Origin of the sequence: Streptomyces sp. NBC_01197, assembly GCF_036010505.1 — a bacterium.
Lineage (GTDB): Bacteria > Actinomycetota > Actinomycetes > Streptomycetales > Streptomycetaceae > Streptomyces.
The window spans coordinates 804065-1034750 of the sequence record NZ_CP108569.1 but is presented as its reverse complement, the minus strand read 5'-3'; the positions used below and the strand labels follow the sequence as shown (position 1 = coordinate 1034750).

Annotated in this window: 193 protein-coding genes, 1 tRNA gene and 2 pseudogenes (2 of these 196 cut by a window edge); 114 read left to right on the top strand and 82 right to left on the bottom strand. The window is 70.9% G+C overall.

The features are described 5' to 3' along the window. From OG452_RS04605 to OG452_RS04590, 4 genes are all read left to right on the top strand, one after another. Positions 1-439 carry the 3' portion of a FadR/GntR family transcriptional regulator gene (locus OG452_RS04605; RefSeq protein ID WP_327294324.1) on the top strand. The gene continues 293 nt to the left of window position 1, outside the view, so the window shows 439 of its 732 coding nt (coding positions 294-732); the start codon falls outside the window, past its left edge; it ends in the stop codon at positions 437-439. Between the two features lie 128 nt (positions 440-567). Further along, positions 568-2046 carry an ethanolamine permease gene (gene eat / locus OG452_RS04600; protein WP_327294323.1) on the top strand — a complete coding sequence of 493 codons (1479 nt, stop codon included), beginning with the start codon at positions 568-570 and terminating at the stop codon, positions 2044-2046. 71 nt (positions 2047-2117) lie between these two features. Beyond that, positions 2118-2816 carry a gamma-glutamyl-gamma-aminobutyrate hydrolase family protein gene (locus OG452_RS04595; protein WP_327294322.1) on the top strand — a complete coding sequence of 233 codons (699 nt, stop codon included), beginning with the start codon at positions 2118-2120 and terminating at the stop codon, positions 2814-2816. 108 nt (positions 2817-2924) lie between these two features. Then, complete coding sequence (locus OG452_RS04590; RefSeq protein WP_327294321.1) at positions 2925-3524, top strand: HEAT repeat domain-containing protein; 600 nt, start codon at positions 2925-2927, stop codon at positions 3522-3524. 86 nt (positions 3525-3610) lie between these two features. Here OG452_RS04590 and OG452_RS04585 read toward each other — a convergent pair whose 3' ends face one another. After that, the gene (locus OG452_RS04585) at positions 3611-4666 is read right to left on the bottom strand and encodes an Rv2578c family radical SAM protein (protein WP_327294320.1); all 1056 of its coding nucleotides are present in this window, start codon (positions 4664-4666) and stop codon (positions 3611-3613) included. A 146-nt stretch (positions 4667-4812) separates the two neighbouring features. Between OG452_RS04585 and OG452_RS04580 the strand changes: the two genes are divergently transcribed. From OG452_RS04580 to OG452_RS04565, 4 genes are all read left to right on the top strand, one after another. Then, positions 4813-5268 (top strand): SRPBCC family protein, encoded by a 456-nt coding sequence (locus tag OG452_RS04580; RefSeq protein WP_327294319.1) that lies wholly within the window; start codon positions 4813-4815, stop codon positions 5266-5268. A 187-nt stretch (positions 5269-5455) separates the two neighbouring features. Next, positions 5456-7861, top strand: a complete 2406-nt coding sequence (locus OG452_RS04575) for an MFS transporter (RefSeq protein WP_327294318.1) — start codon at positions 5456-5458, stop codon at positions 7859-7861. A 220-nt stretch (positions 7862-8081) separates the two neighbouring features. After that, a complete protein-coding gene (locus OG452_RS04570; RefSeq protein WP_327294317.1) occupies positions 8082-10523 on the top strand; it encodes a SpoIIE family protein phosphatase in 2442 nt (813 codons plus the stop codon). Positions 10524-10635: 112 nt separating this feature from the next. Further along, on the top strand, positions 10636-11358 hold the full coding sequence (locus OG452_RS04565; RefSeq protein WP_327294316.1) for a class I SAM-dependent methyltransferase: 723 nt from the start codon (positions 10636-10638) through the stop codon (positions 11356-11358). A 57-nt stretch (positions 11359-11415) separates the two neighbouring features. On the opposite strand, the gene OG452_RS04560 is transcribed toward OG452_RS04565, so the two are convergent. Continuing rightward, positions 11416-12408: an MASE1 domain-containing protein gene (locus OG452_RS04560; RefSeq protein WP_327294315.1), complete on the bottom strand. Its 993-nt coding sequence runs from the start codon at positions 12406-12408 to the stop codon at positions 11416-11418. Between the two features lie 470 nt (positions 12409-12878). Between OG452_RS04560 and OG452_RS04555 the strand changes: the two genes are divergently transcribed. Beyond that, a complete protein-coding gene (locus OG452_RS04555; protein ID WP_327294314.1) occupies positions 12879-13742 on the top strand; it encodes an SGNH/GDSL hydrolase family protein in 864 nt (287 codons plus the stop codon). An 89-nt stretch (positions 13743-13831) separates the two neighbouring features. Here OG452_RS04555 and nhaC read toward each other — a convergent pair whose 3' ends face one another. From nhaC to OG452_RS04540, 3 genes are all read right to left on the bottom strand, one after another. Beyond that, positions 13832-15313, bottom strand: a complete 1482-nt coding sequence (nhaC, locus tag OG452_RS04550; RefSeq protein ID WP_327294313.1) for a Na+/H+ antiporter NhaC — start codon at positions 15311-15313, stop codon at positions 13832-13834. 117 nt (positions 15314-15430) lie between these two features. Then, positions 15431-16645, bottom strand: a complete 1215-nt coding sequence (locus tag OG452_RS04545) for an IS110 family transposase (protein WP_327294085.1) — start codon at positions 16643-16645, stop codon at positions 15431-15433. A 491-nt stretch (positions 16646-17136) separates the two neighbouring features. After that, on the bottom strand, positions 17137-17787 hold the full coding sequence (locus OG452_RS04540) for a GntR family transcriptional regulator (RefSeq protein WP_327294312.1): 651 nt from the start codon (positions 17785-17787) through the stop codon (positions 17137-17139). Positions 17788-17979: 192 nt separating this feature from the next. Here OG452_RS04540 and OG452_RS04535 point away from each other — a divergent pair, with 192 nt between their 5' ends. The 6 genes from OG452_RS04535 (at position 17980) to OG452_RS04510 (ending at position 25075) form a co-directional block, all read left to right on the top strand. Next, positions 17980-18927: an asparaginase gene (locus OG452_RS04535; protein WP_327294311.1), complete on the top strand. Its 948-nt coding sequence runs from the start codon at positions 17980-17982 to the stop codon at positions 18925-18927. Between the two features lie 269 nt (positions 18928-19196). Next, the gene (locus tag OG452_RS04530) at positions 19197-20030 is read left to right on the top strand and encodes a M55 family metallopeptidase (protein WP_327294310.1); all 834 of its coding nucleotides are present in this window, start codon (positions 19197-19199) and stop codon (positions 20028-20030) included. Further along, on the top strand, positions 20023-21369 hold the full coding sequence (locus OG452_RS04525) for a M20/M25/M40 family metallo-hydrolase (RefSeq protein ID WP_327294309.1): 1347 nt from the start codon (positions 20023-20025) through the stop codon (positions 21367-21369). The genes OG452_RS04530 and OG452_RS04525 overlap by 8 nt, the downstream gene beginning before the upstream one ends. A gap of 13 nt (positions 21370-21382) precedes the next feature. Further along, positions 21383-23374, top strand: a complete 1992-nt coding sequence (locus tag OG452_RS04520; RefSeq protein WP_327294308.1) for a S9 family peptidase — start codon at positions 21383-21385, stop codon at positions 23372-23374. Further along, complete coding sequence (locus OG452_RS04515; RefSeq protein ID WP_327294307.1) at positions 23371-24438, top strand: S66 peptidase family protein; 1068 nt, start codon at positions 23371-23373, stop codon at positions 24436-24438. The genes OG452_RS04520 and OG452_RS04515 overlap by 4 nt, the downstream gene beginning before the upstream one ends. Positions 24439-24502: 64 nt before the next feature. After that, positions 24503-25075, top strand: coding sequence for a GNAT family N-acetyltransferase (locus OG452_RS04510; protein ID WP_327294306.1), 573 nt, complete (start codon positions 24503-24505; stop codon positions 25073-25075). 93 nt (positions 25076-25168) lie between these two features. Here the strand turns inward: OG452_RS04510 and OG452_RS04505 are convergent, their stop codons facing one another. Beyond that, positions 25169-25504, bottom strand: a complete 336-nt coding sequence (locus OG452_RS04505) for a DUF6204 family protein (protein ID WP_327294305.1) — start codon at positions 25502-25504, stop codon at positions 25169-25171. Between the two features lie 314 nt (positions 25505-25818). On the opposite strand from OG452_RS04505, the gene OG452_RS04500 reads away from it, so the two are divergent. After that, positions 25819-27759, top strand: a complete 1941-nt coding sequence (locus OG452_RS04500) for a DUF5107 domain-containing protein (protein ID WP_327294304.1) — start codon at positions 25819-25821, stop codon at positions 27757-27759. 37 nt (positions 27760-27796) lie between these two features. Here the strand turns inward: OG452_RS04500 and OG452_RS04495 are convergent, their stop codons facing one another. Together OG452_RS04495 and OG452_RS04490 are read right to left on the bottom strand one after the other, a co-directional pair. Beyond that, the gene (locus tag OG452_RS04495; protein ID WP_327294303.1) at positions 27797-28183 is read right to left on the bottom strand and encodes a VOC family protein; all 387 of its coding nucleotides are present in this window, start codon (positions 28181-28183) and stop codon (positions 27797-27799) included. 150 nt (positions 28184-28333) lie between these two features. Then, positions 28334-29143 (bottom strand): methyltransferase domain-containing protein, encoded by an 810-nt coding sequence (locus OG452_RS04490; RefSeq protein ID WP_327294302.1) that lies wholly within the window; start codon positions 29141-29143, stop codon positions 28334-28336. Between the two features lie 312 nt (positions 29144-29455). Here OG452_RS04490 and OG452_RS04485 point away from each other — a divergent pair, with 312 nt between their 5' ends. Both OG452_RS04485 and OG452_RS04480 read left to right on the top strand, forming a co-directional pair. Continuing rightward, entirely contained in the window at positions 29456-31324 is a 1869-nt protein-coding gene (locus OG452_RS04485; RefSeq protein ID WP_327294301.1) for a transketolase, read from the top strand. Positions 31325-31542: 218 nt separating this feature from the next. Next, positions 31543-32502, top strand: a complete 960-nt coding sequence (locus tag OG452_RS04480) for a cation diffusion facilitator family transporter (protein ID WP_327294300.1) — start codon at positions 31543-31545, stop codon at positions 32500-32502. Here the strand turns inward: OG452_RS04480 and OG452_RS04475 are convergent. Continuing rightward, positions 32474-33979 (bottom strand): bifunctional phosphatase PAP2/diacylglycerol kinase family protein, encoded by a 1506-nt coding sequence (locus tag OG452_RS04475; RefSeq protein ID WP_327294299.1) that lies wholly within the window; start codon positions 33977-33979, stop codon positions 32474-32476. The two genes, OG452_RS04480 and OG452_RS04475, sit on opposite strands and share 29 nt — an antisense overlap. Positions 33980-34275: 296 nt before the next feature. On the opposite strand from OG452_RS04475, the gene OG452_RS04470 reads away from it, so the two are divergent. Further along, entirely contained in the window at positions 34276-35493 is a 1218-nt protein-coding gene (locus OG452_RS04470) for an aminotransferase class I/II-fold pyridoxal phosphate-dependent enzyme (protein WP_327294298.1), read from the top strand. A 31-nt stretch (positions 35494-35524) separates the two neighbouring features. After that, a complete protein-coding gene (locus OG452_RS04465) occupies positions 35525-36664 on the top strand; it encodes an MBL fold metallo-hydrolase (RefSeq protein ID WP_327294297.1) in 1140 nt (379 codons plus the stop codon). 30 nt (positions 36665-36694) lie between these two features. On the opposite strand, the gene OG452_RS04460 is transcribed toward OG452_RS04465, so the two are convergent. The 6 genes from OG452_RS04460 to OG452_RS04435 all read right to left on the bottom strand — a co-directional run bounded on the left by OG452_RS04460 (position 36695) and on the right by OG452_RS04435 (position 42377). Further along, complete coding sequence (locus OG452_RS04460; protein ID WP_327294296.1) at positions 36695-37363, bottom strand: response regulator transcription factor; 669 nt, start codon at positions 37361-37363, stop codon at positions 36695-36697. Next, the gene (locus OG452_RS04455) at positions 37360-38682 is read right to left on the bottom strand and encodes a sensor histidine kinase (RefSeq protein ID WP_327294295.1); all 1323 of its coding nucleotides are present in this window, start codon (positions 38680-38682) and stop codon (positions 37360-37362) included. The genes OG452_RS04460 and OG452_RS04455 overlap by 4 nt, the downstream gene beginning before the upstream one ends. Then, positions 38669-39835, bottom strand: coding sequence for an acyltransferase family protein (locus OG452_RS04450; RefSeq protein WP_327294294.1), 1167 nt, complete (start codon positions 39833-39835; stop codon positions 38669-38671). The genes OG452_RS04455 and OG452_RS04450 overlap by 14 nt, the downstream gene beginning before the upstream one ends. Continuing rightward, complete coding sequence (locus OG452_RS04445; protein ID WP_327294293.1) at positions 39828-40796, bottom strand: alpha/beta hydrolase; 969 nt, start codon at positions 40794-40796, stop codon at positions 39828-39830. Before OG452_RS04445 ends, OG452_RS04450 begins: the two co-directional genes overlap by 8 nt. A 181-nt stretch (positions 40797-40977) precedes the next feature. Continuing rightward, the gene (locus tag OG452_RS04440) at positions 40978-41595 is read right to left on the bottom strand and encodes a DedA family protein (RefSeq protein WP_405564254.1); all 618 of its coding nucleotides are present in this window, start codon (positions 41593-41595) and stop codon (positions 40978-40980) included. A gap of 11 nt (positions 41596-41606) precedes the next feature. Then, positions 41607-42377 (bottom strand): MBL fold metallo-hydrolase, encoded by a 771-nt coding sequence (locus tag OG452_RS04435; protein ID WP_327294292.1) that lies wholly within the window; start codon positions 42375-42377, stop codon positions 41607-41609. Positions 42378-42830: 453 nt separating this feature from the next. Between OG452_RS04435 and OG452_RS04430 the strand changes: the two genes are divergently transcribed. Continuing rightward, positions 42831-44912 carry a phage holin family protein gene (locus tag OG452_RS04430; protein WP_327294291.1) on the top strand — a complete coding sequence of 694 codons (2082 nt, stop codon included), beginning with the start codon at positions 42831-42833 and terminating at the stop codon, positions 44910-44912. A 102-nt stretch (positions 44913-45014) separates the two neighbouring features. On the opposite strand, the gene OG452_RS04425 is transcribed toward OG452_RS04430, so the two are convergent. Next, the gene (locus tag OG452_RS04425) at positions 45015-47072 is read right to left on the bottom strand and encodes a phosphocholine-specific phospholipase C (RefSeq protein ID WP_327294290.1); all 2058 of its coding nucleotides are present in this window, start codon (positions 47070-47072) and stop codon (positions 45015-45017) included. Positions 47073-47218: 146 nt separating this feature from the next. Continuing rightward, positions 47219-47698: a MarR family winged helix-turn-helix transcriptional regulator gene (locus OG452_RS04420; RefSeq protein WP_405564258.1), complete on the bottom strand. Its 480-nt coding sequence runs from the start codon at positions 47696-47698 to the stop codon at positions 47219-47221. Positions 47699-47837: 139 nt separating this feature from the next. On the opposite strand from OG452_RS04420, the gene OG452_RS04415 reads away from it, so the two are divergent. The 3 genes from OG452_RS04415 to OG452_RS04405 all read left to right on the top strand — a co-directional run bounded on the left by OG452_RS04415 (position 47838) and on the right by OG452_RS04405 (position 50010). Then, entirely contained in the window at positions 47838-49241 is a 1404-nt protein-coding gene (locus OG452_RS04415; RefSeq protein WP_327294289.1) for an NADP-dependent succinic semialdehyde dehydrogenase, read from the top strand. Positions 49242-49302: 61 nt separating this feature from the next. Further along, positions 49303-49674 carry a hypothetical protein gene (locus tag OG452_RS04410; protein ID WP_327294288.1) on the top strand — a complete coding sequence of 124 codons (372 nt, stop codon included), beginning with the start codon at positions 49303-49305 and terminating at the stop codon, positions 49672-49674. A 111-nt stretch (positions 49675-49785) separates the two neighbouring features. Next, positions 49786-50010, top strand: coding sequence for a hypothetical protein (locus OG452_RS04405; RefSeq protein ID WP_327294287.1), 225 nt, complete (start codon positions 49786-49788; stop codon positions 50008-50010). A 37-nt stretch (positions 50011-50047) separates the two neighbouring features. Here the strand turns inward: OG452_RS04405 and OG452_RS04400 are convergent, their stop codons facing one another. After that, a complete protein-coding gene (locus tag OG452_RS04400) occupies positions 50048-50854 on the bottom strand; it encodes a helix-turn-helix domain-containing protein (protein ID WP_327294286.1) in 807 nt (268 codons plus the stop codon). A 49-nt stretch (positions 50855-50903) separates the two neighbouring features. Between OG452_RS04400 and OG452_RS04395 the strand changes: the two genes are divergently transcribed. After that, positions 50904-51209, top strand: a complete 306-nt coding sequence (locus OG452_RS04395) for a 4a-hydroxytetrahydrobiopterin dehydratase (protein ID WP_327294285.1) — start codon at positions 50904-50906, stop codon at positions 51207-51209. Between the two features lie 121 nt (positions 51210-51330). After that, positions 51331-52194, top strand: a complete 864-nt coding sequence (locus OG452_RS04390; RefSeq protein WP_327294284.1) for a class I SAM-dependent methyltransferase — start codon at positions 51331-51333, stop codon at positions 52192-52194. Positions 52195-52283: 89 nt separating this feature from the next. Here OG452_RS04390 and OG452_RS04385 read toward each other — a convergent pair whose 3' ends face one another. The 3 genes from OG452_RS04385 to OG452_RS04375 form a co-directional block, all read right to left on the bottom strand. Beyond that, positions 52284-53120, bottom strand: a complete 837-nt coding sequence (locus OG452_RS04385; RefSeq protein ID WP_327294283.1) for an aldo/keto reductase — start codon at positions 53118-53120, stop codon at positions 52284-52286. 154 nt (positions 53121-53274) lie between these two features. Then, positions 53275-55095: an AMP-dependent synthetase/ligase gene (locus OG452_RS04380; protein ID WP_327294282.1), complete on the bottom strand. Its 1821-nt coding sequence runs from the start codon at positions 55093-55095 to the stop codon at positions 53275-53277. 525 nt (positions 55096-55620) lie between these two features. Further along, positions 55621-56487, bottom strand: coding sequence for a LysR substrate-binding domain-containing protein (locus OG452_RS04375; RefSeq protein ID WP_327294281.1), 867 nt, complete (start codon positions 56485-56487; stop codon positions 55621-55623). A gap of 118 nt (positions 56488-56605) precedes the next feature. Between OG452_RS04375 and OG452_RS04370 the strand changes: the two genes are divergently transcribed. Continuing rightward, entirely contained in the window at positions 56606-57628 is a 1023-nt protein-coding gene (locus OG452_RS04370; protein WP_327294280.1) for a bile acid:sodium symporter family protein, read from the top strand. Here the strand turns inward: OG452_RS04370 and OG452_RS04365 are convergent. Beyond that, positions 57618-58544, bottom strand: coding sequence for a quinone oxidoreductase family protein (locus OG452_RS04365; RefSeq protein ID WP_327294279.1), 927 nt, complete (start codon positions 58542-58544; stop codon positions 57618-57620). The two genes, OG452_RS04370 and OG452_RS04365, sit on opposite strands and share 11 nt — an antisense overlap. A 92-nt stretch (positions 58545-58636) precedes the next feature. Here OG452_RS04365 and OG452_RS04360 point away from each other — a divergent pair, with 92 nt between their 5' ends. After that, the gene (locus OG452_RS04360) at positions 58637-59104 is read left to right on the top strand and encodes a MarR family winged helix-turn-helix transcriptional regulator (RefSeq protein WP_327294278.1); all 468 of its coding nucleotides are present in this window, start codon (positions 58637-58639) and stop codon (positions 59102-59104) included. A 39-nt stretch (positions 59105-59143) separates the two neighbouring features. On the opposite strand, the gene OG452_RS04355 is transcribed toward OG452_RS04360, so the two are convergent. The 6 genes from OG452_RS04355 to OG452_RS04330 form a co-directional block, all read right to left on the bottom strand. Next, the gene (locus tag OG452_RS04355) at positions 59144-59791 is read right to left on the bottom strand and encodes a hypothetical protein (protein WP_327294277.1); all 648 of its coding nucleotides are present in this window, start codon (positions 59789-59791) and stop codon (positions 59144-59146) included. 147 nt (positions 59792-59938) lie between these two features. Next, on the bottom strand, positions 59939-60778 hold the full coding sequence (gene fdhD, locus OG452_RS04350) for a formate dehydrogenase accessory sulfurtransferase FdhD (RefSeq protein ID WP_327294276.1): 840 nt from the start codon (positions 60776-60778) through the stop codon (positions 59939-59941). 84 nt (positions 60779-60862) lie between these two features. Continuing rightward, positions 60863-61720, bottom strand: a complete 858-nt coding sequence (locus OG452_RS04345; RefSeq protein ID WP_327294275.1) for a 2Fe-2S iron-sulfur cluster-binding protein — start codon at positions 61718-61720, stop codon at positions 60863-60865. Continuing rightward, positions 61717-63651, bottom strand: a complete 1935-nt coding sequence (locus OG452_RS04340; RefSeq protein WP_327294274.1) for an NAD(P)H-dependent oxidoreductase subunit E — start codon at positions 63649-63651, stop codon at positions 61717-61719. Before OG452_RS04340 ends, OG452_RS04345 begins: the two co-directional genes overlap by 4 nt. Positions 63652-63655: 4 nt before the next feature. Continuing rightward, complete coding sequence (locus OG452_RS04335) at positions 63656-65599, bottom strand: molybdopterin oxidoreductase family protein (RefSeq protein ID WP_442809951.1); 1944 nt, start codon at positions 65597-65599, stop codon at positions 63656-63658. Positions 65600-65707: 108 nt separating this feature from the next. After that, positions 65708-66721 (bottom strand): 2-dehydropantoate 2-reductase, encoded by a 1014-nt coding sequence (locus tag OG452_RS04330; protein ID WP_327294272.1) that lies wholly within the window; start codon positions 66719-66721, stop codon positions 65708-65710. A gap of 277 nt (positions 66722-66998) precedes the next feature. Between OG452_RS04330 and OG452_RS04325 the strand changes: the two genes are divergently transcribed. Continuing rightward, the gene (locus tag OG452_RS04325; RefSeq protein WP_327294271.1) at positions 66999-67937 is read left to right on the top strand and encodes a beta-ketoacyl-ACP synthase III; all 939 of its coding nucleotides are present in this window, start codon (positions 66999-67001) and stop codon (positions 67935-67937) included. 182 nt (positions 67938-68119) lie between these two features. Further along, complete coding sequence (locus OG452_RS04320) at positions 68120-68797, top strand: GntR family transcriptional regulator (RefSeq protein WP_327294270.1); 678 nt, start codon at positions 68120-68122, stop codon at positions 68795-68797. A gap of 100 nt (positions 68798-68897) precedes the next feature. Here OG452_RS04320 and OG452_RS04315 read toward each other — a convergent pair whose 3' ends face one another. The 4 genes from OG452_RS04315 to OG452_RS04300 form a co-directional block, all read right to left on the bottom strand. Beyond that, the gene (locus OG452_RS04315; RefSeq protein WP_327294269.1) at positions 68898-70295 is read right to left on the bottom strand and encodes an OFA family MFS transporter; all 1398 of its coding nucleotides are present in this window, start codon (positions 70293-70295) and stop codon (positions 68898-68900) included. Positions 70296-70365: 70 nt separating this feature from the next. Then, complete coding sequence (locus OG452_RS04310; RefSeq protein ID WP_327294268.1) at positions 70366-72510, bottom strand: acetate--CoA ligase family protein; 2145 nt, start codon at positions 72508-72510, stop codon at positions 70366-70368. Beyond that, positions 72510-73739 carry a formyl-CoA transferase gene (frc, locus tag OG452_RS04305; protein WP_327294267.1) on the bottom strand — a complete coding sequence of 410 codons (1230 nt, stop codon included), beginning with the start codon at positions 73737-73739 and terminating at the stop codon, positions 72510-72512. Before frc ends, OG452_RS04310 begins: the two co-directional genes overlap by 1 nt. Positions 73740-73751: 12 nt before the next feature. Beyond that, positions 73752-75434: a thiamine pyrophosphate-binding protein gene (locus OG452_RS04300; protein WP_327294266.1), complete on the bottom strand. Its 1683-nt coding sequence runs from the start codon at positions 75432-75434 to the stop codon at positions 73752-73754. A gap of 176 nt (positions 75435-75610) precedes the next feature. Between OG452_RS04300 and sucC the strand changes: the two genes are divergently transcribed. The 4 genes from sucC to OG452_RS04280 all read left to right on the top strand — a co-directional run bounded on the left by sucC (position 75611) and on the right by OG452_RS04280 (position 79647). After that, positions 75611-76825, top strand: a complete 1215-nt coding sequence (gene sucC, locus OG452_RS04295; RefSeq protein WP_327294265.1) for an ADP-forming succinate--CoA ligase subunit beta — start codon at positions 75611-75613, stop codon at positions 76823-76825. 1 nt (position 76826) lies between these two features. Next, the gene (gene sucD, locus OG452_RS04290; protein WP_327294264.1) at positions 76827-77735 is read left to right on the top strand and encodes a succinate--CoA ligase subunit alpha; all 909 of its coding nucleotides are present in this window, start codon (positions 76827-76829) and stop codon (positions 77733-77735) included. A gap of 81 nt (positions 77736-77816) precedes the next feature. Then, on the top strand, positions 77817-79358 hold the full coding sequence (locus tag OG452_RS04285) for an aldehyde dehydrogenase family protein (protein WP_327294263.1): 1542 nt from the start codon (positions 77817-77819) through the stop codon (positions 79356-79358). Positions 79359-79562: 204 nt separating this feature from the next. Then, positions 79563-79647: transfer RNA gene (locus tag OG452_RS04280), tRNA-Leu, on the top strand. A gap of 184 nt (positions 79648-79831) precedes the next feature. Here OG452_RS04280 and OG452_RS04275 read toward each other — a convergent pair. The 5 genes and pseudogenes from OG452_RS04275 to OG452_RS04255 form a co-directional block, all read right to left on the bottom strand. Beyond that, positions 79832-80260: pseudogene (locus OG452_RS04275) on the bottom strand (SPW repeat protein); the annotation flags it as partial. A gap of 165 nt (positions 80261-80425) precedes the next feature. Beyond that, on the bottom strand, positions 80426-81079 hold the full coding sequence (locus tag OG452_RS04270; RefSeq protein WP_327294262.1) for a class F sortase: 654 nt from the start codon (positions 81077-81079) through the stop codon (positions 80426-80428). Positions 81080-81206: 127 nt separating this feature from the next. Beyond that, positions 81207-81692 (bottom strand): hypothetical protein, encoded by a 486-nt coding sequence (locus tag OG452_RS04265; RefSeq protein WP_327294261.1) that lies wholly within the window; start codon positions 81690-81692, stop codon positions 81207-81209. Between the two features lie 121 nt (positions 81693-81813). Beyond that, the gene (locus tag OG452_RS04260) at positions 81814-83898 is read right to left on the bottom strand and encodes a sensor histidine kinase (RefSeq protein WP_442809949.1); all 2085 of its coding nucleotides are present in this window, start codon (positions 83896-83898) and stop codon (positions 81814-81816) included. Then, on the bottom strand, positions 83885-84610 hold the full coding sequence (locus tag OG452_RS04255; protein ID WP_327294260.1) for a response regulator transcription factor: 726 nt from the start codon (positions 84608-84610) through the stop codon (positions 83885-83887). The genes OG452_RS04260 and OG452_RS04255 overlap by 14 nt, the downstream gene beginning before the upstream one ends. Before the next feature lie 71 nt (positions 84611-84681). On the opposite strand from OG452_RS04255, the gene OG452_RS04250 reads away from it, so the two are divergent. Then, complete coding sequence (locus OG452_RS04250; protein ID WP_327294259.1) at positions 84682-85188, top strand: HD domain-containing protein; 507 nt, start codon at positions 84682-84684, stop codon at positions 85186-85188. Between the two features lie 135 nt (positions 85189-85323). After that, entirely contained in the window at positions 85324-87366 is a 2043-nt protein-coding gene (locus OG452_RS04245) for a hypothetical protein (protein ID WP_327294258.1), read from the top strand. Positions 87367-87539: 173 nt separating this feature from the next. Here OG452_RS04245 and OG452_RS04240 read toward each other — a convergent pair whose 3' ends face one another. Further along, entirely contained in the window at positions 87540-87680 is a 141-nt protein-coding gene (locus tag OG452_RS04240; RefSeq protein WP_327294257.1) for a hypothetical protein, read from the bottom strand. 33 nt (positions 87681-87713) lie between these two features. Here OG452_RS04240 and OG452_RS04235 point away from each other — a divergent pair, with 33 nt between their 5' ends. Then, complete coding sequence (locus OG452_RS04235; protein ID WP_327294256.1) at positions 87714-87842, top strand: hypothetical protein; 129 nt, start codon at positions 87714-87716, stop codon at positions 87840-87842. 173 nt (positions 87843-88015) lie between these two features. Here the strand turns inward: OG452_RS04235 and OG452_RS04230 are convergent, their stop codons facing one another. Further along, positions 88016-89443, bottom strand: coding sequence for an alkaline phosphatase family protein (locus tag OG452_RS04230; RefSeq protein WP_327294255.1), 1428 nt, complete (start codon positions 89441-89443; stop codon positions 88016-88018). 243 nt (positions 89444-89686) lie between these two features. On the opposite strand from OG452_RS04230, the gene OG452_RS04225 reads away from it, so the two are divergent. Together OG452_RS04225 and OG452_RS04220 are read left to right on the top strand one after the other, a co-directional pair. Next, positions 89687-89938, top strand: a complete 252-nt coding sequence (locus tag OG452_RS04225; protein WP_405564305.1) for a hypothetical protein — start codon at positions 89687-89689, stop codon at positions 89936-89938. 226 nt (positions 89939-90164) lie between these two features. Continuing rightward, positions 90165-90788, top strand: a complete 624-nt coding sequence (locus OG452_RS04220; protein ID WP_327294254.1) for a histidine phosphatase family protein — start codon at positions 90165-90167, stop codon at positions 90786-90788. Here OG452_RS04220 and OG452_RS04215 read toward each other — a convergent pair. Continuing rightward, positions 90778-91551, bottom strand: a complete 774-nt coding sequence (locus OG452_RS04215) for a DUF2127 domain-containing protein (RefSeq protein ID WP_327294253.1) — start codon at positions 91549-91551, stop codon at positions 90778-90780. The genes OG452_RS04220 and OG452_RS04215 overlap by 11 nt on opposite strands. A 359-nt stretch (positions 91552-91910) precedes the next feature. Here OG452_RS04215 and OG452_RS04210 point away from each other — a divergent pair, with 359 nt between their 5' ends. The 6 genes from OG452_RS04210 (at position 91911) to OG452_RS04185 (ending at position 99412) form a co-directional block, all read left to right on the top strand. After that, a complete protein-coding gene (locus OG452_RS04210) occupies positions 91911-94544 on the top strand; it encodes an ATP-binding protein (RefSeq protein ID WP_327294252.1) in 2634 nt (877 codons plus the stop codon). A gap of 259 nt (positions 94545-94803) precedes the next feature. Beyond that, a complete protein-coding gene (locus tag OG452_RS04205) occupies positions 94804-96384 on the top strand; it encodes an ATP-binding protein (protein WP_327294251.1) in 1581 nt (526 codons plus the stop codon). Beyond that, a complete protein-coding gene (locus tag OG452_RS04200) occupies positions 96381-96788 on the top strand; it encodes a roadblock/LC7 domain-containing protein (RefSeq protein WP_327294250.1) in 408 nt (135 codons plus the stop codon). The genes OG452_RS04205 and OG452_RS04200 overlap by 4 nt, the downstream gene beginning before the upstream one ends. Then, on the top strand, positions 96785-97162 hold the full coding sequence (locus tag OG452_RS04195) for a DUF742 domain-containing protein (protein WP_327294249.1): 378 nt from the start codon (positions 96785-96787) through the stop codon (positions 97160-97162). The genes OG452_RS04200 and OG452_RS04195 overlap by 4 nt, the downstream gene beginning before the upstream one ends. Then, complete coding sequence (locus OG452_RS04190) at positions 97143-97769, top strand: GTP-binding protein (protein WP_327294248.1); 627 nt, start codon at positions 97143-97145, stop codon at positions 97767-97769. Before OG452_RS04195 ends, OG452_RS04190 begins: the two co-directional genes overlap by 20 nt. Positions 97770-97909: 140 nt before the next feature. After that, entirely contained in the window at positions 97910-99412 is a 1503-nt protein-coding gene (locus tag OG452_RS04185) for a cytochrome P450 (protein ID WP_327294247.1), read from the top strand. On the opposite strand, the gene OG452_RS04180 is transcribed toward OG452_RS04185, so the two are convergent. Further along, positions 99406-100491 carry a terpene synthase family protein gene (locus OG452_RS04180; RefSeq protein ID WP_327294246.1) on the bottom strand — a complete coding sequence of 362 codons (1086 nt, stop codon included), beginning with the start codon at positions 100489-100491 and terminating at the stop codon, positions 99406-99408. The two genes, OG452_RS04185 and OG452_RS04180, sit on opposite strands and share 7 nt — an antisense overlap. 283 nt (positions 100492-100774) lie before the next feature. On the opposite strand from OG452_RS04180, the pseudogene OG452_RS04175 reads away from it, so the two are divergent. Continuing rightward, positions 100775-102949, top strand: a pseudogene (locus OG452_RS04175) (alpha-galactosidase); the annotation flags it as partial. Here the strand turns inward: OG452_RS04175 and OG452_RS04170 are convergent. Further along, entirely contained in the window at positions 102876-104006 is a 1131-nt protein-coding gene (locus OG452_RS04170; protein WP_327294245.1) for a DMT family transporter, read from the bottom strand. The pseudogene OG452_RS04175 and the gene OG452_RS04170 overlap by 74 nt on opposite strands. Positions 104007-104270: 264 nt before the next feature. On the opposite strand from OG452_RS04170, the gene OG452_RS04165 reads away from it, so the two are divergent. Further along, entirely contained in the window at positions 104271-104921 is a 651-nt protein-coding gene (locus OG452_RS04165) for a TetR/AcrR family transcriptional regulator (protein ID WP_327294244.1), read from the top strand. A gap of 190 nt (positions 104922-105111) precedes the next feature. Here OG452_RS04165 and OG452_RS04160 read toward each other — a convergent pair whose 3' ends face one another. Then, positions 105112-105405 (bottom strand): YciI family protein, encoded by a 294-nt coding sequence (locus tag OG452_RS04160; RefSeq protein ID WP_327294243.1) that lies wholly within the window; start codon positions 105403-105405, stop codon positions 105112-105114. A gap of 188 nt (positions 105406-105593) precedes the next feature. Between OG452_RS04160 and OG452_RS04155 the strand changes: the two genes are divergently transcribed. Then, positions 105594-106103, top strand: coding sequence for a YchJ family protein (locus OG452_RS04155; RefSeq protein ID WP_327294242.1), 510 nt, complete (start codon positions 105594-105596; stop codon positions 106101-106103). A gap of 6 nt (positions 106104-106109) precedes the next feature. Here OG452_RS04155 and OG452_RS04150 read toward each other — a convergent pair whose 3' ends face one another. Continuing rightward, on the bottom strand, positions 106110-106505 hold the full coding sequence (locus OG452_RS04150; protein ID WP_327294241.1) for a ribonuclease domain-containing protein: 396 nt from the start codon (positions 106503-106505) through the stop codon (positions 106110-106112). Between the two features lie 344 nt (positions 106506-106849). On the opposite strand from OG452_RS04150, the gene tdh reads away from it, so the two are divergent. From tdh to OG452_RS04135, 3 genes are read left to right on the top strand one after another with little or no spacing between them, the layout of a single operon-like run. After that, positions 106850-107878, top strand: coding sequence for an L-threonine 3-dehydrogenase (gene tdh / locus OG452_RS04145; RefSeq protein WP_327294240.1), 1029 nt, complete (start codon positions 106850-106852; stop codon positions 107876-107878). Between the two features lie 39 nt (positions 107879-107917). Next, on the top strand, positions 107918-109105 hold the full coding sequence (locus OG452_RS04140) for a glycine C-acetyltransferase (protein WP_327294239.1): 1188 nt from the start codon (positions 107918-107920) through the stop codon (positions 109103-109105). Beyond that, positions 109102-110016, top strand: a complete 915-nt coding sequence (locus OG452_RS04135; RefSeq protein WP_327294238.1) for a LysR family transcriptional regulator — start codon at positions 109102-109104, stop codon at positions 110014-110016. The genes OG452_RS04140 and OG452_RS04135 overlap by 4 nt, the downstream gene beginning before the upstream one ends. A 39-nt stretch (positions 110017-110055) precedes the next feature. On the opposite strand, the gene OG452_RS04130 is transcribed toward OG452_RS04135, so the two are convergent. The 6 genes from OG452_RS04130 to OG452_RS04105 form a co-directional block, all read right to left on the bottom strand. Further along, positions 110056-112911, bottom strand: a complete 2856-nt coding sequence (locus OG452_RS04130) for a glycoside hydrolase family 2 TIM barrel-domain containing protein (protein WP_327294237.1) — start codon at positions 112909-112911, stop codon at positions 110056-110058. Between the two features lie 56 nt (positions 112912-112967). After that, a complete protein-coding gene (locus OG452_RS04125; RefSeq protein WP_442810147.1) occupies positions 112968-114242 on the bottom strand; it encodes an FAD-binding protein in 1275 nt (424 codons plus the stop codon). Between the two features lie 85 nt (positions 114243-114327). Then, on the bottom strand, positions 114328-115269 hold the full coding sequence (locus tag OG452_RS04120) for a M56 family metallopeptidase (RefSeq protein WP_327294235.1): 942 nt from the start codon (positions 115267-115269) through the stop codon (positions 114328-114330). Continuing rightward, positions 115266-115637, bottom strand: a complete 372-nt coding sequence (locus OG452_RS04115; RefSeq protein WP_327294234.1) for a BlaI/MecI/CopY family transcriptional regulator — start codon at positions 115635-115637, stop codon at positions 115266-115268. Before OG452_RS04115 ends, OG452_RS04120 begins: the two co-directional genes overlap by 4 nt. A gap of 215 nt (positions 115638-115852) precedes the next feature. Continuing rightward, positions 115853-116314 (bottom strand): SCP2 sterol-binding domain-containing protein, encoded by a 462-nt coding sequence (locus OG452_RS04110; RefSeq protein WP_327294233.1) that lies wholly within the window; start codon positions 116312-116314, stop codon positions 115853-115855. A 145-nt stretch (positions 116315-116459) separates the two neighbouring features. Next, positions 116460-117662: a helix-turn-helix domain-containing protein gene (locus OG452_RS04105; protein ID WP_327294232.1), complete on the bottom strand. Its 1203-nt coding sequence runs from the start codon at positions 117660-117662 to the stop codon at positions 116460-116462. 612 nt (positions 117663-118274) lie between these two features. Between OG452_RS04105 and OG452_RS04100 the strand changes: the two genes are divergently transcribed. Continuing rightward, the gene (locus OG452_RS04100; RefSeq protein WP_327294231.1) at positions 118275-118877 is read left to right on the top strand and encodes a hypothetical protein; all 603 of its coding nucleotides are present in this window, start codon (positions 118275-118277) and stop codon (positions 118875-118877) included. A 114-nt stretch (positions 118878-118991) separates the two neighbouring features. Then, the gene (locus OG452_RS04095; protein ID WP_327294230.1) at positions 118992-120497 is read left to right on the top strand and encodes a DUF6801 domain-containing protein; all 1506 of its coding nucleotides are present in this window, start codon (positions 118992-118994) and stop codon (positions 120495-120497) included. Positions 120498-120643: 146 nt separating this feature from the next. Here OG452_RS04095 and OG452_RS04090 read toward each other — a convergent pair whose 3' ends face one another. Then, on the bottom strand, positions 120644-121588 hold the full coding sequence (locus tag OG452_RS04090; protein ID WP_327294229.1) for a hypothetical protein: 945 nt from the start codon (positions 121586-121588) through the stop codon (positions 120644-120646). A gap of 635 nt (positions 121589-122223) precedes the next feature. On the opposite strand from OG452_RS04090, the gene OG452_RS04085 reads away from it, so the two are divergent. From OG452_RS04085 to OG452_RS04015, 15 genes are all read left to right on the top strand, one after another. Then, positions 122224-123213: an ABC transporter ATP-binding protein gene (locus OG452_RS04085; RefSeq protein ID WP_327294228.1), complete on the top strand. Its 990-nt coding sequence runs from the start codon at positions 122224-122226 to the stop codon at positions 123211-123213. Further along, positions 123210-124067, top strand: coding sequence for an MlaE family ABC transporter permease (locus OG452_RS04080; RefSeq protein ID WP_327294227.1), 858 nt, complete (start codon positions 123210-123212; stop codon positions 124065-124067). Before OG452_RS04085 ends, OG452_RS04080 begins: the two co-directional genes overlap by 4 nt. A 3-nt stretch (positions 124068-124070) precedes the next feature. Then, positions 124071-124874 carry an MlaE family ABC transporter permease gene (locus tag OG452_RS04075; RefSeq protein ID WP_327294226.1) on the top strand — a complete coding sequence of 268 codons (804 nt, stop codon included), beginning with the start codon at positions 124071-124073 and terminating at the stop codon, positions 124872-124874. Further along, on the top strand, positions 124871-126112 hold the full coding sequence (locus tag OG452_RS04070; protein WP_327294225.1) for an MCE family protein: 1242 nt from the start codon (positions 124871-124873) through the stop codon (positions 126110-126112). Before OG452_RS04075 ends, OG452_RS04070 begins: the two co-directional genes overlap by 4 nt. Further along, entirely contained in the window at positions 126109-127140 is a 1032-nt protein-coding gene (locus OG452_RS04065) for an MCE family protein (RefSeq protein ID WP_327294224.1), read from the top strand. Before OG452_RS04070 ends, OG452_RS04065 begins: the two co-directional genes overlap by 4 nt. Continuing rightward, positions 127137-128186 carry an MCE family protein gene (locus OG452_RS04060; protein WP_327294223.1) on the top strand — a complete coding sequence of 350 codons (1050 nt, stop codon included), beginning with the start codon at positions 127137-127139 and terminating at the stop codon, positions 128184-128186. The genes OG452_RS04065 and OG452_RS04060 overlap by 4 nt, the downstream gene beginning before the upstream one ends. Continuing rightward, the gene (locus OG452_RS04055) at positions 128183-129367 is read left to right on the top strand and encodes an MCE family protein (protein WP_327294222.1); all 1185 of its coding nucleotides are present in this window, start codon (positions 128183-128185) and stop codon (positions 129365-129367) included. The genes OG452_RS04060 and OG452_RS04055 overlap by 4 nt, the downstream gene beginning before the upstream one ends. Then, positions 129364-130548 carry an MCE family protein gene (locus OG452_RS04050; protein WP_327294221.1) on the top strand — a complete coding sequence of 395 codons (1185 nt, stop codon included), beginning with the start codon at positions 129364-129366 and terminating at the stop codon, positions 130546-130548. The genes OG452_RS04055 and OG452_RS04050 overlap by 4 nt, the downstream gene beginning before the upstream one ends. Then, a complete protein-coding gene (locus OG452_RS04045) occupies positions 130548-131810 on the top strand; it encodes an MlaD family protein (protein ID WP_327294220.1) in 1263 nt (420 codons plus the stop codon). The genes OG452_RS04050 and OG452_RS04045 overlap by 1 nt, the downstream gene beginning before the upstream one ends. Then, entirely contained in the window at positions 131807-132319 is a 513-nt protein-coding gene (locus OG452_RS04040; RefSeq protein WP_327294219.1) for a hypothetical protein, read from the top strand. The genes OG452_RS04045 and OG452_RS04040 overlap by 4 nt, the downstream gene beginning before the upstream one ends. After that, positions 132316-132939 (top strand): hypothetical protein, encoded by a 624-nt coding sequence (locus tag OG452_RS04035; protein ID WP_327294218.1) that lies wholly within the window; start codon positions 132316-132318, stop codon positions 132937-132939. The genes OG452_RS04040 and OG452_RS04035 overlap by 4 nt, the downstream gene beginning before the upstream one ends. Before the next feature lie 13 nt (positions 132940-132952). Continuing rightward, a complete protein-coding gene (locus OG452_RS04030; RefSeq protein WP_327294217.1) occupies positions 132953-133495 on the top strand; it encodes a hypothetical protein in 543 nt (180 codons plus the stop codon). A gap of 24 nt (positions 133496-133519) precedes the next feature. Next, positions 133520-134251, top strand: a complete 732-nt coding sequence (locus tag OG452_RS04025; RefSeq protein ID WP_327294216.1) for a hypothetical protein — start codon at positions 133520-133522, stop codon at positions 134249-134251. A gap of 110 nt (positions 134252-134361) precedes the next feature. Next, on the top strand, positions 134362-135603 hold the full coding sequence (locus OG452_RS04020; protein ID WP_327294215.1) for a lytic transglycosylase domain-containing protein: 1242 nt from the start codon (positions 134362-134364) through the stop codon (positions 135601-135603). 112 nt (positions 135604-135715) lie between these two features. Beyond that, the gene (locus tag OG452_RS04015; protein ID WP_327294214.1) at positions 135716-137155 is read left to right on the top strand and encodes a gamma-aminobutyraldehyde dehydrogenase; all 1440 of its coding nucleotides are present in this window, start codon (positions 135716-135718) and stop codon (positions 137153-137155) included. Positions 137156-137233: 78 nt separating this feature from the next. On the opposite strand, the gene OG452_RS04010 is transcribed toward OG452_RS04015, so the two are convergent. Next, entirely contained in the window at positions 137234-139546 is a 2313-nt protein-coding gene (locus OG452_RS04010) for a DEAD/DEAH box helicase (protein WP_327299503.1), read from the bottom strand. Positions 139547-139786: 240 nt separating this feature from the next. Here OG452_RS04010 and OG452_RS04005 point away from each other — a divergent pair, with 240 nt between their 5' ends. Both OG452_RS04005 and OG452_RS04000 read left to right on the top strand, forming a co-directional pair. After that, a complete protein-coding gene (locus OG452_RS04005) occupies positions 139787-140566 on the top strand; it encodes a VOC family protein (RefSeq protein ID WP_327294213.1) in 780 nt (259 codons plus the stop codon). 71 nt (positions 140567-140637) lie between these two features. Next, the gene (locus OG452_RS04000) at positions 140638-140883 is read left to right on the top strand and encodes a WhiB family transcriptional regulator (RefSeq protein WP_327294212.1); all 246 of its coding nucleotides are present in this window, start codon (positions 140638-140640) and stop codon (positions 140881-140883) included. A 93-nt stretch (positions 140884-140976) separates the two neighbouring features. Here the strand turns inward: OG452_RS04000 and OG452_RS03995 are convergent, their stop codons facing one another. The 4 genes from OG452_RS03995 to OG452_RS03980 all read right to left on the bottom strand — a co-directional run bounded on the left by OG452_RS03995 (position 140977) and on the right by OG452_RS03980 (position 145302). Then, positions 140977-141954, bottom strand: coding sequence for an acyl-ACP desaturase (locus OG452_RS03995; RefSeq protein WP_327294211.1), 978 nt, complete (start codon positions 141952-141954; stop codon positions 140977-140979). 193 nt (positions 141955-142147) lie between these two features. Then, positions 142148-143746, bottom strand: coding sequence for an ABC-F family ATP-binding cassette domain-containing protein (locus OG452_RS03990; RefSeq protein WP_327294210.1), 1599 nt, complete (start codon positions 143744-143746; stop codon positions 142148-142150). 270 nt (positions 143747-144016) lie between these two features. Then, on the bottom strand, positions 144017-144868 hold the full coding sequence (locus OG452_RS03985) for a class I SAM-dependent methyltransferase (protein WP_327294209.1): 852 nt from the start codon (positions 144866-144868) through the stop codon (positions 144017-144019). 74 nt (positions 144869-144942) lie between these two features. Next, positions 144943-145302, bottom strand: a complete 360-nt coding sequence (locus OG452_RS03980; RefSeq protein ID WP_405565684.1) for an SsgA family sporulation/cell division regulator — start codon at positions 145300-145302, stop codon at positions 144943-144945. Positions 145303-145602: 300 nt separating this feature from the next. Between OG452_RS03980 and OG452_RS03975 the strand changes: the two genes are divergently transcribed. Further along, positions 145603-148332, top strand: coding sequence for a beta-N-acetylglucosaminidase domain-containing protein (locus tag OG452_RS03975; protein ID WP_327294207.1), 2730 nt, complete (start codon positions 145603-145605; stop codon positions 148330-148332). Positions 148333-148517: 185 nt separating this feature from the next. On the opposite strand, the gene OG452_RS03970 is transcribed toward OG452_RS03975, so the two are convergent. Further along, on the bottom strand, positions 148518-149756 hold the full coding sequence (locus tag OG452_RS03970; RefSeq protein WP_327294206.1) for an ROK family transcriptional regulator: 1239 nt from the start codon (positions 149754-149756) through the stop codon (positions 148518-148520). A gap of 131 nt (positions 149757-149887) precedes the next feature. Here OG452_RS03970 and OG452_RS03965 point away from each other — a divergent pair, with 131 nt between their 5' ends. The 3 genes from OG452_RS03965 to OG452_RS03955 all read left to right on the top strand — a co-directional run bounded on the left by OG452_RS03965 (position 149888) and on the right by OG452_RS03955 (position 154641). Beyond that, a complete protein-coding gene (locus OG452_RS03965; protein WP_327294205.1) occupies positions 149888-151036 on the top strand; it encodes a CaiB/BaiF CoA transferase family protein in 1149 nt (382 codons plus the stop codon). A 172-nt stretch (positions 151037-151208) separates the two neighbouring features. Continuing rightward, entirely contained in the window at positions 151209-152423 is a 1215-nt protein-coding gene (locus OG452_RS03960; protein WP_327294204.1) for an acetyl-CoA C-acetyltransferase, read from the top strand. Between the two features lie 46 nt (positions 152424-152469). Further along, positions 152470-154641 carry a 3-hydroxyacyl-CoA dehydrogenase NAD-binding domain-containing protein gene (locus OG452_RS03955; RefSeq protein ID WP_327294203.1) on the top strand — a complete coding sequence of 724 codons (2172 nt, stop codon included), beginning with the start codon at positions 152470-152472 and terminating at the stop codon, positions 154639-154641. 30 nt (positions 154642-154671) lie between these two features. On the opposite strand, the gene OG452_RS03950 is transcribed toward OG452_RS03955, so the two are convergent. Then, positions 154672-155433, bottom strand: a complete 762-nt coding sequence (locus OG452_RS03950; RefSeq protein WP_327294202.1) for a MerR family transcriptional regulator — start codon at positions 155431-155433, stop codon at positions 154672-154674. Between the two features lie 500 nt (positions 155434-155933). On the opposite strand from OG452_RS03950, the gene OG452_RS03945 reads away from it, so the two are divergent. Then, entirely contained in the window at positions 155934-156851 is a 918-nt protein-coding gene (locus OG452_RS03945) for an oxygenase MpaB family protein (RefSeq protein WP_327294201.1), read from the top strand. Here the strand turns inward: OG452_RS03945 and OG452_RS03940 are convergent. Both OG452_RS03940 and OG452_RS03935 read right to left on the bottom strand, forming a co-directional pair. Next, positions 156814-157848, bottom strand: coding sequence for a LacI family DNA-binding transcriptional regulator (locus tag OG452_RS03940; RefSeq protein WP_327294200.1), 1035 nt, complete (start codon positions 157846-157848; stop codon positions 156814-156816). The genes OG452_RS03945 and OG452_RS03940 overlap by 38 nt on opposite strands. Positions 157849-158034: 186 nt before the next feature. Further along, the gene (locus OG452_RS03935; protein WP_327294199.1) at positions 158035-159525 is read right to left on the bottom strand and encodes a M1 family metallopeptidase; all 1491 of its coding nucleotides are present in this window, start codon (positions 159523-159525) and stop codon (positions 158035-158037) included. A 253-nt stretch (positions 159526-159778) separates the two neighbouring features. Here OG452_RS03935 and OG452_RS03930 point away from each other — a divergent pair, with 253 nt between their 5' ends. Continuing rightward, the gene (locus OG452_RS03930; RefSeq protein ID WP_327294198.1) at positions 159779-161416 is read left to right on the top strand and encodes an ABC-F family ATP-binding cassette domain-containing protein; all 1638 of its coding nucleotides are present in this window, start codon (positions 159779-159781) and stop codon (positions 161414-161416) included. 151 nt (positions 161417-161567) lie between these two features. On the opposite strand, the gene OG452_RS03925 is transcribed toward OG452_RS03930, so the two are convergent. The 3 genes from OG452_RS03925 to OG452_RS03915 all read right to left on the bottom strand — a co-directional run bounded on the left by OG452_RS03925 (position 161568) and on the right by OG452_RS03915 (position 165873). Further along, positions 161568-163976: a Tex family protein gene (locus OG452_RS03925; RefSeq protein WP_327294197.1), complete on the bottom strand. Its 2409-nt coding sequence runs from the start codon at positions 163974-163976 to the stop codon at positions 161568-161570. Positions 163977-164151: 175 nt separating this feature from the next. Next, complete coding sequence (locus OG452_RS03920; protein WP_327294196.1) at positions 164152-165006, bottom strand: SCO6745 family protein; 855 nt, start codon at positions 165004-165006, stop codon at positions 164152-164154. Between the two features lie 102 nt (positions 165007-165108). Next, a complete protein-coding gene (locus tag OG452_RS03915) occupies positions 165109-165873 on the bottom strand; it encodes an enoyl-CoA hydratase/isomerase family protein (RefSeq protein ID WP_327294195.1) in 765 nt (254 codons plus the stop codon). Positions 165874-166131: 258 nt separating this feature from the next. Between OG452_RS03915 and OG452_RS03910 the strand changes: the two genes are divergently transcribed. After that, positions 166132-166635: an ATP-binding protein gene (locus tag OG452_RS03910; protein WP_327299502.1), complete on the top strand. Its 504-nt coding sequence runs from the start codon at positions 166132-166134 to the stop codon at positions 166633-166635. On the opposite strand, the gene idi is transcribed toward OG452_RS03910, so the two are convergent. From idi to galE, 3 genes are all read right to left on the bottom strand, one after another. Beyond that, a complete protein-coding gene (gene idi, locus OG452_RS03905) occupies positions 166601-167176 on the bottom strand; it encodes an isopentenyl-diphosphate Delta-isomerase (protein ID WP_327294194.1) in 576 nt (191 codons plus the stop codon). The genes OG452_RS03910 and idi overlap by 35 nt on opposite strands. A 282-nt stretch (positions 167177-167458) precedes the next feature. After that, a complete protein-coding gene (locus OG452_RS03900; RefSeq protein ID WP_327294193.1) occupies positions 167459-168400 on the bottom strand; it encodes a cation diffusion facilitator family transporter in 942 nt (313 codons plus the stop codon). 142 nt (positions 168401-168542) lie between these two features. Continuing rightward, positions 168543-169526 carry a UDP-glucose 4-epimerase GalE gene (gene galE, locus OG452_RS03895; RefSeq protein ID WP_327294192.1) on the bottom strand — a complete coding sequence of 328 codons (984 nt, stop codon included), beginning with the start codon at positions 169524-169526 and terminating at the stop codon, positions 168543-168545. A 263-nt stretch (positions 169527-169789) separates the two neighbouring features. Here galE and OG452_RS03890 point away from each other — a divergent pair, with 263 nt between their 5' ends. The 18 genes from OG452_RS03890 to OG452_RS03805 all read left to right on the top strand — a co-directional run bounded on the left by OG452_RS03890 (position 169790) and on the right by OG452_RS03805 (position 190185). Next, positions 169790-171565 carry a DUF5941 domain-containing protein gene (locus OG452_RS03890; RefSeq protein WP_327299501.1) on the top strand — a complete coding sequence of 592 codons (1776 nt, stop codon included), beginning with the start codon at positions 169790-169792 and terminating at the stop codon, positions 171563-171565. Then, positions 171562-172314, top strand: coding sequence for a phosphocholine cytidylyltransferase family protein (locus tag OG452_RS03885; RefSeq protein ID WP_327294191.1), 753 nt, complete (start codon positions 171562-171564; stop codon positions 172312-172314). Before OG452_RS03890 ends, OG452_RS03885 begins: the two co-directional genes overlap by 4 nt. Next, entirely contained in the window at positions 172302-173363 is a 1062-nt protein-coding gene (locus OG452_RS03880; protein ID WP_327294190.1) for an iron-containing alcohol dehydrogenase family protein, read from the top strand. Before OG452_RS03885 ends, OG452_RS03880 begins: the two co-directional genes overlap by 13 nt. Continuing rightward, the gene (locus OG452_RS03875; RefSeq protein ID WP_327294189.1) at positions 173341-174120 is read left to right on the top strand and encodes a CDP-alcohol phosphatidyltransferase family protein; all 780 of its coding nucleotides are present in this window, start codon (positions 173341-173343) and stop codon (positions 174118-174120) included. The genes OG452_RS03880 and OG452_RS03875 overlap by 23 nt, the downstream gene beginning before the upstream one ends. A gap of 50 nt (positions 174121-174170) precedes the next feature. Then, positions 174171-175016: a glycosyltransferase family 2 protein gene (locus OG452_RS03870; protein ID WP_327299500.1), complete on the top strand. Its 846-nt coding sequence runs from the start codon at positions 174171-174173 to the stop codon at positions 175014-175016. Between the two features lie 101 nt (positions 175017-175117). Next, entirely contained in the window at positions 175118-176047 is a 930-nt protein-coding gene (locus OG452_RS03865) for an ABC transporter permease (RefSeq protein ID WP_327294188.1), read from the top strand. Further along, positions 176040-176825, top strand: coding sequence for an ABC transporter ATP-binding protein (locus OG452_RS03860; RefSeq protein ID WP_327294187.1), 786 nt, complete (start codon positions 176040-176042; stop codon positions 176823-176825). Before OG452_RS03865 ends, OG452_RS03860 begins: the two co-directional genes overlap by 8 nt. A gap of 484 nt (positions 176826-177309) precedes the next feature. Continuing rightward, positions 177310-178239 carry a squalene synthase HpnC gene (hpnC, locus tag OG452_RS03855; RefSeq protein WP_327294186.1) on the top strand — a complete coding sequence of 310 codons (930 nt, stop codon included), beginning with the start codon at positions 177310-177312 and terminating at the stop codon, positions 178237-178239. Beyond that, complete coding sequence (hpnD, locus tag OG452_RS03850; protein ID WP_405564381.1) at positions 178236-179186, top strand: presqualene diphosphate synthase HpnD; 951 nt, start codon at positions 178236-178238, stop codon at positions 179184-179186. The genes hpnC and hpnD overlap by 4 nt, the downstream gene beginning before the upstream one ends. A gap of 127 nt (positions 179187-179313) precedes the next feature. Beyond that, positions 179314-180702 (top strand): hydroxysqualene dehydroxylase HpnE, encoded by a 1389-nt coding sequence (gene hpnE, locus OG452_RS03845; protein ID WP_327294184.1) that lies wholly within the window; start codon positions 179314-179316, stop codon positions 180700-180702. Further along, positions 180699-181781: a polyprenyl synthetase family protein gene (locus OG452_RS03840; protein WP_327294183.1), complete on the top strand. Its 1083-nt coding sequence runs from the start codon at positions 180699-180701 to the stop codon at positions 181779-181781. Before hpnE ends, OG452_RS03840 begins: the two co-directional genes overlap by 4 nt. A gap of 101 nt (positions 181782-181882) precedes the next feature. After that, the gene (gene shc, locus OG452_RS03835; RefSeq protein ID WP_327294182.1) at positions 181883-183910 is read left to right on the top strand and encodes a squalene--hopene cyclase; all 2028 of its coding nucleotides are present in this window, start codon (positions 181883-181885) and stop codon (positions 183908-183910) included. Further along, positions 183910-184554 (top strand): phosphorylase family protein, encoded by a 645-nt coding sequence (locus tag OG452_RS03830; protein ID WP_327294181.1) that lies wholly within the window; start codon positions 183910-183912, stop codon positions 184552-184554. The genes shc and OG452_RS03830 overlap by 1 nt, the downstream gene beginning before the upstream one ends. 5 nt (positions 184555-184559) lie before the next feature. Then, on the top strand, positions 184560-185582 hold the full coding sequence (hpnH, locus tag OG452_RS03825) for an adenosyl-hopene transferase HpnH (protein WP_327294180.1): 1023 nt from the start codon (positions 184560-184562) through the stop codon (positions 185580-185582). A gap of 355 nt (positions 185583-185937) precedes the next feature. Continuing rightward, positions 185938-187818 carry a 1-deoxy-D-xylulose-5-phosphate synthase gene (gene dxs / locus OG452_RS03820; RefSeq protein WP_327294179.1) on the top strand — a complete coding sequence of 627 codons (1881 nt, stop codon included), beginning with the start codon at positions 185938-185940 and terminating at the stop codon, positions 187816-187818. Further along, the gene (locus OG452_RS03815) at positions 187815-189212 is read left to right on the top strand and encodes an aspartate aminotransferase family protein (protein WP_327294178.1); all 1398 of its coding nucleotides are present in this window, start codon (positions 187815-187817) and stop codon (positions 189210-189212) included. The genes dxs and OG452_RS03815 overlap by 4 nt, the downstream gene beginning before the upstream one ends. Before the next feature lie 92 nt (positions 189213-189304). Continuing rightward, complete coding sequence (locus OG452_RS03810) at positions 189305-189871, top strand: helix-turn-helix domain-containing protein (protein ID WP_327294177.1); 567 nt, start codon at positions 189305-189307, stop codon at positions 189869-189871. Positions 189872-190041: 170 nt separating this feature from the next. Beyond that, complete coding sequence (locus tag OG452_RS03805) at positions 190042-190185, top strand: DUF6126 family protein (protein ID WP_327294176.1); 144 nt, start codon at positions 190042-190044, stop codon at positions 190183-190185. Between the two features lies 1 nt (position 190186). Here OG452_RS03805 and OG452_RS03800 read toward each other — a convergent pair whose 3' ends face one another. Next, positions 190187-190999 carry a tyrosine-protein phosphatase gene (locus tag OG452_RS03800; protein ID WP_327294175.1) on the bottom strand — a complete coding sequence of 271 codons (813 nt, stop codon included), beginning with the start codon at positions 190997-190999 and terminating at the stop codon, positions 190187-190189. Between the two features lie 270 nt (positions 191000-191269). Here OG452_RS03800 and OG452_RS03795 point away from each other — a divergent pair, with 270 nt between their 5' ends. Together OG452_RS03795 and OG452_RS03790 are read left to right on the top strand one after the other, a co-directional pair. After that, the gene (locus OG452_RS03795) at positions 191270-192061 is read left to right on the top strand and encodes an SGNH/GDSL hydrolase family protein (protein WP_327294174.1); all 792 of its coding nucleotides are present in this window, start codon (positions 191270-191272) and stop codon (positions 192059-192061) included. 141 nt (positions 192062-192202) lie between these two features. After that, positions 192203-193399 (top strand): MBL fold metallo-hydrolase, encoded by a 1197-nt coding sequence (locus OG452_RS03790; RefSeq protein ID WP_327294173.1) that lies wholly within the window; start codon positions 192203-192205, stop codon positions 193397-193399. A 50-nt stretch (positions 193400-193449) separates the two neighbouring features. On the opposite strand, the gene OG452_RS03785 is transcribed toward OG452_RS03790, so the two are convergent. The 5 genes from OG452_RS03785 to OG452_RS03765 form a co-directional block, all read right to left on the bottom strand. Next, positions 193450-193968: a DUF1203 domain-containing protein gene (locus OG452_RS03785; protein ID WP_327294172.1), complete on the bottom strand. Its 519-nt coding sequence runs from the start codon at positions 193966-193968 to the stop codon at positions 193450-193452. Between the two features lie 481 nt (positions 193969-194449). Further along, positions 194450-196696 carry a 2-dehydropantoate 2-reductase gene (locus tag OG452_RS03780; RefSeq protein WP_327294171.1) on the bottom strand — a complete coding sequence of 749 codons (2247 nt, stop codon included), beginning with the start codon at positions 196694-196696 and terminating at the stop codon, positions 194450-194452. After that, a complete protein-coding gene (locus tag OG452_RS03775) occupies positions 196693-197532 on the bottom strand; it encodes an SDR family NAD(P)-dependent oxidoreductase (RefSeq protein ID WP_327294170.1) in 840 nt (279 codons plus the stop codon). Before OG452_RS03775 ends, OG452_RS03780 begins: the two co-directional genes overlap by 4 nt. Beyond that, positions 197532-198836, bottom strand: coding sequence for an MFS transporter (locus tag OG452_RS03770; RefSeq protein WP_327294169.1), 1305 nt, complete (start codon positions 198834-198836; stop codon positions 197532-197534). The genes OG452_RS03775 and OG452_RS03770 overlap by 1 nt, the downstream gene beginning before the upstream one ends. Before the next feature lie 344 nt (positions 198837-199180). Next, on the bottom strand, positions 199181-200083 hold the full coding sequence (locus OG452_RS03765) for a polysaccharide deacetylase family protein (RefSeq protein ID WP_327294168.1): 903 nt from the start codon (positions 200081-200083) through the stop codon (positions 199181-199183). A gap of 169 nt (positions 200084-200252) precedes the next feature. Between OG452_RS03765 and OG452_RS03760 the strand changes: the two genes are divergently transcribed. Further along, a complete protein-coding gene (locus OG452_RS03760; RefSeq protein WP_327294167.1) occupies positions 200253-201320 on the top strand; it encodes an Lrp/AsnC family transcriptional regulator in 1068 nt (355 codons plus the stop codon). A 223-nt stretch (positions 201321-201543) separates the two neighbouring features. On the opposite strand, the gene OG452_RS03755 is transcribed toward OG452_RS03760, so the two are convergent. The 4 genes from OG452_RS03755 to OG452_RS03740 form a co-directional block, all read right to left on the bottom strand. Further along, the gene (locus OG452_RS03755; RefSeq protein ID WP_327294166.1) at positions 201544-201894 is read right to left on the bottom strand and encodes a winged helix-turn-helix domain-containing protein; all 351 of its coding nucleotides are present in this window, start codon (positions 201892-201894) and stop codon (positions 201544-201546) included. After that, a complete protein-coding gene (locus tag OG452_RS03750; RefSeq protein WP_327299499.1) occupies positions 201891-202406 on the bottom strand; it encodes a hypothetical protein in 516 nt (171 codons plus the stop codon). The genes OG452_RS03755 and OG452_RS03750 overlap by 4 nt, the downstream gene beginning before the upstream one ends. Before the next feature lie 56 nt (positions 202407-202462). Next, complete coding sequence (locus OG452_RS03745) at positions 202463-202648, bottom strand: hypothetical protein (RefSeq protein ID WP_327299498.1); 186 nt, start codon at positions 202646-202648, stop codon at positions 202463-202465. A gap of 83 nt (positions 202649-202731) precedes the next feature. Then, entirely contained in the window at positions 202732-203022 is a 291-nt protein-coding gene (locus tag OG452_RS03740) for a hypothetical protein (protein ID WP_327294165.1), read from the bottom strand. 292 nt (positions 203023-203314) lie between these two features. On the opposite strand from OG452_RS03740, the gene OG452_RS03735 reads away from it, so the two are divergent. The 5 genes from OG452_RS03735 (at position 203315) to OG452_RS03715 (ending at position 207830) form a co-directional block, all read left to right on the top strand. Continuing rightward, on the top strand, positions 203315-204157 hold the full coding sequence (locus tag OG452_RS03735; RefSeq protein WP_327294164.1) for a helix-turn-helix domain-containing protein: 843 nt from the start codon (positions 203315-203317) through the stop codon (positions 204155-204157). Then, positions 204139-204348, top strand: coding sequence for a DUF397 domain-containing protein (locus OG452_RS03730; RefSeq protein WP_327294163.1), 210 nt, complete (start codon positions 204139-204141; stop codon positions 204346-204348). Before OG452_RS03735 ends, OG452_RS03730 begins: the two co-directional genes overlap by 19 nt. 258 nt (positions 204349-204606) lie before the next feature. After that, positions 204607-205203 (top strand): hypothetical protein, encoded by a 597-nt coding sequence (locus tag OG452_RS03725; protein WP_327294162.1) that lies wholly within the window; start codon positions 204607-204609, stop codon positions 205201-205203. Between the two features lie 125 nt (positions 205204-205328). Continuing rightward, complete coding sequence (locus OG452_RS03720) at positions 205329-206393, top strand: hypothetical protein (RefSeq protein WP_327294161.1); 1065 nt, start codon at positions 205329-205331, stop codon at positions 206391-206393. 183 nt (positions 206394-206576) lie between these two features. Next, positions 206577-207830, top strand: coding sequence for a PP2C family protein-serine/threonine phosphatase (locus OG452_RS03715; protein ID WP_405565694.1), 1254 nt, complete (start codon positions 206577-206579; stop codon positions 207828-207830). 169 nt (positions 207831-207999) lie between these two features. On the opposite strand, the gene OG452_RS03710 is transcribed toward OG452_RS03715, so the two are convergent. Beyond that, positions 208000-209274: a cytochrome P450 gene (locus OG452_RS03710; RefSeq protein WP_327294159.1), complete on the bottom strand. Its 1275-nt coding sequence runs from the start codon at positions 209272-209274 to the stop codon at positions 208000-208002. A 362-nt stretch (positions 209275-209636) separates the two neighbouring features. Here OG452_RS03710 and OG452_RS03705 point away from each other — a divergent pair, with 362 nt between their 5' ends. Genes OG452_RS03705 through OG452_RS03685 form a run of 5 tightly spaced genes read left to right on the top strand, consistent with a single transcriptional unit; the run spans position 209637 to position 213569 of the window. Next, positions 209637-211574 carry a sensor histidine kinase gene (locus OG452_RS03705; RefSeq protein ID WP_327294158.1) on the top strand — a complete coding sequence of 646 codons (1938 nt, stop codon included), beginning with the start codon at positions 209637-209639 and terminating at the stop codon, positions 211572-211574. Then, a complete protein-coding gene (locus OG452_RS03700; protein WP_327294157.1) occupies positions 211564-211998 on the top strand; it encodes a roadblock/LC7 domain-containing protein in 435 nt (144 codons plus the stop codon). Before OG452_RS03705 ends, OG452_RS03700 begins: the two co-directional genes overlap by 11 nt. A gap of 2 nt (positions 211999-212000) precedes the next feature. Continuing rightward, on the top strand, positions 212001-212372 hold the full coding sequence (locus tag OG452_RS03695) for a DUF742 domain-containing protein (protein WP_327294156.1): 372 nt from the start codon (positions 212001-212003) through the stop codon (positions 212370-212372). Next, positions 212350-213003, top strand: a complete 654-nt coding sequence (locus tag OG452_RS03690; protein WP_327294155.1) for a GTP-binding protein — start codon at positions 212350-212352, stop codon at positions 213001-213003. Before OG452_RS03695 ends, OG452_RS03690 begins: the two co-directional genes overlap by 23 nt. Then, positions 213000-213569, top strand: a complete 570-nt coding sequence (locus tag OG452_RS03685; RefSeq protein WP_327294154.1) for a GAF domain-containing protein — start codon at positions 213000-213002, stop codon at positions 213567-213569. Before OG452_RS03690 ends, OG452_RS03685 begins: the two co-directional genes overlap by 4 nt. Positions 213570-213602: 33 nt before the next feature. Here the strand turns inward: OG452_RS03685 and OG452_RS03680 are convergent, their stop codons facing one another. The 5 genes from OG452_RS03680 to OG452_RS03660 form a co-directional block, all read right to left on the bottom strand. Then, on the bottom strand, positions 213603-215471 hold the full coding sequence (locus OG452_RS03680; RefSeq protein WP_327294153.1) for a DUF2264 domain-containing protein: 1869 nt from the start codon (positions 215469-215471) through the stop codon (positions 213603-213605). A 74-nt stretch (positions 215472-215545) separates the two neighbouring features. Then, positions 215546-217996 (bottom strand): polysaccharide lyase 8 family protein, encoded by a 2451-nt coding sequence (locus tag OG452_RS03675; RefSeq protein ID WP_327294152.1) that lies wholly within the window; start codon positions 217994-217996, stop codon positions 215546-215548. A 37-nt stretch (positions 217997-218033) separates the two neighbouring features. Next, a complete protein-coding gene (locus OG452_RS03670) occupies positions 218034-219449 on the bottom strand; it encodes a M60 family metallopeptidase (RefSeq protein ID WP_327294151.1) in 1416 nt (471 codons plus the stop codon). Between the two features lie 143 nt (positions 219450-219592). Then, positions 219593-220687: a LacI family DNA-binding transcriptional regulator gene (locus OG452_RS03665; RefSeq protein WP_327299497.1), complete on the bottom strand. Its 1095-nt coding sequence runs from the start codon at positions 220685-220687 to the stop codon at positions 219593-219595. A 62-nt stretch (positions 220688-220749) separates the two neighbouring features. Beyond that, positions 220750-221736, bottom strand: a complete 987-nt coding sequence (locus OG452_RS03660; RefSeq protein WP_327299496.1) for a hydroxyacid dehydrogenase — start codon at positions 221734-221736, stop codon at positions 220750-220752. A gap of 340 nt (positions 221737-222076) precedes the next feature. On the opposite strand from OG452_RS03660, the gene OG452_RS03655 reads away from it, so the two are divergent. From OG452_RS03655 to OG452_RS03630, 6 genes are all read left to right on the top strand, one after another. Next, positions 222077-223087, top strand: coding sequence for an ABC transporter permease (locus OG452_RS03655; protein WP_327294150.1), 1011 nt, complete (start codon positions 222077-222079; stop codon positions 223085-223087). Between the two features lie 85 nt (positions 223088-223172). Continuing rightward, positions 223173-224033, top strand: a complete 861-nt coding sequence (locus OG452_RS03650; protein WP_327299495.1) for a carbohydrate ABC transporter permease — start codon at positions 223173-223175, stop codon at positions 224031-224033. A 70-nt stretch (positions 224034-224103) separates the two neighbouring features. Then, positions 224104-225777, top strand: coding sequence for an extracellular solute-binding protein (locus OG452_RS03645; RefSeq protein ID WP_327294149.1), 1674 nt, complete (start codon positions 224104-224106; stop codon positions 225775-225777). Continuing rightward, the gene (locus OG452_RS03640) at positions 225774-227234 is read left to right on the top strand and encodes a M1 family metallopeptidase (protein ID WP_327294148.1); all 1461 of its coding nucleotides are present in this window, start codon (positions 225774-225776) and stop codon (positions 227232-227234) included. The genes OG452_RS03645 and OG452_RS03640 overlap by 4 nt, the downstream gene beginning before the upstream one ends. Beyond that, positions 227231-229453 carry a galactose-binding domain-containing protein gene (locus tag OG452_RS03635; RefSeq protein ID WP_442809946.1) on the top strand — a complete coding sequence of 741 codons (2223 nt, stop codon included), beginning with the start codon at positions 227231-227233 and terminating at the stop codon, positions 229451-229453. The genes OG452_RS03640 and OG452_RS03635 overlap by 4 nt, the downstream gene beginning before the upstream one ends. A 92-nt stretch (positions 229454-229545) precedes the next feature. After that, positions 229546-230686: the 5' portion of a Gfo/Idh/MocA family protein gene (locus OG452_RS03630; protein WP_327294147.1), read on the top strand. 47 nt of this gene lie beyond the right edge of the window; the window shows 1141 of its 1188 coding nt (coding positions 1-1141); its start codon is at positions 229546-229548; its stop codon lies off the right edge, out of view.

The window sequence follows — 230686 nt, the reverse complement described above, 5'->3', positions numbered from 1 at the left end:
TCGCCGGATCGGCAACATCGATGTCGAGGACACGCTGCGGTTCCGGGAGGTGCTGGAGGTCGGCGCGGCCGGGCTGTGTGCGACGCACGGGCTGACCGGCGCGGAGAGCGACCGGTTGCGCTCCGCGCTGGCGGCGACCCATGACGCGCCGCTGACGGACTACCGCAGGCGCGACACGATGCTGCATCTGACGCTCGCGGAGCTGTCCGGTTCGGCGTCGCTGGCGGCCCAGTACGCGGCGGTGCGGTCGGGTGTGAACGATCTGCTGGACTGCATTCCGCTCCTGGTGCGGAATCTTGAGCATTCGCAGACCCAGCACAGTGCGCTGGTCGAGGCGGTACTGGAAGGCGACGCGGACGGCGCGCGCGAGGTGATGCGCGAGCACTGCTGCGGGACCGCCGCCCTCCTGCGGGGATTCCTGACGGCCCCGGCGCCCTGACGGCCCGTTGGGCGAAGATCTTGCGCGTGCAGTCTTGCGCACAGGTCTTGCGCCGGAGCGGTACGGGCGGCAAAGGTATGCCGCTGAACCTTTACTCCGGATCCCCATCGGCGAGGCAGGAGCGGCTCATGGCCGACAGCGAGGAAACCGCACGGACCGCACCACCGACCGTTTCCTCACCGGGCGCCAGCGCATCGCCCGAGGACGCCTATCTGGAGCGGCGGGCGCTGCGCCGCGGCAGCGCCGGGCCCCTGCTGCTGACCGGTCTGGGCGTCGCCTACGTCGTTTCGGGAGACTTCTCGGGGTGGAACAACGGTCTGGCGCACGGCGGCTTCGGCGGCCTGGCCATCGCCGCCGTCCTGATGGGCCTGATGTACACCTGCCTGGTCTTCGCGCTGGCGGAGCTGTCCTCGATCCTGCCGACCGCGGGCGGCGGCTACGGCTTCGCCCGGCGCGCGCTGGGCACCTGGGGCGGCTTTCTGACCGGGACCGCGATCCTGATCGAATACGTGCTGGCGCCCGCCGCGATCGCCATCTTCCTCGGTGACTATGTCGAAGCACTCGGCCTGTTCGGCCTGCACTCCGGCTGGCCGGTCTATCTCGCCTGCTTCGTGATCTTCATCGGCATCCATCTGTGGGGCGTCGGCGAGGCACTGCGATTCAGCCTGGTCGTCACCGCGATAGCCGTCGCCGCGATCGTCGTGTTCGCACTGGCCGCGCTCACCGACTTCCATGTGGACACGCTCAACGACATCCCGGTGCACGGCGGCGCCCTCGGGGCCAACTCCTGGCTGCCGTTCGGTGTTCTGGGCATCTGGGCGGCCTTCCCGTTCGGCATGTGGTTCTTCCTCGGTGTCGAGGGCGTACCGCTGGCCGCCGAGGAGACGCGGGACCCGGCCCGCGTCCTGCCGAAGGCGATGGCCGCCGCGATGGGCATCCTGCTGCTGCTCGCCCTGGTCACCTTCACCGCGGCGACCGGTGCCCGCGGCTCCGCCGCGATCCAGTCGGTGGGCGATCCCCTGGTCCACGCGCTGCAGCCGCACGATGAGCCGACCGTGGTCAGCCGGATCGTCAACTACGCCGGTCTCGCGGGCCTGGTCGCCTCGTTCTTCTCCCTCATCTTCGCCGGCTCGCGGCAGCTCTTCGCGCTCTCCCGGGCCGGGTACCTGCCCCGATTCCTCTCCCTCACCAGCCGCCGCAAGGCGCCCTACCTCGGCCTGCTGATCCCCGGCGCGCTCGGCTTCGCGCTCGCCGCGGCCACCGGCGACGGCGCCCGGATGCTGAACGTCGCGGTCTTCGGCGCCACCATCTCGTACGCGCTGATGTCGCTCTCGCACATCGTGCTGCGCCGCCGCGAACCCGGCCTGCACCGCCCGTACCGCACCCCCGGCGGGATGCTGACCTCGTCCGTCGCCTTCGTGCTGGCCTGCTCGGCGCTGGTCGCGACGTTCCTGGTCGACAAGGAGGCGGCCTTCATCGCGCTGGGCGTCTACGGCGTGGCGCTGGCCTACTTCGCCTGCTACTCCCGCCACCACTTGGTGGCCGCGGCGCCAGAGGAGGAGTTCGCGGCGCTGGCGGCGGCCGAGGCCGAACTCGAACGCGACTGACCCGCCCTCGGCCCGGACCCCGCACTCCGGGCCGACCCGAACACCCGCCACTTGTACGCACGGAGGAGCCGATGACCCAGCCGCTGATCGGCATCAGCACGTATCTGGAAGAGGCCCGGTGGGGGGTGTGGTCGCTGCGCGCGGCGGTGCTGCCCGCCGGCTACCACCGGCTGGTGCAGCGCGCGGGCGGGCTCGCGGCGCTGCTGCCGCCGGACGGCCCGTCGGCCGCCGCGTCCGCCGTGGCCCGCCTGGACGGGCTGGTGATCGCCGGCGGGGCGGACGTCGAGCCCGCCCGCTACGGCGCGGCCGCGCACCCCAGGACCGGGCCGCCGGCCCTGGACCGGGACGCCTGGGAACTGGCCCTGATCGAGGCCGCGCTGGAGCGCGGCGTACCGCTGCTCGGTATCTGCCGGGGGCTGCAGCTGCTGAACGTGGCGCTGGGCGGCACCCTCGTCCAGCACCTCGAAGGACACGCGGGCGCGCCCGGCGTCTTCGGCCGGCATGTCATCAAGCCCGTCCCCGGGACGCTCCTGGGCGGAACGCTGCCCGAGCCGGTGTCCGTGCCGACCTACCACCATCAGGCGGTGGACCGGCTCGGCCGCGGGCTGCTCGGTTCGGCGTACGCGGAGGACGGCACCGTCGAGGCGCTGGAACTGCCCGGCGCACGTGCTTTCACACTGGCCGTGCAGTGGCATCCGGAGGCCGGGGACGACACACGGGTGGTGGCCGCGCTGGTGGCGGCTGCCCGCGACCGGTCAGCCGGGCGGTGAGGAGCGGCCAGGTGGACCGGCGTTCATTGGCCGTCGGCCGCCCTGCCCGTTTCAGCCGCGGAAGCCGTCCGCCCCACATGATCGTGGCCGCGGCACTACGCTTCCGGCATGGACGAGGTTTCCGGCACGGACGACTCCGGCACGGACGAGGAACTGCGGTCGTTCATGGACCGGTTGCGCGGTGAGGCCGGGGGATCCGCGGCGTACGAACGGCTGGCCGCCAGCGCGGACCCGGAGGAGCTGGCCGGGGTCCTGACCGAGACGGGGCAGCCGCTGTGGGCCCGGGAGCTGGCGGCGTTGCGGCTGGGCTGCGCCGGGGACCGCCGGGCCTTCGAGGCCCTGGTGCTGCTGCTCAACCACCGCGACCCGGAGCGCTGCGTCCTGGCGGCGTACGCGCTCGCACGCCTCGGCGACCCGCGCACCGCACGCGCCGCGGCGGCCCTCGCGACCAACCCGCTGCGCACGGCCTACGCGCTCCAGCCGGTGCGGCTGCTCACGGAGCTGCGGGCCCCCGAGTCCGCTCCGGCGCTGATCCGCACGCTGGCGCCGCTGCTGGCACCCGACGGCCCCCATCCGAGGGTCGCGCTCGGCTGCGTCGAGGGGCTGGGGCTGCTCGGCGACCCGCGCGCGCTTCCGGTGCTCGAAGCGGCCCTGGCCCGCCCGGCGCTGCACGCCGCGGCGTCCCGGGCGCTGGGGCTGCTCGGATAGGTGTCCCGGTCCGGTAAGTCCGCTCCGGTCCGGGCAAGGCTGTTCCCGCTCGGGCAAGGCCTGTAGCCGTGCCCGGCAAGGCCCGTTCAGATCAGCGTCAGCTGGGTGGGTACCGCCGGTGAGGTCTCGGGCGGTGCCGGGATCCGGCGCGGCACACCGCGTTGGGCGGGGCCGATGCCGTACTCGGCGGCCAGCTCGTGCACCTGGCGGGTGATCCGGCGCTGGTACCACTTGGGGGCGTACGCCCCCTCCGCGTACAACCGCTCGTAGCGCCTGACCAGTTGCGGATGGCGCTCACCGAGCCAGGACATGAACCACTCGCGCGCCCCGGGCCGCAGATGCAGGACGAGCGGGGTCACCGAGGTCGCCCCGGAGGCCGCGACGGCGCGGACCGTGGCACGCAGCTGGTCAGGGTGATCGCCGAGGAACGGGATCACCGGAGCCATCAGCACCCCGCAGCCGATCCCGGCGTCGGTCAGAGTGCGTACGGCACCGAGCCGGCGCAGCGGTGAGGGGGTACCCGGTTCCACCGTGCGCCACAGCTCCTCGTCCACGAAGCCGACCGAGACGGAGACGCCGACGTCGGTGACCCGTGCGGCCTGCTGGAGCAGCTCCAGATCGCGCAGGATCAGGGTGCCCTTGGTCAGGATGCTGAACGGGTTCGCGTAGTCGCGCAGGGCCGAGATGATGCCCGGCATCAGTCCGTACCGCCCCTCCGCCCGCTGGTAGCAGTCGACATTGGTGCCCATCGCGATGTGCGCGCCCTGCCACTGCCGGGAGGCGAGCTTGCCGCGCAGCAGCTCCGGCGCGTTGGTCTTCACGACGATCTGTGAGTCGAAGCCGAGACCGGTGTCGAGGTCCAGATAGCTGTGAGTCTTGCGGGCGAAGCAGTACACACAGGCGTGACTGCAGCCCCGGTAGGGGTTGACCGTCCATTCGAACGGCATCCGGGAGGCGCCGGGCACCCGGTTCACGATCGAGCGGGCCCGTACTTCGTGGAAGGTGATCCCGCGGAATTCCGGGGTGTCGAAGGTACGGGTCGTCACGGAGTCCGCTCCGAACAGCGCGGCGTTCCCGCCGGTCCCGCCGTCCCCCGCTGTGGTGTCGTTCCCGGCGTTCCGGGTCAGCTGGTCCCAGCGCATGGCGCCTCCTCGATAGCACGTACTCCTGAATAGAACACCTGTTCCCACGCTTCGTGCAACCCGGATTTCCGTGCCCGCACCCGAGGTGGTTGGCTCAGCACGCGGTTCATCACACCGACTGAAGAACGACAGCTGGAGGAACTGGTATGGCGCAGGTAGAGGCCACCACGGAGCGGATCATCAACGCGGACGCCGAGGCGGTGTTCGACGCACTCGCCGACTACAGCGGTACCCGCGAGAAGCTCCTGCCCGGGCACTTCAGCGAGTACGAGGTCCGGGAGGGCGGCGACGGCGACGGCACGCTCGTCCACTGGAAGCTCCAGGCCACCAGCAAGCGCATCCGGGACTGCCTGCTCGACGTGACCGAGCCGACCGACGGCCGGCTCGTCGAGACGGACCGCAACTCCTCCATGGTGACCACCTGGACGGTCACTCCCGCCGGCGAGGGCAAGTCGAAGGCCGTCGTCTCCACCGTGTGGAACGGCGCCGGCGGCATCGGCGGATTCTTCGAGAAGACCTTCGCCCCCAAGGGGCTCGGCCGCATCTACGACGAGATGCTCGCGAAGCTCGACGCCGAAGTGGGCAAGCAGTCAGCCGCATAACCCCTTCGGGCGGAAATGAAGCTCACCGGTTCGAGTGGTTTTCCGTACCGCCCCGTTGTGCGCCGTAGGGGCTCTCACCGGCCCTGAAGCCCCCGGCGTGCGCCTCGCGCGCCAATCGTCGCGCTTGCACCCCCTTGTCGCCGAATGCGAGAAAAGGGCGGCGCAGGCGCGACGAGGGGAGCGGTACGTGGGTGGCATCACTCTGGTGAAGGACGGTCCGGACGGGCAGACCGATGTCCTGACGGAAGCGGCGGCCGTCCCGCCCCCGCCACCCCCCGCGCCGGGGCAGCAGCCCGAACTCAGCCCCGGCCGGGTGCGGATGGTCTTCTTCGGGCTGATGCTCACGCTGCTGCTCGCGGCCCTCGACCAGATGATCGTGGCGACAGCGCTGCCGAAGATCGTCGGTGAACTGCACGGCCTGGACAAGATGTCCTGGGCCGTCACGGCGTATCTCCTCGCCTCCACGATCGGCCTGCCGGTCTACGGAAAGCTCGGCGACCTCTTCGGCCGCAAGAGCATCTTCATGTTCGCGATCGTCGTCTTCGTGATCGGCTCCGCCCTGGCCGGATGGTCCCGGACGATGAACGAACTGATCGCCTTCCGGGCCGTCCAGGGCATCGGGGGCGGCGGCCTCATGATCGGCGTGCAGGCGATCATCGGCGACATCGTGCCGCCGCGCCAACGCGGCCGTTTCATGGGGCTGATCGGTGCGGTCTTCGGGCTCGCGTCCGTCGCAGGACCGCTCATCGGCGGCTTCTTCACCGACCACGCGTCCTGGCGCTGGTGCTTCTACATCAACGTGCCGTTCGGCCTGGTCACCCTGGCCGTCATCGCGGTCGTGCTGAAGCTGCCCAAGCCAACTGCCAGGCCCCGCCTGGACATTCTCGGCGCGCTGCTCCTGGCCGTGGCTTCGACCTGTCTGGTGCTGCTGACGACGTGGGGCGGCAACGAGTACGCCTGGGGCTCGCACACCATCGTCGGGCTGGCCGCCGGATGCGCCGTGGCGACCCTCCTCTTCCTGGCCGTCGAGCACCGCGCGCCCGAACCGGTCATCCCGCTGCGGCTGTTCCGCGACTCGATCTTCAACGTGACGGCGCTCGTCGGGGCCGTCGTCGGCGTCGCGCTCTTCGGCGCCGCCAGCTATCTGCCGACCTTTCTCCAGATGGTCGACGGCGCCAGTGCCACCGAGTCCGGCCTCTTCATGCTGCCGATGATGGGCGGCGTCGTCATCGCCTCCATCGTTTCCGGGCAACTGACCAGCCGCACCGGGCGGTACAAGATCTACCCGGTGCTCGGCAGCGCGATCTCGGCCGTCGGGATGTGGCTGCTCTCGCGTCTGGAGACCGACACCCCCCAGCTCACGTACAGCATCTGGATGGCCGTACTCGGCATCGGCATCGGGCTGATCATGTCGATCCTGGTGCTGGCCGTGCAGAACTCCGTGCCACCCCGCGACCTCGGCACCGCCACCAGTGCCAACAACTACTTCCGGCAGATCGGCGGCAGCGTCGGCGCGGCCGTCTTCGGCGCGCTCTTCGCCGGCCGCCTCACCGACGCCCTCAAGGTCCGCATCCCGTCCGGCGCGCACCTCCCCGACCCCGAGTCGATCACCCCGCAGCTGGTCCGCTCGCTGCCGCCCGCCGTGCGGGACGGCTACATCCGGGCGTACGCCGACGCCATGCCCCGGATCTTCCTCTACCTGGTGCCGGTGCTCGTGCTCGGCCTGTTCATCGCCTTCTTCCTCAAGGAGAAACCGCTGGTGTCCCACAACGCCCCCACAGCCGCACCGGATGCCGCGGTGCCCGCGGCCCGCACCCCGGAAGCCCCGTACGTCCCGGGTGTCCCCGTCTGCGGGACCGTCCAGCACTACGACGGATCAACGGTGCCCCGCGCGGCCCTCACCCTCATCGACATCACCGGACGCCAGATCGGGCGCGGTGCCAGCGGCGAGGACGGCCGGTACGCGCTGAGCGTGCCCGGATCCGGCTCGTACGTCCTCATCGCGGCGGCGGGCGGCCACCAGCCGCAGGCCGTCAGCGTCACGGTCGGCGAGCGCCCCGTCGATCTCGACGTGGTGCTCGGCGGCGCCGGACGGCTGGCCGGGACCGTGGTCACCGCGGACGGCACGCCGGTGCGCGACGCGGCCGTGACGCTCACCGACGTACGCGGCGAGGTGGTCGCTTCCACCCGCAGCGGGCGGGAAGGCGGCTACGTCATCAACGAGTTGGTGGCCGGTGAGTACACGCTCGCCGGCAGCGCCCCCGCGTTCCGCCCGGCCGCGATGCCGGTGAGCGTGCAGGCAGCGCGCGAGACCCGGCAGGACGTCGAACTCGCCGGCGGCGCCGTGCTGCGCGGCACCGTGCGGGCCGGCGGCGGCCGGCCGGTCGAGGACGCGCGGGTGACGCTGCTCGACGCGGCGGGAAACGTGGTGGACACCCTCACCACGGGCCCCGACGGCGCCTTCCGGTTCGTGGATCTGTCGTCCGGCGAGTACACGGTGATCGCGGCCGGTTACCCGCCGGTGGCGACGGTGCTCCAGGTCGCGGGCGGCGGGCGCACCGAGCGCGATCTCCAGCTCGGGCACGAGGACTGACCCAGGAGGACCGGTCCCCGGGGGCCGGCCTGTGAGAACGGGCCTGTGAGAACGGGCCTGTGAGGGCCGGCCCCTGGCGGGGTGCGCCGGGTCCGTGCGTGCGCCGGGCGCACCACCCGTCGGGGCCGATTCCGCCGATGGCCCCCGGGCGGCGGACGCGGGGCCGTACGGTGGACCCACGTACCGCAGAGCCTTGCGGCCGGGAAGGAGCCTTCCAGCCATGGACGTTGGTGTACCGCCGCAGAGGCCGGAGCCGCCGCGCGACGCCGCGGCGGGCCGTGTGCCGCTCGCCGTGGTGGTCGTCGATACCGAAGGGCTGGTCTCGCACTGGTCGACGGGCGCCCGCCGGCTCTTCGGCGTGCCGCGCGAGGAGGCGGTCGGCTGCGCCGCTGTCGAACTCCTGCCGGTCTCCGGGGCGTTGCGCCAGGAGGGAGAGCGCGGCCCGGACGGGACGTACGCCGACCTCGGTCCCGAACTCGACAGCTCGATCAGCGGGATCATCGCCTACCCGTCAGCCGGCCGGGCCCGGCTCGACGAGCCGCTGCGCGGTCGTATCGATGTGCTCTGGTGGGCGTACCCGCTGGTCGGTCCGGGCCCGGAGCGGCTGCTCGTCCTCGCGGCCGACGCCGCGCAGCCGGCGGACGGAGACGAGGACGACACCCCCGGGACCGTAGCCCCCGGATTCGCCCTCCACACCGACTTCCCCGGCTACCGGGAGCTGGCTGGACGGCTCCCCGAGATCCTGCCGAACATGAGTGTCCAGGAGGCGACCGGGATCGTTGCCCAGGTCCTCGAACTGGGCTATCCCGTACTGGAGTTCAGCCGCCACGACCAGGTCCCCGTCACCCCGGACTGGGGTGTGCCGCGGCATACCCCGCGCGGCCTTTCCGGCCATGAGCCCCGGGGCACCGGCGACGGCACCCGTCCGGCCCGTACGGCGCCCCGCCCCGAACTCGACCTGGAGTACGCCGCCGTCCGCGAGCGGCTGGAGTTCCTCAACGAGGCCAGCGGACGGATCGGCACCTCCCTCGATCTGGAACGCACCATCCGCGAGGTGACCAGCGCCGCAGTCCCCCGCTTCACCGACTTCGCGGGCACCCATCTGCGCGCCGCGGTGCTCGCGGGCGAAGGCTTCCCCGACGGCCCGCCCGACGTCACCACCGTCTGGCACCGGGTGTGGGTCGAGCACAACGACGAACCGGGCCGCTGGGACGACACCGTGCCGGTGGGCGAGGCCATCGCGTTCCCCGAGCACACGCCGTTCTTCCAGTGCATGGTCACCGGCGAGCCCGTGCTGATCCGGCACGTGGACGAGGAGCTGAGCAACCGGATCTCCGGTGAGTTCGAGAAGCGCGATCTGCGGCCTCTGATCACCCACAGGTCGCTGCTGATCGTGCCGTTGAAGGCCCGCGACGTGGTGCTCGGGTTCATGGTGCTGATGCGCCGGCCGGGCCGTGAGCCCTTCGACGACATGGACCGCACCACCGGCGCCGAACTCGCCGCCCGTGCCGGACTCGTCCTCGACAACGCCCGTATGTACACCTACCAGGAGAACGTCGCCGAGACGCTCCAGGACAGCATGCTGCCCACGGTCGAACCGCGGATGGCCGGCTGTGACATCGCCACCCGCTATCTGCCGGGGGCCCGGCTCGGAAGGGTGGGTGGCGACTGGTTCGACTCGGTGAAGCTGCCCGGCTCCCGGACCGCGCTCGTCGTCGGTGACGTCATGGGGCACGGGCTCAACTCGGCCGCGATGATGGGCCAGTTGCGCACCGCCGTCCTGACCATGGCCACCATGGAGATGCCACCAGCCCAGCTGCTGCGCAACCTCGACGACCTGGCGCAGCGGCTCGGCGAGCAGTATCTGGCGACCTGTCTGTACGCCGTCTACGACCCGATCCGTTCCGAACTCCAGATCGCCAACGCCGGACACATCCCGCCGGTCCTGGTCCGCGCCGCCGACGGCCGGGCCGAACTGCTCGATCTGCCGACGGGCGCGCCCATCGGCGTCGGTGGTGTCGCCTTCGAGACCGCGACCGTACGGGTGAGCCCCGGCGACCGGCTGGTCCTCTGCACCGACGGTCTGGTCGAGGTGCGCGGCCAGGACATCGGGGCCGGCCTCGCCGCGCTCTGCGCTTCCGCCGCGCACCCCGCCGCCTCCATGGACGACGCCTGCGACACGATCATCCGCGCGCTGAATCCGAGCGGCGGCCGCAAGGACGACGTGGCCCTGCTGATGGCGAGGGTGAACGGGATCCCCGCCGACGACGTCGCGGAGTGGCGGCTCGCCCTCGATCCCCGCGAAGTGGCGCGGGCCCGGCGGCTGGTCCGCGGGCAACTGCTCGCCTGGGGACTGCCGGACGCGGTGGAGCCTGCCGAGCTGATGGTCAGTGAACTCGTCACCAACGCCGTCAGGCACGGCCGAACCCATGAGGTGGGGCTGCGGCTGGTCAGGACGGCCGCCCTGCTCTGCGAGGTCAGCGACGACGAACCGGCGCCGGCCGCGCTGCTCAGCGCGTCAGGGGACGACGAGTCCGGCCGGGGGCTGCTGGTGGTGAGCGCTCTCGCCCGTGAGTGGGGCACCAGTGCCACCGCGCACGGCAAGACCGTCTGGTTCGAACAGGCGCTGACCCGGGTGGCGCGCACCGCGGACACCAGGTGAGAACTGCGACCGCAGGCGACTGAGTCCGTCCGTGCTCTTGCCCGCACGTGCCCCGGAACGGTAGTCGTTCTCCAGCAAGAGCACCGAGGGCGCAATGGACTTGGGAGTACGTATGGACGTGTCGCCGCAGTACCGGGAGTCGTGGGAAGGGTTCTGGTCGGCCACATCGGACACGCCTGGCGAGGCGATCTGGGACTCGGACCCGTCGCTCACCTCCGTACCGCACAGCGAGCTGCTGCTGCCGTACGCCGATCCCGCACTGCCGATCGTGGATCTCGGCTGCGGGAACGGCACCCAGACCCGCTATCTGTCCACCGTCTTCGCCCGCGCGCTGGGCGTGGATCTCTCGCACGCCGCGATCGGGCACGCGCGCCGGGCCGACACCGCGGGTGTGGCCGAGTTCGCGCAGCTCGACCTGGTCGACACGGACTCGGTCCGGGCGCTGAGCCGGCGGATCGGGGACACCAACGTCTATATGCGCGCGGTCATCCACCAGAGCGAACCCGACGCGCGCCCGGCCGTCGCCGCGGCCGTCGCGGCGCTGCTCGGCGAGCGGGGGCGGGCATTCGTAGTGGAGCTGACACCCGAGTCGAAGGAGGTGCTCCAGAAGGCGACGGAAGGTCCCGGCGGGCCGCCGGTGAAGCTGCGCAGGGTCATCGAACACGGTCTCAAGCCGGCCGACGCCTCCGAGGAGGAGGTGCCCGAGCTGCTCGTCGGCGCGGGGCTGACGGTACTGGCGAGCGGTGACACGGCGCTGGCCCAGACCGAGCACATGGCCGACGGGACCCGGATCGACCTGCCGGCGCGCTGGTTCGTGCTCGCTGCGGCTTCCTGAGGCCATTCGACCCCGCTGACCCACCCCGGGCCCGGTCGTCCCACCTGCCCCGGGGGGTCAGCCGGGCTCGTCGCCGGTGGGCGGCAAGATGTCCACCTGCCCGGGGGCGAGCTGCTCGACCAGGTCGGCCAGTTCAAGACAGGCCAGCTCGATCTTGCTGCGGATGTTCTTCTGCTCGGTGACGATCGCGGCCAGCAGCAGGGCGGTCAGCGCCACCGAGCCGTTGAACACGGCGACATTGGCCGTCGCCTCGGCGAGGCTCCGATGGCGGAAGGGGCCGCTGTACTCGGTCGCAGCCAGCACGGCGAACACCGAGACCAGACAGGCACAGGGCGCGCTGCCCGGCAGCTGGAACCGGAGCGCTGCCCAGATGAGCAGCGGAAAGACGAGGAAGAGGAGGGGGAGCGTGTTCCGCGTGGCCAGCAAGGTGACCACGACCGCGGCGATGGCCAGCGCGCTCGCCTCCAGCCATCTGTCGGTGGCGCGGGGGAGCCTGGCCTTGCGCAGCACGAGCAGCACCGGGGTGACCACGAGCACTCCCATCGCGTCACCGATCCACCACGCCGCCCAGACCGGCCAGAAGTCCCGGAGAGGGAGTCGGCCGGTCGCCGCCAGCGTCCCGCAGCCGATGGTGGCGCTGACCAGCATCGCTGCCATGGCGCCCAGGAACACCAGGGTCACGCCGTCCCGCAGCCGGTCGAGCTCCGGGCGGAAGCCCACCCTGCGCAGCAGCAGGAACGCGCAGACGGGAGCCAGGGTGTTGCCTGCCGAGATGGTGACACCGGGCTCGGTGATGGTGTTGCCGACCGTGGCGATGGAGAGCAGGGCACCGACGGCGATACCGGGCCAGACGCGCAGCCCCATGTAGAGAAGGGCGCTCAGCGCGACACCGGTGGGCAGCCAGAGCGGTGTGACCACGGCGCCGTCGACGAGTACCTCCCTGAGGAGGCCGAGGCGCGCCGATCCGTAGTAGGCAGCCGCCACCAGCACCATTTGCGCGACGAGCACCGTCGGGCGCCGGGTGTCCGGCGCGAACAGAGCAGTCGCCATCAGTGCGCCCCGGGGGAGAAGAGTCGATTTGATCCGGTATTCCCCGTGGAGGGCCGGGGATGTGCGAAATCCCGGAAGTTAGCCGATCCAGACCAACCGGGGCTTCCACCGGCGTAGACCTCTGGTCGTCCTTGCGGGATGCGACCGGCGCGTCGGAGTGGCCCGGGAGTTCGCACTCCGGCGCCTGCCGCGCGGCCTGTCCTGCACGGTGGCTGCGTGTCTCGGCTATGTCGTCCTTGAGCCGTGGAGCGAAAGAAACCCCTGTCAACACAGTTGACCCCTGAGCACCGTTGGGCCACATTACCTATCGGTAGTACCCAGCGGTAATCCCGTATTCGGTACTCCATGGCCAAAGGCGTGCGCGCGCCGGCGGTGCTGTCGCCTGCTTTTTGATCAAGCCGATTTTTCTCGTGAAGGTCGGCCGCGTCCGTTGCGGCTGCGCCTCCGCCCCTCGTGAGAAGAGAGAGCACATGCCCAAGCTTCGCCATGTCATGGTCGCGTCAGCTCTGGCGGGTGCGCTGACCGCCGGTTTCACCGGCGCCACCGCACACGCCACGTCGCCTCTGGACTACGTCGCCCTCGGCGACAGCTACAGCGCCGGCTCGGGCATTCTGCCTATCGACACCAGCAACCTGCTGTGCCTGCGCTCCACCGCGAACTACCCCCACGACATCGCCGCCACGACGGGCGCCCATCTCAAGGATGTGACCTGCGGCGGCGCTCAGACCAAGGACTTCACTGAATCCCAGTACCCCGGAGTGGCGCCCCAGACGGACGCGCTGAACGCCGGCACCGACCTGGTGACGTTCACGATGGGCGGCAACGACAACAACACGTTCATCAACGCCCTGACGGCCTGCGGCACCGCGGGTGTCCTCAGCGGCGGCAAGGGCAGCCCCTGCAAGGACAAGAACGGCACCTCATTCGAGGATCAGATCGACGCGAACACCTATCCCGCGCTCGTGAAGTCACTGCGGAACATCCGTGCCAAGTCGCCCAACGCCCGGGTGGCCGCGCTGGGTTACCCGTGGATCACGCCAGCGACCGCCGACCCGTCCTGCTTCGCGAAGCTCCCGATCGCCTCCGGCGACGTGCCCTATCTGCGCGGCATCCAGGCCCACCTGAACGCCGCGATCAAGCGTGCGGCCCAGGAGACGGGTGCCGTCTACGTGGACTTCTCCCAGACGTCCGAGGGGCACGACGCGTGCAAGGCCGTCGGCACCCGGTGGATCGAGCCGCTCCTGTTCGGGCGGAACCTCGTACCCGTCCACCCCAACGCCCTCGGGGAGCAGCACATGGCCGACCAGACGATGAGCGCCCTCGAGCTCGGCTGACGCGAGCGCCGTTGGACCGGCAGCCGTGAGGGCGCCGGCCGGAACGCCTTCCGGCCGGCGCCTGCGGTCCCCGGCCGCCGGGCCGGCCCTCAGACGGCGGCCGGCACCGGTCCATCGGCGGCCTTGCGCACCGGTTCCTGACGGGCGATGCCGAGGCCGGTGTAGCCGCAGATCAGTGCGATGATCACGCCGAAGTAGTTGAGGAACGCGTAGGGCGCGTACGCCATGGTCGCGACGCCCAGAGTCGTGGACATATAGGTGGCTGCCTCGGTCCACGGCACCAGTGGCACGAAGACCGTTCCGGAGTCCTCCAGGGTGCGCGACAGGTTCTTCGGCCCGAGGCCGCGCTCGGGGTAGATCTCGCGGAACGCCTGGCCCGGCACGATGATCGTCAGGTACGAGACCCCCATCGTGAGCGCGGCGCCCACCGAGGTCAGCGAGGTGGCGAGGATGATTCCGCCCGTCCTGCGGACCTTGGCGAGCAGCCGGTGCATCAGGACGTCCAGGCAGCCGGTCTCGGTCAGGATGCCCGCGAAGGCGAAGCCGGCGAGTCCGATGAGCATGGTCGACGCCATCGACGCCATGCCACCGCGATTGAGGAGTGTGCCCGCCGCCGCGGACAGGTGCTGGGGGTCGACGCCGCCGTGGCCGCTCAGCATCGACGTCGTGAAGCCGGTGGAGACGGAGGCGCCTATCTGCTGGAGGGAGAAGCCCTGGAAGACAGCGCCCAGGATTCCCGCGACCGCTGAGGAGACGAGGATCGTCGGCAGGGGCGGCTTCTTCATGATCGCGCCCACCAGCACCGCCGCGGGCGGCAGCAGAAGCAGCGGGTTGAAGTGGAACCCCTGCTCCAGCACGGTTCGCAGCGCCACCGTGCGCTGGGCGGCATGACCGTCGGCGTGCTGGGTGCGGCCAAGGAAGAGGTACAGGACGCAGGAGAGCACCGCTGCCGGGCCGGTCGTCCAGAGGAGGTGCCGGATGTGCTCGAAGAGGGTCGAACCGGCCACGGCGGGAGCCAGGTTGGTGGTGTCCGACATCGGGGACATCTTGTCGCCGAAGTAGGCGCCCGAGATGATGGCGCCCGCCGTCATGGGCAGGGACACACCGAGTCCGCCGGCCACGCCGATCAGCGCGACGCCGACGGTGCCGACGGAGCCCCAGGAGGTGCCGGTCACGGTCGATACGACCATCGTGATCAGGAACGCCAGCACCACGATCCACGAGGGATGGATGGCCTTCAGGCCCCAGTCGACGATCATGGGGATCGTCCCGCTCAGCGTCCAGGTGCCGATGAGCATGCCGATGGAGATCAGGATCAGCAGCGCCGGCATCGCGGCGTCGATCTTCGACCGTATGCCGGCGAGCATCTCGTCCCAGGTGACGCCGAGCCACCGGGCGATGACGCCGGTGACGGCGCAGGCCGCGACGAGGAGGACCACGGGGTCGAGGTCGAACCGGAGAGTGCCCACGATCATGAGGGTCAGCATCAGCACCACGGGCAGTGCGGCGACGAGCAGTCCGGGGGTGCGGCGCTCGCGCGAGGGCGCCGCCGCGTCAGAGGGTTCGGTCATTTTGGGTACTCCAGTGGCCCGGCGGGGCCGGACGGTTCGGCGGGGTGACGGGGGAGGGGGGTGCCTCTATGTCGTTCGTCAATTCCGCGCTGCCGGTTTCGGGGGTGTTGGTCTGGTTTATGCGGCGAGGGCAACGGTGGGTGTTCGGGGTTCGTAGAAGGTTCCGTCGCGGAGCATGGCGAACAGGACGCTGATGCGTTGGCGGGCGAGGCGGAGGAGGGCTTGGGTGTGGGTCTTTCCGCGGGCGCGTTGCTTGTCGTAGTAGGTCCGGGAGGCGGGATCGGCGTTCATGCAGGCGAAGGCGGACAGGAACATGGCCCGTTTGAGCTGGCGGTTTCCGCCTCGTGGGGCGTGTTCGCCGTGGATGGAGGTTCCCGACGACTTTGTTGTCGGGGCGAGGCCCGCGTAGGAGGCGAGGTGGGCGGCGGTGGGGAAGTTGGTGCCGTCGCCGACGGTGGTCAGCAGGACTGCGGCGGTCCTGACGCCGACGCCGGGCATCGAGGTCAGGACCGGGGAAAGAGGGTGGGCCTCCAGCAGGGTGTTGATCTGGGCTTCCAGGGCCCGGCGCTGTGCGTGGACGGCGGCGAGCGAGCGGGCCAGGGACGGGACCACGATGTCGAGGGTGCCGGTGCCGGGAACGGTCACGGTCTGCTCGTCCAGGGCGTCGAAGACGTCGTCGATCAGCCGGGCGGCCATGCGCGGGGCCTTGGGCCGGATGAGTTCGACGAGGCGGCGTCGGCCGGCTTTGCGCAGGGCGGCCGGGGAGCCGTGGCGTTCCAGGAGCCAGGTGACGGCCTGGTGGTCCAGGCGGGGGCCCAGGACACGCTCCAGCGACGGGTGGAACTGGGTGAGCAGGCCGCGTATCCGGTTGCTGGTGCGGGTGGCCTCGGCGGCGAGGTCCTGGTCGAAGCCGGTCAGGACGGTGAGCTCGGCGGTGATCTCGTCGGCGAGTTCGAGCGAGCGCAGGGTGTGGGGCAGGGTGCGGGCGGCATCCGCGATCACTGCCGCGTCCCTGGCGTCGGTCTTCGCCTCGCCGGGATACAGGTCAGCGATCCGGCGCATCGCGAGTCCTGGCAGGTAGGCGACTTTGCAACCGGTGTCCCGGGCGACGGCCAGGGGCAGGGCGCCGATGGAGGCGGGCTGGTCCACGATCACCAGCACCATGCCGAACTTCGTGGCCAGCTTCTCGAAGACGGCCCGCAGCTTCGGCTCGCTGTTGGGCAGCTGCTTGTCGAAGACCTTCTTCCCGGCCGGGGTCAGCCCGTGTCCGTGATGGGCACTCTTGCCGACGTCCAGGCCCAGGAAGACGCCCACCTCAGTGGTGTCGAGCATCGTTGTTCTCCCTCTCCTCAAGGGGGTGTTCACGGTGCCGGCCTCGGCATGGGTGTCGTACGCGCGCATCCACGTTATGCAGACCTGCCGCCCGCGAACTGTCCGGCATTGCGCCGGACCGGGCGGTGGCCGGACCTCTCATCAGCGTCTCCGACAACACCTCCCGGGCCCGGTGACACCACCCCCCAGGTCATGCCTTCGACAGGGGGCAACAGTCATGCCGGACCCGGAGGCCAGCGGTCCCATTGCAGGACCGCGAAAAACATAACGGAGGGCGACCGGCTGCCGGGGAACGCCGGCCGGAGGCCAAAGGGACACGGCGAACCGCGCCGGAGCGCGGAAGTACCCCGTCCGATGGTGACGGGGCCGTTCCCGTCTCGGGTGTCATCCGACGGCCGGGCCGTCAGCTGTCAGCCGAGGGCCGTTTCCGTCAGGTGTCAGCCGACGCTCGGGCTCGTCAGGTGTCAGCCGGCGGTCGAGTCCGTCGGCTGTCAGCCCGCAGCCGGGGCGCTTGCCATGTGGGACCGCACCCGGCCGAGATGGAGATCCATGAGCGCCGCGGCGCGCCCGCCGTCACCTTCCGCGACGGCGGCGGTGATCTCCTCGTGGTCGTCCAGGGAATCGGCCGTGTGGGCCGCCGGGACGTCCAGCGGACTGCGCAGCAGGATGATCTGCTGCTGCGCCCGCCACAGCTGCTCGGCGATGCGGGGACTTCGCGCGGTGTCCGTCAGGGTCCGGTGGAAGTCCAGGTCCAGCCGGTGCACGAAGCGCCGGCCGCTCTGGATGGTCTTCCGCGCCCGCGCGCAGGCCGAGCGCAGCGCGGCGACGTCCTGCTCGTCGCGGCGCTCCGCTGCGAGCCGGGCGGTCGTCGTCTCGAGCGCCGTACGGAGCTCGAACAGGGCCCGGACGTCGTCGGGTCCGGCCGCGAAGACCGTGGCCCCGCGGTTGGGATTGTGTACGAGTAGCCCCTCGCTGGCGAGTTGCCGCACGGCCTCGCGCAAGGGCCCCCGGCTGGTGCCGAGTTCCCGTGCGAGAACCACCTCATTGATCCGGGTCCCGGGTCGCAGGTGGCCGCCGAGCAGGCGTTCGCGCAGCACCTCGGCGATCTGGACGGCGAGGCCGCGTTGCAGAGTTTCACTCACAGGGAACGCCTCCTCCGGCCAAGGTGTTGACAGTTGCCAGTTGACAGGCATGTTTCCGCAGGTGTCAAGAGTGGTTGGCGAAATTCACCTTCACGCTCGACAGCTTCGACGCCAAGTGATAACTGTCAACAGTTGACTCAAGTGCTCGACAACTGACTCGATCTGACTCGAACTGGAGAGGTGGACGTACTGATGCACACCGTGGTGGCCGAGGTCTGGCGTGGGGATTTCCTGGAGTCCGTGCACCACGGGACGGTCCTCGCGACCGGCTCGGACGGTTCGGAGATCCTGCGGATCGGGGACGTCGACGCCCCGATGTACCCGCGCTCCTCCAACAAGCCGCTCCAGGCGCTCGGTATGCTCCGCGCCGGGCTCGGCCTTGACGGTGAACTCCTGGCCCTGGGCTGCGCCAGCCACTCCGGGGAGCGCATCCACCTGGACGGCGTGCGGGCGATACTCGGTTCGGCCGGGCTCGGTACGGACGCGCTGCGCTGCACGGCAGCCCTGCCCATCGGTGAGGGCGCGCTGCGCGCGTACCTGGCGGGCGGGGGGCAGCCATCGCCGCTGACGATGAACTGCTCGGGCAAGCACGCCGCGATGCTGGCGACCTGCGTCGTGAACGGCTGGGACACCGCCACGTACCTCGACCCGGAGCACCCGCTCCAGGTGGTGCTGCGCGAGACACTGGAGGAGCTGTCGGGCGAACGGGTCGCCGCCACCGGGATCGACGGCTGTGGCGCGCCCCTGTTCGCCATCAGCCTGCGGGGTCTCGCCCGGGCGTTCGGCCGTCTGGCCGCGGCGCCGGAGGGCAGCCTCGAACACCGCGTGGCCCGCGCGATGAACACCCACCCGCGATATGTCGGCGGCACCGGCCGCGACGTGACGCGGATCATGGGCGCCCTGCCGGGGTCCGTCGTCAAGGACGGTGCCGAGGGCGTGTACGCGCTCGGCCTGCCCGACGGGTCCGCCGTGTCGCTCAAGATCGCCGACGGCTCCCAGCGGTCCCGGCCCGTGGTGATGGTCGCCGCGCTGCGCCACCTCGGCGTGGACGTGGACGGCGACGAGACGCTCAAGGCGCTCGCCACCGCGCCGGTACTCGGCCATGGTGAGCCGGTCGGCGCGGTCCGCCCCACGTTCTGACGGGGCGGGGGCGGGGGGCAGCCGGGCTGTGAGGTGATCGGGCACCGTGTGGGCCGGGGGTCACGCGGTGCCCGGGATGATCGGGGTCTGTGGCCGGTCGGCAGGGCCGGCCGGCCGTGTCGGTGGCGAGGTCCGCCAGTAGTACGACGGGTCGCATCCGCGGAAAGGGCTGGTCGTAGGCCATAAGGAGTGCGTTCACTGGTCTGGACCACCGATAGTTATCCACAGCTGTGGCCGAGGTGGCTCGGCAGCGCGTACGGTTTCGAGGCATGAAGATCCTCATCAGCGCCGACATGGAGGGCGCGACCGGTGTGACCTGGCCCGGCGACGTACTGCCCGGCAGTGCGCAGTGGGAACGCTGCCGGTCCCTGTTCACATCCGATGTGAACGCCGCCGCCCTCGGCTTCTTCGACGGGGGCGCCGATGAGGTGCTCATCAACGAAGCCCACTGGTCCATGCGCAATCTGCTCATCGAGCAGCTCGACGAGCGGGTCCAGATGCTCACGGGCCGTCATAAGTCGCTGTCCATGGTGGAGGGCGTCCAGCACGGCGACGTCGACGGGATCGCCTTCGTCGGCTACCACACCGGCGCCGGCATGGAGGGCGTACTCGCGCACACCTACCTGGCCAACTCGATCACCGGGGTCTGGCTCAACGGGGTACGGGCGAGCGAGGGTTTTCTCAACGCGCATGTCGTCGCGGAGTACGGAGTCCCCGTGGTGCTCGTCACCGGCGACGACCTGGCCTGCGCCGACGCGCTGGGCTACGCGCCCCGGGCCCGTACGGTGGCCGTGAAGGACCATGTCTCGCGGTACGCGGCGGTCTGCCGCACCCCGGCCCGTACGGCCTCCGACATCCGGTCGGCCGCAGCGGAGGCCACCGCGCTCGCCGTGCGCCACGAACCCGCGACCGGTACGTCCTTCACGGTGGAGCTGGAGTTCGACGCGGAGCATCTGGTGGGCGCCGCGAGCGTCGTTCCGGGGGTCCGGCGGACGGCTGAGCGGCGTGTCGCGTACACCAGCGCGACGATGTATGAGGGCATTCGGACCTTCAAGGCGGTTACGACGCTCGTCTCGTCCGCGGTGGAGGAACAGTATGGCTGACGTGAACCCGATGGCAGCGGGCCGGCTGGACGCCCGGGCGCTCGACGAGGTGGTGGACTTCACCTCGGAACTGATCCGGATCGACACGACCAACCGGGGCGGTGGCGACTGCCGGGAGCGGCCCGCCGCGGAGTACGTCGCCGAGCGGCTGGCCGGTGCCGGGATCGAGCCGACGCTGCTTGAGCGCACCGCGGGGCGAACCAATGTGGTCGCGAGGATCCCGGGCACCGACCCCTCGGCGGACGCGCTGCTGGTCCACGGGCACCTCGACGTGGTGCCCGCCGAGCCGGCCGACTGGTCCGTGCACCCGTTCTCCGGTGAGATCCGCGACGGCGTGGTCTGGGGCCGCGGTGCCATCGACATGAAGAACATGGACGCGATGGTCCTCGCGGTGGTGCGGGCCTGGGCGCGCGAGGGCGTCCGCCCCCGGCGCGACATCGTCATCGCCTACACGGCCGACGAGGAGGCGAGCGCCGTCGACGGCTCCGGCTTCCTCGCCGACCAGCACCCCGGGCTCTTCTACGGCTGCACCGAGGGGATCAGCGAATCCGGTGCCTTCACCTTCCACGCAGGCCCTGACCTGCCCATCTACCCCATCGCGGCAGGTGAGCGCGGCACCGCCTGGCTGAAACTCACGGCGCACGGCAAGGCCGGCCACGGCTCCAAGGTCAACCGCGACAACGCGGTCAGCAGGCTCGCCGCCGCCGTCGCCCGGATCGGCGAACACCAGTGGCCGGTGCGGCTCACCCCGACCGTGCGGGCCGCGCTCACCGAGATCGCCGCGCTGCACGGCATCGAAACCGACACCGCCGCCCCGGACTTCGATGTGGACGCGCTGCTCGCGAAGCTGGGCCCGGCGGCCGCGCTGGTCGAGCCGACCGTCCGAAACAGCGCCAACCCGACGATCCTGGACGCCGGTTACAAGGTCAACGTGATCCCCGGGCACGCGACGGCATACGTCGACGGGCGGATGCTGCCCGGCGGCGAGGACGAGTTCCGCACGACGCTCGACCGGCTCACCGGGCCGCACGTCGACTGGGAGTTCGACCACGGCGAGGTCGCGCTCGAAGCGCCGGTGGACTCGCCGACGTACGCGAAACTGCGTGCGGCCGTCGAGAAGTTCGCACCGGAGGGGCATGTGGTTCCCTACTGCATGTCGGGGGGCACGGACGCCAAGCAGTTCTCCCGGCTGGGGATCACCGGGTACGGCTTCTCGCCGCTGCGGCTGCCCGCCGGCTTCGACTACCAGGCCCTGTTCCACGGCGTCGACGAGCGGGTGCCGGTGGACGCGCTGCACTTCGGTGTCCGGGTGCTCGATCACTACCTGCGTACTGCATAGGGGAGTTGGCAGCATGGCATCCACCGCGGCCTACGGAACGTGGCCTTCGCCGATCGACGCCGCTCTCGCGGCGTCGCAGGACGGCCGTCCCGAGTTCGTCGGCACGGTCGGCGAGGAAGTGTGGTGGACCGCGCCGCGCCCCGCCGAGGGCGGCCGGCGCGCGCTGGTGCGGCGGCGGGCGGACGGCCGCGAGGAGACGGCCCTGCCCGCTCCGTGGAACGTCCGCAGCCGGGTCATCGAGTACGGGGGGCAGCCCTGGGCCGGGGCGGTGCGGCCGGCGGGCGGACCGCTCATGGTCTTCGTCAACTTCGCCGACCAGCGGCTCCACGCGTATGAGCCGGACGCGCGGGGCGGCGCGGCGCAGCCGAGGCCGCTCACCCCGGTCTCCGCCGTGGGCGGCGGACTGCGCTGGGTGGACCCGGTGATCCATCTGGACCGCGGTGAAGTCTGGTGCGTACTGGAGGAGTTCACCGGCGAATCGCCCACTGATGTGCGCCGGGTCCTCGCGGCCGTGCCGCTGGACGGCTCCGCTGCCGCGGACCGCGCTGCCGTACGCGAACTCTCCGACGGCGGGCACCGCTTCGTCACCGGCGCACGGCTCTCGCCGGACGGGCGGCGCGCCGCGTGGCTTGGCTGGGACCATCCGCGGATGCCGTGGGACGGCACCGACGTCATGGTCGCCGATGTCACGGACGACGGCCTCTTCGAGGGCGCCCGGCACTTCGCAGGGGGGCCCGGTGAGTCCGTCGCGCAGGTCGGCTGGGCGGCCGACGGGCGGCTGCTGTTCGCATCCGACCGCACCGGCTGGTGGAACCTCTACCGGGCGGACCAGGACGGCGCGGCCGTCGGGCTCTGCCCCCGCGAAGAGGAGTTCGGCGGACCGCTCTGGAAGATCGGCCAGAAGTGGTTCGAGCCGCTGGACAGCGGGCTGATCGCCGTCGTCCACGGAGCGGGTGCCACCGCGCTCGGTGTACTCGACCCGGAGACCGGCGAACTCGTCGACGCGCCGGGCCGATGGAGCGAGTGGGCCCCCGCCCTGTCCGCGTACGGCAGCCAGGTGGTGGGCCTCGCGGCGAGCCCGCGCTCCACGTTCGAGATCGTTGAGCTCGACACCAGGACCGGCCACACCAGGGTCATCGGCTCCCCGCACCGGGACGCGGTGGGCCCCGCCTACTACCCCGATCCGCGGACCCGTACGTTCACCGGGCCGGGCGGCCGGGAGATCCACGCCCACATCCACCCGCCGCACAGCCCGGACCGGACCGCGCCCGAGGGCGAACTGCCGCCCTTCGTGATCTGGGCGCACGGCGGTCCCACCAGCCGTACGCCGCTCGTACTCGACCTGGAGATCGCCTACTTCACCTCGCGTGGGATCGGAGTTGCCGAGGTGAACTACGGCGGTTCGACCGGCTACGGCCGGGAGTACCGCAACCGGCTGCGCGCGCAGTGGGGCGTCGTGGACGTGGAGGACTGCGCGGCCGTCGCCGGGGCACTCGCGGACGACGGCACCGCCGACCGGGCCCGGCTCGCGATCCGCGGCGGCAGCGCGGGCGGCTGGACCTCGGCCGCCTCGCTGGCGTCGTCCGGCGTCTACGCCTGCGGCACCATCATGTACCCCATCCTCGATCTGACCGACTGGGCGTCCGACGACGGCACCCACGATTTCGAGTCCCAGTACCTGGAGACCCTCATCGGGCCGCTCGCCGAGGTCCCCGAGCGCTACCGTGACCGCTCGCCCGCCCAGCACGCGGACCGGGTGTCAGCGCCGTTCCTGCTACTCCAGGGGCTGGACGACGTGATCTGCCCGCCGGTGCAGTGCGAGCGGTTCCTGGAGCGCATGGCGGGCCGGGGCGTGCCGCACGCCTACCTCACGTTCGAGGGCGAGGGGCACGGTTTCCGCAGGGCCGACACCATGGTCCGCGCGCTGGAGGCGGAACTCTCCCTGTACGCACAGACCTTCGGCATCGACCGGCTTGACGTACCCGCCCTGGAGCTGAAGCAATGAGCCTCACGCCGCCGCCCCGCACACCTTCATCTGTCACGCCGCCGTCCGTCTCACCACCGTCCCTCACGCAGCCGTCTCTCACCACGCCGTCCGCGACGACGACCGGTCTCGCGCCGCCCGGCGTCGCGGCGCCCGCCCTCGTGCCGCTGACCCGGCCCGCCCGGCTGCGGCCGGGGGCCAGGGTCGCCGTCGTATCGCCCAGCGGGCCCGTCCCCGAGGACCGGCTCACGGCGGGGCTCGACATCCTCCGCGGCTGGGACCTGGACCCGGTCGTGATGCCCCATGTGCTCGACAGGCACCCGCGGTTCGGATACCTCGCGGGCGCCGACGAGGCCCGCGCCCGCGACCTCCAGACGGCCTGGTGCGACCCGGAGGTCTCCGCGGTCCTCTGCGCACGCGGCGGATACGGCGCGCAGCGCATGACGGGTCTGCTGGACTGGGCGGCGATGCGCGCGGCCGGGCCCAAGGTGTTCGTCGGCTACAGCGATGTGACCGCGCTGCACGAGGCATTCGCGGTACGGATGGGGCTCTCCACCCTGCACGGCCCGATGACCGCGGCGCTCAGCTTCATCGAGAACGCGCAGACCCAGGATTCCCTGCGCGCCACGCTGTTCGAGCCCGACACGGTCCGCACGCTCGGCCTCGGCACCGCCCGCACCCTGGTCCCCGGCCGTGCGGCCGGTGTCACCTTCGGGGGCTGCGTCTCGCTGCTCGCCGCCGAGCTCGGCACGCCGCACGCCCGCCCCACCGGGCGCGGCGGGCTGCTGCTCATCGAGGACATCGGCGAGGAGGGCTACCGCGTGGACCGGATCCTCACCCAGCTGCTCCGCTCGGGCCTGCTGGACGGCGTCACGGGCATCGCACTCGGCTCCTGGGAGGACTGCACCCCGGGCGAAGAGGTGCGGGCGGTGCTGCTGGACCGGCTCGGCGGTCTCGGTGTCCCGGTGGCCGGGGAGTTCGGCTTCGGGCACTGCTCCACGGCGCAGACGATGCCGCTCGGCGTGCCCGCGGTCCTGGACGCCGGCGCGGGCACCCTCACCCTGGACGTCCCGGCACTGGTCTGAACCGCCGGGCGCGCGAACCCGGGCCCCAGGTACCGCGCGCCCCCGGGCGGTTTAATCTTGCCCGATGTCAGACACGACCGCATATCTCGCCTCGGGCCCCCGGGTGGGCGTACGCCCCTTCTCGTACGAGGACGCCGGGGAGTTCACCGCGCTGGTACGGGAGAGCAGGGAACTGCACCACCCCTGGCTCGCCCCGCCCGCCGACCCCGAAAGCTATCTCGTCTACGCCCGGCGGCTGATCGAGGACCCGACCAAGGCGGGCTTCCTGGTCTGCGAACGCGAGGGCGAACACGAGGGCGACGTGGGGGCGGCCGGAGGCATCGCGGGGTTCATCAACATCAACAACATCGTCGAGGGCGCGTTCCGGAGCGGGGCGCTCGGATACGGCGCGTTCGCGCACGCCGCCGGCCGGGGCCTGATGGGGGAGGGGCTGCGGCTTGTGATGGCGTACGCCTTCGGCTCGCTCGGCCTGCACCGCCTCGAGGTCAACATCCAGCCCGCCAACGAGGCGTCACTGGCGCTGATCCGCCGCGCCGGCTTCCGGCTCGAGGGGTACTCGCCGGACTTCCTCTTCATCGACGGGGCCTGGCGGGACCACGAACGCTGGGCGTTCACCGCCGAGATGGCGGTCCGCTGACGGCGGCGCAGCCGCACAGATCTCCGGGCCCGCCGCCCGGACGGGGCCCATCGGCCGGACCGCGTCGGACCGCGTCGGACCGGACCCCGCCGGTCAGCGGCCCTTGCGGTTGATCTTCATGGTGTCCATGTCCGTCACGGTCGAGCGCAGCGGACCGAAGCTGTGCCCCAGCTCCTTCAGCGCGGTTTCGGCCCGGTCCTCGGCGATGGCGCCCGCCATCTCCTCGCCGTCCGCCGCGTCGGACAGGACGACATAGCGGAACGAGAAGTGCTTCAGCGCCCTGTCGTAGGTGAGTGAGCCCTGCTCGGTGAAGTGCATCTGCGTCAGCCCGTGGTCGTCCACGTCGGCGAGCAGCCGGGTCCGCGAGTCGTCGGCCGGCCCGTCCCAGGTGCCCCGCACGATGACCCGGTAGGTGTGCTGCTCGGCCATCTCGTCCGCCCTCGTCTCGTTCGTACAGCGTTCCCGGCGAAGGGTACGGGGCGGTCCGAGTCCGGCGCCGACCAATTTTTTCGAGCGGCCACCAATTTCTTCGAGTGGCCTTCCGGTTTCTTCCGGCAGCCGGCAGCCGGCAGCCACCGGCCCGCCGCGCGGATCGGCCACCCTTTCGGATAAATCGGCCTGCGGGGACCCCTGGTCAGACCAGGCCGGCCGGTGTTCCATGGTCATCAGGGGAGGGGCCGGGCGGACGGCTGCCCCCATGAGCGAGTGAGGTTGCCTTGGCCACGACCGTGCGACGTGCCGTAATGACGCTGCCCGCTGCCCCGTTGGGGCCGGAGAACCCGCTTCCCGCGCTGCGCCCGCTCGACGAGATGCACACTGTGGACGTCGGGGCCCGGGCCGGACTCCCGCACGACATGGCGCGCCAGGTCGGGTACGAGCCGCTGACCAGCGTGCTGCCGGTACGCGTTCTCGACGGGTACGGCAGGGAGCGCACGCCCACCGGCATCGACACGATCGTGATCGAGAACGACCGGCTGCGGGCCACGGTGCTGCCCGGCCTCGGCGGTCGGATCCAATCCCTGTTCCACAAGCCGTCCGGCCGGGAACTGCTCTACCGCAACCCCGTGCTCCAGCCCGCCGACTTCGCGCTGAACGGCGCCTGGTTCTCCGGCGGTATCGAGTGGAACATCGGCGCGACCGGACACACCACCCTCAGCTGCGCCCCGCTGCACGCCGCTCTGGTGACCGCGCCGGACGGCGGTGAGATGCTGCGGCTCTGGGAGTGGGAGCGGCTGCGCGACCTGCCCTTCCAGGTGGACCTCTGGCTGCCGGAGGAATCCGACTTCCTCTACGTCGGCGTCCGGATCCGCAACCCGCACGAGCAGCCGGTGCCGACCTACTGGTGGTCCAACATCGCCGTGCCCGAGGGCCCGGGGACCCGTGTCCTGGCCCCCGCCGACGAGGCCTGGCACTTCGGCTACGAGCGCAGTCTGCGCCGCGTCCCGGTCCCCGGATGGAACGGCGCCGACCGCACGTACCCCCTCCGCAGCGAGTACCCGGCCGACTACTTCTACGAAGTCCCGCCCGATGCCAGGAAGTGGATCGCCTCGCTGGACGAGGAAGGACGGGGGCTTGTCCAGACCTCGACCGACCAGCTGCGCGGCCGCAAGCTCTTCCTCTGGGGTTCGGGCACCGGCGGCCGCCGCTGGCAGCAGTGGCTGACCGAACCGGGCACCGGCGGTTACGCGGAGATCCAGGCGGGTCTCGCCCGTACCCAGCTGGAGCACGTACGGCTGGAAGCGGGCGCCGAGTTCAGCTGGCTGGAGGCGTACGGGCCGCTCGAAGCGGACGCGTCGGCCGTTCACGGCGACGACTGGGCCGCCGCGCGCGGCGAGGCGGCAGCCCGGCTGGAAGCCGCGCTGCCCAGGGCCGCGGTCGAGGCCGCCCACAAGGCGTGGCGCGGCTGCGTGGACCGCGAGCCGTACGAGATGCTCGCCACCGGCTCCGGCTGGGGCGCGCTCGAAGTGCTGCGCGGCGGCTACAAGCTGCCCGGCACGCCGTTCGACGAGTCGGCGCTCGGCGACGATCAGCAGCCCTGGCTCGAACTGTGCCGCTCGGGTGCTTTCCCGGCGCCGCGCAAGGTCGCACCGCCCGGCCCCTCGCTGGTCTCCAGGCACTGGCGGGACATGCTGGAGACGGCACTGGCGGAGCCGCTGACGGAGTACCACCTGGGGATCGCCCAGTGGCACGGCGGGGACCGGGCCCAGGCGGTACGCAGCTGGGAGCGCGGTCTTGAACTGACCCCGTCCCGCTGGCCGTTGCTGCGGTGCCTCGCGGTCGCCGACCGGTGCGGAGGTCACGACGGGAGGGCGGCCGACCGCTGCGCCGAGGCCTTCGACGACCTCTGCGAGGAGCGCCGCGACGGCCGGGACTGGACGGCGGTGACGGCCGCCCTGGGGCGCGAGGCGATCGAGGTACTGCTCGCGGTGGGACGCACCGCGGACGCACGGCGTGTCTGGGACCGGCTGGGCCAGGAGACCCGTGCCCGTGGCCGGTTCCGGCTGATCGAGGCCCAGTTGCTGCTCGCCGAAGGGGACGCGGGGGCGGCGCGTGCGGTATTCGACGCGGGCTTCGAGGTGGCGGACCTCCGGGAGGGCGCGGAGGTCCTCAATGAGGTCTGGTCGGCCCTGACGGACGATCCGCTGCCGGAGGAGTACGAGTACCGGATGCGGCCGCGGAGCTGACGGCCCCGGGGGCGCCGGGGCCGGGCGGCCGTACGGCTCAGGCGGTGGGACCGGCCCCGGTCCGGTTCGCCGTCCCGGTCCCGTTCCTGTCGACGTATTCGAACACCGACCCGTCGGGGTGGACCGCGATCAGATTGCGGCCCACCGGGGTCGGTACCGGCCCCGCGATGACCTGCGCGCCGACCTCGGTGAGCGTGGTGAGGGCCTCGTCGACATCACGTACCGCGATGGTCGCCGTCACCTTGCGCAGAATCTCCAGCTCCGACTCGGGACCGCTCATCAGAAGGAAGAAGCCGACCGCGGCGACGGACACCCCGCCGCGCTCGAAGCGCAGCGCCTTGGCGCCGGTCAGGCGTTCGTAGAAGAACACCGAAGCTTCGAGGTCGTCGACGCAGACACGCAGCGTGGTTCCCAGGATCTCCATGCGGAGAAGCCTAGTTGACGCCCGAACCGGGGCTACGGGAGCGGTCCCGAGACCTGATCGGCGGGCCTGCCCGGCCGGTGCGCAGACCCGGCGGGCCCCCCGGCCGCGGCTGGTGCCGCAGAATCGGCGGCCCGCCCTCCCCGGGTTGCCTCAGACCCGGCAGAGGATCTCGCCGTGCGGTACCAGGAACCACCCGTCGTCCTGCGCTCCCCACTCGCGCCAGGCGCCCGCGACCGCCGCCAGCTGCTCAGGCGTCGCGTGACCGCCCTCGACCGCCTGCTGCGCGAATACCGATTCGGTCGTACGGTCCGCCCACAGCCCGCTCCACCAGGCGCGTTCCTCCTCGGTGGCGAAGACCCAGTTGGTGGCCGTCGCCCTGATGTCCGTGAAGCCCGCCTGCCGCGCCCAGGAGAACAGCCGCCGCCCGGCGTCCGGTTCGGCGCCGTTGCCGCGCGCGACCCGGTGGTACAGGTCCAGCCAGTCGTCCATCACCGGGGACTCCGGGTACCAGGTGAACGCCCCGTAGTCGCTCTCGCGCACCGCGACGATGCCGCCGGGTCGGGTGACCCGCCCCATCTCGCGCAGCGCCTGCACCGGGTCGCCCACGTGCTGCAGCACCTGATGCGCGTGGACCACGCAGAAGGTGTCGTCCGGGTAGTCCAGCGCGTGCACGTCAGCGACCGCGAAGTCGGTGTTGGCCAGGCCCCGTTCGGCGGCCAGCGCACGCGCCTTCTCCAGGACGCCGGGCGCCCGGTCCACTCCGGTGACGCTGCCTTGCGGGACGAGGGCCGCCAGGTCGGCGGTGATGGTGCCGGGGCCGCAGCCGATGTCCAGGATCCGCATATGGGGCTTGAGCTCGCCCACCAGATACGCCGCTGAGTTGGCGGCGGTCCGCCAGGTGTGCGAGCGCAGCACCGACTCGTGGTGGCCGTGCGTGTATACGGCTGTCTCTTCCGGCATGGCGGATCTCCCTGTTCGACGTCGAACTCATCCGAAGTGGTGGCACCACCGTAGATCCTCCCGCCGGATACTGAGATACATATCTCGCATTCTGGTATGTGAAGGTGGTACGCCGATCGCTCCGCGGTGGCGGGCCCGGGCACGGTTTCTGCCGCCAAGCCGGGGAAACGTGTGCGCGTCGCGGCGCACCGGGTACGCGGTGCAGTGCGACCGGGACAGGCTGAGCAACCGGGCACGCCCACTCCAGGAGCGGCCCGCGCCACACCGCACCGCCGGCCCCGCTGAAGGTCCGGTCGCGGGAAGGGAACAGCAATGACCACATATCAGAACGCGGAACTCTTCGAACTGGCCCAGCAGCTCCGCGTGGACGCGGTGCGCGCCGCGGACGCGGCAGGCTCCGGGCATCCCACCTCATCGATGTCCGCGGCGGATCTCGCCGCCGTACTCCTCGCCAGGCATCTGCGTTACGACTTCGACCGGCCCGACCATCCCGGCAACGACCGCTTCGTCCTCTCCAAGGGGCACGCCACACCGCTTCTGTACGCGATGTACCTCGCGGCGGGCGCCATTGACGACGAGGAGCTGCTCACCTTCCGTAAGAAGGGCAGCCGCCTCGAAGGCCACCCGACGCCGCGCATCCCCTGGGTGGACGTGGCCACCGGATCGCTGGGACAGGGGCTGCCGGTCGGCGTGGGCATGGCGCTCGCGGGGAAGTACCTGGCCCAGGTGGACTACCGGGTCTGGGTGCTGAGCGGCGACAGCGAGATGGCCGAGGGGTCCGTCTGGGAGGCGGCCGAGCACGCAGGATTCGAGAAGCTCGGCAATCTGACCCTGATCGTCGACGTCAACCGGCTCGGACAGCGCGGGCCCACCCGGCACGGCCGGGACCTGGCGGCGTACGGGCGCAGGCTGCGGGCCTTCGGCTGGCACACGGTCGAGGTCGACGGGCACGACATCGACGCCGTCGACGCCGCGTACGAGGAGGTGCTCGCCGTCACGGACCGGCCCACCGCGCTCATCGCGGGCACCCGCAAGGGGCGCGGGGTGGCCGCCGTCGAGGACCGCGAAGGCGCGCACGGCAAACCGCTGCCCGACGCCGCCGAGGCGATCGAGGAGCTGGGCGGCCGGCGGTCCGTCCGGGTCGGTGTCCACAAGCCCACCGACGTACAGCCACAGCGGATCACCGGCAGCGGGGAGCTCGTGCTGCCGCGCTACGAGAAGGGCGACGAGGTCGCGACGCGCAACGCGTTCGGCGAGGCGGTCACCGCGCTCGGCACGGCGCGCGGCGAAGTCGTCGTACTGGACGGGGAGGTCGGCGACTCGACCCGCGCCGAGTTCTTCTCGAAGAAGCACCCTGAGCGGTACTTCGAGTGCTACATCGCGGAACAGCAGCTGGCGGCGGGCGCGGTCGGTATGCAGACGTGCGGCTATGTTCCGTTCGCGTGCAGCTTCGCCTCGTTCCTCACCCGGGCGCACGACTTCTTCCGGATGGCGGCGGTCGGCGCCGCCGACATCAACGTCGTCGGCTCGCACGTCGGCACGGCGATCGGCCAGGACGGCCCGTCCCAGATGGGGCTCGAGGACCTGGCGATGTTCCGGTCGGTCCACGGCAGCACGGTTCTGTATCCGAGCGACGCCAACCAGACCGCCCGGCTCGTGGCGGAGATGGCGGACGCGCGCGGCATCCGCTATCTGCGCACGAACCGTGGGGAGACCCCGGTCATCTACGGGCCTGACGAGGAGTTCCCGATCGGCGGCAGCAAGGTGCTGCGCTCCGGCGCGAATGACGAACTGACGCTGATCGGGGCCGGCCAGACCCTCCACGAGTGCCTGGAGGCGGCCGACATCCTGGCGCAGGAGGGCATCGCCGTACGGGTGATCGACCTCTACTCGGTCAAGCCCGTGGACGCGGGGACCCTGCGGACAGCGGCCGACCAGACGGGCTGTCTGGTCACGGTGGAGGACCACCACCCCGAGGGCGGTCTGGGGGACGCGGTCGCCGAGGCGTTCGCGGACGGCAGGCCGGTGCCCCGGCTGGTCCGGCTCGCGGTCGGCAACATGCCGGGGTCGGCCAGCCCGCAGGAGCAACTGGCCGCGGCCGGTATCGACGCGCAGAGCATCGCGGCGGGCGCCCGGCTGCTGGTGGAGAAGGCGGTGATCCGCCCGGGTTCGGCTGCCTGAGCGGGGCTGCCTCGCGGGCTGGGCTGCCCGAGCGGGCTGCCGCCTTGCGGGCTCCGCCGTAGTGGCCTACCGGGTGGCCGGACCCCGGCCACCCGGATTCCCCGCCGCCGGAGGGGGTACCCGACGGCTGAGGCGAAGCCGCCCGGTCAGACCGGACCCCGGGGCGGCGCAGCCGCACCGCGGGGGCCTCATGGAGACGTACGACGTGCAGGAGCAGCATGAGTGAGCCGCCGGACAGCCCGGACAGCGGGACGGACAACAGGTCCGACAGGAAGACCAGGGTGACGGTACTGGTGGCGCTCGCCGCCAACCTCGTCATCGCTGTGGCCAAAGCGGTCGGCGGCGTCTTCGCGGGCTCCCCGGCGCTGCTCTCCGAGGCGGCGCACTCGGTCGCCGACAGCTTCAACGAGGTGTTCCTGCTCTTCGCACTCCGGCGGAGCAAGCGCCCCGCAGATCCGCAGCACCCCTTCGGCTACGGCAAGGAACGCTTCTTCTGGGCGCTGCTCGCCGCCGTCGGCATCTTCGTCATGGGCGGCTGCTTCTCCGTGCTGCAGGGCATCGAGGCGCTGCGCGGCGGCGGGCAGGAGTCCACCACCGGATACGTCGTGGGACTCGCCGTGCTGGGCGTCGCGCTGATCGCCGAGGGCAGTTCACTGGCGCGCGCCGTCCTCCAGGTGCGTGGCCAGCCCGGCGGCGGCATCGGCAAGGATCCCGCGCTGCGGACCGTCATCGCCGAGGACGGCACGGCCGTGGTCGGTGTCCTGCTCGCCATGGCGGGGATGGGCCTGCACATAGTGACCGGGCAGGTTGCCTGGGAGGCTTCGGCCTCGCTCGCCATCGGGGTGCTGCTCGGGTATGTCGCCTACCGGCTCGGCAAGAACGCGCGTGATCAGCTGATCGGGGAGGCCGCCGCCCCCGAACTGCGCGACAGCATCGAGGAGATGCTCGCCGCACAGCCCGAGATCGACCAGGTGTCCTCGCTGCTGACCATGCGGCTGGGGATGGATTCGACCCTGGTGGCCGCCCGCATCGACCTGGTGCCAGGCCTGGAGAGCGAGCACGTGGAACTCATCTCGATGCGGATCAGGGGCTCCATCGAGAAGACCTGGCCGGAGGCCGACCAGGTCTATCTCGATGTGACGGACGCCGCTACAGCGGCAGCGGACGATACACCGTGAGGGCCTCGTCGTCCTTGTCGATCCACAGCGCGGCCGGAGCCTCCGTGATCTCCCCGTCGAACGCGAGCGGCGTGCCGGGCGCCAGCCCGGCGACCCGGACCCGGCGCAGCCGCTGCGCCGCGTGCACGGGGGAGCGGGACAGCGGCCCGGCGAGGGCCGCCGCCAGCAGCCGCAGCCCCGGCAGCCGGCCGCCGTGCACCACCCGGACATCCAGCAGGCCGTCCGCCAGATCGAAACGCCGGCCGGGGGTCGGCCCCATCTGCTGGTACATGCCGTTGCCCGCGAACAGCATCCACAGGGCCCGCTGTTCGCCCTGGAACTCGGCCCGGAGCGGCCGCTGCGAGGCGAGCACCCGTGCCGCCGCCAGCACCCCGGCGGGCCACCCGCCGATCTTCGGGGACCAGCGCTCCCTGATCCGCACCAGCTCCGGATAGGAGCCGAGGCTGAAGGTGTTGAGGAAGTGCCCCGGCCCGCCCCCCGGCCCGTCGGGCCCCGGTGTGAAGCGGCCCAGGTCGACCTTTACCGCGTCGCCGGAGGCCAGCGCCCTGCAGGTGTCGTGGACCTCCTCGATCCCGACGTCGTACGCGAAGTGGTTCAGTGTGCCGCCGGGGAAGACGGCCAGCGGCACACCGTGCCGGGCCGCCACCACGGCCGCCCTGTTGACCGTGCCGTCCCCGCCGCAGACGCCCAGGGCCCGGCAGTTACGGGCGGCCTTCTCCAGCGTGGCCACCAGCTCGCCCGGATCGCACTCCACCACTTCGGCGAGCGGCAGCGCGTCCCTGACCAGGGCCGACTTGGCCGCGGCCGAACCCGACGCCCTGTTGACCACCACGACGAGATCCTCGCCGCCGGGCAGGACCGGTGCCTCGGTGTGCGGGCGGCCGGGGGCGGGCAGCTGGTCACGGGTCGGTACGAGCCCCCGTACCGCGAAGGCGGCACCCACCCCGAGCGCCGCCCCGATCACCACGTCGCTCGGATAGTGCACCCCGGTGTAGACGCGGGACGCGGCCACGCTGACGGCGAGCGGCGCGACGACCGCGCCCCAGCCCCTCGACTCCAGCGCGACGCCCGTGGCGAAGGCGGCGGCCGAAGCCGCGTGCCCGGAGGGGAAGGACGTGGTGGCCGGCTGCCGCTTGAGCTGCCTCATCACCGGTACGGCGTCCAGTATCGGTCTCGATCTGCGGACCGACCCCTTGGCCACCGTGTTGGCGACGGCCGACGCCACGGCCAGCGAGGCCACCCCCCGCAGCGCGGCCCGCCGCGCCCGGGTGGAGCGGCCCACCGCGGCGATCCCGGCGGCGGCGCCGAACCACAGCAGCCCATGGTTGGCGCTGCGGCTCAGCCGGGGCAGCACCGGCCCCGCGGCCGGCCAGTGCCGGGCGGCCGCGGAGCGGAACAGGGCCTGGTCCCGGGCGCCGAGCCAGCCCGTGAGCCGTTCGAAGCGGACCGGGCCGCTGTGGGGGACGCCGGATGCCATGGAGACCAACCCTCTCAGTGATCGCTGCGCGCCCCGGCCGGCTGCTGCCCGTGCGGCGGACGGCCCTGTGCGGGGGCTCTGCTGACCGATCGTCGTACCCCGTCCGGCCCGGTAGATGCCTATGCCGGCCCCGGCGCGTCGTCGCACGTCGTGGGCGCCACCGGCGGGCCTGAGCGCCGGAAGCCCGGACCGGGGGGCGCGGCCGCCGTCCGGAGAGGCCCGTCCCCACGGTCGCCCGGTCGGGCAAATCTACGTATAAAGGTCTCCTGAGGGTCGGCGAGAGCGGAGGTGCGGCCATGCAGCGGACGGTTCCGGAGAGCCGCGGGCCTGTCCGCTACGGGCCGCCCACCCCCGGACCCGGACTGCCGGTGCTTCCCGAACTGGCCGCCGCGCTCACCGGCGCCGCCTTCCGTACCGACCCAGAGCCGCCCGGCGGCGGGCCCGCGCTGCGGGCGGCGGCCGCCGGATACTGGACCCGCCGCGGACTCGGCTGCGTCCCGGGTGACACGGTCGCCGTCGGCGGCGCCCAGTCACTGCTCCTCGCGCTCCTCGCCGCGGACGGCGGCGACCTGATGCTGCCCCGCCCGTGCCCCGCCTGGTGGATACCGCAGGCACGTCTCGTCGGGCGGTCCGCGTACCCGGTGCCCACCCCGGCGGAGTGCGGCGGGGTGCCCGATCCGTACGCGCTCCTGGAGACCGTACGCAGAGTGCGCGCCGAAGGCGGCAACCCCCGGCTGCTGCTGCTCTCCGTCGCCGACGACCCCACCGCGACCGCCGCCCCGCCCGAGCTGCTGCACGAGGCCTGCGAGGCCGCACTCTCCGAGGGGCTGCACATCATCAGCGACGAGACCTGGCGCGACACCAGGCACCGTCCCGACGAGACCGTGCTGCTCAGCCCGGCCGAGATGTGCCCTGACGAGGTGACCGTCCTGTCCGACCTGGCGGGTTCGCTGACCCCGACGGCCTGGCCGGTGGCCGTCGCCCGGTTCCCCTCCACCGCGGACGGGGCCGCCCGGCGCGCCAGAACGCTGGACGTGCTCACCGCGATCGGGGCGCCGGTGTCCGCACCGGTCGCCGCTGCGGCGGCCTGCGCGCTGGGTGAACCGGCGGCCGTACGGGAACGGTCTGCGCGGGCGAACCGTCTGCATGCCCGGGTGGCCGCCGCGGCGCACCACGCGGTGCTCGCAGCGGGCGCGCTCGCCAGGCCCCCGCAGGCCGGGCGCCACCTGTACGCGGATCTGGACCCGCTGCGCTCCGGCCTCGCGGCCCTCGGAGTCACCGACGCGATGGAACTGGAGGACTACCTCGGGCAGCGGATCGGCGCACCGGCACCCGGAGGCCACCGCTTCGGTGACGATCCGGCCGCCCTGCGGGTGAGGTTCGCGACGGGTCCGCTCGTCGGATCAACCCCCCAGGAGCGTCTGGAGTCTCTCAACTCGGCGGAGCCACTCGAACTGCCCCATGTGGCCCGCGCGTTGAGGACCTTTGCGACGGCCCTGGAGCAACTGCGATGAACGACTCACCGCCACCGGACGGAGCCCTTCGATGACGGAACAGACCGAGAGCTCCCTCACCGAGCCGCAGCCACCACAGCCACAGCCGCAGGCCCGGACCGGGCCCCGGCCCCGGGCCGGGCAGCAAGTCCCTGCCGCGGGGAAGACCCAGATCCGGCCGCACACCCGGACCAGGCCCCGCACCCGCGCCCCCGGCATCCTGCGACCGCCCGGCGAGATCAGGCTCTGGCCCAAGTCCTTCGCCGACCGGCTCACCGCCCCGCTGCCCGGCGTCAGTGCGATGGCCAGGCTGGCCCGCGAACGTGCCGTGCGGCCACGCTCCGACGGGCTGCGCGACATCCCGCTGCTGCCGTATGCCCCCGCCCCGCTTCCTGAGACCGACGCCACCACCATCGCCGTCACCTGGGTGGGACACGCCAGCTGGGTGGTGCGCATCGGCGGTCTCACCGTCCTCACCGACCCGGTCTGGTCGCGCAGGATCCTCGGCACGCCCGCCCGGGTCACCCCGGTCGGGGTCCGCTGGGCCGATCTGCCGAAGATCGACGCCGTGGTCATCAGCCACAACCACTACGACCACCTGGACGCCCCCACGGTCAAGCGGCTGCCGCGCGACACCCCGCTCTTCGTCCCGGCCGGGCTCGCCCGCTGGTTCCGGCGCCGCCGGTTCACCCACGTGATTGAGCTCGACTGGTGGGAGTCGGCCGAGACCGGCGGTGTCCGCTTCGACTTCGTGCCCGCCCACCACTGGTCCAAGCGCACCCTCACCGACACCTGCCGCTCACTCTGGGGCGGCTGGGTCCTCACCGACCAGCGGGGGCAGCGGGTGTACTTCGCGGGTGACACCGGATACGGCCACTGGTTCGGGGAGATCGGCCACCGCCACCCGGGCATCGATCTGGCGCTGCTGCCGATCGGGGCTTACGAACCGCGCTGGATGCTCGGGCCGGTGCACACCGACCCGGAGGAGGCGGTCGCGGCCTGCGAGGATCTGGGCGCGCGCCGGATGGCGCCGATGCACTGGGGGGCGTTCCTGCTCTCCGCCGAGCCGGTCCTCGAACCGCTCACCCGGGTCAGGGCGGCCTGGGAACTGGCGGGCCGCCCGCGCGACGAGCTCTGGGACCTGCCGGTCGGCGGGTCCAGGGTGCTCCAGGAGGTGCCCGCCGCCGAGTGACCGGCCACGGGCGCCCGGCCGTGCGGCCCTTCAGTATCCGGCCGGGCGCACCAGGCCCGTCTCGTACGCGAAGACCGCGGCCTGGGTCCGGTCGCGCAGGCCCAGCTTGACCAGGATCCGGCTCACATGGGTCTTCACGGTCTGCTCCGCCACCACCAGCTGCCCGGCGATCTCCGCGTTGGACAGCCCCTGGGCGATGAGGGAGAGGACCTCGGTCTCGCGCTCGGTCAGATCGCCGGCCCGGCCCTTCGGCGCGCTGCGGGTGGAGCTGGTCACCCGGGAGAACTCGGCGATGAGGCGTTTGGTGATGTTCGGGGCGAGCAGCGCGTCACCGGCGGCCACCACCCGTACGGCACGGGCGAGTTCGTCCGCCGACGCGTCCTTCAGGAGGAAGCCCGCAGCGCCCGCGCGGAGCGCCTCGTACACGTACTCGTCCAGATCGAAGGTCGTCAGCACCAGGACCCGCACGGCCCCGCCGCCGGGGCCGGTGATCCGGCGGGTGGCCTCGATGCCGCCGAGTCCGGGCATCCGGATGTCCATCAGGACGACGTCCGGGGCGAGTTCGGCGACCCGGGCGATGGCGTCGAGGCCGTCGACGGCCTGGCCGACGACCTCGATGTCCGGCTCCGCGTTGAGCAGCACCGTGAAACCCTGGCGGACCATCATCTGGTCGTCGGCAATCAGCACCCGGATGGTCATGAGGGCCCCTCCAGGGGAAGTATCGCCGCCACCTCGTAACCGCCACCGGGGGTCGGCCCGTCGGCGAAGTCGCCGCCCAGCATGGCGGCGCGCTCGCGCATACCCAGCAGCCCGTGGCCGACGCCGGGTGCGGTCGCGGGTGCGGGCTTTCCGGCCGGTGCGGTGTTGGTGACCCGTACGCCGACGGCGGACGACCGGTACGCGATCTCCACCTGTACCTCCGCTCCGGGCGCGTGGCGCAGCACATTGCTGAGCGCTTCCTGAACGATACGGAACGCCGTGAGACCGACACCCGGCGGCAGGGCGTACGGGAGCCCGGTGGTCTCCGCGGTGACGGTGAGTCCGGCGTTGCGCACCCGGCCGAGGAGCGCGTCCAGCTGGTCCAGGGTGGGCTGCGGCGCGTGCCGCAGGCTGTCGTCCGACGCGTCGTCGGAGCGCAGCACCCCCAGGACGCGGCGCAGTTCGGTGAGCGCGGTCACGGCGTTCTCGCGGATGCCCGCCAGGTTCTCCCGCAGCTCGTCCGACGGGTTCTCGACCAGATGGGGGGCGACCTGCGCCTGGATGGAGATGACCGACATGTGGTGCGCCACGACGTCGTGCAGCTCGCGGGCGATCCGGTTCCGCTCCTCCAGGAGGGTGCGCAGGGTCCGCTCCTCGGCCGTGAGTTCGGCCTGGGCGTCGGTCTCCCTGCGGGCCTTCCGCAGGCCGCGCAGCGAGGAGGCGACCACCACGACGGCGAGCAGGACGGGGACCGCGCGGTCGAGGTCGAAGTCGTGCGGCCGCGAGGTGAGGACGGTGCAGGCCGCTCCGGCGAGCAGCGTGACCACCAGCGCCCCGCCCGCCCGCCGGGGCCGTACCCGCAACGCCAGCAGGAACAGCGTCCCGCCGGTAAGGAACATCCCGGGAACGGTCCATGGGTAGGGCACATTGGCGCCGAGCCCCGGCTCGGTGAGGCCGACGGTGGCGATCAGCAGGCCGGTCGACGCCCACCAGGCGGCCACGGGGCGGAACATCCCGGCGGCGAGCGCCACCCCCTGGGCGAGGCCCAGCAGCACGGTGAACCCGGGTATGTCACCGCCGTTGCCCGGCGCAAGACTGTTGGCCTGCATCAGGGCGAGCAGCACCGCGCACAGGACCAGGGGAACCGCCAGCGCCGGCCGCCAGGACGCACGGCCGGACCGCTCCCTGACTGGGTCGGCCGGGTCCGTCAGATCGTGCAGCAGGGCGCGCGGAGCGCGGCGCAGGGCTGCCCCCGCCCGTTCCCGGCTCCACCGGGGCGGCTCCTGCTGTGTCATCCGGTCCGCCTCAGGCATGGTCATGATGTGTCTCCCCCCGTGGGGCGGGCGCCCCGGTCCTTACGACCCTGCTGTGCCCGCGCCGCCCCTGCTCGTACGTGTGGAACGCGGCCCAGCACACCAGCAGCGCCACGGCGAACACCGGCAGCCAGGCCGGCCGGGCGAGCACCCAGCCCCAGCCGTCCGGGACGGTGTGCAGGCCCGGCAGTGCCCGGCCGGTGAGCATACCGACGGCGGTGACCGCCATCATCGCGGTCTGGTGCCAGAGGAAGACCGTCATCGCGGAGAGATTGACCAGCGCCACCGAGGCCCAGGCGGCCGGTCGCGCCAGCGCCCGGCGCAACGGGCCGAGCAGCAGCAGAGCGGCTCCGCACTGGGCGAGACCGAAGGTGACGGCGGCGAGGGTGGGCGGGTCGAGGTTCGATATCCGGGAGCCCGGCACCCCGACCATGGACGCCGGGTATCCCGCCCACAGGACGAGCCCCGCGGTTACCGCGGCGCCGCCCAGCAGCAGCGTCCAGGCAGTACGGCGGTCCTTGAGCGCGCCGCGCGCCCAGGCCGTGCCCACGCAGTACGGAACGAGCCAGCCCGCCGCCACATTGACCCAGCCGAGCCAGGACGGCCCGCCGAGGCCGAAGCGGATCAGGTCGACATGCAGCACGACGGCGATCGGCCACAGCGGGTGCAAGCGGGTGACCAGCGGTGTCGCCGCGGTGAGCCCCGCGAAGACCAGCAGGAACCAGAGCGGCGACAGCACCAGTTCGATCAGCGTGCGCACGGTCTCCGGGCCGGTGCCCGACACGAGCATCACAGCAGCCGCCACGGTCCACACCACCAGTACGGCGGCGACCGGCCGGCCCAGCCGCACCAGCCGGGCCCCGAGCCACTGCTGGTAGGTGACGCCCTGGCCCCGGGCCGTCGCGTAACTCACCGCGCCCACCTGACCACCCACCAGGAAGAAGACCGCCAGGGTCTGGAACAGCCAGGAGACCGGGGTGAGTTCGGGCATGTACCGAAGCGGGCTCGCGCCGTGCACCGTGCCGCTGTCGGTGACCAGGGCCGTCACCAGCCAGTGGCCGAGCACCACACCGAGGATGGCGAGGGCGCGCAGCGCGTCGACGGCCCGGTCACGGCCGGGCGGGGTCGCGGACTCGATCCGCCGGACCAGATCACGCATGGCGGACCACCCCGGAAGGGGTCTGCCCCGAGACGATCCGGGCGAGATTCGCGAGCGACAGCGAACCGGGTTTCAGATAGTCGCTGTGGCCGCCGCCGCCCGCGTCGAACACCCGGGCGCCGAAGCCCGCCGCGACCGGGTCGGCGCCGAGCCCGACGGTGACGAACGGCAGCGGGATCCGTATGTGGGGGACGTCGGCGATCCAGTCGCCGCCGCCCCGGGCCGCCCAGACGGTGGCCCGGGTGTGCATGGCGGCGGCGCTGCCGCGCCCGGCGCCCGGGCTGCCGTACAGCACGATGCCGGCCACGTCGAGACCGGAGGCGGCCCGTCCGCAGACCACCGAACCGTAGGAGTGGCAGAGCAGCGAGATCCGGGCGGCCGGCGTGGCCCCGCCCAACTCCCGTACGAAGCGGCGCAGTACGGGCGCCGCTTCGTCCGCGCGGTCGGTGGTCAGGACGGTGGGGCTCACTGTGGCGGGTGTCGCGTACCCGAGCCAGGCCACCACGGCCGCCCCGCCGCCCAACTGCCGTTGCAGCGCCTCCGCACCGGCCAGCAGCCGTCCGTACTGGTCGAGTCCGGTGTCGGAACCCGGGACCAGTACGGCGATCCGCCGGGCCCGCGACAGGTCGCCGAAGACCTCGGCGGTGCGCCCGCCGTCGCGCCCGTCGAAGGCGAGGAAGTGGCGCCCCGGCCCTGCCATGACACGCAGCGACCCGGCGCGCTCGGTGTCGCCGTCGGCCAGGGCGGTACGCGCCGCAGCCCTGATGTCGGCGCGGGTCCCGGCGTACCGCACGGCGAGGGCCGCCGGGGCCACGGACCGCAGCGGGGCCAGGGCGGTGGGCGCGGGTGCGGTGACGGCCGCCGGGCGGGCCGCGCCCGACACCGGCACGGCCACCGAAGCGGTGACGAGTGCGGTGAGCAGGGCGCGGCGCAGTCGGATGCTGTGCGGGCGGGACGCCATGGATGGTCCTTCCGTACCGGATGGCTTCGTACTTCCGGTACCGAAGTTATGGATCAGCCTGCCTGGCCGGCGTCCCGCTGCGGAGCGAACCTCCCGCGTCACTCCCAAGTACTACGGGTAGGGGTGGGGCAGTGCGAACGGGGCCCGGCAGGAGGGGAGTTGGCGGGCCCTGGGGGAGAGATCAGCGGGGCGCGGGCGAACCGGTGCCCGTCCTGAGCCTGCGCCACGCGGCGGGCGCCCCGCTCACCAGCAGGGTGAGTACGACCGCCACGACCACGCCCTTCCAGGGCTCGTCGAAGAGCGAGCCGCCGAGTATGCCGATGAGCTGGTAGGCGGCGGCCCAGGCGAGACAGGCCGGGATGTCGCCGCGGGCGAACCTGCGCAGCGGCATCTCGCCGAGCAGACAGGCCAGCATCACCGGGATCCGCCCGGCCGGGACCAGCCGGGAGAGCACGAGCACCGACTTGCTGTGCTGGTCGAGCTGGCCCTGCGCCTTCGCCAGACGCGCCTGCGGGACCCGGTTGCGCAGCGCCTCCAGCCAGCGCGAGCCGTTCTTGGAGTGCACACCGCGCCGGCCGAGCCAGTACAGCGCGATGTCCCCGATGAAGGCGGCGGACGACGCCACCGCGAACACGAAGAGGAGCGCCGGCGGATCGGTCTGGTGGAAGGCGACCACGGCCGCGGAACTCACCAGCGCGCCTGTGGGCACCACCGGCACCAGGGACCCCAGGGCCACCAGCAGGAACAGGGACGGATAACCGACGGCCTGCTGAGTGGACTCCGGTGGGATCTGGCTCACCAGTGCGGGTATCACCCGGCCACCTCCGGCCGCACCAGTTCACCGTGGCTGAGCCGGTACACGGAGACCTCGGGCGCCAGCAGCGCCGCCTGCCGTACGAACTCGTCGCCCGGCGTGTGGAATTCATGCGGGCGCACACCGTCCATCCCGACCGGCCAGTACGTGCCGTAGTGCACCGGCACGGCGGAGCGCGGCCGCAGGACTGCCAGCGCCTCGGCGGCCCGCCGGGCGTCCAGATGTTCCTGTCCGAGGAAGGGACCCCAGCCGCCCACCGGAAGCAGCGCCACGTCGATGTCGCCCACGGACTCGGCCATCGCGTCGAACAGGCCGGTGTCCCCGGCGAAGTAGGTCCGCGCCTCACCGCTGACGACGAAGCCGAGCGCGGGCGCGCGCTGCGGGCCGAAGGGCATCCGGCGGCCGTCGTGGCGCGCGGGCACCGCGCGGACGACCAGATCGGCGACCCGCACCTCGTCGCCCGCCCGGACCTCGGTGATGTCCAGGCCGAGCCGCCGCAGCCCCGGCACGGCGCGGACCGCGCCGCGCGGCACGATCAGCGTGGTGCCCGGCGTGAGGCGGGCCAGCGACGGCAGATGCAGATGGTCGGCGTGCAGATGCGAGATGAGCACGGCCCGGGCGGCGGCGGCTCTGGGCGGCGGCACCGCGCCGCGGCGGCGGCGGAGATGGGCCAGCCGGTGCGTGAACAGCGGGTCGGTCAGCACCCGGACCCCGGAGTCCTCGACCGTACACGTGGCATGTCCCCACCAGGTCACATCGACCGGCACCTGCCGCCTCCTCACCTCTGGTCACGTCGGTACGCGTCGGTTCGTATCGGATCGCGTCCGGTTCCACGCGACTCTATGCGCCCCGCTCCCGGGACAACGTGTCACGTCTGTCCCGGCCCACGGTGGGTAGCGATCAGGCGAAACGGGAGGAGGCTCCGTGACCCTGTACTCGGTGCAGTGTCCGCGCTGCGGAGGTGTCCTCGCCGTCACGCAGGACGGCTGGAAGATCTGCCACTCCTGCGGCTACTCGTCACCGCCCTGACTTCACAGGCCTGACGTTTCGGCCCTGGTTTGGCCGCCGTCGTCCCCGCTGTGACGCACGTCACGGTGGTGGCTCCGGCCCCCGCTCCTGCCGCCCGGCGGCCGTGACCGTCGCCGGGCCACCGTCAGATCCTGTGAAAAGCTGACCGACGGGCCCACCCGGGGCCCCGCAGGACGTGAGGTGGGAGAGGCGTGGCCGCAGGGCGATGGCGCAGGGCGGGCAGCGCTCTGTTCCGGGTGATCGTGGTGTGGGCCGTGTCCACACTGACCATGCTGGCGCTCGCCGGGATCCTGCCGGACTTCCGGCTGGAGTCCGCCAACGGCGACAGCGCCACCACGGTGGCCATCACCGCCGGGTGGGGCGCCGCGGCCTTCGGCCTGCTCAGCGCGCTGGTGTGGCCCATGGTGGTGCGCGCGCTGCTGCTGGTCCCGGCCCTCGTCCTCGGCCTGCTGGTCTTCTTCCTCAACGGCTCGCTCCTCCTTGTCGCCCTGGACCTGATCCCGAACGGCAGGGGAGCGTCCAACCCCGAGACCGCCGTCGTGGTCGCCGCCGTGATGTCCGCCGTCGCCTCCGCCACCTCCACCGCTCTCGCGGTGCGCGACGACGAGGCGTACCGCCGCAGGCTCTCGCGGCTCGCCTCCCGCAGACGGCGCAGACGGGGCGAGGACACCGGGCGGGGCGGACCGCACGGCACGGTCTTCCTCCAGCTCGACGGGGTCGGCCACGCGGCGCTGCTGCGCGCCGTCCACGACGGACTGATGCCCACCGTCGCCGGATGGATCGGCTCCACCCACCGGCTCCACGCCTGGCGCACCGACTGGTCCAGCCAGACCGGCGCCAGCCAGCTGGGCATCCTGCACGGCTCCAACCACGACATCCCCGCCTTCCGCTGGTACGAGAAGGAGACCGGCGATGTGATGGTCTGCAACCGGCCGGCCAGCGCTGCGGAGCTCCAGCGCCGGGCGGTCGCGCGCACCGGCGACGGCGGGCTGCTCAGCCTGGACGGCGCCAGCCGCGGCAATCTCTTCAGCGGCGGCGCCGACGAACTGGCCCTGGTCCTCTCGGTCGCCGCACGGCGGGACCGCGACCACCGGTCCCGGGCCGGATACTTCGCGTACTTCTCCGACCCGGCCAACGCCGTCCGTACCGCACTCTCGTTCTTCGCCGAGGTCGGCCGCGAGATCGGTGAGTCGACGCGGGCCCGCGCCCGGAAGGAGGAGCCGCGGATCAAGCGCGGTGGCCTCTACCCGTTCATCAGGGCCTTCGCGACCGTGGTGGAGCGGGACGTGGTGGTGTCCGCGGTGATAGGTGACATGTTCGCCGGGCGGACCGCGGTCTACGCCGACCTGGTGGCGTACGACGAGGTGGCGCACCACAGCGGGCCGCACAGCAGGGATGCGGCGAAGGTGCTCGCGCGGCTCGACCGTTCGCTGGCGCTGATCGCGAAGGCGGAGGACCACGCACCGCGCCCATACCGCATCGTGCTCCTCTCCGACCACGGGCAGAGCCCGGGGCAGACCTTCGAGGGCGCGTACGGGCTGACGCTCAAGGACCTGGTGCGGGCGGGCTGCGGGCTGCCGGTCCCGCGCCGGGCGCAGCGTACGAGGAGCGGCTCGGAGGCGCGGGCCGCGGTCCGCGTGGTGCTGCGCCGGCCGGTGCCGGCCGGCGACGAGACCCCGCCGGACCCCGGCTCGGAGCCGGTCGTGCTGGCCTCCGGGAACCTCGGGCTGATCTCCTTCCCCGGCGCGCCCGGCCGTATGACGCGCGAGCAGCTGGACCGCCGCCACCCGGCGCTGCTGCCCACCCTGGCCAACCACCCGGGCATCGGTTTCCTGCTCCTGGCGAGCGAGGACCACGGCTCGGTGGTGCTCGGGCGGGGCGGCGCCGAAGTGCCCGTCGCCCTGCTGGCCGACGGCGAGGGGCCGCTCGCGGGCTTCGGGCCGGGTGCGGCCGACGCCGTACGCAGGACCGACGGGTTCCCGCATGTCGCCGATGTCATGGTCAATTCGATGTACGACCCGCAGACCGGTGCCGTGCACGCCTTCGAGGGGCAGATCGGCTCGCACGGCGGCCTCGGCGGCGAGCAGTCGGCGCCCTTCCTGCTGGCGCCACTCGATCTCTCGGCGCCGGTGGACGAGGGACAGCAGCTGGTCGGCGCCGAGCAGGTGCACGGCGTCCTGCGGCGCTGGCTGACCGAGTGCCAGGGTCCCCAGGTCCCCCTCGGGGCAGCGGTCCATGTGCCGGAGGGCGCCGGGCCCGACGCCACGGCCTGAGCCCGCCCGGCTCCGGACGCAGGCGGTGCCGGCAGCATCCGCTCCGGTGCCGGGCCCCGGCTCGCGGGACCGGCACCGGCAGCGGTTCAGCCGTTCAGAGTTTCAGCCGGTGATGATCGCCGGGTCGCTCACACCGGGCCTGCCGTTCTCGACATGTCCGGCCAGCCGGCGCAGATACGCGCCGTCCTGGTCCGAGACCACCGTCAGGTCGTACCACTGCCGGGTGGCGCGCAGGTCCACCGCGTACACCACGGTCTTCCCCGTGCGGACCGTGAAGGTCTCGCTCTTCCCGCCGTACGCGTTGGTGACCGTGAGGTGGCAGTCGGCGCTGCCCGCGTTGGTCATCGTCAGCTCGACCGAGCCGTCGGTGGCCTGGTGACGGGCGGTCACCTCGGGGCCTGCGGTGGTACCGGGCCCCTTGAAGGTGCGCAGGAAGCCGTTCGGACCGAACACGGACAGATCGTAGGAGCCCTTGGAGTACGACGTGTTCCAGGTGTCCGAGAGCTGCTTGCCCGCCTCGGCGGTGTACGTCCACGGACCGTCGCCGCGGTTGGCCGATGTCACCGTGAAGCAGGCTCCGGCGTCCGCGCCCCCGCTGAACGTGAGCGTGAACTTCCCGTCGGCCGGCGCCGCCTTCCCGTCCACCAGCGGCGCGTAGCGCAGCGGACGGGACGGCCGCGACCCAGCCTCCTGCTTGGGCAGCGCCGGGTCCGCGGGCGCCTTGGGTACGTAACTGTCGTGCCGCTTCTTGTCCGGCGGCTGGAAACCGTCGGTGTCCGGCAGCGTGGCGGGCTTCGTGTCCTGCAGACCGAAGTCGAAGGCCGACGTCAGGTCACCGCAGATGGCACGCCGCCAGGGCGAGATGTTCGGCTCGGCCACCCCGAAGCGGCGCTCCATGAAGCGGATGACCGAGGTGTGGTCGAAGACCTCGGAGCACACGTAACCACCGGTGCTCCAAGGGGAGACGACGGTCATCGGGACGCGCTGGCCGAGGCCGTAGGGCCCCGCGCCGTAACTCGCGTCGCCGGGGAAGTAGTCGAGTGAGGTGTCCACCGTGGATGCGCCCCGGTCGGCGGAGGCGGGCGGGAACGGCGGGAGGGCGTGGTCGAAGTAGCCGTCGTTCTCGTCGTAGGTGACGAAGAGCGCCGTCTTGCTCCACACCTCCGGGTTCGAGGTCAGCGCGTCCAGCACCTGCGAGACGTACCAGGCCCCGTAGTTGGCAGGCCAGTTGGGGTGCTCGGAGAAGGCTTCGGGGGCGGCGATCCAGGAGACCTGGGGGAGCTTGTCCGCCTTCACGTCGGCCCTGAGTATGTCGAAGAAGCCGTCGCCGTTCTTGGCGTTGGTCCCGGTGCGCGCCTTGTCGTACAGCGGGTCACCAGGCTTCGCGTTGCGGTACTTGTTGAAGTACAGGAGCGAGTTGTCGCCGTAGTTGCCGCGGTACGCGTCGTCGATCCAGCCCCAGGAGCCGGCCGCGTCCAGTCCGTCGCCGGTGTCCTGGTAGATCTTCCAGGAGACCCCGGACTCCTCCAGGCGCTCGGGGTAGGTCGTCCAGTCGTATCCGGCCTCGGCGTTGCCGAGTACCGGACCGCCGCCCTTGCCGTCGTTGCCGACGTGACCTGACCACAGGTAGTAGCGGTTGGGGTCGGTGGCGCCCATGAACGACGAGTGGTAGGCGTCGCACACCGTGAACGCGTCGGCCAGCGCGTAGTGGAACGGGATGTCCTTGCGGGTCAGATGGGCCATCGTGCCCGCGGACTTGGCTGGAATCCACTGGTCGTACTTGCCCTGGTTCCAGGCCTTGTGGCCGCCCGCCCAGTCGTGGTCGAGGCCGGCGATGAACTTCATGCCGAGGTCCTCGGCGTCCGGGTGGTAGGGCAGGACGTCCTTGGTGCCGTCCGACTGGTACCAGACCGGCTTGCCGCCCACGGGCGTCACCGGACGGGGGTCACCGAAGCCGCGTACCCCCTTCATGGACCCGAAGTAATGGTCGAACGAACGATTCTCCTGCATGAGGACGACGATGTGCTCGACGTCCTTGATCGTTCCCGAGAGCCGCTTCGCGGGGATGGCGGCGGCGCGGTCGATGCTGTTCGACAGGGCCGAGAAGCCGGCGGTCGCGCCCGCGATCTGGAGGAAGCGGCGCCGATTGAACTGAGGCATGTGTGGGGGAACCTCTCGCGGTGTGAGGGGACTATCCAGCCGAGTCTTCCCAGATGAGGGGGTGAAAGGGAAGGGGGAATGACGCGCGAGTGACGGAACACGGCACACGAGGCGAACAACCAGGCCGATTTCAGACACCGGCGCCTTCACACCGTCGGCGCCTCCGCCGGCTTCGGCTCGATGAAGACCATCGGTACCTCATTGCTCCGCACCAGCCGCCCCAGCACCGCCGCCAGCCGGTCGCGCTCCGCAGGGCCTATTCCGTCGGCCAGGGCCTCCATCCGCGCGCTCGCGCCGGCGTAGAAGTCGCCGGACACCCTGGCGCCCTCGGGGGACAGCGCGACCCGTACCGCACGCCTGTCCAGCGGATCCGGCTCCCGGCACACGAGCCCGCGCCGCTCGGCCCGGTCGACGAGACCGGTCAGGCTGGACTTCTCCAGGCCCAGCATGGTGCTCAACTCCCCCATGCCGCGCGGCTGAGCCATCAGCACGCAGATCAACTGGGCCTGCTGTACTGGCAGTCCGTACTCCCGGCTGGCTTCCGTGTACACGGCCTGCACCAGGAACGACGTCCGCACCAGCGCGGCCGCCATCCCCATCGGCTCCTCACCCTTGATCATCGCCATCGGGTCAGCATAGGGTGGACGGTTCGCATGGCGAACCATTCCGGACGGGCGCGCCCCGCCCCGCCCGTCCGCCGCCCGCGTTGCGGTGGCGCACCGGGCGCGCGAAGGTCGGAAGGGCGAGTACGAGGAGGACCCACCCATGCCCATCGCCACGGTGAACCCCACCACCGGTGAAACGCTCCAGACCTTCGAGGCGCTGGGCGCCGAGGAGATCGAACGCCGCATCGCGGCCGCCCACGACACCTTCCGTGAGTACCGCACCACGGAGTTCGCCGAGCGGGCCCGGCTGCTGAACCGTGCCGCCGATCTGCTGGAGAGCGAGCAGAAGGACATCGCGCGCACGATGACCACCGAGATGGGCAAGCCGGTCGCCGCAGCCCGCGCCGAGGCCGCCAAGTGCGCCAAGGCGATGCGCTGGTACGCCAGGCACGCGGCCGAGCTGCTGGCCGACGAGCATCCGTCCCGGGCCGACGCCGAGGACTCCGGCGCCGCCCGCGCGTACATCCGCTACCGCCCGCTGGGCGTCGTGCTGGCCGTCATGCCGTGGAACTTCCCCCTCTGGCAGGTCGTACGGTTCGCCGCGCCCACCCTGATGGCGGGCAACACGGGCCTGCTCAAGCACGCTTCGAACGTGCCGCAGACCGCTCTCTACCTGGGGGAACTCTTCGAGCGGGCCGGATTCCCGAAGGGCTGCTTCCAGACCCTGCTGATCGGCTCCGGCGCGGTCGAGGCGATCCTGCGCGACCCCCGGGTGGCTGCGGCGACCCTCACCGGCAGCGAACCGGCCGGCCGCTCGGTCGCGGCCGTCGCGGGCGACGAGGTCAAGAAGACCGTACTGGAGCTGGGCGGCAGTGATCCGTACATCGTGATGCCGTCGGCCGACATCGGGCGGGCCGCGCGGACCGCGGTGACAGCCCGGGTGCAGAACAACGGGCAGTCCTGCATCGCCGCCAAGCGCTTCATCGTCCATACGGATGTCTACGACACGTTCATGGAGGAGTTCACCACCCGGATGGCCGCACTGACGGTCGGCGACCCGCTGGACGAGTCGACCGATGTCGGACCGCTCGCCACCGAGCAGGGCCGCAGCGATCTGGAGGAGCTGGTGGACGACGCCGTACGCAAGGGAGCGACCGCGCTGTGCGGCGGCGGTCGGCCGGAGGGGGCCGACCGCGGCTGGTTCTACTCGCCCACCGTCCTGATGGGCATCACCAGCGATATGCGGATCCACCACGAGGAGGCGTTCGGCCCGGTGGCCACCCTCTACCGGGTGGCGAGCGCCGAGGAAGCGGTACGGGTGGCCAACGACACACCGTTCGGCTTGAGTTCCAACGTCTGGACCCGGGAAGAGGACGAAGTGGAACTGTTCGTACGGGATCTCGAAGCAGGGGGTGTCTTCTTCAACGGCATGACCGCCTCCCACCCGGCCCTGCCCTTCGGCGGTGCCAAGCGCTCGGGGTACGGGCGTGAGCTCTCCGGCCACGGCATCCGCGAGTTCTGCAACATCACCACCGTCTGGCACGGCGCCGACCCCGGCGAGTGACCCGGAGCCGGTCCCCGGGCAGTTCACGTACCCCGCCGATCCAGCAAGGAAAGTGAGCACGATGGCCGACACGGATAATCAGGACACGCTCGTCACGGTGGCGCTCACCGGCCACTCGGAGGAGGACGCGGCAACCGTCTTCGGCGCGCTGCGCTCGGCCTTCCCCTGTGACCGGGCCGCCGGGGACGCCCCGCAGCCGGAGGTGCCCGGCCGGGTGACCGTTTGGGCGGCGTCCTACGAGGTGCTGGACGCCGATCCGGGGAAGCTCGGCGCAGCCAGCCTGACGGCACCGGTCATGGCGACCGTGCAGGGCGGCTACCACGCGGTCGACCTGGTGCGGACCGCGCTGAGCACCGTGTTCGCCGTGGAGGAGCAGGGCGAGGCCCTCGGCGACCAGGAGAAGGAGCTGAACCTCCAGCTGGCGAACAGGTAGTCCGCCGGACCGCACCGGTCATCCGGTGCGGTCCGGCTTGAACTGTTCCAGACCGGCGTGACCGGTTCGAGCACCTCGGGAGGTGGCAGAATTAAAGGGGAGGAGGCGCAAATGGAATACGTTATGCAGGCCCATCTCCAGGAGGGTTCGTCCCCCAGGGACGAGCACCCCAGGGTGCAGTGGTGGCACATCGCGCACATCAGTGAGACGACCGCCCTGTGCGGGCGGGAGCTGGACCCGGCCGCACCCAAACAGTCGACGGACGTCTGGGGGACCCCCGAGAGCCAGCCTTTCTGCCACAGCTGCGGCGCCCTGTATCTGCGGCAGGTGCCCTAGCGGTCAGACCCCGGCGGTCAGGCCCTGGCCCGGGCGCTCAGGCCGCCAGTGACCGCAGATAGGCGACCGTCGCGGGATCGGCTGGGAGGAATGTCTCGATCGCCAGCTCGGCCACCGTCACGTCCATCGGTGTGTTGAAGGTGGAGATGGACGAAAGAAAAGAAAGCACCCGCCCGTCGTGTTCGATCTCCAGCGGCAGCGCGAAACGCGGAGCGGACCCCGCGACCCGCTCCGACCGCCCCTCCGCCGGAGCGGGAAGCGGATAGGCGGCGACCTCCTCGTACAGCTCACGCAGCGAATCCGAACGGGCGGGCGCCATCTGGCGTTCCATCTGGTGCAGCAGATGCCCCCGCCACTCCCGGAGATTGCGGATGCGGGGCGCGAGCCCGGAAGGGTGCAGCGTGAGCCGCATCGCGTTCAGCGGGGGCGCGAGCAGCCGTTCGGGCACCCCCTCCAGCAGCATCGCGATACCGCGGTTGGCGGCGACGACGTCGTACCGTCCGTCGACCACCAGCGCCGGGTACGGCTCGTATCCCCGCAGAAGCTGGTTGATCCCCTCGTGCAGCGCCCCCATCGAAGGGTCGTCGAGCATCGTCTCCGTGTACCCCGGCGCGTAACCGGCCGAGAGCAGCAGGGCGTTGCGCTCCCGGACGGGCACGTCCAGGTGTTCGGCGAGACGCAGCACCATCTCCTTGCTGGGGCGGGCGCGGCCCGTCTCGATGAAGCTGATGTGGCGGGCCGACGAGTCGGCCCGCAGGGCCAGCTCCAGCTGACTGACCCGGCGCTGCCTGCGCCAGTCGCGCAGCAGTGGCCCCACTCCGGTGTCGGGAGCGACAGTTGTCATACCCAGACCGTAACGTCGTGCCGACAGCTTCCCGGAAGGAGTCCCGCACATGCCCGCAGAACCGCTGACGCGGAAAGAGACCGAGGACCGGCTGCGCGAGTTGCCCGGCTGGTCCCTGGACGGTGAACGGATCACGCGTTCCTACCGGCTTTCCGGACACTTCGCCGCCACCGCGATGGTCGTGCACATCGCGCAGATCCAGGAGGAGCTGGGCCACCACTCCGATCTGACCCTCGGGTACAGCACCGTGGCGCTGAGCGTGCACACGCATGACGCGGGCGGCGCGGTCACGGCCAAGGACTTCGAACTGGCCCGGCGGGTCGAGGAGGCCGCTCCGGGGCACGGCGCCGGCTGAGGGCGGCCCTCCCGCTGAGGACGTCTCCGCAGCCGCCCGCGTTCCGTCGGGCAGCGTGACGCGTTTGCCGCAACGGCAACGAAGCTCCCGCATCCGGGGCGGGACGGGGCACCCTGGCCGCATGAGTCATCACCACGACACCACCGAAATCGACTGGGACGTCATGGCTCCGCACCTGGAGCGGAGCGCCGAGTTGCACCGGCCCGCCCACCAGCGGGCGGCGGCCTGGATCGCCGAACAGCTTCCCGTGGCCGGCGTCCGCCGGATCCTCGACATCGGCAGCGGCCCAGGAGTCGTCACCTGCCTGCTCGCGGAGGCCTTTCCGTACGCGGAAGTGGTCGCAGTCGACGGCTCACCCGCCCTGCTCGACCGCGCCCGGCACCGGGCCGGGCGCACCGGCCTGGGTGACCGCGTTCACACCCACTGCGCCGAACTACCCGGAGGGATGGGCGAGTTGGGCGAAGCCGATCTGGTCTGGGCGGGCAGCTCCCTGCACCACATCGGCGACCAGCGCGCCGCACTTGAGGGCTTGGCCGGGCTGCTGCGCCCCGGTGGACTCATCGCACTGATCGAGGGCGGTCTCACCGCACGCCATCTGCCGCGCGACACCGGCATCGGCACGCCGGATCTGGAGGCGCGGCTCGACGCGGTCTCGGCCGAGTGGTTCAACGAGATGCGGGCGAAGCTGCCCGGTGCCGAGCGCGAGGTCGAGGACTGGCGCGCGCTGCTGACCGCGGTGGGGCTCGCGCCGAGCGGCACCCGGTCGTTCCTGCTCGACATTCCCGCACCGCTGCCCCACGCCGTACGCGAGCAGCTCGTCGCCCACTTCACCCGGCAGCGGGAGGTCTTCGCGGACCGGCTCACGGCGGATGACGCGGCCGCCATCGATCTGCTGCTGACCCCGGAGGACCCGCGCGGGCTGCTGCTGCGCGACGACACATTTCTGCTGACGGCCCGCACGGTGTACACCGCGCGCCGGGGCTGACGCACCGGCCGCGCACACGGCGGCGCCGCCCGGAACGGAACCGGGCGGCGCCGCCGTCGTACTGAATGCCGGGGACCAGGCTCCCGGGATCAGACGCCGAGGGCCATGGTGGCCGGGTCGGCGCCCAGCCGCTTGCCCTCGTCGAGTGCCGCGATGGCCGCCAGGTCGTCGGCGTCCAGCTCGAAGCCGAAGACGTCGATGTTCTCCTTGATCCGCGACGGCGTCACGGACTTGGGGATGACCACGTTGCCGGTCTGCAGATGCCAGCGCAGCACCACCTGGGCGGCGCTGCGGCCGTGCTTCTGCGCGATCGCGACGACGGTCGGGACCTCCAGCAGCCCCTTGCCCTGGCCGAGCGGGGACCAGGCCTCCGTGTGGATGCCGTGCTCCGTGTGGAAGGCGCGCGACTCGGCCTGCTGCAGGTGGGGGTGGAGCTCGATCTGGTTGAGGGCGGGGACCACCGAGGTCTCGCCCAGCAGCCGCTCCAGGTGCTCAGGGAGGAAGTTGGAGACACCGATGGCCTTCGCGCGGCCGTCGGCGTGGATCTTCTCGAAGGCCTTGTACGTGTCCACGTAGGCGTCCTTGGAGGGGACCGGCCAGTGGATCAGGTACAGGTCCACGTAGTCGAGGCCGAGCTTGGACAGCGAGGTGTCGAAGGCGCGCAGGGTCGAGTCGTACCCCTGCTCGGAATTCCACAGTTTCGTGGTGACGAAGAGTTCGTCACGGGCGATTCCCGATGCGGCGAGCGCCTTCCCTGTGCCCTCCTCGTTGCCGTAGATCGCAGCGGTGTCGATGCTGCGGTAGCCGGCCTCCAGCGCGGTGCCGACGGCCTTCGTGGCCTCGTCGTCGGCGACCTGCCAGACCCCGAAGCCGAGCTGCGGCATCCGGGAGCCGTTGTTGAGGGTGATGAAGGGGACCTTGCTCACGAGCGGTTGACTCCTCTTGGTGCGCGATGGCGAGTACGCCATCGGGTTGGTACCTCAACGGTCAACGATCACACGGCGCGGCCCATTCCCGCCCCCCCCCTGGCCGGGCGGCGGACAGCGAGGGGCTACTGGACCCGCTGTCCGCCACCCGGCCTCAGCGGTAGAGCGCCTCGACCTCTTCGCTGTACGCCGTCTCGATCGCCTTGCGCTTGAGTTTCAGCGACGGCGTGAGCAGGCCGTGCTCCTCGGAGAACTGATGGGCGAGGATCCGGAACGTCCTGATTGACTCGGCCTGCGAGACCAGGGTGTTCGCCGCCACCACGGAGCGTCTGACCTCGGTCTCCAACTCCGGATCACGTACCAGGGCGGCCGGGGTCATCGGCGGTTTGCCGTGCAGGGAGAGCCAGTGGGCGACCGCCTCCTGGTCGAGCGTGACGAGCGCGGCGATGTACGGCCGGTCGTTGCCCACGACCAGGCACTGCGCGATCAGAGGATGGCCCCGTACCCGCTCCTCGAGTCCGGCAGGCGACACGCTCTTGCCGCCGGAGGTCACCAGGATCTCCTTCTTGCGGCCGGTGATCGTGAGATAACCGTCGTCGTCCAGCGAGCCCAGGTCGCCGGTGGAGAGCCAGCCGTCGTGGAGTACGCCGTCGGTTGCCTTGGGGGAGTTGAGGTACCCGGCGAACACGTTCCGGCCGCGCACCCACACCTCGCCGTCGTCGGCGATGTACACGGTGGAGCCCGGGATCGGCTGGCCGACCGTGCCGTAGCGGGTGCGCTCCGGCGGGTTGGCGGTGGCCGCCGCCGACGACTCGGTGAGCCCGTACCCCTCGTAGATCGAGACACCGGCGCCCTCGTAGAACAGTCCGAGCCGCCGGTCCATCCCCGAGCCGCCGGACATCGCGTGCCGCACCCGGCCGCCCATCGCCGCGCGCACCTTCGCGTAGACGACCTTCTCGAAGAACTGGTGCTGCATCCGCAGGCTCGCCGAGGGGCCGGGGCCAAGCCCGAACGCCTTGTGCTCCATGGCCTCCGCGTAGCGCACCGCCACCTCGACGGCCTTGTCGAAGGGGCCCGCCTTCCCCTCGGTCTCGGCCTTGCGGCGCGCGGCGTTGAACACCTTCTCGAAGATGTAGGGCACGGCGAGGATGAACGTCGGCCGGAAGGCGGCGAGATCGGGCAGCAGCGCGCGGGCCGCCAGTTCGGGCTGGTGGCCCAGCTTGACCCGGCCGCGTATGGCGGCGACCTCGACCATCCTGCCGAAGACATGGGCCAGCGGCAGGAAGAGCAGGGTGGACGAGGTCTCGCCGCGCTTGGAGCGGAACACCGGCTCCCAGCGGGCGACCATGGTGTCCGCCTCGAACATCAGATTGGCGTGGGTGATCACGCAGCCCTTGGGGCGGCCCGTGGTGCCCGAGGTGTAGATGACGGTGGCGACGGACTCCGGGGTCACGGCCCGCCGGTGGCGGTGCACCACCTCGTCGTCGAGGCCGACGCCCGCTGCGAGGAGTTCGTCCAGTGCGCCCGCGTCCAGCTGCCAGAGCCTGCGCAGAGCGGGCAGCCGGTCGATCACCGAGCCGATGGTCATGGCGTGGTCCTCGTGCTCGACCATGCACGCGCTGACCTCGGAGTCGTACAGCATCCAGAAGACCTGCTCGGCGGACGAGGTCGGGTAGATGGGCACCGGCTGGGCGCCGACGGCCCAGAGGGCGAAGTCGAAGAGCGTCCACTCGTAGCGGGTCCGGCACATGATCGCGACACGGTCGCCGAACCGCACTCCGTCGGCGAGCAGCCCCTTGGCGAGCGCGAGCACCTGGTCGCGGAACTCGCCGGACGACATGTCGTACCAGCGCCCGTTCTCCTTCCGGCCGAGGGCAGACCGGTGAGGATCGTCGTCGGCGTGCTCGAACACGACGTCCGCCAGTCCGCCGACCTGGGGCGCCGTCACTATGGGTGGGACAGTGAACTCGCGCAAAATGACCTGCTCCTATGTGACGCTCCGCACAGCGCCGTGACGCTACCCCAACGCGAGATCCGGCGGGAGGGGGGCCCGGCGACCGGAATGTGGGGATATCGCGAGGCTACGCAGGGGCCCGGCAGGTGAAATGTACCCACATGGGGAAGGGTTGGGCGCGTTCCTGACCGAACGGTAAGTTCCGCGAGGTGGAATCTCCACCGAATCTGTACGGAGAAGGCACGGAGGCCGCCCAACCCCTGTGACCTGCGGAGGTCGTGTGGACCGGACGTTCCGTCGGCGGCAGCTTCCCGTGACGTCCCTGTGATCCCTCTGTGATCGCTGGCATCACAGGGGGTCGGGGTGAGAACTCGGAGGGTGCCCGAACGGCTCGTTCGGGCACCCTCCGAGTTTCCGTGTGCTGTCTCCGAGGCGAGCGCCGCCCCGGCGAGCCCGGGCGACACCGGTCCGACCCCGATTCCGGCCAGCACAAGACCGGCCGACAGGCCGGTCCAGTCCGACCCCGCGTCCAGCGTGGCCTGGCCGCTAGGCCTGGTGGTGCAGCCGGTCGGCGCCCGTCAGGATCGCCGACGCCAGTGCGTCGGCGGCCTCCTGGGTGCTGCCGCCCGCCCGGCCGTGCAGCAGGACGAATTCCACCTCCCCGAGGTCGGGCAGCCCGGCCCGGGCCGGGACCTGGGTGAGGCCGGGCGGGATCAGGCCGCGGGTGTGCGCCATGATGCCGAGGCCCGCGCGGGCCGCCGCGATCAGTCCGCTGAGGCTGCTGCTGGTACAGGCGATGCGCCAGGCGCGGCCGTCCTCCTCCAGCACCTCCAGCGCGCGGGCGCGGGTGATGCCGGGCGGCGGGAAGAGGATCAGCGGGAGCGGGCGGTCGGGGTCGATGCGCAGTCGAGGGGCGCCGATCCAGGTGAGTGCGGAACGCCAGACCAGTTCGCCGTGGCTGTGCCCGTTGCGCCGCTTGGCGAGCACCAGGTCGAGCGCGCCCGCCGCCAGCTGCTCGTGCAGGATGCCGGAGAGGCCGACGGTGAGCTCCAGATCGACCTCGGGGTGCTCGGTACGGAACGACTCCAGGATCTCGGGCAGCCGGGTCAGCACGAAGTCCTCCGACGCGCCGAAGCGCAGCCTGCCGCGCGGCCGGGTGCCCGCGAAGAACGCCGCCGCCCGCTCGTGCCCCTGGAGGATCGTCCGGGCGAAGCCGAGCATCGCCTCGCCGTCCTCGGTCAGCTCCACGCTGTGGGTGTCCCGGGTGAAGAGCAACCGGCCCGTCGCGTCCTCCAGCCGGCGCACATGCTGGCTCACCGTCGACTGGCGCAGCCCCAGGCGGTGAGCGGCCCGGGTGAAGCTCAGGGTCTGCGACACGGTGAGGAACGTGCGCAGCTGCGCGGGGTCGTACATGCTTCGAGGTTATCGCGCATCGTGATCTCAGTCAGAGTGGTATGCAGGATTCCCGATCATGGATATGGCGTGGACGATGGGGAGGGCACCCTCCGACCTCCGAGAGCAAGTGGAGAACATGAGCCGCCGCAAGATGCAGTTCCCGTCCTGGCTGCCGATCGATCCGTACATCCTGGCTCTGATCGGCACCGTCGCGGTGGCGGCGCTGCTGCCGGCCCGTGGTGCGGCGGCCGATGTGGCCGGGGGAGCGTCGACCGGAGCGGTGGCCCTGCTCTTCTTCCTCTACGGCGCCCGGCTCTCCACGGCCGAGGCGGTCGAGGGACTGAAGCACTGGCGGCTCCATCTCACGGTCCTGGCCTGCACCTTTGTCGCGTTCCCGCTGCTCGGTCTCGCGGCGAAGGGGCTCGTGCCTTTCGTACTGACACCGCAGCTCTACAACGGACTGCTCTTCCTCTGCCTGGTGCCGTCGACCATCCAGTCGTCGATCGCCTTCACCTCGATCGCCCGCGGCAATGTGCCCGCGGCGATCTGCGCCGGCTCCTTCTCCTCACTCGCCGGCATCGTGGTGACCCCGGTGCTCGCGGCGCTGGTCCTGGGCGGTGGCGGGGGCGGTTTCTCCACGGACTCCCTGCTGAAGATCGTGCTGCAGCTGCTGGTGCCGTTCGTGGCGGGGCAGTTGCTGCGCCGCTGGGTGGGCGGTTTCCTGGTACGTCACAAGAAGGTCCTCGGCTATGTCGACCGGGGCTCGATCCTGCTGGTCGTCTACGCGGCGTTCAGCGAGGGCATGGTGCGCGGGGTCTGGCACCAGGTGAGCTTCGTCCGGCTGCTGGGTCTGCTCGGGGCCGAGGCAGTGCTGCTCGCCGTCATGCTGGCCTTGAGCTGGTACGGGGCCAAGCGGCTCGGCTTCGCCCGCGGTGACCGGATCGCCATCCAGTTCGCCGGGTCGAAGAAGAGCCTGGCGGCTGGACTGCCCATGGCGAGCGTGCTGTTCGGCGCGCAGGCATCGCTGGCGGTGCTGCCGCTGATGCTCTTCCACCAGATGCAGCTGATGGTCTGCGCGGTGATCGCCAAGCGCCGCTCGCGCGACCCGCTGCCCGAAGAGGTGGAGCGGGCCGCATCCACCGAGGCCGTTATGACGTGACCAGCACCACCTTGCCGAGGTTGGCACGGGATTCGACGAACCGGTGGGCCCGCGCGGCCTCTTCGAGCGGGACCTCGGCGTGCACGGCGGCCCGCAGCACCCCGGTGCGGTGCAGCTCCCACAGTTCGGCGCACCACCTCGCGTACAGCTCGGGCCTGTTCCTGGCGATGAGCGCCATCTGGAACCCGATGACCGATTTGGCGCCGGTCAGCAGGTCGTACGCCTGAAGGGTGCCGCCACCCGAACTGAACGCGACCAGCCGTCCGTTCGGTGCGAGGGCCGCGACCGCGGGGGTGAGCAGCGCTCCGCCTGCCCCGTCCACGACGACGTCCACCGGCTCGCCCCAGTCCGGGTCGTCGTACGTCACCACCGCGTCGGCGCCGAGGCCTCGCAGGAACTCCGACTTCTCCGACGATCCGACGGCGGCGACCACCCGTGCGGCGCCGTCCAGCCGGGCGAGCTGGAGCGCCAGATGGCCGACGCCGCCGGCGGCGGCCGTCACCAGCACCGATTCGCCGGTGCGGGGCCGGGCGGCGTCCAGCGCGCCCCGCGCCACCAGCCCGCTGCGCACCAGGGCCACGGCCTCCACCGCGCTCGCGTGCGCCGGGATCCTGGTGGCGAACGGCTCCGCCAGGACGGCGAGGTCCGCGTAGGAGCCGGCGAAGCAGAGGCCGGTCACCCGGTCGCCGGTCGCGAAACCTCCGACCCCGGCCCCCACTGCGACGATCGTGCCCGCGATCTCCCCGCCCAGAGGCGCGGGTTCGCTGCCCTCGCGCACTTTCCGTACGGCCGGCAGGGTCACCCCGATCGCCTCCGAGCGCACCAGGAGTTCGCCGGGCCCCGGTTCGGGGGCGGGGACGTCCTCCACGTACAGGACGTCGGGCCCGCCATTCCTGTCATACCGAACGCGGCGCATACATGCCCTCCAGATGTCTTTGTCGTTGGTTGCCCCAACGGTATCCTGAGTTTCATTGGGTGCACCAATGGTTTTCGCGCTACGGTTTCCTCATGACTCCCGACACCCCGCCCGCGCTCGCCCGGATCACCGCTCTGCCCAGCTGGCTGCTCGGCCGGGCAGCGGCCCGCGGACACCGGCTGCTCGCCGACTCGTTCGCGGGGGAGGGGATGCGGCTGCCGCACCACGTGGTGCTGACCGCAGTCACCGCGCTCGGACCCGTGTCCCAGGCGGAGCTGGGCCGCACGGTGCGCATCGACCCCAAGGACATGGTCACCGTGCTCAACGAACTCCAGGCCAAGGGCCTCGTCACCCGGACGGCCGACCCCGCGGACCGGCGGAAGAACGCGATCGCCGTCTCGCCGTCGGGGCGTACCGCGCTGCGCCGCCTGGAGGAGCTGGGCGACGCCGCCAACGACGAACTGCTCGCCCCGCTCGATCCCGCCGAACGGGCCCAGCTCACCGCACTGCTCACCCGGATCGTGCACGCGGCCGACGGCTCGGACAGCAAGGAGAGATGACCCGGGCGGTCAGACGGGCCTCGGTCAGGCGGGCCGCGGTCAGACCCGTCGGGGCGAGGCCAGCAGATAGGCCGCGCCCGCCCGCCGGTCCGCATGCGCCGAGGTCTGCCAGCCGGCACGCTCCAGTGTCTCCGCGTACGTCCGGGAGTCCGGACCGTCCACCCGTACCGCCTGGGGCTGCGCCGACTCGCTCACCAGATAGCCCCGGCAGCAGCCCGCCTCAAGGGCGAGGGCGGCGGCCTGCGTCAGATGCGTACGCTCCCAGTCGCACGGCCGCTCCACCGAGCGGTCGGGGTTGGTGACCCGGCGCATCTCGATCAGACCGGCCCAGGCGCTGCGCACCTCACGCGCCCGTACGGGGTCCGGGTCCGCTGCCGTGCTCCCGGCGCTTCCGGTGGCGGTGCGGGCGTGGAACACGCCGGGCGGCTCCCCGGCCCCGGATTCCGGCACCGGTACGGGGTCCGGCTCCGGCGGCGGGACCAGCCTGACCGGCTCGGCGGCCAGGCGTTCTCGCATCCGCTGTCCGGCCGGCGTCAGGTAGTGCCGGTGCGGGGGCCGTGGGTGGCGCAGTGCAAGACCCTGGGTGACCAGCGAGGCCAGGGCCGCCGATGGGCCCTGGAGGAGTCCGGACTCGGCGTCGGCGGTGCGGATCGCCCGGCGCTGGGCTGCGGACGGCTGGCGGGTCATGTCCCTGACCGTACTGCCGCCGGACGCCACAGCGACAGCGGTTGCCGCCGCCCTTCGGGGTGGGGCCGCAGACGGGCGGGCCCGGGGCCGGCCGGCGCAGGGGGCGCTCCCCGCCGGCCGGTCCGCCGACCCGTGCCGCGGGGCGTGTCAGACCCCCGAGTGCAGGGCGACCCGCTCGTCGCCCGCGTACACGTTCATGGAGGAGCCGCGGAGGAAACCGACCAGCGTCAGGCCGGACTCGGCAGCCAGGTCGACGGCCAGCGAGGACGGCGCGGACACGGCGGCGAGGACCGGGATCCCCGCCATCACCGCCTTCTGGGCCAGTTCGAAGGAGGCGCGGCCGGAGACCAGGAGAACAACCTGTGAGAGCGGGAGCAGGCCGTTCTGCAGGGCCCGGCCGACCAGCTTGTCCACCGCGTTGTGGCGGCCCACGTCCTCGCGTACGTCCAGGAGTTCGCCCTCCGGCGTGAAGAGCGCGGCCGCGTGCAGACCCCCGGTCCGGTCGAACACCTGCTGCGCCGCCCGCAGCCGGTCGGGGAGGACGGCGAGCACATCGGGGTCCACCCGGACCGGGGGAGTGTCGGCGATCGGGAAGCGCGCGGTGGTCCGGACCGCGTCCAGGCTGGCCTTGCCGCAGAGCCCGCACGACGAGGTGGTGTACACGTTGCGTTCCAGCGTGATGTCGGGAAGCTCGACCCCCGGTGCCAGCCTGACGTCCACCACGTTGTACGTGTTCGAGCCGTCGGCGGTGGCCCCCGCGCAGTACACGATCGACTGGAGCTCCTCCGCCGAACCGAGCACGCCCTCGCTGACCAGGAAGCCGGCGGCCAGGGCGAAGTCGTCGCCCGGGGTGCGCATGGTGATGGCGAGGGCCTTGCCGTTCAGCCGGATCTCCAGTGGTTCCTCGGCCACCAGGGTGTCGGGGCGGGTCGTGACCGCTCCGTCCCGGATACGGATGGTGCGGCGGCGTTCGGTGACCCGGCCCATGGGAATCCGTCCTACTCTTCGATCGGTACTGCGGTGATCAGTTCTGCGGTGATCAAGTACTGCGTCGATCAGGTACTGCGTCGATCAGTGCTGCGAGACGTGCTGGAAGCCGAAGCGGCCCTTGATGCACAGGTTGCCGTGGGTCACCGGGTTGTCGTGCGGCGAGGTGACCTTGACGATCTCATTCTCCTGGACATGGAGGGTGACGTTGCAGCCCACCCCGCAGTAGGCGCAGACCGTGGTCGTCTCCGTCTGCGCCGACTCGTCCCAGGTCCCTGCCTCGCGCATGTCGAACTCCGACTTGAAACTGAGCGCCCCGGTCGGGCACACCTCGATGCAGTTGCCGCAGTACACACACGCCGAATCGGTGAGCGGTGCGTCGTGCTCGGTGGAGATACGGGCGTCGAAGCCGCGGCCCGCCACCGAGATCGCGAACGTGTTCTGCCACTGGTCACCACAGGCGTCCACGCATTTGTAGCACTGGATGCATTTGTCATAGTCGCGGACGTACAGGTCGTTGTCGACCTTGGGCTCCTCGTTGAGCCGGGCCGCAGCCGCCCCGAAGCGTCCCGGCTCGGCGCCGTACTCCTTGATCCATTCGGCGGCGCGCGGCGTGGTGGAGAGGTCTGTCGCCGAGGCCAGCAGTTCGAGGACGGTCTTCCGGCTGTGCCGGGCGCGCCCGGTGTCCGTCCGTACCGCCATCCCGGGCTCCGCGCGGCGCGAGCAGGCCGGTGCCAGGGTCCTGGCGCCCTCGACCTCCACCACACAGACCCGGCAGGCGTTCTTCGGGGTGAGCGTGTCGCCCTCGCAGAGCGTCGGGATGTCCTTTCCCGCCGCCCGGCACGCCTCCAGAATCGTGGACCCCTCGGGAACCCGGGTGTCCTGCCCGTCCAGGCTGAATTCGATGAGCCGCCTCGGCGGCTGCAGCGGTACGGCGGTCACTTGTCACCCCTCGGTCCTTGCCCGGCCTCTGATCCCCGCGCTGTTCCGTAGACGCCGAGGCGGTCGATCGCTGACTCGACGGCGCTCCAGGCTGCCTGCCCGAGACCGCAGATCGACGCGTCCTTCATCGCCTGTCCGACCTCGCGCAGCAGCGCCACATCGGTTGCCGCGCCGGCGCCTTCGCGGTCCAGCAGCCGGTGCAGCGCCTCCTCCTGCCGTACGGTCCCGATCCGGCAGGGCACGCACTGCCCGCACGACTCGTCACGGAAGAACTCCGCGATCCGCAGCAGGATCCGGGGCAGCTCGACGGTGTCGTCGATGGCGAGGACGACACCGGAGCCGAGTGTCGTGCCGGCCGCCCGGGTCCCCTCGAAGGTGAGCGGGATGTCCAGCTCGTCCGGGCGCACGAAGCCGCCTGCGGCTCCGCCCAGCAGCACGGCCCGCAGGGACTCCGGGCGGCCCGCCAGATCCAGCAGCTCGCCGAGGGTCGCGCCGAACGGCAGCTCGTAGACCCCGGGCCGTGCCACCCGCCCCGAGACGCAGAAGAGCTTCGGCCCGGTGGACGCCTCCGTACCGATCGCGGCGTAGGCCTCGGCACCCATCGTCAGGATGGGCCCCACATTGACCAGCGTCTCGACGTTGTTGGCCGCCGTCGGCTTCCCGAAGAGGCCCTTCTCGACCGGGAAGGGCGGCTTGGACCGCGGCTCGCCCCGGTAGCCCTCGATCGAGTTGAACAGAGCGGTCTCCTCACCGCAGATGTACGCGCCCGCGCCGCGCCGCAGCTCGATGTCGAACGCGTACCCCTGCCCCAGCACGTCATCGCCGAGGAAGCCGCGGGACCTGGCCCGGCCGATGGCGTGCTCCAGCCGTTCCACGGCCAGCGGGTACTCGCCGCGGACATAGAGGTATCCCCGGTGGGCGCCCGTCGCATACCCGGCGATGGTCATGGCCTCGATCAGGGAGTACGGGTCGCCCTCCATCACCACCCGGTCCTTGAACGTGCCCGGTTCGGACTCGTCCGCGTTGCAGACGAGGTAGTGCGGATGGTCCGGCCGGCCCGCGGTGGCCTGCCATTTGCGCCCGGTGGGGAAGGCGGCGCCGCCGCGTCCGGCAAGACCGGCGTCGGTCACCTCGCGGATCACCCCCGAGGGGCCGAGCTCGAAGGCGCGGCGCAGGGCGGAGTAGCCGCCGTGCGCGCGGTAGTCGTCCAGCGAGGACGGATCCACGACACCGACCCGCCGCAGGAGTATCAGCCCGTCCTGCCCGGCCTGCGGTACGGCCATGGCGGCGGACGGGCCGGCCGCCGCTCCGGGAGCGGCGGCTGCCCGTGCGACGCTCTCCGCTGTGGCGGGAGCGACCACGGCGGAGGCCCGGCGCCGCAGGTCGCTGCCCCCGGCGGGCGGCCGGTCCGCCCCGGGCGGGGGCGCGGGTTCACCGGCCCGGAGCACCAGCGCCGCCGGCGCCCGCTCGCACAGCCCCAGGCACGGACTCGGCTGCCAGCTGACACCTCCGGTGGCCGCGCCGGCAGTACCCAGCCGCTCCTCGATCCCCGCGCGGAGCCCGGCCGATCCGTTCACCGCGCAGGCCAGGTCGGTACAGACATGCACCACTGTCGCCGGCCGGGGCCGGACCGCGAACATCGAGTAGAACGTCGCGACCCCGTACGCCTCGGCGGGTGGCACGGTCAGCCTGCGGCACAGATAGTCCAGCGCCCCTTCGCTGATCCAGCCCGTCCGGTCGTTGACCGCGTGCAGTGCCGGCAGCAGCAGATCGCGCCGCTCGCGTGCGGCCCGGCCGCCGACCGCCCAGCGCAGATCCGCGTCCGTGCGCTCCGTCCCGCCCTCCCAGGCCGAAGCGGGCGGTCCGAGCAGCGCGTCGACCGCTTCCCGCTCCTCGTCGGTCGGCTTGCTGTCACCGAAGTGCAGGTCCACTGCGTCAGCTCCTCACAGCCGCGATGCTGCCCGGCACGTCAGCGGCGGACAGCTTCTCTATCCGGATGGCCGACGCCTTGAACTCGGCCGTGCCGGCGATCGGGCAGTTCGCCTCGATGGTCAGCTGGTTGGTGTCGACCTCGTCCGGGAAGTGCATCGTCATGAAGGCAAGCCCGGGACGCAGGCCGGGGTCGATCCACACCGGGGCGACGACCGAACCGCGCCGCGAGACGATCCGTACCTCCTCGTCCGCTTCCACCCCGAACGCCGCGGCGTCCTCGGGACAGAGCTCGATGTACTCGCCCCGACGCAGCGGCGAGGCGAAACTGCCGCTCTGCACCCCGGTGTTGTACGAGTCGAGCCGCCGCCCGGTCGTCAGCCGGATCGGGAAGCCCTCATCGGTGAGATCGACCGGCGGGTCGTGCCGGACGATGCCGAACGGCGCGGGACGTCCCCGCCGGTCCGGATCGGGCTCCCACAACCTGGAGTGCAGGAAGGGCGGTTCGAGCCCCCCGGTATCCGGGCACGGCCACTGGATGCCCTGGTGCTCCTCCAGCCGCTCGTACGTCATGCCCCAGTGCTCGGGGGAGACCGACCGCAGCTCGTTCCAGACGGACTCGGCGTCGGCGTACTTCCAGGGATGGCCGAGCCGCCCGGCGAGGTCACAGATGATCTCGATGTCCTCGCGCGCCTCGCCGGGCGGGCCGACCGCCTTGCGTACCCGCTGCACCCGCCGTTCACTGCTGGTCGTGGTGCCGTCGGTCTCGCACCAGGCGGCCGTCGCCGGCAGTACCACGTCAGCCAGTTCGGCGGTCTTCGTCAGGAAGATGTCCTGCACGACCAGGCAGTCGAGCCGCCGGAGCCGGTCCACGGCCTGTTCGCTGTCGGCCTCCGACTGGGCCGGATTCTCCCCGACGCAGTAGACGGCTCTCAGGTCGCCGCTCTCCATCGCCTCGAACATCCGGGTCAGATTGAGACCGTACGAGGGCTGGATGACGGTGTCCCAGGCGGCTTCGAACTTGCTGCGGACCGCCGGCTCCAGGATGTCCTGGAAGCCGGGCAGCCGGTCGGGGATGGCGCCCATGTCGCCGCCGCCCTGCACATTGTTCTGCCCGCGCAGCGGCTGTACGCCCGAGCCGTACCGGCCCACGTGCCCCGTCAGCAACGAGAGGTTGATCAACGCCCGTACGTTGTCCGTGCCGTTGTGGTGTTCCGTGATCCCCAGCGTCCAGCACAGCTGGGCCCGCTCGGCGCGTGCGTAGGTGTGCGCCAGGTCGCGGATCGCCTCCGCCGGTACACCGGTGACCTGCTCGGCGGCGGAGAGCGTCCACGGCTCGACCTCGGCGGCGTACGCGTCGAACCCTGTCGTGGCCCGTTCGATGAACGCCCTGTTGTGCAGGCCCGCGTGGATGATCTCGCGGCCCACGGCGTGCGCCAGCGGGATGTCGGTGCCGACGTTCAGCCCCAGCCAGCTCTCCGCCCACTCGGCGGTGGAGGTGCGGCGCGGATCGACCGCGTACATCCGGGCGCCGTTCCTGATCCCCTTCAGTACATGGTGGAAGAAGATCGGATGGGCGAACCGGGCGTTGGAGCCCCACATCAGAATCAGATCGGTGTGCTCGACCTCTCCGTACGACGAGGTGCCGCCGCCGGATCCGAACGCCGCCGAGAGCCCCGCGACACTGGGGGCGTGGCAGGTGCGGTTGCAGGAGTCGACGTTGTTGGTGGCCATCACGACGCGGGCGAACTTCTGCGCCACATAGTTCATCTCGTTGGTGGCCCGGGAGCAGGAGAACATCCCGAAGGCGCCGCGCGCCGCCCGGAAGCCCTCGGCGGCCCGGTCCAGCGCCTCATCCCAACTCGCCCTGCGCAGCGTGCCGTTGGTGTCGCGTACCAGGGGATGGGTGAGCCGGGCGTAGGTCTTCGGGGTTCGGTCTCGCTTCTTCACGGTTGCGCTCCTCATGGAGATGATCAGCGCCCAATTGCATACAGTATCCTGTAGGCCGCAGCCGAACGGAAGCCCCTCGCAAGGGATTCGCGGGCCGGCCGGGCCGGATCAGGTGGTCGTGGTGGTCGCGTTCGTCGTGGCGGGTGCGGCCGGCGCGATCGCCGACCGGCCCAGCAGGTCCGCCATGGCGTGCACGGTCCGCAGCGTGGGCACCGGCACACCGGTCACCCCGGCCAGCTCGACCACCGCCGCCAGCAGCACGTCGAGTTCGAGCGGCTTGCCCTTCTCCAGGTCCTGGAGCGTGGAGGTCTTGTGGTCGCCCACCCGCTCCGCACCGGCCAGCCGCTTCTCGATGGAGATGTCGGGGCGGCTGCCGAGCGCGGTGGCGACCTGGAGCGTCTCGGTCATCATGACCTCGATGACCCTGCGGGTGTCGCGGTGGACGCACATCTGACGCATGGTCGCCCGGGTGAGGGCGCTCAGCGGGTTGAAGGAGATGTTGCCGAGCAGTTTGATCCAGATGTCCTTGCGCAGGTCGCCCTCGACGGGGCACTTGAGACCGCCCGCCGTCATGGCGGCACTGAAGTCCAGGCAGCGCCGTGAAGTCGAGCGGTCCGGCTCACCGATGGAGAACCGGGTTCCCTCCAGGTGCCGGACCACCCCGGGCCCGGCCAGCTCCGTCGCCGCGTACACGACGCAGCCGACGGCGCGTTCCGGTGGCAGGACGGCGCTGACCGCACCGCCGGGGTCGACGCTCTCGATGCGGTGGCCCTCGTGCGGGCCGCCGTGCCGGTGGAAGTACCACCAGGGGATGCCGTTCTGGGCCGCGACCAGCGCGGTGTGCGGCTGGAGCAGTGGTTCGACGAGCGGCCCGCACGCAGCGTACGAGTTGGCCTTGAGGCCGAGAAAGACATAGTCGACCGGGCCGACGGCTGCCGGGTCGTCCGTGGCGTGGACCCGTGCGGTGAAGTCACCGCGCGGGCTCAGGACGTGAACTCCGTCCCGCCTCATGGCCGTCAGGTGCGGTCCACGGGCCACCAGATGGACATCGGCGCCGGCGCGGTGCAGCGCGGCTCCGACATAGGCGCCGATTGCTCCGGCGCCGAGAACTGCGACTTTCACGGGGGCTCTCCGTTCGGTCGAGGTACCGATGGAAACCGGGTGATCACTCGGAGTGCTCATATTCTGTCTACAAAATAGTGTGTACAGTATGGGGCTTCGGTCGACAAGAGGTGGGGCGGCCTTTCCCCGCCCGCCGCGGCCGCCCGGTCCACGCCCGGCGGTGATCCGAAGCCTCCAAGAGGAACGCCCGAATCCTGTTGCTTTACATGCCGTCGTACCCGTGAGTCGCTGACGAGACTGGAGGACTCCTGACATCAGCAGCAGAGGGGTCCCGGGCATGACCGGAACACGCATCGCCGCACTCGGCCATTACCAGCCGGCCAAGGTGCTCACCAACGACGATGTCGCCGCCCTTGTCGACACCAGCGACGAATGGATTCGGACCCGGGTGGGCATCAGGACCCGCCACATCGCCGGACCCGACGAGCCGGTCGACGAACTCGCTGCCCAGGCAGGAGCCAAGGCTCTCGCCGCCGCCGGACTCGCGCCGGGAGAGATCGACCTCGTCCTCGTCGCGACCTCCACGGCGATCGACCGCTCGCCGAACATGGCCGCGCGGGTGGCCGTCAAGCTGAGCATGGGCTCGCCCGCGACCATGGATGTCAACGTCGTCTGCTCGGGTTTCACCCACGCCCTGGCCATCGCCGACCACGCGGTACGCGCCGGCTCTGCCGAGCGCGCTCTGGTGATCGGCGCCGACAAGATGACGGAGATCGCCGACTGGACCGACCGCTCCAGCTGTGTCCTGATGGGGGACGGTGCGGGAGCAGCCGTGGTCGAGGGCTGTGCGGAGGACGGCATCGGCCCGGTGCTGTGGGGATCGGTCCCCACGATGGGGGACGCCGTGCGGATCGAGGGGACGCCGCCGCGCTTCGCCCAGGAGGGGCAGTCCGTCTACCGCTGGGCCACCACCCAGCTGCCCCCGATCGCCCGCAAGGTCTGCGAGAAGGCGGGGGTCACCCCCGAGGAGCTGGCCGCCGTCGTGCTGCACCAGGCCAATCTGCGGATCATCGAGCCGGTCGCCGCCAAGATCGGCGCGGTGAACGCGGTGATCGCCCGCGATGTGGTCGATTCCGGCAACACATCGGCGGCCAGCATCCCGATGGCCCTGTCCAAGCTGGTGGAGCGGAGGGAGATTCCGTCCGGCGCGCCGGTCCTGCTCTTCGGCTTCGGCGGAAATCTCTCGTACGCGGGTCAGGTCATCCGCTGCCCGTGACGCCCCGCCGGCCGCGACGCCGGGCTCCGGTCGCGAGGGGCGGGCGAGGGGCCGGGTGAGGGCTACGTCACTGGTGCCGGGTGGTCCGGTTGCGGCCCGTTGCGCTCGGTAGACTGTAGACGATAGCCAATTGCTCTCCGCCGACACGCCGCTGGCCCCTCCGGGTCAGAAGGGGGACGTTGATGTTGTCCACAGGACTGCCGCAAGGGACCGTACCGAAGCTGGAGCGGCCGGGACCGCTGCGTGAGCGGGTGTACGAGGCGCTGCTCGAACTCATCACCACCCGGGCGCTGACCCCGGGCCAGCATCTGGTCGAGAGTGAACTCGCAGGACATCTCGGCGTCTCCCGCCAGCCGGTGCGCGAAGCGCTGCAGCGGCTCAACACCGAGGGGTGGGTCGATCTGCGCCCCGCACAGGGCGCGTTCGTCCATGAGCCCACCGAGCGGGAGGCCGACCAGTTGCTCTCGGTCCGTACGCTCCTGGAGGCGGAGGCCGCACGGCTGGCCGCGGCGAACTCCGGGTCCGCGGGAATCGCCGCGCTGGAGAAGCTGTGCACCAAGGGCGAGCGGGCGGTCGCCGACGACGACGTGGAACTGGCCGTGGCGACCAACGCCGAGTTCCACGCCAAGGTCATGGAACTGGCCGGCAACGTCGTCCTGTCGGAGCTGGCGGGGCAGGTGGACCGCCGGGTGCGCTGGTACTACCAGCCGGTCGCCAGACAGCGCGGCACCCAGTCCTGGACCGAGCACAGGGCGCTGATCGCGGCGATCTCGGCACGGGACGAGCAGGCCGCGACAGCGGTCATGCAGGCGCACACGGAACACACCCGCACGACCTACCACCAGCGCGAGAAGGACTGAACGCCCGTACGCCGCAGCGGCCCTCCGCGCGGCTCGAACCGAGCCGTGTGGAGGGCCACTTGCTGCGCTGCGCCGTTCCGCACTCCGACGATGGTGAGGATCAGACGGCTTCCCTGCTGACCGGCAGCGGGTTCGGAGCGATGTCGGCTGCACGTGGCCGCCCCGGCTGCCTCAGCAGCAGCGCGATGGCCGCCGCCACCATGGAGATGCCCCCGGCGAGTGCGTACGCGCCGTTGTACCCCCAGGCGTCCACCACCATCGAGCCCAGCCCGCCGCCGAACAGTCCGCTGACCAGCTTTCCGCTGTACACCAGGCCGTAGTTGGTGGCGTTGTAGTTCTCTCCGAAGTAGTCCGGGGTCAGGGCCGCGAACATCGGGTAGAACGCACCGCCGCCGAATCCGGAGAGGAACGCGAAGACCAGGAACAACCACTCGCTGTGGATGTCACCGGCCCAGATCACACCGAACTGCGCGAGGCCCAGGACGAGTATGACGAAGAACAGGGTGAGCTTCCGTCCCCACAGATCGGAGAGCCATCCCACCACCGCCCTGCCGACGCCGTTGACGACCGCCATCAACCCCATGGACGTGGCCGCGACCAGCGGGCCGAAGCCCACCTGCTTCGCGAAGTCGACCTGGAAGGAGATGCCGAATATCGACACACCGGCGGTCATGACCACGGTTACCCACATCAACGGGAGCATGCCGCTCCTGATGGCCTCCATCGGGGTGAACTGCTTCACCGCGGGCGGATTCTTGGCCAGGCTCCGTGCACTCTTCCGGTTTCCGGTGTAGTTCAGCGGGTCGATCTCTGCCGGCCACCAGTTCTTCGGCGGGTCCTTGAAGAACCACGCGCAGATCACCACGGCGATCAGCACATAGACACCGATCAGATCCAGCACCTCGGCGCAGTTCGAGGTGTCGAAGGCGTAGTTGAAGATGAAGATGAAGGGGAGCGACCCATAGGCGAATCCGCCGTTGACGAACCCCGTCTTCGCACCACGCCGTTCGGGGAACCACTTGCCGACCATGTTGATACAGGTGGCGTAGACGAGGCCCGAGCCGAGTCCGCCGATGACGCCGAAGCCGCAGATCGCCAGGAAGACATTGTCGAGATGGGCGAGTGCGACGAAACCGACGAGACAGAGAACGGAGCCGAGAACTGTAGCCCGGCGGGCGTTGAGTATCCCCCTCTCCCGCAGCCAGCCCGCGGGGAAGGCGATGCCCGCCTGGAAGAACACCCAGACGCTCAGAATCCAGAAGGTGTTGCTCTGCGTCCACCCATGAGCCGAGGAGAGAGTGTCCTCGGCCGAACCGTATGCGTACTCCGACACGCTGATGGCCATCATCGCGACCCACGGCAGATACACCATGAGCTTGCGCGAGTGGCCCAGGAGATCCCGGTCCGTCTCGCCCACGCGGTAGACGCGGCCCTTGCTGTCCGACACTTCCCGGTACGCGACCGACCCGGCCGCCGACCGTTCGTTCCCTGTACTCATCAGGTCCCCTTGGTCTCGAAAGAACTGGCCAGCGCCCCCTGTCCAAACCTTTCGCTCCGCGGAGCCGGGGTCAGCCGAGCAACCCGGCCGCCCGGGCCCAGCGGTACTTCGCGCCGAGTACCTCCACCGGTTTCTCCGTGGTGTACGGGTACGCGACGACTCCCCGCTCGTAGAGGTACTGGCAGGCCTCCTCGACTTCGACGTCGCCGGCCAGCGACGCCACGACGGGTTTCTCGATGCCCCGTGCCCGGAACTCCGCGACGACGCGCGCGGTCAGCTCCGCGAAGACCATCGGGGGAGTGACGATCGTGTGCCAGTAGCCCAGCACCAGCGCATGGATCCGCGGATCCTCCAGGCCGAGCCGGATCGTCGCCTCGTAGGTCGCCGGAGGCTCGCCGCCGGTGATGTCGATGGGGTTGCCGGCGGCCCCGAACGGCGGGATGAACGCCTTGAACGCCGCGTCCAGATCCGGCGGGATCTCCATCAGCGACAGCCCGTTGTCGACGATCGCGTCCGAGAGCAGCACCCCCGAACCCCCGGCCCCGGTGATGATGACGACGTTGTCGCCCCGGGGTGTGGGCAGCACGGGCAGCGCACGCGCGTACTCCAGCATGTCGTTGAGCCCCGGCGCCCGGATGACCCCCGCCTGCCGCAGGATGTCTTCGTACACCGCGTCGTCACCGGCCAGCGCCCCGGTGTGCGACCCCGCTGCCCTGGCGCCCGCACTGGTGCGGCCCGCCTTCAGCACCACGACGGGCTTCTTCGGCACGGTCGCCCGTGCCGCATCGACGAACGCCCGGCCGTCCTTGAGGTCCTCCAGATGCATGGCGATGCACTGGGTGTGCGGGTCCTCGCCGAACCAGGTGAGCAGATCGTCCTCGTCCAGGTCCGACTTGTTGCCGAGCCCCACGATGGCGGAGACGCCGGTCTTCGTCGTACGGGCGAACCCGAGGATGGCCATGCCGATCCCGCCGGACTGCGAGGTGAGCGCGACCCCGCCCCTGACGTCGTACGGCGTGCAGAACGTGGCACACAGGTCCTGCCACGTCGAGTAGTAGCCGTAGATGTTCGGACCGAGCAGCCGGACCCCGTACCGTTCGGCGACCGCCACGATCTCGTCCTGCAGGGCGTGTTCACCGGTCTCGGCGAAGCCGGACGGGATCAGCACGGCGTTCGGTATGCCCTTGCGCCCGACCTCTTCGAGGGCGGCCGCGACGAACTTCGCGGGGATCGCGAAGACCGCCACATCCGGCTCACCGGGAACATCCATCACGCTCTTGTACGCCTTACGGCCGAGTATGTCATCGGCTTTGGGGTTCACCGGGTGGATCTCCCCGGCGAAACCGCCGTCGACGAGATTGCGCATCACCGAGTTGCCGATCTTGCCGTCCTCGTTGGAAGCGCCGATGACGGTGACCGATCGCGGCTCCATCAGCCGGCGCATCGAGGTGAGGATCTCTGCGCGGCTGTAGGTGCGCCGGGGTGTCACGGGCGACGGGTCCAGCAGGATCCGTACGTCGGCGGCCATCACGCCGTCCTCGGACGCGAAGACCGGGTTGAGGTCGATCTCGGCGATCTCCGGGAAGTCCGCGGCCAGTCCGGAGACCCCGGTGATCAGCGAAGCGAGCGCCGCGCGGTCCACGGCCGCCCCGCCGCGCACCCCGCGGAGCACTTCGGCGGCCCGGACCGAGTCCAGCATCGACAGCGCGTCGTCGCGCGAGGCGGGCGCGAGGCGGAAGGTGATGTCCTTGAGCACCTCCACCAGCACCCCGCCCAGGCCGAAGGCCACGATCTTGCCGAAGGTCGGGTCGGTGACGGTGCCGACCAGTACCTCGGTACCGGCCGGCACCATCTGCTGGACCTGGACGCCCTTGATGTCCGCCTGGGGGCTGTACGCACGGGCGTTGGAGACGATCGAGGTGAAGGCGGTCCGCACCTCGGCGGCCGATCGCACCCCGACCCGCACCCCGCCCGCGTCCGTCTTGTGCACGATGTCCGGAGAGACGATCTTCAGCACCACCGGGAACCCGATCCGGTCGGCGAGCGCGACGGCCTCGTCCGCGCACTCGGCCAGCGCCTCGGCGGGGACCGGAATGCCGTACGCGTCGGCGATCAGCTTTGCCTCCGGCGCGGTGAGCGCCCGGCGCCCCCCGGCCAGCGCGGCGTCGAGCACCGCCCGTACCGCCGCCTTGTCCTGTTGCCCCGTCTGTCCCATCAGATGACTCCGTCCGTCTTCAGCAGCCGCAGTTCCTCCTGGCCCAGGCCGAGTTCACCGGCGTACACCTCCGCGTTGTGCTCGCCGAGCAGCGGCGAGGTACGCACATCGACGGGGGAGTCCGAGAGCTTCAGCGGCGAGCCGACGGTGGTGAAGGTGCCGCGCTCCGGGTGTTCGACCTCGACCACGATCCCGTTCGCGGCGAGTGACGTGTCCTCGATGATCTCCTTGGTGGAGAGGATCGGTCCGCAGGGCACGTTGTGGGCGTTGAGCTGGTCGAGCACCTCCCACTTGGGAAGGGTGGACGACCACTCCTCGATCAGCTGGAACATCTTGCCGAGCTTGGGCAGACGGGACTCCGGCGTGGCCCAGTCGGGGTCATCGGCCAGCTCGGGCCGGCCGATCAGTCTGCTGATCGGCTGCCAGCCGACGGGCTGGACGATGACATACACGTAGTCGTTGGGGCCGCCCGGCGCGCACTTGACGGCCCAGCCGGGCTGCCCGCCGCCGCTCGCGTTGCCGCTGCGCGGCACCTCGTCGCCGAAGTCCTCGTTCGGGTACTCGGCCAACGGGCCGTGGGAGAGCCGCTGCTGGTCGCGGAGCTTCACCCGGCAGAGGTTCAGTACTGCGTGCTGCATGGCGACGTTGACGCGCTGGCCGCGGCCGGTGTGCTCGCGCTGGAAGAGCGCCGCGAGTACCCCGGCGACCAGGTGGATACCGGTGCCCGAGTCGCCGATCTGCGCTCCGGTGGCGAGCGGCGGACCGTCCTCGAAGCCGGTGGTGGACATCGACCCGCCCATGGCCTGGGCGACCACCTCGTACGCCTTGAAGTTGGTGTAGGGGCCCTCACCGAATCCCTTGATGGAGGCGTAGACGATCCGTGGGTTGATCTCCTGGATCTTCTCCCAGGTGAAACCCATCCGGTCGACGGCGCCGGGACCGAAGTTCTCCACCATCACGTCCGACCGGCGGATCAGCTCGGTCAGGATCTCCTTGCCGCGCTCGGACTTGGTGTTGAGGGTGATGCTGCGCTTGTTGCAGTTGAGCATTGTGAAGTAGAGCGAGTCGACATCGGGCAGATCCCGCAGCTGCTTGCGGGTGATGTCGCCGTGCGGAGCTTCGAGTTTGACGACGTCGGCGCCGAGCCAGGCCAGCAGCTGGGTGGCCGAGGGGCCGGACTGGACGTGGGTCATGTCGAGGACGCGTACGCCCTCGAGAGCCTTGGTCATGGCGGGGCTCCCCTACTTGTACATGGTCTGGTTCATGGTTCCGGGTGCATATGCGTCCGGGTCGACCCAGACGTTGATGAGCGACGGCTTGCCCGATTCGCGGGCGCGCCGCAGCGCCGGGGCGATGTCGGACGGGTCGCGGACTTCCTCGCCGTGGCCGCCGAGCATCCGGGCGAACTCGTCGTAGCGGACGTCGCCGAGGGTGTTGCCGACGCGCTCCCGCTCCGGGCCGTACTTCTGGGCCTGGCCGTAACGGATCTGGTTCATCGACGAGTTGTTGCCGACGATCCCGACGAAGGGCAGGTTGTAGCGGACCAGCGTCTCGAAGTCCCAGCCGGTGAGTGAGAAGGCGCCGTCCCCGAAGAGCGCCACGACCTCCTTGTCCGGCCGGGCCTTCTTGGCGGCGAGTACGAAGGGGATGCCGACGCCGAGTGTCCCCAGCGGCCCCGGATCCATCCAGTGGCCGGGCGATTTGGGCTGCACGACCTGCCCGGAGAAGGTGACGATGTCGCCGCCGTCGCCGATGTACACCGAGTCCTCGGTGAGGAAGTCGTTGATCTCGCTCACCAGACGGTACGGGTGGATGGGCGAGGCGTCCGACCTCAGCGACGGCAGCCGCTTCTCGATCGCCACCTGTTCGGCGGCCCGCAGCTCGTCCAGCCAGGCCTTCCGCCGGACCGCACCACCGTTGACCCGGCCGGACGCCGCCTCGGTGACGGACTTCAGGATCAGCCCGGCGTCACCGACGAGCCCGAGGTCGATGTCCCGGTTCTTGCCCACCGTGCGGTAGTCGAGATCGATCTGGACCACGGTGGCGTCCGGCGAGAGGCGCTTCCCGTATCCCATCCGGAAGTCGAAAGGGGTGCCGACGATGACGATGAGATCGGCGTTGGAGAAGGCGTAGCGCCGGGAGAGCTGGAAGTGGTGCGGGTCGCCGGGCGGCAGTGTCCCGCGCCCCGCGCCGTTCATGTACGCGGGGACGTTGAGCGTACGGACGAGCTCGACCGCCGATTCGGTGGCCCGGGTCGTCCAGACCTGGCTGCCGAGCAGGATCGCCGGCTTCTCCGCGTGGACGAGGAGATCGGCGAGCTTCTCGATGCCGGCCGGATCACCGGCCGAGCGGGTCGAGGCCCGGTACCGGCCGGCTTCCGGGACGCGGGCCTGTGCGGCCGGCACCTTGGCGTCGAGCACATCGCGTGGGATCTCCAGGAACGACGGGCCAGGCGCGCCGTTGTAGCACTCGCGGAAGGCCATCGAGACGAGGTCGGCGGCGCGTGCGGTGTGCGGCACGGTGGCGGCGAACTTGGTGATCGGCGTCATCATGTCGACGTGCGGGAGGTCCTGCAGGGACCCCATCCGGTGCTGGCTCAGCGCTCCCTGACCACCGATCAGCAGCATGGGCGACTCGGCCCGGAACGCGTTGGCGACACCGGTCACGGCATCGGTCGTGCCGGGGCCCGCCGTGACGACGGCGCAGCCCGGCTTGCCGGTGATGCGGGCGTAGCCGTCGGCGGCGTGGGCGGCGACCTGCTCGTGGCGGACATCGACGACTTCGATGCCCTCGTCCACGCAGCCGTCGTAGATGTCGATGATGTGGCCACCACAGAGGGTGTAGACGACGTCGACACCCTCCGCTTTGAGCGCCTTGGCGACCAAGTGCCCACCGGAGATGAGGTCCTGGCTGGGGTCGGGCATAGCGAAGTCCGTTCCCTTCGTAGGGGGGATGCAGCGGGTAATCCAGATCCGCTGGAGCTCTGCGCAGATTGCATACAGTCGACGAATACTGTATGAACTTGTTATCCCTCATCCGGTGGGTGGTGTCCAGGGGGCGTGCGGCACTTTCCTTCACAGCACAGGGAGCAGGTACGGGTATGGATCTGTACGAGCACCAGGCAAGGGAACTCTTCAAGGCCCACGGCATCCCGGTACCGGACGCGGCCGTCGTCGCCGCCCCGCGCGAGGCGCGGGCGGCCGCGGAACTCCTCGGCGGCCGCGTCGTCGTCAAGGCCCAGGTGAAGACCGGCGGCCGGGGCAAGGCGGGCGGTGTGAAGCTCGCGGCGGACCCGGCGTCAGCGGAACTGACCGCCCGCCAGATGCTCGCCATGGACATCAAGGGCCATCCCGTCCACAAGGTCATGCTGGCCCAGCCGGCCGACATCGAGGCGGAGTACTACGTGAGTTACGTCCTCGACCGCGCGGCGGGGACCTTCGTCGCCATCGGGTCGGCCGACGGTGGCACGGAGATCGAGGAGACGGCCGCGGCCAGGCCCGACGCGGTGGTCAGGATCCCGGTCGATCCGGCCGAAGGCGTCACCGAGGCCAAGGCCGAAGCGATCGCACACGCCGCGGGCCTGCCGGCCGGGGCCGCCGGGGTCCTCCAGCGGCTCTGGCAGGTCATGGTCCACGAGGACGCCCTCCTCGTGGAGGTCAATCCGCTCGTACGGACCACCGGCGGCGGGCTTCTCGCCCTCGACGGAAAGGTCACCCTCGACGACAACGCCCGCTTCCGGCAGACGCGTTGGGGAGTGGACGAAACCGACCCGTACGGGGGCCCGCTGGAGGCGCGGGCCCTGGCCAAGGGGCTCAACTACGTCCGGCTCGACGGCCAGGTCGGCATCATCGGCAACGGCGCGGGCCTCGTCATGTCGACTCTCGACGTCGTCGCCGGCTGCGGCGCCCGGCCTGCCGACTTCCTCGACATCGGGGGCGGCGCGTCGGCCCGGGTGATGGCCGACGCGCTCGCGCTCGTCCTCTCCGACCCCCAGGTGAAGTCGGTCCTCGTCAATGTCTTCGGCGGCATCACCGCCTGCGACGCGGTCGCCGACGGCATCGTCCAGGCCCTGGAGTCGGTCGAGGTGACCAAGCCGCTGGTCGTACGGCTCGACGGCAACAGCGCCGCAGCGGGCCGCGCGGTCCTCGACCGCCGTGCCCACCCTCTCGTGCAGCAGGCCACCACGATGGACGGCGCGGCACGCCGGGCGGCCGTCCTCGCGGGCGCCGGGGCCGTACCCGCCGGTGCCGTACCGACCAGTGCCGCAGCCACCGATGCCGCGCCCACCGACGCCCTCACCGACCTGGGAGCCTGAGATGGCCATTTTCCTCACCGCGGAGAGCAAAGTACTCGTCCAGGGCATGACTGGCGCCGAAGGCATGAAGCACACCCGGCGCATGCTCGCCGCGGAGACACGCGTCGTCGGCGGCGTCAACCCCCGCAAGGCCGGACTGCCAATCGACTTCGACGGGGTGACCGTCCCCGTCTTCGGCTCGGTGCGCGAGGGCATCGAGGCCACCGGCGCCGACGTCACCGTCGTCTTCGTCCCGCCGCCCTCCGCCGGAGCGGCGGTCGCCGAGGCCGCCGACGCGGGGATCGGCCTCGCCGTCGTCATCACGGAGGGAATCCCCGTACACGACGCGGTGGTCTTCACGGCGTACGCCGCTGACCGGGGCACCCGGGTCATCGGACCGAACTGTCCGGGCCTGATCAGCCCCGGACAGTCCAACGTCGGCATCATCCCCGCCGACATCGCCGGCACCCCCGGCCGGATCGGACTGGTCTCCAAATCCGGCACGCTCACCTACCAGCTGATGTACGAGCTGCGCGACGAGGGCTTCTCATCGGCGGTGGGCATCGGCGGCGACCCCGTCATCGGCACCACGCACATCGACTGCCTCGCGGCGTTCCAGGACGACCCGGACACCGAGCTGATCGTCCTGATCGGAGAGATCGGCGGCGACGCCGAGGAGCGGGCCGCCGCGTACATCGCCGCGCACGTCACCAAACCCGTGGTCGGCTACATCGCGGGCTTCACCGCTCCGGAGGGCAGGACCATGGGCCATGCCGGAGCGATCGTCTCCGGCTCGTCGGGAACCGCCCAGGCCAAGAAGGCGGCCCTCGAAGCGGCGGGCGTGAGCGTCGGCTCGACCCCTTCGGAGACCGCGGCACTGGTCCAGGCACGCCTCGCGGTCCTCCGGGGCACGGCGCAGAGTGTTCTCTGAACGCCTGGACCGCCCCGCCAGGGCTGCCGCACACCAGGAAAGCCACCACCTGCCCCGCCCCTCATGAGCGGAGACCCACCGATGGCACCCACCCTCACTCTCAAGCCCGGAACCTCCTGGGCCGACGCCTGGCAGCGCTGCCTCGCCGTCGCCCCCGAGGCATTCATCGGCGACCGCGTACTGAACCTCTGGAACGGCGCATGGCAGGCCGACGGGCGTGCGCTGCCCGCCACCAGCCCGGTCGACGGCAGCCGTATCTCGGGCCCGCCGCGTCTCGACGCCCCCACCGCCCAGCAGGCCGTACGGGCCGCCCTCGATCAGCACCGGGTCTGGCGGCACGTCCCGCTGCCCGAACGCCGGGCCCGGGTCTCCGCCACGCTCGACGCGCTCACCGCCCACCGCGAACTGCTGGCCCTCCTGCTCGTCTGGGAGATCGGCAAGCCCTGGCGGCTGGCGACGGCCGACGTCGACCGCGCCATCGACGGTGTGCGCTGGTACGTCGCCGGCATCGAGGAGATGACCGAAGGCCGTACCCCGCTCGAAGGCCCGGTCTCCAATATCGCCAGCTGGAACTATCCGATGTCGGTGCTGGTCCACGCGATGCTGGTGCAGGCGCTGGCCGGAAACGCGGTCATCGCCAAGGCACCGACCGACGGCGGTGTCGCCTGCCTGACGCTGGCCTGCGCACTCGCGGCGCGGGAGGGGGTTCCGGTCACCCTCGTCAGCGGCAGCGGCGGTGAACTCTCCGAGGCCCTGGTCCGTTCCCCGGAGATCGGGTGTGTCTCGTTCGTGGGCGGCCGTGACACGGGAGCGAGGATCGCCACCGCGGTGGCCGACCTCGGCAAGCGGCACATCCTCGAACAGGAGGGGCTCAACACCTGGGGCTTCTGGAACTACACGGACTGGTCCGCGCTCTCCTCGGTGATTCCCAAGCTCTTCGACTACGGGAAGCAGCGGTGCACGGCCTACCCGCGGTTCGTCGTGCAGCGCAGTGCTTTCGACGCGTTCCTGGCGGCGTATCTGCCTGCCGTGGGCTCCATCCGTACGGGCCACCCGCTGGCCGTCGAGGACCCCGCGGATCCGCTCCCCGAGCTGGATTTCGGGCCGCTGATCAACGCGGCGAAGGCCAGGGAACTGGACGACCAGGTGGCCGGGGCCATCGACCGCGGCGCGATCCCGCTGCACCGGGGAAGCCTCTCGGACGGCCGCTTCCTCGCCGGCCAGGACACCGGCGCCTACCTTCCGCCGGTCACGCTGCTCAACCCGCCGCCGTCCTCCCCGCTCTTCCACGCGGAGCCGTTCGGCCCCGTCGACACCATCGTCCTGGTCGATACGGAGGCGGAACTGCTGGCCGCCATGAACGCCTCCAACGGAGCGCTGGTCGCCTCCCTGTCGACCGACGACCCGAAGACGTACGAGCGGCTGGCCCCGCAGATCCGGGCTTTCAAGGTCGGTCGCTCCAAGCCACGTTCGCGAGGCGACCGCGACGAGCTCTTCGGCGGCCACGGGGCGTCGTGGCGCGGCGCCTTCGTGGGCGGCGAGCTACTGGTCCACGCGGTGACCGAGGGCTCGGCCGGGGAGAGCGCGCCGGGCAACTTCCCGGACTACCAGCTACAGCCGTGACAGCCCTGGGAATCCTCCCCGGACACCGGTAGTGCGCAACCCGTAACGCATGGTGTCAAGAGTGGTGAGGTGTCACCGAAGAGTGCCCACCGCCGCGTGGGGCCTGCCGCTGACCACGGCAAATGCAGGTGAAGGCGACCGCGAACCCCTGGTATTGTTGTCCTTGTCGCCGCGGGGAAGAACGACGCGGTCGACAGACACCTTGTCCGGGTGGCGGAATGGCAGACGCGCTAGCTTGAGGTGCTAGTGCCCTTTATCGGGCGTGGGGGTTCAAGTCCCCCCTCGGACACTTCGAGTAACGAAGAGACGGGTGGTGTGGACCGGATGTCCGGTCCACACCACCCGTCTCTTCGTTTTTCTGTCTCTTCCTGTTTTCGCTGGACGTCACATCAGTCGGCACGGTCGGGTCGCCGTGCGCGACTGAGGCGGCTTGCTCCGCTGGAACCCATGGTGCCTGCGTTGTGGGCGGTACGACTACGCCTGGCCGCTACGGCGGTGCACACCAACCCGAGCAGGGCGGTGACTCCTCCGATGACCGCGTTGCTCCAGATGATGCCCTTGTCCGGGTGGCTGCCCACGATCCACGGGGCAACGATCAGCCAGGCGCCCATCACGACCATGGCCCAGCTGAGGCCGTACATACGCTCCGGCCTGGTCGTGAATCCGAGGCCCAGCAGGGCGATCGCGATGCCCATGATGAGGTTGTGCGTCGTCAGTGCCGACTGGGTGCTCGAAAAGTGGATCACCCATGCGGACACCGCGCAGTACACGCCGACCAGGAACACCGGCCCGTCCACGAGCACCACATCGCGCCCGCCGAGCATCCGGTCATACCGGGCTCGCATTTCGGGTACGTCGGGGTGGCTTGCTAGATCGCCTCTTGTGTGTGAGACGTCGGCCATGCGACTCGCCTCCTTCTCTGCTGCAAGTCCGACCGCGTGTGCACGGGCTGAGCCGCGCAAGTTCCATTTTGCTCCTGTTTGGGCGCTTTGTATAGAGAAGATAAAACGCCCGGGATTTCTGGTCCTGGCTCCCCGGCGCAACGACGGCCGGGAGGGGCCTGTCGGTCAGCGCAACGTGGCAAAGACGATCAGGTTGTTCACCGGGTGTCCCTGCGCGTCGAACGATCCGTCGCAGGTGATCAGGCGCAGTGCGCGGTCGGTGGTCTTGCCGTAGACCTTGTCGGTCGGGAACGCCTTCTTGCTGACGCTCTCCGTACTGGTGACCGTGAAGTGGGCTGTCTTTCCCAGGGTGTTGCGGACGGCGATGTCCGCGCCTTTGTGGATCTTCCTGAGGTCGTGGAAGACGGCCCTGCCATAGCGGGTGTCGTTGTGGCCGATCAGGACGGCGGCTCCCGGTTCGCCGGGGGTGGCGCTGCCCGTGTACCAGCCCGCCGTCATTCCCTTGTCCGCCGGCGGGACCTCGACTGTGCGGTCCGCGTTGAGGCCGAGCTGCAGCAGCGAACTCGTCACCCCGATCGACGGGATCGACACCTCCGCCGGGGGTGCGGGCTGCTTCGCGTCCGTCTTGGCGTCGGTCTTGGCTCCGGTTGTGGTGCTCTTGCCGGCGTCGGAGCCCGACTCGGTGCTCGCCGCGCCGGTGGACTTGTGCCCTGAGTCCGAGGAGCCGGACGAACAACCGGTGAGCGCCGTCAGGGTGAGGCAGACGGCTGCTGCGGACAGTGCGGCGGATCGCCATATCGGCTGGTGCGTACGGGACATGAGGGCTCCAGGACGTTCAGGGCTGCGGGAGAGCAGTGCGGGGCTGGGCGAGTACACGGGGGATGAGGGCGCGGGACGCAGGCAGTGGCGCCGCCCGGTGATGGACGGCGCCACTGCTGGGGGTGCGTCAGCCGTTGCGCTGTGCGGCGGAGCGGCGGCGCAGCACGATGGTGCCCGCGCCCGAGAGGAGGGCGGCCCCCGCTGCCGAGCCGATGATGGCCGCGGTGTCGCTGCTGTTCCCCGCGGGCCGCTCACCTGCGGCGACGGCGCCCTGCGGCGCGGCGGCCGCCGCCCTCGCGCGCATGCGCTTGGCCACGGCGGCCCGCGCCGCCGCCGGGGTGGGCTTGTCGCCCGCGGCCACGGCGCCTACCGGGGCCGCCGTCGGCCGCCTGGTCGCCGCAGCCTTGGCGGCCGCGGCGTGGCGGGCGGAGAAGTCCGCCTCCGTGGGCGCCTTGGCCTTGGCGGCGCCATGGGCGGACGGTGCCGATGCCTCAGCCTTGGGGGCAACGGGCTTGGGGCTGTCGGACGCGAAGGCGGCGGTCGACGGGACGATCACCGTGCCGACCGCCACGGCGGCGAGCACAGCGGTACGCAGGGACAGACGAGGGGACATGAACAGCTCCAGTTCCAGCCGGCCTTGGTGATTCCTGGCTGCGGTTCGCAGCAGGCGCCGGGCACAGCGACAGACTGACAAGCAGTTATGAGGAACCTGTCAGGACGCTGTGGTCATCGGATCAGGGCGAGGGCGGCGATGTTTCAGCCGCAGTGCTCTGTGTTCTCCCGGCCGGCTCGCCGTCCCTGTCCGTTGTCGTCTCCGGCCGGCCCAGGGGCAGCCTGAGGGTGAAGACCGAGCCTTCTCCCTCCGTACTCGCCGCACTCGCGGTGCCGCCGTGTGCCTCGGCCAGTTTGCGGACGATCGCCAGGCCGAGGCCGCTGCCGCCCGTACGGCGGTTACGTGATTTCTCGGCGCGCCAGAAGCGGTCGAAGACGTACGGAAGATACTCGGCCGGGATGCCGGTACCGGTGTCGGCCACTTCCACCACAGCCTCCGTGGGGGCCGCATCCGTGGCCGGCCCTCCGCCCGGTTCAGGCGTACCGCCCCGCACCCGCAGCGTGACCTGTCCGCCCGGCGGTGTGTGGCGTACCGCGTTGGTGACCAGGTTGCCCACCGCCTGCCGCAGCCGGACCGGGTCGGCCGCCAGGACCAGCGCCGGTGCCTCCGGTGGCGCGCCGGTCACCGTCAGGGTCACCCCCGCCGTCTCCGCGCGGGCCTGGTGGGCCGACGCGACCTGGCCCAGGAGGTCCTGGATCCGTACCGGCTCCACATGCAGCCGCAGCGCCCCCGCGTCGGCGGCCGACAGATCCTGGAGGTCGTCGATGATGTGCTGCAACTGCACCGCCTCCTCCAGGAGAGAGGAGACAAAGGCCGGGTCGGGTTCGGCCAGGCCGTCCTGTGCGGCCTCCAGCCAGCCGCGGATGTTGCTGAGCGGGGTGCGCAGTTCGTGCGCGACATCGCTCACCATCGCCTTGCGCTGCTCCTCAAGGCGAGCGCGGTGCGCCGACATGTCGTTGAACGTGGCCGCCAGCCGCCCGATCTCGTTGTCCGTCGTGACCTCGACGGGCTCCGAACTTCCGCCGTCGCGCATCCGCTGCGCCGCATTGGTGAGCGCGTGCAGCGGGCGTACCAGCCGGGCCCCCGCGAGTACCGAAGCGCCGACGGTGAGGGCGAGGACGAGAGCCGCGACACCCGCGATACGGGCGGTGTTGGCAGGGGAGAGGTTGAACCCGGGGACCGTGGCCCCGCCTTGGTCGCCGATGAACAGCAGGGCGGGCGACGCGACGTACGAGCTGAGCTGTTCGCGGCGCGCGGTGCCGACGCAGGACGCGGTGGCCCGGTCGTCGTCGCTGTTGCGGGCTGTCGGCGGTACGGGAGTGGGCCCGGGGTCCGGAAATCGCCGCGCGGCCGCCTTCGGCTCGGGGACCGCGGCCACGGCGGCCGACTCGTTCCATGAGAGGTTCAGGCTCAGCTGTATCGCAGGGCGGTGCTGGCGGTCCAGACAGGCGTCCGCCAGGTGGTTGAGCGCGGTGAGAGCCTTCCGCTCCGTCGGCGTGGGCGCGTCCAGGGCCTCCGTCTCGCACCTCGTACCCAGAGTGCGGTCCGGGTCGTTGCCCACCGGCTGGATACGGGGTCGGCCGCTCGGCCCCTCCACCACGTCCGACGCGATCCCGCGGCCGCTGAGGCAGGCCACGGCGTGGTCGGCGGCGCGCTTCAGCGTTACGCGCTCCGACGCGGGCAGCCGGAACGGGCCGACCGCCCGTGGGTCGATCCGGTCGGCCGATGTGCCGGTCTTGGCGGAGCTCCGCGCCGCCAGCGTGGTGTCCAGGGAGAGCGGGTCGACGACCGCCGACACCTGTGGGGGCAGCGTCGGCGGCGGCTTCCGGTCCGCCGCCGAGTCGGCGACGGGCTGGTGGTTCTCGGTGGTCAGAGCGATGCGGCGGCCGGACTGGCGGGCCAGTTTGCGTACCGTCGCCTCGACGCCGTCCCACCGGGGATGCGCGGCCGCGTAGCCGAGCAGGGTGTTGTAGATGCGGGTGTCCGCGGTGAGGTTCTGGCCCTGCTCCTGCTTGATCGCACCCGATGTGGTCTGTGCGGCGAGCCAGGCGGTCGCCACCACCGAACACGCTGCCACCAGCGCCGACACAGCCAGCAGCCGGCCGAGCAGACTCTTGCGCAGCGGCAGCCGCGTCCGCCGGACACGCTCCGGCTGCGGCGCACGCCCGCTGCCGCGATTGCTACCGGGCCTCTTACCGCGACGCAAGTTGGGCCCCCTTCGCCGGGTCGGTCAGTTTGTAGCCGACGCCGAACACGGTGAGCAGCCGGGCGGGCCTGCGTGGGGCCGTCTCGATCTTCTTGCGCAGATTCATCACATGTACGTCGACCGTGCGGTTGCTGATGTACCGGTCGAAGCCGTGCAGTTCGGCCAGCAGTTGCTGCCGGGTGAAGACACGGTCGGGCTCGGCGGCCATCGCGGCCAGCACCCGGAACTCGCCCGGGGTGCAGTCGACCGGGCGGCCGCCGACCGACACCGAGTGCCGCGCCGGATCGACGACCAGCGCGCCCACCGACAGAAGCGGATCGGCGGCGGGCGCCGGAACCGCGGACCGCTGCGAGCGGCGGAGCAGAGTGCGGACCCGTGCCATCAGCTCCCGCGGGCTGTACGGCTTGGTCATGTAGTCGTCGGCGCCCAGATCGAGCCCGAGCAGCAGATCGTCCTCGGTGGTACGGGCCGTCAGCATGAGCACCGGCAGCTCCCTTGACTCGGCCCGCAGAACCCGTACGACGTCCAGCCCGTCGGCGCGCGGCATCATCACATCCAGGACCAGGAGGTCCGGTGTTCCGTGCCGTACCTCCTCCAGGGCCGCGAGGCCGTCACCCACCACCGTGACCGCGTGGCCTTCGCGTTCCAGATAACGGCGTACCAGTTCGGCCTGTTTCTCGTCGTCTTCAGCGACGATGACATGTGCGCACACGCTGTTGATCGTAGATGAGTTCGGAAAACCGCCCCCGTCGGGCGGCGGGGCGGCGCCTACCATGAAGGCACATGGTGAACTGGGAGAAGACCGGACAGCCGGCCGGAGCGGCACACAGCGGAAAGCCGGACGGTCGCTTGAGCCTGCCCGAGGTCGAGGCGCTCGCACGCCGGGTGCATGCCGGGCAGGCCGACAAGGCGGGGCAGCCCTACACCGTACATCTGGCGACGGTCGCCGAAGGAGTCGCCGTACGCGGCGGCACCGATGAGCAGATCGCCGCCGCCTGGCTGCACGACTCGGTCGAGGACGGTGCGCTGAGCGCGGCCTGGCTGGAGGGGGCGCCGCTGCCGCGCGGTGTGAAGGACATGGTGTTCGCCATGACCAAGCGGGCGGGGGAGGGCCCGGAGGCCTACGCGGCCCGGATCCTCGCGGTTCCGGGCGCGCTGCTGATCAAGGAATCCGATATCGCGCACAACGCCGACCCGCGGCGGCTGGCCGTACTGGACGCGGCGACCAGGGACCGGCTCACGGCCAAGTACGCCCGGATGCGCGGTCTCCTGGGGCTGGCTGAGGGCTGAGCTCCGGCAGGTACCCGGACGACGGCAGTCCGACGACGGCCCGGGTGCGGTGTGGCCGATGCGGCCCGGAAAGGCATGGCGCCCTCCCGTATCGTGCTCCGCGAAGACGATCGCAGGACAGGCAGGAGCGCTGTGGTGCGCCTCTATTTCGCGCCCGAGGAGATGACCGAGTTCGAGGCGGCGTGCGGGCTCCTGATCCACCGGATGGGACGGTGGGCGGACGAGCACGGTGAGCGGATGGACAGCTTCGGCGTCGAGTCCGCACTCGACTACCGCTTCCGGGGCACCCCCGACGGACGCCTCGGTCTGTGGGAGCCCCGGCACGTCGGGGAATTCCTGCTGGAGTGGTCGCCCAGGACGGTCTCCCTGCTGCCGGGCGACGAGCCAGGAGATATGCCAGGCACCCTCGCTCTCCTGCTGCGGTACCTCGACACCGTGCGGCTCGCCGACCCACGCGGCGCCCCTCTCGCCGAAAACCTCGCGGCCATCGACGCGGCCATCCCCCGATACCGGCCCGCGATGGCCGACCGGACCCGCTGGGGCCTGGCCAAGTTCTGGCTCACCACCGCCGCCGAGCAGGGCACCGACGTACACGACCAACAGGCACTCCACGACTTCGTCGAACGGGCCCAGCGCGGCGAAGTCACCTACGACGAGGAACTGCTGGACCAGGTCATGGCCCGCGACACGCACGGCCCCGCCACCGAACAGCGCGCCGAGCCGCAGCTCCCCGTCGCCCTGCCCGCCGAGGACGAACTGCGCTCCCTCGCCGCGCAGTCCCCGCTTCTGGCCCGGCTGCGCGGCATCACCGACTGGGCGGGCAGCGAAGGCAGGCCGGTCACGGCGACCGGCAACCTGCGGATCGCGGACGCCCGGTCACTCGTCGCCGCACTGAACACCGGCGACAGCTGCGACGGCGTCCGCTCCTCGGCCCAACTGCCGGAACTCGGCCGCACCGTCGAGTGGGCGAAGAAGGCCGGGACCGTACGGATCGCCGAGGGCCGGATGTACGCCGTCGCCAAGGCGCGGGCCCTCGTCAACGACCCGCTCGCCCTCTGGCGTCGCACTTTCGACACCTTCACCGATCTCCGGGCTCCGCTGGTCGCGCCGGGCAGCGGATGGCACCTCCCTTCCCCGCTCGCCACTGGCTTCGGACAGGTGGTGCCCGACGTCCTCAACACCCTTTACGGCCTCCCGTACCCGATGCCCTGGCCCCGGCTGCGGGATACGGTCCGTGGTGTCTACGGCGAGGGGCACGACACGCTGCTCGAAACCATTGACCGTGACCTGCGCCACATGCTCGACGCCCTCGAAGGCCTGGGCGCGGTCGAGCGCTTCCAGGGGATGGCCGAGCCGGTCTTCCTCGAAGCGCCGCTTGGCGAGGTTCTGGAACCGCCCGCCGGGATGCCGCCCGAACTGGCCGAACTCTTCGGCTCGCTCGGCGGCCCTGCCGGCGCGGGGGCCTCCGCCGACGCATCCCGAGATGAAATCACCGACGGGCCCGTCGAGTTGATCCGCCTCACCGCCCTCGGCCACGACTCCGTACGGCGTCGGCTGCTGGCCGAAGGACGCGACGCCCCGCTCATCGGTGAACTCACCCACGCCCCGGCCGCCGGCCTCCTCGGCGTCCTCGCCGACCACTACGACCCGGAATCGGCCCGTACCGAACTCACCGCCTGGACCTCAGCCCGGCCGGACCGGGCCGCCGCCCTGGAACAGCTCACCGACGCCCTGCGCTTCTGCCCCTTCCGTACCCGCGCCGAAGCCATGCTGGAGGTGCTCACCGACGCCCACCCCGACGGCGAGCGTGTGGCCCGCGCCCTGCGGGGCGACCCGCTGCTCGGGCCGACCGCGATCAGTGTTCTGGTACGCCGCCGGGTCCTGGACGCCGGCGATCTCACCGAGCCTGAAAGCCTCCTCATGCTCGCCGAAAGCCTCCTTCAGCTCGTGGAGACGGCGGGGCAGGACGGTGTCCTGGAGATGCTCGCAGGCCAGGGTGGAGACACCCAGGAGATCCTGAGGCCGGCCCTCGCCTCCGGCCACCCGGACCGGGCAGGAATGGAAGACCTGAAGGAGGTAGCGGACCGTGCCGCCCGGGGGCCCGCCGCCCGGGTCGGCCGCATCCACCGGAGGAGTGGCCACGAGGGGATGGGCAAGGGGCACAAACGCCGAAGGTGAGCGAGCTCCGCAGGCAGCCAGTGAAGCCAGGACAGAGGGCGCCCGTCAGCTCTGCCGCACGGCTCACCGGGCCGGTGCGCTCACACGGCCACTGCCTGAGGGGACCGTAACGAAGGAAGGTCCCGCCCTGCGCCGCAAAGGCGTAACGGCGGGACCCCCGTGCGTAGTAGGGGCTACTCGTCCACGTCCTCCTCGCGGCGGATCATCCGCCGCGCCGCCCGGCGCGCGCTGCGGTCCAGGTTGGACTTGAAGGCCTTGTCCGGCCCGAAGTAGTCGGCGCCGGCTGGTCCACCCCGCCGATCACCTTCTGGCACGCCGGCCCGCCCGCTGCGCTCAGCGACGAACTGGTGCCGGGCACCGGGCTGCGCACGCGGACCATCACACCCGGTACGTCGGTCGTCGCCATCGACGACGAGACGCAGTCGGCCGCCTGGCACGAGCTGTACGACGACCCGGAGCGGATCCGCGGGCTGTAGCCTCGCCCGAGCCGCCCTCCTCATCGGCGAGGTCGGCTTCAGCAGCAAGGCCGACGCGGACACAGCCAAGCGGTCGAGGCGCCGGACCACAGTCGCAGGTGACCGTCACGGAGACCACGGCGGCTGCCGCACTTCAGGCGGCAGCCGCGGGGACGTCCACGAAGCGCCATCGCCTACGTACGCGGCCGGCGCCCCCGCTCCTGCCGCGGGAAGCTCTGGTCGGCCCCCGGTAGCGTCGGCTTCGGGAGCGTGGCCACCTCCTCCTTCGCCTGCTCCAGCTGCTCGGCCGTGTCCTCCGGCAGGTGCGGCGGGTACTGGTGGGCGTCGGAGAAGCGGAAGGCCGAGGTCAGATCGCCGAAGGTACGGCGGCGCCACTGGGTGATGTTGGGCTCCCGTACACCTGTGAACCGCTCCAGGAACTGGAGCGCCGACGTGTGGTCGAACCGCTCGCCCGCGACCCAGCCGCCCACGGTCCAGGGCGACACGATGATCGCGGGGACCCGGAAGCCGCCGCCGATCGGCAGGCCCTGGACGAACTCGTCCGTCGTACCGGGTTTCGGGGTGGGAGGCGCCACGTGGTCGAACAGGCCATCGTTTTCGTCGTAGTTGAGGATGAACGCTGTCTTCGCCCACACCTTCGGGTTGGACGCGATGGCCTCGATCTTCTGCGCCACGAAGTCCGCGCCCGCCGCCGGAAGGTAGTCCGGGTGCTCGGACTGGTAGCTCGTCGGCATGATCCATGAGACGGCCGGAAGCCGGTCGTTGCGGGCGTCGGCCTCGAAGGTGCCTTCCGGGTGCGGGCGCACCCCGCGCTCGTACAGCTCGTCGCCTGGCTTGGCGTCCTTGAAGGTCTGGAAGTTCTCCAGCATGTTGCAGCCGTAGTCGTCGTCCTGCTGATAGACCTTCCAGCTGACGCCCGCCGCCTGCAGCCGCTCGGCGTACGTCGTCCAACGGTACGGAGTGGGGGCCGTGTTGTTCAGGATCGGCCCGCCGTGGGTGCCGTTCGGGTCGAGGGTGCCCGTCATCCAGTACAGCCGGTTCGGCCAGGTGGGGCCTAACACCGAGCAGAAGTAGTTGTCGCAGATGGTGAAGGTCTCCGCCAGCGCGAACTGGAAGGGAATGTCATCGCGGGTGTAATAGCCCATGACGTACGGGCCGTTGAGTCCGTCCGCCTTGCGGTGCGCGGGGAGCCACCGGTCCATCCGGCCGCCGTTCCACGCCTCGTGCTGCACGGACCAGGCGTGGCTGGTGGACGGGATGGCCTGGGCGCTCGACGTGTGCGTGTCCAGATGGAACGGGAGCAGATAGCCCTTCGGGTTCATTGAGTCGGGCTGGTAGAAGACCGGTTTGCCATTGGCCAGTTTCTGCGCGTGCGGGTCGCTGAAGCCGCGCACGCCGGACAGTGTGCCGAAGTAGTGGTCGAACGAGCGGTTCTCCTGCATCAGCATGACGACGTGTTCGATGTCGCGCAGCGAGCCGTGGCGCGGCGGCCCGGCCGCGACCGCCTTCTGCACGCTGGGCGGCAGCAGTGAGAGTGCCGCGGTACCGGCGACGGCGCCTGCCGCTGAGCCAAGGAGTCTGCGTCGCGTCAACTCGGCCATGAACGTCCCCTTCTCAAGCTCGGGCGGGCCATTTTTCAGGCCCCTCCGGAACTCTTGCGGGTGGCCGGTGAGGTGGGGAGGAGTGGAACGATGAAGAGGTGGCCAATGAGTGGCAAGCGCTTGGCCAAGCCAGAACCTGGTGTTCGGACACGGGCGGAACCCGTTGGCCGCACACGGACGGATCCCGCCCGGACAGGCTCGGGCGGGATCCGTGGGCGCCGCCGTGTGGAGACGGAACAGTCAGTGCGTCACCGCAGGGCCCGGTGCGGCGCCGAGCAGCCGGTGCGGCGCACTCCCGGGCGGACGGCGGCTGGCTGGAAGGGGCCGGACGTCGGCGGTGGCCGGACCTGCCGTGGTGCGGGCCGCCGTACCGCACGCACCGGCCCTGCCGCCCAGACGTTGTGGCGGCTGGACGCGGCGCCGCTGACCCTGGCCGAGCTGAGCGGCAGGGCCGGACGGTGGAACCTGCGCATCGGACGGCCGCTGGAGCCGTGACCCCAGGTGCGCGCCCGCGTCCGGTGCGCTCCGATGGAGGGGAAGTGCGGCGGCAGCGCGCCGAACATCACACCGATGGACCGCCGTCGCGGGAATCTTTGCTGGTCGTGACAGGCTGAAGCCCTAGTACGACATCAACTTCTTGTACAACATCAACAAAGACGTCACCGTCGGCACCGGCAGTACATCCGCCCCGGGGTGACAGACGCGAAAAGGCAGGGCGGTCATGGGAGAGCTGATTCTCGTACGGCACGGTGAGACCAGCTGGAGCCGCACCGGTAAACACACCAGCTGGACGGATCTGCCGCTGACGGCGGCCGGTGAGGAGCAGGCCCGCAAGGTCGCACCGCTGCTGGCCGAGCGGCGGATCGCGCTCGCCCTGACCAGCACGCTGGCCCGGGCCAGGCGGACGGCCGAGCTGGCCGGGCTGGTGCCCGCCCACTCCGAGGCCGACCTGCACGAGTGGGACTACGGGGCGTACGAGGGCATCACCAGCGCCGAGATCCACCGGGACCGGCCCGAGTGGGACCTGTGGACCGACGGAGTGGCCGAGGGGCCGCCCGAGCACCCCGGAGAGACCCCGCAGCAGGTCGGCGAGCGCGCCGACCGCGTGCTCAAGCGGGTCGACGTGGCGCTTCGCGACGCCGACCTCGACGGCGAGGGCGGGGACGTCGTCCTGGTCGGGCACGCCCACTTCCTGCGGGTGCTGACCGCCCGCCGCCTCGGTCTGCCGGCCTCCGCCGGAGCGCTGTTCCGACTGGACACCGCATCGGTCAGCCGGATCGGTACCGAACACGGCCGGCCCGCCCTCGCCGTGTGGAACCAGGTCCCGGGGCCCGTCAGCGGGTGACGGGCGTCACCCCGGCCGTCGTCTCCACTTCGAGCAGCGAGGCGCTCTGCCGCTCGGCCTCGAAGGCCGCGTGCCCGCCCCGCAGGCCGAACAGGCGCTTGCCGAGCAGGATGTAGAGCACCGCGAGGATGTTGATCGTCAGTGTGGCGATCTTCAGCCAGCTGATCTTCTCGGTCAGCTCGTAGATCTCCAGCGGCAGGAACATCGCGGTGGCGACGACGGTGAGGTACTCGGCCCAGCGCTTCGCGCGCCACAGCCCGACGCCCTCGACGATCTCGATCAGCGCGTACACGAGCAGCAGCGCGGCTACGAGCAGCAGCGTGGAGTGCTTGTAGCCGAAGGTCTTCTGGATGGTGCCGACCACGGGCGAGTTGTCCAGGTCGTAGTTGAAGTGACGGAACACCGGGCGCAGGACGTTCAGGTTCTCGTCGAAGAGCCGGCGCACCGAGTCCTGGCTGTTGCTGAACTTCCACACGGCCACCGCCGCCAGCACGATGAACACGCCGCGCACCGCGCGCTCCACCGCGAGGAAGCGCAGGATGAACAGATCGCGCAGCACCTTGCCGCGCGGCACCAGCGGGGCGTCCTGCGCGGGGCCCGCTCCGTGCGGGTCCCCCAGAGCGAAGTCTCCGCAGCGCAGGCAGCGCCAGGCCTCGCCGAGCCCCGTATCGGCGCGCAGCCGCGCCGCCAGTTCAGGTTCCTGCGGGGCGTATGTCACATGCCCGCGCCGTGCGCAGGTGCGCCGGTCCCAGTCGATCTTCATGCGGTCTTCCCCGTCTTCATGCAGTCGTCCCCGTGCTCGTCGGTTCCTGTGTCCCCGGCGGCGGGCCGGCCGGACCGGTCCAGCGCGGACCGTAGCAGGGCATCGTATGTGCCGGATGACAGGGCACCGACAGGCGGGCGGGACGAGGCCGGGGAGGACCACGGCAGGCGGGACCGAGGCGTCGGAGAGCAACACATCGAGGCGCGGGAGATCAAGACAGAGGCGGTCGACAAGATTACTGCCGATGCCCGCAGGGCATGCGAACTTCCGCTCACACGTGAACCGGTCCCTCCGGACCGCCCCGCGGCCTCAGCCTGCCGGGATATTGTCGGAATCCGTTTGCAGGCAGGGGAGGAACGATGGGGTCCCGGAAGGAACGCCCGGCTGCCGTACCGCTGCTGGAGCGGGAGAACGAGATCGCCGTGGGCGTGCACGCCGTCGACGCGCTGTGCGCGGGGGAGTCCGCCGGGGGCCTCCTCGTCTACAGCGGCGAGGCCGGTCTGGGCAAGACCGCGCTGCTCGAGGCGGTCAGCGCCCGGGCGGCCGGCCGCTGCACGGTGTGGTCGGCCCGTGGCGGCGAGACGCTCACCTCCGTGCCCTTCCACGTCGTACGCCAACTCCTGCAGCCCGCACTGACGATGCCCGGAGTCCGGGACGCCCGCGATCTGCTCGGCGACCGGTACGACATCGTCGGACCCGCACTCGGCGTCGCCCCGCCCGGCGCGCAGCAGGCCGACCCGCAGGGGGTCCGCGACGGCCTGGACGCCGTGGCCGTGCGGATCGCCGAGCTGTTCCGCCCGCTGGTGTTCATCGTGGACGACGCGCAGTGGTGCGATCTGGAGACGCTCGCCTGGCTGGCCTCCTTCACCGGGCGCGAGGGCGGCCCGCCTTTGCTCGTGGTCCTCGCGTACCGCACGGGTGAGGCGGTGGGTGACGCCGTGGAGTATCTGCGGATGCTGGAAGCGGCGGCCCGGAAGAACGTGCAGCTGCGCGCCCTCACGCCCGACGCCATCGCCCAGCTCTCCCGCAGTGCGCTCGGGGAGCACGCCGACGATCCGTTCTGCCGCGAGGTCTGGGCGGTGACCGGTGGCAACGCGTACGAGACCGTCGAGCTTCTCGCCAGGGTCCGGGACGACGCGCTGGACCCGGTGGAGGACTCGGCGGGAGCCCTGCGCGCGCTGGGCGCGTCGGCGCGCGGCTCGGGGCTGATCGCGCGTCTTGAGGAACTCGGTACCGCGGCTACCCGCTTCGCCTGGGCCGCCGGGATTCTGGGTACCGGCATCTCGCTGCACCTGGCCGGGCGGCTGGCCGGGCTGAACGAGGCCGAGGCGGCCGACTGCGCCGAGCGGCTGAGGGCGGCCCGCATCCTGACCGGGACCGACCCGATGGAGTTCGTCCACCCGCTGATCGCCGGCGCCGTCTACCGGGCGGTGCCGGGCGCCACCCGTACCGCGATGCACGGCCAGGCGGCCTGGGCCGTCACGATGGCGGGCCGGGGCGCGGCGGCCGCCGCACCGCATCTGCTTCAGGTCCACCCCGACGACGACCCCGAACTGGTCGAACAGTTGCGGGAGGCGGCGGCCGAACACCTCGCGGTGGGCGCGCCGGACGCGGCCAGGCGGTGTCTGGAGCGGGCGCTCGACGAGCCGCCGCTGCCGACCGTGCGCGCCAGTGTCCTGTACGAGCTGGGCTGCGCCACGCTGCTGACCTCACCGGCCACCACAGTCGGCCATCTGCGGGCGGCGCTCGCCCTGCCGGGGCTCGACGGCGCCCTGCGGGTGGACGCGGTCTTCCGGCTAGCCCAGGCGCTGACCCACAACAACCAGACCCGTGAGGCGGCCGAGGTGGTCGCAGCCGAGGCGAAGGTGACCGAGCCGGGCCCCGCCAGGCGGCGGCTGCAGACCGCGCACTTCCTCTGGGAGGGCGTCCAGGCGGTCGAGGACGACGGACCCGCGCGTTCCCGCCGGCTCGCCGAGATGACCGACGGTCTGGGCGGTCAGGACAACTCCGAGCGGATCCTGCTCATACTGCGCGCGTTCGACGGCACCGCCCGCGGCGAGAGCGCCGAGGAGATCGTCGAGATCTGCGACCGGGCCCTGGTCAACGGACGGCTGCCACCGGGCATCGGCTGGACCGGCACCTCCTGGGGGTTCGAGCCCGCCGCGCTCCTCGGCCTCTCCTACGCCTTCGCCGACCGGCTGGACCGGGCCGAGAGCCTCTTCTCGGAGGCGCTCCGCTCGTTCGAGGTGTCCGGCTGGAGCGGCGGCCATCTCTCGTTCGCCAACGCCCTCGTCGGCTATCTCCAGCGCAGGCGCGGCCGACTGGCCGAGGCGGAGACCTATCTGCGCGAGAGCCTGCGCCTCGCGGAGCGGGTCGGCAACGGCCTCCCGATGAACTGGGACGCCGCCTGCATGCTCATCGACACGCTGCTGGCCCGCGGCCATGTCCGGTCCGCCCGCGAGGCCGCGGAGCAGTACGGCTTCGCGCCTCCTTACCCCTCCACCATCGTCATTCCCGACGCGCCTTCCGTGCGCGGCAGGCTCCTGCTGGCCTGCGGCCGTACGAAGGAGGCCATCGCCGAACTGGAGGCCGCGGGCGAGGCGTTGCGCGAGCGGGGCCGGCACAACAGCGTCATGGCGCCCTGGGCGGCCGACCTGGTGCGGGCTCTCGCCACCGAGGACCCGGCCCGCGCGGCGCGGCTGGTGACGTATGTCCGCGACCGGGCCGAACGGTTCGGTACGGACACCGCGATCGGTGAGTCGCTGCGGACCGCGGCCGTCCTGGAGAGCGGCGGCCGTGCCGTGGAGCTGCTCGGCGGCGCCGTCGCCTATCTCGAAGCGTCACCTTGCGCGTACGAACACGCCCAGGCCCGGGTGGAGTTCGCCATCGCCGCCCGCTCCGAGCCCGACCTCGTACGCGGACTCGCCCTCGCCGAGTCCTGCGGCGCCGACGGGCTGGCCGACCGGGCCCGGCGCGCCCTGCACCTGCGCTGATACCAAGCTGTCCCCGTTCGGGGGCAGTTGAGACACATGTTTGGTGACTCCTCGTGTGTGAACAGGAGCTGACCGTGTAAAACCGGCGAGTCTATTCCTCTCAAGTGGCCACCGCAGAAGGTTGGGAGAATATGCCGCCGCGGTGATCTGATCGGGCTACGCTCGCTCATTGTGAGTTGAGATGACATGTATTCATGCACTTGTTCCCACATGTCTTGATAGTTCGATTCTGCCCACCGTCAACTGCCAGAGGGATCACATGGTTCGCGTTGAGGCGCCTCCAACCGATCGGACAGCGCCACTGGTTCGTGCGCTGCTGCTCTCCGTCGTCATGACGTCGGCAGCGACAGCCGTCGGCGCGGTCGCGGTGGACCGGGCCGCCCGGATACCCCTTGTCTGGGCCGGCGTACTGGCCACCGTCGTCATCGCCGTACTCGTCACCGCACTCGTCCGCCGCGCCTCCGCGACCCGCACGCTCCACCGGGCCTACGGCGAGCGGCTGGCGTTCCTGGAACAGCGGCTCGCCGCGCACGACGCGGAGACCGTGCGGCTCGCCAAGGAACTGATGCCGGCCGCGATCCACCGGCTCAAGCACGGTGAGTCGCCCCTTGAGGTCATGCGCATCCTCGTCGACAACAGCGAGATGTACCGCGACCTCCCCTCCGCGCAGCGCGAGATCCTCGCCTCACTGCTGAAGATCGTCGACGACGAGGAGTCGCAGCGGGAGGGCGCGCAGTTCGCGTTCGTCGGCATCGCCCGCCGCGTCCAGGCCATCGTCCACCAACAGGCGGCGGAGCTGCGGGAGATGGAGGAGGACCACGGCCGCCAGCCGGAGGTCTTCGACGACCTGCTCCGGCTCGACCACGGCAACGCGCTCATCGGCCGTCTCGCCGACAGTATCTCCGTACTCGGCGGCGCCCGGCCGGGCCGCCAGTGGCCCAAGCCCGTACCGCTGTTCAGCGTGTTGCGCGGCGCGATGTCCCGCATCCTGGAGTACCCGCGGGTCGATCTTCACTCCATCGCCAAGGTCGCCATCGTGGGCCCGGCCGTCGAGCCGTTGATCCACGCCGTCGCCGAACTCCTCGACAACGCGACCCGCTACTCGCCGCCGCAGACCCGCGTCCATGTCACCGCGGTCGAGGTGCAGACCGGGATCGCCATCGAGATCGAGGACGGCGGGGTCAGCCTCAGCGAGGAGGCCCGCAAGCGGGCCGAAGGCATGCTGATCAAGGCGCAGGCCGGCGCCGACCTGAACAACCTGGGCGAGTCGCCCCGGCTCGGTATGGCCGTCGTCGGACGGCTGAGCCAGATGTACAACCTCAAGGTGGCGCTGCGTCAGTCGGCGTACGGCGGCGTCCGGGCGGTGCTGATCGTGCCCCGCGAGATGATCACCACAGGCCCCGCCCCCGGGATCGCACACGGAATCGGTGCGGCCGGACAGCCCCGCACCGGAGCGGACACTGACATCGGCGCGTTCGCCGACCGCGTCCCCTCCAGGGCGCCGCGCAAGGTCCCCGCGCCGAAGCGGCCCGCCCCGGCGGCGCTGTCGATGGAGGACGACGTACCGGTGGTGACCGAGTGGACCCCGAACGGACTGCCGCAGCGCCGCAGCCGGCTCCGTTCGTCCTTCGGCTCCGAGCAGGCCGCGGTGCCCGCCCCGGCGCCTGAGCCCGATCCGTACACGCCCCGCGCGCCCGAAGCGACGCAGCAACCGGAGAAGGAGGAGCCCCAGCCGGGAATCTGGCTGGAGGCCTTCACGAAGGCGGCCAACGGAGTGCCGCAGGAGCGGTCGGCCGTCGGAGAGTCCGGCGAACCGTGGGACAAGGGGGACCTCGCGTGATTCAGCAACTGGGCAGCATGGACTGGATGCTCAAGGAGCTGGCCGAGGGGGTTCCCGGTATCCAGCAGATCGTGGTGCTCTCCGCGGACGGTCTGCGGATCGCCCGGCACGGCGGCGACCCGGACGGCGCGGACCGGCTCGCCGCGGCCTGCGCCGGACTCCAGAGTCTGGCGGCAGCGGTAGCCACCGAGATCCCGGACAGCGACGGGAGAATGCGGCTGGTCGTCATCGAGATCACCGGCGGGTTCTTCTATCTGATGGCCGCGGGCACCGGCTCCTATCTGGCTGTCCTCACCGACGAACGGGTCGAAGCCGGCCTGGTCGGTGCGCAGATGCGCGACATGGTGGTACGGATCGGAGCCCATCTGGCCAGCCCGCCGCGGCACGACGGGAAGGCCGGATGAATTCCCCGCCGCACCGCAGAGAACGCCGGAAGGCGGAGCCGGACTCGGGGGACCCGGAACGGCTCTATGTGATCACCGGCGGGCCGGACGGCGGCGAACGGGCTCCGCTCGACCTGGTCACCATCGTGGTGTCCCGGGCCGAGCCGTCCCCGACCGTCCAGCCGGAACAGGCCGCGATCGTACGGCTGTGCAAGTCGCCGCTGTCCGTGGCCGAGATCTCCGCCTATCTGCGCCTGCCGTTCAGCGTGGTGACCGCGCTGCTGACCGATCTCCTCGCGGCCGAACTGGTCGAGTCGCGCGCGCCCATCGTCCGCGCCGCGCTGCCGGACCGGGCCCTTCTCGAAGCGGTGATGCATGGACTCCAGAAGCTCTGACACGATCGCAGGCCCCAGGAGGGAAGACGTACTGCCCGACACGGCCACCGCCGCGGTCAAGATCGTGATCGTGGGCGGGTTCGGGGTCGGCAAGACGACGATGGTGCGTTCGGTGAGCGAGATCCGCCCGCTGACCACCGAGGAGACGATGACCCAGGCCGGGGTCGGAGTCGACGACAACTCCGGTGTGGAGAGCAAGACCGCCACCACCGTGGCGATGGACTTCGGCCGGATCAGCATCAGCGAACAACTCGTGCTCTACCTCTTCGGCACCCCCGGCCAGGAGCGCTTCTGGTTCCTGTGGAACGGCCTCTTCGAGGGCGCGCTCGGCGCCGTCGTACTGGTCGACACCCGCAGGCTGGAGGTCAGCTTCGACGTGATCGGCAGGCTGGAGGAGCGCGGCGTGCCGTTCATCGTCGCCATCAACACCTTCCCGGACGCGCCCCGCCACCGCCTGGAGGCGCTGCGGACCGCGCTCGACCTGCCCGACGAGATCCCGATCGTGGACTGCGACGCGCGCCAACGCGCCTCCAGCCGCGACACCCTGATGGCCCTCATGCGCTATCTGCACTCCCTCGCCATGCGACGCGCCCAGAGCTTTTCGTGACGACCTTCTCGTGACGTCCAGGACCTCTCGTGACGTCCAGGACCTCTTGTGACGTCCTGGACCTCGCGTGACGTGCTGAGACCTCGCGTGACGTGCTCAGACCCTCTCGTACCGTCCCGTCCGTACGTATTGGAGTGACCGTGACAACCCCCTTCGACCACCAGCCCGGCACCGGCGCGGCAGTCCCGCCGCCGCAGTGCCCGGCCCACGGGCTCGGGCCCGGCGGGCTGCGGCGGCTGTACGGGACCGAGGCAGAGCAGGACCCGATGGGCCTGTACGAGAAGCTGCGCGCCGAGCACGGCCCGGTGGCGCCCGTGCTGCTGCACGGTGACGTCCCTGCCTGGCTGGTGCTCGGCCACAGCGAGAACCTGTACATGACCCGTACGCCCTCGCTCTTCTCGCGTGACTCCCGCCGCTGGCGCGCCGTCCAGGACGGCACCGTGGCCCCCGACCACCCGCTCGCGCCGGTCTTCACCTGGCAACCGATCTGCGTCTTCGCCGACGGCGCGGAACACGAGCGGCTGCGCGGCGCGGTCACCGACGCGATGTCGCACATCGACACCCGCAGTACCCGCCGCTTCATCAACCGCTACAGCAACCGGCTGGTCAACGACTTCTGCCAGGACGGCAAGGCCGACCTCGTCAGCCGGTTCGCCGAACATCTGCCGATGATGGTGATGTGCCAGATCCTCGGGATGCCCGAGGAGTACAGCGAACGGCTGGTGCAGGCCGCCCGCGACATGATCAAGGGCACCGAGACCGCCATCGTGAGCAACGCCTATGTGATGGCCGCGCTCAACCGGCTGGTGGCCCAGCGCAGATCAGCACCGCGGGAGGACTTCGCGAGCCGGCTGATCACGCACCCCGCCGGGCTCACCGACGACGAGGTGAGCCAGCACATGAGGCTGGTGCTCATCGCCGCCTACGAGACCACCGCGAACCTGATCGCCAACGTGCTGCGCATGGTCCTCACCGACCCGCGGTTCAGGGCCCAGTTGAGCGGTGGCCATATGACGGTGCCCGAGGCAGTCGAGCAGACGCTGTGGGACGAACCGCCCTTCACCACGATCCTCGGCCGCTGGGCGGTCGGTGACACCGAGCTGGGGGGTCAGCAGATCAAGGGGGGCGACGCCCTCGTGGTCGGGATCGCCGCCGCCAACATCGACCCGGTCGTCCGCCCCGACCCGAACGCCTCCATGCAGGGCAACCGGGCCCACCTCGCCTTCAGCGGTGGTGCGCACGAGTGTCCCGGGCAGGACATCGGGCGCGCCATCGCCGACGTCGGCGTCGACGCGCTGCTGATGCGGCTCCCCGATGTGGAACTGGCCCTGGAGGAGCACGAACTGAGCTGGACCGGTTCGCTGATGTCCCGTCACCTGGACCAGCTGCCCGTGACGTTCGCGCCACGGCCGCCCCAGGACATCATGGTGGCGCCGTCCCCTGCGGCGATGCCGCCGCCCCGGACCGACTGGGAGGTCACCTCGCACGCACCCGCCGCGCCCCCCGTCGTTCCGCGGCCCGCTCCGCCGGCCCAGGCGCCGCCCGTACCGGCGCCGGAGCCCGCAGCGGCGGTACCGGCCCAGCGCGGCTCGGCACCGAAGCGGCTCTGGCGGGCGATGACCAGCTGGTGGCGCGGCTACTGACCGTCGTCGAGCTGGTCCCACCACCAGGAGACGGACGGCAGTGGAAGCGGGTCCTGGTCCACCACGGCCGGGAGCCGCTTCCACCAGCCGTCAGGGCCGGTGGAGGGGGCGCCCGGCACGGTGTACCGGGGGCAGACCGAGGCCCAGTCCAGATGGCCGCGCACGAACTGGCCCAACCCGTCGACGTACTGCCGGAGTTGGGGCCCGGCGTCCCGGAGCGCGCGCTCCCGCAGCCGCATGAAGAGCACCATCACCCGGTCGCGCATCACCACGGCCTCCTGCTGGGCGCGGAGCGCGTCGATGCCGTACTCCTGGGCCAGTACGTCGATCAGGTTCAGATCGTCGTCGGCGCGCAGGATTTCCTTGTTGCGGGAGTAGAGGTCGTTGTCCCAGCTGACCAGCGTCCAGGCGATCTCGGTCAGCGCGCGTATCCGGGGATCTTCCAGTTCCTCGTCGGTGAGCGTCAGCCCTCCGGTGATCTCGATCATCGCGGTGGAGGGGGCCATCCCTATGGCACGCATCCAGAGGGTGACGTAGTCGTCCAGCGAGGGGAGGCCCGGGCTGGTGCGCCAGGACGCCTCCCAGACGAGCCCGGAGGTGTAGACGCGCATGGCCTCGGTCCAGCGGCGCAGCTGCACCGGCGTCGCATGGCGGGCGAGGTCGATCCTGATCGACCGGAGCGCGGCCGTGCGCGCGGACTCGCCGGGCGCGGGGGCCGCGTACGGGGCCTCGACGGCGCGCATGATGCGGCCGGTCTCCTGGGCGAGCAGACCGGCGGTGGCGTAGGACTCGTCGCACAGTCCGTCGTCGAGCGAGAACAGCACGGCGTGCAGCCGGGCCATCAGGGTCAGTGGCTCGATCCATCCGTACGGCATGGTCGATGCGGTGAGGCCGCCGAAGTCGCAGAGGGTGAGACGGCGCCGCTGCTGCTCGTCGGTGTCCATGTCCTGCTGCAGCATCCACCGTACGGTCGCCTCGTTGAGCGAGGCCGCCGCGGGGTGTGAGCCGGGCGGCACCGGGCAGTAGAAAGGCGCTGCTGGGAGCTGCTGAACCAGCCGCTGCTGCGGGGCGATGGTCATGATCAGCCTCCAAGTGCGGAATGCCTGACGATGCGCTGGAGCATATACGCCCACGCCCGATCGTTGTTTACTCTACAACTACCCGACGTGTGACCTCAATTGATCAATAATTGTCCTGAAACGAATCTAGCGCAGGTGTCTTCCGCGGTCGATGGTCTTTGCCCGGAGCCTGGAACCGAGTCCGTGCCCGGGATCGAGTCCGTGCCTGGGATCGAGCCTGCAATCGAGATACCTCCGGTACCCGTTGACCTCGCCGCCGGGGCCGGCAGAGAGGACTCTCCGTATGTCCCGCACCGCTCCCAGAACCGCCCAACTGCGCGCAGCCGGTGTCGGTCTGGTCGTCGACCTGTCAGCTCCGCTGCCCCGGATCCTGCACTGGGGTGAGGATCTGGGCGGCCTCACGGACGAGGAGTGCGCCGCGCTCGCGCTCACCGCCGATGGTGCCGCGCTCCACAACGCCCTGGACGAACCAAGGCAGTTCACCGTCTGGCCCACCGAGGCCGACGGCTGGTCCGGCACCCCCGCCCACCAGGGCCATCTGGCAGGCACCGGCACCACGCCGAAGCCCCGTCTCGTCGCTGCCGAGCAGAGCGACGGCGAACTGGTCGTCCACCTCACCGAGGACGGCGCGGCCCTCGATCTCACCCTCGCCTACCGGCTGGACCCCTCCGGGGTGCTCGCGGTACGGACCACGGTCGCCCGGCGGTTGGACGCGGACCCCGTTCCGTACGACCTCAGCGGTGTCACCACCCTGCTGCCGCTGCCGCGCAGGGCCTCGGAGATCCTCGACTTCACCGGCAGGTGGTGCCGCGAACGGTCCCCGCAGCGCAGGCCGTTCGGTCACGGCAGCCATGTACGGGAGCAGCGCAGGGGGCGGACCGGCCAGGACTCCCCGTACCTCCTTACGGCCGGGGTGGCCGGCTTCGGATTCCGTACCGGCGAGGTGTGGGGCGTACACATCGGCTGGAGCGGCAATCAGCGCTGGCTGGCCGAGCGGTTGCCCGAGGGCGCCGGGGCGCACGCCGCCGTGCTCGGCGGCGGGGAACTCCTCGCGCCGGGTGAGATACGGCTGGCGCCGGGGGAGACGTACACCTCGCCGGTCTGCTGGTTCAGCTGGTCAGGCACCGGGCTCGACGGGCTCGCCGACCGCTTCCACGCGCTGCTCAGGTCCCGCCCCTCGCATCCGGTGACCCCGCGCCCGCTCACCCTGAACAGCTGGGAGGCCGTGTACTTCGACCACCGGCCCGAGCGTCTCGTCGCCCTCGCCGACACGGCAGCCGACATCGGAGTCGAGAGGTTCGTGCTGGACGACGGCTGGTTCCTCGGCCGCCGGGACGACACCGCCGGGCTCGGGGACTGGACCGTCGACACCTCGGTGTGGCCCGACGGACTGACCCCGCTCGCCGACCGGGTGCACGAACGCGGCATGCAGTTCGGACTCTGGGTCGAGCCCGAGATGGTCAACCTCGACTCGGAGCTGGCCCGCGCCCACCCCGGGTGGATCCTCGGGCCGAGCGCCGGACTCGGCCCCGGCTCCCGCCATCAGTACGCGCTCAACATCGGGCACCGAGATGCGTGGGCGTATCTGCTCAAGTCGCTCGACGTGATCGTCACCCGGTACTCCGTCGACTATCTGAAATGGGACCACAACAGGGACCTGCACGAAGCAGTCCAGCGGTCGGCGGACGGCCGCGACCTGCCGGGCGTGCACGCGCAGACCGAGGCGCTGTACCGGCTGCTCGACGCGCTCAAAGAAAGGCATCCCGGTCTTGAGATCGAGAGCTGCTCCAGCGGCGGGGCCCGCGTCGACCTGGGGATCCTGGACCGTACGGACCGGGTGTGGGCCTCGGACTGCAACGACCCCGTCGAGCGCCAGGCCATCCAGCGCTGGACCGGCCAGCTGCTGCCGCCCGAGCTGATCGGCTCGCATGTCGGCGAGGCCCGCAGCCACACCACCGGGCGGATCACGGACAGCTCCTTCCGGCTGCTCACCGCGCTGTTCGCACACGCCGGGATCGAGCGCGACCTCGGCGCCTGCTCACCGGGCGAACTGGCGGAGCTGAGGGCCTGGGGCGCGCTCTACAAGGAGCTGCGGCCGCTGCTGCACAGCGGACGGGTGGTCCGCGCTGATCTCGGCGGTGACGCCGCGATGCTGCACGGGGTGGTGGCCCCCGACGCGAGCGCCGCCGTGTACTGCTGGGCGCAGCTGGCCAGTTCGCCGGAGGCCCAGCCGGGGCGGGTCGCGCTGCCCGGCCTGGACCGTACGGGGAGCTACCGGGTCCGGGTCAGGACGGAGGCCGGGCTGCCCTCGTTCCGCGAAGTGGTGGCGCCCGCCTGGATCACGGCCGCCCTGGACGGGTGGGTGGCGCTGCCCGGAGCGGTGCTCAGTGGAGCAGGGGTGCCGATGCCGGTGCTCGATCCGGGGCAGGCGCTGCTGATCGAGGTACGGAGTGCGGCGGGGGTGGGGCAGACGAGGTGGGCGGGGCCTGCGGCCGCCGGAGCTTGACGGTGGTGGGCAGCTCGGCCCTGGCGGTCGGCGGCAGAAGGGCGGGCGGCCCGGCTGGGGCGGATGGCCGTGGAGAGACCGGCGGCTCGACTCCGGCGGCTGTGCCCGGGAAGGCCGTCGGCTCCGCTGAGGTGGGTGGCGGCGGCGCGGCCGGTGGCTGAGCCGCCGCCAGTGTCGTGGTCGCCCGGGTGAGGAGGACCACGCCCCGGGCGGCGGCCACGGCTCCCACGGCGGCGAGCAGCACGCCGACAGCGCCGCCCTGGAGGCGTTCGCCCAGCAGGGCCAGGCCGATCGCCGAAGCGGCGACGGGGTTGGCGAGCGTGACCATGGCGAGCGGGGCGCCGAGGCCGCCCCGGTACGCGGTCTGCGAGAGCAGCAGCCCGCCCACCGCGAAGGCCGCGACGAGCAGCGCCACGACGGCCGTCCCCCAGCTGATCACCGGGCCGTGGGTGTGGTCGGTGACCGAGACCGTCACGGTCTGGGTGAGCGCCGACGCGACGCCCGATACGAGCCCGGACGCGGTGGCGAACCGCAGCCCGGGGCGTGCGCCGGACCTGCCCGCACGCCGTACGAGTGCGGCGACCAGCAGGACAGCCACCGCCGCGATACCCAGCGCCTCGGGCAATGAGAGCGTCTCGTGCGGAGGCGTGCCCCCTGCGGCCAGCAGCAGCGCCGCCAGGCCGAGAAGTGTGAGGACGGTGCCCCGCCACTCGGTCCTGGCGACCCGGCGCCCGGCGAGCCGTGCGCCCAGCGGGACGGCCGCGACCAGGGTGAGCGCCCCGAGCGGCTGTACGAGGGTGAGTGACCCGTACTTCAGCGCCGCCACATGCAGCAGGGCCGCTGCCGCGTTGAGGCCGACCGCCCACCACCAGGCACCGTGTCCGAGCAGCCGCAGGAGCCCGGAGCCCGGCCGGGTACGGGATGCGAGGCGCTCCTGCGCGACCGCGGCCGTGGCATAGCCGACGGCGGAGAGGAGTGAGAGGGCGACGGCGGCCAGAGTGGCGTTCATGGGCACACTCCTCGGGCGGCGAGCGCGCGGGCGGGGGCGGGGTACGGCTCCCCTTCGACTGGCCTGGCGAGGAGACTCATCACCCCGACTCCTTTGCATTGCGTAACGGAAAGTTCGAGGCGGAGCCCAGGGGGTCCGGATCACACCTCATCGAAACGACAGTGTACCGATACGGAGACGTATCGGTACACCAGCGTATCGGTACACTGGCGTATCGGTACGATGGAGTCCCGATGCTGCTCGTCACACGGAAAGGGAGAGCTCATGTCGTCCCAGGATTCCGCGACGCCGTCCTCGCGCTCCAAGATCACACCGGAGCGTGAGCAGGAGTTCTACGAGGCGGTACTGGACCTTCTCCGTGAGGGCGGCTACGACTCGCTGACGATGGAGGGCGTCGCGTCCCGGTCGCGCTGCGGCAAGTCCACGCTCTACCGGCAGTGGGGGAGCAAGCCGCAGCTGGTGGCCTGCGCCCTGCGCGGCACCCGCGCCGGGAACCTCACCAGCATCGACACCGGTACGCTCGCGGGAGACCTGCGGGCGACCGCGAAGTCGCTGGGGGCGCACTCGGGGCGCGATACCCCGCTGATGCACGCGCTCAGCCACGCGGCCATGCAGAACCCGGAGCTCCTTGAGGCGCTGCGCGAAGGGCTGGTCGAGCCGGCAGCGGCTGCGATCAACGCGATGGTCACCCGTGCGGTGGGCCGGGGTGAGGTCGCGGCGGACAACCCGGCGCTGGAGTTCGTAGCGCCGCAGCTGCTGGTCGCGATGCGGATCCGGCCGATGCTGGAGGGCAACTACGGTGATGCGGAGTACCTCAGCCGCTTCATCGAGGGGGCGGTGCTTCCCGCACTGGGACTGGCGGGCTCCGGTGAGCGCGAGGCCCTGAAGGCGCCGGATCCCGCGAGTCCGGCCTGACGCACATCGAGAGGCCCGAGTCCTGAAGAGACCGGGCCCTGAAGACTGGCGGCCGTCGCCGAGCGGATGACGGCGGACCGCCTGCGCCGCACCGTGGGGACGGGGGCGGCGCGCCCCTCCGCCCGGAGCCCGCCCGCACATCGGCGGACTCCGGGCGGCGCAGGGGGTGCTGGGTGACCGGCGCGCCGCTCTACAACTCCTGGCGGAACGCGTCGAGTTCGGGTGCCGTCTTCGTTGCGATGAACTCGGTGATCCGGTACGTGCAGACGCCCGCGAGGACGAACGGGTCCGTCGCGGTGAGCTTCTCCATCGATGCGCGGTCCTCGCCGACCGCGAGGATGATCCCGCCGTCGCGTGGATTCTTGCGGCCCGACGCGATGAAGACGCCTGCCGCGTACGAGGCGTTCAGCCAGACGACATGCTCGCCGAGCAGCTCGTCCACGCGCTCGATGGGGCCGGTGTAGGTCAATTCCAGTACGAACATGATCCGCAGGCTAGTGCCTCGCCGCTAGCTGGCCGGTGCGGCTCCGGCTCTCCGTTCGCCGTTCTCCGTTCCCCGTCCGGTCCGAATCGGGCTGGTACCCGGTCGTCCGGTGGGTCGGTGTGCAGCCCGGTGCGTCGTTGACGGAGCCCCCGCGCTGCCGTGTGCCGTCTGCGGGCAGAATGCAGGGTATGTCCCGACGTACCCCCCGGCCGCAGCGTCCCCAGCAGCCCCGCCGGTCCCAGCGGAGCCGGCCCGCCGCCGACGCGCCCTGCCCCTGCGGTCTCCCCGCCCCGTACGGCGAGTGCTGCGGCCGCTTCCACAGCGGGCTGTCCGCCGCGCCCACCGCCGAGGCCCTGATGCGCTCCCGGTTCAGTGCTTTCGCCGTCGAGGACGCCGCGTATCTGCTGCGCAGCTGGCACCCGGAAACAAGGCCGCCCCGCGTCGACTTCGACGCGGGGCAGCGCTGGCAGGGCCTGGAGATCCTCGCGACCACCGGGGGCACCGCCTTCCACACCACGGGCACGGTCACCTTCCGCGCCCACTACACCTTTCGGGGGGAGCCCGGCGAGCTTCGCGAGCACAGCCGGTTCGAGAGGTTCGAGGGCGCCTGGGTGTACGTCGACGGGTCCGTGGAGGGGGACGGGCCCTTCGTGGAGGGGGACGGTGTCATGGACGGAGACGGCGGAGCGGCGCGGTGATTCCAGTCAGCAGGTGAAGTCGACCTGCTTGAACGTGACGTAGTGATCGGCGGTGTAGTAGTCCTCGGCGGTCTTCTCGCCCGTGATGATGCGCCGGGCCCCGCGGGTCGGGCTGCCCGGGGTCTTCACCGTGTACTCGTGGTAGTAGCCGGTGGACTGCGACGGCAGTACGCCCTCCCGGTTCTGGAAGACGACCCCGTCCTGCGAGTACGGGAACGGGCCGTTGGTCTTGATGAGGTCCAGCGTGTCGTGTGCCTGGGAGGGGAGGGCGCCGTAACAGATGGTGCCGCTCACGGTGGCGTGGGCTTCGGTCGCGAGGAACACGGTAGGCGTGACGACGATCGCGGTGGCGATGCCGACGGCGGCAGCACGGGTGCGCAACGCGCGTAGAGTGATTCGCATGGGTCCAGGATGAGGGCGCCGGGAGCCCAGCGGAAGTGGTGTGATGAACCGTCACCTCCGCTTTACCCGGGGGTGATTGACCTCTACCGAACTTTCACGCGATGCGCGCGCACGGGCCGGCCGCGATGTGGTTCCGGGAAGCGTCCTGAGCGGCCGGCGGGACAGCGCGGGGGCGGCCGGCGGGCGGCACGGAGCGGCCAGGCCAAGGCCGCCGGGACGTCGCGTGAAGCTCCGCTGTGACCCCGCTTAAGAAAACCTCGATGGACTTGGGAGGCTGCCGCTCGGCAGATTGGTGGCGTCCACCGAACGTCCCGAACGTCACCGTCACGCCTGGAGCCGCCGCGATGAAGGCCCTTGTCAAGCAGCATGCCGAGCCCGGGCTGTGGCTCCTGGACGTTCCCGAGCCCGAGGCCGGACCCGGCGACGTACTGATCAAGGTGGCGCGCACCGGCATCTGCGGTACGGACCTGCACATCCGCGCCTGGGACGGCTGGGCGCAGCAGGCCGTCGGGACACCGCTGATCCTCGGCCATGAGTTCGTCGGCGAGGTGGCCGAGGTCGGCGCCGACGTCACCGACATCGCCGTCGGCGACCTGGTCAGCGGCGAGGGCCACCTGGTCTGCGGCAAGTGCCGCAACTGTCTCGCGGGGCGCCGGCATCTGTGCCGCTCCACGGTGGGCCTCGGTGTCGGTCGCAACGGCGCGTTCGCCGAGTACGTGGTGCTCCCCGCCTCGAACGTCTGGGTGCACCGCACCAAGGTCGACCTCGATGTCGCCGCGATCTTCGACCCGTTCGGCAACGCCGTCCACACCGCGCTCTCCTTCCCGCTGGTCGGCGAGGACGTGCTCATCACCGGCGCGGGCCCGATCGGCATCATGGCGGCGGCCGTGGCGAAGCACGCCGGAGCGCGCAACGTCGTGATCACCGATGTCAGCCCCTACCGCCTGGACCTGGCCCGCAAGGCCGGTGCGACCCTCGCGCTCAACGTCGCCGAGAGCGGCATCGCCGACGCGCAGCGCAGCCTGGGCCTCAGGGAGGGCTTCGATATCGGCCTGGAGATGTCCGGGCGGCCCGAGGCCATGCGCGACATGGTGGACAACATGACCCACGGCGGCCGTATCGCGATGCTGGGGCTGCCCGCCGAGGAGTTCGCCGTCGACTGGGCGAAGATCGTCACCTCGATGATCACGGTCAAGGGCATCTACGGCCGGGAGATGTTCGAGACCTGGTACGCGATGACGGTGCTGCTCGAAGGCGGTCTCGACCTCTCCCCGGTGATCACGGGCAAGTACGCCTGCCAGGACTTCGACGCGGCCTTCGACGAGGCCGCCGGCGGCCACTGCGGCAAGATCATTCTCGACTGGACGGCCTGACCCGTACCCCCTGACCCGAACACCATGAGGAGCACCCCGATGTACGAGTCCGTCCGCGACGGTCTGCGCGCCACCCTCGACGAGATCACCGAAGCCGGTCTCTTCAAGCCCGAGCGTGTCATCTCCACCCCGCAGAGCGCGGCCGTCGGCGTCGCGTCCGGCGAGGTGCTGAACTTCTGCGCCAACAACTACCTCGGCCTCGCCGACCACCCCGATGTGGTCGCCGCCGCCAAGGACGCGCTGGACCGCTGGGGCTACGGCATGGCGTCCGTACGTTTCATCTGCGGCACCCAGGACGTCCACAAGCAGCTGGAGCAGCGCCTGTCGGCCTTCCTCGGCCAGGAGGACACGATCCTCTACTCCTCCTGCTTCGACGCCAACGGCGGAGTCTTCGAGACGCTGCTCGGCCCCGAGGACGCGGTGATCTCCGACGCCCTCAACCACGCCTCCATCATCGACGGCATCCGCCTCTCCAAGGCCCGCCGCTTCCGCTACGCCAACCGCGACCTCGCCGACCTGGAGCAGCAGCTCAAGGCCGCGACCGAGGGCGGGGCCCGGCGCCGGCTCATCGTGACCGACGGCGTGTTCTCCATGGACGGGTACGTCGCCCCGCTCGCCGAGATCTGCGACCTGGCCGACCGCTACGACGCGATGGTCATGGTGGACGACTCGCACGCCGTCGGCTTCGTCGGCGCGGGCGGCCGCGGCACCCCGGAGCTGCACGGGGTGATGGACCGGGTCGACATCATCACCGGCACCCTCGGCAAGGCGCTCGGCGGAGCCTCCGGCGGGTACGTCGCCGCCCGCGCCGAGATCGTCGCCCTGCTGCGCCAGCGGTCGCGCCCGTACCTCTTCTCGAACTCGCTGGCCCCGGTGATAGCCGCCGCGTCGCTCAAGGTCCTCGACCTGATCGAGTCCGCAGGAGAGCTGCGTGAGCGCCTCGACGCCAACACCCGCCTGTTCCGTACGAAGATGACCGAGGCCGGCTTCGAGATCCTCCCCGGCGACCACGCCATCGCCCCCGTGATGATCGGCGACGCGGCCGAGGCGGGCCGGATGGCCGAGCTGCTGCTCGAACGCGGTGTCTACGTGATCGGCTTCTCGTACCCGGTGGTCCCGATGGACAAGGCGCGCATCCGGGTCCAGCTCTCGGCCGCGCACTCCACCGCCGACGTGGAGCGGGCCGTGGCCGCGTTCATCGACGCACGGGCGACAATGGCAGGGTGATCGACCCCCGCCGCCTGCGTATCCTGCGGGCCGTGGCGGACCACCGTACGGTGACCGCCGCGGCCGCAGCGCTCTATCTGACCCCGTCGGCCGTCTCCCAGCAGCTCGCCGCGCTGGAGCAGGAGACCGGCCACGCGCTGCTGACCCGCAGCGGGCGCGGGGTACGGCTGACGGCCGCCGGTGAGATCCTGCTCACCCACGCCCACGCCGTCCTCGCCCAGCTGGAACGCGCCGAGGCCGAGCTCGCCTCGTACGCGGGCGGAGCATCCGGGGAGGTGACCGTCGCCGCCTTCGCGACCGGGATCGCCGAGGTGCTGGCCCCGGCGATCCGTACCCTCGCCGCGGGCAGCCCCGGTATCCGGGTCCGGGCCAGGGACTCCGAGGGGGACGAGAGCCTCACCCTCGTCCTGGACGGGGAGGCCGATCTGGCGCTGGCCGTCGAGTACCGGGGCGCGCCCCGCGAGGACGACCGCAGGCTCGCCCGGGTGCCGCTGTACGCCGAACCCTTCGACGCGGTGCTGCCCGCGGACGACCCCCTCGGCCAGGGCCCGCACGTCACCCTCGCGGAGCTGGCCGACAGCGAGTGGATCGGGCCCTATCCGGGCAACCCCTGCCACGACGTGGTTCTCCTCGCCTGCGAGCGCGCCGGTTTTCAGCCCCGCCTGGTGCACTCGTCGGACGACTTCAGGGCCGTCGTCGCGCTGGCCGGCGCGGGTGCGGGGGTCGCGCTGGTGCCGCGTTCGGCGCTGCGCGGGATGGAGCTGAAGGACACAGTGGTCCGCCCGGTGGAGGGCCCGGCCGCCACCCGCCGGGTGTTCGCCGCCGTACGCCGGGGCGCCGAGGAACATCCGCTGTTCCGGCCGCTCCTCGACGCCCTCGTCGCGGCCGCGGCCGGACTGACCACGGACTGACCGCACACCGGACCCGGCCCGGCCGGGTGCGTACCCGGTTCAGGAGACGGTCTCTCCGGTTTCCTCGGTGAAGGTGAAACCGAACTCGGTGGCGCCCACGCGCAGTTGGTGCTGCGGCAGGACACCCGGCCCGCAGGACTGCGAGCCGATGCCGTGCTGGGCATGGTCGAGGTTCACCCAGACCGCCCGGCCGGCCGGGCGCAGGTCCGTGCGGTGCTCAGCCGCGTCGAGCTGCTCGCTCGTCCAGCGGCGTGCCGTGAAGGAGAACTCCGGGTCGCCCGCCACCCGTACGCCCCCGATCGCCGCCCATCTGACGCCGGCCCGGGCGCCGTTCTCCTGCGGGCGGACGTACGGCGTCTGGAGGCCGTCGACCGACGACTCCCACCGGCCGAGCCTCGACGCAGCCCGGGTGTCCGGATACGCCTCGCCGGGGCCGCCGCCGAACCAGACGGCCGAGCCGGCGCCGCCCGGCAGCGCGAAGCGGATGCCGAGCCGGGGGAGCGGCACCGGCCACCGGCCGTCGGGCGTGACGGACACGGTGAGCCGCAGCCGGGTCCCGTCACTGGTCCACCGGTACACGGTCACCAGGCCGGCGTCCCGCGCCGCGGGCGCCACCCTGGTCCGTACCGTCAGCGCGGTGCCGGACAGCTCGACGGCGTCCAGGCGATGCTGCATCCGGTGCAGCCCCAGCTCGCGCCAGAGCTGCCCGTAGCGGGCGCCGGTCACCGGGTCCCTGCCGTTGTCGTTGTCGGTCGGCGCCCGCCAGACGTCCAGCCGCAGCTCCCGCAGAGCGGTGTTCCCGACGGTCCGCAACTCCCCGGTGCGCGCGTCGAAGGCGGCCGGACCGAGGGTGATCAGCTCCCCGGCGCGCTGCGGGCCGCTGCTCTCCGGTACGGCCAGGGCCGTCCGCTGTCTGGGCGTGGCGGGCAGCTGGGCCCAGGCGACCTCGTGCCGGGTGCCGTCGGCGAGCAACGCCCGCACCGTCCACCAGCTCTCGGTGGCCAGCTCCGTGGCGGGCGGGGCGGGAAGCGGTACCTCGGCCCGCTCGCCGGGTGCCAGCGCCGGTACGTCGAGGACGCCCGTACGCACGGCCTCGCCCGCCACCTCGTACGACCACTCGAAGACGAGGTGCGACAGACCGGTGAAGTCGTAGCGGTTGACGATACGGACCGTTCCCGCCGCCGCACCGCCGTCGATACCGACCGGCTCGATGACCTTCTTGTACTCGGCGAGAGCCGGGGACGGGGTCCGGTCCGGGAAGAGCAGCCCGTCGCAGACGAAGTTGGCGTCGTGCAGCTCCTCGCCGAAGTCACCGCCGTACGCGTAGCCGAACTCGGGGTGGGTCAGGCCGTGGTCGATCCACTCCCAGATGAAGCCGCCCTGGTTGCGCTCGTACGCGTCGAAGAGCTGCTGGTACTCGGTGAGGCCACCGGGGCCGTTGCCCATGGCGTGCCCGTACTCGCAGAGGATGAAGGGGAGTTGGCGCCGCTCGGCGGGCCCGCCGCCCTCGCCGCGGCCGATGGCCGCCACCTCGGTGTGCGAGGCGTACATCCGCGAGTACATATCGGTGTCCGCGCACGATTGGTCGCCCTCGTAGTGGATGGGCCGGTCCGGGTCGCGGTCCCGGATCCAGCCGGCCATCGCGGTCAGCCCGCGTCCGGTCCCGCACTCGTTGCCCAGCGACCAGATGACAACCGAGGGGTGGTTCTTGTCGCGCTCCACCATGCGGGCCGCCCGGTCAAGCAGGGCGGGGGTCCAGCGGTCGTCGTCGACCGGATTGCCCCGCCAGTCCTGCTCGGTGAAGCCGTGGGTCTCCAGGTCGCACTCGTCGACGACCCAGAGCCCCAGCTCGTCGCAGATACCCAGGAAGTCGGGGTGGGGCGGGTAGTGGCTGGTGCGAACGGCGTTGATGTTGTGCTGCTTCATCAGCACCACATCCGCCCGCATGGTCTCCAGGTCCAGGGTCCTGCCGGTGTCCGGGTGGAACTCGTGGCGGTTCACCCCGCGGAAGAGGATCCGCCGCCCGTTGACCTTGATGACGCCGTCCTCGACGCGGACCGTGCGGAAGCCGATGCGCAGGGCCACCCGCTCACCGACGGTGGCCAGTTCACCGTCGTACAGCCTCGGGGTCTCCGCCGTCCACGGCTCGACCGGCACCGACACCTCGGCACCGGCGGCCAGTTCGACACCCAGCTCCGGCACGGTCACCCGGCCCGGGACCGTGCTGTCCACCCGCAGGGTCCCCAGGCCGGTGACATGGTCATAGGCGGCGTGCACGAAAAAGTCCTCCGCGGCCCCCTCCGGGCGGTGCAGCAGCGTGACATCGCGGAAGATGCCCGGCAGCCACCACTGGTCCTGGTCCTCCAGATACGACCCGGACGACCACTGGTGGACCCGGACCGCGAGCACGTTGCCGCCGGGCCGCAGCAGCGCGCCCACCGCGAACTCGTGGGGCAGCCTGCTGCCCTTGAACTCCCCCAGCTCCTCGCCGTTCAGCCAGACCCGGGCGCACGACTCGACCCCGTCGAACCGCAGCACGGCGTCACCGGCCGACGGCCACTGCGGCGGCAGGCCGAACGTGTGCAGATGGTCGGCGGTCGGGTTGCCGGTCGGTACGCGCGGCGGGTCGACCGGGAAGGGGTAGAGGTGGTTGGTGTAGATCGGCGCACCGTGCCCCTGGAGGACCCAGTGGCCGGGGACCGCCACCTCGTCCCAGCCGCCGGCGTCGTACCCCGGCGCGGCGAACGAGTCGTCGGCCGCGTCGGCGGTCGGCGAGAGCCGGAAGCGCCACCTTCCGTTCAGCGAAAGGGACATGGCATCGGATGCCGCATACCTGGCACGCGCCGGAAGGGCGCCGCTGCCGGGGGACACGTCTTCGTAGTACGGGGTGCTCATCGGTGCCTGCTCTCCTCGCTCTGGGGTCTCCCGGGCCGGGGCGCGCGACAACGCCCTTATGACGGGCTTGTGTTCGTCGTTCGGGCGTCATCGAGCAGCGGCGCCAGGAAGGCGTTGGTGAACTTGCCCTGCGGGTCGGACTCCCTGGCCAGGCGCCGGAAGTCGGCCAGCTTCGGATAGAGCGCGGGCAGCCGCCCGGCCGGCACGGTGGACAGCTTCCCCCAGTGCGGACGCGCGGCGAACGGCTCCAGCCGCTCTTCGAGCAGCCTGAGCACCGGCAGTACGGCCGCGGTGTCCTTGAGCCAGGTGAAGTGCAGCCCCACCGTGTCATGGCCGTAGGCCGGACTCAGCCACAGGTCGTCGGCGGCCACCGTCCGTACCTCGCAGACCTGGAGCAGCGGTGCGACCACGTCGCGGATCGCGTCGACGGCGTGCAGCGCGGCGAGTCCGTGGCGCCGGTCCACCAGATACTCCGACTGGATCTCCTCGCCCGAACTCGGCGTGAACTCCGCCCGGAAGTGCGGCAGCCGCTCGTGCCACGGCCCGGGCACCCCCTGCTGCTGGGTGCAGTGCACGGGCGGCATACCCGGCACGGGGTGCAGCGGACCCGGCGCCTCGGGGGCCCAGGGGAACTCGGGCTCTTGGTCCGCCACGTACTTGAGCCACACCTGGCCGAAGTGCGGACCGCGCCAGTCGGTGAAGAGACTGACGCTGTACGCCGCCGATGTCACCGCGTCGAAGTGCTCGTCCAGGGCCGACAGGGGCAGCCCGGTGCGGACCCGCTGCGCCAGTTCGAAACCCGGCACCAGGTCCAGGGTGAGCGAGGTGACAGCGCCGAGCGCGCCCAGCGAGACCACGGACCCGGCGAAGCGCTCGCCGCCCCGGTCGCGGCCGATCGTCCGCAACTCGCCGTCAGCGGTGACCAGTTCGAGCTCCCTGACCGCGGTGGCCAGCCCGCCGAGTGCGGCGCCGGACCCATGGGTACCGGTGGCCACGGACCCCGCAACGGAGATGTGCGGCAGGGAGGCCATGTTGGGCAGCGCGAGTCCGTGCGCGTGCACTTCCCTGGCCAGCTCGGCGTACCGTACGCCCGCCGCGACCCGGACCGTGGACGCGGCCCGGTCCACCTCGATCTCCGGAGGCAGCCCGGCCACCGATACCAGGGTGCCGTCGGTGTCCGCGATGGTGTTGAACGAGTGACCGCTGCCCAGCACGCGCACCCGGGCGGAGGCGGCGATGAGCCCGCGGAGCTCGTCGAGGGTGGTGGGCCGGTCGATGCGCTGTGCCGTGAAGGCGATGTTCCCCGCCCAGTTCGTCAACATGTTCGAGATGTTAATCGGCGGTCGGGCAGCACAGCAGGGGTGTTGAGCGGCGCGTTCAGCCGGGGCGGGCCCCGGCGCGCCGCCCCCGTACGCGTCAGTGGTCGCCGGAGGCGGCCTGCGCCGCCTCGATGCCGCCGTGCAGATCGGTCGCGGCGTCCAGCGCCCCGCCCGCCGACAGCGAGAGGCACACCAGCAGCGCCCCGGCGAGGGCACGGGCGGCCCGTCCGTGCCCCCCGTGGTGGGCGGCGCCGGCCGGACTGTGGCCCAGGAGCGCCGCGACCCGGCGCGGGACAGGACCGGCTGTGGCGGCGAGTACGACGCTGGGGCGCGCGGCGGGCGCCCGGTGGGCGGCCAGCGCGGCGCGGCCGATGGTGCGGGCCGCGAGGGAGCGGTCGCCGACGGCCCCGGCCGCCGACTCGTCGGCGCAGCGCTCCAGGGCGTAACCGAGCGGTGCCCGCAGTCCGCGCAGCGCCGGGTGGCAGTGCGCCGCCAGCTCCGCCGCGGCGATGAAGAGGTGGTGGCGGCCCGCGAGGTGCGCGCGCTCATGGGCGAACAGCGCCTCGCGCTCGGCCGGTGCCAGGGCTCGCAGCATCCCGGTGGTGACGACGATCCGGCCGGGGCGGCCGGGCAGCGCGTACGCGTCGGGGGTGGTGTCCCGGACCACGGCCAGTTCGCCGCCGGCCCCGATGTGGCGCCGGGCCGCGCGCAGCTCGGCGCGCTGCCGCAGTACGGTCCGTATCAGCGCGGTGGCGCAGAAGGCGAGCGCGGTACCGGCCGCCACGGCCGCGACGGTGGTGCCCGGCCCGCCACCGCTCACCGGGTGGATCAGCCGGCCGAGGGCGGCGACCGGCGGCAGCCGCAGCAGTCCCGCCACGACGAGCAGCCCCAGCGCCGTGGCCGAGCAGCCGCCGAGCGTGAGCGCCGCAGCCGTCAGCAGCCGGACCGCCTGCCGCGGCGCCAGCAGCTCGGCGAGCCACCGGGCGGCGGGCGCCACGAGCAGGGGCATCAGCAGGGGTACCCACACCGCGTAGATCACTTGCCCTCGCCCTCCAGCAGTTCGCGCAGCAGCCGCTCGTCGTCGGAGCTCAGCCGGGAGACGAAACGGGCGAGTACCGTGGAGCGGTCCTGTTCCTTCTCCAGCTCGGAGTGCATCCGGCGGGCGGTGAGCCCGGGGGAGTCCTCGGTCGGGGTGTAGGCGAAGCCGCGGCCCTCGCGGGACCTGGTGACCCACCCCTTGTCGTGCAGCCGGCTCAGGATCGTCGTCACGGTGGTCCTGGCGAGCCCGCGGCCGAGGGTGCTCTGCACATCGGCGGGGGTCAGCGGCTCCCCGGCCGCCCACAGCGCGGCCAGCACACTCGCCTCAAGCTCGCCGGCCGGGCGCCGTTCCGGGTGCTCCTCGCTCATGGGGTTCTTCCTCCAGGAATGGGCGCTGCTGATCCGGTCGGCGGGCCGGAATGCCGTGGTCGTCCGGGTCTCCGCCGCGAAGACCCGAACACCATTATGAAAGAATGCCTGGCGTCCGGATCCCAGCCCCCCTGACCTGCGGCGTTCTGCGGCCGGCGCTCCGCCTGTCCGGGTCACATGTCGGTCGACCCGGCGGGGCCGCCCATGACCACTTCTCAGGGCCTGGGAATGTCGAAGTACCGGGTGAGTCCCGAGGCCAGACCCACGTCTCCCGCGATCTTGACCTTGCGCAGTATGAAGAGGGTCACCGGGCTCGCGTTGCCGGACACAAGCCTGAGGAAGTCGGCGTCGCCCATGGTGAGCGTGAGACGCGGGTCGGCAGCCGAGCGCCCCTCGGTGACGGTGCACATCCCGTCGCCGATCGTGGTCTCGTACACCACGTCGCTCTCGCCGGTGACCCGCCAGCGGATCACGGCGGCGAGCGAACCGGCGTTCTCCGGGCGGAACTGCCGCTCCACGCGCCCGAATACCTCCGCGAGCACCCGTCGTCGCAGGTCACCGCGGGCGATTTCACCGAGTTCCCTGGTGGAGAGCCCCTTTATGATCTTCGCGAACTCCTGCGGAGATACGGACGCGAAATCCAGCTCCGCGAGCCTCTCGCTGATGCTGTCCGCCACGAGCGCTTCCTTACTACCGAGTAAACTCAGAGGGGTCACGTTATGGCGCGCTGGGCGTACGGGCAAGGCGGGCGGTTCCGGCCGGGTCGGCGACCCGGGGGAGCGGGGGCCTGGAGAAGCACGCGGCCTGGAGGGGGCGCCGGGGTCAGCTGCCGCTCGATTCGAGCCGCATCGCACGCAGGACGATCTCGATGGCGAACCGCCGCTCCGGGTCGGACAGTTGCTCTCCGAAGATGCTCTCCAGGGTGCGCATCCGGTAGCGGACGGTCTGTGCGTGCACGTCCAGGACCTCACCCAGCTGGGCGGCGGTGCCGCGGGTCGCGAGCCAGGCGTGCAGTGTCTCCAGGAGGCGGTCCCTGCGGTTCGCGGTGAGGTGGGAGACAGGGGCCAGTTCACGCCCGGCCAGTTGTTCGAGGAGTGCCCGGTCGGAGAGCAGCCAGAGGGTCACCAGGTGGTCCTCGCAGCGGATCGTCGGCGCGTCCCCGATGATCCCGGTGTCGACGAGATCGAGCACCCGGCGCGCCCAGCGGAGCGAGTCCGCGGCGTTCGCGAGTGGGACTGCGAGACCGATGGTGCGGCGCGCTCCGGGGAGTGCGGCGTCGAGCATGCGCTGTCTTCGCTCGTCGAAAGGACCGGGAACCAGCAGATGGGGCTGCGGCTCCGCCAGATCGACGAGGACATCGTTGTCCAGAAGCGCGGAAGGAATACCCGCGGGTGGCCGCAGGGCGACCAGGGTGACCTGCTCGGGAAGCGTCCAGCAGGTCTGCTCGGCGAGTTCGGCGATGGCGGCGCGGGGCACAGGTGATCCCGCGAGGATCAGATGCAGCAGGCGGCGCCGCTGGGTGTCCAGCTGGTCGCCGCCGGCCGTCCTGACCTCCAGATACCCCTCGCGGGAGAGCGCTTCGAGCTCGTCGACATAGGTGAACAGCGCGTCGGCGAAGGTGAGCATCAGGGTGGGGGAGAGGTTGTAGCGCCGCCCCACCCGCTTCGCCCGCCGCAGCGCGATCCGGGCGCCGAGCCGGTACGCGCCCTGGAGCTGGTCCAGGCTCCTGCCCTCGTACGCCTCGAACCGGCCGAATCTCCGGCACATCTCGTCCCGCAACGCGGACGACGTGGTGGGCTCGGCGACCTGGTCGATGAAGACGGAGATGTTCTGCTCCACGCCGATCCGGATGCCCTGGGCGTAGGGGCCTTCGAGCAGCCGTGCGTACTCGGGGTAGGCGCGGGTGACCTCAAGCCCGATTTCCTTGATCAGACCGGGTAGTTCGGGCCGCATGACGGCCGCGAACTCCTGCGGAAGCGGTCCCAGTGGCTCTCCGACATCCGAGGGTTGTACAACTCCCGGCATTTCTCGACCCCTTGCTCTCCGGCGCCCGGTGGGGGTGGCCGACGGGAGAGCGCTCCCGGAGACCTTCAGGTGCGTACCAATTTGGGTTGCCGAACATAGCCGAAGCCGGGGGAGGGTGACACAGCCGTGACAGGGCCTGAGGCCGGAGGGGAGTGTATCCAGCCAACCGGTGGCGCGAGTTCCGGTCGCCGGACGCGGCGGCCGGTCAATTCCTCTCCGGTTTCGGCGCGTTCCTTTGTCATTTCCTGACAAGAAAAAGCGCGGTCCGGAACGCGTGCTGTGCCACGGGGAGTTGGCCGGGCCGTGACCGGCCAACGGCCACCGGAGTACACGGCGGGCCGTAAGGAATTACTCACTTTCGGCTAATGCGGACCTGTTCACCTACTCGCCGGACAACAGGAAACCGACCCCGGAGAATCCGTGCCCGGATTTCTTCGCACGGGCCATTGCGGACTCAGGTTACTCAATCGTAGCGTCATCGCCGCACGGTCGGGACAAGCGGTCGCCCGGGACGAAACCGCCGTCCGGCCAAGTGAACCTCGTGGGGGCTCCGTTCCGCTCGGGACGGAACTCCGGGAATCTGATCAAGACGCCACGAAGGGAAATCACACCATGCACAAGATTGCCGCAAGAGCCGCAGTCGTGACCGCCGCCATCGGCGCGGCCGTCGGGCTGGCCGCGACATCGGCCTCGGCCACCGCCACGTCCTCATGGACGGTCACCCACTCCGGCGCCTACACCGCGCACGCCGTCAACCCCTCACTGGCGGTGCCCGCGGCGACTCTGAACTGCGCGTCGTCCGACGTGACCGCGGGCTCGCTCCAGGCGACGAGCACCAACGGCGTCGGGATCGGCACCATCGGCACCATCAAGTTCACCAGCTGCAGCGTGGCCGGCATCACCTTCAACGTCACGATGAAGGCCACCCCGTGGAAGATCAACGCGGTCAGTATGAACTCCACCCACCCGAACTGGGTCAACGGCACCGTCAGCGCCATCTCGGCGCACATCTCGGGCGTCGGCTGCGCGGCCGACTTCACCGGCACGGTCAACGGCCACTACGACAACACGGCCCACGCCCTGGTGATCGACGGCACCGGCAACGGCCTGGTCGCGTCCGGCGCGAGCTGCCTCGGACTCATCAACAACGGTGACGTGGCGAGCTTCAACGCCTCGTACGCGGTGAGCACCCTGCCGGTGATCAGCACGCCGTAACGCCGGTGGGCGCAGCGGTACGGGCCGGAGGCGGCAGGACCGCCTCCGGCCCGGATTTCACGTTTCGGGACCGAACCATATGAGGCGCCGTACGAGGCGGAGGGCAGGGCCGGCATGAATCCCAGGACACGTGTGCAGGGCGGCGGACGGCCGGTGCGGCTGGCCTCCGCCGCGGCGGCCGCGCTCGTCGCCGGACTGCTGGCCGGCAACGGCTCGGCAGCCGGCGAGGGCGGCACCCCGGCCACGCTCTCGTACGACTGCGGTCTGCCTTCCGGCTCCGGCCACGCCACCGTCGAGGTGGCGATGGACCTGCCGGCATCCGCCGAAGTCGGCAAACCGGTGCGGCCGGGGCCGGTGAAGGTCACGGTGGGGCTGGCGCGCCAGGATCTGGCGGCGCTGCTGCCGAAGGACGCCGAAGCGGTGCTGAGCACCGCGTCACTCGCCGTCAAGGTGAGCCAGAACGATCAGTCGGCCACAGCGATGTGGTCGGATCTCGCCGCGCCCAGTACACCGGTCCCGGCGGAGGGCGATGTACGGCTCGTCCACTCGGGCCCGGTGCCCACCGTCACGGTGGGCGGCACGGGTGATGTAACCCTGGCCGCAGGTGAGTTGAAGCTCGGGCTGGTGACCGCGACGCCCGCCACCGGACAGCAGGGCGCCCCGGGGCCGGTTCCGCTGGTCTGCGAGCCGGCCGCCGGCCAGGACCTGCGGCTGGGGACCGTTCCGGTGCCGGGGGCCGGGAGCGCCGGACCCTCCACGGCGCCGGGCAGCCCGGCGCCCAGCACTCCGGCCGACAGGAAGGGACGGAAGGAGGCGGGCAGCGGCGTCACGGTGCAGCCCAGGTCCGCCCCGGCCCCGGTGGGCAAGTGCCCGACCGTGCTGCCGAAGGGCAAGGTCGACATCAGCGACGCGCCCGTGGCGCCGCCGGGTGCCACACCCGGGGAGTACGAGCTGCCCGGGAGCCCGGGCTGCGCGTACGCACTCGGGGTGGCCAACGTCAGCAAGCTCAACGGCGCGATGATCATCAATGACCCGAAGCACAAGCCGGTGACGATCAGTGTGCTGGCTGTCGTCCACTCATCGGTGCGGTCCAGCGTCCAGCCGGGCGGCCTCTATCTGCGGCTCGACTCGCTGGCGGACCTGCGGCTCCCCGACGCCGAATCGACGTTTCTGACGTTCGGATTCCAGCCGGTCACGGCGAAGGTGCATTTCGAGACAGGGCCGGTCACCATCTCGACCGGGAATGTCGGCACGAGTGTGTTCTCGGTGATCTCGTTCAAACAGTCCCTGCGTCTGTACGACGTGAAGGTGAACGGCACTCCTCTCGATGTCGGAAGTGCCTGCCGGACCGCCACACCGTACAAGGTGGTTCTCAACGGCGGTGCCAAATACACCAATGTCTTCTACGGCGGCACACTCGACGGCACGATAGACATTCCGAAGTTCTCCGGGTGCGGTGCGAACGGTGAGGACTTGGACCCGCTTTTCACCGCGTCCCTGTCCGGGCCCGGGAACAGTATTGAGATGAACCAGGGGACGACGTGCATTCCTGACTCGCCCAACAACCTCTGCCCGCCCGATATGCCGGAACTTCCGGGCTCCGGGGCCGCCAAGCCGTGATTGACGCGCCGTCGCGCCGGCCGCCCGCCACGAATGGCTGGTTCGGCACCGCACCGGGTCTGCGCCGGGCCGCGTCACCGGGCCCGGCAGGCCGATGGGGCCGCCCCCGCAGCCGGGGGCGGCCCCATCGGGCAGTGGTGGGACCGTCAGGGGCGGACGGCCGAGTGCCAGGCGTCCGAGAGCGCCTTGCCCTCGCCGGGGGCGACGCTCGCCGGGTCGTTGAGGGTGGCCACATAGGTCGACGCGCTGTTCAGGGTCACGCTGTTCCTGCCCGCCGGGGACGGCAGTGCCGTCTTCAGGTTCACCGCCCAGTTCAGCAGGGACAGCCCGCAGCCGCTGGCGCCGGGAACCGCGTACGACGAGTCGCCCTGGTTCGCGCCGACGAGGTTGATCCGGCCCAGGGCGCCGTCCGGGTCGGCGGTGCCGTCGGCGTCGAACGCCTCGGTTCCGGGGGCCGGGACGGTGAGGTTCTGCGGGCGCAGCAGGATGGGGTCCGACGAGGTGCCGATGTAGCACTTGTCACCGAGGAAGGGGTTCTGCAGATGGATCCGGACCGGCAGCGTCACGATCGGCTTCCCCGTGGTGGCCCCGGCCAGCAGTGCGAAGCCGCTCGGGTTGTTCACCGATTCGATGGTGGCGGTGACCCTGTTGAGGCTGTTGTCGGTGATCTGTTTGCAGATGCCGCTGACCACGGGGACGTTGCTCGGACACATCAGGCCGAGCAAGCCGCCCGGAAGCTGCGCGGAGTCGGCCACCAGGGCGCCCCCGGCGGGGGAGACCAGCGTCGAGGATCCGTCGGGGTGGGTGATCACGCCGAGCTGCAGATCGCTCGCCCCGGTGGGTACGACGGAGTTGCCGAGCTTGATGGAGCCGTTCGCCGAGTGCGAGGAGACGCAGAGCGCGGTGTCGTTCTGCCCGTCGGCGGCGAGCATCGCCGGAGCGTCCACGGGGCACCGGGAGAACGGCGCCCAGCTGCCGTTGAGGCTGACGGGACCACTGGCGGCGGTAGCCGTGCCCACGGACACGAACGCGGTGAGGGCGGTGGAGCCGGCGAGCAGCCCCAGACGCAAGCGGGTGGAAACGGATCTCATGTCTTCCCCTTTTTCGGCAGCCGGCCGTAAGGCGGTGCCGTACTCGGACCTGATGGGTCTGCGGCGCGCCGGAACAGGTGAATTCACCGAGCCGTGAGGTTACTGGCGGGAAACACCGCTGCACAATCCCGCTGTTTGATGAACTTCGACGGCCCGGTTCTTCTTGTGCCGGAATGAGTAAGGGGAAGCCACCTCTTGTCAGTTGCTGCTTACCGGTGCGGTGGCCCACCGGTAAGCCTGTGTCCCCGCACACCCCACCCGGCGGCCGGCGGAATTTATCACTTCTGGATGAGTTTCCGCACCGCGTTGCTCATTCACCGCAAAGAAGAGGGCGGCAGCGCGACGGCGGGACGAAACTTGGGGAACTGGTATTGCGGCCCCAGGTTACCCGGCCGTAACGTCGCTCTCCGCGAACGACTCGGCCGGTTGAGGCGGGGCGTGCGTCCCCCACCTGCGTCCCTGCTGTGAGTGAGCACTTTTCAACAAGGTTTCCGTTCGGGCTTGTCGCCCTATGACAAGTAGTCCAATTTCTTAAGGAGTTACCTGTTCAAGGGCTTGTACCGGCGGCGCCGGTGAACTTAACGTGCGCCTCTCGGCGCACTTCTGTCACTTCGTGAGTGCACGCAGGAGGTGAGATGGGAATCGAAGTAGTTGTTGAAGGGCTCACGAAGTCTTTCGGCAAGCAGAGAATCTGGCAGGACGTGACACTCACACTCCCGGCCGGTGAGGTCAGTGTGATGCTCGGCCCTTCCGGCACCGGGAAGACCGTGTTTCTCAAGTCTCTGATCGGGCTGCTGAAACCCGAACGGGGCAGTGTGCTCATCAACGGCGTCGACATGGTGAACAGCCCCGAGCGCGACGTCTACGAGACCCGCAAGCTCTTCGGCCTGATGTTCCAGGACGGTGCGCTCTTCGGATCGATGACCCTCTTCGACAACGTGGCCTTTCCGCTCCGGGAGCACACCAGGAAGAAGGAGTCCGAGATCCGCCGCATCGTCATGGAGCGGATGGACATGGTGGGCCTCCTGGGCGCGGAGGAGAAACTGCCCGGTGAGATATCCGGCGGAATGCGCAAGCGTGCCGGTCTCGCGCGCGCCCTCGTACTCGACCCCCAGATCATCCTCATCGACGAACCGGACTCCGGACTCGACCCGGTCCGTACCTCGTACATCTCCCAGCTGCTCATCGACCTGAACGCGCAGTTCGACGCGACGATGCTGATCGTCACCCACAATCTCGACATCGCGGCCACCGTGCCCGACAACATGGGGATGCTCTTCCTGCGCAACCTGGTCACGTTCGGGCCCCGCGAGCTGCTTCTCACCAGTGAGGAGCCGGTGGTCGCGCAGTTCCTGAGCGGCCGGCGCGAAGGGCCGATCGGGATGTCCGAGGAGAAGGACGCGGCGACCCTCGCGGCCGAGCAGCGCAGCGCGGCCGGCTCCCGCCCGCGGGCGCCCCGGCCCATCGTCCCGCAGCTCGAACCGTCCGCAGGACTGCCCGAGCGCCAGGCGGTACTGCGGCGCAGGGAGCGAGTGCTGGGCATGCTGGCGGAGCTGCCCGAAGCGGCGCGCACCGCCATCCTCAGGAGTTATACGGCCCCGGCCTCCGGCGGTGGCCGGCGATGACCGCACAGGTGCCGGTCCGGCCGTCCGGGCCGTCCGCGGACGGCGCCGGTGGCAAGGCCGCCGGGTACCGGCAGCCCCGCCCGCCGCTTCGGGTGCTCGCGCCACTGCGCGAGACCGGGAAGCTCTTCGCACTCGGGGCAGCCGTGACCGGGGCCGTCTTCCGAAGGCCCTTCCAGGTACGGGAGTTCATCGAGCAGTTCTGGTTCATCGCGAGCGTCACCATCCTGCCCGCCGCCCTGGTCTCGATCCCCTTCGGCGCGGTCATCGCCCTCCAGGTCGGCTCGCTCACCCAGCAGCTGGGCGCCCAGTCCTTCACCGGCGGAGCGAGCGTGCTCGCCGTCATCCAGCAGGCCAGCCCGCTGATCGTCGCGCTGCTGATCGCGGGCGCCGGCGGTTCGGCGATCTGCGCCGACCTCGGCTCCCGGAAGATTCGCGAGGAGCTGGACGCGATGGAGGTCATGGGCGTCTCACCCGTCCAGCGCCTCGTCGTCCCCCGGGTACTCGCCACCATGTTCGTGGCGGTCCTGCTGAACGGGCTGGTCTCGGTCGTCGGCACACTCGGCGGCTACTTCTTCAACGTGATCCTGCAGCACGGCACACCCGGCGCCTACCTCTCCAGTTTCTCCGCGCTCGCCCAGCTGCCCGACCTCTACGTCAGCGAGGTCAAAGCGCTGATCTTCGGGTTCCTCGCCGGGATCGTCGCCGCCTACCGAGGCCTGAACCCCAGGGGCGGCCCCAAGGGCGTCGGCGACGCGGTCAACCAGTCCGTCGTCATCACCTTCATGCTGCTGTTCTTCGTGAACATGGTCCTTACGGCGGTCTATCTCCAGATCGTCCCCGCGAAGGGGAGCTGAGAGATGTCCATGCTCGGCTGGCTCGACCGCTCCGGCGACCAACTCGTCTTCTACGTACGGGCGCTCATCTGGATCCCCCGCACCCTGCGCCGCTACATCGGAGAGGTCCAGCGGCTGCTCGCCGAGGTCGCCTTCGGCAGCGGCGGCCTCGGCGTCATCGGCGGCACCATCGGCGTGATGGTCGGCATGACCCTCTTCACCGGGACGGTCGTCGGCCTCCAGGGATACGCCGCGCTCAACCAGATCGGCACCGCCGCCTTCACCGGGTTCATCTCCGCGTACTTCAACACCCGCGAGATCGCCCCACTGGTCGCCGGACTCGCACTCTCCGCGACCGTCGGCGCGGGCTTCACCGCCCAGCTCGGCGCGATGCGCATCAACGAGGAGGTGGACGCCCTCGAAGCGATGGGGGTGCGCTCCATGCCGTACCTCGTCACCACCCGGATCATCGCCGGGGTCGTCGCGATCATCCCGTTGTACGCGATGGGGCTGCTCAGCTCGTACATCGCCTCCCGGCTGGTGACCGTCCTCTTCAAGGGGCAGTCGTCCGGCACCTACGACCACTACTTCAACCTGTTCCTCTCCCCGGACGACGTGCTGCTCTCGGTGCTCAAGGTGCTGATCTTCAGCGTGCTGGTGATCCTGGCCCACTGCTACTACGGCTTCCGCGCGACCGGCGGGCCCGCCGGGGTAGGGGTGGCGGTCGGCCGGTCGGTGCGTAACGCCATCGTGCTCATCAGCGTCACCGACTTCTTCCTCTCCCTGGCCATCTGGGGCGCCACGACGACCGTGAAGGTGGCGGGATGAGCGCGCGGACCGTACGGCGCAGGCTCGCCGGTGTGGTCTTCATCGTGGTCCCCGCACTGCTGATCTGGCTGTCGATCGCCGTGTACCAGAAGGACTTCACCGACACCGCGACGGTCCGGGTGGACACGGACACCGTCGGCAGCGAGATGCACCTCAACGCCGATGTGAAGCTGCGCGGCGTCGTCATCGGGCAGGTGCGCGGCATCAGTTCGGACGGCGGCGGCGCCCGGCTCACCCTCGCCATCCAGCCGGACAAGCTCGGCCAGGTCCCGTCCGACGTCACCGCGCAGATGCTGCCGACGACACTCTTCGGCGAGCGGTACGTCGCACTCGTACCCCCGGCCCGCGCGTCCACCCGCGCGCTGAAGGCGGGCGACACCATCCCGCAGGACCGCTCACGCAACGCGATCGAGCTGGAGCAGGTGCTCGACCACGTACTGCCGCTGCTCACCGCGGTCGAACCGCAGAAGCTCTCCGCCACGCTGACCGCCGTCTCGCAGGCCCTGAGCGGCCGGGGGCAGCAGCTCGGCGACACCTTCGTCACCCTCGACACCTACCTGAAGAAGCTCAACCCGCAACTACCCACGCTCAACCGGGACATCGCAGAACTGGTGAAGGTCACCAAGGTCTACTCCGACGCGTCGCCCGACATCCTCACCGCGCTCACCGACTTCACCACCACCAGCTCCACCCTCGCCGAGAAGCAGGCCGGACTTGCGGGCCTGTACTCCACCACCACCAGTACCGCCCAGGACGTCACGGCCTTCCTCCAGCAGAACAAGGACAACATCATCCGGCTCTCCGCGACCGGCCGGCCCACCCTGGAACTCCTCGCGAAGTACGCCCCCGAGTTCCCCTGCACCCTGAGCACCCTGGCGGGCTTCGTCCCCGCCATGGACAAGGCGCTCGGCAAGGGAACGGACGAGCCGGGACTGCATGTCAGCCTCGTCTCCGTCCCCTCGCTCGGGAAGTACACACCGGGCCGGGACGCCCCGTCCTACACCGCGAACGGCGGGCCGCACTGCTACTCCGTCCCCTATACCGGCAAGACCGTGCCGACCGCCGCCACCGGGGCGGGCAGGTCCGGCAGTCTCGGGCTGCCCAACTCGCCCCAGGAGAACCAGCTCGTCAACGAACTGCTGGCCCCCGGCGCGAAGACACCGGCGCAGGCCCTCCCCGACTGGAGCAGCCTGCTGGCCGGCCCGGTCTTCCGCGGTGCGGAGGTGAAGCTCAAGTGAAGCGCCGCAGCCTGACCGCCCCGCTCGTCAAGTCCCTGGTCTTCGTCCTGGTGACCTCCCTGGCCACCGCGGTACTCGGACTGAGCATCGCCAACACGGATGTCGGTGACACCGTCTCCTACCGGGCGCGCTTCACCGACGCCACCGGGCTGATCGCCGGGGACAGCGTACGGATCGCGGGGGTGAAGGTCGGCCAGGTCGAGTCCGTGAAGGTCGCCGACCGGCGGCTCGCCGAGGTGCGCTTCGCAGTGGAAAAGGGACGCACGCTGCCCGCGTCGGTGACCGCGTCGATCAAGTACCTCAACATGGTCGGCCAGCGGTACGTCGACCTGGAGCAGGGCACCGGGCCCGTCGGGAAGCACTTCACGCCCGGCGACACCATCCAGCTCTCGCACACCACACCGGCCCTGGACCTCACCGAGCTGTTCAACGGGTTCCAGCCGCTCCTCCAGGGGCTGGCCCCGGCCGAGATGAACCAGCTGGCCAACTCCATCGTGCAGGTCCTCCAGGGCGAGGGCGGCACCGTCGACAGCCTGCTCCAGCACGTCGGATCGCTGACCACCACGGTCGCCGCCAAGGACAAGGTCATCGGCCAGGTCATCAAGAACCTCAACATGGTACTGACGACGGTCAACGACCGGGAGTCGGACTTCAACGACCTCGTCGTCACCCTCCAGCAGCTGGTCACCGGCTTCGCCGGGGACCGCAAGCCCCTCGGGGACGCGATCACCGCGATGGGCGCACTGACGAACTCGACCGCCGGACTGCTCCAGGACGGCCGGGCGCCGCTGAAGAAGGACATCGGCGAACTCGGCCGGGTGTCCAAGCAGTTGGGCGACGGCACACCGCAGCTTCAGGACTTCCTGCGGAACACGCCCGCCAAGATGGAGGCCGTCACCCGGCTCACCTCCTACGGATCGTGGCTCAACCTCTATCTCTGCGAGGCCCGGGTGACGGGCGTGACCACATCGGACGGCAGCAAGCCGCCCACCGGCATCGCGGTCACCGAATCGAGGTGCCAGGGATGAACTCGCCCCGCGTGCGGCTCCCGCGGCTCAAGCCCGTACGGGAGCGCAACCCGGTCGCCGTCAGCGTGGTCGGACTGCTGGTGCTCGCACTGATAGGGCTCGCCGCCTACCGCGCCGACTCGCTGCCCTTCATCGGCGGCGGCACCACGTACACCGCCGACTTCACCGAATCGGCCGGGATCAGCCCGGGCGACGAGGTACGGATCGCCGGGGTCAGGGTCGGCCAGGTGAAAGCGGTCTCGCTCGACGGCGCCAAGGTGAAGGTGTCCTTCAAGGTCAAGGGCGCCTGGGTCGGCGACTCCAGCACGGCGGCCATCGCCATCAAGACGCTGCTCGGCGACAAGTACCTGGCACTCGACCCGGTCGGCACCCGGCCGCAGAACCCGTCGGACCGGATCCCGCTGAGCCGCACCACATCGCCGTACGACGTCACCCAGGCGTTCAGCGGTCTCAGCGACACCATCGGCGACCTCGACACCAAGCAGCTGGCGAAGAGCTTCGAGACGATCTCGGACACCTTCAAGGACTCGCCCCCCGACGTGAAGAACGCGGCGACCGGCCTCTCCGCGCTGTCGCGGACGGTCTCGCAGCGGGACGCCGAACTGGCCAAGCTGCTCAAGGGCAGCAAACAGCTCACCAAGACCCTCTCCGACAAGAACAGCAGCTTCGACGCCCTCCTCAAGGACGGCAACCTGCTGCTCGGAGAGATCCAGGACCGGCGGGACTCCATCCATCTGCTGCTCACCGGGACCACCGACCTCGGCGCCGGGCTGACCGGTCTGGTCAAGGACAACAACAAGCAGCTGAAGCCCACCCTGACCGCACTCGACAAGGTCACGACCGTGCTGCTGAAGAACCGCAAGAGCCTGGACAAGGCGCTGTCACTGGCCGGCCCCTACTACCGGCTCGTCGGCAACACCCTGGGCAACGGCCGCTGGTTCGACAGCTACATCTGCGGGCTCGTCCCGAAGAACTACCTGCCGGCGGGCGCGCCCCCGGCCACCGGATGCATGTCGCCCCGGCAGACCCAGGGAGGCAGCCGATGAACCACACCACCAGGCGTTTCGCGGGCATCGGGGCCGGACTCGTACTGGTCGCGGGTGTGACCACCACCGGAGTCCTCGCCCTCGACGGCGCCGGAGGCCACCGGATCACCGCCTACTTCGACCGGGCCACCGGCCTCTATGCGGGCTCCGATCTGCGGATCCTCGGAGTCAAGGTGGGCACGGTCGACTCCGTACGGCCGGAGGGCCGGGAGGTACGGGTGGTGCTCGTCCTCGACAAGGGCGTGAAGGTGCCGGCCGACGCGCGCGCCCTGATCGTCGCACCGAGCATCGTCGCCGACCGGTACGTCCAGCTGTCACCCGCGTACACCAGCGGCCCGCAGCTCAAGGACCGGGCCACACTCGCGGCGGCCCGCAACGCCACACCCGTCGAGGTCGACCAGCTGTACGCGAGCGTCACCCAGCTGGCCACCGCACTCGGGCCGAAGGGCGCCAACTCGAAGGGCGCGCTGGCCGATCTGCTCAAGACCGGTGCGGCCAACCTGCACGGCAACGGCAAGGCGATCGGCGACTCGATCGAGCAGTTCGGCAAGGCGGCCAAGACGCTCGACAAGAGCAGCGGCAACCTCTTCGACACCCTCGCCTACCTCCAGTCCTTCACCACGATGCTCAAGGGCAACGACGGAAAGGTGCACACGGCGGAGCAGCAGCTCGCCAACGTCTCCGGCTTCCTCGACGCCGACAAGGACGATCTCGGCACCGCACTGAAGGAACTGGGCACCGCGCTCGGCCAGGTGAAGACCTTCATCGAGGAGAACCGCGGATCGCTCAAGAAGAGCGTCAGCCGACTGCGGCCCATCACCGACACCCTGGTCGAACAGCGGGCCTCGCTCGCCGAGATGCTGGACGACGCGCCGCTCGCCGCCGGGAACCTGCTCAACGCCTACGACCCCGTGCACCGCACCATCGATGGCCGGGGCAACCTCAACGAGATCAGCATGAACGGCCGACTCAGCGGTGCGGGCGCCGCGTCCACGGCCGGACCGGCGGCCGGCGCAGCCGGTGGGGTCCCGGCCGGTGCGGGACTCGACGGCCTGGTCCCCGTAGAGCCGTCACAACGGAAGTCGCTGCCCACGCTGCCGCTCCCGGCAGTCGGCGACGTGTACGGCTCCCCGTCGAAGAGGGCCCCGAATCCCACGGCACACAAGGGGGCCACCCGATGAGCCGGAACACTGCTTCCCCCAGCTCCCGTACGTTTCGCACCTCCCGCACGGGCATCGCGGCCGCGGTCGCGCTGGCCGTCGGCTGCGCCGTCACGCTCGGCGGCTGCGCCGCGCCGTCGTTCTCCGGTATCGAGAACCTGCCGCTGCCCGGCGGCGCAGACCTCGGCTCGCATCCGTACGAGATCACCGCGGACTTCGGCGACGTACTGAACCTGGTCCCGCAGGCCGCGGTCAAGGTGAACGACGTGGCCGTCGGCCGGGTCTCGAAGATCGCGCTCTCGCCGGGGAACTGGTCGGCGCGGGTCACCATGCGGGTCAACGGCAAAGTGCGCCTGCCGCGGAACGCCTACGCCCATCTCGAACAGTCCAGCCTGCTCGGCGAGAAGTTCATCCAGCTCACCGCGCCGGACCAGGGTGCCTCGGCCGACCGGCTCACCGACGGCCAGACCATCCCGATCTCGCGCACGAACCGCAACCCGGAGGTGGAGGAGGTCTTCGGAGCACTCTCACTGCTGCTCAACGGCGGCGGTGTCCAGCAGCTCAAGACCATCAGCACCGAACTCAACAAGACCCTGGGCGGCCGGGAGCCGCAGATCCGCTCCACACTCCAGTCCGTCAACACACTGGTGACCAGCCTGGACGGGCACAAGAGCGACATCACCCAGGCGCTCGACGGCGTCAACCGGCTGTCCGCGACGCTCGCCACCCGCAAACAGTCGATCGGCAAGGCGCTCACCGGGCTCAGTCCCGGACTGAAGGTTCTGGAGAAGCAGCGTGGCTCCCTGCTCACCATGCTCAAGGCGCTCGACACCCTCTCCGGGGTCGCCGTCGACACCGTGAACAAGAGCAAGGCCGACATGGTCGCCGACCTCAAGGCGCTCGCGCCGACGCTCCAGCGGCTCGCCGACTCCGGCAAGGACCTGCCCGACTCGCTGCAGGTGCTCTTCACCTACCCGTTCACCGACGAGGTGCTGCGCGGCGTGAAGGGCGACTACCTCAATGTCTATCTGGATGTGACGGCCGTGCCGGGGACACAGATCGTTCCGCCGATCACCCTCTCAGGAGGCGGCACACAGGGAGGCGCCACCGACGGCGCCACCGCGTCGCGGAAGGCCGGGGCCCCCACCCCGCCGCTGCCGCTGCCCTCCCTCCCCGCCCCGTCCACGGAAGGCGGCCACTGATGGTCACCAGGGCCACCCGGCTGAAGAACACCGCCTTCCTGCTGATCGCGGTGCTCGTCCTCGGCTACCTCGGCGCCCGCTACGCCGACCTCGGGCATCTGGTCGGGCTGCGCGGCTACTACGTGGTGAAGGTCGAACTCCCGGAGACCGGCGGCCTGTTCACCCACGCCAACGTCACCTACCGGGGCGTCTCGGTCGGCCGGGTCGGACCGATCCGGCTGACCGGGAACGGAGTGGAGGCCGACCTGCGGATCAGCGACTCGGCGCCCGCCATCCCCGCCGACCTGAAAGCGGTCGTCGCCAACCTGTCGGCGGTCGGCGAGGAGTACATCGACCTGCGGCCCACCACCACGGGCAGCCCGTACCTGGAGGACGGCTCCCACATCGCACGCGCGGACGCCGGCATCCCGGCCCCGGTGACCAACGTCCTCACCAGCGTCAACGACCTGACGTCGTCGGTGGACACGGACGCGCTGCGCACGGTCGTGGACGAGTTCGGCACCGCGTTCGACGGGCGCGGCGAGGACCTCCAGGTCCTGATGGACAGCAGCAGCGACTTCCTCAAGGCCGCGGACAAGGCACTGCCCACCGACACCAAGCTGATGACCGACGGCGAGACCGTGCTCCGCACCCAGACGCAGGAGGGCGAAGCGCTGAAGTCCTTCGCCAGGGGCGCCAAGGGGCTCGCCGGGCAGCTGGTGGACTCCGACACCGATCTGCGCGCGCTCATCGCGGCCACCCCCGAGGCCGCTACGCAGGTCAGCGGACTGCTCAGAGATCTGAACCCCGATCTGAGCGTGGTCCTCGCCAATCTGCTGACGACCTCCGACGTGGCGGTCACCCGACAGCGCGGTACGGAGGAACTGCTGGTGAAACTGCCGGCGGTGGCCGCGGCGGGGTCGACAGCGATCAACGCCAAGGGAGCACGTTTCGGTATGGCCGTCACCTTCTTCTCGCCCCTGCCGTGCACCGCCGGGTACGGCGGGACGACGTACCGCAACGGCCTGGACACCAGCGCCACTTCGGAGCTCAACACCGACGCACGCTGCACCTCACCGCCCAGCACCGGCAAGGAGGTGCGCGGTTCGGCGAACGCACCGCGCGGCGGCGCGCTCGCGGCGCCCGCCAAGCCGGGCTCCCTGCTCCTGGGAACCGACGCGGGAGGGGCGGGTTCACTCCCCGGCGCGCTGGGGACACCCGCGCTGCCCGCCGGAGGCCCCACCGGTCTGGGCGGTCTGCTCGGTCTTGGAGCCGGGGCATGACCACACGTACCAAGGTGCTGAGCTGGGCGGCCGTCGCGGTGGCCGTCGTCTTCTGTACCGTCTCCGGGTGGGTGTACTGGCAGGCGCACCAGGACGGTTCGCTGCGGTACGCGGCGTCCCGGGACGCCGCGCTGGCGGCCGGGCGCGAACGGGTCGCCCAGCTCAACACCCTCGATGTGAAGGACACCGACAGCGGGCTGGCGCAGTGGCTCGACGCCTCGACCGGAGCGCTCCACGACAGGCTGGCAGCCACCCGGACCACCGACCGCACCACTCTCACCAAGGCCGGCACTTCGGCGCGCGGCACCGTCACCGACGCCGCGCTCACCACGCTCGACGACCGCGCGGGCACAGCGGCGCTGATCGCCACGGTCAAGGTCGCGATCACCCCCAGGGGCGGTACGGCGACGACCGACCGTAAACGCTTCACGGCCACGCTCGCCCGTACCCCGGACGGCTGGAAAGTCACCGCACTCAGCGCAGTGCCGGTCGGTAAGGAGGGCGCGTGAGCAGTACGGCGGAGGACATCGGAGTGGACGCGCAGGACGCCTCGGACGCCCCGGATGTCTCAGACTTCTCGGACGTTTCGGATGTCCCGGACGAGGAGACGCCAGGGGCGAGCGGTCGCGGCCGGCGCCGGGCCCTGATCGCGGCAGGTCTGGCCGTCCTGCTGTTGGTGCTCGGTGGGGCCGGGATGCTGTTCAGGGCCCACCAGTTGAGGACCACGCCGGCCGCCGCGAACCACGCCCTCGCCGACACGGAGGCCACCTCGCAGGTCACCGGGGACGTCAGCGACACGCTCGGCAAGGTCCTCTCCTACACACCGCAGGCCACCGACGTCACCGCGCAGTCGGCGCGTGAACTGCTCGCAGGGAAGGCCGCGAAGCAGTACGCCGCGCTCTTCGGGCAGGTCGGTAAGCGGGCGAAGGAGCAGAAGCTGACGCTCACCACCCAGGTGGTACGGGCCGGAGTCACCCGGCTGACCGGCAGCGAGGCGCGGCTGCTGGTCTTCCTCGACCAGACCGCACAGCGCAAGGGCAGACCGGCCGGGGTGGTGGCCGCGCAGCTGTCGGTGACGGCCGAACTCCGCGGCGGCAACTGGCTGATCACCGACATCACGGCCCGCTGAGGGAGAGACGTACATGCCCACGACGCTCAATACGCTGAGGACGGCAAGGAACCCGCTGACGGTCGTGGCACTCGCGCTGGCGCTGCTGGCCGCGGGTGCGGCGGGCTGGGGCGGGTGGTCCTGGTACGCGGCCGCGCACGACGACTCCGCCGCGTACGCACGGTCGCGGGACCGGGTACTGGCCGCGGGGGAGCAGGCCGTACAGAACATGAACACGCTGGACCACCGGAAGCTGACGACCGGGCTCGACACCTGGGAGGCGTCGACGACGGGCGATCTGCACAAGCAACTCACCGATGGCAGGCCTGAGTTCGAGAAGCAGATCAAACAGGCGCAGACGGTTTCCACGGCGAAGGTGCTCTCCGGCGCGGTCACCGAACTGGACGACCGGGCGGGCAGGGCGAGCGTGATGGTGGCGCTGCGGATCACGGTGACCGCGCCGAAGGGCAAGCCGGCCGAGAAGGAGAGCCGGCTGCTCGGTGAGCTCACGCGTACGTCCGGGGGCTGGAAACTCAGCGCCCTGGGCCAGGCACCCGTCGGCAACACCGCCGGCTGACCCAGGAGAGGAGCTGAGGACGACATGTCGACCACCCGTCATCTCATCAACCGGCAGCGGCGACTGGCGGCCGTGGCCCCGGTGCGCGTCAGGCCGCGGCCGACGGAGAAGCCGTCTGAAACGCCAGGTGCCGGTCCTGCCGCCGACGTCGATGCGGACGCCGGGGGGCCTGAACCCGAAGGTCCTGAACCCGTAGAGGCGGGGATTACCGGCTCCGGGGCTCCACGCCCGCGGCTCCGTACCTTCGCCCGGCTGCCCGTGCTGCTCGCCGTCCTCACCGTGCTGCTCGGCGGGTTCGCCGCCTACGCGGGGACACGGGCGTCCACGCTGCACGACTCCGCAGCGACCAGCAACGGCGCACTGAGCGACGTGGCCCGCACAACCGAGGTGAAGGGCCAGGTCACCAGCGCCGTCGACGCCCTCTTCTCGTACGACTACACCAACACGGCCAAGGCCGACCGGGCCGCGGCGACCCTCCTCACCGGCAAGGCCGTCAAGCAGCACAAGGACATGCTGGCGGCCGTACGCGCGCAGGCCGCCAAGCAGAAGCCCGTGCTGACCACCACCGTCACCGAGAGCGGTGTGGAGCTGATCGACGGCGACCGCGCGCGCGTGCTCCTCTACGCCGACCAGAGCAACACCGACACGGCCGCGAAGAAGGACCGGACGACCTACGCCGCGGCCATGTTCGCCGTCGACGCGGTGCGCGGGGGCGGCAAGTGGCGGATCGCGAACATCGACACCTTCACCCGGTGACCCGGCCACCCCTGGCCCGGCCGACTGGGCCTGGCCGGCTAGGCCCAGCCCGGTGACCAGCACAGCGCGAACAGCCCGATGATTCCGGAATTCCGATGAGGGAGCGGCGTATGAGGCACGTGCGGCGGATGCGGCGGGGACTGGGGGGAAGCGCGGTGGCCGCGGTGGCCATGGCCGCGCTCACCGCCTCGCAGGCACCAGGACTCGTGCACGATCAGCTGCCGCAGCCGAAGAAATCGTCCGTACCGGCCGGTGAGACCACCGCGCAGGTCGAAGGCCCCACGGACAACTCGTTCCACACCGAGATCCCGCCGCTGGTCACTCCGCCTCCGCCGGGCAACCCGGCCGACGCCACCGGCGCCGGACCGGTGTACGAGCAGTCGGGGATCCCGGCGACCTTACTGGCCGCCTACAGGTCCGCCGAGGCGCAGCTGCGTCACAGCGACCGCGCCTGCGGGCTGCCCTGGCAGCTGCTCGCCGCGATCGGCAAGGTCGAATCGGGGCAGGCGCGGGGCGGGGCGGTCGACAAGCACGGCACCACCCTCGCACCGATCCTCGGCCCGGTGCTCAACGGCTCGGGCTTCGCGCACATCCCCGACACCGACCACGGCGCGTACGACGGGGACACGACGTACGACCGGGCGGTGGGCCCGATGCAGTTCATCCCGTCCACCTGGGCGGCCTGGGGGCAGGACGGGAACCACGACGGCAAGAAGGACCCGGACAATGTCTTCGACGCCGCGCTCGCCGCCGGACACTATCTCTGCGCCGGGAGCCGTGATCTCCGCAGCAGTGGCGGTCTGGACAGCGCGGTCCTCAGCTACAACCACTCGGACGCCTATCTGAGGCTGGTGCTGTCCTGGCTCTCCTTCTACCGGAACGGAACGCACGAGGTCCCGGACGGCGAAGGGGTCCTGCCGCGCAGCCCGGGCGCGGGCAGCGGGTCCGGCGGCAGCGCGTCCGACGGTACACAGACCGGCAAGTCGCACCAGCACAGCGGACACGGGGACGGGCACGGGCACGGGGCCCCTGGCGGCGGCGGGATCGTCATCGGCCCCGCGCCCTCCCACACACCGTCCGCGAGCCCGTCCGCCGGTGGCACCCCGACTCCGCCCGGCAGTTCACCGAGCGCCCCGGGAGATCCTGGCGGCACCGGTTCGCCGTCGTCGGGCCCCACACCGGGGCCGCCGGACAGTTCGTCGCCCGGTCCCGGCAGCGGCGGCAGCACACCGCCGGAGTGCCCGTCGCCGTCACCGTCCCCTTCCGGCTCGCCGACGGCGGACCCGAGCCCGTCGGGCACGCCGGGCGACGGCTGCGCGTCTGCCCCCGCAGATCCGGGTGCGCCGTCCTGAGGGTGCCCTCCTGGCTGTGCCGTCCTGACTGTGCCGTTCTGTAGGGGGCGGCGGGGCCGGTGCTCCACATTGTCCGGTCACGCGGGCCGCGGATTCCGCGAGGCTGGTGTGCATGCTGCGCAACTACATCAACGGTGAGTTCAAGGAGGCGGCCGACGGCCGCACTCTCGATGTGACCGACCCCTGTACGGGAGAGGTGTACGAGACCTCCGCGCTGTCCGGGGCCGCCGACGTCGACGCGGCCATGGAGGCCGCGTCCGCCGCGTTCCCCGCGTGGCGCGACGCGACCCCCGCCGCACGCCAGAAGGTGCTGCTGCGGGTCGCGGATGTCTTCGAGGAGCGCGCGGCCGAGCTGATCGCGGCGGAGGCGCGCGACACGGGCAAGCCGCTCGCGCAGCTGACGGATGACGAGATCCCGTCGGTCGTGGACCAGATCCGCTTCTTCGCGGGGGCGGCCCGGCTGCTTGAGGGCCGGTCGGCCGGCGAGTACATGGACGGGCTGACGTCGATCATCCGGCGGGAGCCGGTCGGCGTCGTGGCGCAGGTCGCGCCGTGGAACTATCCGCTGATGATGGCGGTCTGGAAGTTCGCTCCGGCCCTCGCGGCCGGCAACACGGTCGTCATCAAGCCGTCCGACACCACCCCCGCGTCGACCGTCCTGGTCGCGGAGATCGTCGGCGGAGTGCTGGCCGAACTCGGCCACAGCGAAGGCGTGTTCAACGTCCTCTGCGGAGACCGCGAGACCGGCCGGCTGATGGTCGAGCACGCCACCCCGGCGATGGCCGCGATCACCGGCTCGGTACGGGCGGGCATGCAGGTCGCGGCTTCGGCGGCCAAGGACGTCAAGCGGGTCCACCTGGAGCTGGGCGGCAAGGCGCCGGTCGTCGTCTTCGACGACCTCGGCGGCGAAGCTCTCACCAAGGCCGCCGAGGACATCGCGGTGGCCGGTTACTTCAACGCGGGCCAGGACTGCACCGCCGCGACCCGGGTCATCGTGCACGAGTCCGTCCACGACGCGTTCGTCGCGGCGCTCGCCGAGGCAGCGGCGGCGACCACGACCGGCGGCCCGGAGGTCGCCGAGGCGTTCTTCGGCCCGCTGAACAACGCGAACCAGCTGGCCCAGGTGGCCGGGTTCATCGGCCGGCTCCCCGGCCACGCCACGGTCGAGGCGGGCGGCCACCGGGTCGGCGACCAGGGGTACTTCTACGCCCCCACGGTCGTCTCCGGACTGCACCAGGACGACGAGATCATCCAGAACGAGGTCTTCGGCCCCGTCATCACCGTCCAGTCGTTCAGCACCGAGGACCAGGCCGTGGCCTACGCCAACGGCGTCGACTTCGCGCTCGCCTCATCGGTGTGGACCAAGGACCACCAGCGCGCGATGCGGATGTCCAGGCGCCTGGACTTCGGCTGCGTGTGGATCAACAACCACGGGGCGCTCGCCGCGGAGATGCCGCACGGCGGATTCAAGCTCTCCGGTTACGGCAAGGACCTCTCGGCGTACGGATTCGAGGACTACACGCGCATCAAGCACGTCATGACCGCGCTCTGACACTTGATGACCGCGCTCTGACCCTTGGCGGTCCGCCGGGACACCGGCACCCGTGAAGGCCCGCAGCGATGCGGGCCTTCACGCGTCTCCGGCCGCCTCCCGCTCAGAGACGCGCAGCTCCGGGGCCCCCTCGTCCGGGGCCCCCTGCCTCGGGACCTTCCGTGCCTCCCGTGCGGAAAGCTGTCCGTCTGCGGGCTCCCCCTCTGCGAGCGCTCCCTCGGCGAGTTCCCGCTTCGCCAGGAACAGCCGCAGCTGCTCCTCCTCCACGATCCGCCGGGCGAGGCTCCCGTCGGAGACGTCGACCGCGTCGGGCGTCGCCTCGGCCACCTCGCTGCGCCGGGCGTACGCGTCGAACAGCCGCGCCTTGTCGGCCAGTACGCCGAGCATCCGCGTATCCACGCTGTCGGCGGCCAGCAGCCGGTGCACCCGCACCGTTCTGACCTGGCCCATCCGGTGGGCGCGTGCCACGGCCTGGTGCTCCATGGCCGGCTTGATCTGCGGCTCGCACAGGATGACGACGGAAGCCGCCTGCATGTTGAGCCCCACCCCGCCGGACTGGAACTGGCTCAGCAGCACCGCGTGCCCGGGGGCCGCCGAGAACGCGTCGACCAGCTCCTGGCGGCGGGCGGCCGGCAGGCCGCCCTCCACCGGCCCGTACGCCGTCCCGCCGAGGGCCGTCCCCACCGTGGCCAGCACATCGCGGAAGTACGAGAACACCACGACCTTCAGACCGTTGGCGGCTGCCTCAGCGACCAGCTCGCGCAGCCGCCGGAGCTTCGCCGAACTCTCCGGGCGGGCGTAAGCGGCCCGGCGCATCCGCATGAAGTGCCCGTCCGCCACGGCCTCCCGGTACGCCGCCAGGTCCCCCGCGCTGAGCTCCTCCCACTCGTCCACCTGCACCAGCGCGGGCAGCTCCGTGAGGACGTCCTCCTGATTGCGGCGGAGATAGGCGGGCGCGACCGCCCTGCGGAACACCTGTGAGCCGGCTGCCGCGTCCCGGTCCAGGACCGCGGGCACCAGCTCGGGCTGGAGCCTGCGGACCAGACTGCGGAACTCCTCGACCCGGTTCTCCATCGGCGTGCCGGTCAGGAAGAGCACCCGTTCGGACGGGCCGGTCCAGTCGGCCACGGCCTTCGCCCGCCGGGTGAGGGGGTTCTTGACGAAGTGCGCCTCGTCGACGACGAGCATCCCCGGGCGTACGTCGTCCGGGACCGCGAGCAGATGCAGCACATCGAAGGTGGTGACCGCGACCCCGCCCCGCTCGCACCACTCCGCGAAGGCCGGCCTGCGCCCCGGTCCGTGCACCGGCCGGACGGCCAGCGTGGAGCGGGAGCCCACCTCGCGCGTCCAGTTGATGAGTACGCTCGCCGGGCAGACGACCAGGAAGTGCGTGGCGCCGCCCGCCGCGAGATGGGCCATCGCCGCGATGGCCTGGACCGTCTTGCCGAGCCCCATCTCGTCACCGATGATCACCCGGCGCTGCACCAGCGCGAACCGCGCCCCGAAAGCCTGGTAGCCGCGCAGGGACACCCGCAGCCTGCTGTCGTCCAGCGGCTGGGCACGGACCCGCCCGGCGATGCCGGAGGGCACGAACCCCTCCGCCGCGGCGAGGTCGGGGCCCTTGCCTGCGAACTCCGCGAGGAGGCTGTAGTAGTCGGCCGAGCGCAGCTCGAAGCCGACCCAGGCCTCGGCATCGGACGCGGGCACCCGCAGCAGATCGGCCGAGACCTGGGCGAGCAGCAGCGGCACCCCGTCCGCCGCCGACTGCCGGGTGAGGTCCCCGACGGCTTCGAGCGCGGCGAGCACCTCCGTACGCCTGGTCCGGCCGGCCAGCGCCGTCCGGAGCCTGCTGCGACCCGGCCCGGCCTGCGGCAGGAGCCGGTCGAGCTCGGTGCCGAGCCGCAGTGCCGTGTCATGGGCGCGGCGCAGTCCTGGCCCGGCCTGCGCCAGCACGTGCAGCGATCTGACGAGCGCCGTCGTGCGCGGCTCGGGGCGGTCGATGTCGATCCGTACGGTGACGGTCTCCTCGACCGCCCTGGCGATCTGCCCGGCGGCGGCGACGGCCTGGTCGGCGGTCTGGGCGCCGACGCCGGGCAGCTGCCGCAGCGCGTAGCGGCCCGCGTCGTGCACCTGGGCGACCGTGGTGAAACCCGCTTGTTCCAGGGCGCCGAGCCGCAGCCGGCCCTCGGTGACGTCCCGCAGCCGGGAGAGCGGGATCGGCTCCAGCTCGGCCCTGGCCAGCTCCTGCTGGAGCGGGGTGAGCGCGCTCCGTACGGCGTCGGCGGCCGCGGCATGGTCGGCGACGACGGCCCGCGCCGCACCGAGCAGCCGCTCCGCCTCCAGGAGGAGGGCTCGGGCTCTTCTGCCGGCCGGGGCCGGACCGTGCTTCACGCCGCTCACCGGAGGGATGATCTCACGCGATGCGGACAACTCCGGCCGGTCCCGGAGCGCGCCGGAGGTGCGGGCGGGGCGACCGTCCGGCGTACGGACCGGATACGCCATTGGGGTCGCCCCGCTACCCGCCCGGCCGTACCCGGAGGCCCGTGGCGGGCGGGACTGTCAGTGCCTGGTGCAAGACTCTGAAACGCAGGTCGAGGGGGATTCCGCCCCCCGAGCCAAGGAGAGCGCACCATGCTGAGCATCCCGTTCGTCGCAGGCTCACCCAACTGGATCGATCTCGCGACCCCCGACCAGGAGGGGGCCACCGCCTTCTACGGCGCGCTGTTCGGCTGGGAGTTCCGGTCGGCGGGTCCCGAGTTCGGCGGCTACGGCATGTATGCCCTGGACGGGAGAACGGTCGGCGGGGTGATGCAGAGGACGGAGGGGGAGGCGGGCAAGGCGTCCTGGTCCGTCTACTTCCGGACCGATGACGCCGAGGCGACCGCGCGGGCCGTCGAGGAGGCGGGCGGCGCATCGCTGTTCGGACCGCATGACGTGGCCACGCTGGGCCGCATGTCCGGATTCACGGACAGGACCGGTGCGCCCTTCTCGACCTGGCAGCCCAAGGAGCACAAGGGCATGGAGGTGGTGAACGTCCCGAACACGCTCTGCTGGACCGAGCTGTACACCACGGATGTCCCCGCTGCCGCAGCCTTCTACCACTCGGTGTTCGGCTGGGAGACCAACTCGGCGCCGTACCCGGGAGGTACGTACACGATGGCGGCCCCGGCGGGCCGCGGCCCCGAGGCCAACATCGGGGGCTTCGTCCAGACCGGAGCGGCCGACGCGGGCTACTGGCTGCCGTACTTCGAGGTGTCCGACACCGACGCGGCGGTGGCGTCCGCGCAACGGCTGGGCGGCTCCCTCGTCATGGAGCCGGTCGATCTGCCGGGCGTGGGCCGGATCGCCAAGGCGACCGACCCCCACGGAGGGCGGTTCGCGCTGATCAAGAGCGAGTCCGGCGGTGCGTGAGACCCGTGGCGGGGATGCTCGTTCATCGTTTGTTGACCGGACATTGATCGCCGCCGGGCACTGTGTCCGTCATGTCGATCACCACCAGCAACGTGCCTGAGCTCGCCTGGCAGGAGCGGGCTCTGTGCGCCCAGACGGGACCGGAGTTCTTCTTTCCCGACCCCGGAAGCTCCACGCGTGATGCCAAGCGGCTCTGCGGAATCTGCGAGGAGCGAGTGGCCTGTCTGGAGTACGCACTCGATCACGACGAGCGGTTCGGAGTCTGGGGAGGACTCTCCGAGAAGGAGCGGTACGGCCTGAGACGCGACGCGAGCTGACGCCGGCCGGACGGGGGACGACCCGGTAGAGCCGAGCCGGGACAGCTACCGGCTCGGCTCCCCCGGGTCTCCGGGGCACCCGGCCTACGGGGTCTACGACGCTGCGGCGCGTGCGGCCACCCGGGCCTTGCGGGCCGCGAGCTTCGCGTCGAACTTGGCGGCTTCGGCGTCCAGGCCGCCCATGTACATGCCCAGCTCCTCCTGCGCCTTCAGCCCCTCCGGGCCGAGCCCGTCGATGTCCAGGACCTTGAGATACCGCAGGACGGGCTGGAGCACGTCGTCGTGGTGGATCCGCATGTTGTAGATCTCACCGATCGCCATCTGCGCGGCGGCCCGCTCGAAGCCGGGCATTCCGTGTCCGGGCATCCGGAAGTCGACGACGACGTCGCGCACCGACTGCATGGTGAGATCCGGGGCGATCTCGAAGGCCGCGCCCAGCAGATTGCGGTAGAAGACCATGTGCAGGTTCTCGTCGGTCGCGATCCGCGCCAGCATCCGGTCGCAGACCGGGTCGCCCGACTGGTGGCCGGTGTTGCGGTGCGAGACCCGGGTGGCGAGCTCCTGGAACGCGACGTACGCGACCGAGTGCAGCATCGAGTGCCGGTTGTCGGACTCGAAGCCCTCCGACATGTGCGCCATCCGGAACTGCTCCAGCTTGTCCGGGTCGACGGCGCGCGAGGCCAGCAGGTAGTCGCGCATCACGATGCCGTGCCGGCCCTCCTCCGCGGTCCACCGGTGCACCCAGGTGCCCCAGGCGCCGTCGCGCCCGAAGAGCGAGGCGATCTCGTGGTGGTAGCTGGGGAGGTTGTCCTCGGTCAGCAGGTTGACCACGAGCGCGGTCCTGCCGATGTCCGTGACCTTGGACTGCTCGGGCTCCCACGCCTTCCCGTCCTCGAAGAAGCCGGGAAAGTTACGGGCGTCGGAGAACGGCACGTACTCGTGGGGCATCCAGTCCTTGGCCACGGAGAGATGGCGGTTGAGTTCCTTCTCCACCACCTCCTCCAGCGCATACAGCAGCCGGGCGTCTGTCCACGCGTCCGTACTGCCGAGGTGGGGAGAGGTGATCGTCACGGGGGCTCCTGGGGACGGGAGTATTACCTACGGATTCGTAGGTTACGTATCCGTAGGTTAAGGCGGCAGTAAGCCCCAGCCAACCCCCTGTTCCGATATGTACCGTTACGGTCTGTTATGCCACCAGGTCGGGCCACGATACGGAGAGCCATATCACGCCTCGGTGCCGGGCTATTCGCGGCTGGGTGCCAGGCTATTCGCTGCCGCCCAGCGTGAGCCACCGGGTGATGCCGACCGACTCCAGGAACGGCTGATCGTGGCTCGCCACGATCAGCGCCCCCTCATAGGACTCCAGCGCGGCCGTCAGCTGGCGCACGCTCGCCATGTCCAGATTGTTGGTCGGCTCGTCCAGCATCAGCAGCTGCGGGGCGGGCTCGGCCAGCAGCAGCGCGGCGAGCGCCGCCCGGAACCGTTCGCCGCCCGACAGCGTCCCGGCCGGCTGGTCGGCACGCGCCCCCTTGAAGAGAAACCGGGCGAGCCGTGCCCGGATCAGGTTGTTGCCTGCGTCCGGCGCGTTGCGCGCCACGTTCTCCACGACGCTCAGCCCGTCGTCCAGTACGTCAAGCCGCTGCGGCAGGAACCGGAGCGGCACATGGGCCGTCGCCTCCCCGGAGACCGGCTCCAGCTGACCCGCGATGGTCCGCAGCAGCGTGGTCTTTCCTGCCCCGTTGCGCCCGATCAGGGCGATCCGCTCGGGTCCGTGGGCGGTGAACTCGCCCTCGACGCCGCTCCCGTACGGCAGTTGGAGTTCCCGCAGGGTCAGCACGCTCCGGCCGGCGTGCACTTTTGTGTCTGGCAGCTCGATCCGGATCTCGTCGTCGTTCCGCACCGCGTCGGCCGCCTCGCTGAGCCGCTCCTTCGCGTCGTCCAGCCTCTCGGTGTGCATGATGCGGTGCTTGCCGGCCGACTCCTGCGCAGCGCGTTTCCGCGCACCCATCACGATCTTGGGTTCACGCTTCTGCTCCATCATCTTCTGCCCGTACCGCTTGCGGCGCGCCAGTTTGACCTGGGCTTCGGCCAGTTCGCGTTTCTGCTTCTGCACATCGGCCTCCGCGACGCGCACCATGCGCGCGGCCGCCTCCTGTTCCACGGCGAGCGCCTCCTCGTACGCGGACAGTGCCCCGCCGTACCAGTGGACCTCGCCGTCCCGCAGATCGGCGATCTGATCGACGCGCTCCAGGAGTTCACGGTCGTGACTGACCACGACCATCACACCGGGCCAGGCGTCGACCGCCGCGTAAAGCCGTTGCCTGGCGTGCCGGTCGAGGTTGTTGGTCGGCTCGTCCAGCAGCAGCACGTCCGGCCTGCGCAGCAGCAGCGCGGCGAGCCGCAGCAGGACGGACTCGCCGCCCGACACCTCGCCGATGGTCCGGTCGAGACCGACCGAGCCGAGTCCGAGCTGGCCGAGTACCGCGTGGGCGCACTCCTCCACGTCCCAGTCGTCGCCGACCGCCGTGAAGTGCTCCTCGCTCGCGTCACCCCCCTCGATGGCGTGCAGCGCGGCCCGCTGGACGTCGATGCCCAGCGCCTGGTCCACGCACAGCGCGGTGTCGAGCACGAGGTTCTGCGGGAGGTAGCCGATGTCGCCCGTGACGCGGACGGCTCCCGCGCTCGGGGTCAGCTCGCCTGCGATCAGCCGGAGCAGGGTCGACTTCCCCGACCCGTTGACGCCGATGAGGCCCGTCCTGCCGGGGCCGACGGCCAGCTGGAACCGGTCGAGGACCGAGGTCCCGTCCGGCCAGGAGAAGGAGAGCGCGGTGCAGGAGATATGGGTGGACGAATGGGTTGACATACGGGTCTCCCGGTTGCTGCGAAAGGGGTGGGGGCAACGGGTGGAGACACCGCAGGGCACAGAGAAGGCCCTGTTCCGGGAGGACAGCTCGAATACCGAGGTCACACGCGGTGCGCGCAGGTGTGGTCACTGCACGGCACGGTGTCTCAAGACCTCAGTAGCGCAATGTCCTACTCCGATCAACGACGACAGGGCCAGAGAGAACATTACGGTCGCTCCGGCGGGCCCGCAAAGCGATTTACCGCGTCGGGTGGTGCGCGGTCGTGCGCGTCACAGCGACGGCCGGACAGCGGGGCGGCGCCCCCAGGCGGAGATCATGGGGGACGTGGCCAGGTCGAGGCGGCCGGTGGCGACGTTCGCCAGATGCTGGTCGATGTCCTGATCGGTGGCGATCCCGGCCGCCACGAGGCGGGAGCGGATCTGGCGCACGGTGGCGGCTTCCAGGACGGTGCAGGCCGGCGAGGTGATAGGGAAGTAGGCGTCCGCCTGTACGCCGTCCAGGCCGGCTTCGCGCAGCAGCCGGGGCAGGGTGCGCCCGTAGGCGAGATCCGCGCCGCGCGCCGCCATCAGCTCGCGGAAACCTGACCGCAGACGGTTGGCGAGCCGCTGTTCGGGCCCGGACTCGTCGGGGCACAGGAGTGGCTGCAGTCCGGGGTCCGCGTCCTCGATCAGGAGCCGGCCGCCTGGACGCAGAGCCTGCACCATCCGGCGCAGGGCTTCGGCCCGGTCGGTGACATGGACCAGCACCAGCCGGGCGTGGACCAGGTCGAATCCGCCGGGCGGCGGCGGGTCGGCCGCCACGTCGTGGCGCAGCACCTCGATGGTCCCGCCGGTGTCGCTGCCGGCGCCGAGCGCCGACTCGGTCCACGAGGGGTCAATGTCCGTGGCCACCACGGCGCCGTCCGGGCCGACCCGTGCGGCCAGACCCAGCGGGACGGTGGGGCCGCCGGCGCCGATCTCCCAGCACCGCATACCGGGTGCGATGCCGAGCCGGTCGATGTGCCGGAAGGTCACGGGGTCGAACAGCTCGGCCAGCGCGCCGAAGCGGATGCCGGCTTCCGCCTGCTGGTTGTCGAGCAGGTATCCGTTGTCCGCTCCGTCGCCCGCACCATGGTCAGCCATGCCGCGAGTATCGCCGATGGCGGCCGTACGGGAGAGCGCAGGCGGCACGTGCCCGGCCGTGGAGCTAGGCCGGCCTAACAGGCGTCCCGCAGCAGTTCCACGACGTCCTGGTCCACGTCGAGATAGCGGTGCTCGCGCCCGGAGGGGACGAGCGTCTCGGTCCGTTTCAGGAAGTGGCGCAAGTCGGTGGTGTGGATATGGACCATCGCGACGCCCTCGCGGGAGTGGAACTCCAGGACGGTCCGGTCGAATCCGAACGGCCGTATCCGTACGTCACCCATACCGGAAGGCGCACGGAGTCCCGCGACCAGCAGGTCGCGTGCGAACGCCCAGGAGACCGCCACGCCCGCCAGGGTGGCCTGCGGCGGGAAGCCCACGGTCACCGCGAAGGGGTCCGCACGGTCGTAGCGCAGGGTGGTCGGGACGGTCTCCATCCGGGGTGCGGGTGTGACCAGGCGAGCCTGGACTGCCTGTAGGACGACATGAGGCAAGGTCTCGCTCCCTTCTCGCGGTTCGGCCGACGGTGTTCCCTCGAAGGGTCAGACGACCGGCGGGACCGTTCCGTGCACCGGGAGACCTGGTGACATCCGTCACCCTGTGGCGGGAAGGTGGAGCCTCATGCGCGCAACTGCTCGGAAAAGCCTTCCTGCGCGCATCATTGACACCCAATCAGGCGAGTGGTCTAGTCCTCTACGTCCCCGTTCAGGGGTTGGTCGAACCGTGGAGGATCGTTGATGTTCCGCAGAAAGCCGGCCGGACCGCATCACAGCCCGCTCTCCGGGCCCCTGCTCAGCCCCCTCGTGGCCGGCCTCGCGCTGGCCCTGTCGGCGGCCCCGCTCAGCGCGGTCACAGCCGGGACCGCGAGCGCGGCCCCGAAACCGGCCGCCCCCCTCATCACTCCCGCACCGCAGTCCGAGTCCGCCCGCTCCGACAGCGTCCGTATCACCCCGTCCGTCGACATCGTCACCGGCGGCACGACCGACGCCGCCGCGCTCTCCCTGGTGGAGAAGTCCCTGAAATCCGCCGGAGCCGCCCATCTGTCCGTCGGGCCGAAGAGCACCCGCCCGGACCGGCTGGCGGTCTACGTCGGCGGCCCGGGGGAGAACCCGTCGTCCGCCACCGCCCTCACCGCACTCGGCGTGCAGGGCCCACAGGGACTCGCCGCCGAGGGCTACGTACTCGCGGCGGGCCGGGCCCACGGCGACGGCGCGGGCCGGATCGTTCTCTCCGGGACCGACACGACCGGGACGTACTACGCCGCCCAGTCACTGCGCCAGGTGCTCCCGCACCGAAGCGGCCCCGGTGCCTCGGTGCGCGGCCTTCAGGTGCGGGACTGGCCCGCCACGCCGGTACGCGGCACCATCGAGGGCTTCTACGGCACCCCGTGGTCGCAGGCCGCGCGCCTGGACCAGCTTGACTTCTACGGCGCGCACAAGATGAACATCTACGTCTACTCGCCCAAGAACGACGCCTACCTCCGTGACAAGTGGCGCGACGCGTACCCGGCCGACCAACTGGCCCGGATCAAGGAGCTGGTGGACCGGGCGCGCGCCAACCACGTGCAGTTCACCTACGCGCTCTCGCCCGGGCTCAGCGCCTGCTACAGCTCCGACGACGACCTCAAGGCACTGGTCGACAAGCTCCAGACCATCTGGGACATCGGCGTGCGGCAGTTCGCCATCCCGCTCGACGACATCAGCTACACCCACTGGAACTGCGACGCCGACCAGGCGAAGTTCGGCACCGGCGGCGGTGCGGCCGGCACCGCGCAGGCGTATCTGCTCAACCGGGTCAACCAGCAGTTCATCAAGACCCACCAGGGCGCGCAGCCGCTGGAGATGGTGCCGACCGAGTACTACAACGTCACCCCGTCCCCGTACAAGACCGCCATCGCCGGGCAGCTCGACAAGGACGTCCTGGTCGAGTGGACCGGTGTCGGTGTCATCGCCCCGACCATGACGGTCTCGCAGGCGAAGTCCGCCCGGACGGTGTTCGGCCATCAGATCCTGACCTGGGACAACTACCCGGTCAACGACTACGTGACCGACCGGCTGCTGCTCGGCCCGTTCAACGGGCGGGAGACGGGGCTCGCCGAACAGCTCGCGGGGATCACGGCCAACCCGATGATCCAGCCGTACGCGTCGAAGCTCGCCCTGTACACCGTCGCCGACTACACGTGGAACGACGCGGCGTACGACGCCGGCCGCTCCTACGGGCAGGCCGTACACGAACTCTCGGGCGGCAGCCCGGGGGTGGAGCGGGCCCTGCGGGCCTTCACCGACGTCAACTACAGCTCGTCGCTGAACAAGCAGGAGGCGCCCGAGCTGTCCGCGGTCATCTCCCGTTACTGGGGCGGCAAGGCGTCGTCCCGCACCCTCGCGGCATCCCTGCGCGAGCTGCACGACGCCCCCGCCGTGCTGCGCGCGCAGTTGCCCGACAAGGGCTTCGTCAACGATGCCGGGCCGTGGCTCGACTCCGCGCAGGCGTGGGGCACGGCGACACTCGCCGCGCTGCGGATGCTGGACGACGCGAAGGCCGGGCACGGCGCCGCCGCGTGGCAGGAGCGGCAGCAGCTGGCCGGTCTGGTCGCGAAGGCGAAGGCACCGGTCTACACCGACATGAACGGCGGGAAGATCCCGGTGGTCGTGGGTGACGGCGTGCTCGACGCGTTCGTGACCCGGGCGCTCACCGAGGAGGGCCGGCTCATCGGTCTCGCGCCGCAGCCGGCGGGCCAGACCGACCTGGGTGTCTACTCGGGCAACACCGCGGCCCGGATGACCGACGGCGACGACTCCACCTACTTCTGGAGCAGCGCCGCGGCGGCCAAGGACGACTGGGTCGGGGTGGACCTCGGCGCCCAGCGTCCCATCAGCGATGTCACCGTCACCATGGGCAAGCCGGGCAGCGAGTCCGACTACCTCCACCAGGGCGTCCTGGAGTACTCGTCGGACAGCAGCACCTGGCATGAGCTGGGCTCGTTCAAGGACCAGACGACGGTCAAAGCGACGGCACCGGCGGGCACCACCGCGCGGTACGTACGGGCCCGGGCGACCGCGGACCAGACCACTTGGGTGGCGGTACGGGAGTTCCACGTGGGCGGTGCGGACGAACCGGCCGTCTCGGGCAACCCGCCCGCGGCGGACGGCAGCAGCCAGGCCGCCGCCGCGGACGGGAACGCGGAGAGCGTCTACCGGGCCTCGCGCGCGCCCGCGGCCGGTGAGTCCCTGGACGTCTCGCTGCCGCAGGCCAGGACGGTGCGCACGGTGACCGTACTGGCTCCCGGCGGAGTGGACGGCGTCAAGGCCGCCGTACAGATCCGTACCGGCGGTCAGTGGCGGACGCTCGGCGCGACGACCGGCCCGTACACACGCGTCACGACCGGTGCGGTCACCGCCGACGCGGTCCGCCTGCTCTGGGCCAAGGGGTCGGCGGCGCCGCAGATCAACGAGGTGGCCGTGCAGTAGCCACGGGAACACCGCGCAGGGGCGTGGGGGCCGGGCGGCCACGAACCGCCGGGTCCCCACGGCCTGTCCCGGCAGCGCTGCGAAATCGGCTACGGCGCACGGGAGTCGGGGTACACGTAGGAGCGTGCCCGGTGGTCACCCGGCGTGCGCTCAGGCCGTCGGGCCAGTGGCCACCCGGCGCGCTCTCACCCCGCCCGCTGCTCCGCGTACGCGACCGGATCGGCCAGCACCTCCTGGACGATCAGCGCCGCCGCGCCGCGCGCCGCGTCCCCCGAGACCGATGAGGCGCGCAGCCTGCCGCTGCCGCGTGCCCAGAGCCCGGATATCACCCTGCCGGTCAGCTCCCGGTCGGCGCCCGGCGCCAGCCAGGGCATCAGACCGCGGTAGATCCCGCCGAGCACCACCGCGTCCGGGTCGAAGAGATTCACGGCTCCCGACAGCACCCGCCCCAGCGCCACGCCGGCCTCCGAGATGGCGGCCACGGTGCGCTCGTCGCCGGAGTGCGCCCGCCGCTCCAGCTCCGCGACACCCAACGGTCCGGCGCTCTCGTCGATCCCGGCGGCCCACAGCAGCGCCGACTGGCCCGCGTACTGCTCCAGGCAGCCGCGCGAGCCGCACCGGCACTCCGGACCCGCCGGATCCACCACCACATGGCCGATCTCACCGGCGAACCCATGCGCACCGCGCAGCAGTTCACCGTCCAGCACCAGGGCGCCGCCCACCCCTATCTCGCCGGTCAGATAGAGGAAACTGCGGATCGTGCCGAGCCCGCCGAACCACAGCTCGGCCAGCGCGGCCAGATTGGCCTCGTTCTCCGAACTGACCGGCAGCGGACGGCTGTCCGGGCGCAGCGCGGAGAGCGCCTGGGCGAAGACCCCCTCGGCCGCCACCGAGTTCCAGCCGAGGTTGGGCGCCTGGCGCACGGTCCCGCCGGAGACCAGACCGGGCAGCGCCAGCTGGACGCCGACGGGCCGCAGGTCCTGCTCCCGGGCCGACTCCAGTGCCCGCGCCGCGACCCGGGCGGCGCGGGCCAGTACACCGGCCGGCGGCGTGCCCCGGTTGTCGAGGTGCTCGGTCAGGCGTACGCGGCCGGTGCCCGCCAGGTCCACCACACAGACCGACACGTAGTCGACGTTGATCTCGACGCCGACGCCCGCCACCCCCGTGCGGGCGGGTCTGAGCACCGTGCCGGGCCGCCCGGCCTGCCCGCTGAACGTCTTGCCCGACTCCGCGAGGAAGCCGCTCTCAAGGAGCTGTTCGACCAGGGACGAGACGGCCGCCCGGGTCAGCCCCACCCGTGTGGCGACACCCGCCCGGGTGGCCTCGCCCTGCTCCCGCACGGCGCGCAGCACCAGACTGAGATTGTGCCGCCGTACGGTGTCCTTGTCGGCCTTGGGACCGAGTGGCGTGAGGTTGTTGGTCATATCGCCGCTGAGCCTATGCGACCCCGCACTTCCTCACTAAGCGGATGCTCAGCCAGAAGCCTTGTGCGGAGTGGAACACGTTCTTAACATCATCGGTGTCACATCAGTTGTGTCACAGTCCTGGGGGCGTGATGGCAGAGGCAGGGACCGGCCCGCTGGCGGGAGTCCGGGTGGTCGAGCTGGCGGGGATCGGGCCCGGTCCTTTCGCCGCGATGGTCCTCGCTGACCTCGGCGCCGACGTCGTACGCGTCGACCGGCCGGGCGGCACCGGACTCGCGGTCAACCCGGCGTACGACCTCACCAACCGCAACAAACGCTCCGTGCTCATCGACCTCAAGGCCGACGACGGGCCCGCCCGCGTCCTCGGACTCGTGGAGCGCGCCGACATCCTGATCGAGGGTTACCGGCCGGGCGTCGCCGAGCGTCTCGGCGTCGGCCCGCTGGAGTGCCACGCCCGCAATCCGAAGCTCGTGTACGGACGGATGACCGGCTGGGGGCAGGAGGGGCCGCTCGCGGAACGCGCCGGGCACGACATCGCGTATATCGCCGTCACCGGCACCCTCGGGATGATCGGCAGCCCCGGTGAGCCGCCCACCGTCCCCGCCAACCTGGTCGGTGACTACGCGGGCGGCTCGCTCTATCTGGTCATCGGCATCCTCGCCGCGCTCCAGCACGCGCGTACCGAGGGGGGAGCGGGGCAGGTGGTCGACGCCGCGATCGTGGACGGCGCCGCGCACCTCGCCACCATGATCCACGGGATGCTGGCGGCGGGCGGCTGGCAGGACAGGCGCGGGGCGAACCTGCTCGACGGGGGCTGTCCGTTCTACGGCAGCTACGAGACGTCGGACGGCGAGTACATGGCCGTGGGCGCCCTGGAGCCGCAGTTCTACGAAGAGTTCGTACAGCTGCTCGGCATCGCGCCCGAAGCCCCGGCCCGCAAGGATCTCGCACGCTGGGACGGACTGCGCGAGACCATCGCCGCCCGTTTCCTGACCCGCACCCGGGCGGAGTGGACGGCGCTCTTCGATGGGTCCGACGCGTGTGTGGCGCCGGTGCTCTCGCTGCGTGAGGCGCCGGAACACCCGCATCTCGCCGCCCGCGGGACGTTCACCGAACACAGCGGGATCACACAGCCCGCGCCCGCGCCGAGGTTCTCCGCCACCCCCGGTTCCGTACGGCTCGGACCCGCCCAGCCCGGTGCCGACACGGCCGAGGTCGCCCGGGACTGGGACGTGCCGGGCCTCACCGGACCGGCCGGGCCGGCCCGGCGACCGTGCTGACCGGGCCGGGCGCCGTTCGGATCTCCAGTCCGTCCGGACGAGCGCCATGGCCGGGGAGACCGGATCATGGAGGAGATCACCGGCCGCTCGCTCCTCGCCCGACGCCCACCCGCCGTATCGCGAACCGCATCCCGATCAGCATCCCGATCCGCATTTCCGAAAGGCTGCCGTCTTGAGTACCGAAGCGTTTGTGTACGACGCGATCCGCACCCCACGCGGGCGCGGAAAGGCCAATGGCGCCCTGCACGGCACCAAGCCGATCGACCTGGTCGTCGGGCTGATCCATGAGCTGCGCCGCAGGTTCCCCGGTCTCGATCCGGCGGCCATCGACGACATCGTGCTCGGTGTGGTCAGCCCGGTCGGCGACCAGGGCTCCGACATCGCCCGCACGGCGGCCGTCGCGGCCGGCCTCCCCGACACGGTGGCCGGTGTCCAGGAGAACCGCTTCTGCGCCTCCGGCCTGGAAGCCGTCAACCTGGCCGCCGCGAAGGTCCGTTCCGGCTGGGAGGACCTGATCCTGGCGGGCGGGGTCGAGTCGATGTCCCGCGTCCCGATGGCCTCCGACGGCGGAGCCTGGGCGATGGACCCGATGACCAACTGGGACACCGGCTTCGCACCCCAGGGCGTCGGCGCCGACCTCATCGCCACCATCGAGGGCTTCACCCGGCACGACGTCGACTCCTACGCCGCGCTCTCGCAGGAGCGGGCCGTCGAGGCGTGGAAGGACGGCCGGTTCGCCCGCTCCGTCGTCCCCGTCACCGACCGGAACGGCCTGGTCGTCCTGGACCACGACGACCACCTGCGGCCGGGCACCACCGCCGAATCGCTGGCCGCCCTCAAGCCGTCCTTCGCCGCCATCGGCGAGATGGGCGGCTTCGACGCGGTGGCGCTGCAGAAGTACCACTGGGTCGAGAAGATCAACCACGTCCACCACGCGGGCAATTCCTCCGGCATCGTGGACGGCGCCTCGCTGGTCGCCATCGGCTCCGGCGAGGTCGGCGAACGGTACGGACTGACCCCCAGGGCCCGTATCGTCTCGGCCGCCGTCTCGGGATCGGAACCGACGATCATGCTGACCGGGCCCGCGCCCGCCACCCGCAAGGCGCTGGCCAAGGCCGGTCTGTCCATCGGCGACATCGACCTCGTGGAGATCAACGAAGCCTTCGCCGGTGTCGTGCTGCGCTTCGCCCGGGACATGGAACTCCCGCTGGACAAGCTCAATGTCAACGGCGGCGCCATCGCCCTGGGACATCCGCTCGGCGCCACCGGCGCGATGATCCTCGGCACCCTCATCGACGAACTGGAGCGCCGCGACCAGCGGTACGGCCTCGCCACGCTCTGCGTCGGCGGCGGTATGGGTGTCGCCACCGTCGTCGAGCGTCTCTGACCGCGTCCCTTCCCACGACCCACGGCCCTCACGGAGCAGCCACACCATGAGCGAGAACACCACCATCCGCTGGGAACAGGACGGGACCGGCGTCGTCACCCTGGTCCTCGACGACCCCAACCAGTCCGCGAACACCATGAACCAGGCGTTCAAGGAGTCGATCGCGGCCGTCGCCGACCGCGCGGAGGCCGAGAAGGACTCCATCCGCGGCATCATCTACACCTCCGCCAAGAAGACCTTCTTCGCGGGCGGCGACCTCAAGGACATGATCCAGGTCGGTCCCGACCTGGCCCAGCAGGTCTTCGACACCGGTACGGCCATCAAGAACTCGCTGCGCCGCATCGAGACACTGGGGAAGCCGGTCGTCGCCGCGATCAACGGCTCGGCGCTCGGCGGCGGTTACGAGATCGCCCTCGCCAGCCACCACCGCATCGCCCTCGACGCGCCTGGCTCCAGGATCGGCCTGCCCGAGGTCACCCTCGGTCTGCTGCCCGCCGGAGGAGGCGTCACCCGGACCGTACGGCTGATGGGCATCGCCGACGCGTTGCTCAAAGTGCTCCTGCAGGGCACCCGTTACAACCCGCGGCGCGCTCTGGAGAACGGCCTGGTTCACGAAGTCGCGGCCACGGCGGACGAGATGCTGACGCAGGCGCACGCCTTCATCGACGCCCACCCCGAGTCGCAGCAGCCCTGGGACGTCAAGGGGTACAAGATCCCCGGCGGCACCCCGTCCAACCCGAAGTTCGCCGCCAATCTGCCCGCCTTCCCCGCCAACCTGAAGAAGCAGCTGCAGGGCGCCCCCTATCCCGCGCCGCGCAACATCCTCGCCGCGGCCGTCGAAGGCTCACAGGTCGACTTCGAGACGGCGCTGACCATCGAGGCCAGGTACTTCACCGAGCTGGTCACCGGACAGACCGCGAAGAACATGATCCAGGCGTTCTTCTTCGACCTCCAGGCGGTCAACTCCGGTGCCAGCCGCCCCCCGGGCATCGAACCACGCGAGGTCCGCAAGGTGGCCGTGCTCGGCGCCGGGATGATGGGCGCGGGTATCGCCTACTCCTGTGCGCGCGCCGGGATCGACGTCGTCCTCAAGGACGTGTCGGCCGAGGCCGCGCAGAAGGGCAAGGCGTACTCGGAGAAGCTGCTCGCGAAGGCGCTCTCGCGCGGCCGCACCACTGAGGACCAGCGGGACGCCCTGCTCGCCCGCATCACCCCGACCGGCGACCCGGCCGACCTCGCGGGCTGTGACGCGGTGATCGAGGCGGTCTTCGAGGACGTGGCGCTCAAGCGCAAGGTGTTCCAGGAGATCGAGGGCGTCATCGAGCCCGACGCCCTGCTCTGCTCCAACACCTCCACGCTCCCCATCACACTGCTCTCCGAAGGCGTCGAGCGGCAGAGCGACTTCATCGGGCTGCACTTCTTCTCGCCCGTGGACAAGATGCCGCTGGTCGAGATCATCAAGGGCGAGCGGACCGGCGACGAGGCGCTGGCACGCGCCTTCGACCTCGTACGCCGGATCAACAAGACCCCGGTCGTCGTCAACGACTCCCGCGGGTTCTTCACCTCGCGCGTCATCGGCCAGTTCATCAACGAGGGCGTGGCCATGATCGGCGAGGGCGTCGAGCCCGCGTCGGTCGAGCAGGCCGCCGCCCAGGCCGGCTATCCGGCCAAGGTGCTCTCGCTGATGGACGAACTGACGCTCACCCTGCCGCGCAAGATCCGCAACGAGGCGAAGCGAGCCACCGAGGAGGCGGGCGGCACCTGGGCCGGGCACCCGTCGGACGCGGTCATCGACCGGATGGTCGACGAGTTCGGCCGGACGGGCCGCAGCGGGGGAGCGGGGTTCTACGAGTACGAGGACGGCAAGCGGACCGGTCTCTGGCCGGGGCTGCGCGAGCACTTCACCAAGCCCGGGGCGGATGTCCCCTTCACCGACATGAAGGAGCGGATGCTCTTCTCCGAGGCCCTGGACAGCGTCCGCTGCCTGGAGGAGGGCGTCCTGACCTCGGTCGCCGACGCCAATATCGGCTCGATCCTCGGCATCGGCTTCCCGGGCTGGACCGGCGGTGTGCTCCAGTACATCAACGGATACGAGGGCGGCCTGCCGGGCTTCGTGGCACGCGCCCGTGAACTCGCCGAGCGGTACGGGGAGCGGTTCGCGCCGCCCGCGCTGCTGGTCGGGAAGGCCGAGAGGGGCGAGACGTTCAGCGACAGCTGAGTCACAGGCCGGAACTGATTCACAGCCCGGTCAGGGGGTCGCGGGCCCGTCCGAGTAACGGGCCCGCAGCTCTTCCTTCAGCGATTTCTGAAACGCGGTCACCAGCGCCTGCACGACCATCGGCTGTATGTCGGCGGAGAGCGACCGCATCGCCTCCACCGCCTGGGGGTCGTTCTCGCGCTCCCGGTAGGGCCCCCACACCTCGTCCTGGAAGAGCCGGGTCAGCTCCTTCGCCGCGGCGCGGGTGTGCTCCAGGACCACCGTGCGCGCGGCCAGGATCGTCTCGTGGGGGATCGGCACGTCGAGCAGCTGCACACCGAGCGCCAGCAGCCCCGGATCCACCCGGAAGGCGTCCCTGTCGCCCTCCACCCGCTCCAGTACGTTCATCGCCGCGAGCCGGTCGATGTCCGGCTCGGCCAGCGGCCGGCCGGCCCGGCGCTCCAGCTCCGCCCGGGTCGCCTCGTCCGCCCCCTCCGGCACCCATGAGGCGACCACGGCGCGGTGGATGGCCAGATCGTGTGCGCTCAGGTCGTCGGGGAGCTGCCGCAGATAGCGCTCGATCGCGGCGAGTGTCATCCCGTGGTTCCGCAGCTCCTCGACGAGTGCGAGACGGGACAGGTGCGCGGGGCCGTAAAGTCCGACGCGGCGCGGCCCGATCACCGGCGGGGGGAGCAGGCCGCGCGCGCTGTAGAAACGGACCGTGCGGACGGTCACCCCGGCGCGCGCGGCCAGTTCGTCGACCGTGAGGGCCGCGGCGGGGGCCGCGGCCGTGTTGTCGGGGCAGGTCGCCACTGCCTGTGCCTCGTTTCCCGGGTACCCGGCCGATCACTGAGCCGATCACTCGGCTGGTCCGGTGCAACAGTATTGCTGTCCCACCAGCCTTGTGAAAGCCCGGGTGTGAAAGCCCGGGCCGCCCGCCGAGCCGGGGCGGCGGAGGCGGCCGGGGCGGCTGAGACCGGCGCGGCCGCTACGAGGGCGACGGCAAGACCCGCGCGGGGGAGGCGGAGCGAGGGAAGCGGCACTGGAACTCCCGTTCCTGGAGCGGGGACAGAGTGGCCCGCACATCGAACCAGCTGAAGTTACCCGGGGTAACCACCGCGCGTCGGCCACCTGGCCGGGGCACGTCGGGCCCGGGACCGGTGGCGTACGCCCTGCCCCGGGAGGCACCGGCCACGAAGCCCCTCCCGGCCCCCCCGCCCCTCCGACCCCGTCCGTCGCATACTGGAACACAGAGAGCGGACGTCCGGCCGGAGCCCGCTACGGCCGACGGGAGCAGCGACGGGAGCCCACGCATGAGCAGCCGCACCACGCCGACAGGGCCGCCACCGCCACCGCCGGGCGGGGTGCTGTGGAGCGAGGTCGGTGACATCCGGGTGCTGCTCACGCTGCCTGCGGCGCTGACCATGCAGGTGGCCCACCCGGCCGTCGGCGCCGGGGTCGACGCGTACTCCGTCTTCCGCACCGATCCGTGGGGCCGCGGCGAGCGCTCGCTGCGCTCGATGCAGCTCTGGGTGTACGGCGGGGAGGCCGCCGCCGAAGAGGGACGCAGGCTGCGCCGTATGCACCGGACCATCCGCGGCACCGACACCCGCGGCCGCCCGTACCAGGCGCTCGCTCCGGCCACCTTCTCCTGGGTGCACGCCACCGGTTTCCCGGTCTTCCTGCAGGGCCGGAAGTACCTCGGCCGCCCCTACACCGACGCGCAGGAACGGCAGTTGTACGCGGAGTGGCTCCAGGTCGGGCGGATCCTCGGCATCGCCGACCGGGACATGCCGCAGACCATCGAGGAGTTCTGGCCGTACTACCGGAAAATGCTGGCCGACGAGATCGAGGCCACCCCGGTGGTGCGGGAACTGACCGACCCGGACAGCCCCGTACCGCCCCCGGACCGCGGCCCCCGGCCGCTCCGCCTGCTGCTCCGGACGCTCTGGCCGGTGCTGCTGCCGCCGCTGGCCCGCTTCCGGCGTTTCGTCACCGTGGGACTGATGCCGCCGGAGGCGCGCCAGGCGATCGGCCTGGAGTGGACGGCCTCCCAGGAGCGGGCGCTGCGCCGGTTCGGCCGGTGTGTGCGGGCCGTGGTGCCCGTGCTTCCCGAGCGGGTGCGCTATCTGCCGCTGGCCCGTGCGGCCCGGGCCGGCCACCGGGACGCGCTGGCCGGCGGCGCGCCCGGCGTCAGGCCGAGGCCCGGCGTACCAGACCGGTCGGCATGATCACGGAATCCGGCGGCGTGACGCTGTCCCCGTCCAGGCCGCGGAGCAGCATCCGTACCATCAACCGCCCCATGCCCTCGATGTCCTGACGGACCGTCGTCAGCGGTGGGTCGGTGCACTCCGCGACCTTCTCCATGTCGTCGAACCCCACCACGGCGACGTCGTGGGGGACCCGCCTGCCGTGTTCCCGCAGGACCTGGAGCGCCCCCGAGGCCATCAGATCGTTGGCCGCGAACACCGCGTCCACCTCCGGACGCCGCTCAAGCAGCCCGGCCATCGCGGCGGCGCCGCTCTCCGCTGTGAAGGCCCCCTGTCCGGTGAGCTCGGGGTCGACGTCCAGCAGTACATCCCGGTAGCCGTCCAGCCGGTCGATCCCCGATGTCTGGTCCTGCGGGCCCGCGATGTGCGCGATGTGCCGGCGTCCGAGCGAGACCAGATGCTGGACCGCCGTGCGGGCGCCGCCCCGGTTGTCGCAGTCGGCGTAGGGCAGTGCGAGACCGGACTCCGGGCCCGCCCACGCCGGCCGGCCGCCGAAGACCGTGGGGATTCCGGCCCGGTGGATCACCGCGGGCAGCGGATCCTCAGTGTGCAGGGAGAAGGCCAGCGCACCGTCCACATGGCCGCCCGCCAGATAGCGGCCGATCCGGTCGTAGTCCTTCCTGCCCTCCACCAGGAGCAGCACCAACTGCGAGTCATGGGAGGTCAGTTCGCGGCTGATGCCGCGCAGCTGCTGGGAGAAGAACGGGTCCGAGAAGATCCGGATCTCCGGCTCGGCGATGATGACCGCGACCGCGCCGTTGCGCCGGGTGACGAGCGTCCTGGCCGCGTGATTCGGTACGTAGCCGAGTTCCGCGACAGCCTGCCGGACCCGGTCCACCAGCGGCTGCCGCACCCCGGCGCCGCCGTTGACGACGCGCGAGGCCGTCGCCCGCGACACGCCCGCGCGGGCCGCGACGGCTTCCAGAGTCGGCCGGGAGCCGTGGATCGGATCGGGCAACGGTACTCCTCGTCGGGCGCGGCAGCAGGGCGGGCGGGTACTCGCTCCGCGGCGGCGCTCGCGCGGTGCCGGAGCAGCGTAACCACCGCCTGCCGTACGCAGGAAGCCGCGCCGCCCCATTCGCACCCGACGCGCGGAGCCGCGCCGCCCCGGTCAGCGGGGCGGGGCGGCTCCGGTGGCCGCAGGTCAGCGGTCGTGGACGGTGTGCGTCCGCTCGATCTGGTGCCAGGACTTCGGCTCCACGGGCCGGGCGTCCGGGTGCGCGATCCGTGCCTGCCGCGCCGACTGCTGCGCGGGCTTGGACGGGGTGAACAGCCAGGTGTCGAAGAAGGCGGCCAGCGGCTTGCCCGAGACCTGCTCGGCGTACTTCTCGAAGTCGGCCACCGAGGCGTTGCCGTATGCGTGCTCGGCGGGCCACCCCTTGAGGATCTTGAAGAACGCGGTGTCACCGACCTTGTCGCGCAGCTCCTGGATGGCGAGCGCGCCCCGGTCGTAGACGGCGTCGTCGAACTGGTTCGCCGGGCCGGGGTCGCCCGGCTTCACCTTCCAGAAAGCGTCGTCTGCCGGGTGCGAGGCGTACACATAGTCCGCCAGCTCCTGCGCGGTTCCGTCGCCCTGGCTCTCCGACCAGAGCCACTCGGCGTAGGACGCGAAGCCCTCGTTGATCCAGATGTCCTTCCAGCCCTTGAGGGACACGTCGTCGCCGTACCACTGGTGCGCCAGCTCATGGACGACCACCGAGACGTTGGCACCGTTCGCGAACTGCTTCGGACTGTAGAACGGCCGGGTCTCGGTCTCCAGCGCGTACCCGGTGGTGGTGTTCGGCACATAGCCGCCGAGCGCGTTGAAGGGGTAGGGACCGAAGTACCCGCTCAGCCAGTCGGCGACCTCACCGGTCCGCTCGACACTGGCGCGGGCCGCCCCGGCGTTGTCGCCCAGGTCCTTGCTGTACGCGTTGATGATCGGCACACCGGCCGCCGTGGTGCCGGTGGTGATGTCGAACTTGCCGACCGCGAGCGTCGTCAGATAGGTGGCCTGCGGCTTGTTGGACCGCCAGTTGTACGTGGTCCGGCCCAGCTGCGAACGCTGGGACTGGAGCACACCGTTGCTGATCGCCTGGGTGCCGTCGGGCACCGAGACCGACACGTCGTACGTGGCCTTGTCGAGCGGGTGGTCATTGCTCGGGAACCACCACCACGCCGACTCGGGCTCGTCCGCGGCGACCGCGCCGTCCGGGGTGCGGTGCCAGGTGTTGAAGCCGTACGCCGACTTCGTGGACGGCACACCGCTGTAGCGGACCACGATGGTCACGGCGGAGCCCTTGGCCAGCCCCTTGGCCGGGGTGACCACCAGCTCGTGCTGCCCCGATGTGGCGAAGGATGCCTTGGCGCCGTTGACGCGCACCTCGCTCACATCGAGCAGGAAGTCCAGATCGAACCGGGAGAGATCCTGGGTGGTGGTGGCCAGGATCGTCGCGGTGCCGTCCAGCCGGTCCGTCGACGGCTGGTACTTCAGCTTGAGGTCGTAGTGCGAGACGTCGTATCCGCCGTTGCCGTACGCCGGGTAGTAGGGGTCGCCGATGCCCGGTGCCCCGGGCGTGAAGCCGGCCGCCGATGCCGGGATCGCCAGCATGAGCGAGGCCGCGAGCACGCTCGGGACGATGAGTCTGCGATGCACTGATGCTCCAAGTCGTGGGGATCGTCGTTGCGTTCGACCCTATTCAGCACACCCGCCACTGGTCATGTCCACGGTCACAGCTGTCACAGGATCGCCATTCGGCCGACATAGACCCTGCCGCACGACCGCACCCCGCGCCTCATGCCTCGCCGCACCACCGGCTCCCGGGCTCCCGGCCTGGTCCGAGGCTCCCGTCCGGAGAGGCTCCCTGGTCCGGAGAGTACGGCGCAGCGCGATTAGGATCGGTTCCCTCATGACTGCAACCCTTGTCGCCAAAGACCTCGCCGCGGGCCACGGCGACCGCTCGCTCTTCTCCGGCCTGGACCTCGTCGTGGCGCCGGGAGACGTGATCGGTCTCGTCGGTGTGAACGGCGCGGGCAAATCGACCCTGCTGCGCCTGCTCGCCGGGCTCGACACCCCCGAGGAGGGCGAGCTGAGGCTCTCGCCGCCCACCGCCACCGTCGGCCACCTCCCGCAGGAGCCGGAGCGCCGCGAGGGCGAGACCGTACGCGAGTTCCTCGCCCGGCGCACGGGGGTGGCCGCCGCCCAGAGCGCCATGGACGAGGCCACCCAGGGCCTGGTCGACGGGGTCGCGGGAGCCGATGACGCGTACTCCACCACGCTGGAGCGCTGGCTCGACCTCGGCGGGGCCGATCTCGACGAGCGTGCCGACGAGGTGGCGGCCTCGCTGGGGCTTACCGTCGGCCTCGACCAGCCGATGACCTCGCTCTCCGGCGGCCAGGCGGCCCGCGCGGGTCTCGCCTCGCTGCTGCTCTCCCGGTACGACGTGTTCCTGCTCGATGAGCCGACCAACGACCTCGACCTCGACGGCCTGGAGCGGCTGGAGCGCTTCGTCGGCGGGCTGCGCGCGGGCACCGTCGTCATCAGCCACGACCGCGAGTTCCTGACCCGCACGGTCACCAAGGTCCTCGAACTCGACCTGGCCCAGCAGCAGATCACCCTGTACGGCGGCGGGTACGCGGGATATCTGGAGGAGCGGGAGACCGCCCGCAGGCACGCCAGGGAGGAGTACGACGAGTTCGCCGACAAGAAGGCGGCCCTCGAAGGCCGGGCCCAGATGCAGCGCGGCTGGATGGACAAGGGCGTCAAGAACGCCCGCCGCAAGGCGTCCGACAACGACAAGATCGGCCGTAAGTTCCGCAGCGAGGCGAGCGAGAAGCAGGCGGCCAAGGCCCGGCAGACGCAGCGCATGATCGAGCGCCTCGACGTCGTGGACGAACCGCGCAAGGAGTGGGAGCTGCGGTTGGAGATCGCGGCCGCGCCGCGCTCCGGCTCCGTGGTGGCCACCCTGCGGGACGCGACCGTCGTCCGCGGGGACTTCACCTTCGGCCCCGCGCATCTCCAGATCGACTGGGCGGACCGGGTCGCCATCACCGGGGCCAACGGGGCGGGCAAGTCCACCCTGCTCGGCGCGGTGCTGGGCCGGGTACCGCTGGACACCGGGCACGCGGCCCTCGGCCCCGGCGTCGTGGTGGGCGAGGTCGACCAGGCCCGCGGCCTCTTCTACGGTACGCAGACGCTGCTGGCAGCGTTCTGCGCGGCGGTCCCCGACACCGAGCCCGCCGAAGTCCGTACGCTCCTCGCCAAGTTCGGCCTGAAAGCGGCGCATGTGCTGCGTCCCGCGACCACCCTCTCGCCGGGTGAACGGACCAGGGCCGCCCTCGCGCTCCTGCAGGGCAGGGGCGTCAACCTCCTGGTGCTTGACGAGCCCACGAACCATCTGGATCTGGAGGCCATCGAGCAGCTGGAGTCGGCGCTCGACTCGTACGAGGGGACTCTGCTGCTGGTGACCCACGACCGCCGGATGCTGGACGCGGTCCATACGACGCGCCGTATCGAGGTGGCCGACGGCAAGGTCACGGAAGTCTGAACCGGACAGCCTCTCGGACACATCACCTCTGACAAGACAAACCGCCTCTGACACATCGTCTCCGGACATGCCCCTGACGCACAGGCGGGGCGGGCCCGAACGGGCGCGCCCCGCCTGTCCGTCAGGTCATCCGGCGGCAGGAACCGCGGGATCAGCCGCGTCCCTGACCCCGGCCGGGGTCCGTGAGCCCGGCCCGCCGCAGCGCGTCCGCCATCGCGCTGTTGGCCGGTGCCGGTGCCGACGCCCGGCCGCCACCGACGCCGCCGCCACCGCGCCGGCCTCCGCCGCCCTGCCGCTGCTGCGGAGGCCGGCCGCCCTGGCCCTCCTGCGCCCTCCTGCCCCTCTCCTGCCGCTCCTTGCCGCCGCCCGGCTTGGCCCCGGCCTCGTCGTCGAGCCGCAGGGACAGCGAGATCCGCTTGCGCGGGATGTCGACGTCCATCACCTTCACCTTGACGATGTCGCCCGGCTTGACCACATCACGCGGGTCCTTGACGAACGTCTTGGACAGCGCGGACACATGCACCAGGCCGTCCTGGTGGACCCCGATGTCGACGAACGCGCCGAACGCGGCGACATTGGTGACCACGCCCTCCAGGACCATCCCCGCCGTCAGATCGCCCAGCTTCTCGACACCCTCCTTGAAGGTGGCCGTCTTGAACGCGGGGCGGGGGTCGCGCCCCGGCTTCTCCAGCTCTCGCAGGATGTCCGTCACCGTCGGCAGTCCGAAGGTGTCGTTCACGAATTCGGCCGGATCCAGCGAGCGCAGCAGCGCCGCGTTCCCGACGAGTGAGCTGCCGCCCGCCTTCTTGGTCATCGTCCGCACCACCGGGTACGCCTCCGGGTGCACGCTCGACGCGTCCAGCGGGTCGTCACCGTCCCGGATGCGGAGGAAGCCGGCGCACTGCTCGTACGCCTTGGGGCCCAGCCGCGAGACGTCCTTGAGCGCCTTGCGCGACCGGAAGGGGCCGTTGGCGTCGCGGTGCGCCACGATGTTCTCGGCCAGCCCCGAGCCGATACCGGAGACCCGGGAGAGCAGCGGGGCGGACGCGGTGTTGACGTCCACGCCGACACCGTTCACACAGTCCTCGACGACCGCGTCCAGCGAGCGGGAGAGCTTCACCTCGGAGAGGTCGTGCTGATACTGCCCGACCCCGATCGACTTGGGATCGATCTTGACCAGTTCGGCGAGCGGATCCTGGAGCCTGCGGGCGATCGACACCGCGCCCCGGAGCGTCACGTCCATGTCGGGCAGTTCCTGCGAGGCGAACGCGGACGCCGAGTAGACGGAAGCCCCCGCCTCCGAGACCATCACTTTCGTCAGCTTCAACTCGGGGTGCCGCGCGCACAGTTCACCGGCGAGTTTATCCGTCTCGCGCGACGCGGTGCCGTTCCCGATCGCGATCAGGTCGACCGCGTGCTCCTTCGCCAGCCGGGCCAGCTTGGCCAGCGCCTCGTCCCAACGGTTCGCGGGGACATGCGGGTGGATTACATCGGTGGCCACGACCTTGCCGGTCGCGTCGACCACGGCGACCTTCACCCCCGTACGGAACCCGGGGTCGAGTCCGAGCGTGGCACGGGTCCCGGCGGGCGCGGCCAGCAGCAGGTCGCGCAGATTGGACGCGAAGACCTTGACCGCGTCGTCCTCGGCCGCCGTCCGCAGCCGCAGCCGCAGGTCGATACCGAGATGGACCAGGATGCGGGTGCGCCAGGACCAGCGCACCGTCTCCGCCAGCCATGCGTCGCCGGGCCTGCCGCGGTCGGCCACCCCGAAGCGCCGCGCGATCATCGACTCGTACGCCGAAGGCCCTGCGGTGTCCGACGGCTCCTCCGGCTCCAGGACCAGGTCGAGCACGTCCTCCTTCTCGCCCCGCAGCATCGCCAGGACCCGGTGCGAGGGCAGTTCGGTGAACGGCTCGGCGAACTCGAAGTAGTCGGCGAACTTGGCGCCCTGCTCCTCCTTGCCGTCCCGGACCTTCGCCGTCAGCCGCCCGCGCGTCCACATCCGCTCCCGCAGCTCGCCGATGAGGTCGGCGTCCTCACCGAACCGCTCGGTGAGGATGGCCCGGGCGCCGTCCAGTGCGGCAGCCGGATCTGCGACGCCCTTGTCCGCGTCGGTGAACGCCGCCGCGGCCGCGAGCGGTTCCACCGAGGGATCGGCGAGCAGCCCGTCGGCGAGCGGCCCGAGACCGGCCTCGCGCGCGATCTGGGCCTTGGTCCTGCGCTTCGGCTTGAAGGGCAGATAGATGTCCTCAAGACGGGCCTTCGTCTCCGCGGCCCGGATCTGCGCCTCCAGCGCGTCGTCGAGCTTGCCCTGCTCCCGTACGGACTCCAGAACTGCCGTCCGCCGCTCCTCCAGCTCCCGCAGATAGCGCAGCCGCTCCTCCAGCGCGCGCAGCTGCGCGTCGTCGAGCATCTCGGTCGCTTCCTTGCGGTAGCGCGCGATGAACGGCACGGTCGAACCGCCGTCGAGCAGCTCTACGGCGGCCTTCACCTGCCGTTCCCTGACGCCGAGCTCCTCCGCGATCCTGCTTTCGATGGAAACTGGGGTGGTCGTGGTCACGATCCCGTACCGCCTTCTCGCTGAACTTGCCGCATTCTTCCGGAGCAGCCCCCGGACCCCGCTCGGTGATCGGTCCGCCGGTGGGAGCCGGACCGACGCCGCGCGGGGAAACAGTGCATCAGCATTGTGGCAGGCGGCGCCGACAGAGCGGGGATCACGCCCGACCGGGACCGGATCAGCTGAGGTTCGACGGGAAGGCGCCGGCCGCCGCGGCGGTGGCGAGGAAGCCACGCGCCAGCTCCGTGAGGCGCTCCACGCCCTCGGCGCCCAGGTGTTCGTACGGTGCGAGGTCGAGGCGGTCGGTGTCCGACTCCACGTCCTGGCGAAGCCGCGTTCCCGCGTCGGTGAGCGCGCCGTCCGCGTCCAGCAGCCCGCGCCCGCGCAGCCGCTCCACGGCCGCGTCCCAGTCGCTCCGGCTCCAGCCGCGGGTCGCGAGGATCCAGCGGGCCGCCATGCCCTTGCCGGTCGCCGTGTGGCTCACCAGGGCCTCCAGCGGGTCGAGCCCGGCGGCGAGCAGCACGGCGAGATGGCCGTCGCCCCGGTGCTCGCGCAGCAGCGTCGCCGCGTGCCAGAACGCGAGATGGGGCTGCTCGGGGACCGGCAGATCGGCGTGGGCGGAGTACAGCGGCCTGGCGTGCCGGGTGCAGGCTCCGGCCGCGCGCAGCGCGAGCCGCGCCGCCTCGGCCATCGCGCCGGACCCGACTGCCTCGTCGCCGAGCAGCCGCCGCAGTGTGGCGTCCGCGGCGCGCAGCCGGGCGTCGAGCACGGTCTGCGGTGCGGCCGTCTCCCAGACGGCGGGAACGTGCCGTGCGATCAGCTCGGGGTTGAAGTTGTAGAACGTGGCGGCGATCGTGCCGGGGCCCACGGCCCCCATCGCCGCACTGCGCCCGGCGAAGTAGGCGGCGCCCGCGTCGTCGATCCCGACACCGGCGAGCTGCTCGGTGAAGTCGGGGGAGAAGTACAGCGTCGAGTGCAGCGGGTTGACGGAATTGTGGCAGCGACGGCCGGCGTGCGGCTGGAGCGAGGTCATGGCCTGGATGTTACCGACTGGTTGGTACGGGAGGAAGGGACGGCAGGAAAGCTGATGACGGGAGAGGTGGATGGCGCGGATGGCGGGAACGCGGGGCATTCGTTATCGCGGAGCCACCCCGGAGCTGGGGGTCCAGGTGAAGCGGGGCTCCCGCCGCTCCAGGAACGCCGCCACCCCCTCCGCCGGGTCGTCGGAGTCCCGCGCCGCCGCCCGCCAGTACGCGCCCCGGTCACCCCGCCCTGCGACGAACTCCTTGGCCGCCGTCTGCGTCAGCTGCGAGCGGGACACCAGCACCCGGCTGAACTCCGCCACCCGCTGGCCGAGCAGCCCCATGGGCAGCACCTCGTCCAGCAGGCCGGACCGCAGTGCGTGGTCAGTGCCGATCAACTCGGCTGAGAACAGCAGGTACTTGGCGGTCGCCGGGCCCACCAGGGAGGCCAGCCGCGCGGTGGAGGCCGCCGGATAGACGATCCCGAGCTTCGCCGGAGTCACCCCGAACAAGGCCCCTTCCTCAGCGAACCGCAGGTCGCACGCTGCCGCCAGCTGGCAGCCCCCGCCCACGCAGTACCCGCGCACGGCGGCGAGCGTCGGCTTGGGGAAGGCGGCCAGGGTCTCCTCGGCCCGGACCGCGAGCCGCTGGGGGTCCTCACCGGGGTCCCGGAGTGTCGATATGTCGGCGCCGGCGCAGAAGGTGTTCCCGGCTCCGGTCAGGACCAGGACGCGGACGGCGGGATCGTCTGCCAGCCGGTCGAGCAGCACCGGCAGGGCCCGCCACATGGCAGCCGTCATGGCATTGCGCTTGGCGGGGTTGCTGATCACGACGGTGGCGACCCCGTCGGCGACGGTGTGCTGCAGCTGCGGCTCCATGGGCCGGATGCTATCCGGCCCGGCCGGGCGGTGATCGGACGGACCGTGCCGACGGTCTTCGAGACCGGAAGACAGGAAACCAGAATCAAGAGACCGGAATCAGAAGACCAGAAGTTGTCACGCTTTTAACAGGGCCGGTCGCATTCCCTCGAATAGCGCCGATTGGTGCTGACTTCTGTTCAGCCGCTCGGTGCGGACCAGCTCATTCCCAACACTCAATGCGTGGTCACCATCGAGCGCGAGGGCGGGAGCCGGAATATGGAGAGCCGCGGGAGCAACAGCCCGCCCGACCCGGCGGTCGCCGGCTCCCTGCCCTACGAAGGCGTCTGGCGGTTCACCGCCCCGGCGGTCGACATCTCCGTACCGCAGGCCCGGCACGCCGTACGCGATCTTCTGTCGCGCCAGCAGGTCCCGGTCGGCGGCGACACCGTCCAGGGCCTGCTGCTGATCGTCTCCGAGCTCGTCACCAACGCCGTACGCCATGCCGCGCTGCTCTCCCCGGAGGTGGCCGTGGAGGTCGCCGTCGGGGCCTCCTGGATCCGGGTGTCGGTCGAGGACAACCACCCCTACCGTCCGAAGGCGCTGGACGCGGACCAGGGGCAGACCGGAGGGCGTGGTCTGATGCTCGTGCGTGAGGTCACCGCCGAGGCCGGCGGGACCTGCGGTGTCGAGCAGACGGCGAGCGGCGGCAAGGTCATCTGGTCCGCACTGCCGCTCGCCCCTGTCGTTACCAGCCCCCGTTCGGCCCCGTCAGCTCTCTGACGGCGGGGCGCGCGGCGTCGAGCACCGTCATGAACCACGAGGAGAACGGCGCGGAGGAGTGCCGCTCGCCCAGTTCGGCGGCGGTGACGAACGCCGTGTCGTCCACCTCGTCCGGGTCCGGCCGCAGTTCCGCCTGGGCGAGTCCGACGAACAGGTGATTGAACTCCTGCTCCACCAGGCCCGAGTCGGGGTCCGGGTGGTTGTAACGCACTGTGCCGGCCTCGGCGAGCAGTGCCGGGGAGATACCCAACTCCTCATAGGTGCGCCGGGCCGCCGCCGCGAAGGGGGATTCGCCGGGATAAGGATGCCCGCAACAGGTGTTGGACCACACGCCTGGGGAGTGGTACTTGCCCAGTGCCCGACGCTGGATCAGCAGTCGCCCCGCCCCGTCGAAGAGGAACACCGAGAAGGCCCGGTGCAGCTGACCGGGTGCCTGGTGGGCGGCGAGCTTCTCCGCCGTTCCGATGGTCCTGCCGCTCTCATCGACCAGTTCGAGCATGATCGCTTCTGCTGCGCCGTTCGACATAACCATCCTTCGCATCGGGCGTCACCGGCTCCTCAGTCTGCCGTACAAAAGCGGCTTGTCCGCACTTCGGAGCGCGGGACGTGTCGGTGCCCCCGCCACACTGCGTGGCAGAGCCACCGACCGGAATATCAGAATTCGGCGGCTGCCGGGAAACCGGCCCCGTGGCTCGGGTGCGGCGCATATGCTGCACAATCCGTATGCGTCGCCGTACGCGCGGTGGTCCACGTGCCTTCCGCCCGGGTGGGACTGAACACGCCGCCGCCGAGGGGGTGTTCGGTCAGCAGGACGAAGAAAGCCTCAGTGGCAGAGCTTCGCCTCGTGCTCCGCGTGGCCGCCCGGCTCCAGCTGGAAGGTGCAGTGCGCGACGTCGAAGTGGGCGCCTAGGCAGCCCTGCAGGTCGTGCAGCATCTTCTCGTGGCCGATCGCGTCCAGGGTGCCGGGGCTGACCACCACGTGCGCGGAGAGGACCGGCATCCCCGAAGTGATCGTCCACGCATGCAGATCATGGACGTCGGCCACCCCGGGAAGGCCCAGGATATGGGCCCGGACCTCGCCCATGTCGACGTTCTTCGGGGCCGCTTCCAGCAGTACGTCGAGCGTCTCGCGCAGCAGCTTGACCGTACGCGGAACGATCATGAGGCCGATGACGATCGAGGCCAGCGGGTCGGCCGCCTGCCAGCCGGTCGTCAGGATGAGGGTGGCCGAGATCAGCACGGCGACCGAGCCGAGCGCGTCGGCCATCACCTCCAGATAGGCGCCGCGGACATTGATGCTCTCCTGCTGTCCGCGGACGAGGACGGAGAGCGAGATCATGTTGGCGGCCAGCCCGATGAGGCCGAAAACGATCGTCAGGCCGCCCGCCGTCTCGGTCGGCGTGATGAAGCGCTGAATCGCCTCGTACAGGACATAACCGCCCACGCCCAGCAGTAGAAGGCAGTTGGCGAGCGCGGCCAGGATCTCCGCCCGCGCATAGCCGAAGGTCCGGTTCCCGCTGGCGGGGAGGTTGGCGAAGTGGATCGCCAGGAGTGCCATCGCCAGGCCGAGCGCGTCCGTCGCCATATGCGTCGCGTCCGCGAGCAGCGCCAGCGAGTCGGCCAGCAGGCCGCCGGCGATCTCCACCACCATCACGGTCAGCGTGATGCAGAGCGCGATGCGCAGGCGGACCCGGTGAGCGGCCCCGGCGGTCCCGGTCGGCGGCGGTCCGCCGTGCGCATGCCCGTGGTCGTGCCCAGCCCCCATGAGAGCGCCTCCCGATCGTGAGCGTGCCGGTCCGAGAGGTCAGCCAACTACGGGGCAGGGGTATCGGGCAACACGAGACCGAACACCATTGTCAGCTACTCTGACCTGCGGAAATAATGGCAGGTCAAGATGGGGCGCGAGATCATTTGCGGCGCGCGCCGGGGTGTCGCAGACACCAGCCATCCCAGGCCGACCCGACCATCTCGCGCACCCCGCGCGAGGCTTTCCAGCCGAGCTCCCTGGCGATCAGCTCGCCCGAAGCGACGGCCTTCGCCGCGTCGCCCGGGCGGCGCGGCTCGACCACGGGGGACGTCGGCAGCCCGGTGACCGAGGCGACGAGGTCGGCCAGTTCGCGTACCGATACGCCCGTACCCCGGCCGACATTGAGTGTGAGATCCCCCGCACCGCCGTCGGGAGACAGTTTGCGGGCCACGGCGACATGGGCGTCGGCGAGATCGGCGACATGGATGTAGTCACGGATACAGGTGCCGTCGGGTGTGGCGTAGTCGGCGCCGAAGATCCGCGGGTCCTCACCGCGGGTCAGCCGGTCGAAGAACATCGGGATGACGTTGTGGACCCCGATGTCGGCCAGCCCGGGCGCGGCCGCACCCGCCACGTTGAAGTAGCGCAGGCAGGCGGTGGACAGCCCGTGCGCCTTGCCCGCCGCCCGTACCAGCCACTCGCCGGCCAGCTTCGTCTCGCCGTACGGATTGATCGGCGCGCAGGGCGTCGACTCGGTGATCAGCTCCACATCGGGGACGCCGTAGACGGCGGCCGAAGACGAGAAGAGGAAGCGCCGCACCCCGGCAGCGACCACGGCCTCCAGCACCACGGTCAGGCCGTGCACATTGTCCCGGTAGTAGCTCAGCGGGTGCTCGACGGACTCCCCGACCTGCTTCTTGCCCGCGAGATGCACCACCCCCGTGACGTCGTGGCCGGCCAGGGTGGCGTCCAGGAGCCCGCGGTCGAGCACCGAGCCGCGCACCAGCTCGACTCCGGCCGGAAGGCGCTCGGCGAGCCCGCTCGACAGGTCGTCCAGCACGACCACCCGCTCGCCGTCCGCGACCATCGCCCGCGCCACATGCGCTCCGATGTACCCCGCCCCGCCTGTGATCAGCCACGTCATACCGGCCACCCTAAGACACCCCTGAGACACCCAGGCCCCGCCGCTTCCGGGCGGAGCGGGGACACGGTTTGTGGGGCGAGGCATGGATCGATCATGATGACCGCAGCAGGTGGCGCGGGGTCATGCCCGGTCGGATCGGGACGTAAACAGCCCGTGAACTCCTGCTTCAGTCCATCCGATAGCCTCTGCCGACATGCCGCCCGTCCCTGCCGGGAGCGGGCCGTCTCCGCGTGTGTCACGCCAGCTCCAAGGAGTGAGTTCGTCTGTCGACCGCCATCCTCGCCGGTGCGCCGGTACCCGGATCGTCGCTGGAGGGCGATCTGCGGTCGCTGGGCTTCGATGTACGCGTCGCAGCCGACGCGGCAGAGACCGCGAAGCTGCTCACCGCCGCACCCGCCGACGAGCGCGTGGCGGTCGTCGACACCCGTTTCGTCGGCCACCTCCACTCGCTCCGCCTCGGGCTGACCGATCCCCGCTTCGCGGCGGCCGCTGTCCCCGGTGCGCTCACCGTCCAGCCCGAGGCGCGCCCCGCGCTCAACCGCGTACTGGCCGGTGCGGAACCGCGTCCCGATGCCCTGGCCGCGGCGCTGGACGGCGCCGGGACCCCCGTACACCGCCCCGAACTGGGCACCTTGATCGCCTCGGTCCCGCAGGGCCCGCAGTCCCGCCACGAGGCCAGGGCCGCTGTCGCCGCCATCGATGACGAGGCCGTGCGGCTCCGTACGGCGGTGAAGTCCCGGGACGGCTTCTTCACGACGTACTGCATCAGCCCCTACTCGCGGTACATCGCGCGCTGGTGCGCCCGCCACGGGCTGACCCCGAACCAGGTCACCACCGCCTCGCTGATCACCGCGCTGATAGCGGCGGCCTGCGCGGCGACCGGCACCCGCGGCGGATACATCGCCGCCGGAGTGCTGCTGATCTGCTCCTTCGTGCTGGACTGCACGGACGGTCAGCTCGCCCGGTACTCGCTCCAGTACTCGACGCTCGGCGCCTGGCTGGACGCGACCTTCGACCGGGCCAAGGAGTACGCCTACTACGCGGGGCTCGCGCTGGGCGCGGCCCGCAACGGCGACGACGTCTGGGTGCTGGCCCTCGGCGCGATGGTCCTCCAGACCTGCCGCCACGTCGTGGACTTCTCCTTCAACGAGGCGAACCACGACGCGACGGGCAACACCAGTCCCACCGCCGCCCTCTCCGACAAGCTCGACAGCGTCGGCTGGACGGTCTGGGTGCGCCGCATGATCGTGCTCCCGATCGGTGAACGCTGGGCCATGATCGCTGTGCTCACCGCGGTGACCACCCCCCGGATCGTCTTCTACGCGCTGCTCGTCGGCTGCGCCCTGGCCGCCTGCTACACCACGGCCGGCCGGATCCTGCGCTCGCTGACCCGCCGGGCCACCCGTACCGACCGCGCCGCCCAGGCACTCGCCGATCTCGCTGACTCCGGCCCGCTCGCCCAGCTCTTCGCACGGTTCCTCAGGGGACCGCGCGGCGCCCTGCCGGTGATCGCGTTCGTGGGCGGCGCCCTCGTGGTGGCCGTGTCACTCTTCGCGCCGGTCGGCAGCTGGTGGCCCGCCGCGGGAGCCGCCCTGTACTGCGTACTCTCCGGAACGGCCGTCTCGCGACCGCTCAAGGGCGCCCTCGACTGGCTGGTGCCCCCGGTCTTCCGGGCCGCCGAATACGTCACCATCCTCGTGCTGGCGGCCCGCTCCGATGTCCACGAGGCGCTGCCCGCGGCCTTCGGCCTGGTCGGCGCCGTCGCCTACCATCACTACGACACGGTGTACCGCATCAAGGGCGGCACTGGCGCGCCGCCCCGGTGGCTCGTGCGTACGATCGGCGGTCACGAAGGCCGGACCCTGGTGGTCGCCGTACTCGCCGCCGTGCTGACGACACGGCACACCGCCGGTGGCGGTTTCGCCGTCGCGCTCACGGTGCTCGCCGTGGCCGTGGCGATCGTGGTGCTCGCGGAGAGCATCCGCTTCTGGGTGTCCTCCGGAGCACCCGCTGTACATGACGAAGGAGAACCCGCATGATCGGCCTCGTACTGGCGGCCGGCGCAGGCAGGCGTCTGCGCCCCTACACCGACACGCTGCCCAAGGCCCTCGTGCCCGTCGGCCCCGAGGGGGAGGGCGAGCCGACCACCGTTCTCGACATCGCGCTGAGCAACTTCGCCGAGGTCGGACTCACCGAGGTCGCGGTCGTCGTCGGCTACCGCAAGGAAGCGGTGTACGCCCGCCGTGCGGAGTTCGAGGCCAAGTACGGCGTCACGATCACGCTGATCGACAACGACAAGGCCGAGGAGTGGAACAACGCCTACTCCCTCTGGTGCGCCCGCGAAGTGCTCAAGCAGGGTGTGATCCTCGCCAACGGCGACACCGTGCACCCGGTCTCCGTCGAGAAGACGCTGCTCGCCGCGCGCGGTGACGGCCGGCGGATCGTCCTCGCCCTCGACACGGTGAAGCACCTCGCCGACGAGGAGATGAAGGTCATCACGGACGGCACCGACGCCGTGACCAGGATCACCAAGCTGATGGACCCCTCGACGGCCACCGGCGAGTACATCGGGGTCACCCTCATCGAGCCCGAGGCCGCCGAAGAGCTCGCGGACGCGCTCAAGGTCACCTTCGAGCGCGACCCCGACCTCTACTACGAGGACGGCTACCAGGAGCTGGTGAACCGCGGCTTCCGTATCGACGTGGCCCCGATAGGCGATGTCGCCTGGGTCGAGATCGACAACCACGACGACCTCGCGAAGGGCCGTGGCATCGCGTGCCAGTACTGACGAGGCTCATCCCGTCCCCGGTCGTCGTCGACATCAGCAGCGGCGCCCTCGACGACCTGGCGGGCCTCCTCGCCGACCAGCGGATCTCGGCCTCGGGCAAGCTCGCCCTCGCCGTCAGTGACGGATCGGGCCGGGCGCTGCGCGAGCGGCTCGCACCGGTACTGCCCGGCGCCGACTGGTACTCGGTCGCCGACGGCACCATCGACTCCGCAGTGCGGCTGGCCGACGGGATCAAGGGCAAGCGGTACGACGCGGTGGTCGGTCTCGGCGGCGGCAAGATCATCGACGTGACGAAGTACGCGGCGGCCCGGGTGGGCCTTCCGATGGTCGCCGTCGCGACGAACCTCTCGCACGACGGCATCTGCTCGCCGGTGTCGACCCTCGACAACGACAACGGACGCGGCTCGTACGGGGTCCCGACCCCCATCGCGATCGTCGTCGACCTCGATGTGATCCGCGAGGCACCGCCCCGCTTCATCCGCTCCGGCGTCGGCGACGCCATCTCCAACATCTCGGCCATCGCCGACTGGGAGCTGTCCCACAAGGTGAACGGCGAAGCGGTCGACGGGCTGGCGGCGGCCATGGCCCGCACCGCGGGCGAGGCGGTCCTGCGCCACCCCGGCGGGGTCGGCGACGACGAGTTCCTGATGGTGCTCGCCGAGGGGCTCGTCCTCTCCGGCATCGCGATCTCGATCAGTGGCGACACCAGGCCCTCGTCCGGCGCCTGCCACGAGATCTGCCACGCCTTCGACCTGCTCTTCCCCCGGCGGGCCGGCAGCCACGGCGAACAGGTCGGTCTCGGCGCCGCCTTCGCGATGCACCTGCGCGGGGCGGCCGACGAGTCCGCGCTCTTCGCGGACGTCCTGCGCCGGCACGGCCTGCCGGTACTGCCCGGCGAACTCGGCTTCAGCGTGGACGAGTTCGTCCAGGCCGTCCAGTACGCCCCGCAGACCCGCCCCGGGCGCTTCACCATCCTGGAACACCTCAACCTGTCCGCAGACCAGATCAAGGACGCTTACGCCGACTATGCAAAAGCCATCGGTAGCTGAACTCCGACCGGTCGTTCATCCTCCGGGCGTCAAGGACCGGCGGAGCGGCGAGCACTGGGGCGGCCGGCTCTACATGCGCGAGGTATCGCTGCGCGTGGACCGGCACCTGGTGAACACGCGGATCACGCCCAACCAGCTGACCTACGTGATGACCGTCGCCGCGGCCCTCGCCGCTCCGGCGCTCCTGGTGCCGGGTGTCTGGGGCGCCGTGCTCGGCGTGGTGATGGTCCAGCTCTACCTGCTCATCGACTGCGTCGACGGCGAGGTCGCCCGCTGGAAGAAGCAGTACTCGATGGTCGGGGTCTATGTGGACCGGGTCGCCGCCTATGTGTGCGACGCCGCGGTCCTGGTCGGCTTCGGTCTGCGCGCGGCGGACCTCTGGGGCTCCGGGCGGATCGACTGGCTCTGGGCCTTCCTCGGCACCCTCGCCGCCCTCGGCGCCGTCATGATCAAGTCCGAGACCGACCTCGTCGGCGTCGCCCGTCACCAGCAGGGGCTGCCGCCGGTCAAGGAGACGGCTTCCGAGCCGCGCTCCTCCGGCATGGCGCTGGCCCGCAGGGCGGCCGGGGCGCTCAAGTTCCACCGGCTCGTCCTCGGGATCGAGGCGTCGCTGCTGATCCTGGTGCTTGCGATCGTCGACCAGATCAGGGGTGACCTGTTCTTCTCCCGGCTCGGCGTGGCCGTGCTGGCCGGAATCGCGCTCCTGCAGAGCCTGCTCCACCTCGTGTCCATCCTCGCTTCGAGCAGGCTCAAGTGACGGCCCCCGGCGCGGGCGGCTCCGCGAAGGTCGGCGCGGTCATCATCACGATGGGCAACCGCCCCGACGAGCTGCGCGCACTGCTGGACTCCGTGGCCAAGCAGGACGGCGACCCGGTCCAGACGGTCGTCGTCGGCAACGGCGCACCCGTGCCGGACGTCCCCGAGGGCGTACGGACCGTCGAGCTGCCCGAGAACCTGGGCATCCCCGGCGGCCGCAACGTCGGCATCGAGGCCTTCGGCCCGGCCGGCACCGACGTGGACATCCTGCTCTTCCTCGACGACGACGGGCTGCTGCCCAACACCGACACGGCCGAGCTGTGCCGCCAGGCCTTCGCGGCCGACCCGGAGCTGGGCATCATCAGCTTCCGGATCGCCGACCCCGACACCGGGGTCACCGCGCGCCGCCACGTCCCCCGGCTGCGAGCCTCCGACCCCATGCACTCCTCGCGGGTCACGACCTTCCTCGGCGGGGCCAACGCCGTACGGTCCAAGGTCATCGCCGAGGCAGGACCGCTCCCCGGCGAGTTCTTCTACGCACACGAGGAGACCGACCTGGCGTGGCGGGCCCTCGACGCCGGCTGGATGATCGACTACCGGTCCGACATGGTGCTGCACCACCCCACCACGGCCCCGTCCCGGCACGCGGTCTACCACCGCATGGTGGCCCGCAACCGCGTCTGGCTGGCCCGCCGGAATCTGCCCGCACCGCTGGTGCCGGTCTACCTGGGGGTGTGGATGCTGCTCACGCTGGTCCGCCGCCCCTCCGGAGCCGCGCTCAAGGCCTGGTTCGGCGGGTTCAAGGAGGGCTGGACCACTCCCTGCGGACCACGCCGACCGATGAAATGGCGTACGGTCTGGCGGCTGACCCGACTGGGCCGGCCTCCGGTGATCTGAGAAGCTCGACTGATTCTGAGAGCATCGGACGTACTCCGGGACCCGGCATCCGAGCCCGGTCCCGATCCGGCAGCGCATCTTGAACACGAAAGTTTCAACTTGTGAGTGACACAACCCATGACGGAGCAGTCGCGCTGAGCGACCGCCCGTCTCCCGACGACGGTCTGTCCTCGGCCGAGCTGGCCGGGAAGTACGGCCTGTCGGTGAGCGGTGCCCGGCCTGGACTCATGGAGTACGTCCGCCAGATCTGGGGACGGCGCCACTTCATCCTGGCCTTCTCATCCGCGAAACTGTCGGCCCAGTACAGCCAGGCCAAGCTGGGCCAGGTCTGGCAGGTGGCGACCCCGCTGCTCAACGCTGCGGTTTACTACTTCATCTTCGGCCTGCTCCTCAACACCAGGCGGGGGCTGCCGCACGACGTCTTCATCCCGTTCCTGGTGACCGGGGTCTTCGTCTTCACCTTCACGCAGAGCTCGGTGATGGCCGGTGTCCGGGCGATCTCGGGGAACCTCGGGCTGGTGAGGGCGCTGCACTTCCCGCGGGCCTCGCTGCCCGTCTCGTTCGCGCTCCAGCAGCTCCAGCAGCTGCTCTACTCGATGATCGTGCTGATCGTGGTCGCCGTCTGCTTCCACAGCTATCCCTCGCTGTCCTGGCTCCTGGTCATCCCCATCCTCGCGATGCAGTTCGTGTTCAACACGGGCCTGGCCCTGATCATGGCCAGGCTCGGCAGCAAGACGCCCGACCTCGCGCAGCTGATGCCGTTCATCATGCGTACCTGGATGTACACGTCGGGCGTGATGTTCTCCATCACGGTCATGCTCAAGGGCAAGCCGCCGTGGATCGCGCATGTGCTGCAGTGGAATCCGGCCACCGTCTACATGGACCTGGTCCGGTTCGCCCTGATCGACGGTTACGGCGCCAAGAACCTGCCTCCGCACGTCTGGGCGGCGGCAGCGGCCTGGGCGGTTCTGCTGGGCGTCGTGGGCTTCGTGTTCTTCTGGAAGGCTGAGGAGCGGTACGGCCGTGGCTGAGGAAACCAATCAGGGGTACATCCCCACGGTCATCGCGGACAACGTGCACATCGTGTACCGCGTCAACGCCGGCGGCGGCGGCAAGGGCGCGGCCACCGCCGCGCTCAGCCGCATCGTGGGCAAGGACAGGAGCGCCGCGCGCGGTGTCCGCAAGGTGCACGCCGTACGCGGGGTGACCTTCACGGCCTACCGCGGCGAGGCCATCGGCCTCATCGGCTCCAACGGCTCCGGCAAGTCCACCCTGCTGCGGGCCATCGCGGGACTGCTGCCGACGGAGAGCGGCAAGGTCTACACCGACGGCCAGCCGTCGCTGCTGGGTGTCAACGCGGCTCTGATGAACGACCTGACCGGCGAGCGCAACGTCATCCTCGGCGGTCTGGCCATGGGCATGTCGCGCGAGGAGATCCGCGAGCGGTACCAGGGGATCGTCGACTTCTCCGGCATCAACGAGAAGGGCGACTTCATCACCCTGCCGATGCGGACGTACTCGTCGGGCATGGCGGCGAGGCTCCGGTTCTCCATCGCGGCCGCCAAGAACCACGACGTCCTCATGATCGACGAGGCGCTGGCCACCGGTGACCGCAAGTTCCAGATCCGTTCGGAAGAGCGCATCCGCGAACTGCGCAAGGAGGCCGGCACGGTCTTCCTCGTCAGCCACAGCAACAAGTCGATCAGGGACACCTGCGACCGCGTCCTGTGGCTGGAGAAGGGCGAACTGCTGATGGACGGCCCGACCGAGGAGGTCGTCAAGGCGTACGAGAAGGAGACCGGCAAGTAGCCGCCCAGGTCGACGGCCCTTCCCGCCTTCCCACAGCGCAGCAGAGGCCCCCGCCGGAACCTCCGGCGGGGGCCTCTGCCCGGTGGTCACACCCGCCGGGCCCAACATCCCGACACGCCGTGTCGAGCAGGGTGTTCAGGCCAATGACGGACCGTCGTCCACAGGTCCGGGCGAGTCAAGTGATCGTCAAGTACTGTGCCTGCGGGGAAGGTTGCGGAGGATTGGAGTGTTCTTGTGATGCACACTGCACCCCGCTGACGTGCCAGTCGTTGTACAACGTAAGCTGTACCGGTGCTGATTCACGGCAAGCGGGGCCATCACCCCGCGTCGCCAGCCCGGCGTCGCCTTGCCTGACGGTCTGCGCGGCGTGTCCGAAATGGGTTGTATTGAGTCAGCAGTGTAGAACGGGAGATGTGACGGCAATGGCAACGGACGTGTCCCAGCTCCGCGATGGTTCCGCCGTTCCCGCGCCTGGCAGTATGCGGTGACGGGCGTCCGGGACGCGGGCACCGACAGCCATGCGCGCACCACACTCGACAAGGCGTCCGGGGAGAACTTCGCGGTCGCGCCGTTCTTCCTGCCGCGCGCGTGGCGCGACGACCTGATGGCGGTCTACGGCTACGCCCGGCTCGTCGACGACATCGGCGACGGGGACCTCGCGTCCCCCGCGACCGAGGCCCGGCTGCTGGGGCTCGACCCCGCGCGCGCCGACGACCGCCTCGCGATGCTCGACGCGTTCGAGGCCGACCTCCACCGTGTTTTCGGCGGATCCGCCGGACCGGCCGAGCAGCCGCGCCACCCCATCCTGCGCACACTCCGGCCGACCGTCCGCCGGTGCGCCCTGACCCCCGAGCCGTTCCTCGGGCTGATCGCGGCCAACCGCCAGGACCAGACGGTCCGGCGCTACGAGACCTACGAGGACCTCGTCGCGTACTGCGAGCTCTCGGCCAACCCCGTCGGCCGTCTCGTCCTGCAGATCACGGACACGGCGAGCCCCGAACGCATCCGGCGGTCCGACGCGATCTGCACGGCGCTGCAGATCGCCGAGCACCTCCAGGACGTCGCCGAGGACCTCGGCCGCGACCGCATCTACCTTCCCGCCCAGGACATGAAGGAGTTCCACGTCCAGGAGGCGGATCTGGCGGTCCCGAGCGCGGGCGCATCGGTGCGCGCGCTCATCGCCTACGAAGCCGAACGCGCCCGGGGTCTGCTGAATGAAGGCGCCCCGCTGGTGGGTAGCGTCCATGGCAGGCTCAAGCTGCTGCTCGCCGGGTTCGTGGCAGGTGGAAGCGCCGCTCTCCAGGCGGTCTCCGCCGCCGGATTCGACGTGCTTCCCGGACCGCCGAAAGCCACCAAGTTCGGCCTGTTGCGCGAAACGGGAGCCGTCTTGCGAGGAACGCGTAGAGAGGGGTGAGCCGGACCGTGGAGGGACAAACGCCGGTTTCGGGGCCCGTGGTGGCCGCGTACACGTACTGCGAGGCCGTCACGGGACAGCAGGCGCGTAATTTCGCGTACGGCATCAGGCTGCTGCCCGCCGACAAGCGGCAGGCCATGTCCGCGCTGTACGCCTTCTCGCGACGCGTGGACGACATCGGCGACGGGGAGCTGGCACCCGACGTCAAGCGGGAGCGGCTGGAGTCGACGCGCGAACTCCTCGGACGGATCCGCGAAGGAGCCGTGGAGGAGGACGACACGGACCCGGTCGCGGTGGCGCTGACCGACGCGGCACGCCGGTTCCCGATCCCGCTCGGCGGGCTCGACGAACTCATCGACGGCGTACTGATGGACGTACGCGGCGAGACCTATGAGACCTGGGACGACCTGGAGGTCTACTGCCGTTGCGTCGCGGGCGCCATCGGCCGGCTCTCGCTCGGAATCTTCGGCAACGCCGCGAGTGCGGCCGCCGCCGACCGGGCGTCCCAGTACGCCGACACGCTCGGCCTCGCGCTCCAGCTCACCAACATCCTCCGGGACGTCCGGGAGGACGCGGGCAACGGCCGCACCTATCTGCCCGCCGATGACCTCGCCAAGTTCGGCTGCTCGGACGGCTTCCACAGCGCGACACCGCCCGCGGGATCCGACTTCGCCGGTCTTGTGCACTTCGAGGTGCGCCGCGCCCGCACCCTGTTCGCCGAGGGCTACCGGCTGCTGCCCTTCCTCGACCGCCGCAGCGGGGCGTGCGTCGCCGCGATGGCAGGCATCTACCGGCGCCTCCTTGACCGCATCGAGCGCGACCCCGAGGCGGTCCTGCGCGGCCGTGTCTCGCTGCCGGGCCGGGAGAAGGCGTACGTCGCGGTCCGCGGTCTCTCCGGTCTCGACACCCGGAACATCACACGGCAGAGCGCCCGGAGGCGCGCCTGATGCCCCTCGACAGACCCGCTCCGCCACGGTCCGCCGAGCGGCACTCAACCTCCGGGGAAGATCACGCGTCCCTGACTTCGACAATCTGCCGTCCTCACGCGGACGGCCGGTCCTGGAAGGGGGGCGTATGACAGCCGACGCGGCACGGCCGACGCGCGCGGTCGTGGTCGGCGGAGGGCTGGCCGGCATCACCGCCGCACTCGAACTCGCCGAAGCGGGCGTACGCGTGACCCTGCTCGAAGGCCGGCCCCGGCTGGGCGGTCTCGCCTTCTCGTTCCAGCGCGGCGAGCTGACCGTGGACAACGGCCAGCATGTGTACCTGCGCTGCTGCACCGCGTACCGCTGGTTCCTCGACCGGGTCGGCGGAACCGCCCTCGCGCCCCTGCAGGACCGGCTCGACGTACCCGTGCTCGACATCGCGCCGGCGAACGGCCCGCGCCTCGGCCGGCTGCGCCGCAGCGGACTGCCGGTGCCGCTGCACCTCGCCCGGAGCCTCGCGACGTACCCCCATCTCTCGCTCGCCGAGCGGGCGAGCGTCGGCCGCGCCGCGCTGGCGCTCAAGGGGCTCGACCTCACCGATCCCGCCCTGGACGACACGGACTTCGCGAGCTGGCTGCGCGCGCAAGGGCAGTCCGACCGCACCATTGAGGCCCTCTGGGACCTGGTGGGTGTCGCGACGCTCAACGCGACCGCGCCGCACGCCTCGCTCGGTCTCGCCGCGATGGTCTTCAAGACCGGGCTGCTCTCCGAAGCCGGCGCGGCCGACATCGGCTGGGCCCAGGTGCCGCTCGGCGACCTGCACGACACGCTCGCCCGCAAGGCCCTCGACGCGGCCGGTGTGCGTACCGAACTGCGCGCCAAGGTCGCCGGAGCCCTCCGGGCCGCGGACGGCAGCTGGCGGGTGGAGACGGACGGCGAGACGCTGGAGGCCGACGCCGTGGTGCTCGCCGTACCGCAGCGCGAGGCCCATGCGCTGCTCCCCGAAGGAGCGCTCGACGCACCGGACAGGCTCCTGGAGATCGGCACGTCACCGATCCTCAACGTCCATGTCGTGTACGACCGCAAGGTGCTCCGCAGGCCCTTCTTCGCCGCGCTCGGCACCCCGGTCCAGTGGGTCTTCGACCGTACGGACTCCTCGGGACTGCAGGGCGGCGGCCAGTACCTCGCGGTGTCCCAGTCCGCCGCCGACGACGACATCGACCAGCCCGTCTCCGTTCTCAGGGAGCGCTACCTCCCGGAGCTGGAGCGCCTGCTGCCCGCGGCGCGCGGGGCCGGTGTACGGGACTTCTTCGTCACCCGTGAGCGGACCGCGACCTTCGCGCCCGCCCCCGGCGTCGGACGGCTGCGCCCCGGTGCCCGCACTCGCATCCCCGGCCTGTGCCTGGCCGGGGCGTGGACCGCCACTGGCTGGCCCGCGACCATGGAGGGCGCGGTGCGCAGCGGTCTCAGCGCCGCCGGTGCCGTGCTCACCACGCTCGGCCGTACCCACGACCATCCGCTTCAGGAGGCGGCATGAGCACTGTTACTGGAACAAGAGGAGAGCCTGTGACCCCGGCCGCAGACACCGTCGATATTGTCGCGCTCCTGGAGCGCGGACGGACCCTGTCCTCACCGGTGCTGCGCGCTGCCATTGACCGGCTCGCACCGCCCATGGACACGGTCGCCGCCTACCATTTCGGCTGGATCGACGCCCAGGGGCGCCCTGCCGACGGGGACGGCGGCAAGGCCGTACGTCCAGCGCTCGCACTGCTGTCGGCGGAGGCGGCCGGCGCCGCGGCCGAGGCCGGGATCCCCGGCGCCGTCGCGGTGGAACTCGTGCACAACTTCTCGCTGCTGCACGACGACCTGATGGACGGTGACGAACAGCGCCGCCACCGGGACACCGTCTGGAAGGTGCACGGCCCCGCCCAGGCGATCCTCGTCGGCGACGCGCTCTTCGCGCTCGCGAACGAGATCCTGCTGGAGCTCGGCACCGTCGAGGCCGGCCGCGCCACGCGCCGGCTGACCACCGCCACCAGGAAACTGATCGATGGTCAGGCCCAGGACATCTCCTACGAGCACCGCGAACGGGTCACCGTCGAGGAGTGCCTGGAGATGGAGGGCAACAAGACGGGCGCCCTGCTCGCCTGCGCCGTCTCCATCGGCGCGGTGCTCGGCGGCGCCGACGACCGCACGGCCGACACGCTGGAGGCGTACGGCTACCACCTCGGCCTGGCGTTCCAGGCCGTCGATGACCTGCTCGGCATCTGGGGCGACCCGGAGGCCACCGGGAAACAGACCTGGAGCGATCTGCGCCAGCGCAAGAAGTCCCTGCCCGTCGTCGCGGCACTCGCGGCCGGCGGACCGGCGTCCGAACGGCTGGGCGAACTGCTCGCGGCCGACGCCAAGAGCAGTGACTTCGACACCTTCTCCGAGGAGGAGTTCGCCGCACGGGCGGCTCTGATCGAGGAGGCCGGTGGCCGGGAGTGGACCTCACAGGAGGCCCGCAGGCAGCACGCGATCGCGATCGACGCGCTCACCGGGGTCGACATGCCGGAAAGGGTGCGGGCGCAGCTCATCGCGCTCGCCGACTTCGTCGTAGTACGGAAGAGATGATCACCATCGCCACATAATTCGCGTCGCCGGCCGGTGTCCCCGGGACACCGGCCGACGGAGACCCCAGCACAGCAGAGGAAGCACTGCACGAAGGGGAAGCCATGACAGCGACGACCGACGGAAGCCCCGGAGCCATGGAGCCCCGCGCAGCCTCGGCAACCGGAACAGCTGAAACGACTGCAACAACTGAAATTGCCGAAACTACCGAAACGATTCTTGCCGGTCATCCGGTACATGACGCGGCCGAGCGGGCCGCAGAGCGCTCGGTCGCATACCTGCTTGAAGCCCAGGACGCCCAGGGCTGGTGGAAGGGCGACCTGGAAACAAACGTGACCATGGACGCCGAGGACCTGCTGTTGCGGCAGTTCCTGGGAATCCAGGACGAGCGCACCACGAAGGCCGCCGGACAGTTCATCCGGGGCGAGCAGCGCGCGGACGGCACCTGGGCCACGTTCTTCGAGGGCCCCGGCGAACTGTCCACCACCATCGAGGCGTACGTGGCGCTGCGGCTCGCCGGGGACGAGCCCGACGCCCCGCACATGGCGCTGGCGTCCGCCTTCATCCGCGCCAACGGAGGCGTGGCCGCGAGCAGGGTGTTCACCAGGATCTGGCTCGCTCTCTTCGGCTGGTGGAAATGGGACGACCTCCCCGAGCTACCACCTGAGATGATTTTCCTGCCCAAGTGGTTCCCGCTGAACATCTACGATTTCGGCTGCTGGGCCCGGCAGACCATCGTGCCGCTCACTGTCGTCTCCGCGAAGCGCCCGGTCCGCCCGGCCCCCTTCCCGCTCGACGAGCTGCACACCGACCCGGCCGACCCGAATCCGGCCAAGCGGCCCGCCCCGCTGGTCAGTTGGGACGGGGCATTCCAGCACCTCGACAAGGCGCTGCACATCTACCACAAGGTAGCCCCGCGAAGACTCCGCAAGGTGGCCATGAACGCGGCGGCCCGGTGGATCATCGAGCGGCAGGAGAACGACGGCTGCTGGGGCGGCATCCAGCCGCCCGCCGTGTACTCGGTCATCGCGCTCCATCTGCTCGGCTACGACATCGACCACCCCGTGCTGCGGGCGGGCCTGGAGTCGCTGGACCGGTTCGCCATCTGGCGCGAGGACGGCGCCCGCATGATCGAGGCCTGCCAGTCCCCGGTGTGGGACACCTGTCTGGCCACGATCGCGCTGGCCGACGCGGGCCTGAGCCCCGACCACCCGGCGCTCGTCAGGGCCGCCGAGTGGATGCTTGACGAGGAGATCGACCGGCCCGGTGACTGGGCGGTGCGCCGCCCCGGACTCGCCCCCGGTGGCTGGGCGTTCGAGTTCCACAACGACAACTACCCGGACATCGACGACACCGCCGAGGTCGCCCTCGCACTGCGCCGGGTCCGGCTGCCGGATCCGGCGCGACTGGAGGGGGCCATCGCACGCGGTGTGCGCTGGAACCTCGGTATGCAGTCCAAGGACGGCGGCTGGGGCGCCTTCGACGCCGACAACACCAGCCCGTTCCCCAACCGGCTGCCGTTCTGCGACTTCGGTGAGGTCATCGACCCGCCGTCGGCCGATGTCACCGGCCATGTCGTGGAGATGCTCGCCGTCGAGGGCAAGGCCCACGACCCGCGCACCCGGCGCGGCATCGAGTGGCTGCTCGCCGAACAGGAGGCGACCGGCGCCTGGTTCGGGCGCTGGGGCGTCAACTACATCTACGGCACCGGGTCGGTGGTCCCGGCCCTCACCGCGGCCGGGCTGCCCGCCTCCCATCCGGCGATCCGCCGTGCGGTCTCCTGGCTGGAGTCCGTACAGAACGAGGACGGCGGCTGGGGCGAGGACCTGCGCTCGTACAAGGACGAGGAGTGGATCGGGCACGGCGCTTCGACGCCCTCCCAGACCGCCTGGGCGCTGCTCGCGCTGCTCGCGGCGGGGGAGCGGGAGAACAAGGCCGTGGAGCGGGGTGTCACCTGGCTCACCGAGACGCAGCGCCAGGACGGCGCCTGGGACGAGCCGTACTTCACCGGTACCGGCTTCCCCTGGGACTTCTCGATCAACTACAACCTCTACCGGCAGGTCTTCCCGCTGACCGCGCTGGGACGGTACGTCCACGGTGAGCCCTTCGCCGGAACCCGGCAGGGGAGCTGATGGCAGAGGCTCAGGGCAGCGCCCCGCTGCTGATCGCGTGTGCGCTGGGCATCGAGCGGTTCGCCCTGCGCACGGGCGGCCGCCGCGGCGGTGCGCCGGGCCCGGTGACCGTACTCCGTACGGGCATGGGGCCCGAGGCGGCCGCGTACGCCGTCACCCGCACACTCGGCGAGCTCCCCTCGCGGGAGACCGCCGTACTCGCGTCCGGCTTCTGCGCCGGTCTCGCACCCGGAATGCATCCGGGTGACGTGATCGTCGCCGATGAGACCAGGGACAGCAGGGGCGCCACCGCCTGCGTGGGCACCGAGGTGCTCGCGAAGGCGCTCGCCGCCGCCCTGCCCGGGCGTACTGTGCACACCGGTCCGCTGACCGGGTCAGACCATGTTGTACGCGGCCACGAAAGGGCCGAGCTGCGTGCCACAGGGGCGATCGCCGTGGACATGGAATCCGCGGCGACGCTCTGGAGTGCCGTACGGACCGGGCCCCGCCCGGTTGCGGCCGTACGAGTGGTCGTGGACGCTCCAGAACATGAACTCGTCCGTATTGGGACGGTGCGCGGTGGAATATCGGCCTTCCGCGTACTCCGTGCCGTCCTTCCAGCTTTCTATGAATGGCACCGTTCTTTGCTGCTCCCCAGGAGGTGAGCTAGATGGCCATGCCGCTCCGTCAGACCATCAGGGTCGGGACGTATCTCTTCGAACAGAAGCTCCGCAAGCGTGAGAAGTTCCCGTTGATCGTCGAGCTGGAGCCGCTCTTCGCGTGCAACCTCGCATGTGAGGGCTGCGGGAAGATCCAGCACCCGGCGGGAGTGCTCAAGCAGCGCATGCCGGTGGCGCAGGCAGTGGGGGCCGTCCTTGAATCGGGTGCTCCGATGGTTTCCATCGCGGGTGGTGAGCCCCTCATGCACCCGCAGATCCATGAAATCGTGCGCCAGCTGGTGGCGAAGAAGAAATATGTCTTCCTCTGCACCAACGCGATGCTGATGCGCAAGAAGATGGACAAGTTCACGCCGTCGCCCTACTTCGCTTTCACCGTGCACATCGACGGGCTGCGCGAGCGGCACGACGAGTCGGTGGCGAAGGAGGGGGTGTTCGACGAGGCCGTGGAGGCCATCAAGGAGGCCAAGCGGCGCGGCTTCCGCGTCACGACCAACTCCACGTTCTTCAACACGGACACTCCCCAGAACATCATCGAGGTGCTCAACTACCTCAATGACGATCTGGAGGTGGACGAGATGATGATCTCGCCCGCCTATGCCTACGAGAAGGCCCCGGACCAGGAGCACTTCCTGGGGGTCGAGCAGACCCGGGAGCTCTTCAAGAAGTCCTTCGCCGGCGGGAACAGGAGCCGCTGGCGTCTGAACCACTCGCCGCTCTTCCTGGACTTCCTGGAAGGCAAGGTGGACTTCCCCTGCACCGCGTGGGCCATCCCCAACTACTCGCTCTTCGGCTGGCAGCGTCCCTGCTATCTGATGAACGACGGGTATGTCCCCACGTACAAGGAGCTGGTCGAGAAGACCGACTGGGACAAGTACGGCCGGGGCAAGGACGACCGCTGCGCCAACTGCATGGCGCACTGCGGTTACGAACCGACTGCCGTACTCGCCACGATGGGCTCCCTCAAGGAGACCATCCGCGCCGCCCGCGAGACGGTTTCAGGAAACCGCGGGTGACGTGACGGTCGGAGGAGAGCCTGCCGCACCCGGGCTCCCCGAGCCGCCGGCCCGACCTGTCCAGGTCGGGCCGGCGGCCGTAGGCCCTGTCCGGCCGATCCTCGTGGGCCCGCGACGAGCCTGGTGCGGCGCCTCCCGGCGTTGGCGCAGATCGCCCCAGTACGTCCAGTACGGGGCGATCCTCCGCCTTGCGAGGCACCGCAACAGACGCCGCGGCCTGGTCCGCGAAGATCGGCCGGACAGGACCTTGGGCGCGTACGCGCCGGTCCCGGTGCTGTCGATGACCCGGGCATAGGTCCGGCACCGACCGGCACCGGATGTGTGAGCTGAACGAAATCCGAGAGGGGGCCCGAGCGTGTCGATCTTGGAGAATATCCGGGGACCGCACGACCTGAAGGCGCTCGCCGAGGCGGAACTCGGTGAACTGGCCGTTGAAATAAGGGAGTTCCTGATCCAGGCGGTGGCCAGGACAGGGGGACACCTGGGGCCGAACCTGGGGGTGGTCGAACTCGCCATCGCACTGCACCGGGTCTTCGACTCACCCGCCGACCGCATCCTGTGGGACACGGGCCACCAGAGCTATGTGCACAAGCTGCTCACCGGCCGGCAGGATTTCTCCAAACTGCGCAGCAAGGGCGGCCTCTCCGGCTACCCCTCCCGCGAGGAGTCCGACCACGACGTCATCGAGAACTCGCACGCCTCCACGGTGCTGGGCTGGGCCGACGGCCTCGCCAAGGCCAACGAGGTGCTCGGCAGGACCGGTCATGTGATCGCCGTGACCGGCGACGGCGCGCTCACCGGCGGCATGGCCTGGGAGGCGCTCAACAACATCGCGGCCGCCAGGGACCGCCCGCTGATCATCGTCGTGAACGACAACGGCCGCTCGTACGGCCCGACGACAGGCGGCCTCGCCAACCACTTCGCCACCCTCCGCACGACCGACGGCTACGAGCGGGCTCTCGCCTGGGGCAAGGACGTACTCCGGTCGACACCCGTCGTGGGACAGCCGCTGTACGAGTCGCTGCACGGCGCGAAGAAGGGGTTCAAGGACGCCTTCGCGCCGCAGGGCATGTTCGAGGACCTGGGGCTCAAGTACGTCGGCCCGGTCGACGGGCACGACCTGGCGGCCGTGCAGTCGGCACTCAACCGGGCCAAGCGCTTCCACGGGCCGGTGCTCGTGCACTGCCTCACCGAGAAGGGGCGCGGTTACCGGCCTGCGCTGGAGGACGAGGCGGACCGCTTCCACACCATCAGCGGCATGGACCCGCTGACCTGCGCGCCGCTCGCCCCGCCCGGCGGGCCCTCCTGGACCTCGGTGTTCGGCGCGGAGATCGCCGCGATCGGCGCCGAGCGGCCCGATGTCGTCGCCATCACGGCGGCGATGCTGCACCCGGTCGGCCTCACCGAGTTCGCCGAGCGCTTCCCCGACCGCGTCTGGGACGTCGGGATCGCCGAACAGCACGCGGCCGTCTCGGCCGCCGGACTCGCCACCGGCGGTCTGCACCCGGTGGTCGCCGTGTACGCGACCTTCCTCAACCGGGCACTCGACCAGCTCCTGATGGACGTGGCCCTGCACCGGTGCGGGGTGACGTTCGTCCTCGACCGGGCCGGGGTCACCGGCGTCGACGGGCCCTCGCACAACGGCATGTGGGACATGTCCGTCCTGCAGGCCGTACCGGGACTGCGGATAGCCGCGCCCCGGGACGCCGACCAGCTCCGCGCCCAGTTGCGGGAGGCGGTCGACGTGGACGACGCGCCGACCGTACTGCGCTTCCCCAAGGAGTCGGTGGGCGAGCCGCTCCCGGCGGTCGGCCGAATCGGCGGTATGGACGTACTGCACCGGGCCGACCGCCCCCAGGTGCTGCTGGTCGCCGTCGGGGTGCTCGCCCCGGTCTGCCTCGGGGCGGCAGAGCTGCTCGAAGGCCACGGAATCGGCTGCACGGTCGTCGACCCGCGCTGGGTCAAACCCGTGGACGCCGAGCTCCCCGGGCTCGCCGCCGGACACCGGCTGGTCGCGGTCGCCGAGGACAACAGCCGCAGCGGCGGCGTGGGTTCGGCGGTCGGCCAGGCGCTGCGGGACGCCGGGGTCGACGTACCGCTGCGGATCTTCGGAATCCCCGAGCAGTTCCTCCCGCACGCCAAACGTGCCGAAGTGCTGGCCGACATCGGGCTCACGCCCGTCGAGATCGCAGGACGGATCAGCGCCGCCCTGAAAGCCAAGGAGAAGACGGAATGACGGAAGGCGCACCCAAGGGTTTCGACCTGACGACCCTGCTGGCCGAGCGAGGTGCCGAGCGTTACGAGCTGCACACCCGGTACCTCAACCACCAGCTGCCGAGAATGCTGCACACCATCGGCTTCGACAACGTCTATGAGCGCGCCGAGGGCGCCCACTTCTGGGACGCTGACGGCAACGACTACCTCGACATGCTCGCGGGCTTCGGGGTGATGGGGCTCGGCCGGCACCATCCGGTCGTCCGCAAGGCGCTGCACGACGTCCTGGACGCCTCGCTCGCCGACCTGACCCGCTTCGACTGCCAGCCGCTGCCCGGCCTGCTCGCCGAGAAGCTGCTGGTTCACTCACCGCACCTGGACCGGGTGTTCTTCGGCAACAGCGGTACGGAAGCCGTCGAGACGGCGCTGAAGTTCGCCAGGTACGCCACCGGGAAGCCCAGGATCCTGTACTGCTCGCACGCCTTCCACGGGCTGACGACCGGCTCGCTCTCGGTCAACGGCGAGGACGGCTTCCGGGACGGATTCGCGCCGCTGCTGCCCGACACGGCCATCACCATGGGCGACCTGGCCGCGCTGGAACGCGAGTTGAGGCGCGGGGACGTGGCGGGCTTCGTGGTCGAGCCCATCCAGGGCAAGGGGGTCCTGGAGTCCCCGCCCGGCTTCCTGCGGGCGGCCCAGGAGCTGCTGCACCGGCACAAGGCGCTGCTGATCGCCGACGAGGTGCAGACGGGACTCGGGCGGACCGGCGACTTCTACGCCTACCAGCACGAGGAGGGCGTCGAACCGGACCTGGTCTGCGTGGCCAAGTCGCTCTCCGGCGGGTACGTACCGGTGAGCGCGACACTGGGCAAGGACTGGATCTTCAAGAAGGTCTACTCGTCCATGGACCGGGTGCTGGTCCACTCGGCGAGCTTCGGCTCCAACGCCCAGGCGATGGCCGCCGGGCTCGCCGTGCTCTCGGTGATGGAGGACGAGGAGACCGTCGCCCACGCCCGGGCGACCGGCGAGCTGCTGAAGTCACGGCTGGCCGCGCTGATTCCCCGGTACGAGTTGCTGCACGACGTACGCGGCCGGGGGCTGATGATCGGCATCGAGTTCGGCCGCCCCACATCGCTGAAGCTCCGCAGCCGGTGGACCATGCTCCAGGCGGCCCGCAAGGGGCTCTTCGCGCAGATGGTCGTCGTGCCGCTGCTCCAGAAGCACCGCATCCTCACCCAGGTCTCCGGGGACCATCTGGAAGTGATCAAGCTGATCCCGCCGCTGGTCATCGGTGAGGCGGAGGTGGACCGCTTCGTCGGGGCCTTCACCGCTGTCATGGACGACGCGCACGGTGGTGGCGGACTCATGTGGGACTTCGGGCGGACGCTGGTGAAGCAGGCGGTCGCCAACCGCTGAGAGTCCGGACCGGGCCGCCGAAGGACAGGCGGGATTTTGCCTCAGAGGCAAGAAATTTGCCTCTGAGGCATTCTGCTGTCCCAATGGGGTGTATGAGCACCCCAGCGGAGGATCTTCCCGATGTCGCCCCCCGCCTGCGCGAACTGCGCCGGCGCGGACGGCTCACGCTGGAGGCCGCGGCCCGCAGGGCGGGTCTCTCCCCGGCGCACCTCTCCCGGCTGGAGACCGGAGCACGCCAGCCGTCGCTGCCCATGCTGCTCTCGCTGGCCCGTATCTACGGTACGTCGGTCTCCGAGTTGCTCGGCGAGGTGCCCCCCGAGCGGGACCCCGTCATCCGGGGCGACCGCCTCGGCTCCGTCGAGGCCGACGGCTGGACGTACCACACGGCGGGCTCCCCGGGCCGGGCGATGCAGGCCCTGCGGGTGGAGGTGCCGTACGGGGCGCAGGGCGAGCTGGTCCGGGTCCATCCCGGCGAGGAGTGGATCTACGTCCTCAGCGGGAAGCTGCGGCTGACCCTGGGCGACGCGGCGCACGACCTCGACCCCGGGGACAGCGCCCACTTCGACTCGCTCACCCCGCACCGGATCGCCGCGGCGACCCGGAGCGGGACCGAACTGCTCTTCATGCACACCCTGCTGCAGAGCCCCGACCTGCACTGAACCCCAGCTGCTGAACCCCCAGCTGCACTGAATCCCAACTGCGCAGAATCCCAACTGCGCAGAGTCCCAACTGCGCAGAGTCCCAACTGTGCTGAATCCTGGCCTGTGTTGAGGCCGGTCCCGTATTCAGCTCGGTCCCGTACGCGATCCGTTCGAAGAGAGGCCCGGCCATGCCAGAAACCAACCCGGTGAAGGCGAACGAGGAGAAGAAGTTCCCCCGCGGACTCGTCATCCGGCTTGTCGCCTACCTGGTGGCGGGCCACCTCTTCGCCGGTTTCGTCTATCTGCTGTTCACGCTCGGCGGCCGGCAGTAGCTCAGGCGTCGTCGAGCAGCCGGGCGCGCAGTTTCTCGCGCGTCTCCGGGGAGAGCTTCAGACCCTCGGTGAGATAGCGCTCGGTGGTTCCCCACGTCTCGTCGATGGTCGCGAAGGCCGTCTCCAGATATTCGGCGCGGGCCTCGAAGAGCGGGCTCAGCAGCTGCATCACCTCGGTGGAGTGCGCGTCGGCCGACTCGTCGCTGCGCTTGACCAGGTAGCGCCGCCGGGGATCGTTCGACTTGAGGTAGTCCGCCTCGACGGCGTCGCGCTCGACGCCCACCGCGAGCAGCGTCACCGCTATCGAGAGTCCCGCCCGGTCCTTGCCCGCCGCGCAGTGCATCAGGGCAGGCACGCTGTCCTCGGCGAGAGCGTGCAGCACCCGGCTGTGCTCGGCGGTCTTGGTGGTGATGATCGAGCGGTACGAGGCGGACATCCGGCCCGCGGCCCGGGCGTCGGAGAGGACCCGCCGCAGCTGGTCCAGGTCGCCGTCGCGGACCATGCGCCAGAACTCGGAACCGTCCGCCGGGTCAGTCAGCGGGATATTGACATTACGGACGCCCGCCAGCTCGACGTCGTGCCCGTCCAGAGCCACGTCGGCCGCGTTACGGAAGTCGAAGATCGTGTGGAGCCCGAGCGACGACAGGAAGACGGCGTCCTCCGTGGTGGCGTGCGCGAGGTGGCCGCTGCGGAACAGCCTGCCCCGGCGCACCCGCCGTCCGTCCACGGTCGGCAGTCCGCCCACGTCACGGAAGTTGCGCACCCCGGCAAGATCGGGTTCTGCCGACGGGACCTGCGGAATATGCTGCGTCACGGGGCTCCTCGGTGTCCGGCCGGCGTGGCTGGTCGCCGCCGTCGGCGCGTGGTGGACCAGTGCCGTGGCACCAGCCGCCGGCCGTGTCGTAACGGCCCTGGATTTTGACGATACGACATCGGTGCGTCATGCAGGCATCGTGCCCCGGAGATCCACGGTGGCCTCCCTTATTCCGCCTTTAGGCAAACTGACCAGGTGGCCTTTCTCACGGCCTGTCACCCCCTAAATACGGTCGCGTAGGTCACATCGCGAGGTGCAGGATTGGCCGTTGTGGCAGACGATTCGGCAATCAAGAACAGAGACATCATCGGGTCGTACGCGGCGATCGGCGACAGCTTCACCGAGGGAGTCGGGGACCCCGGACCTGACGGGAACTTCGTTGGCTGGGCCGACCGGCTCGCCGTACTTCTGGACGACCGCGTCCCCGAACACACCTTCCGTTACGCGAACCTCGCGGTACGCGGACGGCTCCTCGACCAGATCGTCGACGAGCAGGTCCCGCGGGCCAAGGAGCTGGCCCCCGACCTGGTCAGCTTCTCGGCGGGCGGCAACGACATCATCCGGCCGGGCTCCGACCCGGACGACGCGGCCGAGCGTTTCGAGCGGGCGCTCGCCGATCTGACCGGTTCGGTCGGCACCGTCATGGTGACCACCGGCTTCGACACCCGAGGTGTTCCGGTCCTGCGCCATCTGCGCGGCAAGATCGCCACGTACAACGAGCACGTACGGGTCATCGCCGCACGGCACGGCGCCCCGGTGCTTGACCTGTGGTCCCTCAAGACCATCCAGGACCGGCGTGCCTGGGACGGCGACCGGCTGCATCTGTCGCCCGAGGGCCACACACGTGTCGCGCTGCGGGCCGCGCAGGTGCTCGGCCTCGACGTACCCGCAGACCCGGACCAGCCGTGGCCGCCGGAGCCGCCGCGCGGCTCGGCCGAGGTACGGCGCGACAACATCCAATGGGCCCGCGAACACCTGGTGCCCTGGATAGGCCGCAGGCTCCGCGGCGAGTCCTCCGGCGACCACGTGGCGGCCAAGCGCCCGGACCTGCTGCCGCTCTGAGGCAGCTTCGTACGCCCGGCACGGATCCGGCGGGGACAGATCCGTGCCCCGGTGGCGGCGCTGCGACCGTTCACGAGGCCGTTCCTCCACGGTCGTGCCCGACGCACATAATGGATCGACATCGCACACCTGGAGGTCCCCGTGCCCGATTCCCGTTCTCTGTCGCCCCGGCTCCGCGCGCTGCGGCCGGAGGGCTTCGGTGCGGACCCGGCCGGAGAGCGGATGGCACGTATCCGCCGCTCACCGAACTTCGCCGACGGCGTGTTCCAGAACCCGGTGGGCGCCAGGACCCGGCCGGCCGGCTCCATGACCGAGTTCGCGAAGGTCTACTTCCGCAAGGAGGAACGGGTACTCCGGTCCCCCGAAGGCACCGTGCCCGTCCACGCCACCACCGTCGCCGACCTCGCGAAGCCATCGGCCTCGGGGCTGCGGCTCACCTGGATGGGGCACTCGACCGTGCTCGCCGAGATCGACGGCCGGCGGGTGCTGTTCGACCCGGTCTGGGGCAAGCGCTGCTCACCGTTCTCGTTCGCGGGGCCGAAGCGCCTGCACCCCGTGCCGCTGCCGCTCGCCGCTCTGGGGCCAGTGGACGTCGTGGTGATCTCGCACGACCACTACGACCACCTGGACCTCCCCACCATCAAGGCACTCGTGGGGACCGACACGGTCTTCGCCGTACCGCTCGGCGTGGGCGCGCACCTGGAGCGCTGGGGTGTGCCCGCCGCCCGGCTGCGCGAGCTGGACTGGAACGAGACCGCGGAGGTGGCCGGCATCCGGCTCACCGCCACGCCGGCCAGGCACTTCTGCGGCCGCGGGCTGCGCAACCAGCAGCACACGCTCTGGGCGTCCTGGACCGTCGCCGGACCCGAGCACCGGATCTACCACAGCGGCGACACCGGGTACTTCCCCGGATTCAAGGACATCGGCGCCGGACACGGCCCCTTCGACGCCACGATGATCCAGATCGGCGCTTACTCGGAGTTCTGGCCGGACATTCACATGACCCCGGCTGAAGGCGTGCGGGCACATCTGGATCTCCAGGGCGGTGAGCCCGGTGGCGTGCTGCTGCCCATCCACTGGGGCACCTTCAACCTGGCCACGCACCCGTGGGCGGAGCCCGGCGAGTGGACGAGGGACGCCGCGGGGGAGGCCGGGCAGGCGGTGGCGCTGCCCCGGGCAGGCGAGCCCTTCGAGCCCTCGGGCAAGATCCCGTCCGAGCCCTGGTGGCGGGCGGTGTCCCCGCCGATCGACCGCCCGTGGCGCGTCTCGGTGGGACCGGACACCGCCCCGGCCGCCGATCCGAGCGGTCTCGACCTCCCGGAGGAGCAGCACTCCTGAGCGCGGGCGTCCCCCGCTCACCTCCCCGGCGGGTGAGCGGGGGTGCCGGACTACGGCCGCCGCACCGCGAACTGGAAGCAGCCGTACTCCAGGGCGCGTACGTGCACCATCGCCACTTCCGGCACGGCGAACGCCTCATCGAAAGCCCGGTCGAAACCGGCCCCGGCGTCCACGGGGATCTCCAGGAGACGGCCGCCGACGATGTGCCCCTCGGCGTTGTAGCGCCTGACGGTGCGCAGTGCCCCCGGCCGCGCGAAGGGGTAGCCGTGCGCGTCGCCCGGGCCCTCGCACTCGTCGGCGTGGATGAACACCGGCCCCGCTTCGTCGTACGCCCCGGGGGCGGCACCGGTCGCCGCCGCCCAGCGCCGCAGCGGTGCGTACGAGACAAGGGCCACCCGCTCCCCGGGCTCGATGGACCGCAGGCAGCAGCGCAGCGGGCTGCCGACGGAGTCGATGGGGACGCCGTCCTCGCCGGCGGTGTACGCGTGGAGGGGCTTGCCGGAGTCGTCGGTGACGCGGAGTTCCCGCAGGGTGGCGGGCGGGATGGGAAGAGCTGCGTAAGTGGTCATGGCTCCAGTGTCGGCGGCGCGGCCCGGAGGTACTGGCGGAATTCTGACGCCGAGGCCGCCCGGCCGCGTGCCCTCACAGGGTGCAGTCCGTGCTGGAACGCAGGGGGGTGGTGGGCCCCGGTTCTGACGGGGCCCACCACCCTTTGTCCTGTCAGTCCGGCTCTGCCAGGCCGGGGGCAGCCGGCGCGGACGGTGATGTGGACCGTGTCACCCCCCCGCATCCACGCACCCGAAAGCGTCGAATACCTGGACACGCTTCCGGCCAACGGTGCCGGGGAGGCCGGCAAGAAGGCCCTGCGAGAGCGGGCCGGGCGCCGCGGCCGGAGTACGGACGCCCCAGCCGCCCACGCATCCGGGGAGGTGAGATGACGCCCCTTCCGCCCGGACGCCCTCGTACTGCCCTTGCGGGCCGGGCACGTCCGTCCGGGACGGAACACACAGCGATCCTCCCCCGCACACCGTCACCCGCCGGCGCGTCGCGTCAGGCGGTGGCGAAGGCGGCGAGGACTCCCGCCGCCAGGGCGGAGCGTTCGACCATGCCGCTGAGCGTCACGTGCTCGCTGCGGGCGTGGGCGCCGCCTCCCACCGCGCCGAGTCCGTCCAGGACGGGGGTACCTGCGGCGAGGACGAAGTTCCCGTCGCTGGCGCCGCCCACGGCTGTCTCGCGCAGATCCAGGCCGAGCGGCGCGGCGCAGGACCTGGCGAGGGCGAAGACCCGGCCGACGCCCTCGGTGCGCTCGAAGACAGGACGGTTCCAGCCTCCGTCGATCCGCAGGCTGGTCCGGGCGTCGGACGGGGCGAGTCCGGCCAGGGCGACGTCCAGGCGGGCGCGTTCGTCGTCGGTCGCGACCCGGATGTCCAGCTGTGCGGTCGCCTCCGCCGCCGTGACGTTGCTGCGGGTACCGCCGCGCAGCACGCCAACGTTGAGGGTGGTCCCGGCCGCTGGGTCCGCGAGGGCTTCCAGCGCGAGCACCTGGCGGGCGATCTCGTTGACCGCGCTGGCACCGGATGTCGGGTCGAGGCCGGCGTGGGCCGCCTCACCGGTGATGGTGAGGGAGAACAGTCCGACTCCCTTACGGGTCGTCTTCACCGCCCCGTCCGCGCTCGCCTCGAAGACCAGCGCCGCCCGGGACTTCCGCGCCTCGGCGACGATGACGTCGCTCGACGCCTTACTGCCGGTCTCCTCGTCCCCGTTGAGCAGCAGGGTGCACTCAGGACGCGGCAAGTCGAGCGCCGTGAGCGCGCGCAGCGCCCAGACGGCCTGGACGAGTCCGGCCTTCATGTCGAACACACCCGGCCCGGAGATGCGGTCCCCCTCCCGGCGGTAGGGCCAGTCCGGCAGGCTTCCGGTGGCCCAGACGGTGTCGTAGTGGCCGACGAGCAGTACCGGCGCCTCTGTTGACGGGCCCGTGCCGGCGTAGCGGCGGATCAGGATGTCGCCCGCGTCCTCGCGCGGGCGCACCTCCTCGCTCGTGGGTGCGCCGAGGGAGGTGTCGAGCCAGCCGCGCAGCCAGTCGAGGCAGGCGGCGAGGGCGGCGGTGTCGTCGCTGGAGCTCTCCTGGGAGGTGTAGGCGGCGAGGTCGGCGTCCATCGCGTCACGGTGTTCGTCCAGCCAGCCGTGGACGGCGACGGCCTGCGCCCCGGTGAGTGCGGGCCCCGCGGGCAGGGCGTGGCACTCGGGTCCGCCGGTCCCGGCCGTGTGGCCGCCGGACACGGCGAGGCGGTCGAGGGCGTCCAGCCGGGACTCGGACATGGTGGACGGGTCCTGCTCCAGTTCCCGCAGACCGTCCAGGACAGCCCGTAGCACCGGAGCGTTCAGGCCCGCGCGCCGTGCCTGCTGGAGGACCGGCGCATAGTGCGTGGTCACCTCCACCGGACGGTGGCGGACGGCCAGGTCACGCCAGATGCCGCTGCGGTCCTTAGGCTGGGTGCGCAGCCACGCGGTCAGCCGGTCGCACGCGGCACCGCGCAGGGCGGGGTCGTTGTCGGGCCGGAAGGCGGGCGCCTCGAAGGCGTCGAAGGACTCCAGGCGTACACCGGACGCGTCTGCCACCGCGTACACCTCGGCGGCCAGCGCGTACATGGTGGCGCGGTGGCGGTCCGTGAGGTCCGCCATGGGGGCGTCGGCCAGCGCGGTGGCCGAGAGCATCGCGCCGAACGCGGCCTTCGCCCACAGGTAGCCCTCGACGTTCTCGGTGGCCCGTGCGGGACCCCACGCCTGGAGATCGGCGACAAGGGCGCGCACCCGGGCGGAGACCGGTGCCCCGCCCACTTCGCCGATGACGAACGCGCCGGGACCGCCGTCGCGCACCACGCCCGGTTCGACGAGGTCGGCGAAGATGTTGACGAAGGCGGCGACGGTACGCTCGGCGCCGATGTGTTCGGCTATGAGCTCTTCGTTGAAGCCGTTCTGCACGGAGACGACGTAGCCGTCCGGGGTGAGGCGCGGTGCGATCCAGCGCATGGCCTTCTCGGTCGCGTGTGCCTTGACGCTGAGCAGGACACGGGCCAGGGGCGGCCCCTGGTACGTGTCGGGGGTGGCCGCGTCGAGGCGGACGCTCTCGCGTTCCCCGCCGTGCAGGATGGTCAGCCCGTCCGCCCGGATCGCAGCCACGTGGTCGGCGTCGGTGTCGATGACGGTGACCCGGTGTCCGGCCGCCGCGAGACTGTGGGCGAGGGTGCCGCCGATGGCGCCCGCTCCGACAACGGTGTAGGCATCGCCGGTCATGAGGTGTGTCCCTTCGTGGAGTCCGGGCGTCGTGCGTCCGGCGTATGGGTACCGGTGGCGGTCGTGCCGCCGGTGGACGAGGTGCGCGGCGGGGGCCCCAGCCGGGGCAGGTGGGTCGCACCGGTGCCGCTGCCGCCGTCCACGCGCAGGATCTCGCCGGTTACCCAGGAGGCATCAGGGCCGGCGATCCACACGACGGCGCGGGCGATGTCAGCCGGGGAACCCGGCCGTCCCAGCGGGTTGACGGAGACAGCCGTCGCGTACTCGTCGGTGACGGGGTTGCAGGTGCTGTCGACGCCGATGAAGCCGGGGCTGACGGCGTTGACGCGGATGCCGTGCGGGCCCAGTTCGAGGGCCGCTGCGCGGGTCGCCATCTCCAGCGCTGCCTTGGAGGCCGCGTACGGGCCGCCGCCGGGCCGGGCGCGCAGTGCGGCGCCGGAAGAGATGTTGACCACCGACGAGGTCCGGCCCGAGGCGATGGCCCGCCGTGCCAGTTCGGCCGTCGCGAGCACCGGGGCGCGGGTGTTGAGGGCGAGGACGCGGTCCCAGTCGGCGGCGGTGACCTCGGTCATGTCGAGCGACGGGTAGATACCGGCCGCGTTGACCAGCACGTCCACCGGCCCGTGGGCCTGCCATCCATCGCTGATGGCGTCGGATGGGCCGTCGGCCGAGCCGAGGTCACGGACCTGGTGGGCCGCGCCCAGTGCTTTCGCCGTGTCCGCGAGCGGGGCGGCGTCGATGTCGACGAGCGTCAGTCGGTGGCCGGCGGCGGCGAAGTGCTCGGCGACGGCCCGTCCGATGCCACTCGCGGCACCGGTGACCAATACGTGCGCCATCAGGCGAACTCCTTGTCCTTCGTCTCGGGCATGGTCAGGTAGACGATGAGAGAGATCAGGGCGGAGCCGGAGACGTACAGCCAGAGCTTGCCGGCGTGACCGGAGTCGCTCATCCAGGTCGTGACGTACGGGGCGGTGCCGCCGAAGACCGCGACGGCCAGCGCGTACGGGAGGGCGATGCCGGTGGCGCGTACCTCCGGCGGGAACTGCTCGGCCATGATCACCGCGCAGTTCGCGGAGTAGCCGAGGATCAGCAGCATGCCGGTGAGCTGTACCAGGAACAGCACGAGGAAGCTGTCGTTCAGGATGTGCAGCATCGGCCAGGCCAGGACAACGAAGCCGGCCGCGAAGCCCGCCATGGTGGGTTTGCGCCCGAGCCGGTCGGAGAGCAGCCCCGCGAAAGGCAGCAGCACGAGGAAGACGATCAGGCACAGCGTCTGGGAGAGCAGTGCCCGCTTCAGCGGTATACCCGTGGTGAGGTTGGCGTACGTCGGAAGGTAGCTGACCCAGATGTAGTAGGTCAGCGTGCCGGCGACCGTGATGCCCGCGACCCGGAGTGCGGCGGCGGGGTGCTCGACGAGCATTGCCTTCAACGGGTTCTTCCTGGCCTGGCCCTCGGCCTTGGCCTCGTTGAAGGAGTCGGTGTCCTCGACGGAGACCCGCAGCCAGAGCCCGGCCAGACCGAGCAGCGCGCCGATCACGAAGGCGGCCCGCCAGCCCCAGGCATGCAGGGCGTCCTCGCTGAGCAGCGAGGTGAAGGTGGTGCCGAGCAGAGACGCGATCAGGACGCCGCCCGCCACTGATACCTGCTGCCAGGATCCGGCGAAGGCACGTCTGCCGGGCGAGGCGGACTCCACCAGGAACGCCGAGGACGAGCCGAACTCACCCCCTGCGGAGAAGCCCTGGGCCAGCCGCGACAGCAGGAGGACCAGTGGAGCCGCGATGCCGATCGTCCCGTAGCCCGGGGTCAGAGCGATGACGAAGCCGGCGCCGGCCATCAGGCCGATCGTGAGGGCGAGCCCCTTCTTGCGGCCGTGCCGGTCGGCGTACGCGCCGAGGAAGGCGGCCCCCACCGGGCGCATCACGAAACCGACGGCGAAGACGGCGAGGGTGGAGAGCAGCGCCACCGTGCCGTCGGCCTTCGGGAAGAAGACATCCGCGATGATCTTCACGAAGATGCCGTAGAGGGCCCAGTCGACCCATTCGACGGTGTTGCCCACGGCTCCGGCGACGAGGGCCTTGCGTTGCCGGGGCGTCAGCTTGGGAGATGGGGCGATACCGGATGCGGCGGTGTCGAGTGGCACGAGGAAATCCTCGCTTTCCTTGGAGCGTCACAGGGGACGGATCGGGGACTGACCGGGGGCGGGAGCGTGGGGGCGGGCAGAGTCCTGTGTGCGGGCGGTGATGCCGGGTGGGGACGAGCGGGATGAACCCGGGGGAACGGGAATCGATGTGCCGGGGAGAGCCGCGCGGTATGTGTCCACGCGGGCCGGCGAGCGGGCACGGCGGCGTGGAAGCGGGGCCCGGGGGTCGCGAGCGGGAGCCGGGGCGCCGAGGTGCGTCCGGATGTGACGGATGCGGGGTCTGGTGCCGGGTGAACGACGAGGCGCCGTCGCCGGTGGCGGTCAGTCGTACGGAGGTCGTTGGGTCAGCGGGCCGGGCGTTGCGCGAGGCAGTGCTCGGCGACCTCCCGGTGGGTGGCGAACCACACCGCGTCGTGCTCACCGATGTGTGCGAGCAACTCGTCCAGTACGACGAGACGCGAGCGGTGGCCGATGATGTGCGGGTGCAGCGTGAGCTGGAACAGGCCGCCGGCCGCGTACGCGGCGGCGAACTCGTCCTGCCAGATCCGGAGCACGTCGCGCGGCGCGATGTAGGGCCTCAGCGAGGCGAAGCGATCCATCATGAAATAGGGCGCGTCGTCGCGGATCCACTCCACGGGGATCTCCACCACGCCTGTCGCCTCGCCGTGCTCGACCAGCTCGTAAGGCTCGTCGTCAGCCATCAGTGAGGAGTCGTAGAGCAGGCCCATCTCACGGGTGATCGCCAGGGTGTGCGGTGAGAAGTCCCAGCTCGGCGTGCGGATGCCGACGGGGCGTACGCCGCCGATCCGCTCCAGGGTGTCGGCGGACCGAAACTGGAGCTCACGTTCGGTTCCCGCGGTGAGCAGAGTGTTGCGCTCGTGGATCCAGCCGTGGACGGCCAGTTCGTGGCCTGCGGCCGTGTAGGCCCTCGCCTCCTGCGGGCGCAGCAGCGCGCAGACTGCCGGCATGAAGAAACTCGCGGGAATGCGGTGGCGCTCCAGCAGGTCAAGGATCTTGGGCACGGCCACGCGCGCGCCGTACTCGCCCTGGGCGAGCTTCGCCGGGCGCGTCTCCCCGTCGCGCAGAGCCGGGGTCTCGTGGTCCGAGTCGAAGGACACGGCCACCGCGCAGCGGGCGCCGCCGGGCCAGGTGTCCGGTGCGAGGGGGCGCCCGGCGCGTACGTGTCCGACATGGCCGCGCCAGGTCGGCTCGTCCCATTCCCACGGCTGCTGCTCACTCTGCGCCATCGGAATCCGACCTTTCGTGAGAGATATGCGCTCTGTCTTCTCCAGGGTCGCCCGAGGAGACAGCGCTCCGTCCGCCACTCTTGTGTGGCCCGTTGCTGATGGCCCATCGTGGGCACCTCCCGTGCACCGACCCAGGAAATCGAAGAGAATCGCCATGGACCGTCTTCGTGTGAAGGATTCCGCCGTCGCGCTCCAGGCTGAGCTGGACGAGACGGATATCGCCATCGCCCACGCCCTGCAGATCGCGCCACGGGCCTCCTGGACGGCGATCGGCGAGGTGCTCGGGCTCAGCGCGGTGACGGTCGCGCGCCGCTGGGGCCGGATCTCGGACCGCGGCTTGGCCTGGGTGACCGCGACCGGCAGCCCCGGCCTGTGGCGATCCCTGTGCAACGCCTTCATCGACGTGGACTGTGAGCCGTCGGTCCGGCACGAGGTGGCACTCGCCCTGGCCAGGGACCCGCGGACGAAGTCCGTCATGGAGCTGGCCAGCGGACGGGACATCCACATCAACGCCGTGACCCGGGATCTGCCGGGCCTGTCCCGGTTCATCCTGGAGCGGGTGAGCCGTCTGCCCGGTGTGGTGCGGGTCAGTACCAAGATCACCACGCGCATCCTTGTCGCCGGAAGCGACTGGCGGCTGGACGCGCTCCCTCGTTCGGAGCAGTTGCTCCTCCAGGCCGCCGCGGACGAGACCGCGCCGCGCCAGGCCCTGCCCGGCACGCTGGACGGTCCGGACAGAGACCTGCTGCTGGCCCTCGCCCCGGACGGCCGACTGCCCGTCTCCGAACTCGCAGAGCGCACAGGCACCAGCCAGACCGCGGCCCGTCGCCGTCTCGCGCGGCTGGAGCGTACCGGCGCCGTCGCGTTCCGCTGCGAGATCGCCCAGCACATCACGGGGTGGCCGGTCACCTCACTCATGTGGGCGCGGGTGGCGGTCCCGCAGCGGCGACAGATCTGTGAGCGGCTCAGCCGGATGCCGGGCGTCCGGCTGCTGACGGCGACCAGCGGCGAGACGAACATCCTCATGTCCACGTGGCTGCACTCCGTGGACAGCGCCCACGACCTGGAGGAGCGGATCGGCGCGGAGTGCCCGGCGCTGGAGATCGCCGACCACGGCATCGTGCTGCGGACGGTGAAGCGTCAGGGATGGATTCTCGACGAACTGGGGCGCTGTCTGGAAAGCGCGCCCATCGACCCGTGGTGCGACGGAGACATCGCTGTCCCGGAGGCGGGGTGACCCGCTGCGGTCGGCAGACCGCGGCCCCTCTCACCTCCTCGCGATGTCTGCCGGAGCCGGGACCTGGTTCGGGGAAGCCACCAGTGGACCGCGGGTACGACAGTGGGGTCGTCGACGAAGTCTGGGAGACGACCAAGGAGTTCAGGGCGAGCGCGACGTGCGGGCCGTCCCCGTCGTGATCGAGACACCCCCCGTCGCCCCCCGTCGAGGCACCCCCGGCGGCTCAGCCGCTCTGTCCGGCCCGTTCCCGGGCGCTGGCCTGCCGGGCCGCGGCCACGATGTCCTGGAGCGCTGTGAGATGGTCGTCCAGCGCTTGCCGGCCGGTGGGGGAGAGGGACAGCCAGGTCCTGGGACGCTTGCCCACATGGCCCTTGCGGATGGTCAGATATCCAGCCGTCTCCAGCGCGGAGGCGGTCTTGCTGAGGACCGAGTCGGACACCTGGCAGCCGTCGCGTACGGCGGCGAACTCGGCCTCGTCGCACGCCGAGAGGAAGGCGGCGACGGCCAGCCGGGTCGGATGCTGGATCGTCTCGTCCAGCGCCGGCCGTCCCTGTCCCGGGGGAGCGCCCGTCACGCCGACTCCGCCAGGGACCGCCTGATCACGGCGTTGCGGGCCAGGAACGCCACCCACACACCGAGCCCGCCCACGACGAACGCCGTGAGCTGTGCGGCGCCCTGGCTCGCTCCGGACGCCCAGCACAGCCCCCCGGCCAGAGCGCCCGCGAGCAAGACGGCCGGCAGCGCGACCCGGCTCCGCCACAGCCGCGCGGGCCAGGACCGGTCGATGAGAACCCCGGCTCCCCTGCGCGCTGCCCGGGCGAGCAGGAGGATGACGGCGAGCGCCAGAAGCGACACGACGAGGGCCACCAGAGTCGCCTGGCCGCCCTCGTCGTCGCTCCAGGCCTGCACCGCGCTCGGCACTATCACGGCCACGGCGGCGGTCGGTCCGTACCAGGCAGGGACAAGACCTGCCCGGAGGCGGGCCTGCTCCTGGGCCTTCTCCACGTCCCGCAGGGCGCCTGCCGCGTATTCCGCCGAGCCGGTGTCGGCCTTGAGAAGTACGGACTCGTTCTCCTGCGGCGGCATGAGCACACGGACCCTTCTGAGGCACACGGTGGAGCTGACGCTTTCCATCGTGCCATCTACTTTCCAGATTGGAAAGTACTTTCTCCTCCTGTGGCACGGCTGCGGGCGTTGGCCTCGGCGACGCGGGCCTGCAGCAGTTCGGCCGGGCCGACCGGGCGTACCCGGGCCGGGTCGGCGTCCCACTCGCGGCCGCCACCCAGCGGCCGGAGCTGGAGCCAGGGGCCCTCGTGCGCCATGACGATGCCGACGCGGTTGCTGGCGACGTCGCGAACGGGCGTTCCAGGGCGGGGAGTTGCCGTGTCGGGGTCCGGTTGCCGGGTGGCACTCACTGTCCCGCCCCCTTCGCGATGACAGCGGCCAGCGCGAGCGCGACCGGCGCGGAGCACACTCCGAGATACACCAGCGCGTACCGGGTGCTCGCCGGGGCGTCGTCCCGCTCCGGCTCGGCCTCGGGCTCGAACCAGGGCGTGCGTACGTCCATCGCGGGCAGCTGGATCCCGGCACGGGTCAGAGCCTCGGCGAGCGCGTCGCGCGCGTCGAGCGCCTCCTGGACCTTCGGGCTGTCGGTGGAGGGGTTGCGGGGGATACGGCGCGGGAGCGGGGGAGTCGTCGACATGGCTGGGGGGCTCCTTGCGGTCGGTGTCCTGGGGAGCGGCGAGGGGCCGGACCCGTGGGTTGTGCGGTTTCGCTGCCGGGCCCACCAGCGGTGAATTACGGTGCGTAGTGGGGGTGTTACGAGAATGCCGCCCGGGTGGGCCGGGGTGCATCGATGGCGTTCCCTCGTTCTCTCGCGGCCCGCCGCGTTCCACACCTTCCACATGGAATGCGGGGGACCGGCGGGCGCGCGTGTATGTGTACCGGTACGGGGGCGGATTCCGGGCAGGCCGGAGCGCCCTGGAAGGAGCGCCATGCCGCAACGACGCCTCGTCACCAGCCGCAGCCAGGAGCCGCGTCAGCGGTTCGCCGAGGAGTTACGGAAACTGCGCGCCCTGCGCGGTGTCAGCCTGCGGCAGTTGGGTGACCGGCTCGGCTGGGACTACTCGCTGTTCGGCAAGATAGAGAAGGGCGAGACGCTGGGCGGGCCCGAAGTCGTCCAGGCGCTGGACCAGTACTTCGGTACGCCGGGGATGCTGCTCGCCCTCTGGGAGTTGGCCATGGGGGACCGTACGCAGTTCCGGGAGCGGTACCGGCAGTACATGGCTCTGGAGTCGGACGCGACCAGCCTGTGGCATTTTGCGGTGAGCGTGCTGCCGGGACTGTTGCAGACGCCGGGGTATGCGCGAGAGGTGCTGGCTGCAGGTGGCCTCAAGGGAGATGAGCTGGAGCAGCAGGTGGAGGCGCGGATGGGGCGCCGGGAGTTGCTGGCCGGTGAAGACCCGCCGCACTTCCGGACCATCCTGTCGGAGGCGGTGTTGCGGACGCCGCTGAGGGACCCGACGCAGTGGCGGCAGCAGTTGGAGTATCTACTGGAAGTTGGCGAGCGGGACGATGTGACCGTACAGGTGGTGCCGTTCGGGGCTGGGTTGCACGGTCTCACCAACGCGGACGTGATGTTCCTCCGCCTGCCCGAGGGGCGTACCGTGGCCTACGCCGAAAACGGGTACAGGGGTGAACTCATCGAGGAAATTGCTCCGGTTGAACGGCTGCAACGTGCGTACGATTCGGTACGCGACCTGGCTTTGTCCCCAGCCGAGTCGCGGAAGTTCATTCTGCGCATTCTGGAGGAAGTACCGTGCGATCCCTCGACCTGACTGCAGTGACTTGGCGCAAAAGCAGCTACAGCAACCAGGATGGCGGCCAGTGCCTGGAGGTCGCTGACGGCTTCGCTGCCGCTGTCCCCGTACGTGACAGTAAGAAGCCCGACGGCCCCGTCGTCACATTCGCCGCGCACGGCTGGGCGGCGTTTGTCTCCGCCCTGCGCGACGGCGAGTTGAGGGCCTGACCGCAGCAGCCATACCCCTGAGTCACCGACAGCCCCCGCCGACCGGCACCGGTCAGCGGGGGCTGTGTCGTCATGGAACGCCGGGCCGAATGTCACGGTCCTGTCATACGGCGATCTTGCCAGGAACTTTCGGGGGTCACCCCGGCATCTCAACTTTCAGAACCACGGCAAAAGGCCCGGTCACCGGCCGGTCGGCCGATGTTCCCGAAGGTCAGATGGCCTGCCCGCCAGGGGCTGGAACCCGTTGAGGAGACAATGATGCTCGTTCGGAAGAAGAAGATCTCGATGTTCGCCCTCGCCGCTGTGGCTGCCGGTCTGGCGCTCACGGCCTGTGACAACAACGGCACCGACGCGGCCTCGTCCTCCAAGGCCGGCTCGTCCTCCTCCTCGACTACGCAGTCCCCCGCTCCCGCATCCAAGTCCGCCAAGGGCTCGACCTCGGGCACCTCCGCGAAGTCCGGGGTGAGCTGCACCAACCAGATCAACTACGCCGGTGACCCCCGCTCCAACGCCGAGATCAACAGCATCGGCGCGGACACCGGCCGCTGCCCGGCACCGGAGAAGAAGGGCACATCCACGGGCACATCCTCCGGCGCCTCCGCGAAGTCCGGGGTGAGCTGCACCAACCAGATCAACTACGCGGGCGACTCCCGCTCCAATGCCGAGATCAACAGCATCGGCGAGAACACGGGCCACTGCCCGGCACCGGAGAAGAAGAGCACGCCTGCGGGCACCCCCAAGAAGCCCGGCACCAGCTGCACCAACCAGACCGACTACGCGGGCGACTCCCGCTCCAATGCCGAGATCAACAGCATCGGCGAGAACACCGGCTACTGCCCCCCGGTCAAGCACTGATCGATCGTCCTCGGAGTCGCCTCTCCAGGGTGAGGGCGGCGTTGACTAACGTCATGTGGTTGGGGGCATACGCGGGGCCGGCGGAAGACAGCTCCACCGGCACGGTACGGAGAGGGGCGCAAGCGGTGGCGCGGGAGAACCGACAGGCGGCGTTGCCCGACGGAGCGGAGAACAACCGGGAGTTCTCGGAGGGAGGGGGAACCCCGGGCGGGTTGCCGCGACGGCGGGGGCTCACCGCAGGCGCCCTGGGACTTTTCCGTGGCAACTGGCGTGGCCTGTACGGCCTTTCGTTCGGCGTCGCGCTGTTCGCCGCGCTTGGGGGCTGCGCGCTGGTGACGGCGGCGTTCGCCGCCTCCTGGCACAACTTCGCCCTCACCTGGAAGGGCGCTCGCTCGGAGATAGCGTACGAGGATCCGCCCGTGGGCTACTTCCCGGAGCAGTACACCTCCATCTTCCTCAGGAGCCTCCCTTTCATGGGGCTGCTGCTGATTCTCGCCGTCTTCGTCCTCGCCCTGCTGCACGTCGCGAACGCCGTGGCAGTCCGTGACGCGGAGGCGGGCGGTCGGCGCCCGGGCCCCGGCGAGCTGTGGCGGCGCAGCCGCCCGTACATCTGGCTCGCCCTCCGCGTGCAGCTACTGACGCTCGTGTGCACGCTGCCCTTGGCGCTGCTGGCCTATCTCGTGGCGGGCTTCTTCCGGCACGGGGGCATGATGGGCATCGAGATCGAGCCGCTCGACTACTGGAGCAGCACGCGCTACCGGCTGCTGGCCAACGGCCTGACGTCCGTCGTCGTCATCATCGCGCTCCTCGTATGGCTCCGCCTGAGCCTTGCCACCGCCGCCGCGGTGAACGGTGCGTCCACCGCCCGGGCCGCCGTACGCCGGTCCTGGTCGCTGACGGGCGGCGCACGGCGGTGGCGGGCGCTGCCCGTCTGCGCGCTGCTCACGGCCGCCGCCGTCGCCGCGTACACCGCCCTGTCGTACGCCGCGGAGCCTCTGGCCCACCCTGTCGGCCTCACGGTGCTGTGGCTCACGAACGACAACCCGTATGCCGCCGGCGCCGTGATGGAGATCGTCCCGGCCGCCGTGAGCCTGGTGCTCCTGACGGCACTGGTCCTGCCACCGGTCAGCGCGGTACTCGCACTCCTCCGTACGGAACAGCGTCCGGCGAAGGCCGGCAAGCCGCGGTGAGCCCTCCCGTCCTTGCGTGCCTGTGGGGCAGTGGCCGTACGGTGGGGGAGAGCCCTCAAACGGCTTCTCGTCTTCGTCTGCCGTGCGCTTGCGGCCCGTGCTCCCCTTGATGGGTGGTGCGGACGGATACGGGTCGTCACCTCGCGGGATCAGGTGAGTGCCGTGCCGCGTACCAGTGAGCAGATGCTGGTCGGACTGCTCGATGCCTGTCACACCATGTCGATGGAGGAACTGCCCGGCGCGGTGCGTGATCATGCAGCGAAGGCCGGCCTGGCCAATGTGCTGATCTACGTCGCTGACCTGCAAGAAGACCGGCTGCGGCTACTGACCGGGCGCGGCCTGGACGCGGGCCGCGAAGCGGACGGACTGCCGGACGACCTGCCGGTTGCCGACACGCCGGCCGGCCGGGTCTTCGAGACCATCAAACCGTTGGCCGAGGTGGGGGCGGACACGGGCCGGTGGTGGGTGCCGCTACTGGACGGCGCCGAGCGCATCGGAGTCCTGCGTGTCGACACCGACGGCGACAGCGCACAGGAAATGGATGCGATGCGGCACCTGGCGTCGCTGGTCGCCATGCTGCTGGTGGAGAAACGACCGCACAGTGACTCCTTCGCCCGGCGGATACGCGTCCGTCCGATGAACGTGACTGCGGAAATGCAGTGGAATCTGATGCCGCCGCGCGCGTTCGCCAACAGCCGCGTGACGATCGGCGCCGCACTGGAGCCCGCCTACGAAGTCGGCGGGGACGCTTTCGACTACGCCCTGGCCGATGACAAGGTTCATCTCGCAATTTTCGACGCGATGGGGCACGATATCGCCGCCGGCCTGGCCGCGAACCTCGCGGTGGCCGCCTGCCGCAACGCGCGCCGCCAGGGAGCCGACCTGGTCGAGACGGGCCGGGTCATCGAGAGCATTCTGGTCGAGCAGCTGGCCCATACCCGCTACGTCACCGCGATCCTGGCCGACCTCGACATGCGCAGCGGGGAGCTGACCTGGATCAGCCACGGCCACCACTCGCCCATCGTGATTCGCGACGGGAGCTGGACCGGCCTGCTGCCATGCCCGCCCGGCGCCCCCCTCGGTACCGATCTCGGCGTGAAAGCGACCCAGTGCCGGGAACAGCTCCGTCCCGGCGACCGCCTCGTCCTCTATACCGACGGAATCACCGAAACCCACGAACCGGGCGGTGAGGAGTTCGGCCTGGACCGCTTCATGAACTTCATCCTCCGTCACAACGCCGACGGGCTGCCCGTCCCGGAGACCCTGCGCCGTCTGATCCGTAACATCCTCGATTACCACCAGGGCCGGCTCCAGGACGACGCCACTGTTCTCTTCATCGAATGGCACGGCCCCTGCGCCCCCGAAGGCCCCCGGAACACGGCCCCCGACCTGCTCTCCCACCCCGACGAGGGTGAACCGGAACCTCCGAGCGAGTGACCGCGGGGCGCCGGTTGCCAAGGCGCGTGAGGCCGCCCTCATCAGGCTGTCCGACCCACCGTGGCGCCGGCCATGGCTCAGGCATAGGGGGCGGACAGGGGGAGCCGCTCCTCCGCCGGCCCCGCCCGCCCCTGCTCCGGCGGGACCGGGCCGTGCGCCGGCCGGCCGGTCAGCCCAGGTGCACGGGCAGGGAGTCGACGCCGAAGACGGCGGAGTACTTGCGGAACGCGAGTTCCTCCTCCGGTACGGCCAGCGACATGGCCGGAAAGCGACGCAGCAGCGCCGGGTAGGCCGCGCAGAGCTCCATCCGGGCGAGTTCGGCGCCGATGCAGCGGTGGATGCCGTAACCGAAGGCGATGTGGGACGAGGACGCGCGGGTGGGGTCGAAGGCGTCCATGCCGGGGCCGAGGGAGGCGTCCCGGTCGGCGCCGCTGAGGGAGCACAGCACCACGTCGCCGGCCGAGATCCGGGTACCGGCGATCTCCATGTCCTCGCGGGCGAAGCGCGGGAAGGCGACCTGGACCACCGTGAGATAGCGCAGCAGCTCCTCCACGAAGGGGCTCACGGCCGCGTCGTCGTCGCGCAGGGTCTCGAAGTGGTCCGGATTCTGCAGGAGTACCAGGGTGCCCAGGGCGAGCATGCTGGCGGTGGTCTCCAGGCCGCCGGTCAGCACTCCGTCGGCGAGGCCGGTCAGTTCCTCGTCGTCGATGGCGTCGCCGTGCTGCTTGATCAGCATGCCGAGCAGGCCGTCGCCCGGGTTCTCGCGCTGCTTCTTGACGATGTCGCGGAGATAGGAGAGGGACTCGGATATCGCGCCGAACGAGGCGTCGGCCCCGGCGAAGAGGTCGAAGCGGGTGGTGCCCAGGCGCTGGAAGTCCTCCCGGTCCTCGTACGGGACGCCGAGGAGTTCGCAGATGACGAGGGAGGGTATCGGCAGCGCGAACGCCTGGACGAGGTCGACGGGGCCCGGGGTCCGCGCCATCTCGTCGAGCCGGTCCTCGACGATCTCGTGGATGCGCGGCGTGAGCCTGGCGAGCCGGCGCATGGTGAACTCCGGCGTGAGCAGACGGCGCAGACGTGTATGGACGGGCGGGTCGGAGAAACCGAGGCCGCCGGGGTGCTGGCCCTCGGTGACGCCGGCGTTGCCTATCAGATTGGTGAAGTCGTTGCTGAAGCCCTTCGTTCGGCCCAGTACCGCCTTGGCCTCCTCGTACCCCGTGACCAGCCAGACGTTCATTCCGAGCGGTACGGACAGCTTGCTGATCGGTTCCCTCTCCCTCAGTTCGCCGAGATCGGGGACCGGGTCGAGGCCGGTGCGCCGCAGCGGCATGAGGGTCGCCTCGGGAAGCAGTGAGGCGCTGGACAGGTCAAAGCCCTTCTTGCGGATATTCGCTATATATCGGCGGCCCAGCCACGTGGTCATGCGTGATCGGATATTCGTCATGCGCGCAATACTGCCCGGACCATATGCCCAGCCGTTCCGCAGGCCCGGTGCGTGGTCGGCACGGGCGGTTCTCTCGGCTCTGTCAGCCCTGTTGGTCATGGGTGGCTCCGTCCGTCACGTCAGCTCCGTCAGTCATGTCGGCGCCGCCAGCCATATCGGGGCCGTGACACCAGCATAATTTTCGGCCGCGCGTACGAGCCCTCATACCAGAGCGGGACGCTCGGCGCGCAAGTTCGGCAACTAGACATCGAGCCCCACGGCGTGGCGACTACTGTGAGTGGCTGCTGATCAACAGGGAGACGCGTCAGGTGAGTTGCCTTCCCTGTCGGTGAGCCCTGGTATCCCACGTACCGAGGACGCTGATGTCTCAACTTCGCGCACCCGAAGCGCGGAACGACCGGCCGGAAGGCGGACGGCACGGCCGGGCGGGCAACCGCCCGGCCTCCCGGCCGGGCTCCTCCGCGGCCCCGTCCGCCCGCCGCTCGCGGTCCGTACCGCCGACACCCGAGGCCCGCATACGGCCTCAGCTGCTGCGTACCGCCATTCTTCCCACCGTCGTAGCGGCCCTGAGCGGCACCGCGGCCGTCGTCTACACGATCCACTCCGCCGGGGTCCACCCCTCGGTGGCACTGCGCGGGGTGCTGGCCGGATGCGCAGCGCTCGCGGCAGCCGCCATGGCCGCCGCCGCGCTGGGCGCCGACCGGGTCACCAGGACGGTGCTCGACCGGTGCAACGGGCTGCGCCGCTCCAGCGCGCGCGGCCAGGCCGACCTGCGGGCCGTGGTCGACCGGCTCAGCAGGGGGGAGGCCCCGCCCGGCGGACGGGGCGGTACCGCCGGGCCGTCCCGGGGCGACGCCTTCGACCTGCTCGCCGTTGAGCTGAACCGGGCCCAGGAAGCCGCCGTTGAGTCCGTGGTCCGGGCCGCGCGGATCGCCCCGCCCGCCGTGACCACGGTCGACGAGCAGAAGGTCGAGGTCTTCGTCAATCTCGCCCGGCGCCTCCAGTCGCTGGTGCACCGGGAGATCCAGCTGCTCGACGAGCTGGAGAACCAGGTCGAGGACCCCGAACTGCTCAAGGGCCTCTTCCAGGTTGACCATCTGGCCACCCGTATCCGCAGACACGCGGAGAACCTCGCGGTGCTCGGCGGCGCCATCTCCCGGCGCCAGTGGTCCAACCCGGTCTCCCTCACCGAGGTGATGCGCTCCGCCGTCGCCGAGGTCGAGCAGTACCCCCGCGTCAAACTGGTGCCGCCGGTCGACGGAACACTGCGCGGCCACGCCGTCGCCGACGTCATCCATCTGCTGGCGGAACTGGTCGAGAACGCCACGGTGTTCTCCGCCCCGCACACCCAAGTGCTGCTCCGTGCCCAGCACGTCACCGCCGGACTGGCCGTCGAGGTCGAGGACCGGGGCCTCGGCATGTCCGTCACCGAGACGGACCGGATGAACGCCCTGCTCGCCGAGCCCGACCAGGTCAACGTCGCCCATCTGCTCCAGGACGGACGGATCGGCCTGTACGTGGTCGCCGCGCTGGCCCGCCGGCACGGTGTCTCGGTCCGGCTCCAGACCAATATCTACGGCGGGGTCCAGGCGGTACTCGTCCTGCCCACCGCCCTGCTCGGCGCCGACGAGACCGGGCTCCGGACGGGGGCGGCCGGACGTACACCCCAGGCCCAGCAGACACTCCAGGCCCAGCAGACCCAGCAAGCACACCAGGTTCCGCAGGCGTCCCAGGCCCCACCGGCACCTCACACCCCACAGGCCCACCAGGAGTCTCCAGCACACCAGGCACCGCTCGTACCGGGACCGCGGTCGACGGAGGCACTGCTCCAGGCCGGGCCCCACTCGCCCCACGCCCCCGATGAGCTGATGGCCCCGTCCGGCCGTTCCGCCCCGCCGCTGCCCGTACGGAAGGCGGAGGGCGAGCGGCCCAACCCGGCCGCGGCGCTCCCGGGCGCCCACCACGGACCGCCGCCGGACGCCGGAGCCGTGACCGACAGCGCGCGGTACGCCACCGGGCCCCTGCCGCTGCTCTCGCCCGCGAACCGGCCCGATCTGCCCCGGCGCAGAAGCCAGCAGCACCTGGTCCCCCAGCTCAAGGACGCGCCGGCCCCCCGGCCCGACGAGGAGCACCCCGCCGTCCACGACCCGGGCCTGATGGCGGCCTTCCAGCGCGGCATCAGCCTCGCCGAGGCCGAGCCCGAGAGGCCGGACCACGGCCAACCGCCGTACTGCGACAACGATTTCCCCGACGGTTTCCCCGACGAATCCTCCAAGGAGGAGATGCACCATGGCGAGTGAAGCGCCGACCGCGCACGTGTCCGATCTCGACTGGCTGCTGAGCGGCCTGGTCCAGCGCGTCCCATTCACCCGCAACGCCGTCCTGCTCTCCGCCGACGGACTGGTGAAGTCCGTGCACGGGCTCGACGCCGACAGCGCCGACCACATGGCGGCCCTCGCCTCCGGCCTGTACTCGCTCGGCCGCAGCGCCGGAACCCGCTTCGGCGACAGCGGGGAGGTCCGGCAGGTGGTGGTCGAGCTGGACTCCACCCTGCTGTTCGTCTCCACCGCCGGTTCCGGCACCTGTCTCGCCGTGCTGGCCGGACGCGAGACGGACGCGGCGGTGCTCGGATACGAGATGGCCATGCTGGTGAAGAGCGTGCGGCCCTATCTGGTGACGCCGGCCCGCAGCCGGGTCGGCGCATCGAGCGCCACGGGGCGCTGAACGTGCCGTTCCAGCAGGACAGCCCATGGCTCGACGAGGCGGCCGGCAGGCTGATCCGCCCGTACGCCGTGAGTAACGGCCGCACCCGGCCCACAGCCCAGCTGGACCTGCTCTCCCAGGTGATGGCGACCGGGGTGCCGCTCCCGGCCCACTTCGGCCCCGACCACGCGCAGACACTCGGGCTGAGCGAGCGGCCCACTTCGGTGGCGGAGATCGCGGCCCATCTGCGGCTGCCCGTCGTCGTCGCCAAAGTACTGCTCTCCGACCTGATGGACAGCGGGGCGGTCACCACGCGTGCGCCCCGCCCCGACGAAGACCCCACCGACCTTTCCTTGCTGGAGGCAGTGCTCGATGGCCTACGACGACGGCTCTGATCCCTTCCCCACCGCACTCAAGATCCTGGTCGCGGGCGGTTTCGGGGTCGGCAAGACGACCTTCGTGGGAGCGGTCAGCGAGATCTCGCCGCTGAGCACGGAGGAGATGCTCACCCAGGCCGGTGAGCAGACGGACAGCCTGGAGGGGGTCGAGTCCAAGTCCACGACCACCGTCGCCATGGACTTCGGCAGGATCACCCTCGACCCGCGGCATGTGCTGTACCTGTTCGGCACACCCGGCCAGGAGCGCTTCTGGTTCATGTGGGACGAACTCTCCGCCGGCGCGCTCGGCGCCGTGGTGCTCGCCGACACCCGCCGCCTCGCCGAGTGCTTCGGCGCGATCGATTTCTTCGAGCAGCGGGGCATCGGATTCGTCGTCGCCGTCAACGAGTTCGACGGCGCCTTCCGCTACGGCCCTGACGAGGTCAGGGCAGCACTGGACCTGCGGGCGGACATCCCCGTGGTGCTGTGCGACGCCCGTATCGCCAGTTCGGGAATCCGCACCCTGGTCACCCTCGTGGGCCATCTGCTCGACACCGCGCCGGAAGCCCGTCCGGCAACAGACCCGGCAGCAGACCCGGTTACCGGTCAGGTATCGGATGCGGTCACCACCCAGGGAGTCCACCCATGACGTACGACCCGACCGGGCGGCTGCTGCTGACCCCCGTCGACCGGGACGCGACCGTCCGGGGCCGGCGGCTGCGCAGGCTCGGCCTGGGGCAGCACCCCGACCCGGTCTTCGACGAGTTCGCCCGGCGGCTCGCCGAGGCGACCGGCGCGCCGTACGCCCTGGTCAACTTCATCGACGAGAACCGGCAGTTCTTCGCAGGACTGCACACCCCCGCCGGGACGCACTCGGGCGGCGATCTGAGCACGGTGGCCGCGGCCTTCGGGATCAACCGCGTCATGGCGCGCGACCACGGGTACTGCCCGCATGTGGTCGCCCGCCGCAAGGCGCTCGTCCTGGAGGACGTCTGCGACTACCCGCGGTTCGCCGGGAATCCGGTGGTCGACGAGATCGGCATCCGCTCGTATCTGGGCGCGCCCCTCATCGACCGCACGGACACCGCACTCGGCGCGGTGTGTGTCGTGGACACCGTGCCGAGGCAGTGGGGGCTAGCCGGTCTGGCGACCATCAAAGCGGCGGCGGCTGAGCTGGTCGCGCAGATCCACCATCGCGAGGACGGCGGGATCTGATCGGCCGTCGCCGGCTCTCGACCAGCGGGACGGTCAGGCGGTCACGGTCGTGCCGTCCGGGAACTCCAGCTTGACCGAGCCGTCCCTGACCGTGACCGAGACCGACTCCTGGAGCGCCCTGGGGTGCACCGCGTCCCGCGAGAGGGCGACCAGACTGACGTGCACGCTCCGCCCGCCCGGATGTTGGCCGAGGCTCAGACACGGCGTTGAGGAGTGCGGGCCGTACGCGTTGGCCTGCACATCGCGTGCGACCGCCGCCTCCGCCCCGTCCCAGCCGTACAGCCCCACGAGTGCACTCGTCAGACCCTCCGCAGTGCGGGTCAGCGCCCACCCGGCGCCCTCATCGGACCAGGGGCGTTCCCCGGCGGCCACCGGATGGCCGCCCTCGCGTACGGTCACGCCCTGCGCGGCGTCCACCCGGTGCACCCGGATCTCCCAGGGGCCGTGCAGCACACTGGTCGTCCCGACCCGAGCCCCGGCGTCCTCGTACCAGGAGGACGCGGTCCGCCCCTCGCAGGCCAGCCGGTTGATCCGGCGCCGCCGCGACGGCACACCGTCCGGGCCGATCACCGCGAGATGGTTGTCCACGGCCCGCTCCCGCGCGTGCGGCGCCGACTCGGGCGCGGTCGCCGTGGAGTAGCCGAACGTGGCGTAGTGCGGGTCGTCCTCCGCCTCGCCCTGCGGCGGGTTGTGGTCGCTGCCGTGGTTGATGAGCCGGACGATGCCGTCGTCGCGGGTACCGTGCAGCAGCCAGCCCGGTGCGGGCAGCGCGGTGTACTGGTCCGACTCCTCGACGGGCAGGGCCTGTTCGCGCGCCGTCCAGGTGGGGTGGTCGGCCGGCAGCAGCAGCCCGAGGAAGCCCTTCGACGCCCAGTACGGAGAAGCGGGCCCCGAGTACGGCTGCGTCGCGGGCAGGAAGGTGTCGTACCAGCCCAGCGTGAGCAGCCCGCGCTCGTCGGGCACCCCGCGCTCCGCGAAGTGCCGCATGGTGCCCGACGCGAGGCGGCGGGTACGGCCGGGGGAGAGCGGGGTGCAGTCCGCCAGCGCGCCCATCCAGACCGGGGCGAGCGCCGCGTACCGGTAGGTGAGGGAGCGGCCCTGGTGCACGGGTGCGCCGTCGGCGCCGAAGAAGTGCTGGTAGCCGTCGAGGAACTGGCGGAGCCGCTCCCGGTAGACCTTGGTGCGCCCGGCGTCCGGGTCCTCACCGGCGATCCGGGACCAGAGCAGCGGATACAGATGGAGCGCCCAGCCGATGTAGTAGTCGAAGTTCTGCCCGTCGCCGTCGGTGTACCAGCCGTCGCCGACGTACCAGTCCTCGATCCGGTCGAGACCGCCGTCGATGTCCGACTGGCTGTACGGGGCGCCGACCGAGGCGAGGAACTGCTCGGAAACCACCTGGAACAGCCGCCAGTTGTTGTCCCACGTACGGCTGCCGACAAATCCGGAGAACCAGTCGACCACCCGCTCCTGGACCCGGGTATCCAGCTTGTCCCAGATCCAGGGGCGGGTCTCGTGCAGCGCCACCGCGACCGACGCGGCCTCCACCATCTGCTGGGAGCACTCGGTCAGCCTCGGCCAGACCTCGCGCGACTGCGGATCGGTGCCGGTGGCCAGGCCCTGCGCGTACCGCTCCACCAGCCGCGGGTCCGCCGCGTCGCCCGCCCCCGCGATCCGGAACGCGGCGAGCAGGAAGGAGCGCGCGAACCCTTCGAGACCGTCCGACACCACCCCCGACCAACTGCCGCGCCCCGGCAGCCGGTACTGCGCGAAACCGGGGGTGGCGTACGGCACGAGCGCGTCCAGCATCCGGTCGGCCAGCGCCTCCCAGTGGGCGCGGGTCCAGCCGGTGCGCGAGGAGAGGAGCCGGTCGGTCGGGGGCAGGTGGAGGAAGGGCGGCGTCATCCGGGTGGTGCTCCTGGGCTGTGGGAAGTGGGGGCCGGTACCGGCGGGGCCCGCAGGCCCCGCCGGCAACGGCGTCAGCGGAGTTCGGCGGTGTGCGTATGGCCGCGTGAACCGGCCACCGTGATCGTAAGGACCGGGCGGCGCCCGGTGGCGACGGTCACCGTACCGTCGGCCCGGACCACCTCCCGTACACGGAAGGGCAGTTCGAGCGTCAGCGTGTGCTGGTCGTGTCCGGGGTCGGCGACCGCGACCGAGAAACCGCCGCCGTGCCTGCGCAGCAGGACCGACGCCGGGCCGGAAGCGGTGAGACCCGCCGCGGTCCCCGCCTGCCAGAAGGTGGCCGCGGTCAGCCCGGTCCTGCCCACCTCGACCAGCTGCGCGGTGGCGTTGTTGGCCACGATCCGCACCGGCCGGCTGTGCGCCTGGACCGCGGTGGCGGCCGCGGACGCGCCGGGCAGCAGGATGTAGGCGTACGAGGCGTCGGTGGGGGAGACCCCGTGGTCGAGCCAGAGCGTCGCGTACCGGCGGGTGACCGGGGTGGCGGAACCGGCGGTGTCCGCGCCCGTGTCCAGATCGCTCCAGCGGCCGGTGCGCTCCTCGCGCAGCGCCTTCAGCGAGGTCCCCGAGGACGGGAACACATAGCCGCCGACCCCGTCCAAGTGGGCCCAGTGTGCGCCGTCGAACGTCCCGCTCCAGCCCTGGCCCGACGGCTGGCGCCGGCCGTCGACGGTCAGCCGCGGCTCCCCGGACGTGTGCAGATTGCGGTTCTCCACGACCGTCTCGATGGTGCGGCCGTCGCTCGCGGTGATGCCGGCGCCGAGCGCGATCACCGCGTTGTCGACGAGGAACCACGACTTGCGGGCCCGCAGTGTGCTGCCCTGCGCGGCCAGTTCCATGGCCGCCGCGCCGTACCGCCCGTCGAGCACCGCGCCGCCCGCGACGGTGTTCCCCGGCAGGTAGTACCCGCCCGCTGTGATGTCCGCGCGCCGCCGTGTGTCCACGGTGGTGCCGGGCAGCCGGTAGGGGTCGACGGTCGGCCAGAAGCCGTCGCCGAACTGGCCCAGGTCGTCGCCGGTGTAGAGGTACGCCATACCGTCACCGGTGTACCAGCCGTGCAGGTTCTCGCCGTTGCCCGCCTCGTAGGCGGCGATGCGCTTCGACGAGAGGGAGAGCGCCATGGACCAGCCGGGCCGCCGGTGCACCACCCGGTCCATGTCCGCGAAGACATGGTGGCCGGTCACCCGCTCCGCCGCGGTGACGCTCCGGTCCGCGAGCAGCTCCTTGGCGAGCGCCACCTGCGGGATCCCCACCAGACCGAGATAGGGGTCGGTGCGGTTGCGCTCGATCCAGCCCTTGACCGTCGCCCGCCAGCTGTCGGCGACGGAGGCGGGCGCGGCGCTCGCCAGCAGCAGGATGGCCGATACGGCTGCCGCGCCGTCGGTGTGGTCGGCGGCCCGCTCCCGCGAGATCGCCCGCCCGCGCACCGCGTCCATCATCAGCCCGTCGAAGATCACCGGTGAGAAGGTCCCGGTGACCGCCTCGTACATCACGGAGATATGCGGATCGCTCACCGCCCAGGGCGAACCGGCGAGCAGCGCGCTCATGTACGCGGCCCCGCCGAGCAGCACCGTGCCGTACGAGCCGGTGTACGCGACCGCGTCGTGCTGGATGAACGAGCCGTCAGCGTAGAAGCCGTCGCCCGAAGTGACTTCCTGGAACAGGCTGTTGAGCCCCTTGTCGCGTACGTCGGAGAGGCCGTCGCGGGCCAGCGCGACCTTCGCCGAGTCACGGGAGAGCAGCCCGTGCAGCGCCGTGATCACACACTTGTCCGCCCGGTTGGCGCCGGTCTCGGCCAGCGTCGGGGAGTTGGTGCGGCGGTCCGGATTCGGCGCGAACTTCTCCACGCTCGCCAGATGGGCCGCCAGGTCGTCGGCGGGGATGCGCGTCCGCAGGAGCACACAGTTGTCCAGCAGGGCGCGCGGCGCTCCGATCTCCCAGAACCACCAGTTGCCGCTCTCGCGCTTGTCCGGGTTGTACGCGGTGTCGTGCAGGAAGCGCAGCGCGGACACCAGCGCGTCCGCCACCTCGACGCTGCCGTTCAGCGCGGCGCCGGTGGTCGCCCAGGCGGTGGCGAGGGTCCGCAGCCGGGTGTAGCTCTGGCTGAACATCCCCGGATCGGTCACGGGCACGTAGTCCGGCCAGAGCGCGGTACGGGCGGCGGTGCGGTCGAGCCGCTTCCAGAAGTCGGCGGCCGACGCGTCGAGCGTGGCCAGCGCGGCGGCGAAGTCCGGGTCGGACGCGTCGAACTCGCCGCCGGTGATGAGCTGTTCGGCGCGGGCCAGCGCGGCCTCGTACATGTCAGTGGTGCCGGTGGTATCGGCTGCACTCCCGGTCGCGGCGGTGGTCCGGGCGGCGGCCTGTGCCGTTCCCGAGCCCGCCGCCCCGGCGATGACCGGGACGGCGACCGATGCGGCCCCGGCAGCCAGGAGCGTTCTCCTGCTGAGGGCGGAACGGTGCTGATCCATGGCGGTTCCCTTCGGTTCCGGAGTCGGTCGGGCGGTGTCAGTCGCTCAGCGAACTGGGGTCGACGGGCGGACTCGGCAGCCGCAGCGCTGCGATCTCGGCGACCCCGGTGGCATCGATGGGGAAGGCCCACTTCCGTACGAAGAAGTCCGTCAGGTCGTACCCCGACACCCGGCTGGCGTAGGTGGACAGTGCCCGGTACTGCCTGGCCTCCACGGCCGGGTCGTGGTCGTAGTCCTCGACCGGCGCGTCGTGCTGGTGCTCGGTGCGGACCAGCTGGTGCAGCCTCGGCCAGAAGTCGTCGCCGAAGGCCAGTTCCAGCTGGCGCAGCGGGACCAGCTGCTCGTACGGGCCGAACGTCGTCTCATAGGCGATGCCCGGCGTGCCGACCTTGGACGCCGCCGACTGGAACCAGTTGAGTCCGGTCTTCGCGTCCTTGGTGAGCAGGTTGGACGGCTGGCCCAGGGTGCGCTGGGCGGCCAGCGAGTAGATGTTGACGGTGACTTCGGTGAGCCCGCCCGCCTGGTACGCGGCCTGCTGGTTGAGGTGGCCCAGCTCGTGGTAGAGCCCCCAGCCCCGGGTGCGCAGCCCCTGCACGGTGCAGAGGCGGTCCATATAGGCGCGGGGGAAGCCGTTGAAGCCGTGCCAGGCGTAGGCGCCGACCCCCTTGGGCACGACGCTCACCTCGTTGAAGTGGTACCGGCCGGCCTTGGGGCGGTTCAGCGGCGTCGAACCGTCCAGGCCGCTGATTCTGTTGTGCGAGTCGATGATGGTGTCGAAGAGCCCCAGCAGCGCGGCGTGGTCCTCACCGCGGTAGAGCAGCGCGCCCTCGCGGGTCAGCGTCAGGATGGTGTGCCCGGTGGTCAGCTCCACCCACGGCACATCGGTGACGGTGTCCAGCTGCCGCTGGAAGTCCGCCTCGGAGGTGCGCCCCAGCTCGAAGCCGGCCATCCGCGCCGTGCCGGAGACGAAGGTGACAGCCGCCTGCTGACCGTGTCCTGCGAAGCTCAGATAGAGGGGGCCGCCGTAGACGTCGGACACGGTGTTGAGCCCGGGGCGCAGCGGGAACACGCGAGGTGCCTTGAGATCGGGGTTCGTGTTGTAGTCGTCGAAGGTACCGATGTGCAGGACGGGCCGCACCCCGTGCCCCGGCCGGATCCGCACGGTGACCTGTGCGCCGGGGGCGGCGTAGCGGCCGGTCGGGACGAACTCGCTGGCGCGCAGCGACCGGTCGAGCCGCAGCCGCTCGGTCTCCGCGTCCGGGAAGGCCTCGATCAGCAGCGAGGAGCCGTCGGGGGAGAGGTCGCCCGCCGGACCGCCGGTTCGGGCGGCGGGGCCGACCGCGGAAGCGTTGCCCCCGCCGAGCAGGGTGATGGCTCCGGCACCCGCCAGCGCGGCGAGCGCGGAGCGGCGGCTGACCGCGGAGGTGGTGAGGGGCAGGTGGGCAGGGCGCATCCGGACTCCCAGGGTGGCAGAGGTGGTGGAGTGGCGTACGAACTGCGCGTCAGCATGTAAGCGGTTGCTATCAACCCGCAAGAGGATCGGGGAAGTTACTGTCTTTTACTATGGCCAACTGGGGACAGGCCGTGAGTAAGCGGTCACGCCCGGCGGCCGCGCGCCGGCGGCGGAGCCACGGAATCGCGTACCACGAGATGGGTGCCGAGCCGTACGGTCCCGGTGGTCGGCTCCCGCCACTCGTCCTCGTCGCCGCCGGACACCGCGAGCCGTACGGCCTGACGCCCCATCTCCTCCAGCGGGATGTGCACGGTCGTCAGCCGGGGCCGCAGCTCCTGTGCCACCGGAATGTCGTCGTACCCCGCCAGTGACATGTCCTGCGGCACCCGGACGCCCGCTTCCTCCAGGGCCTGGGCCGCCCCGGCCGCCACGATGTCGTTCGCCGCGAAGACAGCGGTGAAGTCCGGTCCTTCCCGCAGGAGTTCGGCCATCCGGCGGCGCCCGAAGGCGCGGCTGAACGAGCCGAGCTGCTCCAGCTCGGGATCCCGGGCCACGCCGCGCAGCTCCAGCGCGCGGCGGTGCCCGGCGAGCCGGTCGCGGGTGGTGGAGAGGCCGGGCGGGCCGCCGAGGTAGAGGATGCGTTCGTGGCCCTGGGTCAGCAGATGGTCGGTGATGGCGAAGGCGCCGCCCTCGTTGTCGTACTCGACGGCCGCGCCGCGCGCCTCCTCGCCGAGCGACGGCCGCCCGCACAGCACCAGCTTCGATCCGCCGGACTCCAGGTCGCGGGCCCGGCGGCCCAGTTCGGCGGTGTGCGCGCGGTCGGCGACGCTGCCGCCGACGACGACCACGGCGTCGGCGCGCCGCTCGTGCATCAGCTCGATGAAGGCCAGCTCGCGCTCGGGGTCGCCCTGGGTGCAGCAGACCAGGCAGAGCCGTCCGCCGAGGCTCGCCTCCCGCTCCACGCCGCGGGCGATATAGGCGTAGAAGGGGTCGATCAGCTCGTTGACGATGATGCCGACCGTGCGTCCCGACACCCCGGCCAGCGCGCGGGCGTGCGCGTTGACGACATAACCCAGCTCGCGCATCGCCTCCTCGACCCGCTCCCGGGTCGCTGTGGCCACCGGGTAGTTGCGGTTGAGTACGCGGGAGACGGTCGCGGTCGACACCCCCGCCAGCCGCGCCACGTCCGTGACGGTCGCGCGTCGTCGGCCGTCGGCTGCCGAGGTCTGGCGGCGCATCCGTCCCACCCCCTGGTTGTCGTCCTGTGCCGCTGAGCTTATGGCCTGCGGGACGGGGCTGTTCATGCGATCCGCTCCAAGTCGGCCAGGTGTACGGGGTGATTGAACGGCAGCCCGTCGGCGTAGCGGCACAGCTCGTCCACGGCGAGCGCGCCGAGCCTGCCGACCTCGTTGCCCTGCGCGCCCGCCATGTGCGGGGTGATGAACACATTCGGCAGGTCCCACAGCGGGTGTCCCGGGGGCAGCGGCTCGGGGTCGGTCACATCGAGTACGGCGTCGAGCCGGCCGCTGACCAGGTGCCCGGTGAGCGCCTCGGTGTCGACCAGGCGGCCGCGCGCCGTGTTGACCAGGAGGGTGCCCGGGCGCATCAGTCCGATCCGCCGCGCGTCGAGCAGATGCCGGGTCACGGGTGTGTCGGGTGCGTGCACGGTCACCACGTCGCTGGTTGCCATCAGTGTGTCGAGATCGGTGGAGGCGGCTCCCAGCAACTCGGCTTCGGCGGAGGTGACATAGGGGTCGTACAGCAGGACGTCCGCTTCGAGCACCCGGAGCAGTTCGATCACCCGGCGGCCGATCCGGGAAGCGCCGATGACGCCGATGGTCAGGCCGTGCGTACCGATCCAGTGCTGCCGGTGGAGGTCGGCGGCGGTGCGGTGGGTGCGGCGCTCGCGGAAGAGCGCGGCGAACGGGAAGGCGCGCTTGGCGCCCATGATGATCGCCGCCAGGGTGAACTCCGCGACCGGTACGGCGTTGGCGTCGGCCGCCGACGACACGGCGACCCCGCGTTCGTACGCCTCCCGGGCGAGGAACGTCTTGACGGTGCCCGCGGCGTGGATGACGGCCCGCAGTTCCGGCGCTCGCTCCAGCAGGCCGGCGTCGATGGGCGGACAGCCCCAGCCGGTGAGCAGCACCTCGGCGCCGGCCAGTGCTGCGGCGGCGTCGGGGGAGCTGAACTCCCTGATGACATAGGGCGGATGAAGATCGGCCGACTCCTCAAGACGGGCCCGCACCCGTGGCGGGAAGATGTCGTCGATCAGTCCGGGGTCCATGGCCAGTACGGTGCGAGGCCGCCGCGGGGGCGGGTCCGGCTCGTCCGTACCGGTCTGGGCCGGTGCCTCGTCGGTGGTTCGCACCCTGCCTCCGGACAGTAAACGCGTTCTATTGATGGGCGGCACGCTAGGGAGCGCAGGCGTCACACGTCAAGCGATCTGCACGGCCACCTGCCCTTTTTACGCCGCTATTTGGGGACCTTCCCGGGCGATCTTCCTGGTCGAAACATTGAGTAACGCAGACGTTTCTTCCGATCCCTTGACGGTGGGGTTAACCGCTTACTACGTTGCGGCGGCAGAAGGCTCGCTCTGCGCCACCCCAGCCGAACAGGACCGCACCATGGCTGAAACAGCACCTCCAATGCCGCTGGACAAGCGGCGCAGGAAGTCCAAACCACCAGCAGCGCCATCCTCACCCGTGGTCGCCCAGCACCGGCTGTCCCTGTGGCAGCGGATCAAGCGCGACAAGGTGATGTTGCTGCTGACCCTGCCCGGACTGCTGTACTTCGTGGTGTTCCACTACATTCCGCTGCTCGGCTACATGGTCGCCTTCCAGGACTACCAGCCGTACCTGGGATACATGCACAGCGCGTGGACGGGCTTCGCCAACTTCTCCGGCGCGTTCGCCGACCCGGCCTTCTGGTCGGCGACCGCGAACACGGTGGAGATCGCCTTCGTCCAGCTGATCTTCTTCTTCCCCGTGCCGATCGCGCTCGCCCTGCTGCTCAACAGCATCGTCAGCGACAAGCTCCGCCGGTTCATCCAGAGCGTGGTCTATCTGCCGCACTTCATCGGCTGGGTCATCATCGTCTCGATCTTCCAGCAGGTGCTGGGCGGCGCCGGGCTGCTGCCCGACCTCCTCGGGGATCTGGGGCTGCCCCGCTACGACATGATGAGCGACCCGAACGCCTTCCCCTGGCTGATCGCCCTCCAGTCCATCTGGAAGGACGCGGGCTGGGGGACGATCATCATCCTCGCCGCGCTGCTCGGGATCGACAAGCAGCAGTACGAGGCGGCGGCCATCGACGGCGCCAGCCGCTGGCGCCGGCTGTGGCACGTCACGCTTCCCGGCATCGCCCCGGTGATCATCCTGCTGCTGATCCTCAACCTCGGCCAGATCCTCTCCGTCGGCTTCGAGCAGATCCTGCTCCAGCGCGACGCGGTCGGCCCCGGCTCCGGTGAAGTACTCGACACCTACGTCTACTACCACGGCATCAAGGACAACCAGTGGGGCATCTCGGCGGCCGTCGGCCTGGTGAAGGCAGTCGTGGGGACCGTCCTCGTCCTGGGCGCGAACAAGTTCGCCCACCGTCTCGGCCACGAAGGGGTGTACCGCGGTGCGGACAGCTGAGAAGTCACCGGCGAAAGCCCCCGTCACCGCGGCGCCCCTGGCCGCGGCGCCTGTGATCAGGCCGTCGGACGGCCGCCCGCCGTGGATGGAGCGGCCTACCCGTCTCGGCCTCACGGGCAAGGGCGTCGTGCTGGTCCTCGTCGTGGTCGCCGTGGCCTACCCGCTGCTGGGCGTGATCGGCACGAGCTTCGCCTCGCAGACCGACATCATCAAGTCCACCGGTCTCGTCCTGTGGCCCGACCACCCGACGCTCGACGCGTACCGCACCATCTTCACCGGCGGTGTCGTGACCCGGGCGCTCCTGGTGAGTGTGGGCATCACGGTGTTCGGTACGGCGGCCAGCCTGCTGGCCACCATCGGCATGGCGTACGGCCTCTCCCGCCGCAGTGTCACCGGCTCCCGCTTCATCCTGATGACGGCTCTGTTCACGATGCTCTTCAACGCCGGCATCATCCCGAACTTCCTGCTGGTCAACCAGCTCGGCCTCTACAACACGTACGCCGCCCTCGTCATCCCCACCCTGATGAGCGCCTTCAACCTGGTCGTGCTGCGCGCCTTCTTCATGAACCTGCCCGAGGAGCTGTACGACGCGGCGCGCGTCGACGGCGCCGGGGACTTCCGCATCCTGCTCCAGGTCGTCCTGCCGCTCTCCAAGGCGGTCATCGCGGTCGTCGGCCTCTTCTATGCCGTCGCGTACTGGAACGCCTTCTTCAACTCGCTGCTGTACCTCCAGGATTCGGACAAGTGGCCGCTGCCCATGGTGCTGCGGACCTTCGTCCTGCAGGGCCAGAGCCTCAGCGGCGCCGCGGCGGGCGAGAGCGTCGCCCCGCAGGAGGCCGTGCAGATGGGCGTCCTGGTGGTCGCCGTCGTACCGATCCTGCTCGTCTACCCGTTCGTCCAGCGCTACTTCACCAAGGGCGTACTCACCGGCGCCATCAAGGGCTGAACCCGCGTCTGCGGCTGAACCCGCCTACGCCACCCCCCGGCCCTCCCTCCCTTCTCTCAAGGAGATGTCCGTGCCGAGCTCCACTCCGATGAACCGCAGAACTCTCTTCCGCATGGGAGCCGGCATAGGCCTCGGCCTCGCCGCGACCCCGCTTCTCGCCGCCTGCGGCGACGGCGGTACGGCCGCCAAGGCCGAGGCCAAGAGCGCCGGCCTGCTGCCCACCACCACGGTGCGCAACATCGGCCTGAAGCCCGACCTGCCGGGTACGGCCGCGGGTGTGCCGCAGGCCTTCTACCGGTACCCGGCCTCCACACCGCGCGCCACCAAGGGGCAGGTCCTCAAGGGCGCGAAGCCCATCTCGGCGGCGATGGAGACCTTCTCCCCGCCGCCCCCGGCGCGCGGGAAGAACGCGGCCTGGCAGGCGATCGAGAAGCTGCTCGGCGGGAAGGTCGACGTCACGGCGGTCCCGACCGACGACTACTCGACCAAGTTCACCACGATGGTCGCGAGTGACACCCTGCCGGACATCTTCATGTATCCGGAACTCGGCGGAGTCGACAACAAGGCGGCGTTCTGCGCGGCCAAGTGCGCTGATCTGACGCCGTTCCTGGCCGGTGACAAGGTCAAGGACTATCCCAACCTCGCGGCGATACCGCAGGCGGCCTGGGAGGGCGCCATCTTCGGCGGGAAGCTCTACGGCGTTCCGATCTCCCGGATGGGCACGGGCGGCGCGGGCTTCTACCGCCACGATCTCTTCGCCGAGGTCGGGATATCCAGCCTGGACGAGATCACCAGCCTCGACAAGTTCGTCGAGGTCTGCAAGGAGCTGACCCGTCCGAAGAAGGACCAGTACGCCATCATCGCGAGCGCCACCAACCTGCTCGCCATGTCGGCGGGCGCGCCGTTGTACTGGCGGATGGACGCGAAGACCGGCAAGTTCGTGACGGACCTGGAGACCGACGAGTTCCGCCTCGCCGTCGAGACGTCCCGCAAGCTGTACAAGGCGGGCTGCTACTACCCGGGCACGATCGGTATGTCGGGGGCGCAGAAGTCGCAGTACACCGACATGTTCAAGAACGGCAAGGGTGCCTATGTGTACGACGGGATGCCGTCGTACTACACCCCCAGCACCGGTTATGTGGCGGCGATGGCGGCCGTCAACAAGAAGTTCGACCCCCGGCCCATCACCCCGTTCAGCCCCAAGGCCATCGCCTGGATGGACAACGTCGCGCTCCAGAACACTCACATCAAGAAGGCGTCCACCGAGCGCGTCAAGCAGCTCCTCGCACTCGCCGACTTCGCCGCGTCGCCGTTCGGCAGCCTGGAGTACACGCTGATCAACTACGGCGTGGAGGGCACCGACTTCACCCGTGACGCCAAGGGCAACCCGACCCTCACCAAGCGGGGCAGCCAGGACGCCACCGTCCCCTGGAAGATGCTCGCCTCCGCCGTCCCGGCCGTGTTCAGCACGGACACCGAGAAGGGTGTGCGGTACGTCCACGAGGCGTACGCCAAGATGATCCCGGTCATGGAGCAGGACCCGACCCTCAAGGTCTCATCGCCTACCTGGGACTCCAAGGGCTACGGCAGCCTCTACACCCTCAAGCTGGACGGCCTCAAGGACATCGTCTCCGGCCGCAAGCCCATGTCGTACTACGACCAGCTGACGAAGCAGTACCTGGCGCACGGCGCCGAGCAGGCCCGCCACGAGTTCGAAGAGGCCGTCCAGAAGGGGAAGAAGTGACCACCAGACGCACCGTCCTCCAGCTCGGCGGCGCGGCAGTGGCCGCCGCCGCGGCCGTACCGGTCATCGGCACGCCCGCCCTGGCCCGTTCCTTCGATCCGGAGCCCGGCTCCAGTGGTGTCGGCGACCCGCTCTTCCCGACTCTCGGCAACGGCGGCTACCAGGTCACGCACTACGACCTGACCTTCGACTTCACCCCGGTGACCTACGACTTCACCGCCGCCGTACGGATATCGGCGCGGGCCACCCAGGATCTGTCCGCCTTCAACCTGGACACCGACGGCCACACCATCGACGCGGTCACCGTCGACGGCGCCGCAGCCCGCTGGGAGCTGTCGGCAGGCAGCAGCGGCCAGGAACTGACGCTCACCCCGGCGCGCCCGCTGCACGACGGACGGCCCTTCACCGTCGAGATCCGCTACCACGGCAACGGCAAGACCAAGCGGCTCGGCCTCAACGGCTGGGTGTTCGGCAGCGAGGGCGGCTTCGCGTCCGCTGTGCAGTCCTCCCGTGCCGACACCTTCCTGCCCTGCAACGACACCCCGTCCTCCAAGGCCACCTGGGCCTTCCACATCAGCGCCGCCAAGGGCTATGTGGCCGCCGCCAACGGCGAGTTGCTGCACCGGACCCCGCGCGCCGACGGGTCATCGGTCTGGCACTTCGCGCTCCGCGAACGGATGCCCACCGAACTGCTCGGCATCGCGGTCGTCAAGGGCACCTATCTGTACGGCAGCAGCCACAGGGGCCTGCCGCTGCGCCACATCGTGCCGCAGGGCCACGAGGACACCTACGCGCCGATCGTCGCGCGCACCGCTGACCATCTGGCCTGGCTGGAGGCGAAGTTCGGACGGTTCCCGTTCTCCACCTACGGGCTCCACATCTACGACGGTTACACCGACGCGCTGGAGAACCAGACCCTCACCCTGATGGGCACCAACTGGTTCAAGCTCAACGCCGACGGCAACCCGACGTACGAGAACACGATGGTCCACGAGATGACCCACCAGTGGTTCGGCGACTCCGTCACCCCGCACGACTGGCAGCAGGCCTGGCTCAACGAAGGGCCCGCCACCTACTACGCCGCCGTGTACAGCGAGGAGCGCGGCTGGTCGGTCGTCGCGGACAAGATGAAGGCCACCTACGGGACACTGGACGCGGTCCGCGCCAAGGACGGCCCGCCGGGACTGCCCAAGGCGCTCGGCGGCACCAACATCTACGACGGCGGGGCGCTCGTCCTGTACGCGCTCAACCAGCAGGTCGGGCAACGTACGTTCGACCGGATCATGCGCGAGTGGGTCCGGCGCTTCAAGGACTCGACGTACACCAGCGAACAGTTCATCCGGCACACCGTCGACGTCACGGGCGACCGCACCCTGGACCGTTTTCTGCGCGACTGGCTGTTCGGCGCCACCAACCCGCCGATGCCGGGCCACCCCGACTGGAAGGCTGCCGCATGAACCGCCGCACCACCCACCGCCCGGCCACCGACCGCCCGGCCGCCCGGCGCATCGGCACCGCACTCGCCGCCGTCGCGGCAATGCTCGCCACCGCGCCGCTCGCGCAGGCCGCCGGCCCCACGCACACGGACACCCTGTACGCGGCCCCGCACGGCGCCGGAACGTCCTGCACCCACAGCCGCCCCTGCTCCCTGGACGGCGCCCGCGACAAGGCCCGCACCCTCGACGGCGATGACGTCACCGTGCAGCTCGCCGGGGGTACGTACACCCGCACCGCGGCCCTGAAGCTCACCGCGGCCGACTCCGGCACCACCTGGACCGCGGCGCCCGGCGCCCGCCCCGTCCTCTCCGGCGGCCGCACGGTCACCGGCTGGACCCGGACGTCCGGCGGGACCTGGACCGCCCGGGTGCCCGACGGCATCACACCGCGACAGCTCTTCGTCAACGGCGTCCGGGCCACCCCCGCCCGCGGCGGAGCCTGCGCCGCCAGTGTCTGCGACGCCACGAAGACCGGCATGACCGGAGCGAAGGCCACCGGGATCGCCGACTGGAAGCGGCCCACCGACGCCGAGGCCGTCATCAAGGTCCGCTGGCGCAACTACCACTGCCGGATCGCCGGGGTCAGCGGCGACAACCTGACCTTCGCCCAGCCCTGCTGGACCAACTCGGCGAGCGGCACCAACCGCACCGGCCCCGCCTGGGACTCCACGGCCGTGGACTCCACACGCTACTCGGGCGTCGCGTTCTTCGAGAACGCGCCCGAACTCCTCGACCAGCCGGGCGAGTTCGTCCACGGCTCGGCCACGCACACCATCACGTACCTGCCGCGCAAGGGCGAGAACATGCGGCACGCCACGGCCGTCACTCCCGCCACCGAGCAACTGGTGACGGTCGACGGCGCGCACGACGTCGCCATCCGGGGGATCGGCTTCGCGTACGCCGCGTACCACCAGCCGGACACCGACGAGGGCTACGCCGGGATGCAGGCGGGACTCACCCTCACCGGCGCCACCGGTCCTGTCGACCACTCGGGCCGCTACTACACCAAGCCGTCGGCCGCGCTCACCGTGCACGGCGGCCGCCATGTCACCGTCGCCGGGGCGTCGTTCACCCACCTCGGCGGAGCCGGTGCGATCCTCGAAGCCGGTACGAAGGACTCCGGGATCACCCGCTCCGACTTCACCGACCTGTCGTCGGGCGCCGCGTACATCGGCGACACCGACCCCATGCCGGCCCCCGAACTGGCCGGTGAACGCAACACGTTCGCCTACAACACGGTCACTCGCGCAGCAGTCGAGTACACCGACGCGGCGGCGGTCTGGGCAGGCTACGAGGCCGGACTCACTGTCGACCACAACACCCTCGACCAGCTTCCCTACTCCGGCATCTCGGTCGGCTGGGGCTGGAACCAGCCCGACTCCCAGAAGTCGGTGCTGCGCGACAACAGGATCACCGACAACCGCATCACCAATGTGATGCAGGTCAAGGACGCCCAGCACGACGGCGGCGCGATCTACACCCAGGGCGCCCAGCCCGGCACGGTGGTCTCGGGGAACTACATCAACCGCTCCGCGTACGGCAACACCGAGCGCGACGGCAACGGCATCTACCTCGACGAGCAGTCCTCGTACATCGCCGTCGAGAACAACGTCCTGACCCGGCTCGGCTACAAGTGGGTCTCCAACTGGGCCGATTACGGCATCAAGAACACCGCGCGCAGGAACTGGACCGACACCGACGCACCCGCCATGGCGGGTGCCGGCTCGACCATGAGCGACAACCACACCCGCCTGGAGGAGCTCCCGGCGGCCGCGCTGAAGATCGCCTCGGCGGCCGGCGCGCACCGTGGCCCCGTCGAGCAGCTCAGCCCCGACCTGGCCCGTACCGGCACCGCCACCCAGTCGTCCACCGACGGGGCAGCCGCCGCACTCGCCATCGACGGGGACACCTCGACGGACACCCGGACGCTCTCCGAGCAGGGCGCCTGGTGGCAGGTGGATCTGGGGTCCGTGCGGCACGTCGGCAGGATCGAGATCTGGAACGACGCATCGACCACGACGGCCGGCTTCGACGTCCGCACGGACGACAAGACCGTCCACGTCAGCGGCAAGGCGCTGCGGCCCACGGTGCTGGACCTGAACACCGACACCCGGTACATGAAGATCCAGCTCACCGGCACCGGACGGGTCGGGCTCGCCCAGGTCGCCGTCCACCCGTAGGACTGTCGTAGCTCGTAGCTCGTAGCTCTCAGCGGCAGTCCGCAGGCGGCCCTTTCGGGGGCCCGCTCCACCCGCACCAGTGAAGGAAGCCCATGTCCGACCTCCGTATCGGCGTCCTCGGCTACGGCCTGCGCGGCAGCATCGCGCGCACCGCCCACCGCCCCGGAGCCGGCTCGCGCGTCACCGCACTCGCCGACCCCGGCCCGGCCGCCCGTACGGAGGCGGCCACGGCCTTCCCCGGCGCACTGATCACCTCCGACCACCGCACCGTCATCGACGCCCCGGACATCGACGCGGTCCTGGTCGTCACCCCCGACCACACCCACGCCGAGCTCGCCTGCGAAGCGCTGCGCGCGGGCAAACCGGTCTTCGTGGAGAAGCCGCTCGACATCACGGTCGAGCGGTGCGACGAGATCCTGCGCACCGCGTACGAGACCGGCACCCGTCTCTACATCGGGCACAACATGCGCCACATGCCGGTCGTCCGGCTGATGCGCGACCTCATCGCGGCCGGCACGATCGGCGAGGTCAAGACCGTCTGGGTCCGGCACTTCGTCGGCTACGGCGGCGACTGGTACTTCAAGGACTGGCACGCCGAGCGCAAGTACACCACCGGACTGCTGCTCCAGAAGGCGGCCCACGACATCGACGTGCTGCACTGGCTGGCGGGCGGTTACGCACGCGACGTCCAGGCCATGGGGGACCTGATGGTCTACGGCGACAACCCGCACCGCCGCGAGCCCGGTGAGCCCAAGGCCGCCGACTGGTACACCAAGGACGGACACTGGCCGCCGCACACCCAGCGCGCGCTGAACCCCGTCATCGACATCGAGGACGTCTCCCTGCTGAACATGCGCCTGGACAACGGCGTGCTGGCCTCCTACCAGCAGTGCCACTTCACCCCCGACTACTGGCGCAACTACACCGTGATCGGCGACGCGGGCCGACTGGAGAACTTCGGCGACGGGCCGGGCAGCCAGGTGAAGGTCTGGAACGCCCGCCGCTCCGTCTACCGGGAGGACGCCGACGAGATCCACGCCGTCCCGGAAGCGCAGGACGAGGCGGGCCATGGCGGCGCCGACCCACTGCTGATGGACGAGTTCGTGCGGTTCGTGCGCGAGGGCGGCCGCACCGACACCTCACCGGTCGCCGCCCGGATGGCGGTGGCCGCCGGGGTACGGGCCACGGACTCGCTCCGGGACGGCGGGACCCCACGCCGGGTCACCCCGCTCG

Bases quoted from the DNA above. Each gene is read 5' to 3' on its own strand.
- OG452_RS04525 (WP_327294309.1), top strand. From the start codon at position 20,023: ATGGCTGACGTGAACCCGATGGCAGCGGGCCGGCTGGACGCCCGGGCG.
- OG452_RS04195 (WP_327294249.1), top strand. From the start codon at position 96,785: ATGAATTCCCCGCCGCACCGCAGAGAACGCCGGAAGGCGGAGCCGGAC.
- OG452_RS04545 (WP_327294085.1), bottom strand. From the start codon at position 16,645: ATGCTCGACACCACTGAGGTGGGCGTCTTCCTGGGCCTGGACGTCGGC.
- OG452_RS04475 (WP_327294299.1), bottom strand. From the start codon at position 33,979: ATGGCATCCGGCGTCCCCCACAGCGGCCCGGTCCGCTTCGAACGGCTC.
- OG452_RS04490 (WP_327294302.1), bottom strand. From the start codon at position 29,143: ATGCCGGAAGAGACAGCCGTATACACGCACGGCCACCACGAGTCGGTG.
- OG452_RS04580 (WP_327294319.1), top strand. From the start codon at position 4,813: ATGGCGCAGGTAGAGGCCACCACGGAGCGGATCATCAACGCGGACGCC.
- OG452_RS04005 (WP_327294213.1), top strand. From the start codon at position 139,787: ATGCTGAGCATCCCGTTCGTCGCAGGCTCACCCAACTGGATCGATCTC.
- OG452_RS04220 (WP_327294254.1), top strand. From the start codon at position 90,165: ATGGGAGAGCTGATTCTCGTACGGCACGGTGAGACCAGCTGGAGCCGC.
- idi (WP_327294194.1), bottom strand. From the start codon at position 167,176: ATGCGAAGGATGGTTATGTCGAACGGCGCAGCAGAAGCGATCATGCTC.
- OG452_RS03810 (WP_327294177.1), top strand. From the start codon at position 189,305: ATGAGCACCCCAGCGGAGGATCTTCCCGATGTCGCCCCCCGCCTGCGC.
- OG452_RS04355 (WP_327294277.1), bottom strand. From the start codon at position 59,791: ATGACCCGCCAGCCGTCCGCAGCCCAGCGCCGGGCGATCCGCACCGCC.
- OG452_RS03635 (WP_442809946.1), top strand. From the start codon at position 227,231: ATGAACCGCCGCACCACCCACCGCCCGGCCACCGACCGCCCGGCCGCC.
- OG452_RS04485 (WP_327294301.1), top strand. From the start codon at position 29,456: ATGACCACATATCAGAACGCGGAACTCTTCGAACTGGCCCAGCAGCTC.
- OG452_RS04460 (WP_327294296.1), bottom strand. From the start codon at position 37,363: ATGACCATCCGGGTGCTGATTGCCGACGACCAGATGATGGTCCGCCAG.
- OG452_RS04560 (WP_327294315.1), bottom strand. From the start codon at position 12,408: ATGGCGACTGCTCTGTTCGCGCCGGACACCCGGCGCCCGACGGTGCTC.
- OG452_RS03985 (WP_327294209.1), bottom strand. From the start codon at position 144,868: ATGGCTGACCATGGTGCGGGCGACGGAGCGGACAACGGATACCTGCTC.
- OG452_RS04315 (WP_327294269.1), bottom strand. From the start codon at position 70,295: ATGAGTACAGGGAACGAACGGTCGGCGGCCGGGTCGGTCGCGTACCGG.
- OG452_RS04050 (WP_327294221.1), top strand. From the start codon at position 129,364: ATGAGCCGGAACACTGCTTCCCCCAGCTCCCGTACGTTTCGCACCTCC.
- sucC (WP_327294265.1), top strand. From the start codon at position 75,611: ATGGATCTGTACGAGCACCAGGCAAGGGAACTCTTCAAGGCCCACGGC.
- OG452_RS04095 (WP_327294230.1), top strand. From the start codon at position 118,992: ATGAATCCCAGGACACGTGTGCAGGGCGGCGGACGGCCGGTGCGGCTG.
- OG452_RS04250 (WP_327294259.1), top strand. From the start codon at position 84,682: ATGGTGAACTGGGAGAAGACCGGACAGCCGGCCGGAGCGGCACACAGC.
- OG452_RS04160 (WP_327294243.1), bottom strand. From the start codon at position 105,405: ATGTTCGTACTGGAATTGACCTACACCGGCCCCATCGAGCGCGTGGAC.
- OG452_RS04535 (WP_327294311.1), top strand. From the start codon at position 17,980: ATGCACACCGTGGTGGCCGAGGTCTGGCGTGGGGATTTCCTGGAGTCC.
- OG452_RS03885 (WP_327294191.1), top strand. From the start codon at position 171,562: ATGATCGGCCTCGTACTGGCGGCCGGCGCAGGCAGGCGTCTGCGCCCC.
- OG452_RS04415 (WP_327294289.1), top strand. From the start codon at position 47,838: ATGCCCATCGCCACGGTGAACCCCACCACCGGTGAAACGCTCCAGACC.
- OG452_RS03660 (WP_327299496.1), bottom strand. From the start codon at position 221,736: ATGGACCCCGGACTGATCGACGACATCTTCCCGCCACGGGTGCGGGCC.
- OG452_RS04170 (WP_327294245.1), bottom strand. From the start codon at position 104,006: ATGAACGCCACTCTGGCCGCCGTCGCCCTCTCACTCCTCTCCGCCGTC.
- OG452_RS03780 (WP_327294171.1), bottom strand. From the start codon at position 196,696: ATGACCGGCGATGCCTACACCGTTGTCGGAGCGGGCGCCATCGGCGGC.
- OG452_RS04370 (WP_327294280.1), top strand. From the start codon at position 56,606: ATGAGCCGCCGCAAGATGCAGTTCCCGTCCTGGCTGCCGATCGATCCG.
- OG452_RS04480 (WP_327294300.1), top strand. From the start codon at position 31,543: ATGAGTGAGCCGCCGGACAGCCCGGACAGCGGGACGGACAACAGGTCC.
- OG452_RS04105 (WP_327294232.1), bottom strand. From the start codon at position 117,662: ATGCCGGGAGTTGTACAACCCTCGGATGTCGGAGAGCCACTGGGACCG.
- OG452_RS03765 (WP_327294168.1), bottom strand. From the start codon at position 200,083: ATGGCGCAGAGTGAGCAGCAGCCGTGGGAATGGGACGAGCCGACCTGG.
- OG452_RS03900 (WP_327294193.1), bottom strand. From the start codon at position 168,400: ATGGGGGCTGGGCACGACCACGGGCATGCGCACGGCGGACCGCCGCCG.
- OG452_RS03815 (WP_327294178.1), top strand. From the start codon at position 187,815: ATGACGGAAGGCGCACCCAAGGGTTTCGACCTGACGACCCTGCTGGCC.
- OG452_RS04390 (WP_327294284.1), top strand. From the start codon at position 51,331: ATGAGTCATCACCACGACACCACCGAAATCGACTGGGACGTCATGGCT.
- OG452_RS03970 (WP_327294206.1), bottom strand. From the start codon at position 149,756: ATGACCAACAACCTCACGCCACTCGGTCCCAAGGCCGACAAGGACACC.
- OG452_RS03665 (WP_327299497.1), bottom strand. From the start codon at position 220,687: ATGCGCCGCCAGACCTCGGCAGCCGACGGCCGACGACGCGCGACCGTC.
- OG452_RS03965 (WP_327294205.1), top strand. From the start codon at position 149,888: ATGGCAGAGGCAGGGACCGGCCCGCTGGCGGGAGTCCGGGTGGTCGAG.
- OG452_RS04365 (WP_327294279.1), bottom strand. From the start codon at position 58,544: ATGCGCCGCGTTCGGTATGACAGGAATGGCGGGCCCGACGTCCTGTAC.
- OG452_RS04130 (WP_327294237.1), bottom strand. From the start codon at position 112,911: ATGAGCACCCCGTACTACGAAGACGTGTCCCCCGGCAGCGGCGCCCTT.
- OG452_RS03670 (WP_327294151.1), bottom strand. From the start codon at position 219,449: ATGCGCCCTGCCCACCTGCCCCTCACCACCTCCGCGGTCAGCCGCCGC.
- OG452_RS04360 (WP_327294278.1), top strand. From the start codon at position 58,637: ATGACTCCCGACACCCCGCCCGCGCTCGCCCGGATCACCGCTCTGCCC.
- OG452_RS04520 (WP_327294308.1), top strand. From the start codon at position 21,383: ATGGCATCCACCGCGGCCTACGGAACGTGGCCTTCGCCGATCGACGCC.
- OG452_RS03705 (WP_327294158.1), top strand. From the start codon at position 209,637: ATGTCTCAACTTCGCGCACCCGAAGCGCGGAACGACCGGCCGGAAGGC.
- OG452_RS04515 (WP_327294307.1), top strand. From the start codon at position 23,371: ATGAGCCTCACGCCGCCGCCCCGCACACCTTCATCTGTCACGCCGCCG.
- OG452_RS03980 (WP_405565684.1), bottom strand. From the start codon at position 145,302: ATGGAGACCGTCCCGACCACCCTGCGCTACGACCGTGCGGACCCCTTC.
- hpnH (WP_327294180.1), top strand. From the start codon at position 184,560: ATGGCCATGCCGCTCCGTCAGACCATCAGGGTCGGGACGTATCTCTTC.
- OG452_RS04300 (WP_327294266.1), bottom strand. From the start codon at position 75,434: ATGCCCGACCCCAGCCAGGACCTCATCTCCGGTGGGCACTTGGTCGCC.
- OG452_RS04075 (WP_327294226.1), top strand. From the start codon at position 124,071: ATGTCCATGCTCGGCTGGCTCGACCGCTCCGGCGACCAACTCGTCTTC.
- OG452_RS04040 (WP_327294219.1), top strand. From the start codon at position 131,807: ATGACCACACGTACCAAGGTGCTGAGCTGGGCGGCCGTCGCGGTGGCC.
- OG452_RS04595 (WP_327294322.1), top strand. From the start codon at position 2,118: ATGACCCAGCCGCTGATCGGCATCAGCACGTATCTGGAAGAGGCCCGG.
- OG452_RS03870 (WP_327299500.1), top strand. From the start codon at position 174,171: ATGGGCAACCGCCCCGACGAGCTGCGCGCACTGCTGGACTCCGTGGCC.
- OG452_RS04425 (WP_327294290.1), bottom strand. From the start codon at position 47,072: ATGCCTCAGTTCAATCGGCGCCGCTTCCTCCAGATCGCGGGCGCGACC.
- OG452_RS04265 (WP_327294261.1), bottom strand. From the start codon at position 81,692: ATGTCCCCTCGTCTGTCCCTGCGTACCGCTGTGCTCGCCGCCGTGGCG.
- sucD (WP_327294264.1), top strand. From the start codon at position 76,827: ATGGCCATTTTCCTCACCGCGGAGAGCAAAGTACTCGTCCAGGGCATG.
- OG452_RS04080 (WP_327294227.1), top strand. From the start codon at position 123,210: ATGACCGCACAGGTGCCGGTCCGGCCGTCCGGGCCGTCCGCGGACGGC.
- fdhD (WP_327294276.1), bottom strand. From the start codon at position 60,778: ATGGGCCGGGTCACCGAACGCCGCCGCACCATCCGTATCCGGGACGGA.
- OG452_RS03715 (WP_405565694.1), top strand. From the start codon at position 206,577: ATGCTGGTCGGACTGCTCGATGCCTGTCACACCATGTCGATGGAGGAA.
- OG452_RS03650 (WP_327299495.1), top strand. From the start codon at position 223,173: ATGGAGCGGCCTACCCGTCTCGGCCTCACGGGCAAGGGCGTCGTGCTG.
- OG452_RS04405 (WP_327294287.1), top strand. From the start codon at position 49,786: ATGGAATACGTTATGCAGGCCCATCTCCAGGAGGGTTCGTCCCCCAGG.
- OG452_RS04325 (WP_327294271.1), top strand. From the start codon at position 66,999: ATGACCGGAACACGCATCGCCGCACTCGGCCATTACCAGCCGGCCAAG.
- OG452_RS04020 (WP_327294215.1), top strand. From the start codon at position 134,362: ATGAGGCACGTGCGGCGGATGCGGCGGGGACTGGGGGGAAGCGCGGTG.
- OG452_RS04190 (WP_327294248.1), top strand. From the start codon at position 97,143: ATGGACTCCAGAAGCTCTGACACGATCGCAGGCCCCAGGAGGGAAGAC.
- OG452_RS04070 (WP_327294225.1), top strand. From the start codon at position 124,871: ATGAGCGCGCGGACCGTACGGCGCAGGCTCGCCGGTGTGGTCTTCATC.
- OG452_RS04230 (WP_327294255.1), bottom strand. From the start codon at position 89,443: ATGGCCGAGTTGACGCGACGCAGACTCCTTGGCTCAGCGGCAGGCGCC.
- OG452_RS03750 (WP_327299499.1), bottom strand. From the start codon at position 202,406: ATGCCGCCGCAGGAGAACGAGTCCGTACTTCTCAAGGCCGACACCGGC.
- OG452_RS04090 (WP_327294229.1), bottom strand. From the start codon at position 121,588: ATGAGATCCGTTTCCACCCGCTTGCGTCTGGGGCTGCTCGCCGGCTCC.
- OG452_RS04165 (WP_327294244.1), top strand. From the start codon at position 104,271: ATGTCGTCCCAGGATTCCGCGACGCCGTCCTCGCGCTCCAAGATCACA.
- frc (WP_327294267.1), bottom strand. From the start codon at position 73,739: ATGACCAAGGCTCTCGAGGGCGTACGCGTCCTCGACATGACCCACGTC.
- OG452_RS04015 (WP_327294214.1), top strand. From the start codon at position 135,716: ATGCTGCGCAACTACATCAACGGTGAGTTCAAGGAGGCGGCCGACGGC.
- OG452_RS04500 (WP_327294304.1), top strand. From the start codon at position 25,819: ATGACGCTGCCCGCTGCCCCGTTGGGGCCGGAGAACCCGCTTCCCGCG.
- OG452_RS03875 (WP_327294189.1), top strand. From the start codon at position 173,341: ATGCAAAAGCCATCGGTAGCTGAACTCCGACCGGTCGTTCATCCTCCG.
- OG452_RS04375 (WP_327294281.1), bottom strand. From the start codon at position 56,487: ATGTACGACCCCGCGCAGCTGCGCACGTTCCTCACCGTGTCGCAGACC.
- OG452_RS03740 (WP_327294165.1), bottom strand. From the start codon at position 203,022: ATGTCGACGACTCCCCCGCTCCCGCGCCGTATCCCCCGCAACCCCTCC.
- OG452_RS04085 (WP_327294228.1), top strand. From the start codon at position 122,224: ATGGGAATCGAAGTAGTTGTTGAAGGGCTCACGAAGTCTTTCGGCAAG.
- OG452_RS04045 (WP_327294220.1), top strand. From the start codon at position 130,548: ATGGTCACCAGGGCCACCCGGCTGAAGAACACCGCCTTCCTGCTGATC.
- OG452_RS04100 (WP_327294231.1), top strand. From the start codon at position 118,275: ATGCACAAGATTGCCGCAAGAGCCGCAGTCGTGACCGCCGCCATCGGC.
- OG452_RS04285 (WP_327294263.1), top strand. From the start codon at position 77,817: ATGGCACCCACCCTCACTCTCAAGCCCGGAACCTCCTGGGCCGACGCC.
- OG452_RS04420 (WP_405564258.1), bottom strand. From the start codon at position 47,698: ATGGCGATGATCAAGGGTGAGGAGCCGATGGGGATGGCGGCCGCGCTG.
- OG452_RS03910 (WP_327299502.1), top strand. From the start codon at position 166,132: ATGGAGAGCCGCGGGAGCAACAGCCCGCCCGACCCGGCGGTCGCCGGC.
- OG452_RS04030 (WP_327294217.1), top strand. From the start codon at position 132,953: ATGCCCACGACGCTCAATACGCTGAGGACGGCAAGGAACCCGCTGACG.
- OG452_RS04455 (WP_327294295.1), bottom strand. From the start codon at position 38,682: ATGACCATGCCTGAGGCGGACCGGATGACACAGCAGGAGCCGCCCCGG.
- OG452_RS03685 (WP_327294154.1), top strand. From the start codon at position 213,000: ATGACGTACGACCCGACCGGGCGGCTGCTGCTGACCCCCGTCGACCGG.
- OG452_RS03805 (WP_327294176.1), top strand. From the start codon at position 190,042: ATGCCAGAAACCAACCCGGTGAAGGCGAACGAGGAGAAGAAGTTCCCC.
- OG452_RS04055 (WP_327294222.1), top strand. From the start codon at position 128,183: ATGAACCACACCACCAGGCGTTTCGCGGGCATCGGGGCCGGACTCGTA.
- OG452_RS03785 (WP_327294172.1), bottom strand. From the start codon at position 193,968: ATGACCACTTACGCAGCTCTTCCCATCCCGCCCGCCACCCTGCGGGAA.
- OG452_RS04450 (WP_327294294.1), bottom strand. From the start codon at position 39,835: ATGCGTGATCTGGTCCGGCGGATCGAGTCCGCGACCCCGCCCGGCCGT.
- OG452_RS04215 (WP_327294253.1), bottom strand. From the start codon at position 91,551: ATGAAGATCGACTGGGACCGGCGCACCTGCGCACGGCGCGGGCATGTG.
- OG452_RS04140 (WP_327294239.1), top strand. From the start codon at position 107,918: ATGTACGAGTCCGTCCGCGACGGTCTGCGCGCCACCCTCGACGAGATC.
- OG452_RS03735 (WP_327294164.1), top strand. From the start codon at position 203,315: ATGCCGCAACGACGCCTCGTCACCAGCCGCAGCCAGGAGCCGCGTCAG.
- OG452_RS04495 (WP_327294303.1), bottom strand. From the start codon at position 28,183: ATGGAGATCCTGGGAACCACGCTGCGTGTCTGCGTCGACGACCTCGAA.
- OG452_RS03920 (WP_327294196.1), bottom strand. From the start codon at position 165,006: ATGACCTCGCTCCAGCCGCACGCCGGCCGTCGCTGCCACAATTCCGTC.
- OG452_RS03775 (WP_327294170.1), bottom strand. From the start codon at position 197,532: ATGGCGCACGTATTGGTCACCGGTGCCGCGAGTGGCATCGGACGGGCC.
- OG452_RS04320 (WP_327294270.1), top strand. From the start codon at position 68,120: ATGTTGTCCACAGGACTGCCGCAAGGGACCGTACCGAAGCTGGAGCGG.
- OG452_RS04150 (WP_327294241.1), bottom strand. From the start codon at position 106,505: ATGCGAATCACTCTACGCGCGTTGCGCACCCGTGCTGCCGCCGTCGGC.
- OG452_RS04555 (WP_327294314.1), top strand. From the start codon at position 12,879: ATGCCCAAGCTTCGCCATGTCATGGTCGCGTCAGCTCTGGCGGGTGCG.
- OG452_RS03930 (WP_327294198.1), top strand. From the start codon at position 159,779: ATGACTGCAACCCTTGTCGCCAAAGACCTCGCCGCGGGCCACGGCGAC.
- OG452_RS03690 (WP_327294155.1), top strand. From the start codon at position 212,350: ATGGCCTACGACGACGGCTCTGATCCCTTCCCCACCGCACTCAAGATC.
- galE (WP_327294192.1), bottom strand. From the start codon at position 169,526: ATGACGTGGCTGATCACAGGCGGGGCGGGGTACATCGGAGCGCATGTG.
- OG452_RS04205 (WP_327294251.1), top strand. From the start codon at position 94,804: ATGGTTCGCGTTGAGGCGCCTCCAACCGATCGGACAGCGCCACTGGTT.
- hpnE (WP_327294184.1), top strand. From the start codon at position 179,314: ATGACAGCCGACGCGGCACGGCCGACGCGCGCGGTCGTGGTCGGCGGA.
- OG452_RS04410 (WP_327294288.1), top strand. From the start codon at position 49,303: ATGGCCGACACGGATAATCAGGACACGCTCGTCACGGTGGCGCTCACC.
- OG452_RS03655 (WP_327294150.1), top strand. From the start codon at position 222,077: ATGGCTGAAACAGCACCTCCAATGCCGCTGGACAAGCGGCGCAGGAAG.
- OG452_RS04510 (WP_327294306.1), top strand. From the start codon at position 24,503: ATGTCAGACACGACCGCATATCTCGCCTCGGGCCCCCGGGTGGGCGTA.
- OG452_RS04395 (WP_327294285.1), top strand. From the start codon at position 50,904: ATGCCCGCAGAACCGCTGACGCGGAAAGAGACCGAGGACCGGCTGCGC.
- OG452_RS04025 (WP_327294216.1), top strand. From the start codon at position 133,520: ATGTCGACCACCCGTCATCTCATCAACCGGCAGCGGCGACTGGCGGCC.
- OG452_RS03830 (WP_327294181.1), top strand. From the start codon at position 183,910: ATGGCAGAGGCTCAGGGCAGCGCCCCGCTGCTGATCGCGTGTGCGCTG.
- OG452_RS04590 (WP_327294321.1), top strand. From the start codon at position 2,925: ATGGACGAGGTTTCCGGCACGGACGACTCCGGCACGGACGAGGAACTG.
- OG452_RS03945 (WP_327294201.1), top strand. From the start codon at position 155,934: ATGAGCAGCCGCACCACGCCGACAGGGCCGCCACCGCCACCGCCGGGC.
- OG452_RS04470 (WP_327294298.1), top strand. From the start codon at position 34,276: ATGCAGCGGACGGTTCCGGAGAGCCGCGGGCCTGTCCGCTACGGGCCG.
- nhaC (WP_327294313.1), bottom strand. From the start codon at position 15,313: ATGACCGAACCCTCTGACGCGGCGGCGCCCTCGCGCGAGCGCCGCACC.
- OG452_RS04000 (WP_327294212.1), top strand. From the start codon at position 140,638: ATGTCGATCACCACCAGCAACGTGCCTGAGCTCGCCTGGCAGGAGCGG.
- OG452_RS03840 (WP_327294183.1), top strand. From the start codon at position 180,699: ATGAGCACTGTTACTGGAACAAGAGGAGAGCCTGTGACCCCGGCCGCA.
- eat (WP_327294323.1), top strand. From the start codon at position 568: ATGGCCGACAGCGAGGAAACCGCACGGACCGCACCACCGACCGTTTCC.
- OG452_RS03955 (WP_327294203.1), top strand. From the start codon at position 152,470: ATGAGCGAGAACACCACCATCCGCTGGGAACAGGACGGGACCGGCGTC.
- OG452_RS03700 (WP_327294157.1), top strand. From the start codon at position 211,564: ATGGCGAGTGAAGCGCCGACCGCGCACGTGTCCGATCTCGACTGGCTG.
- OG452_RS04530 (WP_327294310.1), top strand. From the start codon at position 19,197: ATGAAGATCCTCATCAGCGCCGACATGGAGGGCGCGACCGGTGTGACC.
- OG452_RS04270 (WP_327294262.1), bottom strand. From the start codon at position 81,079: ATGTCCCGTACGCACCAGCCGATATGGCGATCCGCCGCACTGTCCGCA.
- OG452_RS03680 (WP_327294153.1), bottom strand. From the start codon at position 215,471: ATGACGCCGCCCTTCCTCCACCTGCCCCCGACCGACCGGCTCCTCTCC.
- OG452_RS03990 (WP_327294210.1), bottom strand. From the start codon at position 143,746: ATGTCAACCCATTCGTCCACCCATATCTCCTGCACCGCGCTCTCCTTC.
- OG452_RS04180 (WP_327294246.1), bottom strand. From the start codon at position 100,491: ATGACCATCGCCCCGCAGCAGCGGCTGGTTCAGCAGCTCCCAGCAGCG.
- OG452_RS03710 (WP_327294159.1), bottom strand. From the start codon at position 209,274: ATGACGAATATCCGATCACGCATGACCACGTGGCTGGGCCGCCGATAT.
- OG452_RS03975 (WP_327294207.1), top strand. From the start codon at position 145,603: ATGTTCCGCAGAAAGCCGGCCGGACCGCATCACAGCCCGCTCTCCGGG.
- OG452_RS04570 (WP_327294317.1), top strand. From the start codon at position 8,082: ATGGACGTTGGTGTACCGCCGCAGAGGCCGGAGCCGCCGCGCGACGCC.
- OG452_RS04505 (WP_327294305.1), bottom strand. From the start codon at position 25,504: ATGGCCGAGCAGCACACCTACCGGGTCATCGTGCGGGGCACCTGGGAC.
- OG452_RS04155 (WP_327294242.1), top strand. From the start codon at position 105,594: ATGTCCCGACGTACCCCCCGGCCGCAGCGTCCCCAGCAGCCCCGCCGG.
- OG452_RS04465 (WP_327294297.1), top strand. From the start codon at position 35,525: ATGACGGAACAGACCGAGAGCTCCCTCACCGAGCCGCAGCCACCACAG.
- OG452_RS04060 (WP_327294223.1), top strand. From the start codon at position 127,137: ATGAACTCGCCCCGCGTGCGGCTCCCGCGGCTCAAGCCCGTACGGGAG.
- OG452_RS03725 (WP_327294162.1), top strand. From the start codon at position 204,607: ATGCTCGTTCGGAAGAAGAAGATCTCGATGTTCGCCCTCGCCGCTGTG.
- shc (WP_327294182.1), top strand. From the start codon at position 181,883: ATGACAGCGACGACCGACGGAAGCCCCGGAGCCATGGAGCCCCGCGCA.
- OG452_RS04210 (WP_327294252.1), top strand. From the start codon at position 91,911: ATGGGGTCCCGGAAGGAACGCCCGGCTGCCGTACCGCTGCTGGAGCGG.
- OG452_RS04585 (WP_327294320.1), bottom strand. From the start codon at position 4,666: ATGCGCTGGGACCAGCTGACCCGGAACGCCGGGAACGACACCACAGCG.
- OG452_RS04565 (WP_327294316.1), top strand. From the start codon at position 10,636: ATGGACGTGTCGCCGCAGTACCGGGAGTCGTGGGAAGGGTTCTGGTCG.
- OG452_RS04310 (WP_327294268.1), bottom strand. From the start codon at position 72,510: ATGGGACAGACGGGGCAACAGGACAAGGCGGCGGTACGGGCGGTGCTC.
- tdh (WP_327294240.1), top strand. From the start codon at position 106,850: ATGAAGGCCCTTGTCAAGCAGCATGCCGAGCCCGGGCTGTGGCTCCTG.
- OG452_RS04400 (WP_327294286.1), bottom strand. From the start codon at position 50,854: ATGACAACTGTCGCTCCCGACACCGGAGTGGGGCCACTGCTGCGCGAC.
- OG452_RS03915 (WP_327294195.1), bottom strand. From the start codon at position 165,873: ATGGAGCCGCAGCTGCAGCACACCGTCGCCGACGGGGTCGCCACCGTC.
- OG452_RS04445 (WP_327294293.1), bottom strand. From the start codon at position 40,796: ATGGCGTCCCGCCCGCACAGCATCCGACTGCGCCGCGCCCTGCTCACC.
- OG452_RS03675 (WP_327294152.1), bottom strand. From the start codon at position 217,996: ATGGATCAGCACCGTTCCGCCCTCAGCAGGAGAACGCTCCTGGCTGCC.
- OG452_RS04115 (WP_327294234.1), bottom strand. From the start codon at position 115,637: ATGAGCGAGGAGCACCCGGAACGGCGCCCGGCCGGCGAGCTTGAGGCG.